168 protein-coding genes, 3 pseudogenes and 1 riboswitch (1 of these 172 cut by a window edge) are annotated in these 230686 nt (G+C 73.5%); of the genes and pseudogenes, 57 read left to right on the plus strand and 114 right to left on the minus strand.

Annotation, left to right across the window (positions count from 1 at the left end; translation table 11 throughout):
* The coding region (locus LX83_RS00235; RefSeq protein WP_253765645.1) for a condensation domain-containing protein at positions 1-1799 on the minus strand (1799 nt) is incomplete at its 3' end.
* 201 nt (positions 1800-2000) lie between these two features.
* Between LX83_RS00235 and LX83_RS00240 the strand changes: the two genes are divergently transcribed.
* Entirely contained in the window at positions 2001-2789 is a 789-nt protein-coding gene (locus LX83_RS00240; protein WP_253765647.1) for an ABC transporter permease, read from the plus strand.
* 147 nt (positions 2790-2936) lie between these two features.
* Here LX83_RS00240 and LX83_RS00245 read toward each other — a convergent pair whose 3' ends face one another.
* The gene (locus LX83_RS00245; RefSeq protein WP_253765649.1) at positions 2937-3437 is read right to left on the minus strand and encodes a DinB family protein; all 501 of its coding nucleotides are present in this window, start codon (positions 3435-3437) and stop codon (positions 2937-2939) included.
* Positions 3438-3475: 38 nt separating this feature from the next.
* Positions 3476-4105: a class I SAM-dependent methyltransferase gene (locus LX83_RS00250; protein ID WP_253765651.1), complete on the minus strand. Its 630-nt coding sequence runs from the start codon at positions 4103-4105 to the stop codon at positions 3476-3478.
* 87 nt (positions 4106-4192) lie between these two features.
* Here LX83_RS00250 and LX83_RS00255 point away from each other — a divergent pair, with 87 nt between their 5' ends.
* Positions 4193-4798: a helix-turn-helix domain-containing protein gene (locus LX83_RS00255; RefSeq protein WP_253765653.1), complete on the plus strand. Its 606-nt coding sequence runs from the start codon at positions 4193-4195 to the stop codon at positions 4796-4798.
* Positions 4799-4826: 28 nt separating this feature from the next.
* Here the strand turns inward: LX83_RS00255 and LX83_RS00260 are convergent, their stop codons facing one another.
* Positions 4827-5204, minus strand: coding sequence for a 7-cyano-7-deazaguanine synthase (locus tag LX83_RS00260; RefSeq protein ID WP_253765655.1), 378 nt, complete (start codon positions 5202-5204; stop codon positions 4827-4829).
* 295 nt (positions 5205-5499) lie between these two features.
* Here LX83_RS00260 and LX83_RS00265 point away from each other — a divergent pair, with 295 nt between their 5' ends.
* Positions 5500-6591, plus strand: coding sequence for an LLM class flavin-dependent oxidoreductase (locus LX83_RS00265; RefSeq protein ID WP_253765657.1), 1092 nt, complete (start codon positions 5500-5502; stop codon positions 6589-6591).
* On the opposite strand, the gene LX83_RS00270 is transcribed toward LX83_RS00265, so the two are convergent.
* Together LX83_RS00270 and LX83_RS00275 are read right to left on the minus strand one after the other, a co-directional pair.
* The gene (locus LX83_RS00270) at positions 6569-8953 is read right to left on the minus strand and encodes a phage tail protein (RefSeq protein WP_253765659.1); all 2385 of its coding nucleotides are present in this window, start codon (positions 8951-8953) and stop codon (positions 6569-6571) included. The genes LX83_RS00265 and LX83_RS00270 overlap by 23 nt on opposite strands.
* A gap of 257 nt (positions 8954-9210) precedes the next feature.
* On the minus strand, positions 9211-9897 hold the full coding sequence (locus LX83_RS00275) for an alpha/beta fold hydrolase (RefSeq protein WP_253765661.1): 687 nt from the start codon (positions 9895-9897) through the stop codon (positions 9211-9213).
* A gap of 293 nt (positions 9898-10190) precedes the next feature.
* Here LX83_RS00275 and LX83_RS00280 point away from each other — a divergent pair, with 293 nt between their 5' ends.
* Positions 10191-11210, plus strand: a complete 1020-nt coding sequence (locus LX83_RS00280; protein ID WP_253765663.1) for an aldo/keto reductase — start codon at positions 10191-10193, stop codon at positions 11208-11210.
* Positions 11211-11280: 70 nt separating this feature from the next.
* Here the strand turns inward: LX83_RS00280 and LX83_RS00285 are convergent, their stop codons facing one another.
* Complete coding sequence (locus LX83_RS00285) at positions 11281-11652, minus strand: ArsR/SmtB family transcription factor (protein WP_253765665.1); 372 nt, start codon at positions 11650-11652, stop codon at positions 11281-11283.
* A gap of 267 nt (positions 11653-11919) precedes the next feature.
* On the opposite strand from LX83_RS00285, the gene LX83_RS00290 reads away from it, so the two are divergent.
* A complete protein-coding gene (locus tag LX83_RS00290; protein WP_253765667.1) occupies positions 11920-13386 on the plus strand; it encodes an MFS transporter in 1467 nt (488 codons plus the stop codon).
* A gap of 42 nt (positions 13387-13428) precedes the next feature.
* On the opposite strand, the gene LX83_RS00295 is transcribed toward LX83_RS00290, so the two are convergent.
* The 6 genes and pseudogenes from LX83_RS00295 to LX83_RS00315 form a co-directional block, all read right to left on the minus strand.
* A complete protein-coding gene (locus LX83_RS00295; protein ID WP_253765669.1) occupies positions 13429-15861 on the minus strand; it encodes a glycoside hydrolase family 95 protein in 2433 nt (810 codons plus the stop codon).
* Positions 15862-15991: 130 nt separating this feature from the next.
* Positions 15992-16963 (minus strand): alpha/beta hydrolase family esterase, encoded by a 972-nt coding sequence (locus LX83_RS00300; protein ID WP_308203881.1) that lies wholly within the window; start codon positions 16961-16963, stop codon positions 15992-15994.
* 104 nt (positions 16964-17067) lie between these two features.
* The gene (locus tag LX83_RS38620; RefSeq protein WP_407649466.1) at positions 17068-17490 is read right to left on the minus strand and encodes a carbohydrate-binding protein; all 423 of its coding nucleotides are present in this window, start codon (positions 17488-17490) and stop codon (positions 17068-17070) included.
* Between the two features lie 27 nt (positions 17491-17517).
* Positions 17518-18423: pseudogene (locus LX83_RS00305) on the minus strand (glycoside hydrolase family 43 protein); the annotation flags it as partial.
* 26 nt (positions 18424-18449) lie between these two features.
* Positions 18450-20153, minus strand: coding sequence for a glycoside hydrolase family 43 protein (locus tag LX83_RS00310; RefSeq protein WP_253765673.1), 1704 nt, complete (start codon positions 20151-20153; stop codon positions 18450-18452).
* A gap of 30 nt (positions 20154-20183) precedes the next feature.
* On the minus strand, positions 20184-21830 hold the full coding sequence (locus tag LX83_RS00315; RefSeq protein WP_253765675.1) for a glycoside hydrolase family 27 protein: 1647 nt from the start codon (positions 21828-21830) through the stop codon (positions 20184-20186).
* Between the two features lie 957 nt (positions 21831-22787).
* On the opposite strand from LX83_RS00315, the gene LX83_RS00320 reads away from it, so the two are divergent.
* A complete protein-coding gene (locus tag LX83_RS00320) occupies positions 22788-23546 on the plus strand; it encodes a FadR/GntR family transcriptional regulator (protein ID WP_253765677.1) in 759 nt (252 codons plus the stop codon).
* 171 nt (positions 23547-23717) lie between these two features.
* Here LX83_RS00320 and LX83_RS00325 read toward each other — a convergent pair whose 3' ends face one another.
* Positions 23718-25022 carry an extracellular catalytic domain type 1 short-chain-length polyhydroxyalkanoate depolymerase gene (locus LX83_RS00325; protein ID WP_253765679.1) on the minus strand — a complete coding sequence of 435 codons (1305 nt, stop codon included), beginning with the start codon at positions 25020-25022 and terminating at the stop codon, positions 23718-23720.
* Between the two features lie 411 nt (positions 25023-25433).
* Between LX83_RS00325 and LX83_RS00330 the strand changes: the two genes are divergently transcribed.
* Positions 25434-26447, plus strand: a complete 1014-nt coding sequence (locus tag LX83_RS00330) for a PaaX family transcriptional regulator (protein ID WP_253765681.1) — start codon at positions 25434-25436, stop codon at positions 26445-26447.
* Between the two features lie 72 nt (positions 26448-26519).
* Here the strand turns inward: LX83_RS00330 and LX83_RS38245 are convergent, their stop codons facing one another.
* From LX83_RS38245 to LX83_RS00345, 3 genes are all read right to left on the minus strand, one after another.
* Positions 26520-28385 (minus strand): acyl-CoA dehydrogenase family protein, encoded by a 1866-nt coding sequence (locus tag LX83_RS38245; protein WP_253765683.1) that lies wholly within the window; start codon positions 28383-28385, stop codon positions 26520-26522.
* 172 nt (positions 28386-28557) lie between these two features.
* Complete coding sequence (locus LX83_RS00340; RefSeq protein WP_253765685.1) at positions 28558-29745, minus strand: macrolide family glycosyltransferase; 1188 nt, start codon at positions 29743-29745, stop codon at positions 28558-28560.
* Positions 29746-29862: 117 nt separating this feature from the next.
* Complete coding sequence (locus LX83_RS00345) at positions 29863-31392, minus strand: FAD-dependent monooxygenase (RefSeq protein WP_253765687.1); 1530 nt, start codon at positions 31390-31392, stop codon at positions 29863-29865.
* A gap of 72 nt (positions 31393-31464) precedes the next feature.
* Here LX83_RS00345 and LX83_RS00350 point away from each other — a divergent pair, with 72 nt between their 5' ends.
* Positions 31465-32142, plus strand: coding sequence for a TetR/AcrR family transcriptional regulator (locus LX83_RS00350; protein ID WP_253765689.1), 678 nt, complete (start codon positions 31465-31467; stop codon positions 32140-32142).
* Positions 32143-32206: 64 nt separating this feature from the next.
* Here the strand turns inward: LX83_RS00350 and LX83_RS00355 are convergent, their stop codons facing one another.
* Positions 32207-33256: a GDSL-type esterase/lipase family protein gene (locus LX83_RS00355; RefSeq protein WP_253765691.1), complete on the minus strand. Its 1050-nt coding sequence runs from the start codon at positions 33254-33256 to the stop codon at positions 32207-32209.
* 209 nt (positions 33257-33465) lie between these two features.
* On the opposite strand from LX83_RS00355, the gene LX83_RS00360 reads away from it, so the two are divergent.
* The 6 genes from LX83_RS00360 to LX83_RS00385 all read left to right on the plus strand — a co-directional run bounded on the left by LX83_RS00360 (position 33466) and on the right by LX83_RS00385 (position 40012).
* Complete coding sequence (locus LX83_RS00360) at positions 33466-33783, plus strand: cellulose binding domain-containing protein (RefSeq protein ID WP_253766922.1); 318 nt, start codon at positions 33466-33468, stop codon at positions 33781-33783.
* A gap of 50 nt (positions 33784-33833) precedes the next feature.
* Positions 33834-35237 carry a hypothetical protein gene (locus LX83_RS00365; RefSeq protein ID WP_253765693.1) on the plus strand — a complete coding sequence of 468 codons (1404 nt, stop codon included), beginning with the start codon at positions 33834-33836 and terminating at the stop codon, positions 35235-35237.
* A complete protein-coding gene (locus LX83_RS00370; RefSeq protein WP_253765695.1) occupies positions 35237-36355 on the plus strand; it encodes a hypothetical protein in 1119 nt (372 codons plus the stop codon). Before LX83_RS00365 ends, LX83_RS00370 begins: the two co-directional genes overlap by 1 nt.
* A gap of 1 nt (position 36356) precedes the next feature.
* Positions 36357-37937: a tetratricopeptide repeat protein gene (locus LX83_RS00375; RefSeq protein ID WP_253765697.1), complete on the plus strand. Its 1581-nt coding sequence runs from the start codon at positions 36357-36359 to the stop codon at positions 37935-37937.
* The gene (locus LX83_RS00380) at positions 37931-39193 is read left to right on the plus strand and encodes a CHAT domain-containing protein (protein WP_308203882.1); all 1263 of its coding nucleotides are present in this window, start codon (positions 37931-37933) and stop codon (positions 39191-39193) included. Before LX83_RS00375 ends, LX83_RS00380 begins: the two co-directional genes overlap by 7 nt.
* A 234-nt stretch (positions 39194-39427) precedes the next feature.
* Positions 39428-40012 carry a GNAT family N-acetyltransferase gene (locus LX83_RS00385; RefSeq protein WP_253765699.1) on the plus strand — a complete coding sequence of 195 codons (585 nt, stop codon included), beginning with the start codon at positions 39428-39430 and terminating at the stop codon, positions 40010-40012.
* A 58-nt stretch (positions 40013-40070) separates the two neighbouring features.
* On the opposite strand, the gene LX83_RS00390 is transcribed toward LX83_RS00385, so the two are convergent.
* Positions 40071-40712, minus strand: a complete 642-nt coding sequence (locus tag LX83_RS00390; protein ID WP_253765701.1) for a dihydrofolate reductase family protein — start codon at positions 40710-40712, stop codon at positions 40071-40073.
* Positions 40713-40862: 150 nt separating this feature from the next.
* Positions 40863-43667 (minus strand): AfsR/SARP family transcriptional regulator, encoded by a 2805-nt coding sequence (locus LX83_RS00395; protein WP_253765703.1) that lies wholly within the window; start codon positions 43665-43667, stop codon positions 40863-40865.
* Positions 43668-43888: 221 nt separating this feature from the next.
* Here LX83_RS00395 and LX83_RS00400 point away from each other — a divergent pair, with 221 nt between their 5' ends.
* Positions 43889-44311, plus strand: a complete 423-nt coding sequence (locus LX83_RS00400) for a hypothetical protein (protein ID WP_253765705.1) — start codon at positions 43889-43891, stop codon at positions 44309-44311.
* A gap of 67 nt (positions 44312-44378) precedes the next feature.
* On the opposite strand, the gene LX83_RS00405 is transcribed toward LX83_RS00400, so the two are convergent.
* The 22 genes and pseudogenes from LX83_RS00405 to LX83_RS00510 all read right to left on the minus strand — a co-directional run bounded on the left by LX83_RS00405 (position 44379) and on the right by LX83_RS00510 (position 101432).
* Positions 44379-45536, minus strand: a complete 1158-nt coding sequence (locus LX83_RS00405; RefSeq protein WP_253765706.1) for a serine hydrolase domain-containing protein — start codon at positions 45534-45536, stop codon at positions 44379-44381.
* Complete coding sequence (locus LX83_RS00410; RefSeq protein ID WP_253765708.1) at positions 45533-46468, minus strand: WXG100 family type VII secretion target; 936 nt, start codon at positions 46466-46468, stop codon at positions 45533-45535. The genes LX83_RS00405 and LX83_RS00410 overlap by 4 nt, the downstream gene beginning before the upstream one ends.
* Positions 46465-46776, minus strand: a complete 312-nt coding sequence (locus LX83_RS00415) for a hypothetical protein (protein WP_253765710.1) — start codon at positions 46774-46776, stop codon at positions 46465-46467. Before LX83_RS00415 ends, LX83_RS00410 begins: the two co-directional genes overlap by 4 nt.
* Positions 46773-47120, minus strand: a complete 348-nt coding sequence (locus tag LX83_RS00420; protein ID WP_253765711.1) for a YbaB/EbfC family nucleoid-associated protein — start codon at positions 47118-47120, stop codon at positions 46773-46775. The genes LX83_RS00415 and LX83_RS00420 overlap by 4 nt, the downstream gene beginning before the upstream one ends.
* 23 nt (positions 47121-47143) lie before the next feature.
* A complete protein-coding gene (locus LX83_RS00425) occupies positions 47144-47944 on the minus strand; it encodes an ESX secretion-associated protein EspG (RefSeq protein WP_253765713.1) in 801 nt (266 codons plus the stop codon).
* The gene (locus LX83_RS00430) at positions 47941-48288 is read right to left on the minus strand and encodes a hypothetical protein (RefSeq protein ID WP_253765715.1); all 348 of its coding nucleotides are present in this window, start codon (positions 48286-48288) and stop codon (positions 47941-47943) included. The genes LX83_RS00425 and LX83_RS00430 overlap by 4 nt, the downstream gene beginning before the upstream one ends.
* A complete protein-coding gene (locus LX83_RS00435; protein WP_253765716.1) occupies positions 48285-49553 on the minus strand; it encodes a hypothetical protein in 1269 nt (422 codons plus the stop codon). Before LX83_RS00435 ends, LX83_RS00430 begins: the two co-directional genes overlap by 4 nt.
* Before the next feature lie 258 nt (positions 49554-49811).
* Positions 49812-50579 carry a class I SAM-dependent methyltransferase gene (locus LX83_RS00440; RefSeq protein ID WP_253765718.1) on the minus strand — a complete coding sequence of 256 codons (768 nt, stop codon included), beginning with the start codon at positions 50577-50579 and terminating at the stop codon, positions 49812-49814.
* Entirely contained in the window at positions 50576-52300 is a 1725-nt protein-coding gene (locus tag LX83_RS00445; RefSeq protein WP_253765720.1) for an ABC transporter ATP-binding protein, read from the minus strand. The genes LX83_RS00440 and LX83_RS00445 overlap by 4 nt, the downstream gene beginning before the upstream one ends.
* A complete protein-coding gene (locus LX83_RS00450; RefSeq protein WP_253765722.1) occupies positions 52293-54026 on the minus strand; it encodes an ABC transporter ATP-binding protein in 1734 nt (577 codons plus the stop codon). The genes LX83_RS00445 and LX83_RS00450 overlap by 8 nt, the downstream gene beginning before the upstream one ends.
* Positions 54023-54994 carry an ABC transporter substrate-binding protein gene (locus LX83_RS00455; protein WP_253765724.1) on the minus strand — a complete coding sequence of 324 codons (972 nt, stop codon included), beginning with the start codon at positions 54992-54994 and terminating at the stop codon, positions 54023-54025. The genes LX83_RS00450 and LX83_RS00455 overlap by 4 nt, the downstream gene beginning before the upstream one ends.
* A 92-nt stretch (positions 54995-55086) precedes the next feature.
* The gene (locus tag LX83_RS00460) at positions 55087-60432 is read right to left on the minus strand and encodes a non-ribosomal peptide synthetase (protein WP_253765726.1); all 5346 of its coding nucleotides are present in this window, start codon (positions 60430-60432) and stop codon (positions 55087-55089) included.
* A gap of 290 nt (positions 60433-60722) precedes the next feature.
* A pseudogene (locus LX83_RS00465) lies at positions 60723-63749 on the minus strand (non-ribosomal peptide synthetase); the annotation flags it as partial.
* Positions 63750-63755: 6 nt separating this feature from the next.
* Positions 63756-67355 carry an amino acid adenylation domain-containing protein gene (locus LX83_RS00470; RefSeq protein ID WP_253765728.1) on the minus strand — a complete coding sequence of 1200 codons (3600 nt, stop codon included), beginning with the start codon at positions 67353-67355 and terminating at the stop codon, positions 63756-63758.
* Positions 67352-75355, minus strand: coding sequence for a non-ribosomal peptide synthetase (locus tag LX83_RS00475; RefSeq protein WP_253765730.1), 8004 nt, complete (start codon positions 75353-75355; stop codon positions 67352-67354). The genes LX83_RS00470 and LX83_RS00475 overlap by 4 nt, the downstream gene beginning before the upstream one ends.
* Positions 75352-94149 carry a non-ribosomal peptide synthase/polyketide synthase gene (locus tag LX83_RS00480; protein ID WP_253765732.1) on the minus strand — a complete coding sequence of 6266 codons (18798 nt, stop codon included), beginning with the start codon at positions 94147-94149 and terminating at the stop codon, positions 75352-75354. The genes LX83_RS00475 and LX83_RS00480 overlap by 4 nt, the downstream gene beginning before the upstream one ends.
* A gap of 61 nt (positions 94150-94210) precedes the next feature.
* Positions 94211-96340 (minus strand): multicopper oxidase family protein, encoded by a 2130-nt coding sequence (locus LX83_RS00485; RefSeq protein WP_253765734.1) that lies wholly within the window; start codon positions 96338-96340, stop codon positions 94211-94213.
* Positions 96341-96633: 293 nt separating this feature from the next.
* Positions 96634-96852 (minus strand): MbtH family protein, encoded by a 219-nt coding sequence (locus LX83_RS00490; RefSeq protein WP_253765736.1) that lies wholly within the window; start codon positions 96850-96852, stop codon positions 96634-96636.
* 134 nt (positions 96853-96986) lie between these two features.
* Positions 96987-98084, minus strand: coding sequence for a FecCD family ABC transporter permease (locus LX83_RS00495; protein ID WP_253765738.1), 1098 nt, complete (start codon positions 98082-98084; stop codon positions 96987-96989).
* Positions 98081-99067 carry a FecCD family ABC transporter permease gene (locus LX83_RS00500; RefSeq protein WP_253765740.1) on the minus strand — a complete coding sequence of 329 codons (987 nt, stop codon included), beginning with the start codon at positions 99065-99067 and terminating at the stop codon, positions 98081-98083. The genes LX83_RS00495 and LX83_RS00500 overlap by 4 nt, the downstream gene beginning before the upstream one ends.
* Before the next feature lie 48 nt (positions 99068-99115).
* Positions 99116-99949, minus strand: a complete 834-nt coding sequence (locus LX83_RS00505; RefSeq protein ID WP_253765742.1) for a siderophore-interacting protein — start codon at positions 99947-99949, stop codon at positions 99116-99118.
* Positions 99950-100082: 133 nt separating this feature from the next.
* Positions 100083-101432: a lysine N(6)-hydroxylase/L-ornithine N(5)-oxygenase family protein gene (locus LX83_RS00510; RefSeq protein WP_253765744.1), complete on the minus strand. Its 1350-nt coding sequence runs from the start codon at positions 101430-101432 to the stop codon at positions 100083-100085.
* Positions 101433-101699: 267 nt separating this feature from the next.
* On the opposite strand from LX83_RS00510, the gene LX83_RS00515 reads away from it, so the two are divergent.
* Both LX83_RS00515 and LX83_RS00520 read left to right on the plus strand, forming a co-directional pair.
* Positions 101700-102653 (plus strand): methionyl-tRNA formyltransferase, encoded by a 954-nt coding sequence (locus LX83_RS00515; RefSeq protein ID WP_253765746.1) that lies wholly within the window; start codon positions 101700-101702, stop codon positions 102651-102653.
* 221 nt (positions 102654-102874) lie between these two features.
* Positions 102875-102988 (plus strand): annotated as a pseudogene (locus LX83_RS00520) (respiratory nitrate reductase subunit gamma); the annotation flags it as partial.
* 57 nt (positions 102989-103045) lie between these two features.
* Here the strand turns inward: LX83_RS00520 and LX83_RS00525 are convergent.
* The 3 genes from LX83_RS00525 to LX83_RS00535 all read right to left on the minus strand — a co-directional run bounded on the left by LX83_RS00525 (position 103046) and on the right by LX83_RS00535 (position 106121).
* Positions 103046-104170: an SdrD B-like domain-containing protein gene (locus LX83_RS00525; RefSeq protein ID WP_253765748.1), complete on the minus strand. Its 1125-nt coding sequence runs from the start codon at positions 104168-104170 to the stop codon at positions 103046-103048.
* Positions 104171-104314: 144 nt separating this feature from the next.
* Positions 104315-105274, minus strand: coding sequence for an alpha/beta hydrolase family protein (locus tag LX83_RS00530; protein ID WP_253765750.1), 960 nt, complete (start codon positions 105272-105274; stop codon positions 104315-104317).
* A 256-nt stretch (positions 105275-105530) separates the two neighbouring features.
* Entirely contained in the window at positions 105531-106121 is a 591-nt protein-coding gene (locus tag LX83_RS00535; RefSeq protein ID WP_253765751.1) for an isochorismatase family protein, read from the minus strand.
* A 120-nt stretch (positions 106122-106241) separates the two neighbouring features.
* Between LX83_RS00535 and LX83_RS37570 the strand changes: the two genes are divergently transcribed.
* Complete coding sequence (locus LX83_RS37570) at positions 106242-107231, plus strand: GlxA family transcriptional regulator (protein ID WP_301327393.1); 990 nt, start codon at positions 106242-106244, stop codon at positions 107229-107231.
* A 154-nt stretch (positions 107232-107385) separates the two neighbouring features.
* Here LX83_RS37570 and LX83_RS00555 read toward each other — a convergent pair whose 3' ends face one another.
* The 3 genes from LX83_RS00555 to LX83_RS00565 form a co-directional block, all read right to left on the minus strand.
* The gene (locus LX83_RS00555; protein ID WP_301327394.1) at positions 107386-108093 is read right to left on the minus strand and encodes a glycoside hydrolase family 11 protein; all 708 of its coding nucleotides are present in this window, start codon (positions 108091-108093) and stop codon (positions 107386-107388) included.
* 485 nt (positions 108094-108578) lie between these two features.
* Positions 108579-109760, minus strand: coding sequence for a M20 family metallopeptidase (locus LX83_RS00560; RefSeq protein ID WP_253765754.1), 1182 nt, complete (start codon positions 109758-109760; stop codon positions 108579-108581).
* Positions 109761-109789: 29 nt separating this feature from the next.
* Entirely contained in the window at positions 109790-111292 is a 1503-nt protein-coding gene (locus LX83_RS00565) for an AbgT family transporter (protein WP_253766930.1), read from the minus strand.
* 160 nt (positions 111293-111452) lie between these two features.
* On the opposite strand from LX83_RS00565, the gene LX83_RS00570 reads away from it, so the two are divergent.
* Entirely contained in the window at positions 111453-112481 is a 1029-nt protein-coding gene (locus LX83_RS00570) for an Lrp/AsnC family transcriptional regulator (protein ID WP_253765756.1), read from the plus strand.
* 64 nt (positions 112482-112545) lie between these two features.
* A complete protein-coding gene (locus LX83_RS38250; protein WP_308203883.1) occupies positions 112546-113625 on the plus strand; it encodes an Lrp/AsnC family transcriptional regulator in 1080 nt (359 codons plus the stop codon).
* Here the strand turns inward: LX83_RS38250 and LX83_RS00580 are convergent.
* The 3 genes from LX83_RS00580 to LX83_RS00590 form a co-directional block, all read right to left on the minus strand.
* A complete protein-coding gene (locus LX83_RS00580; RefSeq protein WP_253765761.1) occupies positions 113615-114451 on the minus strand; it encodes an aspartate 1-decarboxylase in 837 nt (278 codons plus the stop codon). The two genes, LX83_RS38250 and LX83_RS00580, sit on opposite strands and share 11 nt — an antisense overlap.
* Before the next feature lie 45 nt (positions 114452-114496).
* A complete protein-coding gene (locus LX83_RS00585) occupies positions 114497-115672 on the minus strand; it encodes an NAD(P)-binding domain-containing protein (RefSeq protein ID WP_253765763.1) in 1176 nt (391 codons plus the stop codon).
* An 83-nt stretch (positions 115673-115755) separates the two neighbouring features.
* Positions 115756-117165: an MFS transporter gene (locus LX83_RS00590; protein WP_253766932.1), complete on the minus strand. Its 1410-nt coding sequence runs from the start codon at positions 117163-117165 to the stop codon at positions 115756-115758.
* Positions 117166-117238: 73 nt separating this feature from the next.
* Here LX83_RS00590 and LX83_RS00595 point away from each other — a divergent pair, with 73 nt between their 5' ends.
* Positions 117239-118039 (plus strand): ArsR/SmtB family transcription factor, encoded by an 801-nt coding sequence (locus LX83_RS00595; protein ID WP_253765765.1) that lies wholly within the window; start codon positions 117239-117241, stop codon positions 118037-118039.
* A gap of 208 nt (positions 118040-118247) precedes the next feature.
* Positions 118248-118973 carry a DJ-1/PfpI family protein gene (locus tag LX83_RS00600; RefSeq protein ID WP_253765767.1) on the plus strand — a complete coding sequence of 242 codons (726 nt, stop codon included), beginning with the start codon at positions 118248-118250 and terminating at the stop codon, positions 118971-118973.
* A gap of 54 nt (positions 118974-119027) precedes the next feature.
* Here the strand turns inward: LX83_RS00600 and LX83_RS00605 are convergent, their stop codons facing one another.
* The gene (locus LX83_RS00605) at positions 119028-119486 is read right to left on the minus strand and encodes a MarR family winged helix-turn-helix transcriptional regulator (RefSeq protein WP_253765769.1); all 459 of its coding nucleotides are present in this window, start codon (positions 119484-119486) and stop codon (positions 119028-119030) included.
* Between the two features lie 66 nt (positions 119487-119552).
* Positions 119553-120191, minus strand: coding sequence for a GNAT family N-acetyltransferase (locus LX83_RS00610; protein WP_253765771.1), 639 nt, complete (start codon positions 120189-120191; stop codon positions 119553-119555).
* A gap of 109 nt (positions 120192-120300) precedes the next feature.
* On the opposite strand from LX83_RS00610, the gene LX83_RS00615 reads away from it, so the two are divergent.
* Entirely contained in the window at positions 120301-121167 is an 867-nt protein-coding gene (locus LX83_RS00615) for a TetR/AcrR family transcriptional regulator (RefSeq protein ID WP_253765773.1), read from the plus strand.
* A gap of 30 nt (positions 121168-121197) precedes the next feature.
* Here LX83_RS00615 and LX83_RS00620 read toward each other — a convergent pair whose 3' ends face one another.
* The 4 genes from LX83_RS00620 to LX83_RS00635 are packed head-to-tail and all read right to left on the minus strand — an operon-like array spanning position 121198 to position 125207.
* On the minus strand, positions 121198-122046 hold the full coding sequence (locus LX83_RS00620) for an ABC transporter ATP-binding protein (RefSeq protein WP_407649451.1): 849 nt from the start codon (positions 122044-122046) through the stop codon (positions 121198-121200).
* Positions 122043-123104, minus strand: coding sequence for a FecCD family ABC transporter permease (locus LX83_RS00625; RefSeq protein ID WP_253765775.1), 1062 nt, complete (start codon positions 123102-123104; stop codon positions 122043-122045). Before LX83_RS00625 ends, LX83_RS00620 begins: the two co-directional genes overlap by 4 nt.
* Positions 123101-124129 (minus strand): FecCD family ABC transporter permease, encoded by a 1029-nt coding sequence (locus LX83_RS00630; RefSeq protein WP_253765777.1) that lies wholly within the window; start codon positions 124127-124129, stop codon positions 123101-123103. The genes LX83_RS00625 and LX83_RS00630 overlap by 4 nt, the downstream gene beginning before the upstream one ends.
* 22 nt (positions 124130-124151) lie before the next feature.
* A complete protein-coding gene (locus tag LX83_RS00635; protein ID WP_253765779.1) occupies positions 124152-125207 on the minus strand; it encodes an iron-siderophore ABC transporter substrate-binding protein in 1056 nt (351 codons plus the stop codon).
* A gap of 302 nt (positions 125208-125509) precedes the next feature.
* On the opposite strand from LX83_RS00635, the gene trpM reads away from it, so the two are divergent.
* The 5 genes from trpM to hemC all read left to right on the plus strand — a co-directional run bounded on the left by trpM (position 125510) and on the right by hemC (position 131151).
* Positions 125510-125809, plus strand: a complete 300-nt coding sequence (gene trpM, locus LX83_RS00640; RefSeq protein ID WP_253765781.1) for a tryptophan biosynthesis modulator TrpM — start codon at positions 125510-125512, stop codon at positions 125807-125809.
* Positions 125810-125936: 127 nt separating this feature from the next.
* Positions 125937-127199, plus strand: a complete 1263-nt coding sequence (trpB, locus tag LX83_RS00645) for a tryptophan synthase subunit beta (protein ID WP_253765783.1) — start codon at positions 125937-125939, stop codon at positions 127197-127199.
* Positions 127196-128056: a tryptophan synthase subunit alpha gene (trpA, locus tag LX83_RS00650; RefSeq protein ID WP_407649452.1), complete on the plus strand. Its 861-nt coding sequence runs from the start codon at positions 127196-127198 to the stop codon at positions 128054-128056. Before trpB ends, trpA begins: the two co-directional genes overlap by 4 nt.
* Positions 128057-128202: 146 nt before the next feature.
* Positions 128203-129903, plus strand: a complete 1701-nt coding sequence (locus tag LX83_RS00655; RefSeq protein ID WP_253765785.1) for a RecQ family ATP-dependent DNA helicase — start codon at positions 128203-128205, stop codon at positions 129901-129903.
* 252 nt (positions 129904-130155) lie between these two features.
* Complete coding sequence (hemC, locus tag LX83_RS00660; protein WP_253765787.1) at positions 130156-131151, plus strand: hydroxymethylbilane synthase; 996 nt, start codon at positions 130156-130158, stop codon at positions 131149-131151.
* 205 nt (positions 131152-131356) lie between these two features.
* Here the strand turns inward: hemC and LX83_RS00665 are convergent, their stop codons facing one another.
* The 10 genes from LX83_RS00665 to LX83_RS00710 all read right to left on the minus strand — a co-directional run bounded on the left by LX83_RS00665 (position 131357) and on the right by LX83_RS00710 (position 140307).
* A complete protein-coding gene (locus tag LX83_RS00665) occupies positions 131357-131734 on the minus strand; it encodes a hypothetical protein (RefSeq protein ID WP_253766937.1) in 378 nt (125 codons plus the stop codon).
* A 71-nt stretch (positions 131735-131805) separates the two neighbouring features.
* Positions 131806-131982: a hypothetical protein gene (locus LX83_RS00670; RefSeq protein ID WP_253765789.1), complete on the minus strand. Its 177-nt coding sequence runs from the start codon at positions 131980-131982 to the stop codon at positions 131806-131808.
* Between the two features lie 200 nt (positions 131983-132182).
* A complete protein-coding gene (locus LX83_RS00675) occupies positions 132183-133448 on the minus strand; it encodes an acyltransferase domain-containing protein (RefSeq protein ID WP_253765791.1) in 1266 nt (421 codons plus the stop codon).
* Between the two features lie 27 nt (positions 133449-133475).
* Positions 133476-135092, minus strand: coding sequence for a (2,3-dihydroxybenzoyl)adenylate synthase (locus LX83_RS00680; RefSeq protein WP_308203884.1), 1617 nt, complete (start codon positions 135090-135092; stop codon positions 133476-133478).
* Positions 135093-135095: 3 nt separating this feature from the next.
* A complete protein-coding gene (locus tag LX83_RS00685) occupies positions 135096-135353 on the minus strand; it encodes an acyl carrier protein (protein WP_253765792.1) in 258 nt (85 codons plus the stop codon).
* Positions 135354-135471: 118 nt separating this feature from the next.
* Positions 135472-136419, minus strand: coding sequence for a beta-ketoacyl synthase N-terminal-like domain-containing protein (locus tag LX83_RS00690; protein ID WP_253765794.1), 948 nt, complete (start codon positions 136417-136419; stop codon positions 135472-135474).
* On the minus strand, positions 136416-137543 hold the full coding sequence (locus LX83_RS00695; protein WP_253765796.1) for a beta-ketoacyl-[acyl-carrier-protein] synthase family protein: 1128 nt from the start codon (positions 137541-137543) through the stop codon (positions 136416-136418). The genes LX83_RS00690 and LX83_RS00695 overlap by 4 nt, the downstream gene beginning before the upstream one ends.
* Positions 137544-137652: 109 nt before the next feature.
* The gene (locus LX83_RS00700; RefSeq protein ID WP_253765798.1) at positions 137653-138714 is read right to left on the minus strand and encodes an LLM class flavin-dependent oxidoreductase; all 1062 of its coding nucleotides are present in this window, start codon (positions 138712-138714) and stop codon (positions 137653-137655) included.
* Between the two features lie 42 nt (positions 138715-138756).
* On the minus strand, positions 138757-138939 hold the full coding sequence (locus LX83_RS00705; RefSeq protein ID WP_253765800.1) for a tautomerase family protein: 183 nt from the start codon (positions 138937-138939) through the stop codon (positions 138757-138759).
* Positions 138940-139041: 102 nt separating this feature from the next.
* The gene (locus tag LX83_RS00710) at positions 139042-140307 is read right to left on the minus strand and encodes a DegT/DnrJ/EryC1/StrS family aminotransferase (RefSeq protein WP_301327396.1); all 1266 of its coding nucleotides are present in this window, start codon (positions 140305-140307) and stop codon (positions 139042-139044) included.
* A gap of 405 nt (positions 140308-140712) precedes the next feature.
* On the opposite strand from LX83_RS00710, the gene LX83_RS00715 reads away from it, so the two are divergent.
* Entirely contained in the window at positions 140713-141552 is an 840-nt protein-coding gene (locus LX83_RS00715) for an ABC transporter substrate-binding protein (RefSeq protein ID WP_253765804.1), read from the plus strand.
* A gap of 14 nt (positions 141553-141566) precedes the next feature.
* Here LX83_RS00715 and LX83_RS00720 read toward each other — a convergent pair whose 3' ends face one another.
* Positions 141567-144095, minus strand: a complete 2529-nt coding sequence (locus tag LX83_RS00720; RefSeq protein WP_253765806.1) for an SAM-dependent methyltransferase — start codon at positions 144093-144095, stop codon at positions 141567-141569.
* Between the two features lie 434 nt (positions 144096-144529).
* Positions 144530-144685: a hypothetical protein gene (locus LX83_RS00725; protein WP_253765807.1), complete on the minus strand. Its 156-nt coding sequence runs from the start codon at positions 144683-144685 to the stop codon at positions 144530-144532.
* A 2-nt stretch (positions 144686-144687) separates the two neighbouring features.
* Between LX83_RS00725 and LX83_RS00730 the strand changes: the two genes are divergently transcribed.
* The 4 genes from LX83_RS00730 to asnB are packed head-to-tail and all read left to right on the plus strand — an operon-like array spanning position 144688 to position 149422.
* Complete coding sequence (locus LX83_RS00730) at positions 144688-145713, plus strand: pyridoxal-phosphate dependent enzyme (protein ID WP_253765810.1); 1026 nt, start codon at positions 144688-144690, stop codon at positions 145711-145713.
* Entirely contained in the window at positions 145713-146912 is a 1200-nt protein-coding gene (epsC, locus tag LX83_RS00735; RefSeq protein ID WP_253765812.1) for a serine O-acetyltransferase EpsC, read from the plus strand. Before LX83_RS00730 ends, epsC begins: the two co-directional genes overlap by 1 nt.
* Positions 146913-146939: 27 nt before the next feature.
* On the plus strand, positions 146940-147569 hold the full coding sequence (locus LX83_RS00740; protein WP_253765815.1) for a mycothiol-dependent nitroreductase Rv2466c family protein: 630 nt from the start codon (positions 146940-146942) through the stop codon (positions 147567-147569).
* Positions 147570-147580: 11 nt separating this feature from the next.
* Entirely contained in the window at positions 147581-149422 is a 1842-nt protein-coding gene (gene asnB / locus LX83_RS00745; protein WP_253765817.1) for an asparagine synthase (glutamine-hydrolyzing), read from the plus strand.
* A gap of 49 nt (positions 149423-149471) precedes the next feature.
* On the opposite strand, the gene LX83_RS00750 is transcribed toward asnB, so the two are convergent.
* The 3 genes from LX83_RS00750 to LX83_RS00760 all read right to left on the minus strand — a co-directional run bounded on the left by LX83_RS00750 (position 149472) and on the right by LX83_RS00760 (position 151661).
* A complete protein-coding gene (locus LX83_RS00750) occupies positions 149472-150209 on the minus strand; it encodes a FadR/GntR family transcriptional regulator (protein ID WP_301327397.1) in 738 nt (245 codons plus the stop codon).
* Positions 150210-150458: 249 nt separating this feature from the next.
* The gene (locus tag LX83_RS00755) at positions 150459-151211 is read right to left on the minus strand and encodes a metal-dependent transcriptional regulator (protein ID WP_253765821.1); all 753 of its coding nucleotides are present in this window, start codon (positions 151209-151211) and stop codon (positions 150459-150461) included.
* A gap of 33 nt (positions 151212-151244) precedes the next feature.
* The gene (locus tag LX83_RS00760) at positions 151245-151661 is read right to left on the minus strand and encodes a MerR family transcriptional regulator (protein ID WP_308203885.1); all 417 of its coding nucleotides are present in this window, start codon (positions 151659-151661) and stop codon (positions 151245-151247) included.
* 79 nt (positions 151662-151740) lie between these two features.
* On the opposite strand from LX83_RS00760, the gene LX83_RS00765 reads away from it, so the two are divergent.
* Together LX83_RS00765 and LX83_RS00770 are read left to right on the plus strand one after the other, a co-directional pair.
* Complete coding sequence (locus LX83_RS00765; protein ID WP_253765826.1) at positions 151741-154344, plus strand: PEP/pyruvate-binding domain-containing protein; 2604 nt, start codon at positions 151741-151743, stop codon at positions 154342-154344.
* A gap of 3 nt (positions 154345-154347) precedes the next feature.
* The gene (locus LX83_RS00770; RefSeq protein ID WP_253765828.1) at positions 154348-155127 is read left to right on the plus strand and encodes a tyrosine-protein phosphatase; all 780 of its coding nucleotides are present in this window, start codon (positions 154348-154350) and stop codon (positions 155125-155127) included.
* Positions 155128-155303: 176 nt separating this feature from the next.
* Here the strand turns inward: LX83_RS00770 and LX83_RS00775 are convergent, their stop codons facing one another.
* The 3 genes from LX83_RS00775 to LX83_RS00785 form a co-directional block, all read right to left on the minus strand.
* Entirely contained in the window at positions 155304-155810 is a 507-nt protein-coding gene (locus tag LX83_RS00775) for a flavin reductase family protein (protein ID WP_253765830.1), read from the minus strand.
* A gap of 60 nt (positions 155811-155870) precedes the next feature.
* Entirely contained in the window at positions 155871-157010 is a 1140-nt protein-coding gene (gene solA, locus LX83_RS00780; protein WP_253765832.1) for an N-methyl-L-tryptophan oxidase, read from the minus strand.
* A 612-nt stretch (positions 157011-157622) separates the two neighbouring features.
* Entirely contained in the window at positions 157623-158363 is a 741-nt protein-coding gene (locus LX83_RS00785; RefSeq protein WP_253766941.1) for a GntR family transcriptional regulator, read from the minus strand.
* Positions 158364-158564: 201 nt separating this feature from the next.
* On the opposite strand from LX83_RS00785, the gene iolC reads away from it, so the two are divergent.
* Genes iolC through iolD form a run of 4 tightly spaced genes read left to right on the plus strand, consistent with a single transcriptional unit; the run spans position 158565 to position 163075 of the window.
* On the plus strand, positions 158565-159512 hold the full coding sequence (iolC, locus tag LX83_RS00790) for a 5-dehydro-2-deoxygluconokinase (protein WP_253765834.1): 948 nt from the start codon (positions 158565-158567) through the stop codon (positions 159510-159512).
* Entirely contained in the window at positions 159505-160374 is an 870-nt protein-coding gene (locus LX83_RS00795) for a Cgl0159 family (beta/alpha)8-fold protein (protein WP_253766943.1), read from the plus strand. Before iolC ends, LX83_RS00795 begins: the two co-directional genes overlap by 8 nt.
* On the plus strand, positions 160371-161210 hold the full coding sequence (gene iolB, locus LX83_RS00800) for a 5-deoxy-glucuronate isomerase (RefSeq protein WP_253765836.1): 840 nt from the start codon (positions 160371-160373) through the stop codon (positions 161208-161210). The genes LX83_RS00795 and iolB overlap by 4 nt, the downstream gene beginning before the upstream one ends.
* On the plus strand, positions 161207-163075 hold the full coding sequence (gene iolD / locus LX83_RS00805; RefSeq protein ID WP_253765838.1) for a 3D-(3,5/4)-trihydroxycyclohexane-1,2-dione acylhydrolase (decyclizing): 1869 nt from the start codon (positions 161207-161209) through the stop codon (positions 163073-163075). Before iolB ends, iolD begins: the two co-directional genes overlap by 4 nt.
* Here the strand turns inward: iolD and LX83_RS00810 are convergent.
* Positions 163072-163548 (minus strand): pyridoxamine 5'-phosphate oxidase family protein, encoded by a 477-nt coding sequence (locus LX83_RS00810; protein ID WP_253765840.1) that lies wholly within the window; start codon positions 163546-163548, stop codon positions 163072-163074. The two genes, iolD and LX83_RS00810, sit on opposite strands and share 4 nt — an antisense overlap.
* Before the next feature lie 304 nt (positions 163549-163852).
* Between LX83_RS00810 and LX83_RS00815 the strand changes: the two genes are divergently transcribed.
* Together LX83_RS00815 and LX83_RS00820 are read left to right on the plus strand one after the other, a co-directional pair.
* Positions 163853-167764, plus strand: coding sequence for a phage tail protein (locus LX83_RS00815; RefSeq protein ID WP_253765842.1), 3912 nt, complete (start codon positions 163853-163855; stop codon positions 167762-167764).
* Positions 167733-168410, plus strand: a complete 678-nt coding sequence (locus LX83_RS00820; protein ID WP_253765844.1) for a hypothetical protein — start codon at positions 167733-167735, stop codon at positions 168408-168410. The genes LX83_RS00815 and LX83_RS00820 overlap by 32 nt, the downstream gene beginning before the upstream one ends.
* A 40-nt stretch (positions 168411-168450) precedes the next feature.
* On the opposite strand, the gene LX83_RS00825 is transcribed toward LX83_RS00820, so the two are convergent.
* Genes LX83_RS00825 through LX83_RS00925 form a run of 21 tightly spaced genes read right to left on the minus strand, consistent with a single transcriptional unit; the run spans position 168451 to position 192895 of the window.
* Entirely contained in the window at positions 168451-168759 is a 309-nt protein-coding gene (locus LX83_RS00825; RefSeq protein ID WP_253765846.1) for a hypothetical protein, read from the minus strand.
* A 5-nt stretch (positions 168760-168764) separates the two neighbouring features.
* Complete coding sequence (locus LX83_RS00830; RefSeq protein WP_253765847.1) at positions 168765-170870, minus strand: ATP-binding protein; 2106 nt, start codon at positions 170868-170870, stop codon at positions 168765-168767.
* Between the two features lie 6 nt (positions 170871-170876).
* On the minus strand, positions 170877-172751 hold the full coding sequence (locus tag LX83_RS00835) for a hypothetical protein (RefSeq protein WP_253765849.1): 1875 nt from the start codon (positions 172749-172751) through the stop codon (positions 170877-170879).
* A complete protein-coding gene (locus tag LX83_RS00840) occupies positions 172748-173275 on the minus strand; it encodes a hypothetical protein (protein ID WP_253765850.1) in 528 nt (175 codons plus the stop codon). Before LX83_RS00840 ends, LX83_RS00835 begins: the two co-directional genes overlap by 4 nt.
* Positions 173276-173277: 2 nt before the next feature.
* The gene (locus LX83_RS00845; RefSeq protein WP_253765852.1) at positions 173278-174420 is read right to left on the minus strand and encodes a hypothetical protein; all 1143 of its coding nucleotides are present in this window, start codon (positions 174418-174420) and stop codon (positions 173278-173280) included.
* Positions 174417-176387, minus strand: coding sequence for a hypothetical protein (locus LX83_RS00850; protein WP_253765853.1), 1971 nt, complete (start codon positions 176385-176387; stop codon positions 174417-174419). Before LX83_RS00850 ends, LX83_RS00845 begins: the two co-directional genes overlap by 4 nt.
* 2 nt (positions 176388-176389) lie before the next feature.
* Positions 176390-177709 carry a hypothetical protein gene (locus LX83_RS00855; protein WP_253765855.1) on the minus strand — a complete coding sequence of 440 codons (1320 nt, stop codon included), beginning with the start codon at positions 177707-177709 and terminating at the stop codon, positions 176390-176392.
* 12 nt (positions 177710-177721) lie between these two features.
* Positions 177722-179659: a phage tail protein gene (locus LX83_RS00860; protein ID WP_253765857.1), complete on the minus strand. Its 1938-nt coding sequence runs from the start codon at positions 179657-179659 to the stop codon at positions 177722-177724.
* Positions 179656-181692 (minus strand): putative baseplate assembly protein, encoded by a 2037-nt coding sequence (locus LX83_RS00865; protein ID WP_253765859.1) that lies wholly within the window; start codon positions 181690-181692, stop codon positions 179656-179658. Before LX83_RS00865 ends, LX83_RS00860 begins: the two co-directional genes overlap by 4 nt.
* A complete protein-coding gene (locus tag LX83_RS00870) occupies positions 181689-183653 on the minus strand; it encodes a putative baseplate assembly protein (protein WP_253765861.1) in 1965 nt (654 codons plus the stop codon). Before LX83_RS00870 ends, LX83_RS00865 begins: the two co-directional genes overlap by 4 nt.
* Complete coding sequence (locus LX83_RS00875) at positions 183650-184054, minus strand: GPW/gp25 family protein (RefSeq protein WP_253765863.1); 405 nt, start codon at positions 184052-184054, stop codon at positions 183650-183652. Before LX83_RS00875 ends, LX83_RS00870 begins: the two co-directional genes overlap by 4 nt.
* A complete protein-coding gene (locus LX83_RS00880; RefSeq protein WP_253765865.1) occupies positions 184051-184749 on the minus strand; it encodes a phage baseplate assembly protein V in 699 nt (232 codons plus the stop codon). Before LX83_RS00880 ends, LX83_RS00875 begins: the two co-directional genes overlap by 4 nt.
* Positions 184749-185930, minus strand: coding sequence for a phage late control D family protein (locus tag LX83_RS00885; RefSeq protein WP_253765867.1), 1182 nt, complete (start codon positions 185928-185930; stop codon positions 184749-184751). The genes LX83_RS00880 and LX83_RS00885 overlap by 1 nt, the downstream gene beginning before the upstream one ends.
* 10 nt (positions 185931-185940) lie before the next feature.
* Positions 185941-186609, minus strand: coding sequence for a CIS tube protein (locus LX83_RS00890; protein WP_253765869.1), 669 nt, complete (start codon positions 186607-186609; stop codon positions 185941-185943).
* A complete protein-coding gene (locus LX83_RS00895; protein WP_253765872.1) occupies positions 186606-186782 on the minus strand; it encodes a putative phage tail protein in 177 nt (58 codons plus the stop codon). Before LX83_RS00895 ends, LX83_RS00890 begins: the two co-directional genes overlap by 4 nt.
* A 15-nt stretch (positions 186783-186797) precedes the next feature.
* Positions 186798-187307 (minus strand): phage tail protein, encoded by a 510-nt coding sequence (locus tag LX83_RS00900; RefSeq protein WP_253765874.1) that lies wholly within the window; start codon positions 187305-187307, stop codon positions 186798-186800.
* Positions 187304-188797: a phage tail sheath subtilisin-like domain-containing protein gene (locus LX83_RS00905; protein WP_253765876.1), complete on the minus strand. Its 1494-nt coding sequence runs from the start codon at positions 188795-188797 to the stop codon at positions 187304-187306. Before LX83_RS00905 ends, LX83_RS00900 begins: the two co-directional genes overlap by 4 nt.
* A 1-nt stretch (position 188798) precedes the next feature.
* Entirely contained in the window at positions 188799-189254 is a 456-nt protein-coding gene (locus LX83_RS00910; RefSeq protein WP_253765878.1) for a phage tail protein, read from the minus strand.
* A 49-nt stretch (positions 189255-189303) separates the two neighbouring features.
* Positions 189304-191574, minus strand: coding sequence for a phage tail sheath C-terminal domain-containing protein (locus LX83_RS00915; RefSeq protein ID WP_253765880.1), 2271 nt, complete (start codon positions 191572-191574; stop codon positions 189304-189306).
* A 20-nt stretch (positions 191575-191594) separates the two neighbouring features.
* Positions 191595-192320, minus strand: a complete 726-nt coding sequence (locus LX83_RS00920; protein ID WP_253765882.1) for a carboxypeptidase regulatory-like domain-containing protein — start codon at positions 192318-192320, stop codon at positions 191595-191597.
* Positions 192317-192895 (minus strand): DUF4255 domain-containing protein, encoded by a 579-nt coding sequence (locus tag LX83_RS00925; protein ID WP_253765884.1) that lies wholly within the window; start codon positions 192893-192895, stop codon positions 192317-192319. Before LX83_RS00925 ends, LX83_RS00920 begins: the two co-directional genes overlap by 4 nt.
* A gap of 181 nt (positions 192896-193076) precedes the next feature.
* On the opposite strand from LX83_RS00925, the gene LX83_RS00930 reads away from it, so the two are divergent.
* The gene (locus tag LX83_RS00930; protein WP_253765886.1) at positions 193077-193274 is read left to right on the plus strand and encodes a hypothetical protein; all 198 of its coding nucleotides are present in this window, start codon (positions 193077-193079) and stop codon (positions 193272-193274) included.
* A 229-nt stretch (positions 193275-193503) separates the two neighbouring features.
* Positions 193504-194250 (plus strand): AfsR/SARP family transcriptional regulator, encoded by a 747-nt coding sequence (locus LX83_RS00935; protein ID WP_253765888.1) that lies wholly within the window; start codon positions 193504-193506, stop codon positions 194248-194250.
* A gap of 49 nt (positions 194251-194299) precedes the next feature.
* Here the strand turns inward: LX83_RS00935 and LX83_RS38255 are convergent, their stop codons facing one another.
* Positions 194300-194629 carry a hypothetical protein gene (locus tag LX83_RS38255; protein WP_253765890.1) on the minus strand — a complete coding sequence of 110 codons (330 nt, stop codon included), beginning with the start codon at positions 194627-194629 and terminating at the stop codon, positions 194300-194302.
* Between LX83_RS38255 and LX83_RS00945 the strand changes: the two genes are divergently transcribed.
* Positions 194630-195742, plus strand: a complete 1113-nt coding sequence (locus LX83_RS00945) for an SGNH/GDSL hydrolase family protein (protein ID WP_253765891.1) — start codon at positions 194630-194632, stop codon at positions 195740-195742. It abuts the gene before it with no gap.
* A gap of 15 nt (positions 195743-195757) precedes the next feature.
* On the opposite strand, the gene LX83_RS00950 is transcribed toward LX83_RS00945, so the two are convergent.
* The 7 genes from LX83_RS00950 to LX83_RS00980 all read right to left on the minus strand — a co-directional run bounded on the left by LX83_RS00950 (position 195758) and on the right by LX83_RS00980 (position 203745).
* Positions 195758-197632, minus strand: coding sequence for a DUF2264 domain-containing protein (locus tag LX83_RS00950; RefSeq protein WP_253765893.1), 1875 nt, complete (start codon positions 197630-197632; stop codon positions 195758-195760).
* On the minus strand, positions 197629-198642 hold the full coding sequence (locus LX83_RS00955) for a hydroxyacid dehydrogenase (protein ID WP_253765895.1): 1014 nt from the start codon (positions 198640-198642) through the stop codon (positions 197629-197631). The genes LX83_RS00950 and LX83_RS00955 overlap by 4 nt, the downstream gene beginning before the upstream one ends.
* On the minus strand, positions 198639-199496 hold the full coding sequence (locus LX83_RS00960; RefSeq protein WP_253765897.1) for a carbohydrate ABC transporter permease: 858 nt from the start codon (positions 199494-199496) through the stop codon (positions 198639-198641). The genes LX83_RS00955 and LX83_RS00960 overlap by 4 nt, the downstream gene beginning before the upstream one ends.
* On the minus strand, positions 199493-200452 hold the full coding sequence (locus LX83_RS00965; protein ID WP_253765899.1) for a carbohydrate ABC transporter permease: 960 nt from the start codon (positions 200450-200452) through the stop codon (positions 199493-199495). Before LX83_RS00965 ends, LX83_RS00960 begins: the two co-directional genes overlap by 4 nt.
* Before the next feature lie 45 nt (positions 200453-200497).
* Positions 200498-201832, minus strand: coding sequence for an ABC transporter substrate-binding protein (locus tag LX83_RS00970; protein WP_253765901.1), 1335 nt, complete (start codon positions 201830-201832; stop codon positions 200498-200500).
* 88 nt (positions 201833-201920) lie between these two features.
* Positions 201921-203030: a substrate-binding domain-containing protein gene (locus LX83_RS00975; RefSeq protein ID WP_253765903.1), complete on the minus strand. Its 1110-nt coding sequence runs from the start codon at positions 203028-203030 to the stop codon at positions 201921-201923.
* 109 nt (positions 203031-203139) lie between these two features.
* Positions 203140-203745 (minus strand): TetR/AcrR family transcriptional regulator, encoded by a 606-nt coding sequence (locus LX83_RS00980; RefSeq protein ID WP_253765905.1) that lies wholly within the window; start codon positions 203743-203745, stop codon positions 203140-203142.
* Positions 203746-203828: 83 nt separating this feature from the next.
* Here LX83_RS00980 and LX83_RS00985 point away from each other — a divergent pair, with 83 nt between their 5' ends.
* The 5 genes from LX83_RS00985 to LX83_RS01005 all read left to right on the plus strand — a co-directional run bounded on the left by LX83_RS00985 (position 203829) and on the right by LX83_RS01005 (position 209547).
* Positions 203829-204623: an SDR family NAD(P)-dependent oxidoreductase gene (locus tag LX83_RS00985; RefSeq protein WP_253765908.1), complete on the plus strand. Its 795-nt coding sequence runs from the start codon at positions 203829-203831 to the stop codon at positions 204621-204623.
* A 109-nt stretch (positions 204624-204732) separates the two neighbouring features.
* A complete protein-coding gene (kynU, locus tag LX83_RS00990; protein ID WP_253765910.1) occupies positions 204733-205974 on the plus strand; it encodes a kynureninase in 1242 nt (413 codons plus the stop codon).
* Between the two features lie 121 nt (positions 205975-206095).
* Positions 206096-207895, plus strand: coding sequence for a S8 family serine peptidase (locus LX83_RS00995; RefSeq protein ID WP_253765912.1), 1800 nt, complete (start codon positions 206096-206098; stop codon positions 207893-207895).
* A 65-nt stretch (positions 207896-207960) separates the two neighbouring features.
* On the plus strand, positions 207961-208221 hold the full coding sequence (locus LX83_RS01000) for a ubiquitin carboxyl-terminal hydrolase 14 (protein ID WP_253765914.1): 261 nt from the start codon (positions 207961-207963) through the stop codon (positions 208219-208221).
* An 81-nt stretch (positions 208222-208302) separates the two neighbouring features.
* Positions 208303-209547: a cysteine desulfurase-like protein gene (locus LX83_RS01005; protein WP_253765916.1), complete on the plus strand. Its 1245-nt coding sequence runs from the start codon at positions 208303-208305 to the stop codon at positions 209545-209547.
* 97 nt (positions 209548-209644) lie between these two features.
* Here LX83_RS01005 and LX83_RS01010 read toward each other — a convergent pair whose 3' ends face one another.
* Together LX83_RS01010 and LX83_RS01015 are read right to left on the minus strand one after the other, a co-directional pair.
* Positions 209645-210112, minus strand: a complete 468-nt coding sequence (locus tag LX83_RS01010; protein ID WP_253765918.1) for an Hsp20/alpha crystallin family protein — start codon at positions 210110-210112, stop codon at positions 209645-209647.
* Between the two features lie 369 nt (positions 210113-210481).
* On the minus strand, positions 210482-211417 hold the full coding sequence (locus LX83_RS01015) for a GntR family transcriptional regulator (protein WP_253765919.1): 936 nt from the start codon (positions 211415-211417) through the stop codon (positions 210482-210484).
* Positions 211418-211821: 404 nt separating this feature from the next.
* On the opposite strand from LX83_RS01015, the gene LX83_RS01020 reads away from it, so the two are divergent.
* Both LX83_RS01020 and LX83_RS01025 read left to right on the plus strand, forming a co-directional pair.
* Positions 211822-212037 (plus strand): CbtB domain-containing protein, encoded by a 216-nt coding sequence (locus tag LX83_RS01020; RefSeq protein WP_253765921.1) that lies wholly within the window; start codon positions 211822-211824, stop codon positions 212035-212037.
* 9 nt (positions 212038-212046) lie between these two features.
* Positions 212047-212841 (plus strand): CbtA family protein, encoded by a 795-nt coding sequence (locus tag LX83_RS01025; protein ID WP_253765923.1) that lies wholly within the window; start codon positions 212047-212049, stop codon positions 212839-212841.
* Here the strand turns inward: LX83_RS01025 and LX83_RS01030 are convergent.
* Genes LX83_RS01030 through LX83_RS01040 form a run of 3 tightly spaced genes read right to left on the minus strand, consistent with a single transcriptional unit; the run spans position 212789 to position 216797 of the window.
* A complete protein-coding gene (locus LX83_RS01030; RefSeq protein WP_253766945.1) occupies positions 212789-214153 on the minus strand; it encodes a cobyrinate a,c-diamide synthase in 1365 nt (454 codons plus the stop codon). The two genes, LX83_RS01025 and LX83_RS01030, sit on opposite strands and share 53 nt — an antisense overlap.
* A 17-nt stretch (positions 214154-214170) precedes the next feature.
* Complete coding sequence (gene cobO / locus LX83_RS01035; RefSeq protein ID WP_253765925.1) at positions 214171-214785, minus strand: cob(I)yrinic acid a,c-diamide adenosyltransferase; 615 nt, start codon at positions 214783-214785, stop codon at positions 214171-214173.
* Complete coding sequence (locus LX83_RS01040; protein WP_253765927.1) at positions 214785-216797, minus strand: putative cobaltochelatase; 2013 nt, start codon at positions 216795-216797, stop codon at positions 214785-214787. The genes cobO and LX83_RS01040 overlap by 1 nt, the downstream gene beginning before the upstream one ends.
* 56 nt (positions 216798-216853) lie before the next feature.
* A riboswitch (cobalamin riboswitch) is annotated at positions 216854-216965 on the minus strand.
* Positions 216966-216994: 29 nt separating this feature from the next.
* Between LX83_RS01040 and cbiE the strand changes: the two genes are divergently transcribed.
* Both cbiE and cobM read left to right on the plus strand, forming a co-directional pair.
* The gene (gene cbiE, locus LX83_RS01045; protein WP_253765929.1) at positions 216995-218182 is read left to right on the plus strand and encodes a precorrin-6y C5,15-methyltransferase (decarboxylating) subunit CbiE; all 1188 of its coding nucleotides are present in this window, start codon (positions 216995-216997) and stop codon (positions 218180-218182) included.
* Positions 218179-218925, plus strand: coding sequence for a precorrin-4 C(11)-methyltransferase (gene cobM / locus LX83_RS01050; RefSeq protein ID WP_253765931.1), 747 nt, complete (start codon positions 218179-218181; stop codon positions 218923-218925). Before cbiE ends, cobM begins: the two co-directional genes overlap by 4 nt.
* Positions 218926-218992: 67 nt before the next feature.
* Here the strand turns inward: cobM and LX83_RS01055 are convergent, their stop codons facing one another.
* A complete protein-coding gene (locus LX83_RS01055; protein ID WP_253765933.1) occupies positions 218993-220081 on the minus strand; it encodes a cobalt-precorrin-5B (C(1))-methyltransferase in 1089 nt (362 codons plus the stop codon).
* 20 nt (positions 220082-220101) lie between these two features.
* Here LX83_RS01055 and LX83_RS01060 point away from each other — a divergent pair, with 20 nt between their 5' ends.
* Positions 220102-220842 (plus strand): cobalt-precorrin-6A reductase, encoded by a 741-nt coding sequence (locus LX83_RS01060; RefSeq protein WP_407649453.1) that lies wholly within the window; start codon positions 220102-220104, stop codon positions 220840-220842.
* Positions 220843-220845: 3 nt separating this feature from the next.
* On the opposite strand, the gene LX83_RS01065 is transcribed toward LX83_RS01060, so the two are convergent.
* From LX83_RS01065 to cobG, 3 genes are read right to left on the minus strand one after another with little or no spacing between them, the layout of a single operon-like run.
* Positions 220846-222345, minus strand: a complete 1500-nt coding sequence (locus LX83_RS01065; protein WP_253765936.1) for a precorrin-2 C(20)-methyltransferase — start codon at positions 222343-222345, stop codon at positions 220846-220848.
* Positions 222342-222965 (minus strand): precorrin-8X methylmutase, encoded by a 624-nt coding sequence (locus tag LX83_RS01070; protein WP_253765939.1) that lies wholly within the window; start codon positions 222963-222965, stop codon positions 222342-222344. Before LX83_RS01070 ends, LX83_RS01065 begins: the two co-directional genes overlap by 4 nt.
* Positions 222962-224140, minus strand: a complete 1179-nt coding sequence (gene cobG / locus LX83_RS01075) for a precorrin-3B synthase (RefSeq protein WP_407649454.1) — start codon at positions 224138-224140, stop codon at positions 222962-222964. Before cobG ends, LX83_RS01070 begins: the two co-directional genes overlap by 4 nt.
* 147 nt (positions 224141-224287) lie before the next feature.
* On the opposite strand from cobG, the gene cobN reads away from it, so the two are divergent.
* The 3 genes from cobN to LX83_RS01090 all read left to right on the plus strand — a co-directional run.
* Complete coding sequence (gene cobN, locus LX83_RS01080; protein WP_253765943.1) at positions 224288-227926, plus strand: cobaltochelatase subunit CobN; 3639 nt, start codon at positions 224288-224290, stop codon at positions 227924-227926.
* Positions 227927-227987: 61 nt separating this feature from the next.
* Positions 227988-228398, plus strand: coding sequence for a hypothetical protein (locus LX83_RS01085; RefSeq protein ID WP_253765945.1), 411 nt, complete (start codon positions 227988-227990; stop codon positions 228396-228398).
* 314 nt (positions 228399-228712) lie between these two features.
* Positions 228713-230686 carry the 5' portion of a hypothetical protein gene (locus LX83_RS01090; RefSeq protein ID WP_253765947.1) on the plus strand. It continues 567 nt past the right edge of the window, so 1974 of the gene's 2541 nt are visible here — the first part of the coding sequence; its start codon is at positions 228713-228715; its stop codon lies off the right edge, out of view.

The raw sequence follows: 230686 nt of genomic DNA on the forward strand, positions 1-230686 counted from the left end.
AAGATCACATACGCCAGATCGTCACCAGACCCCCGCAACGGCACCAACTCCGCGTCCACCGCGTCGTCCAGCACCACCACCCGAGCCGACCCACCAACCCGCTCAGCCAACTCCTGATACCGCGGATCGACCACCAGCACCCGGACACCGGCGTCCGCGAGCACCCCGGCCGACCGCGACTCCGGAGCGTTGGGGTCCAACGGAACCCACGCCAGGCCGGCACCCAGCACGCCCAGCACCGCGACGGCGAACCCGATCCCCGGATCGCACACCACACCCACCACACCAGAACCCGTCGCCGAGTCCAGCAAGCGACGCGACAGCGCACTCGCCCGCGCCACCAGGTCCGCGTAGCTCACCGCACCGGAATCATCCGACACCGCAACGGCATCCGGCCGCTCGGCCGCCAGCGATCGAACCCGCGCCACCAGGTCGTCCCAGGACGCGTCCTCGCTGGCCGTGTCGTTCCACTCGGTCACCAACCGTCGGCGTTCCTCGGCCCCCAGGACCTCGATGCCGGTCATCGGCGTGTCGGCGGGCACCGAGGCGAAGTTGCGCAGGAACGTCATGTACCGGCCGAGGTGCGCCTCCAGCACCTCGGCGTCGTACAGGTCGGCGTTCGCGTCGACGTGCACGCCGAGACCGCCGTCCTCGGTGTCGTACACGGTCAGCGTCAGGTCGTCGCTCGGCGCGGTCGACAGGTTGTGCGTGGTGGCGGTGCAGTCGCCGAACCGGAGTCGCTCCACAAAGGAGATGACGTTGAGTTCCGGTCCGAACGGCCGGCGGTCGTCCCGGGCGAGGCCCATCAGCGATCGCACGCGCTGGCCCCGGAACCGCTGGCGGCGCAGCGTCTGGCCGACCTCGCGCGAGGTGTGCGCGAGCAGATCGGCTCGGGTCATGTCGGGCCGGATGGTCAACGCCACCGGCAGCACGTTGGCGCGCATCCCGGGCACGGTCTTGGTGGCGGGCGTGGTGCGCGCGGTCACCGGCAGCGACAACACCACGTCGCGGGTGCCGGTGGTGCGCTGCACGAACCCCGCGGTGACCGCGATCATGAAGGCGGGCCACGCGGTGCGCGCCTCCCAGGCGACCGCGCGCATGCGCTCCGCGACCTCCGGATCGACCCACGCGGTGCGGCGGAGGAACTCGCGCACCGGGGTCACCGGGCGCCCGGACATGCTGGTCAGTTCGACCGGCTCGGTGAATCGCGCCGCCCAGTAGTCGCGGTCCTTGTCGAACTGCTTGGACGCCAGGTACTCGCGCTCCTCGTCCAGCAGTGTGGACAGCGGCGGGAATGCGGTGTCCACACAGGACTGTCCGGAGACCATCGCGCTGTACACCTCGGCCACCCTGCGGGCGAACAGCGCCTCGCTGAAGCCGTCCCACAGCAGGTGGTGCGCGCGCTGGTAGAAGATGTGCCGCTCGTCGGTGACCCGCAGCAGGGCCAGCGCGAACAGCCGGTCCCGGCCCACCTCGAACGCGGTGCCGACATCGCGCCGCATCCACTCCAGCGCGTCGGCTTCGCTCGGCACGTCGAGCACCGGGAACTCCCAGTCCGGGCACGGTTCCACGATCTGGCGGACTTCTGCTCCGTCGTGCTCGAACCGCACCCGAAGGCATTCGGCCTCTTCGACGGTCGCCCGCACCGCGGCCTCGAACACCACCGGGTCCAGCGGTCCCTCGATCACGTAGTACTCAGCGATGTTCCAGACCGGATTGGTCGGGTCGAGCTGTTGCGCGTACCAGACCTCGGTCTGCGCGGCCGACAGCGGCAGAGCCTGTCCCTGGTGTTCAGTCATCGCGCTCGCTCCTCGACAGTCTCAAGTGCTCACAACTGTGGCTACGGCGGAGGAAGCTATGGGGCGGTCCACTGGCATGAGGCCAGTCCCACTGGCGGAGCGCAAGCACCCGAGGTGGTCTGCTTACCGTGGCAAATAGTGGATGCGGGTGGAACTGTCGGACTTCTCGTGCGACGGTGGGACTTCGGAGGTCGGCCGGCAATGACTGGCGTACTTGGCGACATCGGCGCGTTGATGGACCGGCACTTCCGACACCTTGCACGCACCCCGACCAGGATTCTGGGGGTGACGCTCACCCCGGTCACGATGGTGCTCGTGCTCGGCTACATGCTGAACACGTCGATCACCGTCCAGGGCGGTAACTACCTGGACTACATGATGGCCGGGGTCGGTGCCCAGGTGACGTTGGCCTGCGTGGGCGGAATCGCCCTCGGCACCGCGGCGAACCTACGCAACGGCCTGATCGACCGGTTCCGGTCGCTGCCCACCGCGCGCACCGCGATCCTGGTCGCGCACACGCTGTCGGATCTGGTGCTGGCGGCCGTCGGCATCGCGATCGCCTCGCTCGTCGGTTTCCTGTTGGGCTGGCGCCCGCACGGCGGTCCACTGGAACTGGCCGGCGGCTACGGCGTGCTGCTGGCGCTCGCCTACGTGCTGCTGTGGGTCGGTGTGCTGCTCGGACTGACCGTGCGCAGCCCGGAGGCACTGGGCGCGTTGTCCGGCCTGGTGTTGGTCGGCGGATCGTTCCTGTCCAACGCGTTCGTGCCGCTGGCCGGATTGCCGACCTGGCTGCGCGTGGTCGCCGAGTGGAGCCCGATCAGCGCGGTGGTGACCGCCTGCCGCAGCCTGTGGGGTGGACCGGGCGCCCCGGCCGGCAGCGGTTTCGCCAGCACCCATCCGCTGGTCGTCGCGGCGGTGCTGCTCGTCGTGATCGCCGCGATCACCGTGCCGCTGACCGTGCGGGCCTTCTCCGCCGCCAACGCCCGGTGATCCGACCGCACGGCGGAACCGCGCACCGGAGCACCGGAGCGGCGCACACCAGTGGAGCCAGCCCGTCGCCGCGGCGGACGACGAGCACATGCGTCAACGGTGGTGCCGCGGCGGAATCCGCTGTGGCAGCAGCACCACCGCCGCGGATCAGCGCCCGGTCGTGCCGTCGACCAGCTCGCGCAGGATGTCGGCGTGGCCGGCGTGGCGAGCGGTCTCCTCGATCATGTGGGTGAGTGCCCAGCGGACGCTGGGCGCGGGGCGTCCCGGCCGAGGCCGAGGGACCGGCGCGGCGAGATCGGCGCAGCCGTCGAGCACGTCGTTGGCCCGTTCGACGGTCTCCCGGTAGCGGGCGACCACCTCGGCGACGCGGTCCGATGGTGCGGCCCGGAACGTGGCCGGCCAGTCGGTGACGTCGACGCCGAGGAAGATCGACTGCTCGACCCAGGTCAGGTGGTTGAGCAAGCCGAGCAGGTTGGTACCTGACGGCACCGCTGCCGTCCGCACCCCCGGTTCGGGCGCGCCGTCGACCTTGGCGGCGACCGAGGCGCGGAGGTAGTCGAGAAATCCACGCAGGACCTGCGTCTCACCGCTCCCGGTCCGGGGCGGTGGGGTGTCACGGCGGTGGTTGTGGCGCGTGCTGGTGGACACGGCGGCTTCCTTCCTCTCGGGGCGGCGCGGATGCGGGGTCAGGTGGTGCGGCGGATGACCAGGACGTGGTCGATGACCTCGGCGGTCTGTCCGCCTGGTCCGGTCGCGGTCCGGCGGGGAGTGTCGGCCCGGTCGACCAGCCACGTCGCCGCGTCCAGGGCGATGTCCGCGGCGACCTCGCGGGGACCGGGGTAGCGGACGTCGGGGTCCTGGTGCCACGACCACGGCGCGGTCGAGCCGTGGTCGACGACCAGCAGGCGCCCGCCCGGCCGCAACGCGTGCGCGGCCGAGCGCAGGACGGCTGCCCGGTCCAGCTCGAACGGTGTGTGCAGGTAGTGGGCGCAGACCAGGTCGAACTCGCCGCCCGGGAATGTCCCGCCCAGGTCGTGCCGCACGGCGGTGACGCGGTCGCCCAGACCGTGGAAGCGGGCCAGCGCGGCGAGCCGGTCGACCGCCACGGCCGAGATGTCGACCGCGGTGACGCGCCACCCCCGCTCGGCCAGCCACAGCGCGTCGCCGCCGTCACCGCACCCGAGGTCCAGGGCCTCGCCGGGTGGCAGGCCGGTGACGATCTCGGTGAGTCGGGCGTTCGGCCGCCGCCGGTCCTGGGCCGCCGGTCGCGCCGCGTACAGGTCGTCCCAGAACGTTCGCGGCTCAGTGGTGCTCATCCCTGCTCCTTCCGTCGGTGCGAGCCCAGTCTTGCCAGCCGCGCACCGCCCTGGCACCAGAACTTGCGGTTCTGGCAAGATGACCCGGTGGACCGGGACACGGACGAGCTGATCAACGCCGTGGGCCCGCGGCTCCGCGCGCTGCGCCGCCACCGCGGCCGCACGCTCGCGGACGTCGCGACGACGACCGGCGTGTCGGAGAGCACCCTGTCCCGGCTGGAGAGCGGACAGCGCCGCGCGACCCTGGAACTGCTGCTGCCGCTGGCCCGCACCTACAACGTTCCGCTGGACGACCTCGTCGGCGCGCCGCCCACCGGCGACCCCCGCATCCACCTCACGCCGATCCACCGGTTCGGTATGACCTTCGTGCCGCTGTCCCGCCGGCCGGGCGGGGTGCACGCGTTCAAAATGCTCATCCCCGCCCAGCCGGAACCCCTGGAACCGACGCCGCAGACCCACGACGGCTTCGAATGGTTGTACGTCCTCAACGGACACCTGCGGCTGGTCCTCGGCGAGCGCGACCTGACACTGCCCCCCGGCGAGGCCGCCGAGTTCGACACGTCCGCACCGCACTGGCTGGGCAGCGCCGACGGCCGCGCGGTCGAACTGCTCATCCTGTTCGACCCGCAGGGCATGCGCACCCACATCCACGCCGACCCCCACCGGCGGTCGCACCGCGAAAGCCAGCGGTGAACGCGGCAAGAGAGCAGCGGTCGTCCACTTAGGACTGTCCTGCTCCTCCCGGGTACCCGCCACGCCCCGGCAGCGCGCCGAGCGTCGAGGGCGCCGGCCAGACCGTCCGCGCCCTCGGCTGCGCACAGCGCCCGGTGCAGGCCGAGGTGCGCACGGCCGGTGCGGCTCCCGGTTCAGCGAGGAGCGCGCCGAGCCCGGTGGGGTCGAGCACGTGGTGATCGGCGTTGTCGTGCGCGGCGACCCGGCGGGCCGACTCGATCTCCCGGCGGTGGCGCTGGCCGTAGTCGACGGTGAGGGCCAGCAGCCGGTGGCGCAGTGCCGCGCGGTGCCGGTGCGGCTCGTCGGCCGGACGTCCTCGGCGAGGCCGAACGCGGGCGGGCGAGAGCGCACCCCATTTCGGGCCCACACCCCGGGTGTTCCTGACCTGTGAGACGCGTTGGCGGAACCCGGTGCGCGCCATATAGTTCGGCGGGTGAGCACGTCATCACCGCCCCGGTGCGCCACCGGCCTCGTCGCTGCCGGCACCGCGGCGCCAGGTCGACGCTGACCGGTCGCCGCACCGACACCTCCGACCGCCCACCGCTCGCGCCAACACACCGTCCACTGAGGACGCCTGTCGGGCGGGGCGAGGCGGCGGCAGGAGTGCCGCGTGTCGCTGCCTGCCGAGCGACCGGTTGCCGAACAGAACGGGGTAACACGTCATGAGCGCCGAATTCCTCTGGTACATCCCGAACCAGGCCGAGCCCGGCCACCGCGGCGACACCGTGGTCGAGCACCACAACAGCCTGCTCACCCTCACCAACCAGGCCAGGGCGATCGAGGCGCACGGTTGGGACGGCGCGCTGATCGGCACCGGATGGGGACGGCCGGACACCTTCACCGTCGCCACCGCACTGGCCGCGCGGACGACCACGTTCCAGCCGCTGATCGCGGTCCGTCCGGGCTACTGGCGACCCGCCAACTTCGCCTCCGCGGCCGCCACCCTGGACCACCTCAGCCAGGGCCGGGTACTGGTCAACGTCGTGTCCGGAAAGGACAACCTGGCCGCCTACGGCGACAGCGAGGGCGACCAGGCCCACCGCTACGCCCGCACCAGGGAGTTCCTGCGGATCGTGCGGAAGCTGTGGACCGAGGACGACGTCACCCACCACGGCGAGCACTTCAGCGTCACCGGCTCCACCGTGGTACCCCGGCCGGTCGTCCGCGGCGACCGCAGGCATCCGCCGCTCTACTTCGGCGGTGCCTCCCCCGCGGCCGAGGCGGTGGCCGCCACCGAGGCGGACGTCCAGCTCTTCTGGGGCGAACCGCTCGACGGGATCGCCGAGCGCATCGAACGGTTGACGAAGCTCAGCGCGGAACTGGGCCGCGAACACCCGCCGCTGGAGTACGGGTTGCGGGTCACCACCCTGGTGCGGGACACCACCGACCAGGCGTGGGCCGACGCGGAGGCCAAGGTCGCGGCGATGGCGGCGGGCCGGATCGCCCGCGACCCGAACCAGTTCACCGCCACCGGCCAACAGCGGTTGCTCGACCTGGCCGCGCGAGGTGAGGTGCTGGACGACAACCTCTACACCGCGCCCGGCCGGTTCGGTGGTGCTGGCGCCGGCACCACCTGGCTCGTCGGCTCAGCCGAGGACGTGGCCAGGTCACTGCGCCGGTACCGGGCGCTCGGGATCACCCACTTCATCCTCTCCGACACCCCGTACCTGCCGGAGGTCAAGCGCCAGGGCGACCAGCTCCTGCCACTGCTGCGCGACCGAGCCGCGGTGCTCAGCGGCCCGACAGGCGGGTGAGGGTGCCGAGCAGCTGACCGCGGATCGCGCTCAGGAGCTGTTGGCCGCGCTGGAACTCGCCGGCCTTGTCGGCGGGGACGAGCGGCACGGACTCCCGGTCGACGGCGGTGTCCAGCCAGCGGTTGACGGCCAAGCCGGCCTGCGCGGCGCTGGCGGCGAGGTGCCGGGCCAGCAGGTCGACCGGCAGTCGCTGGGTCGGGTCGTGGTAGTACCGCGCGAGGGTGACCGCCACGGTGTGGACCGCCAGCAGCGCGTTGCGTGAGGCGTCGCCGTAGAGCCGGGAATGGGCGTCCCCGCCGCTGGCGTGGCCGCTGGTCTTGCGCACGACCAGTTCGGGGATGGCGCCCGCCCTGGCCGTGGCGGACGCCAGGTTCTCCACCAGCACCCTGGCCGCCGGAGACCGGGCCAGGTCCACGCCGCCCAGCGTGGTCAGTGCCTGGGCGTGCATGTCCTGGAGGGTTTTGCCCAGCCCCAGGGCGAAGACGTGGTCGCCGCGCTTGGGTCCGCTGACGGTCGCGTCGGTGGAAACCGTCTTCTTCGGGTTGATCTCCGCCTCGATGGCCCACACCGGGCCGTTCTCCACCAGGGTGAGGCGGCGCAGGCCGTACTGCCCGCGGATCGTGGCCAGCTGTGGGGCGACCTCGTCCACGCCGACCGGACGGCCCGCGTACCTGGCCAGCACGCGCTGCGCCGCCAGTGCCGCGGCGTCCAGCTTGTCCTGGTCGGTTCCGCCGGCGCCACGCTCGGCGGGTTTGCTGTCGTCCCGGCCCCTGAGCTTGTCCCAGAGCTTCCTGCCGGCCGTGACGATGACACCGACCACGTAGTCGACGGCCCTGGTGACCGGGGCCTGGACGGTCCTGATGACGCTCTGCACCCGCTTGCTGATCCCGGTCAGCCCGACCAGGTTCGCCAGCAGGCCCAGCACCACGGGCAGGGCCCTGGCCAGCGACCGCTCCACCAGGTCGGCGGCCGCCCTGGTGGCGCCCTGGGCGATGGCGCTGATCGAGGCCAGCACCGCGGTGACGAACTCGGTGATCTGCTGCGCGCGTTCGATGACGAACATGGTGATGTCGTAGATCGACTTGACCGCCCTGATGACCGCGGCGGCCGGGTTGAACAGGGCCGCCAACCAGACGATTCCGGCCTTGACGATCTTCTCGACGACAAAACCGCGGATCTGGTCCACCACCAGGGCGACGATGTCGCCGGCCCGCTGCACGACCAGCCGCCACAGACCTGGCAGTCCCTCGGTGGCCAGGGTCCGCACCAGCGCCAGCGACGACTCCAGCCGCCGCACCACGGGCTCGGGGATCACCCGGGTGATCCGGAGCCGCACGGCCCGCCAGGTCAGGCCGAGCACGGACAGGACCAGCCGCAGCACGCCCCTGGCGTCGAACTTGTCGGGGATCTCCACGCCGGCGCCACCCAGGTTGCCCAGCAGCCACGCCCGCAGGCCGGCCTTGAGGTGCTCGACGATGTTGCCGGCGAACTGGGTGATGCCGCCTCGCACGCCGCGGATCAGGTTGCCGAGGAACGCGACGGGATCGGCGATGATCAGGCCGAAGACAGCGCCGATCTGGCGGAAGACGCCGAGGACCCGCGCGGCGCCGGCACCGGCCAGCGCCAGGGCGCCCTCGAAGACGAACTCCAGCACCTTCCTGCCCGCGCGGACCACGAACGAGCCCAGCCGGGCCAGCGGTGGGCCGAAGACGGCCTTGAGCTTCTCCCAGGCCCGGCCGGGGCTGGCCAGGTCCCACACGCTCAGCGCGTCCCACGCCCTGCCGAACAGGCCGCGGACGTAGTCCCAGGTGAAGCCGAGCGCGGCGATCTCGTTGGCGAACCACGCGGTGGCGCGCTGGATCACCTGGGCCTGGAGCAGGTTCTGGAACAGTTGCCCGCCGCCGGGCACCAGGGCCAGCACGGCGGAGACCAGGTTGACCGCGCTGCGCTCGATGGGCTGCTGGGTGACGGGATCGCGGCCGAGGATGACGCCGAGCAGGTCGTAGCCGGGCAGCGAGCGGGCGTGGTCGCGAACGAAGTTGAGCACCCATCCCATCGGGCCGCTCGCGCGGGACGGCGGGGCCGGGCTGGCGGCCACGGCCGCGTTGCCCACCGCGTTCTGGTCGCCGGCCGCCGCCGCGCCGGCGCCGCTCAGCGCCGCTGCCGTCGCCGCGTTGCCCAGCGTGTTCTGGGCACCCGGCCCCGGACCGGAGGTGGTCGCCAGCGAAGCGGTGGCGGCGTTGCCCACGGTGTGCTGCATCCCCGCGGCCGGCCCAGGGGTGCCGGCCCGCCGCACCGGGGGTGCGGGCGCCGTGGTCGCTGGACGTGGCCGGGACAGCAGCGATGGTGCGGGCGGCGGCATCAGCTGGCCCTCCTCGTCGCAGAACCCGGTGTCAGCTGCCGCGGGTGGTCAGGCCGGAGCGGAGCGCGGCCACTCCTGCGACCAGCCAGCAGCGTGACAGGAACACCGTTCCGGCACCGCGAGTCAGCCGTCACCCGCCCGTCACCGCACCATCACCCGGGTTTCCCGGCCGCGGACCGCCGCCGGCCTGCTCTGGCCAGGACCGGGTGCGGCAGGCTCGATCCCCTCGGTGGCTGGTGACCGGTGGTGACGTCGGGTCAGGCGGTGTCGGCCACCTCGGCGAGAAGCCTGGCGAGGTCGGCCGGCTTGGAGTACATGGGCCAGTGGCCGGAGTCGAGGTCCACGAAGTCGAGGCGCTCGACCTTCGCCAGCTCGGGCACCTCGCCGGCGTTGATCCACTCCTCGGCCTGGGCCGGGGTGAACTCGGGGCACACGACCACGACCGGGACCTCGAAGCGCCGCTCGTCGGTCAGCCGCACCACGCCGGTGGCGACCCCCTCGGGAACGGCGATCGCCGCGTCTTCGAAGGCGCGCCGGGTCTGCTCGTCGAGGTCGGCCGAGTCCGGTCCCTCGAACGGCGCCCAGCCGGGGAAGGGCATGACGCCGTCCCGCACCTCGAAGAAGTCGGCGTACGGCCTGCCGTCGCCGGCCGGGAAGCCACCGACGAGGACCACCGCGGCGACCTTCTCCGGTCGCGCGTCGGCCGCCAGCCATGCCAGCGAGCAGGCGGCCGAATGCCCCACCACCACGGGCCTGTCCTGTGCCGCGTCCACGGCCGCGAGCACGGCTTCCACCTGGTCGGCGAGCGTGGCGCGGGTCCGCCCGTCGCCCTGACCGGGCAGGGTCAGCGGCACGGGCCGATGGCCGAGCGACCGCAGCGAGGACGCGACCTCGTCCCACGCGGAGCCGTCGAGCCACAGACCGGCAACCAGCAGTATGTCCATGACCATCCCCGTCTTCGTGGCGGCCGGATCGCCGCCGCACGTTGTCACGGCATGGTAGAGGCGCCCGGACGGGGCTCGCCCGGCCTGACCGGATGCCAGGCGACCGCACCGAGCGGGCCGCCCGCCGCGACGCGAACACGGTCCTCGCGGTCTCGACCAACGCGTCAACGTCGCGGCGCGCGTCGGCGCGGCAACCTCCACCTGTACAACCGGAAAGGCGTTCCATATAGTTCCGGAACAGCCTTCCGCTTATCTCGGCCACGGCCTCCACCTCCACCACCGGGAGACAACCAGTGCAGTACCGCAGCCTCGGCCGGACCGGCATCCAGGTCAGCCCCTACGCCCTGGGCACCCTGATGTTCGCCACCTCCATGGGCAACACGCCCGAGGACTCGGCCCGCATCATCCACCGGGCACTCGACGCCGGCATCAACTTCATCGACACCGCCGACGCCTACGGCGACTCCGAGGACGTCGTCGGCAGGGCTCTGACGGGGCGCCGCGACAGTGTCGTGCTCGCCACCAAGTTCGGCCGCCCGACCGGCCAGGACCCGAACCAGCGAGGTGCGTCGCGGCGCTGGATCATCACCGCAGCGGAGAACTCACTGCGTCGCCTGCGGACCGACCACATCGACCTCTACCAGCTCCACCGTCCCGACCCCGACACCGACATCGAGGAGACCCTCGCCGCGCTGACCGACCTGATCCGCAGCGGCAAGGTCCGCGCGATCGGCGCGTCGCAGACTCCCGCGTCCGACATCGTCGAGGCCCAGTGGGTCGCCGACCGACGCGGCCTCGCCCGGTTCAGCACCGAGCAGCCGCCCTACTCCATCCTCAACCGCGGGATCGAGCGCGAGATCCTGCCCACCACCCAGCGCTTCGGCATGGGCACCCTGGTCTGGGGTCCGCTCGGCCAGGGCCTGCTGACCGGCCGCGTGCGCAAGAACCAGCACAACGACCTGCGCCGCGCCGGCATGTTCCACCACCTCACCGACGAACGCCGCCTCGACGTCGTCGAGCAGCTCGTCCTGCTCGCCGAGCAGGCCGGGCTGCCCATGACCCACCTCGCGATGGCGTTCACCATCGCCCACCCCGGCGTCACCACCGCGCTTCTCGGCGTCCGCACCATGAGCCACCTCGACGGCCTGCTCGCCGGTCTGGACGTCACCCTCACCGACGACGTCCTCGACCGCATCGACGAGATCGTCCCGCCCGGCACCGACGTCGGCACCCTCGACCAGGCCTACCAACCGCCGGCCCTGGAGAACCCGAACCTGCGCCGCCGCCCGCTGACCGGGCGCGCCGCCGCCTGATCGCGCAGCCACCGCCCACCCCGCCCGGTGCCGACGCCGTGCACCGCGGTGGCCGTCTCAGCCGCGCTGGTCAGCCGCTGGAGCTGGCCAGCGCGCCGGCGGTCGCGGAGCCCGAGGCCGTCGCGAGTGCTTCGTCGGCGACGGCACCCGCCAGGATGGTGTCCAGCAGCCCCGGGTAGCGCGCGTCGAGGTCCTCACGCCGCAGCGACAGCAGGTTCTCCCGGCCGGAGGGGTGCTGCCAGATGACGCCGCTCTCGCGCAGCACGCGCCAGTGGTGGGTCATCGTCGACTTGGCGGTGATCCCCAGCAGCCCCAGCACGCTGGTGCAGTTCTGCTCCCCACCCGCGTCGAGCACCCGGACGACGGCGAGCCGCACGGGGCTGCCCAGCGCGGACAGCACGCTCTCGATCCGGATCTGGTCGCGGTCTGGATGGCGGTTCATGGTTCCACAGTACTGCGACAGACAAACCTTGCCCGTTCTCGATCTCCACGCCAGGCCTGTCGCCCTCCTTCCCGATCCGCTCGTGCCGCCGGTCCGGCCAGCGGCCCCGGCAAGCATGTCACCCTGACAGTCTGATTGTTGACGAATAATCGAACTGTACGCAATACTTCGAACATTCGTTGCCCCGGGGCGTTCCGGCCCAGCCGGATGTCGCGTGCAGACCCCGGGAACCACACCAAGAACCAGACTCAGGAGGGGCACGCTGTCATGCCCACCGCATCCGCGCTGCATCGAGAGACCTCGGGTGGCGGTCCACGCCACCTGGGCTGGACCCTGACGCTGCTGGCCCTGGCGCAGCTGCTGTACGGCCTCGACCTGAACATCGTGTTCGTGGCCCTGCCCGAGATCGGCCAGGACCTGGGCTTTCCCGGGCAGACCCAGCAGCTGGTGGTGAGCGCCTACGTCGTCTTCGCCGGCGGTTTCCTGCTGTTCGGCGGGCGCGCGGCCGACCTGCTGGGCCGGCGCAGGGTGTTCGTCACCGCCCTCTGCCTGTACGCGCTGGCGTCGCTGGCCGGCGGCCTCGCGGGCAGCCCCGAGGTCATCATCGTGGCCCGCGCCGTCCAGGGCGTCGGCGGTGCCCTGCTGCTGCCGTCCACCCTCTCGCTGATCAACACCCTCTTCGAGGAGGGGCCCAGGCGGAACCGGGCGCTCGCCGTCTGGGGTGGCGCCGGAGCCAGCGGCCTGACCATCGGCGCGCTGCTCGGCGGTGTTCTCACCGAGAACTTCGGCTGGCCGGCGGTCTTCTACGTCAACGTTCCCGTTGGTGGCCTGATCGCGCTGTGCGCGCTGTTCGCCATCCCGCGCGACCCGGCCCGCACCACCCGCCGCAGGTTCGACCTGCCGGGCTCGCTCAGCGTCACCGGCGCCGCCACCCTGCTGGTGTTCGCCCTGGTCGAAGGCCCCGAACTGGGCTGGGGTGACGGCCTCGTGGTCGGGGCGTTCATCCTCGCCGCCCTCCTGCTCGCGCTCTTCGCCGCCATCGAGACGCGCAGCGCCGACCCGCTGATGCCGTTCCGGCTGTTCCGCAACCGCAACCTCAGCATCGGCATGCTCGTCACCTTCCTCTACATGGCGACCTTCGGCGTCCTGCCGTACTTCCTCACCGTCCTGATGCAGAGCGTGCACGGCTACAGCGCCCTGCAGACCGGCATCGGCTTCCTGATCCCGTCACTCGCGATCGCCACCGGCACCCAACTCGGCGAGCGGCTCGCCAGCAGGATCGGCACCCGCACCACCCTGATCACCGGCTTCGGCACCGGCGCGGTCGGCACGGTCGCGCTCGCCTTCGGCTTCGACGCCGACGCCGGCTACGGCCTGCTGGTGCCCGGCCTGATCGTCTCCGGGGTGGGCCAGGGCGTCGTCTGGACCGCGATGTGGATCGCCGCCGCGACCGGCACCGCCCCGCAGGAGCAGGGCGTGGCCAACGGCATCGCCTCGACCGCGCTCAACATCGGCAACGCCATCGGTCTGGCGCTGTTCACCGTCGTCGCCGCCATCGGCACCGAGGACAGGACCGGCCAGGCGCTCAAGGCCGCCACGGCCGACGGCGGGTTCACGGTGGTGCTGCTCACCGCGGCGGGCATGGTCGTCGGTCTTCTCGTCACGCTCATCCTCAAGCGCCACCCGGCACCCGCGCCCACCCCGGACGACGCGGCGGCCCTCGCGGCTCGCTGAGCCGCCAGGCGCGCACCCGCCGTGCCGCGCCCCGAGCCGGCCTCACACCGACCCCGCCGCAGCGGCGGTCGCGCGATAGGTGTGACCGCCGGTGCCGGTGAACTCGATGAGGTCGGACTCGGGTGCCGCCGGCTGGACCCGGGTGCCGGTCGTCTCGTCGAGCAGCTGGTAGCCGCCGGTGAACATCCGGCTGCGCACCCGGACCGCACCGGCGCGGTCCGGGGTGATGGACAGCTCGACGGCGCGGCCGGCGCGCCACGCGGCGCCGACCGTGTGCCCACCGCGCCCGCGCAGCCCCGAGACCCGCCCGGTCGGCCAGGCCGACGGCAGCGCCGGCAGCACGTGCAGCTCGCCGTTGTGGCTGTGCAGCAGCATCTCGGCGATGCCGGAGGTGGCACCGAAGTTGCCGTCGATCTGGAACGGCGGGTGCAGGTCGAACATGTTGGGCGCGAGCCGGTCGGGTGTCACGAGGTCGCGGATCAGCTTGTGGGCCCGGCCGCCGTCCTCCATGCGCGCCCAGTAGTTGATCTTCCAGGCCAGCGACCAGCCGGTGCCGGCGTCGCCGCGCAGTTCCAGGGTCCGGCGGGCGGCCGCGAACAGCTCGGGGGTGCCGCGTCTGGTGATCTGGTTGCTGGGGTGCAGGCCGTACAGGTGGGAGATGTGCCGGTGGTTCTGCTCGGTCTCCACCCAGTCGTGGAGCCACTCCTGGATGTTGCCGCGCGAACCGACGCGCATCGGAGCCAGCCGCTGTCTGGCGGCCTGGACCTGGTCGCGGAAGCCGGCGTCCACGCCGAGCACCTCGCTGGCGCGGGCACAGCCGTCGAACAGGTCGCGCAGGATCTGCATGTCCATCGTGGGTCCCGCGCAGACGCTCGCGTTCGCGTGGTGGGGCAGCTCCGGCGAGTTCGACGGGTTGGTGACCAACCACCCCAGGGTCGGTTCCGGCACCAGGGTGTCGAGGAAGAACTGGGCCGCGCCCCGCATCGAGGGGTAGTGGTCCCGCAGGAACTCGACGTCCCCGGTGAACCGGTAGTGCTCCCAGATCGTGGTGGCCAGCCACGCGCCGCCGGTCTGCCACATGCCCCACAGCGCCCCGTCCACCACCGAGGTTCCCCGCCAGGCATCGGTGTTGTGGTGGGTGACCCAGCCGCGGGCGCCGTACTGCGCCTGGGCCGTGCGAGCGCCGGTGACCGTGAGATCGCGGATCATGGCGAACACCGGCGCGCAGCACTCGGCGAGGTTCGTCGAGTGCGCGGGCCAGTAGTTCATCGGCAGGTTGGCGTTGAGCGTGTACTTGGCGTCCCACGGCGGACTCATCTGGTCGTTCCAGATGCCCTGCAGGTTGGCCGGCTGGGTGCCCGGCCGCGAGGAGGAGATCAGCAGGTACCGGCCGTACTGGAAGAGCAGGGCGGAGAACTGCGGGTCGTCGGCGCTGTTGTGCTGCGCGATCCGGACATCGGTCGGCTGGTCGGCCGCGGCGGTGCGGCCCAGGTCGAGGGTGGTGCGCCCGAACAGCTCCCGGTAGTCGGCCACGTGCCGGTCGCGGAGGACGTCGTACCCCTGGGCGGCGTTGAGGTGGCGCCAGGCGATGCCCTGGTGGTCGCCGCTCACGTTCTGGTAGTTCACGTAACTGGTGCCGATCGAGATCAGCAGTGTCACGCTGGTGGCGTTGGACACCCGCAGCGTGCCGTTGGAACTGGTGGTGCTCCCGCCCTCGGCAACGGCCTTGGCCAGCGCGAGGAACCGGACCGAACCGGCGATACCGCGCTGGTCGCCGGAAGTGCCGGCCAGGGCGATCGCCGTGCTGTTGGGACTGGACGCCGTTGCCCGCTGCGGGGTGGTGAACGCGGCCGAGAACGAGATCGAGCCGGGCCGGTCCGCGGTCAGGCGCACGGCGATCAGCTGGTCCGGTGCGCTGGCGATCACCTCGCGCCGGTACCGCACACCGCCCGCGGTGTAGGTCACCACCGCCGTGGCGGTGGTGAGGTCGAGCCACCGCTGGTAGTTGGCCACCCCGCCGGTGTTGGGCAGGGTGAGCCGGAGGTCGCCGACCGGTTGGTAGGCGAGCTGGCCGCTCGGGTTGCCGAGCATCGTCTGGTTGATCAGGTCCTGTGCCTGCGTCCACTGGTTCTGGAACACCAGCTGCCGGATCTGCGCGAGGGCGGCCGCGCCCCGCGGGTTGCTGTAGTCGTGCGGGCCACCTGCCCAGAGCGTGTCCTCGTTGAGCTGCAACCGTTCCGTGTCGGTGTTGCCGAACACCATGGCACCCAGCCGCCCGTTGCCGACCGGCAGGGCACGGAGCCAGTCCGAGCCGGCCGGCTCGTCGTACCACAACGCCAGATCGTCGGCCGCGCGCACCTCCGGGGGCGCGGTCGACCCGGAACGGGCGTGCGCCGTCCACGGTGCGGGCACCAGCACGGCACCAGCACCCGCGGCGCCGAGCTTGATCACCTGCCGTCGCGTCAGATCCGGCATCTGCGTCCTCCACTCGTTCTCGCTGTGCTTTCCGCTGACCCGCCCCGTGGTGGCCACGCCGGAGGTGACGGTGTCACGGGCGCGGCTGCCCCGGGGCGGGAGTGCCGGGCACCGACTCCGGTCGTGCCGCTCACCCGACCCGCGCGGTCGCCGGCACCTGACCGTCGGCCGGCGCTGCGCCGGACCCGAACTGCGTGAAGAACTGCCACACCAGGGCCGGCACCCAGGTCCGGGAGCCGCTGTCACCGGTGGCGCCGTCCTGCGGGGCCGCGATGTGCCCCTCGTCGAACGCGGCCCACACCACCGGGAACCCGGACCGGCACCCGGCGTAGCTGGTGACGCGGTGGGTCAGGCTGCCCTGCGCCGGCTCCGGCGGGTTCTGCGCGGTGCAGCCGTTGTTCCTGACGAACCTGTCGCGCATCGACCGTCCACCGGAGATGTTGAGCACCCCGTCCCGGATTCCGTGCACCCCGAGGTAGGCCACCGGCTGGCTGCCGCCGCCACACCCGCTGAGCACCCCGCCCGACTGGACCGCGACCGCGCGGAAGACGGTCGGCCGGGAACACGCCAACGAGTAGCTCATGGCGCCGCCGTAGCTGAAACCAACGGCGAAGCGCTGTGTCGTGTCGACGCAGAGATCCGCCTCGACCTGCCTGATGATGTCGTCGACGAAGACCACGTCCTCGCCGCCGGTGTTCGCCCAGCCGTTGTTGAACCCCTGCGGCGCGACGAAGATCGCGCTGTTGTTCGCGAGTCGCTGCAACCCGTAGTAGGCCCAGGCGCCCGTCTGCACGGTCCGGCCGGTGTCGACATCGGTGGAGGTGCCGCCCAGCCAGTGGAACCCGAAGACCAACCGGTAGCCGCGGTTGCGGTCGTAGCCGTCGGGAATCCTCAGGATGTAGTTGCGGTTCTTGCCGCTGGTCTGGATCGACCGGGTGCCGCTGGTCAGCGTCGGCGCCTTGCCACACCCGGCGCTGACGGCGAGGGTGCTGTCCGCCGAGGGCGCCACATCCTCCCCGTTCCGCTCCGCCGCTGCCGTGCCGCCCACTCCCACCACGAGGAGCACGGCGGCCACGGCCGTTCCCAGTCTGTGTCTCAACATCGGCGTTTCCTTCCGTCCCGCCCGGCCAGCCCGCCAGTTCTGTCCACAGTGGAAGTTCGTGGCGGCGGCGCGGCCGGGCTCGTGGGTCCAGAGCCGTTGTGCGGTCAGGCGGTGAACTGCCACCAGTCCACGTTGAACAGGTAGCCGCTGCCGCCGGTGAACCGGAAGTACAGGTCCTGCGTGCCGGTCGCGCCGCTCACCGCGCAGGACACGCTCGTCCAGCTCTGCCAGCCGCCCGTGCCGGGGACCGCGCACCGCCCCACGACCGCGCCGGTCGAGCCGCCCACGCGGAGTTCGAGGGTGCCGCCGCTGCCCCCCGAGGCCACCCGGGCGGTGAAGGAGCGCGCCCCGGCACCGAAGGCGACCCCCTTGACCTTGATCCAGTCGCCGTTCTCGATCCAGCCGACGTTCATCCCACCCTCACTGGCGGGTTCGGTCTCGACACCGGAGCCCCACGCGATCGTCTCGGCTTCCTGGCGGACGTACGGGTTGAGCGTGTCCGCGGCGGGCGCGCCGGCCGAGGTCATTGTGAGCGTGGGGATGCTGCCGTCGGCGTTGTAGGTGAACTTCTCCACCGCCACCGAGCGCGTGTAACCGCTACCGCCCGGCAGTGCGCCGTTGTGGTAGAAGAAGTAGCTGCCGCCCTTGAAGTCGACGATGCCGGCGTGGTTGGTGAAGCTGGCGCCCTGGCGGGGCATGATCGTCCCTCGGTAGGTCCACGGCCCGGTCGGTCCCGGCGCCGTCGAGTAGGCGATGAACTCCGAGCAGCACTCGGCCGCGAACACGTTGTAGTAAACACCGTTGCGCTTGTAGACCCAGGGCGCTTCCTCGAACAGCGTCGGCCGGTTGGCGTTGCCGGTGCGGGTGCCGAAGCCCGCCGTCGTCAGCGGGATCTGGGTGGGGCTGCCCGAGAACGAGATCATGTCGGAGTTCAGCCGGACGTACCACAGGTTCGGGTTGCCCCAGTACAGGTAGGCCTGCCCGGTGTCGTCGACCAGCACCGTCGGGTCGATCTCACCGTTCTCCACCAGTGGCCGCCCGATGGCGTCGCGGAACGGCCCGGTGGGGCTGTCCGACACCGCAACGCCGATCGCCATCCGGCCGGTCGCGCGGTTGGTCACCGGCACGTACCAGTAGAACTTGCCGTTGCGGTGCACCACCTGGCCCGCCCAGGCGTCGGATCTGGCCCAGCTGAAACTGGCCACGCTCAGTGGGGAGCCGTGATCGGTCCAGTTCACCATGTCCGCCGACGACCACACCCGCCACTCCCGCATGGTGAAGTAGGTGGAGCCGTCCTCGTCGTGTCCGGTGTAGAGGTAGACGCGGCCGTTGTGCACCAACGGGGCGGGGTCGGCGGTGTAGATGTGCTGAACGATGGGGTTGTCCGCGCTGGCGGTGGCCGGTGACAGCGCCACCAGGCACACGATCACCCCGAGCCAGGCGAGTGTCCTTCTCATCATCGTCGTCTCCCGGTGACGTGGTGGGCCTAGGGAGTGGCCAGCTCGAACCGCTGGAGGGTGACCGCGCCGCCGAGGGCCTGGGTGGCGTGGTTGAAGACGGCGAACCGGTAGCCCATGAAGAACGTCCAGTTGTTGTTCAGGGTGAACGCGGGGCCCAGCGAGCTGAAGCTCACCCCGTCGGTGCTGTAGGAGAAACGGGCCTGCCGGCCGGCACCCGGGCGGATGTCGGCGTTGGCGCGCAACCAGATCCGGCTGCCGCCGAAGTCGGTGCTCGCGGCCTCGGTGCCGGTGTTGGTGGTGTTCCAGTTGCTGTCCATCGTCAGGTTGTTCACCACCACGAGCCGGTTGCGGCCGCCTTCGCGTTTGACGCCGATCCACGCTGAGGAGTCCCGCAGCATCGCGAGCCCGGTGCGGTCACCGTCGCGCATCCCGGACAGGTCGAGCGTGACCGTGGCGGTCGAGGTCGGGCCCTGGATGCGGTGGGTCAGGGTGTTGCGCGCCGAGTAGAGGTCGTTGGTGACCGTGGCCGTCTGCAGCCGCAGCCCGTTGCTGACCGAGTACTTCGACGTGTCCGGGTTGTGGTTCCACTCCCACTGCGGCCCGAGCGCGGGGCCGGGGAAGGTGTCCACCCCGGTCATCGGGTTGACCGGGCGGGGAGTCAGGTTCGGGAACGGGTAGCTGGCACCCCAGCCGCCGTTGACGGTCTGGACCTGCGGCCAGCCGTCGGCGGTCCAGCTGACCGGTGCGAGCACCGGCACCCGGCCACCGGGGTAGGCGTCGACGAACGCCAGGTAGTACCACTGGCCGTGCTGCGTCTGCACGAGCCCGCCCTGGTGCGGCACTCCCCCGCCCGAGATCGGTCCCGGCATGTTCAGCAGCACCTGGTGCAGCGTGTACGGCCCGAACGGGTTGCTGGCCTTGAGCACGTACTGGCCGTTGGCCGGCCGGGTGAGGAAGATGTAGTAGTTCCCGTTGCGCTTGTAGAAGCGGGAGCCCTCCAGGGTGCCGATGCTCGACGGGGTGCTGAACACCTGCTGCGACCGCACCTCCGTCTTCCCGTCCGCGGAGAGCTGGGCGACGCTGATGTTGCCGTTGCCGTACGCGACGTACATGGTGTCGTTGTCGTCGACCAGCAGGCCCGCGTCGTAGTAGCACTTGTTGATCGTGGTGTGCCGCTGCCACGGGCCGGCGACGGCGGTCGCGGTGTAGATGTGGGTGTTGGCGAAGTCGACACAACCACCCCAGTAGAACGTGTTGTTGCTGGCGCGGTGGTTGAGGAACGACGCCCAGATCCCCCGCACGTAGCCGCGCCCGCCGGTCAGGTCGTACTTCGAGCCGAAGTCCAGCCTGGGCACCGAGTGGCCGGCGAACTCCCAGTTCACCAGGTCGTAGGAGCGCAGGATCGGCGCACCCGGTGAATAGTGCATTGTGGACGCCGAGTAGTAGTAGGTGTCGTTCACGCGGATGACGTCGATGTCCGCGAAGTCCTGCCACAGCACCGGGTTGCCGTAGGACGCCGCCGGCTGGGGTGTGACCTCGACGTTGGTCGTGCAGGCGGCGCTGGTGAGCCGGGCGGAGGTGAGCACCGGACTGCTCGCCGGCCCAGCCCCGTCGGACACCGGGCACGCGGCCGTCGCTCCCGCGGGCGTTCCCGCCACGAGTCCGGCGCCCACCAGACCAGCGGCCGCCGCGACCGCCACGAACACCGCGCGTAATCGTCGACGTGACATCAAGAGCCCCTTCCTCGGACTGGCCCGCGTTCAGACCCGGGTCCACTTCTGGTTGGACTGGCTGTTGCAACTCCACAGGACCAGCCGCGACCCGTTCGCCGAGGCGGCCTGGTTGACGTCCAGGCAGAGTCCTGAGTGGACGTTGGTGACGGACCCGTCGGAGTTGAGGTTCCACTTCTGGTTGTTCTGGCCGTTGCAGGGCCAGGTGATCACCTGCGTCCCGCTGGTCGTGCCCTGGTTGTAGGCGTCGAGGCACTTGTCACCGAACACCCGGACCTCCCCGTTCGCCCAGGTGGTCCACAACTGGTTCGCGGCGGTGTGGCAGTCCCAGATCACCACGGCGGCACCGGCGGCGGTGGACGCGTTGTCCACGTCCAGGCAGCGGCCCGATCCGGTGCCGCGCAGCCGGGACGTGGTGCTGGCCAGGGGTGAACCGCCGGTCAGCTGGAAGGCGGCCACGCCGTGCGCGGGGACGCTCGCGGCGATCTGGCCGGTGGTGGTCGACGTGGCTCCGGTCCACAGGTCGGTCAGGGTGAACGCTTCTCCGGCGAGCCCGACCTGCGCGGCCGTTGTGCTGATCGTGGCGGTGCCGCTGCCTCGGTTGAACAACCCGACCGCCACCGAACCGTCGGACAGCGGCTTGGCGAACACCTCGGTGTTCCCGTCGTCGCGGACCCGCCGGCCGCCGGCACCGAGCCGATCCTGGTTCACCGCCAGCAGGCGCGGGTTGCGCAGGATCGCGCTGACATCCGCGGACATGGTGCGGATGTCGTTGCCCGCCATCAGGGGCGCCGCCATCAACGCCCACAGCGCGAAGTGCGACCGCGACTCGGTCAGCGACAGCCCGGGCCGGCCGACCACCAGCATGTCCGGGTCGTTCCAGTGGCCGGGCCCGGCCTGCGCGGCGAGCGGGGCGTTGATGTCGACGACGTTGCCCACGCCCATCGGGTAGCTGTTGGTGTTGCCGTTCTGCCAGATGTCCAGCAGGTCCTCGGTGGTCCGCCACAGGTCGGCGACCGCACCCCAGTTGTACTTGTCGCCGGTGATCGCGTGGTAGCTGTTGGGGTTGATGCTGTAGGCGATCGGCCGGCCGGTGGCGCGCAACGCGTCGCGCATGATGCTGAACCGGGCGATCTGTTCGTCGCGGCTGCCGCTGGACGAGCACCAGTCGTACTTGAGGTAGTCCACCCCCCACGAGGCGAACGTCCTGGCGTCCTGGACCTCGTGCCCGCCGCTGCCGGTAGAACCGGGGTAGGCGCCGCTGCCCTGCGCGCACGTGCGTTCCGTTGGCACCTGGTAGATGCCGAACTTCAGCCCGCGACTGTGGAGGTAGTCGCCCATCGCCTTCATCCCGCTGGGGAACTTCGTCGGGTTGCCGCGCAGGTTGCCCTGGGCATCGCGCTGCGGGTCGAACCAGCAGTCGTCGATCACCACGTACTGGTAGCCCGCGTCCCGCATCCCCGAGCTGACCATCGCGTCCGCTGCCTGCCGGACCACCGTCTCGGTCACCCCGCAGCCGAAGCTGTTCCAGCTGTTCCAGCCCAGCGGCGGGGTCAACACCGGGCTGTCGACGGCGGCCTCGGCCACCGGCTGGTGGGGTGCGGAGGCCAGCAGCACCAGGCCGGCGGCAGCGGCGGTGAGCAGGCGGACCAGACGCGCACGAGATCGAGCGGGCATCATCGACCCTTCCATCCGTTCGAAGAGAGACCAGGCAGGCGATCAGGCCGTCGCACAGCGCAGCGCGGGCGCTTCGGGCACACCGGTGCGGACGTCGAGGAGATCGAGCGGATGACGAACAGGAGAATTCACCGACATCACACCGCGGACAAGCGCTGCACCGCACATGGGAACCCCATCACCGTTGACGACGAGCACTCGCACACAACTGGCGATGCCCGATCGGGTCCGTACGTATGTAGTCGCGCCCTGACTTGAATGTGAACGCTAACACATATGCCGTCAGGCCAACAACAGTCAGTTTCAACCGGATTGCGCGGTATTCCCAGACAAGTCATTCCAGGGCGCGTGGAATAACTTTTCCAGCACAGACCAGACGAAATTCACCGGGCCCGACAAACGCCTCGCCATCGATTCCGGGACGACTCCGAAGTGCCGCGTCATCGCGGTTCCACAATCAGCAGAGAACTCTTCGGCGCCCCGAGAACCGGATCGCGGGAAGCATTGCTCCGGTCACGGCGACGGGCGCACCACCCGTGCGCGGAAATGGGCTCGACCAGGTGGCGCTCTGCTTCGGCGGATCACACCGACTGGTTGTTGTTCCGGGTGCGGACTCCTTTGTCCTGCTGGTCAACTCCTGTCCCCGGTCAGGGCCGCTGGCTCCCCCGACCAGCCCGATGAGGGTGATCTTCCGTCGCGAGAGACCGGAACGCGCACGTCCACCACGGGGGCGGCGGCGGTCATCGCTGTCACGGGCTGGCCCACCTCGCTTCCCCACGGGACACAAACACCATATCTATGTATAGAGGACCCTGGCACCCAGGTCCAGATCCGCCGCTTGGCCGAGCGGAAAGGCCTGCTCGCCGCACACCCGCTCATCTGGGTGGTGCGCAAACATATGATGTCGCCGGCCAGAACGGATTGCCGGCATCCCAGGTGCGGCGGTACGGTCGGCGCGTGTCGCTCACTGACGAGGCGATCGCTCACATCCGGGCCCTGATCCAGTCCGGTGCGCTGTCACCCGGCTCCAAGCTGCCACCCGAACAGCAACTCGCCGCCGAACTGGGGATCTCCCGCAGTCCGATGCGCGAGGCGGTCAAAGCCCTGGCTGTCGCCCGGGTGCTCGACGTGCGCAGGGGCGACGGCACCTACGTCACCAGCCTCGCCCCCGCCGTGCTGCTCGAAGGGCTCGGGCTGGCCGTGGAACTCATGCGCGGCAACACGTTGCTCGAACTCACCGAGGTGCGCCGGTTGTTCGAACCGGTCGCCACCGGGCTCGCCGCCACCCGGGTGACGCCCGACCACCTCGCCGAGATCCGCGGTCACCTCGATGCGATGCGCGCGGCGAGCGAGGACGTCGAACTGCTCAACCAGCACGACGCGGCGTTCCACCGCGCGGTCGTCGCGGCGACCGGGAACGAGGCACTGACCACGCTGCTCGACGGCATCTCCAGGAACACGCTGCGCGCGCGGGTGTGGCGCGGCATGGTCGAGGCCAACGCGGCGGACCGCACCCTCGCCGAGCACGAGGCGATCTACGCGGCGCTTGCCGACGGTGACGCGAACCTCGCCCAGGCCGCGGCCCTCGTGCACGTCGCCACCACCGAGCGGTGGCTGCGCCGGGTGCACGGCGCGGGTCTCGCCCCCGGCACCCCTGACGGGGAGAGCGACGCGCCCCAGCCCGGGCCCGCGGTGGGAGTGGAACCACGGCCCTGACGCCACCCGCACCGCCGCTCCTGATCCACTGTGGACCTTGCGGCGCGCCTGCCGTCGGCGTCCACACCTTGTCGTCCACTTCGGACAGTCAAGGACGCCGGGGCGCTCCGGCCACCGGGAGAGGCGGCCGGAGCGCCGCACCGCCGGCGACAGCTGGGCTGTCGGGCGCGGTCAGGCAGTGGCGCAGGCCATGCCGTTGAGGGCGAAGGCGGCGGGCTCGGCCGTGTCACCGGTGTGCGTGGCCTGGAACCCGATCTCCACGGAGGCGTTCGGGGCGAGTGTGGCGTTGTGGGCGGCGTTGCGCGCCGTCACCTGCCCGGACGAGGGCGAGTAGGTGGCGTTCCACCCAGAGGTGATGGTCTGCCCACCGGGCAGGGTGAAGTCCAGCGACCAGCCGTTGAGGGCTGTGGTGCCGGTGTTGGTGATGGTGATGCTCTCGGTCAGCCCGGCGTTCCAGGCGTTCACCGTGCTCGTGACGCGGCACGGTTCCGTTCCCGGCTCCGTCGTGGTGGTCGTGGTGGTGGTCGGGCCGCTGGCGCGGTCCAGGCCGAAGAACGCGATGGCCTGCGCGGCCATGCCACCGGCCGGGAGGCTGTGCCCGGCGCCCTGGATGCTGTACGCCTCCACCGGGATGGCGCCGGAGCTGTCGGCGTAGCGGCGGCGGGTCCAGTTGGCCTGCGGGGTGTCGGTGGACGTGGGTGTCTGGCTCAGCCCGAACACGTTGGTCCACTGCTCGATCTCCTCCTGGAGCAGCGCGTACGGCACGAGGTTGTCGGCCGTGCCGTGCCAGAGCTGGATGCGGGGCCGGGGGCCGGTGTAGCCGGGGTAGGCCTGGCGGACCGCGTCGCCCCACTGCTGCGGGGTGCGGTTCGCGCCGCCGCCCCCGGTGCACTTGCTGCTGCCGGGCGGGTAGTCGGCGGCGTTGGCGAAGCACTGGAAGGGCACGCCCATGAACGCGGCGCCGGCCTTGAACACGTCGGGGTAGAGGGCGAGCATGTGGTTGGTCATCATGCCGCCGGACGAGGACCCGGTGGCGTAGACCCGGTTCGGGTCGCCGCCGTAGCGCTGCTGGACGTAGTTCACCATCGACACGATGGACACCGGGTCACTGCCCCCGCCCCGCCGCTTGGCAGCGTCCGACCAGGTGTCGAAGCACTTGCCGAACCCGGCCTGCTGCTGGGCGCTGGGGTAGATGACGATGAACCCGTACCGGTCGGCCAGCCCGGCGAACTCGCTGCTCGCGTAGAAGCCGGGCCCCGAGCCGCCGCAGCCGTGCATGGCCACCACGATCCCGGGGTTGGTCGGGCGGGAATCCGGCACGTAGACGTGCATGCGCATCCCGCCGGGGTTGTTGCCGAAGCTGGTGACCTCGGTCAACGACGCCGCCGCCGCGGGCGGGGTCGCCGGGAGGACGAGGCCGACCACGGTGAGTGCCGCCGCCGCGACGGCGAGCAGGAGACTTCGGTTGACCTTCATGCGCTTGACTCCTTTGTTCCGCGCGTGATCAGGACGACCGGTGGGGCGGGGCCGGCCGCCACGGGCTGCGCGGCCCGCGGTGCGGCCAGCTGGCGATGCACGCCGCGTGCCCGACGACCACCGGGGCAGTGCGGGACATCCCCCCTGGTGTGCCGCGAAGAAGTTCGGTGTTGACCGGGGTGCGTGTCCCCGTCCTGCCTGGCCAGGCCATGTTCGACGTGTGACACTTAGCTTGCGCGCCGGTCATAAGAGTGTCAATCAACCGTTCTGGTCGATCCGGGCGCGGCCGGGCGGCGGACCCCTGCCCGTGCCGCCCACGCGGTCCGGCGCCGTGCGTGCTGCCGGACCGGGCGCGTGGAGCGGATTACAGTCGGGTGCCGACCGCCCGTTCGAGCCACCGCCGGAGTCGCCGTGACCAGCCCGTACGACATCGAGGAGATCTTCCCGGGCGACGCGGCCGGCCCGGTCCGGCTGCCCAGGCGGCAGACCGGCAACTCACCGCAGGGCCTGGCCGTGACCCTGCTGGCCGACTACACCCTGCGCACCCGGGCCTGGCTGCCGTCGGCGGCCATCGTGGCCCTGCTCGCCGAGGCGGGGGTGAGTCCCGCCGGTGCCCGGACCGCCATCAGCCGGCTCGCCCGCCGGGGTGTGCTGGAAGGCAGCCGGCAGGGGCGCAACAGCTCCTACCGGCTGACCCGGGCCGCCGCCGCCGTCCTGTCCACCGGTGGCCGGGCGATCGTCTCCTCGGCGGCCGACGGCGCGGAGTGGGACCGGCAGTGGACGCTGATCGCGTTCTCGCTGCCGCAGCACGAGGTCACCCAGCGGCGCGATCTGCGCGGCCGCCTGCGCTGGCTCGGGTACGCCCCGCTCTACGACGGCCTCTGGGTCTCGCCGCACGACCTCAGCGACAGGGCCAAGGCGCAGCTGGCCGAACTCGCCACCGGCGCCATGACCGTGTTCCGCGCCCGGCACGTCGAACTCGACGCGGCGATCGGCCGCAACCCGCTCGACGCCTGGGACACCGCGGCCATCGCCCGCCAGTACGAGTCCTTCATCCAGCAGTGGCGGCCGCTGCTCGCCCGGGTACGCGGCACCCGGATCACCGGCGCCGACGCCGTCCGGGCCCGCACCGAGATCATGGACACCTACCGCCGCCTGCCCATCCTCGACCCCGGGCTCCCGCTCGACCTGCTGCCGCCGCGCTGGCTCCGCCAACCCGCCCGCGACCTGTTCACCGCCGTCTACGACGGCCTCGCCAGCCCTGCCGAGGACCACGTGCGGGCCGTGGCGAGCCGGTCCACCGCCGGCTCGCTCGCCGGCATCAGCGCGCACACCGTCGCCGACCTGATCGGCGGTCCGCAGTGCGGCGTCCCCGGCTGCGGCGATGCCACCGGCGAACCGAGGCCGGAGCGGCACCAGGTCTGATCCCCTGTCGAACCGTGATGCCGCCCCGGCACGGGTCCCCGTCAGCGGGCGCGCTGACCGCTGCTCGCGCGGTCAGCCGCCGTGGTGCCAGTGGGCGGTGGGGCTGTCAAAGGCGTCCTGGTAGTCGGCGCGGGTGATCGGGCGGGTGGCCAGGAGTTCCTCGGGCAACTCGAAGGCGTCGGTCAGCTCCTGGACGTGCTCGGCGAGATCGGCGATGGTCTGCTCGACGAGGTCGGGCAGGGCGACGACGTGCTCGCGGCTGATCCGGTCACCGGCCAGCAGCAGCCCGCTGTGGGCCTGGACGCGGCGCAGCGCGAACAGGCGGTGCACCTGGTGCAGCACCTCCCGCGTGGCGGGGTGCGCGCAGCGGTCGGCCCACGCCAGCAACGCCTGGGCGGCGAGTCGTTCCGCGTGGGCGGTCACGCCGGCGAGCGCGTCCGGAGCGGCCGCGTTCCACCGGCGCAGGCTCTCCCCGGCCCTGGCGGCGCGCAGGCGGACCCGGGCCCGGGCGAACAGCTGGTGCTCGACCGCGTGGAGCAGGGCCTGCAGGTGGTCCGGGTCCACCAGTCGCCCGGCGGAAGCGGGCTCGGCCGGGGCCACCGCGCCGGTGTCGGCGAACAGGAGTTCCGCGCCGGCCTTGGCCCACAGCGCGATGTTGTCGCCCTCGGCGGTGATCGTGCCCTCCAGGTCGGCGACGGCCGTGCTGATGCCGTTGACCGGCAGCAGTCCCTGTGCGCCGCAGCGTTCCCGGCACTCGCTCAGCACGTCGCGGGCCTGCCAGGTGACCCAGCCCTTGGCGACGGCGACCAGCCGCTCCGCCGCCGCGGCGGCGGCCGCGTCGGCGCGGTCGTGGCCGGCCCACCGGTCCAGGGCCATCCGGTGCAGTGCCGTCATGGCGTAGACGGTGACCAGGGCGTCGATGAGCGGCCCGTGGTGGCTGCGGTGCGCCCAGATCGGTGTCCGGCTCCCGGCGCGCGCGCCGCTGATGTGGCGGTGTCCGCTGTAGCGGATGGCGGTGACCACCGCCATCCTGGCGGCGCCCAGGGCACTGGCGCTCATGCACAGCTTGCCCGTGGTGACCCGCCCGATGCTGGTGAGGAAACGCTTCCTCCTGCTGCCCAGCGCACTGGTGAAGGCGCCGTCGTCGGCCAGCCGGCCGTGCTCCCCGGTCAGCAGCGCCTCCCGGGGCAGGAGCACCTGGTCGAACGAGGTCAGGCAGTGGTCGACCGGGCTGCCCGGACGGACCGGCAGCGGACGCACGCTGATGCCGGGCAGCGTGCCCGTGGCGGTGGTCAGCGGGACCAGGAAGAGGAAGATGCCGTGATCCACCCCGCCGACCAGTAGCCGGGCCGCGACGAGCGCGCTCTTGGGGCCGCCGGCCAGGCTGGTGTTGGGCATGAACTTCTGGGCGGCGGCGGTGGGCGTGTGGAGGGTGAAGGTGCCGCTGTCCGGCTCGTAGGTGGCGGTGGTTTCGAGCTGGGCGGCATCGTTGCCGTGCCCGAGTTCGGTGCACAGGAACGTGCCGATCCGCTCCATCGTGGTGAACTCTTCCAGCGGGCGCTTCTCGTGCGGGTCGTGGTCGAGAAGACTGCCCAGGAACAGGTTGTAGTGGATCCCCGCCAGCACGGTCAGCGCCCCGTCCAGCGGCGCGAGCCACTCGTGCAGTGCGGCCAGGCGGCGCGGGTCACGTGCCAGCGCGGTCGCGTCGAGTGTCCCGTTCAGCACCCGTAACCGCTCGTAGGAAGCCAGTGTCTGCTCGGCGACCGTACCCTCGTAGCTCCGGTGGAAGCGCGGGTCCGCCCCCAACCGCCGCCAGGGCTCGTGCACTTGTCGCGCGTCCTCGCCGAACAGCAGCCGGGTCAACTCGGCGCGCGGACCGTCCGCCCCTGGCGCGGTGGCGCTCGGTGCCGCAGCGGTAGCAGTCAGTGAAGTGATCACGGGGCATGGTTGCAGACAATCAAATCCTGGCACCGCCGCTGTGATCCTGATCATCCACCGCATCGCCGGGTTCCTCGGCGCCGCGTCCTGTGCTCCCGCCACTTCTGACTGTCCAGTTAGGACTGCGGGCTGGCCGCGCCGGGCCGGGTGGGCCGGCGCGCACCAGGTGCCCTCAGGCGAGCAGTCGCTCCAGCGCGTCGGCACCGAGCACCGCCCCGTTCACCGCGCGCAACCGCTGGCCGAAAGCGGTCACGTTGGCCCGGATCACCGGGTCCACGGCGACCTCGTCCACGGTCTCCCGCAGCAACCGAGCGGTGATCGCGGTGCTGTCCAGGCGGCGCCCCAGCCCCAGCTCCCGCACCCGATCACCGTTGACCGCCTGCTCGGGCATCTGCGGCACCGAGACCAGCGGCACCCCGTGGTACAGCGCCTCCATGGTGGAGTTCATGCCGGTGTGCGACAGGAACACCGTGGTGTGCGCCAACACCGACAGCTGCGGGAAGAACGGCGCGACCTCGAAGTTGGCCGGCACCTCGGCCATCCGGACCCGGTCACCCACCGCCATCACCACGTGCCAGCGGCTGTCCCGGAACGCCGCCACGCACTGCTCGAAGAACTCCGGCCGCTCGTTGAACCCCGTGCCCAACGACACGAACAACACCGGTGAACCGTCCGACGGCGGCGTCCACCCGCCACGGGCGGCGCGCGTGCCCAGGGACGGCCCCAGGAAGAGATGGGTGTCGTCGAAGGTGTCCCCGGCGATCTGGAACTCCCGGGGCACGAACACCAACGTCAGCACCGCCGCGGACCCGAACGCCGGCAGCGGGGCGACCGGGTCGGGCAGGCTGTTGGCCCGCCGGAACCGGATGTCGGACTCGACGGCCTCGGCGAACACCCGGTCCAGCACGCCGTCGTCGTCCGGCGGGCCGAGCAACGAGCGCGTGCTGAAGTGCTCGTTGCCCACCATGCTCGGCGCCAGCAGCACCCCGGGCACCGCGAGCCGGTCGGCCAGCAGCGCGCCCAGCGGCGCGACCATGTCGTAGCAGACCACGTCGGGCGGGTCCGGCTGGAAGTGCGCCACCGCCGAGGCGAAGCTCTCCTGGGCGTGCCGCTGGAGACCGCGCACCACGGCTCCGAAGCTCTCCCCCATCGACCGCACCGCTGGGCCGGCCGGGGGGCGGGGCGCGTCCCAGGGCAGCTCCAGCGCCGTGGCCCCGGCCGCGGTGACCGCGGCGCGGAAGGGTTCGCCGGTGAGGTAGGTGACCCGGTGGCCGCGCGCCACCAGTTCCTCCACCAGCGGCAGCGTCGGATTGACGTGCCCGGCCCCCGGGCCGACGACGAAAGCGAGGTGCTTGCTCATGTCTCCCTGATCCTCGACGACCCGCTACCTGTCCTCGGCACTCCGCGAGCGCGATGGCGGGACCACACCGCGCCCGCGTGGTTTTCCACGCTCGGGCCACCACCGTCCGGTGGCTTCTCAGTTGGGGCTGAACCAGCGGACGAGGGCCGCCTTCAGGCCGTCGGGATCCGCGCCAGCCCAGGCGACGTAGCCGTCGGGGCGGATGAGCAGTGCGGGTGCCGGCGCGTCGGCGGCGGTCGCGCGCACGCGGTGCACCCGGTCGCGCCAGGCCGCCGCGGTGGCGGCGAGGTCGGTCCCGCCGGTGAGGTCGAGCAGCAGCGGGCGGGCGTCCCGCAGGAGTTCGGCGAGGCGCAGGGCGCGCCCGTCGTCGGTGGTCAGGTGCAGGGGTGGCACGAACCAACCGGTGGGCGCGGCGGGATCCTCCTCGCCCATGTCGTAGCGGACGTCCGCGCCCGCCACCAGGGCGGCGACCCGCTGCAGGTTCTCGGTGCGCTCCAGCAGTTGCGCGACGAACTGGCGCAGCGCGGTGACCTCGGCCCCGGGTGCCAGCAGCGCGGACTCGACCCGGGTCTGCGCGCACACCCGTTGCCCGAGGGCCCGGCGTTCGGTCTGGTAGCTGTCCAGCAGCCAGTCCGGGGCCCACCCCCGCACCGCGGCGGCCAGTTTCCAGGCCAGGTTGGCCGCGTCCTGCAGCGCGGTGTTCAACGTCGGCCCGTGGCTGACGTGTGCGGCGTCGCCCGCGATGAACACCCGGCCGTGGCGGTAGCGGTCGGCCAGCCGGGTGTTCCGGCCGCACAGGCGGCGCAGCAACGTGGGCGCGCCCTCGGGCGGCGGGCTCAGTGGCAGGCGCACGCCGAGGACCCGTTCGACGCTGTCCGCCATCTCGGACATCGTCATCGGCGCGCCCGGGCCAGGGAAGGTGCCCGCCGGCCGGTCCTCCCATTCGGCCGTGTTGACCAGTGGCCGCTCCGGGTCGTGCGCGAGGAGGGTGAACACGCCCCGCTCGGTGCGGTGGAAGTGCGCCGGGATCTCGCCGAGGCCGTCGATCACCACCCGTCCCCCCGGTGCGATGCGGACGCGGTCGCTCGGCCCGATCAGGGCCGTCCGGTCGACGACGCGGTCGTCGGTGGTGCCGGGGAAGGCGATGCCCGCCTGCTTGCGCACCAGGCTGTGGCCGCCGTCGCAGCCGACGAGGTAGCGGGCCGTGAACGTGGCCTCGGCTCCGTCCGCACCGCGCGCCACGACCTCGACGTGGTCATCGGTCTGGCGCAGCGACAGCACGTCCCAACCGCGCCGGACGTCCGCGCCGAGTTCGGCCGCGCGCTCGGCGAGCACCCGTTCCAGGTCGCGCTGGTTGATCGGCAGGAGGTGCATCGGGTTCGCCGCGCCGAGCACGTGCAGCGGCAGCGGCATCCCGCCGAAGAAGAACCCGGGCGCGGGCTGCGGTGCTCCTCGGCCGCCGCAGCGCTCGAACAGGCCCCGGTGGTCCAACAGCCGCACCACCTGGCCGGCCAGGCCGTGGGCCTTGTCCGCCTGGTCCGCTTCCGGCCTGCGTTCCAGCAGCAGCGGCTGGACCCCGGCGAGGCGGAGTTCGCAGGCGAGGAAGAGACCGGTGGGTCCACCGCCGACGATGACGACGTCGAACACCGCACCATCCCCCTAAGATACGAGACTGTATCTAACGGCCGAGACCGTACAGCGCCGCGATAAGATACGCAAGTGAACCCAAAGAGCGGTGGGGGTGCGGAGAACCACGGGGCCGCCGGCGCGCGGCCCACCGGCCGTCGGGGCGGCCCGACCCGGCGGCGCGGCTCGGAACTGGAGGACGCGATCCTCGACGCCGCGTGGCACGTGCTGGTCGAGCACGGCTACCCCGGCTTCACCTACGAAGCGGTCGCCGCGCGCGCCAGCACGAGTCGACCGGTGCTCTACCGGCGCTGGCCGCAGCGCGACGACCTGCTGCTGGCCACGCTCACCAGATTCCTGGAGGCGCAGCCGATCGCGATACCCGACACCGGCAGCCTGCGCGCGGACGCGGTCGGCTTCCTGCGCAACGCGAACGCCGGCCGCGCGCACATGATCACGCTGATCAGCGTGCAGCTGATGGACTACTTCCGCGACACCGGCACCAGCTTCAGCCAGCTGCGCGACACCCTCGGCGCGCCAAACCGGCCGACCCCCTTCGAGACGATCGTCGCCCGCGCGGTCGAGCGCGGCGAGCTGCCCGACGTGCCGCGCTCGTCCCGCGTGGTCAACCTTCCGTTCGACCTGCTCCGCCACGACATCCTGATGACGATGCGCGCGCTGCCGGAGGAGTCGATCACCGAGATCGTGGACGAGGTCTGGCTGCCCCTGCTGGGGGCACCGGGCGGGCGCCCCCAGCCAGGTTCACCGTGACCCGCCGTCGCCCGGCTGCCCGCGCAGACCAGTGTCCGATGTGGACACCGGGCCGGTGCCGGGGTCAGGGGCTGGTGCAGGTGAGGGCCGGCGTCGCCGGGCCGCCGCTGCCGAGGTAGCCGAACGTCGCCGAGGCACCCGCGGCCAGCGCGCCGTTCCAGGCGGAGTTGCGCACGCTCGCCGTGGCCCCGCCGCCGGTCGACACCCCACCCCAGACCTGGGTGATCGCCTGTCCTGAGTCCAGCGGCCAGCTGACCGTCCAGCCGGTGATCGGCGCCGCCCCGGCCGTCACCGTGACCTCGGCCTGGAAGCCACCCTGCCAGGAACCGACCGTGCGGTGGACGGCCGTGCACGCCCCGGCCGGCGTCGAGGTCGTGGTGGTCGGCGGGCTGCCGCCGTCACCGATGCTGCCCGGCACCGAGCGCAGCGCGTTGTACCAGACGGTGGCCATCTTGGCGTAGCCCCCGGCGTTGGGGTGCACCCCGTCGGCCAGGTCGGCGGTGCTCAGCGCCGCGTACATGTCGACCAGGTGCACCTTCTTGCCCGCGTTGGCCTTGCTCCGCACGATCCCGGGCACGGTGGCGTTGAACGCGCGCACCGCCGAGTCGAAGTTGGCCAGCGGGGTGATCGTGGCGACGAACAGGTCGGCGTCCGGCGACTGCGCGGTGATCTTGTCGATCAGCGCGGAGAGGCGTTGCGGTGCGCCACCGGGATCACCGCCGTACATGTCGTTGGTGCCGATGTGCAGCAGGATGGTGCGCGGGGTGTGGGTGCGCAGCCAGTTGACGACGTTCGCGTCGATCTGCGCGATGGTCCACCCGGAGTGGCCTTCGTGGTCGCGGTCGCCGAGGCTGCTGGGACCGTTGGACATCGAGCCCACGAAGTCGACGGTGTGCCCACCGGCGAGGAGTTTCTGCCACAGGCCGATGCGGTACCCGCCGGGCACGTTGAAGCCGTCGGTGATCGAGTCGCCCAGCGGCATCACCCGCACGCCCGCCGCGGGCGCGACGTGGGACGCGGGCTGCGCCGCCGTGGTGCTCGCGGACAGTGTGGCAAGCGCCGCCAGCGCCACGAGCGCGGCGAGGGCGGCGGACAATCGGGGCCTCGTGACCACGGGCCTTCCTCCCTGCTGTCCAAGTCGTCCAGCCGGCCCCGTTCCGGGCACCTGGGCGCGGAGGTGCGGCGTCGACGCGGTGTCCGCCGGTGGGTCGTGGACGAAGGGGTCGCCGCCTCGCCGTTGGCGCGCGCGAAGCGACAGCACGTCGAGAACTCTTCCGGGCAGGCTAGGGAAAGTTTCGGAAAGGAACAACAGCTGTTTCGGTGATGTTTCCGTCCACCCTGCGGGCTGAACGTGCCGCTCGGCCCACCCGGGCGGCCGAGCGGCACGCCCCAGGGCTGGCGGCCCCGCGCGGACGGGACGGTCGCGGCGAGCACCGCCGTGGCGCACGGCGGCGGGTCACCCAGCTCTGGGGTGGCTCGCACACCCAGCAGGGCGCCGAGGTGACGGTCACCAACGCGAGCGGGAACGGCGCCATCCCGACCGGCGGCACGGTCACCTTCGGTTTCCAGGCCGGCTGGACCGGAACCAACACCGCACCGGCCGCCTTCGCCCGCAACGGCACACCCTGCACAACCGCGTGACCCCGCCGGGAGGTGCGACGGTGCGGTGAGCAGCGCCGTAACCTGGCCGCATGCCACCACGACCGAGGGCCATGGTCATCGACGAGGTGTGGCGCGAACTGCCCGGCGTCGAACCGCTCAGCAACGCCCAGGGCGGCCCGTTGAGCCGGACCGTCAAGCTGATCCTCGACCCGCTGGTGATCCGCCCGGTGCTGCGCCCGGAGTGTGCCGGGCCGCTGGTGGACCCGGACGGCGCGCGGCTGCTGGCTGCCCTGCTGCGCGCGGCCGGGGACGTGCTGCGCGCGACCGCGGCGTGGTTCTCCCTGTTCAAACAGGTCCGCCGGGCACTGCGGATCACCGAGGGCAACCCGCAGGACCGCTACTTCCAGACCTGCTTCCAACTCGCCACCACCGCCGGTGCGCCCGATCGCGACAGGGACGAGCTGGTCGCGCGGCGCGAACTGCGTCGCCTGCACGACTCGGCCGCCGGGCGCACCACCGCGGCGCTGCGCGACCACCTCGCCTCGCCGGCGCACCGCCGCGAACTCACCGCGCTGCTGGACACGGCGTGGGCGGCGCGTGGCCGGCGCGATCCGGCCGACGCACCCGCGCCCGGTGCTGACGCGGCCACGCCCGAGCTGATCGCCACCGTGCTCAACGCGGGCGCGGCCCGGTCCGGGCCAGCCGCCGCCACCGCCGGGGACGCGGCGCTGGCCCGGTTGGTCAGCCTGGGCGCTGGCCGGCGCGCCGGCCAGCGGCTGTGGCACGCGCCCCAGGCGCACCCGGTGCGGCACCAGCACTCGGCCCAGGAACTCGGGCTCACCGCACACGCCCTGCCCGGCAAGCCCCGGCTGGGTGGCTCGGCGTCCACGGCCGCGCTGGGGCCACCGCTGGACCGAACCGTGCACGAGCGGGTGTTCACGGTGCTGCACGCCGCCAGCGACCGCGCCGAGCTGCCCGACGTCGCCGCGCTGGTCCGCGCGGAGATCACCCGCTGTTGCGCGCCGTGGGCGCTGGCGGACGAGACACTCCGGGTCGGCGCGACCGTGGGCGTGGCGCTCGCCGTCGGCCTGCGCCCGCTGGACCCGGCCGCCGCGCCCGTGGGGCAGGACGCGGCCACCGAGGCGCACCGGCTGGTCAACCGGCGCTGGCGGCGGGAGTCCTACGTGTTGCGGGCGCGCCGGCTCACCGTGGCCGCCACGCCGGCCGGGCACCACCTCGCCGACGACGGCCCGCTGGCCCGGATCGCCGCGGAACTGCACGCGCCGTGGCGGGCCTACCTGCGCCGGCTGTGGGTGCGCCTGCACGGGCGGGACGTGCGGGGTGTTCCGCTCACCGGGTCGGCCGAGCTGTGGGACGTGCTCGACGGGGTGGCACGCTCGGTGATCCTCGACCACCGCGCCCGGCTCAAGCGCGCGCTCAGCGTGCCGACCGGCACGCCGCCGGCCACCGCGCCGGAATCGAGGGCGGGCTGATGGCGAGCGCGGTTCGGGTGCTGCGCGCACCGGACGGCACCGCGGTGATCGCCCCGGTGGCCGCGCCGGTGGCGTTCGGCGTTGCCGACGGCGTGCCCGACATCGACGTCACCGTGGTCGAGGTCGCCGGCGGCAACCTGGCCTGGAGCGTGCTCGACGCCGACCGGGTGCCCACGGCCGTGCTCGACGATCCCGACCTGGCCCAGGGGTGGGTGTGGGCGCTGTACGGCGAGCCGGTGGCGCTCGCCCTCGCCGGCGCCGCCGGCGACGCGGACCCGGCCGTGCGGCCGGGCTCACCGCCGCTGGCCGCCAGCGTCGACCGGCTCGGCTACGCGCTGTGGGCGCAGCGGTGGTGGCCGGCCTCCACCGTCGACGCCATCGCACCGCTGGACGAGGGCCTGCTCGACCGGGAGATCGCCGCGCTGGTCGAGGAGTGCGACCTGGTGTTCGGCGCGGAGGACAGCGCAGACGCCCTGCTCCCAGCGGTCGAGCAGGACGCGGGCGGCCCCGCCGACGCGGGTGGCCTGGCCGCCGGTGCGGAACCGGGTGGAACCGGCGGCTACGCCCTGGCCGCGGGGCCGGCACCGGTGGGGCGCGCCGCCGGGCTGGTGCTGGCGCGCGGCAGCGCCGGCACGGACTGGCGCCGCTGTCCGCCCGGGCTGGTGGACGCCGCGGAGCAGGCGGTGACCTGGCAGGTGGTCCGGACGGCCGGGCGCACCGAGGTCGCCGTCGGCGTGGTGGCCGCGCCCGGTCTGGCCGGCGCCGCGCGTCCCCCGGTGCCGGCGCACCTCGTGCCGTGGGCCACCATCGGCGCTGGCCAGGGCGGCGCACCGGCCGTGCGGGTGGCGCTGCGCCTGGTGGACGACGTGTGGCAGGGCAGCGCGGTCGCGCCGGAGTTCGGTGGCGGGGCGGTGTGGGTCGACGTGCACCTGCCCGGGTTCGCGCCGGCGGAGCCGCCGCGCGCGGACCCGGCCGCCGCCCGGCTGCGCGCCCGAATCCGCGACCTGGCCCGCCACCGCCTGGCCTCAGTGTCCACAGTGGATGGACGTGCGCCCGGGCTCGGCCCGGCACGGCCGTTGCAGGCCGAGGTCGCCGCCGCCGAGGACGAGGACTTCTGACATGGCCAGCACAGCGAGCCCACCCACCCCGGAGTCGGTCAACCAGCTGCTCACCACGGGCGCCGACGCCTACCTACGGGGCGACCCGCGGAGGGCGCTCCGGCTGTTCGACCAGGCGGCCGACCTGACCGCACCGCACGCCGGGCTGCGCGCCCTGCACGCGGAGGCGCTGGTCAACCGGGGCAATGCCGCGCACGCGCTGGGCGACCACGCGGCGGCCGTGGCCGCCTACCACCGGGTGCTGGACCTGTGCGACCAGCTCGGCGAGATCGGCCAGACACAGCGGCGGATCACCCTGGTCAACCTCGCGCAGGTGCTGCTGCAGCTGGGCGAGATCACCGAGGCGCAGGCGGTGCTGGAACAGGCGCTGGCCCTGCTGCGCTCCGGCGACCAGGTTGAGTCCGCCGACCTGGTGGTGACCTGCCTGCTGTCGCTGACCTCGCTCGCCCTGCACCGCCAGGACTGGGCCAGGGCGATCGGGCTGGCCACCGAGTCCCTGGCGCTCACCCAGGCGTGCGCGCCCCACCTGGCCGGCTACCCGCTGGTGAACCTGGCCGTGGCCAACACCGGCGCGGGACGGCTGGACCTGGCCGAGGACTTCGCCAACCAGGGCATCGCCGCCCTGCACGCCCTCGGCGACCAGGCCGCGGTCGCCGACGCGCGGCAGAACCTCGGCGTGATCCACCTGAAGGCGCTGCGCCTGGACGCGGCCGAACCCCTGCTGCTGGCCAGCCACGCGTTCTTCGAACAGTCCGGAATGGACCACCGGGCGGCGCTGGTGCTGCGGCTGCTGGGCAACGTGGCGGCGATGCGCGGCGAGTCGGAGCGCGCCGTCGCGGCCTACACCCGCTGCCTCGCCCAGTTGGACGCGGCCGGCGCCGAGGTGGAGGCCGCCCACGTGCGCGCGTTCCTGGCGGCCGAGGACATCGCCAACGCCCGGTACGCGGCTGCCGAGGACCGGTTGCGGGCCGCCTTCGCCGTGTTCGCCGCGCGCGGTCTGGGCCCGCACTGCGCCCAGCTGGACTTCTGGCACGCCACCCTGCTGGAGCAGCGCGCGACCACCTCGGCCGCACCCGACGCCGAGTTGTTGGCCAGGGCCGTCGAGCTGGCCGTGCCCGCCGCCCTGGCCCTGGACGCGGTGCGGTTCGACCTGGTCAACGGGGAACTGCGGGATCGGTGGAGCCGACAGGTGGCCGCGCCGGCCATGCGGCTGGCGTTCCGGCTCGCCGTGCGCCTCGGCGATGCCCGGCTGGTGGCGGAGCTGATCGAGTCGCAGTGCGCCGGCAGTCCACCGCACCCCGACGCCGCCGACACCCCCGACGGGCAGACCGGCCTGCAGCTGGTGCTGCTGGACCCGGACGACCAGCTGGCGCGGAGCGGCCAGCCCGCTGCCGGCGACGACCCGGTGCCGCTGGGCACGGCACTGGCCGGGGTGGCCGCACAGGCCGGGCTGCGCCTGGCCCCACCGCCCCGGCTGGCGCTGACCGAGGCCGGCGACATCGTGCTGGACCGCCACATCGCCCGCGCCGAGCAGCGGTACGGGACACCGGTCAGGCAGCAGCGGGTGATCCCGACGTGGTGACCCCGAACCCACCCCGCCCCACCGTGCTGGTGCGGATGGCCGACGCCGGCGACGTTCACCTGTCCTGGCGGTGGACCCACGCGCTGGCCCACCCCGGAGTCGGTCTGGTGCCCGAGGCGGGGGTCGCCGAGGCGCTGGCCGCACTGGACCAGGCACTGCCACTGGCCGGTGCGCTGGACCGCGCCCTGGTCGCCGGCGCCCTCGCCCGTCACGAGACCGAACTGGCCCTGGCGCGGCGCCTCGGCCAGATCTTCCTGCCGCCCGTGCTGGCCGCCCAACTGGCCCGCCTGCACGCCCACGGTGTCCGCCCGCACGTGCGCGTGCAGCCGGCGCCGCGCCTGGCCCAGCTGCCCTGGGAACTGCTCGCACCCGAACCCGACCGGCGCCTGCTCGACATCGCCGACGTGAGCGTGCTCGCGCCGGCCACGATCGTGCACGCGCCCGGCCGAGTGGCCAGGACCTGGGCCGACACCCGGGAGTTGCCCGTGGTGGGGGTGCTCGACCCCCGGGTGCCCGGGTTCCGCGCCGACTCCCGGCTCGGCTCGGTGCTCGGCCGGCTCACCCCGGACGCGCCACTGGCCCGGCTGGTCGCCGACCACGCGCGGCAGGGCCGGTTCCGTCCCGAGGTCAGCGATCCGCTGGCCGCGTTCCGCCGCACCGACCTGGACCGGACCTGGCTGGGTGCGGCGCTGCGCGCCGGGGCCAGCCGGCTGCTCTACGTCGGGCACGTGACCGCGGCCGAGCCCGGGAGCGGGCAGAGCGAGCACGCCCAACTGCACCTGGCCTGCCCGGCCGACGCCGTGGGTTTCGCGCCGCCGCTGCGGGCGCACCGCCCGCTGTCCGCCAAGGACCTGCTGCTGGGCACGCACACGCTGACCGCTGATCCGCGACCGGGCGCGGCGTGCTGGCCGTTTCCCAGCCGGGTCGCGCTGATCGCCTGCGAGAGCGGCGGCGACCTGCGCTTCGCCGAGGCGCTCGGCCTGGCCACGGCCGCGCTGCACGGCGGGGCCGAACTGGTCACGGCCACCCGGTGGACCCTGCCGACCGACCTCGCGTTCCACCGGCTGGCCGGGGTCGACGCCGCGCTCCGCCCGTTCCAGGCGGCCGTGTGCGCGATCGACGCGGCCCACGAGAGCGACGACCCGGTGCGGGCGCTGTGCGACTGGCAGCGCGCCCGGCTGGCCGCCTGGCGGGACCGGGGCCGGATCGAGGACTCACCGCTGCTGTGGGCCGCCTTCGCCACGATCAGCGCCTAGCGCACTGCTACCGCGCCCGTGTCGCGGCTCGGGGCGCGCTGAACGCCAGTAGGGCGGCGTCGTCGGCGGGTTCGGGTTTCTCATCGGGGTGGTGGTCTCGTCGAGGCAAGGAGTGGGCGGGACCCGCCACGTCGGCGCGGAGGCGGGTGTGGCCGATCGCGGCGCCGGCGGATCCGGAACGCGCGCAGCGCCATGCGATGATCCGGGCGGTCACGACCGTTGTGGAGGGTGCGGATGTTCGCGATGTCGCTGGGAGACGGTGCTGAGCTGCGACCGCTGGAGCCCTGGCGGGCCGAGGAACTGCTGTCGCACATGGAGCGTGGGCGCGAGTTCGTCGGCCAGCACATCAAGCTGGCCGACGCCGTGACCGACGTTGACTCGGCGCGCCGGTGGCTCCAGTCCTATGCGGACAAGGCCGCGGCCGACGCCGGTGGGGTGTACGGGATCTGGCTGGACGGGTTGCTCGTCGGCGGGGTGCTGTTCCGGGTCTTCGACGCGGTCACGGGCAACTGCGAGATCGGCTGCTGGCTGGAGCCGGCGGCCGCCGGGCGCGGGCTGGTGACCAGGGCGGCCCGCGTGCTCATCGACTGGGCGCTGCACGAGCGCGGCATGCACCGGGTGGAGTGGCGGGCGTCGTCGGCGAACACCCCGAGCATCAACGTGGCGAAGCGGCTGGGCATGAGCCGGGACGGAGTGCTGCGGGAGAGCGGGGTCCACCGGGGTGTCCGCCAGGACATCGAGATCTGGTCGGTGCTCGCGTCCGAGTGGGACGGTCCGTCCCCGACTCGTGCGGACCTCGGCGCTGGGCACGGCCGCTGACCTCGACCCGGCAGCGGTACCGGGCCCGGCGGTCCCGGTACCGGCCTGCGCCCTCGGGTCACCTCCGCCAGAACAGGTGGTGGATCACGCCGCTCGGGCTGGGCACGACGTCGAGGTGGAACCGGTCGAGCAGTTCGTCGGGTGACTCCCAGAGCCGCACCCCGGAGCCGAGTTCCACCGGCGAGACCGCCACGTGCATGGTGTCGACGAGGTCGGCGTCGAGGAACTGCCGGACGGTAGCGGGCCCGCCACCGAGCCGGACGTCCTTGCCCTGTGCCGCCTCCCGCGCCCGTTCGAGGACCGTGGCCGGATCGCCGGCGACGAAGTGGAACGTGGTGTCGGACAGGGTGAACGAGGGCCGCTCGTGGTGGGTCAGCACGAACACCGGGGTGTGGAACGGCGGCTCGTCACCCCACCAGCCGCGCCAGTCGTGGTCGCGCCAGGGGCCGCGCTGCGGACCGAACTTGTTGCGGCCCATGATCTCGGCGCCGATGTTGCGGGCGTGGTCGCGCGTGAAGTAGTCGTCGAGGCCGCGGCTGCCACCGGGGTCGGTGCGCATGGGCCAACTCGCCGTGGCACCGGCCCAGGCGAACATGTCGCCGGGGTCGGCCCCGAACGGGCGCTCCAGGCTCTGGTGTTCACCGGCCCCGAATCCGTCCCGCGAGACGTTGAAGTTCTGGACCCTCAGCAGTTGGCTCACGTGGTTCCTCCTTGTTGTTGATGGTGTGGACCACGCGGGCGGAACGGACTCATCGGCGCGATGGGCCGACAGCCGGGAGGTGTCGATCACACCGGACACGGCGCCGTGACCGCCGGGCCGGGCCGGTGCTGGTGCTCGTGCCCTCGCCGCTCAGTCCCGCGCGTCGAGGTCGTCGAGCTGGCGCCGGACCCGCGCGGCGTCCTCGTCGCGTTGCTGTTCCCGGTACAGCTCCAGCGCTTCCCGCCACCCGGCGCGCGCCGGGTCGTGCTGGCCGAGCGCGGCGTGCGCGTGGCCGAGGCGGTCGAGGGTGTCGGCGACCTCGTAGGTGTGGCCGCTGGCGCGGTGCTGGGCGAGGGCTTGCTGGTAGTGGTCCACGGCCTGGGCGTGCCGACCGGTGTGGTGGTCGATGTAGCCGAGGCTGTCCAGGGTGTGCGCCTCGCCGTTGTGGTCGTGGTGGCGTCGGTGCAGGCGGAGGGCGGCCTGGCAGTGGGCACGCGCGGTGTCGTACTCGCCGAGGCGGGCCGCGCACCAGCCGACCGCGTTGAGCGCGTCGGCTTCCCACACCGGGTTGTCCAGGGCGCGGTAGACGTCCAGTGCGCGCTGGGCGTGTTCGAGTGCGCGCCGGTTCTCCCCCCGCCGCGCCCAGGCCCAGGCGAGATCGCGGTGGACCGCGGCCTGCTGGACGCTGTCCTGCTGGTGTTCGGCCAGCACGAGGGCTTGCCGCAGGTGCCACGTCGCCTCCTCGGCCTCGCCCACCCAGGCGTGCGCGAAACCGAGGCGTCGATGCGCGACAACGTGGTTGACGAGGTCGGGCAGGTGGTTGGCGGCCTCAAGCGCGGCCCGCCAGACGGCGAGGGCGTCGTGGTGGTGCCCGCGCCGGCCGTGGAAGCTGGTCAGCGCCCAGGCCAGCTGCCACACCACCGGATACCGGTGGTGGGCCAGGGCGGTGTGCTGGGCCGCCAGCAGGTGGGGGTGCTCCCGCTGCAGCCAGGCCAGCGCGGCCGGGTGGTCCGGCAGCGGGTGGGGCTGCGCGTTGGCGGCGATCGGGGCGAGGTCGATGGGCTGGCGGTGCGGGCTGAGCAGGCGCTCAGCCGCGTAGCAGGTGTGCAGGTAGAAGTCCACGACCCGGGCCAGCGCCGCCTGCCGCACCGGCTCGGGCAGGTCGTGGGCGGTGCTGGCGGCGTAGGCGCGGACCAGGTCGTGCATGGTGTAGCGGCCGGGGAGGTGCTCCTCGATCAGGAAGGCGTCCCGCAGGGCGCGCAGTGCCGTGCGGGTCCGCCGCGCGGACAGCCCGGCGAGCGCGGCCGCGGCCGCCAGGCTGATGTCGGGACCGGGGGCGATGCCCAGCAGCGCGAACACCGTCCACTGCTCGGTGGTCAGGGCGCGCCGGGACCAGGACAGCACGGTGGGCAGGCTGGCGGCGGGATCGTCGTCGTCGAGGGCGTCCAGGCCCAGGCCGCGCAGTTCGGCGGCCGCGGCCGTCAGCGACGTGTGGGGGTGGGTCTGGGCGTGGGCGGCGACGATGCTCAACGCCAGGGGGAATCCGCCGCACAGCCGGATGATCTCGTCCACCGCCTCGGGTTCGGCGTGCACGCGGTCGGCGCCGACGCGGTTGACGAGCAGGGCGCGGGCCTCGGCTTCGGTGAGCACGTCCAGCGACAGCTGCCGGGCGCCGTGCCCGATGACCAGGCCGGACAGCCGGCTGCGGCTGGTCACCAGCACGGTGCAGGTCCGGCTGCCTGGCAGCAGCGGGGTGAGCTGGCTGGTGTCTGCGGCGTTGTCCAACATGATCAGCATGCGCCGGTCGGCCACCAGGCTGCGGAACAGCGCGGCCTGCGCGTGCGGGTCGACCGGGATGCGGTTGTCGGCCACCCCGAGGGCGTCGAGGAACCCGCGCACCGCCACGGCCGGGTTCATCGGTTCGCTGTCCGGGCTGAAGCCCCGCAGGTCCGCGAACAGCTGCCCGTCGGGGAACCGGTCGAGCCGGCGGTGGGCCCAGTGCAGGGCGAGCCAGGTCTTGCCGATCCCGCCGGCGCCGCCGATGGCGAAGATGACCAACGTCTGGGCGTCGCTCGCGGCGTCCAGCCGGGCCAGTTCCCCCTCGCGGCCGATGAACGGCGTGGGAGCGGCGGGCAGCTGGCGGGGCACTGAGGCGGAGCCGGTCTCCCCGGGGAAGCGGACCGCGGCGGTCAGGGCGGGATCGGCGGTGAGGATGCGCTGGTGCAGCCGCTGCAGCGCCGGGCAGGGGTCGGTGCCCAGCTCCTCGGCCAGCCGCCGCCGGGTGCGCTGGTAGTGCTCCAGGGCGTCGGCCTGGCGTCCGCTGCGGTACAGGGCCAGCATCACCTGTCCGGCCAGGCGTTCGTCGAGCGGGTCCTCGGCGGTGCGCGCGGTCAGCTCGGGCAGCACATCGGCGTGCCGGCCGCGGTCCAGTGCCCAGTCGGTCCGGTCGGCCTGGGCGGCGGTGCGCTCCTGGCGCAGGCTGTCCCGCACCGACCGCGCCCACGGGGTGTCCAACTCGGCCAGTGGCTCGCCGCGCCACAGCGCCAGCGCCTCGTCCGCCAGTTCCAGTGCACGTCGCGGCTCACCGCTGCCTCGGGCCTCGGCGAGCAGCCGGCGGAAGCGGTGCAGGTCCACGCTGTCCGGGTCGGCGGTCAACGCGTAGCCGTGGTCACGCCACGTGATCGTGATCCCGGTCCGGGCCAGTGCCCGGCGCAGGTTGGACACGTAGGTCCGCAACACCGACCGCGCCCGGGCGGGCGGGTGCCCACCCCAGACCCGGTCGATCAGCCCTTCCGCCGGCACCACCCTGTTGACGTCGAACAACAGCACCGCCAGCACCGCCTTCTGCCGGGCGTGCCCGAGTGGTACCGGTGCGCCGGACAGGCGGACGTCCAGCGTGCCAAGCACCGCCGCGGCGACGTCCGCCGGCGTGCCCTGCTCCCGCTCCCCCGTCATCGTTCCTGTGTACCGAGTGTGACCAGGTGATTCAACGCAGATTGGACCGGTGCTGAACCACGGGGCGCCACAGTGGGTGTCGATCGGCCCGAACCGGGCGGTCACCGGACGCGAACCGCGATCGGGGCAAACACCCGCGGTGCTCGACCGCGGGGATCGGATCACTGTCGAGCACCGCGACACCATCGATTGATCGGGAGGGTCTCTCCGTGGCAAGACTGTTGCGAACCCTGATAGGCCTGGCGTTCGTCCTGGGGGTGGCCGGGGTCGCCGTACCGGGCACGGCGTCGGCCGCGGCCGCCGACTACCCCACCGCCTACCTCACCAAGACCCAGTACCTGGCGCGCAACCCCGACCCCGGGCTGCCCGACTCCTGCGCGGAACGCGACATCACCCTGGCCGCGGGGCGCTACAACTGGGGCTTCCGGGCGGGCAGCAGCAGCCCGGTCGCCCGGGAGATCAGGCTCGGCGCCGGCACGTACCGCTGGTCGACCTGCCTGAACCCGGACGGCGACGGCTACCTCCACACCTCGGTGCTGCTTCCGCGCAACCCCGACTGGGATCCGGCTTCGATCGGCTGGTCGTGGAATCCCAGCTCGTCCGGCACCTACACGTGGGGCTCGTTCCTCGACCCGCTGTTCTGAGCGAGCACACCGGCGTCGGCACGGCGGGCGGGACCGCCGTGCCGACGCCGGGCGTTCCGGGCCGGGATCACCCGCGCTGTTCCGCCGCTCCGGTCTCGCACAGCGCCGCGTCGATGACGTCATAACGGGTCGGCGTGGTGTCGTTGCTGACCATGGCGTTGGTCACCAGCGAGGCGAACCGCCCGTCGTCGGTGACCATGGTCAGCGAGGTGTGGCCGGTGGGGATGTCCCCGCCGTGGCCCCACGCCTCGCCACCGCAGGACAGGGCGATGTGCGTGAGGCCGAGCCCGTAGCGGAGGCGCGGAGCCTGCGGCACCACCACGGTCTGGCGCATCTGGGCCAGGGCCTGGTCGGAGACCACCTTGCCGTCGGCGAGCGCCCGCTCGAACGCGACCAGGTCAGGCTGGGTGGACGTGATCGCGCCGGCGGTGCTGTACTGCGACATCTCCAGGCTGAAGGTCTTCTCGTACCAGAAGAACAGCGGCCCCAGCCGGCCGCCCTCGTATCCGGGCAGGTACGGGGTGGCGAGGGACCGGTCACCCGGGGCCGGGAACGTGGTCTCGGCCAGGCCGAGCGGGTGGATGATCCGGTTGGTGATGACCGTGCGGGCGTCCTGACCGGTGAGCCGTTCGATCAGCATGCCGGCCAGGTAGTAGTTGACGTTGGAGTAGCCGTAGCTGGTGCCCGGGGCGAACTGCGGCGGGTTGGCCAGTCCGGCGCGGACCAGCTCGGCCAGTGCGTAGGTGCCGTCCGGGTTGGCCCGCACGGCCCCGAGCGTGCTCGCGATCCCACTGGTGTGCCGCAGGATCTGCCGCACGGTGATCACGTTGCCGTCGTAGCCGTTGCCCGCCACCACCCCGGGCAGGTACCGCTCGATCGGCGCGTCCAGGTCGACCAGACCCTCGTCGACCAGTTGCAGCACCACCGCGGCGGTGAACGTCTTGGTCTGGCTGCCGACGCGGAAGTGGTCGGTGGGCTGGATCGGCCGGGCCGTGGACGCGCTCGCCGACCCGCTGCTCAGGTTCCACGTGCCGGAGCCGTCGCCGGCGTACACCGCCGCGCCCGGCCCCGCGTGCGCCAGGTACTGGTCCAGCAGCGCCTTGGTCCTGGCGTGCTGGTCGGCCTGCTGCTCCCGCGCCTCCGCCTGCGCTGGCGCTGGTGCCACCAGTGCGACCGCGACCGCGAGCACGGCCGCCCACCGCCACCTGTTGCTGTTCCCGCTCACGCCCGCTCCTCCCGCTGTTGGTCCTGCTGCTGGTCCTGTTGGCCGTGCCGCTGCTCCCGCCGCTGCCCGGCCGTGGTGCCGCCCTGGGTGCTCTGCTGGCTGATCCGCGTGAGCACCTGCTTGACCAGGCCCATGACGGCGATCGCCCCGTCGACGAGCTTGAGCAGGTTCTGCCCGCTGGCCAGCAGGGCGGCGAGTTTGCCGGCGATGCGCTGCCCGTAGTCCACGGCGATCTGCACGCACTGCGGGATCGCCGCCGCGATGCTCTGGCCGAAGGTCGCCGCGGCCGCGGCCACCGCCTGGGTCATGATCGGCACGATCTGGCCGACGGCCTCGGTGACCAGTCCGGTGACGATGCCGACGACCTGCGCGACCACCTCGCCCGCGCCGGACAGCGCGCTGGCCACGGTGGTGCTGGACGAACCGAGCGCGGCGAGCCCGTCGGCGTACTGCGCGCCGGCCTCGCGGTAGCCCGACGCTGCCTGCCCCGACCAGGCGTCCGTGTCCTTGCTGGCCGCCTGCCGGTAGTGCTCCGCGGTGTCCGCCACGTCCTGCCCGGCGCTGGCGAACTCCTGGGCGCCTGACGAGACCGGCTCGGGGTTGCCGCGCAGCTGGTCGAGTGGCTCCTGCAGGATCGACAACAGCGGGGTCAGCCAGCCCAGACCGGCGTCGGCCAGCGCGGACAGCGGGCTCGCCGCCGAGCCGACGAGGTCGACCGACGCGCTCGCGGTGGCGCTGATCTCGGCGGAGAGCCAGTCCTTGGCGCGCACGGCGTCGCCGGTGCCGGTCAGCTCGGCGAGCAGCTCGGCGACGGCGTGCGGCGCCTGCGCGGAGCCGTCCGGCCGACTGGCGGTGTCCGCGGTGTCCGCGGTGTCCGCGCTGACCGCGGTGTCCGCGCTGACCGTGGCGTCCGCGGTGACCGTGGCGTTCACCGCGCCCCCTCCTGGCTGAAGGCAACCGCGTTCTGGTCCTCGACCAGCCGGTACGCCTGGACGGTGCGGCTCAGGCCGGAACTCATCTCGTCGGTGGTGGCCGCCGCGTGCGCGATGGCCGAGGCGGCCTCGCTCATGGCGGTCTGCAGCCCGGCGGTGAGGAACTGGGCGAACGCGCCGAGCGGCTGGTCACCGAGGGCGTTGGGCATGCGTGCGGCCACGTCGGAGAGCTGGTTGGCGAGGTCGGCGAGGCTGCCGGCGTGCCCGTCGAGCTGGTCGAGATCCACGTGGTAGTAGTTCGCCGTCATCGGCCGACCTCCCCCGACAGGTGCGCGCTGACCTGGTCGAACGCGGGTCCCTCGCCCAGGTACTCGCGCATGATCTCGCTGACCCGGCCGCTGGCGGCCTGCTGCGCCTGCCGGGCGGTGGCCAGGATCAGCCGCGCCAGGTGGTCGGCGCCGTACGTGCGGGCCGCCGGGGTGAGGGTGAGATCGGTGAGCGCTCCGGCGGCGTTGACCGTCACCGTGACCTCACCGCGCGGCGAGGTGGCGCTGCCCCCGGCCTGCCGCAGGTTCTCACTCGCCGCTCGGGCGCCCTCCGCCGCGCTCGCGAGCCGGTTCTCGTAGCCGGCCAGCCACTGTGCGGGGTCCACTGTGCACTCCTTTCCGTCCGTGTTCACCAAGGTTCGCTGGCGGTCGCGGCCGCCCTGTCCACCGCGAGTCGGAACTGCCGGTGCCCCAACGGGTTCACGCTGGTCCAGCCGTCGCTGGCGTCGACCCGCACCCGCCCGGCCGGACTGTCCAACCAGGACAGTTCAGTGCCCGCGCGGACGCTGCCAGCGCCCGTCCGCCTGGTCGCGCCGAGCTGTCCTCGGCCGGCGACGGTGGACAGCAGACCGGTCAGCGCGTCGAGCACGTCGGGATCGCCGCCCTGACCGCGGATGAACTCGCGCACCCGCGAGCGCGTCAACGGGTCGTCGCCGGCGCTGTCCACCAACCGCAGCGCGTCGCCCACCACGCCCGGTGGCAGGGTGATCGGCAGCGTCTGCGCCGCCGGCACGTCCGGCACCACCGCGGTCAGCTCGTCGGCCAGCGCGGTCTGCGCGACCCGGCGGACCGCGACCGTGCTCGCCTCCCCGCCCAGGGACTGGCCGCAGACCAGCGCAAAGGTCTGGTAGACCAGCGCGACGACACCGGTCACCGTGCCCGCGCCGACGACCACGAGGTCGACCGCGCCCCGGTGTTCGCGCAACGCCGTGACCAGGTCGGCGGCCACCCCGCGCGGCGCCAGGTCGTCGGCGAGGCCGCGGGCGGCCAGCGCGCGCCCCGCCTCGGCCAGCTGGGCGTCCCGCTCGGCGGCGAACCGCCCGAACGACGGCACGCGCAGCGGGTACGGCAGCGGCACACCGGCATGGGTGGCGAGCAGGTCCAGCTCCACGAGGTCGAACCGCGCCGCCGTGGCGCACCCGCCCGTCATGTCAGGGCCTCCCCCGCCGCCCGCAACGTCCACCGGATGTCGGACTCACCGTCCTGGTACGCCAGCAGGGTCGCGGTCAGGGCCTGCCGGAAGCTGTCCAGCTCGGCGGTTGCCGCGTCCACCTCGCCGGTCAGGCCGGACCGGCCGGCCGCCTCGCGCAGCTGCTCGGCCAGGTGCAGCGCGGGTGGCGCGGTGCCGAGCATCGGCAGGCGCTCGGCCAGCCGGCTCGCGGACGACACCAGTTCGGCGGTCTCGTCCGCGAGCGCGGTGAGTTCCGCGATCCGCGCGCTGAGTTCGTCCGGTTCAAGCCGGTACCCGCGCCGGGAGTGCCGGTCGGAGGTCACTGGTCCACCTCCGTGGGGTGCGCCCCGATGACCGGGCCCGCCGTCCGCGTGTCCACGGTGAACAACCCGTGGTCCATCACGGGCATCCGGTTGTGGTGCAGTTCGTCGTCGCTGGTCGTGCCGCGCTGGCCGACCGGCGGCACCACACCGCCGCCGGGGTTCGTCGCCCGCCCGGCGGCCGGCTCCACCGCCGCCGGGGTGCCGTGCGCGGTGGGCACGCCGGCCGGGACCCGCGTGCCCACCGAACCGCCCGGGCCGGGCGGCTGCTGGCCGCGGCCGACCAGCCGGTCCCAGGGCACTCCGCCGCCCCGCGCGCTGTCCGCCGGAAACCACGCCCCACCTCGGCCGGGCAGCCCGCTCGCCGCTGGCAGCCCGGTCGTCGCTGGCAGCCGGTCCACCCCGACCGGCGGTCGGTCCACGCCGTAGGTCCTGGCGGTGGCGGCACCGGGCGCCGCGATCAGCTGGCCGCCGCCCCGCAGGCTCGACTCGTAGACCCGCATCGCGTGGACGGCCTGGGCCTTGGCCTGGCTGGCCGCCGCGTCCGTGGCGTACATGCTCGTCCCGGCGGTGGCCAGCGCACCGAACGCCGAGCCCATCCCGGTCGCGGACGTCGTGCTCGACGGCGGCGCGCCGATCACGAAGTACCAGCCGAAACCGCCCCCGCCCCCGGTGCCGGTCGCCGCCGAGGGCGCGGTCGGCACGGTCGGCACGGTCGGCAGCGCGAACGGCGTTGACTGCGCGGTCGGCACGGTCGGCAGCGCGAACGGCGTGGCCGGCACAGTGGGCAGCGCGAACGGCGTTGGCTGCGCGGTGGACACGGGTTGCGCGGTGGACATGGGCTGGGTGGCCGGTGCGGTGCCGCCGGGCACGCCGGACGGCGGCGGCAGCATGGACCGGGCCAGGGCGAGCGCGTCACCGGCCTGCTGCGCGGCCGCGGCGCGGGCGCTGATGGCGTCGATCCGGTCGGCCAGCTCCCCCAGCCGGGTCGCGGCCAGTTCGGCCGCCTCGCCCTGCCAGTTCTCCCCCAGCGCGGCCTGCTGCTCACGCAGCCGCACCGCGTGCTCGGCCAGCGCGGAGCTGTGCCGCCGCCACTCCTCGGCGATCGCGCCGACATCGGCGACGTCCGCGTCCTGCCACAGCATCTGGTACAGCTCTTCGTGGGTGTACGCGTCCCAGTTCACGCCGTCCGCCGGAACCGGCTCGGTGCCGCGGCCCGCGCCCACCCGGGGTGGCTCGGCTGCTTCCCCCGGCACTCTCGAAGTCACCTGGACATCCCCTCTCTCCGACACCGGCCGAAACCGTCGAACGTGACGGCGTCGATGGTCGGGGCGGGGGCCTCCGGTAACCAGGACACGCACCGGCCATATATGTCCGGTCACCCTGACCAGCGGAAACAGCGCGGTGGAGTTCCTGGTGCGGTGGGACGACGAGTGGTCGCGCGGGCGCCGCACCGGGGTGTGTGGTGTGTCAACGGAGAATCGCGCGCACTGCCCGGCTCCGGGTGCCGCGCGGGCCGCGCGGCGTCAGCGGGCCGGACGGCGCCGCGCGGCGATCAGCAGGCGTGGGGTGCTGGGCAGCACCGGGCGGGTTTCCCTGGCCTCGGCGATCAGCACGGCCGCCGCGGTCTGCCCCATCTCCTCGGCGAGTTGGCGCCGGTGGGCGAGGATGCCCCGGTACACCGCGAGCTGGCGGCTCAGCCAGTCCGGGGTCTCCTCGCGCACCAGCACGTCCAGGCCCGCCTCGGCCAGCAGCGCCCGGTGGTCGAGGTAGGCGGGCTCCCAGGTGGTGAACACGAACCGGCCGCCCAGGGTGAGCACCCGGGCCACCTCGGTCATGGCCGCTGGTTTGTCCCACACCATCCACAGGGCGTCCACGCTCATCACCGCGTCGCAGGACGCGGCAGGCAGTCCGGTGGCGGTGAAGCTGCCGACGGCGAAACGCGCCCGGGCCCGGCCCAGTTCCGCGCTCCGCTCGGCCGCCTCGGCCACGGCGGCGGCCACCACGTCCACCCCGACCAGGGACACGTCCAGTTCGCCGGCCACCCACAGGCCCGGGCCGCCCCGGCCGCAGCCGATGTCGGCCAGCCGCTGGCCGGGGCGCAGCCCGACCAGGTCGGCGATCCGGCGCAGGTCGGTGCGGGTGACGAAGCCGAACGGGTCGATCTCCTCGGGGTAGTCCGCCCCGTAGGCGTCCCGGTAGATCCGGCGCAGGGTGGCGCTGTCCCGCTGACGCCGCAGCACCTCGGTGTAGCGGGTCTCCGCCTGGCTGAACTCACCGGTGTGGCTGGTCACGGCATCTCTCCCCGGGGGTGGTCCAGGCGTCCCCAGTGCAGCCGCACGGCCTGCGGCATGCGCTCGATGGTCGCCGGGCGGTGGGCGATGACGATCAGGGTCCGGTCGGTGCGCAGCCGGTCGATCGCGCCCTCGACCCGCAGCGCGGTGTCCGGGTCGACGTCGGCGGTCGCCTCGTCGAGCACCAGCACGGCCGGGTCCACCAGCGCGGCCCGCAGCAGGCCGACCAGTTGCCGCTCGCCCGAGGACAGGTGCTCGCCGCGCGGCCCGACCGGGGTGTCCAGGCCGCGGGGCAGCCGCGCCACCCAACCGGTCAGGTCCAACTCGGCCACGGCCCGGTTCAGGTCGGCCCGGCTCGGGGCGGACGGCACGAGTTCCAGGTTCTCCGCCAGTGTCCCGGTGACCAGGTGCACCTGCTGCGGGATCAGCACGATCCTGGTGCGCAGCTCGGCCTCGGACAGCGCACGCAGGTCGGTGCCGGCGTAGCGGACCCGGCCCCGGTCCGGTTCGTAGAGCCCGGCCAGCAGCTTGGACAGGGTGGTCTTGCCCGAGCCGGTCGGCCCGACCAGCGCCACCCGGCTGCCGGCCGGGAACGACACCGACACGTCGTGCAGCACCGGCACGCCGTCCACGTAGGAGAAGCTGACGCCCTCGACGGCCAGTTCGCCCCGGGGCGGGGTCACCGGCGGAGCCGGGGCGGTGGCGGGGCTGGCCGCGGCGGCGGGCCGGCCCGGGGTGGTGGCGCGCAGCAGGTCGAGCAGTCGGGCGAAGGAGGTCCGGGAGGTCTGGGTGCGGGTGAGCAGCTGGGTCAGCTGGCTCACCGAGCTGAACAGCTGGCGCATGGCGAGCACGAACACCACGACCGTGCCGACGCTGATCGCGCCCCGCATGGCCAGCCAGCCGGCCGTCAGCAGCATCACGGCGTCGGCCACACCCTGCACGACCGTGACGGCACTGCTGCGGAACGCCACCCGCTGGGCGCGCCTGGCGGACTGGTGGAACCGGTCGTGGTCGGTGCCGATACGCTGGCGCAGCACCGCGCCCGCGCCGGCGGTCTGCACCAGTTCCGCGCTGGTGGTGGCCTCCTGGAAGGTGGCGGCCACCTCGGCCTGGGCGGCGGCCTGCGCGGCGAACGCCGGGGCCGCGGCCGTGGCGAAGGACCGCAGCAGCCACACGGTGGCCGGCAGGAACACCACGGCCAGCAGCAGGGTCAGCGGAACCGAGTAGCACAGCAGGACCACGACGGCGAAGACCAGGTAGCCGACCACGGCGAGCAGGTCGGGCAGGTCCGACCGGACGAAACCGGCCAGGTCGGCGATCTCGCTGGTGGCGCGGCGCAGCAGTTCGCCGGAGCGCTGGGCCTCGACGAACCGCAGGGACGCGGTGGCCAGGCGTTCGGCCACCAGGTCCCGCAGCCGCCGCACCACCCGCTCGCCGGCCCGCACCAGCAGGATCTCCGAGTGGCGCAGCAGCAGCATCCGGGCGAGCGCCAGGGCCAGGGCCAGCCCGGCCGCGCGCAGCATCCCGGTGCGGTCACCGGCCAGCACCAGGTCGGTGGCCCAGCCGATCACCGGGGGGATCAGCGCCAGCGTCAGGGTGGACAGGGTGGTCACCGCGACCGCGCCGGCGATCAGCCAGCGGTCCGGGCGCAGGTGCGGCCAGGCGCGCCGGCGCAGGTGGCGCTGGGACGGCGCCGGGGACAACACGCTCGTGTCAGCCATGGGCACGCACCACCGTGCCGGCCTGCTCGGGCTGCCCGGTTTCCCCGGCCTGCTCGGCCTGTTCGGGCGGCGCCGCCAGCGTGACCACGCGGTCGGCCGCGTCGAGCACGGCCTGGCGGTGGGTGACGAACACCGTGGTCACCGACGCGTTCTCGGGTTGTTCGGTCCAGGCGCGCAGCCGGCGCAGGATGGTCAGCTCGGTGTTCACGTCGATCGCCGAGGTCACGTCGTCGAGCACGAGCACCCGACCGCCGGCCAGCAGTCCCCTGGCCAGGGCGAGCCGCTGGAGCTGCCCGCCGGACAGGGTGGCGCCGCGCTCCCCCACGGCGGTGTCGTACCCGTCGGGCAGCGCCTCGATCTCGGTGTCGATGGCGGCCACCCGGCACGCCTCCCGCATCCGCTGGCGGTCCACGGCGTGGCCGCCCAGGTTGAGGTTGTCCGCGATGGTTCCGGACAGCATGGTCGGCCGCTGCGGCACGAACGTGACGCGGCTCCGGACGTCGGCCAGTGCCGCGCTCGTCAGGTCCACGCCGCCGTAGCTGACGGTGCCCTCCGCCGGGTCCGCCAGCCGGGGCAGCAGCCGGACCAGGCTCGACTTGCCCGATCCGAGCGGGCCGGTGAGGGCCACGAACTCGCCGGGGTCCACCCGCAGGCTGATCGGTTCGGTCCGCTGCCGGGTGCGCACCGCGCGCAGCTCCAGGCACCCGGTGGCGGGCAGCGCCACCGGGTGCGGCGGGTCGGTCACGCCGGGCGCGGTGCGCAGCACCTCGGTGATCCGGCGCGCCGAGGCCACGGCCTGGACGAGCTGGGTGACCCGGGTGGTGAGCATGCCGACCCAGCCGGAGAGCATGGTCATCCAACTGGTGAAGGCGACCAGCCCGCCGAGGGTCAGCTGGCCGGAGAGCACGGCGGTGCCGCCCACGGCGAGACCGATCGCGGTGCCGGCCGCCGGGATGAACGGCGCCTGGGCCGCCCAGTTCGCACCGATCCTGGCCACGGCGAGGGTGTGCGCGGTGATCTCGGCGCTGCGCCGGTGGTGGCGGTCCAGCAGGACCCGCTCGGCGCCGAGGCCGCGCACGGCCACGCTGCCGGTGAGCAGTTCCTCGACCGCGTCGGCCCGGGCGCTGTGCGCCGCGGCGAGTTCGCCGTTGGCGCGCGCGAAGACCTTCGGGTAGAGCACGCTGACCAGCACCACCAGCGGGACGGTGGCCAGGCCCACCGCGGCGAGCAGCGGGTCGAGCAGCGCGATGGCCACCACGATGGTGACCAACCCGCACAGGCCGGACACCAGCGAGGCGACACCGGCCAGCCAGGTGCGCACCACGTCGACGTCGCGGGTGCCCCGGGTGGCCAGGTCGCCGTGGCCGAACCGGGCGGCGGCCTGCCGGTCCAGGGTGAGCACGTGGTCGAGCAGGCGGGCGCGCAGCCGGTTGGCGGCCGAGGTGGAGTAGGACACCGCCGAGGCCAGCATGCCCATCAGGCCGAGCACGGACAGCAGGGTGGCGGTCACGATGATCACGGCCCAGCTGACCAGCGCGGTCGGGTTTCCGGGCAGCACGCCCTGGTCCAGGCCGCGCTTGACGAACTCGGGCAGGGCGATGGAGCCCGCCTGGTAGACCACGCCGGCCAGGATCGACCAGAGCACCGCCGGCCAGTGGTCGGCCACGGTGCCCCAGAGCAGGGCGAGGTCGCCGCGTCCCGGCCGGTCCTCGGGTGCTGGCCTCACGCCAGCCCCTGGAGGATCTTGTCGATGTCGCCGAGCGCGGCGGTGGCGATCCGGTAGGAGGCCACGCCGTAGTTGGGGATCGGGTGGAGCCGGCCGGCCCGGACCGCGGGCAGTTCCTGGAAGGTGGACTGGTTGAGCACATCCTGGACGGGCTGGCGGGGCTGGCCGGTGTAGGTCACCGGGTACACGATGACGTCGCAGTCGTTGAGCACGTTGAGCTGCTCGTAGGAGTACTGCTGGCCGTTGGCGGTCTGGCCGGCGGCCGCGGAGCCGAACTGCACCCCGGCGTCGGCGAGCACACCGCCGAGGGCGGAGCCGGCGAAGTTCAGCGTCCAGGTCCCGGTGTTGTTGCCCTGGGAGACGTAGGCCCACCTGGTGCTGGCGAGCGCGGCGGCGTGCCGCTGGCGCAGTTCCGCCGTCCTGGCCGCGTAGTCCTCGCGCAGCCGCTGTCCCTCGGCGTCCCTGCCGACGATGGGCGCGAGCCGGTCGGCGCACTCCCGCCAGAACTTGGCCTGGCTGCTGGAGAGCAGCACGACGGTGGGTGCGACGGCCTTCATCTGGTCGTAGACCGGCTGCATCTTGGACCGGCCGGAGACGTAGCCCATGGACACCACGAGGTCCGGTGCCAGGGTGGCGATCTCCTGGACGTTGGGCTGTCCGTTGGGGCCGATGGTGTGCACGTCGAGCAGGCTCCGGTAGTCCGGCGGCACCAGTTCCTCGGTGTACTCGCACACCCCGACCGGGGTGATGCCCAGGTCGGCCAGGATGAACGCGGGGTAGAAGTCGGCCGCGACCACGCGTTGCGGGTGCTGGGGGACGTCCACCTCGCCCAGGTCGGTGGCCACGCGGTGGGTCTGGCCGCTGGCCGGGTCCGCCGCGGTGTCGGTGTCGACGCCGCATGCCGTCAGCCCCACTGCCGCCGCTGACAGCAGGAAACCGCGTCGGGTGAGTTCGAGTCGTGGGCCCACGCTCGCTCCTGATCCGGCCCGTCAGGGCCATTCGCGCGCTACAACAGGAATAGACCTAACTAAAGTAAGGCTTACCTAATCGCAGGGCGGATTCACGTGTCAATTCGTGCTGGTTGACCGGGTGTGACCGCGGAGAGCAACGTCGCGGTCTCGGTCAGCAGCCGCTGTGCCGCGTCGCGGTCGAACAGCTCGGTGCGGTAGGCCAGCCGCAGATGGGGCCGGGTGCCCGGGGTCACCCACAGGGTCAGCGGGTGGTGCATGTTGTCCGCCCCGGTCAGCCGCACCACGCGCGGTCCGTCCGCGTCCACCGCGTCCCCCGCGCCGGGGTGGCCGGGGAAGTTCTCGAACACCAGCAGGGTGTCGAACAGCGGCTGGCCGCCCAGGGCGGCGGTGATCCGGTCCAGGCCGAGGTGCTGGTGGTCCAGTGTCCTGGCCCACGACTCCCGCAGCGCGGTCAGCGTGCGCGCGAACGGCTCGTCCGGGCGCAGGCGGACCCGCACCGGCACGGTGTTGACCAGCATGCCGATGGTCTGGGCGGTGTCGGACAGCTCGGGCGGACGGCCGGAGACGACCGCGCCGAACACCACGTCGCGCCGGCCGGTGTGCCTGGCCAGCACCGTGGCCCAGACGCCCTGGACCACGGTGTTCGGGGTGACCCCGACCTGCCGGGCGAGCTGGGTGAGCCGGTCGCCGGTCCGCTCGTCCAGTGTCGTGGTGAGCTGCGCCGGCACGGCCGGGGGCACGGCGGCGGCGCTGGGCGCCACCAGCGTTGGTCCGTCCAGTTCGGACAGTTCCGCCAGCCAGGCGCGCAGCGCGGCGCGCTCGTCCTGGCGGGCCCGCCAGGCCAGGAAGTTCCGGTAGCCGCTGGCCGGCTCGGGCCGCTCGTCCCCGCGATGGAGCGCCAGCAGCTCCCGCACCAGCACCGGCACCGACCAGCCGTCCAGCAGCAGGTGGTGCCCGGTGACAACCAGGCGGTGCCGGTCCGGGCCAGTCCGGGCGAGCAGGAAGCGCAACAGCCCCGGCGTGGTGGGGTCGACCTCCTGCGCGCGCTCGGCCGCGGTCACCCGACCGATCTCGGTGTCGTCGTGGCCGGTCAGGTCGATCTCCCGCCACGGCGTCGGCACGTCGCCGTGCACCACCTGGACGGGGGTGCCCGACCGGGTGCGGGTGAAGCTGACCCGCAGGCTCGGCTGCCGGCGCAGCAGCCGCCCCACCGCGGCGCGCAGCCGGGCCGGGTCCACGTCGCCGGCCAGGTCCACCACGGTCTGCACGGTGTACACGCGCCGGCCCGTCGTGCCGGCCTCGGCCAGCCGGAACAGCTGCTCCTGCATCGGTGTCTGCGGCCACACGTCGACCAGGTCCGGGCGGGTGGCGGCCAGCTGGTCGATGTCGGCCTGGTCCAGGGCCACCAGCGGGAAGTCCGCCGGGCTGTGGCCGCCGGCACCGGTGCGCCCGGCGTGGCCGACCAGGGCCCGCAGCGCGCGGAACCACCACTCGGCCAGCTCGCGCACCTCGTCCTCGGTGAGGATCTTCCCGGCGAACGACCACCGCGCGGCCAGTTCCGGCCCGTCCGGCCCGGACCTGGCCAGTGCGTTCACCTCGACCACGTGCGGCACCGGCATGGTGGGGTCCAGCGCGCCGCCCAGTGCCGCCGCCTCGGGTGCGGTGGCCCACGCCCCGGTCACGGCGCCGCCCACGTCGGGCCGGCCCAGGTAGTTGAAGCCGAGCTGCGGCCGGGGGTGGCCGGCCAGCACCGCGCGGGTGTCCGGACGCAGGTGCCGCAGCAGGCCGTAGCCGACGCCGTTGTCCGGCACCGCGCGCAGCCGCTCCTTGACCCGCCGCAGCACCGCGCCCGCGGCCGGGCCGCCGGCCAGCGCGTCGGTCAGCTCGGCGGCCGACACGTCGAGGCGGAGGGGGAACACGCTGGTGAACCAGCCCACCGTGCGGGTCAGGTCGACACCGGGCAGCACCTGCTCCTCCCGGCCGTGGCCCTCCAGTTCGACCACGGTGGGCGCGGCCACCGGCTGGCCGCGGTCGCGCCGCCACGCGGCGACCGCGATGGCCAGCCCGGCGAGCAGCACGTCGGTCACGCCGGCGTGGAAGGCGGCGGGCACGGTGGTCAGCAGCGGGGTGGTGAACTCGGCGGGCAGGGTCGCCGAGACCTGGCCCATGGTCGCCACGGTGTCGACGACCGGGTCGCGGTCGCGCTGTCCGAGCGCGGCGCCGCCGTCCCCGAGCATCCCCGTCCAGGTGTCCAGCTCGGCCCGGCGCGCGGCGGTGTCCGCGTGCTCCCGCAGCCGGCGGGCCCAGGTGCGGAAGGACGTGCCGACCCGGGGCAGCGCGGCCGGCCGGCCGGCCGCGCACGCCGTCCACGCGGCGGCCAGATCGGCGCGCAGGATCCGCCAGGACACGCCGTCCACGACCAGGTGGTGTGCGACCAGCAGCAGCCGACCCTCCTCGGCGCCCCGGTCGAACCACACGCAGCGCACCAGCTCGCCGTCGTGCGGGGCGAGCGCGTCGAACGCGGCCCGGCTCCCGGCGGCCAGGGCCGCGGGCAGCTCCGCCTCGGCGCGGCCGGTCAGGTCCACCCGGGTGAACACCGACCCGGCCGGCACCGCGCCCGGCGGACGCACCCGCAGCGCCCACCCGCCGGCGCCGTCGCCGACCACGGTGGCGCGCAGCAGGTCGTGGTGGTCGAGCAGCGCCTGGAGCGCGGCCGTCAGCACGGGGACGTCGGTGGGTGGGACGCGCAGCAGCACGGACTGGCCGAACCGGTCGGGCACCGGGCCGTCCTCGGCCAGGCGGCACAGCACCGGCGTGGCCGCGACCAGCCCCACCCCCGCCTCGGCGGGCTCGGCCTCGGCCGGCTCGGTGAGGTCCTCGGCCAGCTCGGCCAACCGGGCCACGGTCCTGCCCTCGAACACCTGGCGCGGGGAGATGCGCAGGCCCTCGGCCCTGGCTCGGCTGGTGAGCTGGATGGAGATGATGCTGTCGCCGCCCAGTTCGAAGAAGCTGTCCTCGGCGCCCACCTCGGGCAGGCCGAGGATCTCGGCGAACAGCCTGGCGAGCAGGTGCTCGCGCGGGCCGGCTGGCGGGCGGGAACCGGCCGGCCGGGCCAGGTCGGGCGCGGGCAGCGCGGCCCGGTCCACCTTGCCGGTGGTGGTCGTCGGCAGCCGGTCCAGCACCACGAACGCGGCCGGCACCATGTAGTCGGGCAGCACCTGGGCGACCCGCGCGCGCAGCGCGGCCACGTCGACAGCGGCGGCCGGGTCGGCCGGCACCACGTAACCCACCAGCCGCCGCACACCTGGCTGGTCCTCGCGCACCGCGGCCACGGCGTGCGCCACCCCGTCCTGGGCGGCCACGGCCGCCTCCACCTCGCCGAGTTCGATCCGGAAACCGCGGACCTTGACCTGGTCGTCCACCCGGCCGAGGAAGTCCAGCTCGCCGGTGTCGCGCCAGCGGGCGCGGTCGCCGGTGCGGTACATGCGCGCGCCCGGCGTCCCGAACGGGTCGGCCACGAACCGGCCGGCGGTCAACCCGTGCCGGGCGTGGTAGCCGCGGGCCAGCCCGACGCCACCGAGGTACAGCTCCCCGGGCACGCCCACCGGCACCGGCCGGAGGAAGGCGTCCAGCACGTAGGCCCGCACCCCGGGGTCGGGTCGGCCGATCGGCACCGGGCCGGGCCGCCAGTCCGGGCCGTGCACCCAGCTGGTGGCGTTCACCGTGGCCTCGGTCGGCCCGTAGAAGTTGATCAGCCGGTGGCGCGCGCCGAACCGGGTCACCAGCTCCGGCGGCATCCGCTCGGCGCCCACGGCCAGCACGGTGCCGGCGGGCAGCGGGCAGTCGGGGGGCAGCATGCCGGCGAACGAGGGCGGCACGTTGACCACGGTCACCCGGTGTCGGCGCACGTACTCGACGAACGGCTCGCCCGGCAGCCGCACCTCCTCCGGGGCGACCACCAGCACACCGCCGACCACCAGCGGGATCATCAGCTGCCAGAACGCCAGGTCGAAGCTGATCGAGACGAAGTGCAGCAGCCGGGTGTGCTGGTCGGCGGCCAGCACCTGCCGCTGGGTGGCCAGCAGCTTGCCCACGCCCTCGTGGGTGACGACCACGCCCTTGGGCCGGCCGGTGGAGCCGGACGTGTAGATGAGGTAGGCGGCGTTGTGCGGGCGCAGTGGGGCGCGGCGGTCGGCATCGGTGGGTGCGGTGCGGGGCGGCGGGTCGCCGGCGTCCGCGTCCAGCAGCACCAGCCGCGTCCCTGGCGGCCAGGGCAGCCGGTCGGCCAGGGCCGACACGGTGACCACCGCGACCGGGGCGGCCTCCGCCAGCACCGTGCTGACGCGCTGGTCGGGGTGGTCCGGGTCGATCGGCAGGTAGGCGGCGCCCGCCTTGAGCACGCCCAGCACCGCGGTGATCATCGCGGCCGAGCGGGGCACGGCGATCGCGACCACCTGCTCGGGGCCGGCTCCGGCGCGGATCAGCCGGTGGGCGAGGCGGTTGGCCCCGGCGGCCAGTTCCGCGTAGCTCAGCTCGGTGTCCTGGCAGACCAGCGCGGTGCGCTCGGGCGTGCGGGCCACCTGCGCGTCGAACAGGTCGGGCAGGGTCACCAGGTCGGGCGGTGGCGCGGTGTCCCGCCGGTGCGGCAGCTGGTCCAGTTCGGTCTGGTCGAGCAGGTCGAGTTCGCTCACCCGGCGCTGCGGCGCGGCGGCGGCCGAGTCGAACAGCCGGGTCAGCCACCTGGCGAACCGCTCGACCGTGCCGCGGTCGAACAGGTCGACCGCGTAGTTCAGCAGGCCGGTGATCTCGGCGTCGCGGTGGTCGCTGAGCACGACGGTGAGGTCGAAGCGGGCGGTCTCCACCGGTGTGTTCACCGCGGTGGTGTCCAGTCCGGGCAGGGTCACGTCCGCGCCGCCGCCGGCGCGGTAGACCACCATGACCTGGAACAGGGGGTGGCGGGCCAGCGAGCGCTGCGGGCTGAGCACGTCCACCAACCGCTCGAACGGCACGTCCTGGTGCGCGTAGGCGGCCAGGTCCGCCTCCCGCACCCGCGCCACCAACTCCCGGAACGACGGATCCCCCGACACGTCCGTGCGCAACACCAACGTGTTCACGAAGAACCCGACCAACTCGTCCAACGCCTCATCGGTGCGCCCGGCCACCGGCGCCCCCAGTGGGATGTCCGTGCCCGCGCCCAACCGGCTCAACAGCGCGGCCACCCCGGCCTGCACCACCATGAACACACTCGCCCCGCACTCGGCGGCGAGCTGGCGCAGCCGGTGGCTGGTCGCCGCGCCCAGCCGCAGCGGCACGGCCGCGCCCCGGGTGCTGGCGACCGGTGGTCGGGGTCGGTCGCGGGGCAGGTCCAGCTCCTCGGGCAGCCCGGCCAACGCCCGCCGCCAGAACCCCACCTGCCGCGACAGATGACCACCCACTCCGGTACCCCACCCGCGACCCGCACCCCGTACGCGTGCGCCAGATCCCGCAACAACGGCCCCGCCGACCACTCATCCGCCGCGATGTGATGCACCAACACCAACACCACCCACTCGGCCACATCCTCCGCCCCCACCGCGTCCGCCCCCACTGAGTCCACTCCCACCGCGTCCATCCCCACCGCGAACGCCCACACCCGCACCGGAACCTCCACCGACAGGTCGAACACATACCGCGCCGCCTCCCCCAACCGCTCACCAACCCCATCCACCCCAACCGACTCCACCACCACCACCGGAACATCCACATCGGACACATCCAGCACCCGCTGCCACGCCCGACCCTCCACCTCACCGAACACCGTCCGCAAACTCTCGTGCCGCCCCACCACATCACCCACCGCGGCCCGCAACGCCACCACGTCCAACCCACCCCGCACCCGCGCCGCCAACGGAATGTTGTACGCCGCACTCGCCCCCGCCAACCGGTCGAAGAACCACAACCGCTGCTGCGCGAACGACAACGGGATCCGGTCCGGACGCGGCATCGGCCGCAGGGCCGGTCGGCCCGCCTCGGCGCGGTGCAGCAACGGCGCCAGGCCGGCCACGGTGGGCCGGTCGAACAGGTCGCGCAGGGCGATCTCCACGCCGAACACCGAGCGGATCCGGGACACCAGTCGGGTGGCCAGCAGCGAGTGCCCGCCGAGGTCGAAGAAGCTCTCGTCCCGGCCCACCGCCGCCCGGTCCAGCACGGCGGCGAACAGCCCGGCCAGGACCTCCTCCTGGCCGTCCCTGGGCTCGTGGCCCGGTCGACTGCCGCCCCGGTCCGGCGCGGGCAGCGCGGCCCGGTCCAGTTTTCCGTTGGGGCTCAACGGGAGTTCGGCCAGCACGACGATCGCGGCCGGCACCATGTGGTCGGGCAGTGCCTGGGCGAGGTGGGCGCGCAGCACGGCCGAGTCGCACCCGTCCGGGCCGCTGGGCACCACGTAGCCGACCAGTCGCCGCTCACCGGGCGTGTCCTCGCGGTCCGCGACCGCGCCGTGCGCGACGGTCGGGTGCCGCAGCAGCACGGCCTCGATCTCGCCCAGCTCGATCCGGAAACCCCGGATCTTGACCTGGTTGTCCGCCCGGCCGACGAAGTCCAGTTCCCCGCTGTCGCGCCAGCGGGCCAGATCGCCGGTGCGGTAGAGCCGGCTGCCCGGCGGTCCGAACGGGTTGGCCACGAACCGGCCCGAACTCAGCCCTGGGCGCTCCAGGTAGCCGCGGGCCAGCCCGGTGCCGCCCACGTAGAGTTCGCCGACCACCCCGGTGGGCACCGGCCGCAGCGCGGCGTCGAGCAGGTAGACCGCGGTGTTGTGGACGGGGCCGCCGATCGGCGTGCTGGCCCCGGAAAGGCCGGTGCGGCACCGCCACAGCGTGGCGTCCACAGTGGTCTCGGTGGGGCCGTAGGAGTTGAACATCGGGCGGTCGGCCGCCCACCGGTCCACCAGGTCCGGCGGGCACGCCTCACCCGCGACGACGAGGGTGGTGGTGGCGGGCAGCGCTGGCTCGTCGGGCAGCGCGGCCAGCGCGGCCGGCGGCAGGGTGAGGTGGGTGATCCGGTTGCGGCTGACGAACTCGGCCAGCGGCGCGCCCAGCCGGTCCGGCTCGGGCACGATCACCAGGGTGGCGCCGGCCAGCAGCGCCATGCAGATCTCCCACACCGAGGTGTCGAAGCTGGTCGAGGCGAACTGGAGAACCCGGGCGGCCGGGGTGACGGCGAGGCCCTCGGTCGTGGTGGTGGCCAGGCTGGGGATGCCCGCGTGGGTGACGACCACGCCCTTGGGTTGGCCGGTGGAGCCGGACGTGTAGATCACGTAGGCGGCGTTGTCCGGACGCAGCGGCGCGCACCGCTGCCGGTCGTCCAGGTCGGTGTCCGGCAGGCCGGCCAGCTCGGCCAGGGTGGCCGGCTCGTCCAACTGGATCAGCGGGGCCACCTCGGGCAGGGCCGGCGCCACCGCCGACCGGGTCAGCACCAGGCTCGGCTCGGCGTCCCACAGCATGTGGCTGATCCGCTCGGCCGGGTAGGCCGGGTCGATCGGCAGGTAGGCCGCGCCCGCCTTCAGCACGGCCAGTGCGGCGATGACGCTGTCCGCCGAGCGGGGCAGGGCCACCGCCACGGTCTGCTCGGCGCCGACACCGCGCACGGCCAGGGCCCGGGCCAGTTGGTTGGCCCGGTGGTTGAGCCGCTGGTAGGTCAGCGTGCCCTCGGCGGACTCCACGGCCGTGGCGTGCGGCGTGCGGTGGGCCCAGTGCTCGAACAACTCGGGCAGGGTGCGCGCGGGCAGCGGCCGGTCGGTGGCGTTCCAGTCGACGAGCAGTCGCCGCCGCTCCTGCTCGCCCAGCGGGTCGAGGCGGGTGAGCGGGCACTGGGGTGCGGTCAGTGCCCGGGCGAGCAGGGTGACCAGCCAGTCGGCGATCCGCCGCGCGGTGGCCTCGTCGAACTGGTCGCTGGCGTAGTTGACCGCGCCGTCGATGCCGGCGGTGTCCCGGTGTTCCACGAACGAGAAGGTGAGGTCGAACTTTGCCGTGCCGGTGCGCACCGGGACCGGTTCGGTCACCAGGCCGGGCAGCCCGGGCGCGGGTGCGGTGCGGTTCTCGTAGGTCAGTCCAACCTGGAACAGGGGGTGACGGGCCAGCGAGCGCTGCGGGCTGAGCACGTCCACCAACCGCTCGAACGGCACGTCCTGGTGCGCGTAGGCGGCCAGGTCCGCCTCCCGCACCCGCGCCACCAACTCCCGAAACGACGGATCCCCCGACACGTCCGTGCGCAACACCAACGTGTTCACGAAGAACCCGACCAACTCGTCCAACGCCTCATCGGTGCGCCCGGCCACCGGCGCCCCCAGGGGGATGTCCGTACCCGCACCCAACCGGCTCAACAGCGCGGCCACCCCGGCCTGCACCACCATGAACACACTCGCCCCGCACTCGGCCGCCAGCCGCCGGGCCCGCTCGTGCAGGGGTGGGTCGAGCCGGAAGGGAACCGACCCGCCCCGGTAGCTCGGGGTGGCCGGTCGGGGGCGGTCGCGGGGCAGGTCCAGCTCCTCGGGCAGCCCGGCCAACGCCCGCCGCCAGAACCCCACCTGCCGCGACAACACACTGCCCGGATCATCCAACTCCCCCAACAACTCCCGCTGCCACAACGCGTAATCCGCGTACTGCACCGGCAACCCCGACCACTCCGGCACCCCACCCGCGACCCGCGCCCCGTACGCGTGCGCCAGATCCCGCAACAACGGCCCCGCCGACCACTCATCCGCCGCGATGTGATGCACCAAAGATCACACGTCCGCCCCTACTGAGTCCACTCCCACCGCGTCCGCCCCCACCGCGTCCATCCCCACCGCGAACACCCACACCCGCACCGGAACCTCCACCGACAGGTCGAACACATACCGCGCCGCCTCCCCCAACCGCTCACCAACCCCATCCACCCCAACCGACTCCACCACCACCGGAACATCCACATCGGACACATCCAGCACCCGCTGCCACGCCCGACCCTCCACCTCACCGAACACCGTCCGCAAACTCTCGTGCCGCCCCACCACATCACCCACCGCAGCCCGCAACGCCACCACGTCCAACCCACCCCGCACCCGCGCCGCCAACGGAATGTTGTACGCCGCACTCGCCCCCGCCAACCGGTCGAAGAACCACAACCGCTGCTGCGCGAACGACAACGGCAGTCGCTCGGGGCGCTCGGCGCGGCGCAGCGGAAGCCGGGCGGTGGCGGCGGAGTCGAGTCGCCGGGCCAGGCCGGCCACGGTGGGGTGGTCGAACAGGTCCCGGACGGTCGCCTCGACGCCGAGGGCGGAGCGGATCCGGCTGAGCAGCCGCACCGCCAGCAGGGAGTGCCCGCCCAGCGCGAAGAAGCTGTCCTCGACACCGACCTCGGCGCGGCCGAGCACGTCGGCGAACAGCCCGGCCAGGATCTGCTCGTGCGGTGAGCGCGCCGGGCGGCCGGTGGCCGCCGCGCGCGCCGGGATCGCGGCCAGCGCGGCCCGGTCCAGCTTCCCGGTCGCGGTCAGCGGCAGCTCGTCGAGGACCACGATGTCGGTGGGCACCAGGTGGGCGGGCAGGGTGGCGGCCAGGTGCGCGGTCAGGTGCGTGGTCAGCTCGGCGGGCCGCACCGGCGCGTCGGCGGCGGCCGGGACGACCACGGCGCGCAGCGCCCGCCCGGTCGACTCGCCGTGCGCCACCACCGCGGCCCTGGCCACCCCGGGGTGGTCGGTGAGCGCGGCCTCGATCTCGCCCGGCTCGATCCGGAAACCCCGCACCTTGACCTGGTCGTCGGTGCGGCCGAGGAACTGGACCTGGCCGTCCGGGGTCCACCGGCCCAGATCGCCGGTCCGGTACAGCCGGCTGCCCGGCGGCCCGAACGGGTCGGCCACGAACCGCTCGGCGGTCAGCCCCGGCCGGTTCAGGTAGCCCTGGGCGACGCCCGCGCCGGCCAGGTACAGCTCGCCCACCACGCCGGGCGGGACCGGGGCCAGCGCCGGGTCCAGCAGGTGCACCCGGGCGTTGCCGATGGGCCGGCCGATGGGCGGCGCGGCGTCGGCGGGCTCGTCCCCGGCGAACCAGGCCGTGGCGTACACGGTGGCCTCGGTGGGCCCGTAGATGTTGGCCACCCTGGCCTGGGGCAGCCGCTCGCGCAGGGTGCGCAGCAGGCCGGCCGGCAGTGCCTCGCCGGCCAGCACCACGGTGTCGGCCCGGGGTGGCGCGGCGCTGTCGGCCAGCAGCGCGGCCACCACCGAGGGCACCCCGCTGAGCAGGCTGACCCCGTCGGCCGCGGCGGGCCGGTCGAGCAGGTCCAGCAGGTCGGCGACGAGTTCGACGCTCCCGCCGCACAGCAGCGGGACCAGGATCTCGAACACCGACACGTCGAAGGTCAGCGAGGTGGCGGCGAGCACCCTGGCCAGCCCCCGCGCGCCGAACACGGTCTTGGCCCACGCCGCGAGGTTGACCACGCTGCCGTGGCTGACCTCCACGCCCTTGGGGCGGCCGGTGGAGCCGGAGGTGTGGATCACGTAGGCGCGGTGCGCCGGCAGCAGCGGGCCCGGCCGGTCGGCGGCGGCCAGGTCGGTGGCGGACTGGGCGGCCAGCAGCGCGGCGACCTCCGCGTCGTCCAGCGCCAGCACGGGCACGGCGGGCTCGGCCGGCAGGGTGGCGGCGACCGCCGTGCTGGCCAGCACCAGCCGGGGTTGGGCGTCGCCGAGCAGGAAGCTGGTGCGCGCGGCCGGCTGCGCCGGGTCGACCGGCAGGTAGCCGGCGCCCGCCTTGAGCACGCCGAGCACGGCGACCACCAGGTCCGCGGTGCGCGGCAGCGCGACCGCCACCAGCTGACCCGGTCGCACGCCCCGCGCCACCAGCAGCCGGGCCAGCTGGTTGGCCCTGGCGTTGAGCTGGGTGTAGGTCAGCGACACCGGCCCGGCCACCAGGGCGGTGGCCGCGCCGCACAGCGCGACGCGGCGCTGGAACAGCTCCGGGATGGTGGTCTCGGGCACGCGCAGCGCGGTGTCGTTCCACCGGCGCAGCACCAGGTCCCGCTCCTCGGCGGTGAGCAGGTCGATGCTGGCGAGCCGGCGGTGCGGGTCGGCGGCCACGGCGGTGAGCAGCGCCGCGAACCGGTCGGCCAGTCGCTGGGCGGCGGCGCGGTCGAACACGTCCGGCCGGTAGCTCAGCCGGAACCGGAGCCGGGGACCGGGCAGCACCGCCACGGTCAGCGGGTAGTGGGTGGCGTCCTGGCCACTGGCCGCGGTCACCGCGAGCGCGGCCGGCTCGTCCTCGGTGGCCGGCCCGGTCCGCGGCGGGGCGAGCACCGGGTAGTTCTCGAACACGAACAGCGTGTCGAACCGGGCGCCGGGACCGGCCGCCGCCTGGATCTCGGCCAGGCCGAGGTGCTGGTGGTCCAGCAGCGCGGTCTGGTCCTGCTGGAGCCGGCGCAGCGCCCGCAGCACGGTGTCGCCCTGGGGCAGCCGCACCCGCACCGGCAGCGTGTTCACGAACAGCCCGATCATGGCGTCGATGCCGGGCACCGGGGCGGACCGACCCGACACGGTGTTGCCGAAGACCACGTCCCGCCGGCCGGTGAGCCCGGCCAGCAGCAGGCCCCACCCGCCCTGCAGGACCGTGTTGAGGGTGAGCTGGTGGGCCCGGGCCAGCGCGCCCAGCCGCGCGGTGTCCACTTCGGACAGCGTGCGGGTGAGCTGGTCGGGCAGCACGGGCTGGTCCGCGGCTGGCGCGCTGGCCAGCAGGGTCGGCTCGGTCAGCCCGGCCAGTGCGGCCCGCCAGGCCGCGCGGGCGGCGTCCCGGTCCTGCCCGGCCAGCCAGGCCAGGTAGTCCCGGTAGGGCCGGGGCGCTGGCGCGGGCCGGGTGGGCGCGGCGTACAGCGCGAGCAGGTCGCGGATCACCAGGGGCAGGGACCAGCCGTCCAGCACGGCGTGGTGGTGGGTGAACAGCAGCCGGTGCCGCTCGGCGGCCAGCCGGATCAGGGTGAAGCGCACCAGCGGGGCCCGGGCCAGGTCGAACCGCCTGGCGCGGTCGGCCGCGCGCACCGCCTCGGCCTCGGCGGCGCGGCGCGGCTCGGGCAGGCCGGACAGGTCGACGGTCTGCCAGGGCGGAGCCACCTCGGTGGGCACCAGTGCCACGGGCTGGCCGCTGCGGCGCCGGCGGAAGCAGGTGCGCAGGGCCGCGTGCCGGCGCAGCAGCTGGTCGGCGGCGTGGCGCAGCCGGTCCTCGTTCAGCGGGCCGGCGAGGTCCACGGCCAGCTGCACGGTGTAGACGTCCGCCGCCTGTTCGCCGTCCACCGCGTGGAAGAGCAGCCCCTCCTGCAACGGCGACAGCGGCAAGATGTCCTCCAGGCCGGGCTGCGCGCTCACGCTGTCCTCCACTCTGCTTCGAACTCGTCGATCTCGTCCTGGTCCAGATCGAGCAGGGCCACGTCGGACGGGGTGTGCCCGCCGGCGTTCCCGCCGGTGGTGTGCTCGGTGAGCGCGGTCAGCGCCCGGACCCAACCCTCGGCCAGCGCCCTCAGGTCGGGTTCGGCCAGCAGCAGCCCGGCCCGCGACCAGGTGGCCCGCAGCCGCGGCCCGTCCGGTCCGTCCACGGTGACCGCGTTGACGTCGACGACGCGGGGCGCGGGCAGCGCCGGGTCGGTCCCGGGGGCCAGCAGGCCGGCCTCGGCCGCCGGGGTGAACCGGTCGCCCTGGTCCTGGCCGAGCCGCACCCGGCCGAGGTAGTTGAAGCCGATCTGGGGTTCGGCGTGCTCGGCCAGGCGCGGCCCGGTGGTGGGGTTGAGGTGGCGCAGCAGCCCGTAGCCCACGCCGTTGCCTGGCAGCGCGCGCAGCTGCTCCTTGACCCGCTTCAGGGCCGCGCCCGCGGCGGGCCCGCCGGCCACGGCCTGGCCCAGGTCGATCCCGGTCAGGTCCAGTCGCACCGGGAACAGGCTGGTGAACCAGCCGACCGTGCGGGTCAGGTCGGCGCCGGGCAGCACGTGCTCCTCCCGGCCGTGCCCCTCCAGCGCGACCAGCACACCCCCGGTGGTCGGGCGGCCCCGGCCGCGCTGCCAGTCGGTCACGGCCAGCGCCAGCCCGGTGAGCAGTACGTCGAGCACACCGGCGTGGAACGCCGCCGGTGTCGTGGTCAGCAACTGCTGGGTCACCGCCTCCGGCAGCTCGACCACGTGGTGGCCGACGGTGGCCGCGGTGTCCACGGCGGGATCCAGGTCGCGGTCGGCCAGCGCGGTGGCCGGTCCGGCCAGGGTGGCGGTCCAGTGGTCGAGTTCGCCGACCAGCGCCGGGTCGTCCGCCCTGGCCCGCAGTGCCAGCGCCCACTGACGCAGGGACGTGCCCACCGGGGCGAGCGGCCGGGCCGGGTGGGACCAGGCGCGGTCGAGGTCGTCGAGCAGCACCCGCCAGGACACCGCGTCGACCACCAGGTGGTGGGCCACCAGCAGCAGCCGCCCCGGCCGGCCCCGGCCCCGGCCCCGGTCGAACCACACCGCGCGCAGCACGCGGCCCCGCTCCGGGGCGAGGTCGGCGACGGCGGCGCGGCTGTGCTCGGTGATCGCCCGCTCCAGGGCCGCCTGGTCGAACCCGGCGGCGGCCACCGCGGTCAGCACCGTCGCCGGGTCCACGCAGCCGGGCGGGCCGACCAGCAGCGCGTCGGCCCGCCGGTCGAGCGTGGCGCGCAGCGCGTCGTGGTGGTCGAGCAGGGCGCCGAGCACCGCGGTGAGCCGGTCGCGTTCGGCGTCGGGCGGGGTGTGCACCAGGCGGGCCTGGGAGAAGCCGGCCACCGGCCCGCCGCGGTCCAGCAGCCACCGCATGATCGGGGTCAGCGGCACCGCCCCCACCCCGGACTCGGCCGGGACCTGGCCGTGCTCGGGCACCGGCTGGGCCGCGGCGGCCAGCGCCGCCGGGGTCTGGTGTTCGAAGACCTGCCTGGGGGTGATGGAAAGCCCCGCCTGCCTGGCCCGGCTGACCAGTTGGATGGACAGGATGCTGTCGCCGCCCAGGGCGAAGAAGCTGTCCTGGGCGGCGACCGCCGGCAGGTTGAGCAGTTCGGCGAACAGCCGGGCGAACAACACCTCGTCCGGTCCGCTCGGGGTTCCTCCGGCGCCGGCGGCGGGCCGTTCCGGCGCGGGCAGCCGGGACCGGTCCAGCTTGCCGTTCGGGCTCAGCGGGAGCGCCGGCAGCGGCACGAACACCGAGGGCACCAGGTAGTCGGGCAGCAGCCGGGCGGCGTGCGCCCGCAACGCGGTCTCGTCCAGCCCAGTCCCGTCCAGCCCAGTCCCGTCCGGCCCGGTCCCGTTCGGCGCGGTCTCGTCCAGCCCAGTCCCGTTCGGCGCGGTGCCGGCGGCCGGCACCAGGTAGGCGACCAGCCGGGCGGGGGTGCCGTGGTCGGACCGAACCGCCACGGCCGCGGCGGCCACGGCGGGGTGCTCGGCCAGGACGTTCTCCACCTCGCCGACCTCGATCCGCACGCCCCGGAGCTTGACCTGGTCGTCGGCGCGGCCGACGAACTCCAGGGCCCCGTCGGGGCCACGCCGCACCCGGTCGCCGGTGCGGTACAGCCGGGAGCCGGGCGGCCCGAACGGGTCGGCCACGAACCGCTCGGCGGTCCGGCCGGGCTGGTTGAGGTAGCCGCGGGCGAGCTGCACGCCGCCGACGTGGAGTTCACCCACCACCCCGGGCGGGACCAGGCGCAGGGCCGCGTCCAGCACGTGGCAGGTGGTGTTCCAGGCGGGGGTGCCGATCGGCACCGGCGCGGTGGCCCCGGCCGGCTCGATCCGGGCGGCGGTCACGTCGACCGCGCACTCGGTCGGCCCGTACAGGTTGTGCAGCGGCACGTCGAGCACCTGGTGCAACCGGGTGCACAGCGACCTGGGCAGGGCCTCGCCGCTGCACACCACCCGGCGCAGTCCGGTGCACCGGGCGGCGGCCGGCTCCTCGACGAACGCCCGCAGCATCGACGGTACGAAGTGGACGGTGGTGACGCGTTCCCGCTGGATCAGCTCGGCCAGGTGGGCCGGGTCGCGGTGGCCGTCCTGGTCGGCCAGCACCAGGGTGCCGCCGAGGGTGAGCGGCCAGAAGAACTCCCACACCGACACGTCGAACCCGGCCGGGGTCTTCTGCAGCACCCGTTCGTCCGCGTCGGCCCCGAACAGCGCGGTCATCCAGCGCAGCCGGTTGACGATGGCGCGGTGGGTGACCAGCACGCCCTTGGGGCGGCCGGTGGAGCCGGAGGTGTAGATCAGGTAGGCGGCGTTGTCCGGACCGGCCTGGGCCACGCCCTGGTCCGCGTCCCCAGTCCGGTCCGACCCGGTGTCCGCGGCCGCGTCCGCGTCGCGCACCCGGCCGTCCGGGCCGAACCACAGCCGCGGCGGACCGACCACGTCGGCGGGCAGGTCCGGTCCGGCGAGCAGCAGCGCGGGCAGGGCGTCGGCGAGGACCCGGTTGGTGCGCTCGACCGGGTGGTCCGGGTCCAGCGGCAGGTAGGCGCCGCCGGCGCGGTGCACGGCCAACAGTGCCAGGACCAGTTCGACCGAGCGGTGCGCGGCCACCGCGACCAGCACCTCCGGGCCGACCCCCCGGTGGCGCAGCGCCCGCGCCAGTGCGGTGACGCGGGCGTCCAGCTCCGCGTAGCTCAGCCGGGTGTCGCCGCAGACCAGCGCGGGCGCCGCCGGAGTGCGCCTGGCCTGCTCGGCGATCAGCCGGGGCAGCGTGGTCGGCTCCACCGGCACGGCGGTGTCGTTCCAGTCGACCAGGGCTGCGCGCCGCTCCGCCGCGCTGAGCAGGTCGATCCGGTCCAGCGGCCGGTCCGGGTCGGCGGCGGCCGCGTCGAGCAGCCGGGTGAGCCGGTCGGCAAGCCCGCGCGCGGTGTCGTGGTCGAACAGGTCGGTGCGGTAGTTGACCGTGCCGCGCAGCCCGTCCCGGTCGCCGGCTTCGGTGAACGCGAAGGTCAGGTCGAACTTGGCGACCCGGGAGCGCACCGCCACCGGGGTGGTCTCCAGTCCGGGCAGGCCAGGCGGCCGCCGGTCCTGACGCTGGTAGAGCACCATGACCTGGAACAGCGGGTGCCTGGCCAGTGACCGCTCCGGGTTGACGATCTCGACCAGCCGCTCGAAGGGCAGGTCCTGGTGGGCGTAGCCGGCCAGGGTGCGGTCCCGCACCTGGCCGAGCAGGTCGCGCAGGGTGGGCTCGCCGTCGGTGTGCACGCGCAGCACCAGGGTGTTGACGAAGAAGCCGACCAGCTCGTCCAGTGCCTCGTCGGCCCGGCCGGCCACCGGTGTGCCCAGCGGGATGTCGATTCCCGCGCCCAGCCCGGTGAGCAGGGCGGCGACGCCGGCCTGCACCGCCATGAACGTGGTCGCGCCGGCCTGGCGGGCCAGGGCGCGCAGGGCCTGGTGGGTGCGCGCGGACAGGGTGAACTCGACGCTGGCGCCGTGGTGGCCGGGGGCGGCCGGCCGGGGCCGGTCGGTGGGCAGCGGCAGCTCGGCCGGCAGGCCGCGCAGCTGGTCGGTCCAGAACGCCACCTGGGCGCCGAGCAGGCTGTCCGGGTCGTCCTCGGCGCCCAGTGCCCGACGCTGCCACAGGGCGTGGTCCACGTACTGGACGGGCAGCGGCGCCCAGTTCGGGGCGTGGCCGGTGGCGCGGGCCGCGTAGGCCCGGCCGAGGTCGCGCAGCAGCGGTTCGGCCGACCACTCGTCGGCGGCGATGTGGTGCACCAGCAGCAGCACCACGGCCTCGCGCTGGCCGAGCCGCAGCAGCCAGGCCCGCAGCGGCAGGTCGCGGTCCAGGTCGAACGGGTGCGCGGCGAACCGGTCCAGCAGCTCGTCGACCTGGTCCTCGGTGGCGTCCAGCACGGTCAGCTCGGGGGCGGCGGCCCCGGCCGGCAGCACCCGCTGGTGGGGCCGGCCGCCGGTCTCCGGGAAGACGGTGCGCAGGCTCTCGTGCCGGTCGGTCACGTCGGCCAGGGCGCGGCGCAGCGCGGCCACGTCCAGCTCGCCGCGCAGCCGGGCGGCGAACGGGATGTTGTAGGTGGGGCTCGGCCCCTCCAGCCGGTGCAGGAACCACAGCCGCTGCTGGGCGAAGGACAGGGGTGGTGCCTCGGGCCTCGGCATCGGCGTGACCGCGGGGCGGGCCTGGCCCGCGGTGTCCAGCAGCGCGGTGAGCCCGGCCGGGGTCGGCGCCTCGAACACCGACCGCACCGACAGCTCCACGCCGAAGACCGCCCGCAGCCGGGAGGCCAGCCGGATCGCCAGCAGCGAGTGGCCGCCCAGCGCGAAGAAGTCGTCGTCCGCGCCCACCGAGGGCACGCCCAGCACGTCGGCGAAGCAGTCGGCGACCAGTTCCTGCGCCGGTCCCCGGGGCCGGCGGGAACCGGTGCCCGGCGCGGCCGGCTCGGGGTCGGGCAGGGCCGCGCGGTCCAGTTTCCCGTTCGGGGTGAGCGGGAACTCGGACACCACGGCGATCGCCGCCGGCACCAGGTGCGCGGGCAGCCGGGCGGCCAGGTAGCGGCGCAGCTCCCCGGCATCGACCTCGGCACGGCCCTCGGTGTCGGCGCCGGCCGCGGTCGGGGCCGGCTGGACGTAGCCGAGCAGCCGCCGCTCGTCCGGCCCGTCGCCCCGGGCCAGCACCACGGCCCGCGCCACGCCCGGGTGGCTGGCCAGGGCCGCCTCGACCTCGCCCGGCTCGATCCGGAAACCCCGGATCTTGACCTGGTCGTCGGTGCGGCCGAGGTAGTCCAGGGTGCCGTCGGCGCGCCACGCCACCCGGTCACCGCTGCGGTACATCACCGCGCCGGGCGGGCCGAACGGGTCGGCCACGAAGCGCAGCGCGGTCAGGCCCGGCTGGTTCAGGTAGCCCCGGGTCACGCCGGCACCGGCGACGTGGAGTTCACCGGCCACCCCGGGCGGCACCGGCCGCAGCGCGTTGTCCAGCACGTAGCAGCGCAGGTCGGGCAGTGGCGCGCCGATCGCGCTGCCGGTGCTCGGCGCGGCGGCCTGGGCCACGGCGTGGTGGGTGACGTGCACGGTGGTCTCGGTGATCCCGTACATGTTCACCAGTTCCGGCGCGCCGTCCGGGTGCCGCTCGAACTGCTCGAACCACGGGGTGAGCCGGTCGGCGGCCAGTGCCTCCCCGCCGAAGACGATCCACCGCAGCGCCAGGCGCCGCACCGCACCGGGCCGCTCGGCGGTGGCCCGGGTCAGCGCGTGGAACGCCGAGGGGGTCTGGTTGAGCACGGTGACCCGCTGGTCGGCGAGCAGGTCGAGGAACTCGTCGGGTGCCCGGCTGACCTGGTGCGGCACCACCACCAGTCGGCCGCCGTGGCACAGCGCGCCCCAGATCTCCCACACCGAGAAGTCGAACGCGTAGGAGTGGAACCAGGTCCACACGTCCGCCGGCCCGAAGTCGAACCGGGCGCGGGTGCCGGTGAGCAGCCTGACCACGTTGCGGTGGGTCGCCACCACGCCCTTGGGGCGGCCGGTGGAGCCCGAGGTGTGGATCACGTAGGCCGCCTGGTCCGGGTGGGTGGGGCCGCCGCGCTCGATGTCGGTGGGCTCGGTGCTGGGCAGCGCGGCCAGCCGCCGGGTGGTCTCGGGCTCGTCCAGCACGATCCGGGGCACCGCGTCCGGCAGGCCGCGCGCGCTCGCCCGGTCGGTCAGCACCAGCTCGGGGGCGGCGTCGGCCAGGGTGCTGGCGAGCCGTTCGGCTGGGTGGTCCGGGTCCAGCGGCAGGTAGGCGGCACCGGCGCGCAGCACGCCGAGCAGCGCGACCACGGTCCGCGCGCAGCGGGGCAGCGCCACGGCCACCAGCCGCTCCGGCCGCACCCCCCGGGTCAGCAGCAGCCAGGCCAGCCGGTTGGCCGCGCTGTCGAGGTCCCGGTAGCTGAGCGCGCGCGTGCCGTCGACCACGGCGACCGCGTCCGGGGTGGTGCTCGTCCAGTGCCGGACCAGTGCGGGCAGCGTGTCGCCGAGCCCGGCGGGGCCCGGGCCACCGGCCGGTCCGGGGGCCTCGGCAGGAGCCGGGGCGGGCAGCAGCCGGGCCCGTTCGGCGGGGGTGAGCAGGCTGGCGCGGGCCAGTGGCGCGTGCGGCGCGGCGGCCAGCCACTCGCACAGCCCGACCAGGCGTTCGGCGATCCGCTCGGTCTCGTCGGCGGACAGCAGCGGCGGCCGGCACAGCAGGGTGAACCGGAGCCGGGTGCCGGGGTGGACGAGCAGGGTGAGCGGGTAGTGGCTGGCGTCGCTGCCGGTGACCCGGGTCAGCCGCAGCCCGGCCGAGCGCAGCGCGTCCTGCTCGGCCGCGGTGTCGACCGGGTAGTTCTCGAACACCAGCAGCGTGTCGAACAGCGGGCCGGCGCCGGCGATCCGCTGGATCTCGGCCAGGCCCAGGTGCTGGTGGTCGAGCAGCCGGGCCTGGTCGGCCTGCACCCGGGTGAGCAGGTCGCCGAAGGACTCACCCGGGGGCAGTCCCACCCGCACCGGCAGGGTGTTGACGAACAGGCCGATCATCGTCTCCACCCCGGCCACCTCGGCGGGCCGGCCGGCGACGGTGGTGCCGAACACCACGTCGTCGCGTCCGGTCAGGCCGCCGAGCAGCACCGCCCAGGCCGCCTGGACCACGGTGTTCAGCGTGACGCCGCGCCGCAGGGCCAGCGCGGTCAGCGCGGCCGTGGTGGACTCGGTCAGCTCGACGGTGTGCCGCCGGGGCCGGCCGCCGGAGCGGGCCGGGGCCGGGTCGCCCCCGAGCAGGGTGGGCTCGGCCAGCCCGGCCAGGGCCTGCTGCCAGGCGTGCCGGGCGGCCCGCTGGTCCTGCCCGGCCAGCCAGGCGAGGTAGCCGCGGTAGGGGTGGGCTGGCGGCGGCACGGTGGCCGGGTCGGCGGCGTAGAGCGTGAGCAGCTCCCGCACCAGCAGCGGCACCGACCAGCCGTCGAAGAGCAGGTGGTGGTGGGTCAGCAGGATCTGGTGCCGGTCGGGTGCCAGGCGGACGGCGGTGAACCGCAGCAGCGGGGGCACGCTCGGGTCGAACCGCCGGGCCTGGTCCTCGGCCAGGATGCGGTCCAGTGCGGCGGCCTGCTCGCCGGTGGCCAGGCCGGACAGGTCCACCTCGCGCCAGTCCGGGTCCGCCGCACCGGGCACCACCGCCACCGGCTGGTCCAGTCCCTCGTGCCAGAACGCCGCCCGCAGGTTGGGGTGGCGGCGCGGCAGCGCGACCGCGGCGGCGCGCAGCCGGTCCAGCTGGAGCGGCCCGGCGACCTCGACCACGAGTTGCACGGTGTACGCGTCGTCCCCGTCGTCGGCGTAGACGGCGTGGAAGAGCAGGCCCTGCTGCAACGGCGACAGCGGCAGGATGTCCTCGATCCGGGAACTGACCGTCACCTTGTCCTCCACTTGCTCTCCAACAGGTCGATCTGCGCCTGGCTGAGCGAGACCAGCGGCAGGTCGGACGGGGTGTGCCCGCCCGCGTCCGCGTCCCGGCCGTGCGCGGCCAGCCCGTCCAGCGCGGTGAACCACGCCTCGGTGAGCGCCCGCACCCGCTGGGCCGACCACAGCGCCGGTGCGAACACCCAGCGCACCCGCAGCTCCGGCCCGTCCGGACCCTCCACAGTGGACGCGTTCACGGTCAGGCCGGTGGCCAGCGGCAGCTCGGGGTCGGCCAGCCCACCCAGCCCGGCCGCGGTGGCCACCGGCGCCCACTCGGCCGCCCCGGTCGCGGCGGTGTCCAGCCGGCCCAGGTAGTTGAATGCCACGTCCGGGCCGCGCAGCCGGGCCAGCACCGGTGCGGTGCGCGGGTTGAGGTGGCGCAGCAGCCCGTACCCGATGCCGTTGTCCGGCAGCGTCCGCAGCCGCTCCTTGACCCGCTTGAGCGCCTGCCCGGCCGAGGGACCGCCCCGAGCCGCGGCGGCGCGGTCGATGCCGGCGAGGTCGAACCGCACCGGGTGGGCGGTGGTGAACCAGCCGACCGTGCGGGACAGGTCCACGTCGGCGACGCCGTCCTCCCGGCCGTGCGCCTCCACCTCGACCAGCACCGCGTCCCCGCCCTGGCCGGCGTGCCCGGCCAGGGCCAGCACCAGTCCGGTCAGCAGGACCTCGGCCGCGCTGGCGTGGAACGCGGCCGGCACCTCGGTCAGCAGGGGGGCGGTGCGGGTGGCTGGCAGGGTGGCCAGCAGGTGTTCGGCGGTTCCCGCGGTGTCCCGGCGCGGGTCCAGCGGCCCCGGCCGGCCGGTGCTGGCGCCGGGGCGCTCGTCGGTGGGGTCCGCGCCGGCCGGGTCGGCGAGCATGCCCGTCCACAGGTCCAGCTCGGCGGTCCTGGCCGGGGTGGCGGCCTCGGCGGCCAGGGCGGTGGCCCAGGTGCGCCAGGCCGTGGGCACGCCGGGCAGCTCGGGTACCGCGCCGGCCGAGACCGCGGCCCAGGCGCTGGCCAGGTCGGCCAGCAGCACCCGCCAGGACACCCCGTCCACCACCAGGTGGTGGATCACCAGCAGCAGGTGGCCGGCCCTGGCCGGACCGGGGTCGAGCCACACGAACCGGGCCAGCACCCCAGCGGTCGGGTCGAGCCGGCCGGCCGCCGCGGCCAGGTGGTCGTCGGCCAGCTGCTCCGGGGTGGTACCGGAGCGGCTGGTGTCCACCCGGGTGAGCAGCGACTCGGCCAGGCCGGGCCGGCGGGGTTCGATGCGCAGCACCGGCTCGGCCGGGTCGTCGAGCACCAGCCGGCCGCGCAGGGCGTCGTGCCGGTCCAGCAGCGCCTGGAGCACGGCGGCCAGCCCGACGTGGTCGATGCCCACCGGCAGCCGCACCAGCACCGACTGGCAGAACCGGTCGATCGGGCCGCCGCGGTCCAGCAGCCGCCGCATGATCGGGGTCAGCGGCGCCGCGCCCACCGCGGCGCGGTCCTCGGTGGCCGCCGGGGCGGTCGCGGTGGCCAGTGCGGCGAGCGCGGCCGGCGTGCGGTGTTCGAAGACCTGGCGCGGGGTGATCCGCAGCCCCTCCCGGCGGGCCCTGGCGACCAGCTGGATCGAGACGATGCTGTCCCCGCCGAGGGTGAAGAAGTTGTCGTGCACCCCCACCGAGGGCAGCCGGAGCACCTCGGCGAACAGCTCGGCCAGGACGCGTTCCCGCGCGTCGCGGGGGCGGGCGTCGCCGCGCGCCGCCGCGAAGTCCGGTTCCGGCAGCCGGTCGGCGTCCAGCTTGCCGTTGGCGGTCGTGGGCAGCTCGTCGAGCACCACGAACGCCGCCGGCACCATGTAGTCCGGCAGGTGGGCGGCGGCGTGCGCGCGCACCGACTCGACCCGCACCGGCTCGTCCCGCACCTGCTCGTCCCGGACCGCCCGCTCGCGGGCCGCCACCAGGTAGGCCACCAGCCGGCGCCGGCCCGACGCGTCCTGCCGCAGCACCACGACCACCCGGCTGACGTCGGGGTGACCGGCCAGCACCACCTCGATCTCCGGCAGCTCGATGCGGTAGCCGCGCAGCTTGACCTGCCGGTCGGCGCGGCCGGCGAACTCCATCCGCCCGTCCGCGCGCCAGCGGCCCAGATCGCCGGTGCGGTACAGCCGGGAGCCGGGCGGCCCGAACGGGTTGGCCACGAACCGCTCGGCGGTGCGCCCCGGCTGGCGCAGGTAGCCCCGGGCCAGCTGGGGGCCGGCGAGGTAGATCTCGCCGACCGCTTCCTCCGGTGTCGGGCGCAGGCCGGCGTCCAGCAGGTAGACCGAGGTGTTGGCCACCGGCCGGCCCAGCGCCGGCCGCGTGCCCGGCTCGATCGGACAGCTCAGCACGTCCACTGTGGACTCGGCCGGCCCGTAGAGGTTGACCGCGTGGGTGCCGGGTGCGGCGGCGAGCTGGTCCCACAGGGCCGGCGGCACCGGCTCGCCGCCAAGCGCCAGCAGGACCGGCGGGCGCGGCCCGGCCAGCAGACCGGCCGCGACCAGCTGCTCGACCTGGGTGGGGGTGGCCTGGATGACCCCGATGCCGGCCGTGTCCAGCTGGGCCACCAGCCGGTCCGGGTCGCGTCGGGTGGACTCGTCCACCAGGTGCAGTTCGTGGCCGGCGAGCAGCCACAGCAGTGGGTTCAGCGCGGCGTCGAAGGAGAACGACGCGAGGTGGGCGACCCGCGGCCGGGCGCCGCCCGCCCGCTGCCGCGCCGGCGCGAACAGGGTGGTGCGGTGCCCGGCGAACAGGGTGGCCAGCGCCCGGTGGGACACGGCCACGCCCTTGGGCGTGCCCGTGGAGCCGGAGGTGTAGATGACGTAGGCGAGCTGGTCCGGCGCGGGCGGCGCGAGCAGGTCGGCCGTGCCGAGGTCGGCGGCGGAGAAGTCGGCCAGCGCCGGGTCGGCCCCGCCGGAGTCGGCCACCTCCAGCACGTCCCAGCCGGGCGCCAGCAGCGTCCGGGTGGTGGCGTCGGCCAGCACCAGGACCGGCGCGGCCTCGCGGAGCATGCCGCTGACCCGCTCCGCCGGGTAGTCCGGGTCCAGCGGCAGGAAGGCGCCGCCGGCCTTGGCCACCGCGAACACCGCGGCGACGAACGCCGCCGTCCGGGGCAGCAGCACCGCGACCACGCGCTCCGGTCCCACGCCCCGCGCCACCAGCAGCCGGGCCAGCCGGTTGGCCCAGGCGTCCAGGTCGGCGTAGCTGTGCGCCACCGCACCGGCCACCAGCGCGGTGTCGGTCGGTCGCTGGGCCACCTGGGCGCGCAGCAGCTCGGCCAGTGCGGCGGTGGCCGGTGGCGCTGCGGTGCTGTTGTATCCGCGCAGCAGGCGGTCCCGCTCGTCGTCGGACAGCACGTCGATGTCGGCCAGCCGGGTGCGGTCGGCCGTGGCCAGCCGGCCGAGCACCCGGGTCAGCCGGGCGGCGAGGCGGTCGGCCGCCGGGGCGGACAGCAGGTCCGGCCGGAACTTCACGTGCAGGCGCAGCTCGTCGCCGGTGGGCTGGACCAGCAGGCTCAGCGGGTAGTGGGTGGCGTCCTGGCCGGAGACACCGGTGATGGCCAGGCCGGCGGCGCGCTGCGCACCGGTCAGTTCGGCCGCGTCCAGCGGGTAGTTCTCCACCACCAGCAGCGTGTCGAACAGCTCGCCGACCCCGGCCAGCCGCCGCAGCTCGGCCAGGCCCAGGTGCTGGTGGTCCAGCAGGGCCGTCTGCTCACGGCGCAGCCCGACCAGGGCGGCCGCGACGGTGTCCTGTTCGGACAGTCGCACCCGGACCGGCAGGGTGTTGACGAACGGGCCGACCATCGCGGCCACGCCGGGCAGGTCGGCGGGCCGGCCGGAGACCACGGTGCCGAACACCACGTCCCGCTGGTTGGTCAGCCGGCCGAGCACCACCGCCCAGGCCAGCTGCAGCACGGTGGTCAGGGTCACGCCGTGCCGGCGGGCCAGCGCGACCAGGGGCCCGGCCGGGGCCGGCACCACGAGTTGCTCGGGTGGCACCGGCGGTCGGGTCGGGTCGGGGTCGACCAGCAGGGTCGGCCCGGCCAGGCCGGCCAGTGCCCGCGCCCAGGCGCGCTCGGCCTCGGTCTGGTCCCGCTCGGCCAGCCAGGACAGGAAATCCCGGTAGGGGCGGGGCACCGGCGGTGCCGCCCCGGTCGGCTCGGCCGCGTAGAGCGCGAGCAGGTCCCGCACCAGCAGCGGGTTGGACCAGCCGTCGGTGACCAGGTGGTGGCTGGTGAGCACCAGCCGGGCCCGGTGGCCGGGCAGCCGGACCAGGGTCAGCCGCAGCAGCGGGCCGAGGGCCAGGTCGAAGCGCTCGGCCCGGTCGCGGGCGAGCAGGTCGGCCGAGGCGGCCTCGGCCGCCGGCGCGGCCAGTCCGCTCAGGTCGGTCTCGGTGAGCCGCGCGGCCACGCGGTCGGGCACGACCTGCACGGCACTGCCGGAGGCCAGGGGGGCGAACCGGACGCGCAGCGCGGGATGGCGGTCGAGCAGGGCCTGGGCGGCGCGCCGCAGCCGCGCGGTGTCCACGGCGCCGGCCAGCTCCAGGGTGAGCTGCACGGTGTAGACGTCGGCGCCGGCGTCGTCGAACAGGCTGTGGAACAGCAGGCCCCGCTGCAACGGGGTGAGCGGCCACACGTCGGCCAGCCCGGGGTGGTCGCGCTCCAGCTCGGCCACGTCCGCCGGGGACAGTGCTACCAGCGGGAAGTCCGACGGGGTCCGCCCGCGCGCCTCGGCCAGGCGGGCGGCGCGGGTCAGCGCGTCCAGCGCGGCGCACCACCCGTCGGCCAGCTCGGCCACCTCCCGCTCGGTGAGCACGCCTGCCGGGTAGGACCAGCGCACCCGCAGTCGCGGCCCACCCGGTCCGTCCACTGTGGAGGCGTTGATGTCCAGGGCGGTGGCCGCGGCCAGGCCCTCGTCCACCCCGTCGCCGGCGCCGGGCTCGGGCGCCACCGACCAGTCGGTGTCCTCGGCCAGGCCGAGGCCGACCCGGCCCAGGTAGTTGAAGCAGAGCTGCGGCGCGGGCAGCCGGGCCAGCTCGGCGCCGGCCACCGGGTCGAGGTGGCGCAGCACGCCGAAGCCGATGCCGCCCGGGGGCAGGGCGCGCAGCTGCTCCTTGACCTGTTTGACCGCCTGGCCCGCGGCCGCGCCACCGGCCAGCGCGGCCGGCACCGCCACCCCGGTCAGGTCCAGCCGGACCGGGTAGCGGCTGGTGAACCAGCCGACCGTGCGGGACAGGTCCTGCCCGTCGGCCAGGTGCTCCCGGCCGTGTCCCTCGACCGCCACGAGCACCGGGGCGACCGGGTCGGCGCCGGCCGGCCGGTCCCGCCAGGCGGCCACGGCCAGGGCCAGGGCGGTCAGCAGCACGTCGGACACCCTGGCGTGCCAGGCCGAGGGCACCGTGGTGAGCAGCGGCTCGGTCAGGTGCGCCGGCAGCGTCCGCCAGACGTGCCGGACGGTGGCCACGGTGTCCACGGCCGGGTCCAGTGGGCGGCGGCCCAGCAGCGGGTCCGGCCCGGCCAACTGCTGCCGCCACACGTCCAGCTCCGGTCCGGCCGGGTAGCGGCGCAGCGCGTGCGCCCACTCCCGGAACGAGGTGCCCACCGGGGCCAGCGCCACCGGCTCGCCCCGGGCCACCGCGGCCCACGCCTGGGCCAGGTCCGGCAGTAGCACCCGCCAGGACACCCCGTCGACCACCAGGTGGTGCAGCACGACGACCAGCCGGCCGGGCCGCTCGCCCCGGTCCAGCCAGGCCAGTCGGGCCACGACCCCGCGTTCCGGGTCGAGCGCGGCGACCGCGTTGGCGTGCGCGTGCGCGACCAGCTCGGGCAGGTCCGCGTCGGTGCTGCCGACCGCGTCGACCCGCTCGACGAGCGAGCCGGCATCTACCGTGCCCGGCTCGGCCACCACCAGCTCGCCCGGTCCGTCCACATCGGACGGCACCAGGGTGGCGCGCAGCACGTCGTGCCGGTCGACCAGCGCGGACACCACGGCGGTGAGCTGGTCCTGGCGCATCCCCGCCGGCGTGCGCACCACGGTGTGCTGGGAGAACCGGCGGATCGGGCCGCCGCGGCCGGCCAGCCAGCGCATGATCGGGGTGGCCGGTATCCGACCGGTGCCCGCCCGGTCCTCGGTGCTGGCGCCGCCGGGCTGGGCCGCCGTGGCCACCTCGGCCAGGCCGGCCACGGTGGGGTGGTCGAACACATCCCGGGGGCGCAGCCGCAGGCCCGCCGCCCTGGCCCGGCTGACCAGCTGGATGGACACGATGCTGTCGCCGCCCAGGGCGAAGAAGTCGTCGTCGGGGCCGACCCGGTCGCGGCCGAGCAGCTCGGCGAACACCTGGGCCAGCACGGCCTCGGCGCCCGCCCGCGGTGGCCGGGTGTGCTGCTGGCGCGGCGCGGCCGGGGCCGGCAGCGCCCTGCGGTCGAGCTTGCCGCTGGGGGTCAGCGGGAACGCGGCCAGCACCACGATCTCGGCGGGCACCAGGTGGTCGGGCAGGGTCGTGGCCAGGGCCGCGCGCAGCTCCGCCGGGTCGCAGTCGCGGTCGGGCCTCGGCGTCACGTAGCCGACCAGCCGCCGGGTGCCCGGGGTGTCCTCGCGCGCCACCACGGCCGCGTCGGCCACTGCCGGCAGGGCGGTGAGCGCCGCCTCGACCTCGCCCGGCTCGATCCGGAAGCCGCGGATCTTCACCTGCTCGTCGGCGCGGCCCACGAACCGCAGCTCGCCGCCGGTGGTCCAGCGGACCAGGTCGCCGGTGCGGTACAGCCGCTCCCCCGGCGAGCCGAACGGGCTGGCCACGAACCGCTCGGCGGTGCGGCCCGGCTGGTTGAGGTAGCCGCGGGCCAGCCCCGGCCCGGCCAGGTACAGCTCGCCGGTCACCCCGGGTGGCACCGGCCGCAGCGCCGCGTCCAGCACGTGGGCGCGGGCACCGGCGATCGGGCGGCCGATCGGCGGCGCGCCCGCGGTGTCGTCCGGGTCGGTGGGTGCGAACCACGCGGTGGCGTACACCGTGGCCTCGGTCGGGCCGTAGGCGTTGACCACGCGCGCGCCCGGCAGTGCCGCGCGGACCCGACCGAGCAGCCGCGCGCCGAACACCTCGCCGGCCGCGATCAGCACCCGGGCGTCCAGCCGGGGCGGCGGGTCGGCCAGCACCGCGTCCAGCACCGAGGGCACCCCGCTGACCAGGCCCGCGGTCCACGCCCGGTCCGGGTCGGCGGCCAGCTCCAGCAGGTCGGCGGCCAGTTCCACACCGCCGCCGCAGACCAGCGGCACCAGGGTCTCGATCACCGAGACGTCGAAGTTCAACGACGTGGTCGCCAGCGTCCTGGCCAGCGCGGCCGGCCCCAGCGCGGTGCGCGCCCATGCGGCCAGGTTGAGCACGGCGCGCTGCGGCACCACCACGCCCTTGGGGCGGCCGGTGGACCCGGAGGTGTAGCTGACGTAGGCCGGGTGCTCGCCGTGGCCGGGCGCGGGCCGTTCCCGGTCGGTCACCTCCCCGTCGGCCAGGCCGGCCAGTTCCTCGGCCACCTCGGGCGCGTCCAGGCACAGCCGCCGGGCCGCCGCCGGCAGCCGCCCGGCCAGTGCCGTGGTGGTCAGCACCAGCACCGGGTCGGCGTCGGCGACCGTGAACGCCAGCCGGTCGGGTGGGTAGGCGGGGTCCAGCGGCAGGTAGGCGCCGCCGGTCTTGGCCACCGCCAGCAGCGCCACCAGCAGCTCCGGCGTGCGCGGCAGGGCGATGCCGACCAGCCGCTCCGGGCCCGCTCCCCTGGCCAGCAGCGCCCTGGCCAGCCGGTTGGCCCGCCGGTCCAGGTCGGCGTGGCTGACCACGCCCGAGGGCGAGAACATCGCGGGCGCGGTCGGGGTGGCGGCCGCCCACCGGTGGACGGCCGCGTGGATGGTGGCTGGCGCGTCCGTGCGCGCGGGCGGGCTGGGGTGGCCGCCGGCCAGCAGCCAGCCGCGCTCGTCGGGCAGCAGCACGTCCAGCTGGCTCAGCCGGGTCCGCGGGCGGGTGACCACCTGCTCCAGCAGCCGCAGCCAGCGCCGGGTCAGCCGGTGCGCGGTGTCGTGGTCGAACAGGTCGGCGCGGTGCACCAGCGCGCCGCGCAGCCCGGCCCCGGCCGGGTCGTCGACCAGGGCGAGGGTGAGGTCGAACTTGGCCGTGCCGGTGTCGATCAGGTCCACGTCCACGGCCAGGCCGGGCAGGTCCGGGCGCACCGGTTCGCGCCGCTGGTAGGACACCAGCACCTGGAACAGCGGGTGCCTGGCCAGCGACCGGGCCGGCCGCAGGTCGTCCACGACCTGCTCGAACGGCACGTCCTGGTGGTCGAGCGCGGCCAGCACCACGCGGCGGGAGCGCGCCACCAGTTCCCGCGCGTCCGGGTCGCCGGTCAGGTCCAGGCGCAGCACCAGGGTGTTCGCGAAGAAGCCGACCAGCTCCCGCACGGCCTCGTCGTCCCGGCCGGCGACCGGCGTGCCCAGCGGGATGTCCGTCCCCGCGCCCAGCCGGTTCAGCAGCGCGGCCAGCACCGCCTGGCAGACCATGAACACGCTGGCGCCGGCGCGCACCGCGAACTCCCGCAGGGCCCGGTCCAGGTCGGCGGGCACCTGGAAGTCCACCACGCCCCCGGTGTGCGACGGGGTCGCCGGCCGGGGCCGGTCGGTGGGCAGGGTGATCTCCTCGGGCAGTCCGGCCAGCTCCGCGCGCCAGAACCGCAGTTGCCGGCCGAGCACGCTGTCCGGGTCGGTCGCCTCCCCCAGGGTCTGCCGCTGCCAGAGCGCGTGGTCGGCGTACTGCACGGGCAGCGGTGCCCAGTCCGGGGCCTGGCCACGCAGCCGGGCGCGGTAGGCGGTGGCCAGGTCGGCCACCAGCGGACGCAGCGACCACTCGTCGCAGGCGATGTGGTGCTGGGTGAGCAGCAGCACGTGCTCGTCCGTGCCCGAGGTGACCAGGGTGGCGCGCAGCGGGACAGCGGCGGCCAGGTCGAACTCGTGCCGGGCCGCCTCGGCGAGGTGGTCGGCCAGCCGCTCGGCCGTGCTGGTCACCTCGACCAGGTCCACGGCCACCTCGGCGGGATCGCGCACCACCTGCCTGGGCACGCCGTCGACCTCGGGGAAGACCGTGCGCAGGCTCTCGTGCCTGGCCAGCACGTCGGTCAGGGCGGCGCGCAGCGCGGCGCGGTCCAGCCGCCCGGACAGCCGCAGCACCACGGGCACGTTGTAGGCCGGGTGGGGGCCCTCCAGCCGGTGCAGGAACCACAGCCGCTGCTGGGCGGGGGACAGCGGCAGCGGGTCCGGTCGCGGCTGGGCGCGCGGTGCCGGCCGGCTGGACCGGGCCCCGGTCAGTCGGCGCGCCAGCTCGGCCGCGGTGGGCGCCTCGAACACGGCGCGCACGGACAGCTCGGCGCCGGTGGCCGCGCGGAGGCGCGAGACCAGCCGGATGGCCAGCAGGGAGTGGCCGCCCAGGGCGAAGAAGTTCTCGTCCGGGCCGACCTCGGCGACCTCCAGCAGGTCCGCGAGCAGCGCGCACAGCAGTTCCTCGCGCTGTCCCACCGGCCGGCGGGCGGTGGGACAGCGCACCCGTTCCGGCGCGGGCAGCGCGGCCCGGTCGAGTTTGCCGTTGGTGGTCAGCGGCAGGTCGGGCACGAGCACGACCTCGGCGGGCACCAGCTGCTCGGGCAGCCGCGCGGCCAGGTGCTCGCGCAGCGCCTCGGCGTCGACCGCGGCGGGTGCGGTGAGCACCGCGTAGGCCACCAGGCGCCGGTCCGCCGGCCGGTCGGCGCGGGCCACCACCGCGGCCCGGCGCACCGCCGGGTGGCCGGCCAGCACCGCCTCGACCTCGCCAGGCTCCACCCGGAAACCCCGGATCTTCACCTGGTCGTCGGCGCGGCCGACGAACTCCAGGCGGCCGTCCGGCCGCCAGCGGGCCAGGTCGCCGCTGCGGTACATCCGTTCGCCCGGCGCGTGCGGGTCGGCCACGAACCGCTCGGCGGTCAGCGCGGGCTGGCCGTGGTAGCCGCGGGCCAGGCCGGCGCCGGCCAGGTACAGCTCGCCGACCACGCCCACGCCGACCGGGCGCAGCCAGGCGTCGAGCAGGTGGGCGCGCATGCCGTCGAGGGGCCGGCCGATCGGGGTGTCCACGGCCGGGGGCCGGCCGGCGGTCATCGGGTGGCGGGTGGCGAAGGTGGTCGTCTCGGTGGGGCCGTAGCCGTTGACCACGGTCAGGTCCGGGACGGCCGCCAGCACCCGGCGCACCGCCTCGGCGGACACCACGTCCCCGCCGGTCCACACCTCGCGCAGGCCGCGCAGGGCGGCCGGGTCCTCGTCGGCCAGCACGGCGAACAGCCCCGCGGTCAGCCACAGGCCGGTGAGGCCGTGCGCGTCGACCAGGTCGCGCACCCGCCCCGGGGTCAGCTCGCCGTCCGGGCACACCACCACCCGGCCGCCGCGCAGCAGCGGAACCCACAGCTCGTAGGTTGCCGCGTCGAACGAGTGCGGCGAGTGCAGCAGGACCCGCTCGTGCCCGCCGCCGTCCCAGCACCGGTCGCCGGCCAGCGCGGCCACGTCCCGGTGGGTGACCGCGACCCGCTTGGGTGTCCCGGTCGAGCCGGAGGTGACCATCACGTACGCCAGCTGGTCGGGGTGGCCGGGTGGGAAGTGCTGGCCAGCCGGATCGGTGTGGGCTGGCTCGGGCTGGTCCAGGCGCAGCAGCGGCAGGCCGGCCCGCGCGGCGAGGTGGGCGTGCTCGGCGGTGGCCAGCAGCAGTGCCGCCCCGGTGTCCCGCAGCAGTCCGGCGGCGCGGTCGGCCGGCTGCCCGGGTTGCAGCGGCAGGTAGGCGGCGCCGGCGCGGACGACCGCGAGGATCGCCACGACCAGGTCGGCCGAGCGCGGGCAGGCCAGCGCGACGACGTCCTCGGTGGCCACGCCGTGCCCGCGCAGCCGGGCCGCCAGCGCGCTGGCGCGCGCGTCCAGCTCCGCGTAGGTCAGCTCGGTGTCGCCGGCGAGCACCGCGACCGCGTCGGGCGCGCGGCGCACCACCGCGGCGAACCGGTCGGTGAGGGTGCCGGCGGGGCGGGCCGGCGCGCCGCTACCCCAGTCCACCAGGACCTGGCGGTGTTCGTCCGGGGTGAGCAGGGCGGCCCGGCTGATCCGGGCGTCGGGGTCGGCCACCACGGCGTCGAGCAGCCGGCACAGCCAGCCGGCCAGCCGCTGGACGGCCGGCCGGTCGAACAGCGCGGTGCGGTAGTTGATGACGCCCGCCATCCGGTCGGCGCCCTGCTGCTCGGTGAAGGAGAAGGCCAGGTCGAACTTGGCGGTGGGCAGCCGGACCGGGCGGACACTGCTGGTCAGCTCGCCCCACCGCAGCTCGTCCGGCTGGGTCTGGTGCATCACCAGCACCCGGAACAGCGGGGTGCCCGAGGCGTGGCGGGTCGGGCTGACCGCCTCGACCACGTGGTCGAACGGCACGTCCTGGTGGGCGTAGGCGGCGAGGTCGACCTGGCGGACCCGGGCGAGCAGGTCACGGAAGCTCGGGTCGCCCGAGGTGTCGGTGCGCAGCACCAGGGTGTTGACGAAGAACCCGACCAGCTCGTCCAGTGCGGTGTCGTCCCGGCCGGCCGAGGGCGCGCCCAGCGGCAGGTCGGTGCCGGCGCCCAGCCGGGTGAGCAGGGCGGCGACCGCGGCGTGCAGCACCATGAACGGGGTGGTCCTGGTCTGCGCGGCCAGCTCGCGGATTCCGCGCAGCGCCCGGGGCGACGGGGTGAACTCGACGTGGTCGCCGGCCTCGGCGTCCGCCCGGGCGGTCGGGCGGGGCGTGGCCAGCGGCAGCTCGTGCCGGTCCGGGACGTCGGCGAGCACGCGGACCCAGTGGGCGAGCTGGCGGCCCGCCCGGCTGGCCGGGTCGGCGCGCTCGCCGAGCAGCTGGCGCTGCCACAGGCCGTAGTCGGCGTACTGGACGGGCAGCGGCGCCCAGTCCGGGGCACGGCCCTGGCCGCGTGCCCGGTAGGCCGTGGCCAGGTCGCGCAGCAGCGGGCCGAGCGACCACTCGTCGCAGGCGATGTGGTGCACCAGCAGCAGGAGCACGTGCTCGTGCCGGGCGGTCCGGAACAGGGTCACCCGCACCGGCGGGGTGGCGGCCAGGTCGAGGCGGCGGTCGGCGGCGGCCAGCAGGTCCGCGTCGATCGTCTCCGGCGCCGACCCGACGGGCTCGCCGGGCAGGCACGCGGCCAGCGCGGCATCGCCCGGGGGCAGCACCTCCTGGTGCGGGCCGCCGTCGCGCTCCGGGTAGCGGGTGCGCAGCACCTCGTGCCTGCCCAGCACGTCGGCGACGGCCTGGCGCAGCGCGGCGGGGTCCAGCGGCCCGCGCAGGGTCACCGCGATCGGCACGGTGTAGCTGCTGCCGCCGGTCAGCCGGTCCACCAGCCAGAGCCGGTGCTGGGCGAACGACAGCGGCAGCGGCTCCGGTCGCGCGGCCGGCCGGAGTGCGGGACGCGCCGTGCCCGCGTCGGCCACCAGCGCGGCCAGCTCGCGCACGGTCGGGGTGTCGAAGACCTGGCGCAGCGGCAGCTCGGCGCCCAGTTCCGCGCGCACCCGGCCGACCAGCCGGGCGGCCAGCAGCGAGTGGCCGCCGGCCGCGAAGAAGTCGTCGTCGATGCCGACCTCGGGCAGGCCGAGCAGGTCGGCGAACACCGCGCACAGCCGGCGCTCCCCGTCGGTGCGCGGGGCCACGCCGGTGAGCCCGGCGGACCGGGTCGGGGCGGGCAGGGCCCGCCGGTCGACCTTGCTGTTCGGCAGCAGCGGCAGCGCGTCCAGCAGCACGAACGCGGCCGGCACCTGGTGGGCGGGCAGGCTGGCCGCCACGTGCCGGCGCAGCTCCACCGGGGTGGGCCGGCCCGCGCCGGCCTCCGGTGCCGCCACCACGTAGCCGACCAGCTGGGCGCCGGTGGCCGCGTCCGCGCGCGCCACCACCACGCTGGCCGCCACCAGCGGGTGGCGCGCCAGCACCGCCTCGACCTCGCCAGGCTCCACCCGGAAACCGCGGATCTTCACCTGGTCGTCGACCCGGCCGAGCATGTCCAGCTGCCCGTCCGGGGTCCACCGGACCAGGTCGCCGGTCCGGTACATGCGGGCGCCGGGCGCGCCGAAGGGGTCGGCCACGAACCGGGCCGCGGTCAGCGCTGGCTGGTTCAGGTAGCCCCGGGCCAGTCCGGCGCCGCCGAGGTACAGCTCACCGGCCACGCCCGGCGGGACCGGGCACAGGCCCGCGTCCAGCACGTGGGCGCGCTTGTCCACGTCCGGCCGGCCGATCGGCACCGGACCGGCGGTGAAGCCGGGCGGACAGGTCCACAGGGTGGCGTTGACCGTGGACTCGGTCGGACCGTAGGCGTTGACCACCGGGTGGTGCGCGGCCCACCGGGCGATGAGGTCGGGCGGGCAGTGGTCGGCGCCGACGATGACGGTCATGCCGTCCGGCAGCGCGCGGTCGGGGATGGTGGCCAGCGCGGCGGGCGGCAGGTCCACGTGGGTCAGCGCGTGCCGGGTGACGAACGCGGCCAGTTCCGGGCCCAGCCGCTGCTCGGCCGGCACCACGGCGAGCGCGCCGCCGGCGAACAGGCTCATCGCCAGCTCGGAGAACATCATGTCGAAGCTGGGCGAGGCGAACTGGAGGTGCCGGGTGCCCGGCCCGGTGCCCACGGTGCGGTCCCAGGTCCGCACCAGCCCGGTGATCCCCTCGTGCGTGCTGACCACGCCCTTGGGCGTGCCGGTCGAGCCCGAGGTGTAGATCAGGTAGGCGGCGTTGGTCGGGCGCAGCGGCGCGGTGCGGTCGGCGTCGGTCGGGTCGGTGGCGGGCAGGCCGGCCAGTTCGGCGGCCAGCTCGGGGGTGTCCAGCAGCAGGTGGGGCGGCGCGCCGCCGGGCACGGCCACGGCCGAGGTGCTGAGCACCAGGGCGGGTCGGGCGTCGCGCAGCACGAACGCCACCCGCTCGGCCGGGTAGTCCGGGTCGACCGGCAGGAACACCCCTCCCGCCTTGACCACGGCGAGCAGGCCGACCAGGACCTCGATCGAGCGGGGCAGCAGCACCGCGACCACCCGCTCCGGGCCGACACCGCGCCGGATCAGCGCGTGCGCCAGCCGGTTGGCCCTGGCGTTGAGCTGGTCGTAGGTCAGCCGCACGGTGTCGTCGAACAGGGCGAGCGCACCGGGATCGACGGCGACCTGGTGCTCGAAGATCGCCGGCACGGTCCGCGGGGCCAGCCCGAGCACCGGGCCGCGGCCCAGGTCCAGCTGCCGCCGCCGCTGCGCCGGGGACAGGATCTCGATCCGGTGCACCGGCCGGTGCGGGTCGTCGGCCACGGCCGTGAGCAGGGTGACCAGCCACTGGGCGAGGCGGGCGACGGTGTCGCGGTCGAACAGGTCGGTGCTGAACTCGATGCGCCCGTGCAGGCCCGCGTCGCGCGCGTGCTCGGTCAGGGTGAGGGCGAGGTCGAACTTGGCGGTGCCGGTGTCCAGCAGGGCCCGGTCCACGGCCAGGCCGGCGAAGTCCGCCGGCCGGTCCCCGGCCGACCGGAAGTCCAGCATCACCTGGAACAGCGGGTGGCGGGCGGCGGACCGGACCGGGTTGACCGCCTCGACCAGCCGGGCGAACGGCAGGTCCTGGTGGGACAGCGCGGTCAGGTCGGTGTCGCGCACCCGGTGCAGCAGTTCGGTGAAGGTCGGACCGCCGGAGGTGTCGGTGCGCAGCACGAGCGGGTTGACGAAGAAGCCGACCACCTCGTCGAACGCCGGGTCGGTGCGGCCGGCCACCGGGACGCCGATGGGCAGGTCCTCCCCCGCGCCGAGCTTGGTGAGCAGCGCGGCCAGGGCCGCGTGCGCCACCATGAACATGCTCACCCCGCTGGCCGACGCCAGGGCCCGCAACCGGGCGTGGGTGTCGGCCGGGACGGTGAAGCCCAGCGCGTCACCGGCCCCGGTGGGGTGGGTCGGGCGGGGCCGGTCGGTGGGCAGGGACAGTTCCTCGGGCAGCCCGGCCAGGGTCCGCCGCCAGTGCGCCAGCTGCCGGGCGCCGAGGCTGCTGTCGTCGTCCGCGTCGCCGAGCAGGTCGCGCTGCCAGCGCACGTGGTCGCGGTAGCGCAGCCGGGGCGCGGGCCAGTCGGGCGCGGCGCCGGCCAGCCGCGCGGTGTAGGCGGTGGCCAGGTCGGCGACCAGCCGGTCCAGGGACCACTCGTCGGCGATGACGTGGTGCAGGAGCACCAGCAGCACGTGGTCGGCCGGCCCGAGGTGGAACAGCCGGAACTCGACCGGTGGCCCGGCCAGCGGGTCGAGCGGCCGGCGCACCAGCTCGGCCAGCACGGCGTCGATCCGGTCGGCGGTGCACGTGCTGGTGCGCAGCGCCGGCCAGGACGCCGGCTGGTCCACCACCACCTGGCTGACCGACTCGCCGGTGTCGCGGATGACCGTGCGCAGGCTCTCGTGCCGGGCCACCACGTCGCGCACGGCCTCGGCCAGTGCCCCGGCGTCGAGGTCGCCGGACAGTCGCAGCGCCAGCGGGATGTGGTAGGTGGCGCCGGCACCGGTCATCCGGTGCAGGAACCACAGCTGCTGCTGGGCGGCGGACAGCGGCACGGGGCCGGGCTCGGCGCTGGCGCGCGGCACGGGCCTGGGATGCGTGCCGCGTGCCAGGTGCCCGGCCAGCGCGGCCGGGGTGGGCGCGTCGAACACCTGCCGGACCGGCAGCTCCGCGCCGAGCACCGCGCGCACCCGGCCGGCCAGCCGGATCGCGGTGAGCGAGTGCCCGCCGAGGTCGAACAGGTTGTCCTCGACCCCGACCTCGCGCCTGCCGAGGACCTCGGCGAACAGCTGGCACAGCACCTGTTCGGCGGGTGTGCGCGGCGGGCGGCCCCGGGCGGAGCCGTCGGCGTCGGGGACGGGCAGCGCGGACCGGTCGAGCTTCCCGTTGGGGGTCAGCGGCAGCGCGTCGAGCACGACCACGGCCGAGGGCACCAGGTAGTCGGGCAGCTGTTCGGCGAGTGCGGCGCGCAGCCCGGCGCGGTCGAGCGCGGCCGCCTCGCCGGTGGGCACCACGTGGGCGACCAGGCGGCGGGTGCCGCCCGGCTCGGCCGGTGCGGTCACCACGGCGCGGGCCACGCCGGGCTGGCGCAGCAGCGCCGCCTCGATCTCGCCCGGCTCGATCCGGAAGCCGCGGATCTTCACCTGGTCGTCGACCCGGCCGAGCACCTCCAGCACCCCGTCGCCGCGCCACCGGGCCAGGTCACCGGTGCGGTAGAGCAGCGATCCGGGCCGGCCGAAGGGGTTGGCCACGAATCGCCCCGCGGTCAGCGCCGGCCGGTTGAGGTAGCCGCGGGCCACCCCGCGGCCGCCGATGTACAGCTCGCCCATGGCGTCCGGCCGCACCGGGGTGAGCGCCCGGTCCAGCAGGTGGACCTGGGTGTTGTCGATGGGCCGGCCGATCGGCGGGTCCCCGGCCGGGTCCTCGGCCAGGGGCCATGCGGTCGACCAGACCGTGGTCTCGGTCGGGCCGTAGAGGTTGGTCACCTCGGCGCCGGCGGCGCGCAGTCCGGCGGCGAGCGCGGCCGGCAGCCGCTCCCCGCCGACCAGCACGCGCAGTCCCCGCACCGGGCTCGGGTCGTGGGCCAGCAGGCCCGTCCACAGCGCCGGGGTGGCCTGCGCGACGGTGGCGCCGCAGCGGGTGAGCAGCGCGGCCAGCAGCGCCGGGTCGCGCGTGTCGTCCCGGCTGGCCAGCACCACGCTGGCGCCGGCGAGCAGCGGCAGGTACAGCTCCAGTGCGGCGATGTCGAAGCCGACCGTGGTGACGGCGAGCAGCCGGTCGGTCGGCCGCAGCGGCACCACCGCCCGCATCGCGTGCAGGAAGTTGACCAGGTTGGCCGAGGTCACGATGACGCCCTTGGGGGTTCCGGTGGACCCCGAGGTGTGGATGACGTAGGCCGCGTGCTCACCCCGGCGCGCACCGCCCGTCTCGGCCGAGGTCGGGTTGGTGTCGGGGCCGCTGCCCTGGTCGGTCCCCGGGGCGAGCCGGACCGTCCCGATTGGACTGTCCACTTCGGTGTCCGGGGTGGTCACCAGCACGGCCGGTCGGGCGTCGGCCAGCATCGCGGCCAGCCGGGCCGGTGGCAGGTCCGGGTCCAGTGGCAGGTAGGCGGCACCGGACTTGGCCACCGCCAGCAGCGCCACCACCAGTTCGGCCGACCGGGGCAGCAGGACCGCCACCAGCCGCTCGGCGCGCGCGCCGTGCGCGATCAGCCGGTGCGCCAGCCGGTTGGCCCGGGTGTTGAGGTCGGCGTAGGTCAGCTCCTGGTCGGCGTGGACCAGGGCCACCTCGGTGGGGGTGCGGGCCACCTGGGCCTCGACCAGGTCGGCCAGCCCCTGCTCGGGCACGTCCCGCTCGGGGCCGGCCGCCGCCCGGGGTTGGCGGGTCACCCGCAGCGTCCCCAGTGGCGGGTCGGCGGGCGCGGCGGCCAGCTGGCCGAGCACGTCCTGGAACGCCGCCAGGTGCTGGGCCAGCTCGGTGGGCCGGTAGCAGTGGGGGTTGGCGTCGAACTGGAGCAGCACGCCGTCCCGGGGCGCGCCGCTGACCGTGATGGTCAGGTCGTCCACGGCACCGGCGGCCAGGTGGTGCACGGTTGCCGGGCTGCCGGCGAAGTCCAGCCGCGTGTCGAACGGCTTGATGTTGATCCACGGTCCCACCAGCCGGCGGTCCTGGCCGAGCAGCCGCAGGTCGCGGCGGATGTCCTCGCCTCGGTAGCGCTGGTGGGCGCGCAGCGCGCGCAGTTCGGTCCGCACGCCGGCGAGCAGCTCGCCCAGGCTGGTCCACGGGGACAGGTCCAGCCGCAGCGGCAGCACGTTCACGGTGCTGGCCGGAACCCGCGCGGCCACCGAGCCCAACCGGCCCATCACCGGCAGGCCCAGCACCACGTCGCTGGCACCGGTGCACCGGTGCAGCAGGGCGGCGCCGGCCGCGATCACCAGTTCCGCCCAGCCGGCCCCGCCTCGGGCGGCCAGCGCGGCCAGGCCGGCCGCCACCTCGGCGTCGAGCACGGCGGTCTCCCGCAGGAAGCGGTGCGCGGCCGGCGCCGTGCGCGTGGCCAGGCTGGCCACCTCGGGTGGGCCGGCCAGCCGCTGTGTCCAGAAGCGACGGTCAGCGGCGCGGGCCGGGGACGACCAGTAGGCCAGGTCCTCCTCGACCAGGGCGCGCAGCGGCTGGAACGGGGCGGTGCTGGGCGGCTGTCCGGCCAGCACCGCCGAGTAGCGCTCGGCGACCCGCCTGGTGATCATGGCGAACCCGTAGGCGTCCAGCAGGATGTGGTGGAACCGCTGGTACCAGAAGTGCTTTTCGGGGCTCAGCCGCAGCAGCGCCTCGGTGAACAGCGGCCCGTCGCACAGGTCCACCGGGGTGTCCAGGTCCGCGCGCATCCACGCGTGCGCCGCCCCGGCCGGGTCCGCCCGTCCGCTCAGGTCCACCACGGCCAGCGGCTGCTCCGGCAGCGGCGAGATCCACTGCACCGCCTCGCCCCGCTCGGTGGTGAACCGCGCCCGCAGCCCGTCCGCATCCGCGAAGGTCTCCCGCACGGCCTCGGCGAGCGCGGTGTGTTCGAGCGGTCCGGTGATCTCGACGTACTCCGCGGTGTTGTAGGTCGGGTTGTCGCGATCCACCCGCTGCGCGTACCACAGGCCGGCCTGGGCCGCGGTCAGCGGGAGTGGTGTGGTGCCGAGGTCGGTCATTGACGCTAACTCTCCCGGTGGCTGGGGAAAACCCTTCGGCGTATGTCCGATGTGGACGGTGTTAGTGCGCGCCGCCCGTTCCGTCGTGGCCGCGGTGCGGGTCCATCGCCAACACGGCGGACGGCATCACCACGAAGGGCCGCATCATCGCCATGTCCTCGTGCTCGTAGTTGTGGCAGTGGTAGACGTAGCGCCCGCTCACCCCGGTGAACCGGGCGGCGACGGTCACCTTCTCGCCCGGCGAGAGCGAGGTGACGTCCTTCCAGCCCCGCTCGCCCGGCCCGACCTGCCTGACGCCCACCCGCTTGATCGGGGTCACCGTGCCGCCGCCGAAGCTCACCCCGTCGGCCAGCCGGAAGTACTGGAAACCCCTGACGTCCCAGGCTTCCCTGGCCAGCACCTGGAAGGAGGTCGCGTGCAGGTGCATGGGGTGCGGGAACGCGCCGGCGGCCGGTTCCAGGCTGAGGAAGGACCAGCGTTCCCAGGAGTCCCGCTCGACGTAGTAGTTGACCGGTTCGCTGGGCAGGGTGGCGATCCGCCGGTAGGTGCTGACGCTGCCGTCGTCCTCCTGGATCTGCACGATGCCGTCGATGGGCAGCGGCCCGGTGGGCGGGTCGGTCCGCTCCATCTCCCACAGCTGCGCGTCCGGCGGGGACACCGGGGTGACCATGACGAGCCGTTCCGGTCGGCCGGCCAGGTCCTGGTCGGTGACCCGGGTGAACGAGCCGGAGACGACCGGGGGCAGCCTGAACTCGTCCCGCACCCGGCCGTCGCCGACCCGGAACTCCATCACGTGGGGGACGGGCGGGGTGGCGTAGCGGTTGGTGATCCGCACCCTGCGCCCGGCCAGCGCGCGGAAGTCGACCAGCAGGTCGACCCGTTCCGCCGGCAGCACCACCAGGTCCGCGTCCACCGCGGTGGGCGCCGGCAGCAGCCCGGCGTCCGCGCCGATCTGGTGCACGGTCCCCGCCGGCACCCGCTCCCCGTGCTCGTCCTCGAAGCGCAGGCTGTACGGCCGCATGTTGGCGGCGTTGAGCAGGCGGAACCGGTACCAGCGCGGCTCGACGTCCAGATACGGCCAGATGACGCCGTTGACCACCGAGTACGGGCCGGTGAACGGCCGCACCAGCCGCACGCCCTGCGGCTGGGTGACGATCGTCTTGTACAGCAGGCCGCCGGTGAGCCGGCCCCGCTCGTCGGTGTCCAGGTTGTGGTCGGACAGGATCAGCGGGATCTCGTAGCGGCCGGACGGCAGCCGCAGGGCCCGCTCCTCGTCGTCGCGGATCAGGTACATGCCCGCGGTCAGCCCGGTCAGCACGTTGAGGTGGGTGATGTGCATGGCGTGGTCGTGGTACCAGAGGGTGGCCGCGGCCTGGTCGTTGGCGTACTCGGACAGCTGCGAGTCACCCGGCAGCACCGCGTTCTCCGGCCAGCCGTCCTGGCCGCCCCCGGTCAGCGCGCCGTGCAGGTGCACCGCCACCCACGGGGGCAGCGCGGCCACGTCGGCGCGGGGCGTGCCGCCCTCCCGGCCCGGCCGGTCCCACTGGTAGGGCTGGCTGCCCACCGCGAAGGGCAGTTCCACCACGGGCAGCGGGTACTCGCCGGTGAGTTCGTTGGTCCAGGTGACGCGGAGCCGCTGGCCCCGGCGCACCTCGATGGTCGGCCCCGGGTAGTGGCCCTCGTAGGCCCAGACCCGGGTGTGCGGCAGCTGGGCGTGCAGTCGGGTCCAGCTGGTGCGCATGCGGACGGTGCCGTGCCAGACGCCGTCGCGTTCGCGCAGCGGCAGGGTCGGCGGAATCCGCAGCGGGTCCTGGAACGGGGTGAGTTCGGTGGCGCTCGGCGCGGGGTCGCCGGGCGGCCGGGCCAGTGCGACCGGCTGGACGGCGCCGGCCGGTTGGCCGGGGCGATGTGCGGCGTGTCCGCCCGCGCCGGGTTGGGCCGCCGCGGCTGGCGCGGGGTCGGCCGGTCGGCGGGCCAGGGCCGCACGGCTCATCCCGTAGGCGAACACCGCGAGGGAGGCCACTCCGGCGGTGCCGCCCAGCAGTTGGCGGCGGCTGAGGCCGGGCGCGTCCGCGCTGCCGTCCTGGCCGTCCCGGCCAGGCTGGTCGGGCTGGCCGTCCCGGTCGGGCTGGCCGTCCTGGCCGGTGCCGTCGGCGGGGTGGTCGGTGGCTGTTCGGTCCTGGGCGGCCATCCGGGTACGGCTCCTTTTCGTCTCACCGACTTCGTCCCACCGAGGCGTCAGGTGTCCGCGCGTTGCGGCGGCGTGACGTGGTCGGCCGGCGGCGTGGGGTTTTCCGGGGAGCGATGCGGCCGACGCGCACCGGGCGCGGGCCGGAACACCGGCGCGGGGCGGCCGGGCACACCGGGGCGGCGCCGGTGCCGTGGGGCGGACCGGTCGCGGTGGGTGCGGGGCCGCGGGCGGCGAGCCGGGTGTGCGGGGTGGGCTGGCGGCGGGGCCGGCGGATGGCCGCCGCCGCGCCGCCCTCAGTCCGAAGTGGACTCCATCGCCCTGATCAGGCTGAGCGGGCGCATGTCGGTCCAGTGCGTCTCAACGTAGTCCACACAGGACTGTCGAGTGTCCGGCCCGTGCACGGTGCGCCAGCCCGCCGGCACCTCGGCGAACGACGGCCACAGCGAGTGCTGTCCCTCGTCGTTGACCAGGACCAGGAAGGTGCCGTTCTCGTCGTCGAAGGGATTGGTCATGAACCCTCCACTCGTGTCTCGCCCGGATCTCCGCGGTGACATCAGCGCGGTGTCTCAGCACCCGGCATAACTTAGGTTAGGTTAACCTAAAAAACACGGTGCGGATTACTGCCTTCGAGTGAACCCGGGCGGCGTCAGACGCGGCCTTCGCCCCGCTCGCGGGCCAACAGCCAGCCCAGGTAGGCACCACCGACCACCAAGGTCGCCGCCCCGACCGGGAACTGGACGGGGGCGAACAGCCGCTGTGCCACCAGGTCCGCCGCGGCCAGCAGCAGCGCGCCCATCAGCGCCGTGCTCAGCAGGGCCGCGCCCGCCGTGCGGGCCAGCCGCCGGGCCAGCTGCGGCGCGGCCAGCGCGACGAAGTGGATCGGGCCGGAGTAGGCCGAGGCGAACGCGGTCAGGCCCACCGCGGCCAACATCAGGACCAGCTGGGCGCGCTGCACCGCCACCCCCAGCCCGCCGCTCACGTCCGGGCCCATCTCGATCAGGCTCAGCTGCCGGCTCAGCGGCACGACGGCCAGCCCGCAGACCAGCACCCCGGTCAGCACCGGCCAGAACTGCGCCCAGCCCAGCCCGTTCAGGCTGCCCACCAGCCAGGCCAGCGCGCCCTGCGCCGCGGTCAGGTCGGACCGGGTGATCAGGTAGGAGCGCACCGAGGACAGCATGGCGCTGACCCCGATGCCCACCAGCACCAGGCGCGCGCCCTGTACCCCCTGCCGGTAGGCCAGCAGGTAGACCAGCAGCGCGGTCAGCGTGCCGCCCAGCACCGCCCCCAGTGGCGAGGACAGCGCCGCGCCGCCGAGGGCCACCGAGGCCAGCAGCGCGCCGGTGGCCGCGCCGTCGTTGAAGCCGACCAGGTCCGGGCTGCCCAGCGGGTTGCGGGACAGGCGTTGGAACACCGCGCCGCTCACCGCCAGGGCGGCGCCGATGGTCAGCGCCAGCAGCACCCGGGGCAACCGGACGTCCACCACGAAGAACCGGTCCAGCCGCGCGCCCTCCCCGAGCAGTGCGAGCAGCACCCGGGGCAGCGCGATCGGGTAGTCGCCCACCACCAGGCTGACCAGGAACACCGCCAGGGTCGCGGCGGCGAGCCCGACCGCCACCAGCACGGCGCGGCGGTGCACCCGCAGTGACACGCGTCCGCCCGCCACCCGCAGCGGGTGGCCGATGGCGGCGGGCGACAGCTGGGTCGGGCGCGGTGCCTGCCGCCCCCGGCCGGCGGGCGCGCTCACCGGCGCACCGTCCGGTACCGGCGAACGAGCACGATGAACAGCGGAGCGCCGAGGAAAGCGGTCACCACACCCACTTCCAGTTCGTCGGGGCGGGCGACCAGCCGGCCCGCGATGTCGGCGGTGATCAGCAGGATCGGCGCGACGACCATGGAGTACGGCAGCACCCAGCGCAGGTTGGCGCCGGCGAGCATGCGCACGGCGTGCGGGACGACCAGGCCGACGAACCCGATCGGGCCGGCCACGGCCGTGGCCGCGCCGCACAGCAGCACCACGGCCACCCCGCACAGCACCCGGGTCAGCCCGACGCGCGCGCCGAGGGCGGCGCCGAGTTCGTCGCCGAGCGCGATGGCGTTGAGCGGGCCGGCCAGCAGCACCGCCAGCACGGCTCCGGCCAGCAGGAACGGCAGCAGCTGGGCGAGCAGCCCGATGTCGCGCCCGGCCAGCGAGCCGACCTGCCACAACCGGACCACCTCCAGCGTCGCGGCGTCGCGCACCAGGATCGTGGAGGTCAGGCCGCTGAGCACGGCCGAGACCGCGGTGCCGGCCAGCGCCAGCCGGACCGGACCGGAGTTGGCTCCGCGCAGGCCCAGCGCGTACACCACCAGCGAGGCCACCGCGGCCCCGGCGAAGGAGAACCACACGTACCCCAGGGGTGAGTCCACCCCGAGCAGGGCGATCGCGCACACCACCGCGCAGGCCGCGCCCGAGTTGACGCCCAGGATGCCCGGGTCGGCGAGCGGGTTGCGGGTCAACGCCTGCATCAGCGTGCCGGCCAGCCCGAGCGCCACCCCCGCGGCCAGGCCGACCAGCGTGCGGGGCAGCCGCAGGTCGAGGACGATCTTGCTGTGGTAGTCGGTCCTGCCGCCGAGCAGGGCGTGCCACACCGTGCCCAGGGGCACGTTCTCCGCGCCGACCGCGACGCTGAGCACGACCACCAGCCCCAGCAGGGCCAGTGCCAGCAGCAGGCCGAGCGTCCTGGACATCCCGCTAGCCGCCGATCGGCGCGGGGCCTTGGCGCGGCCGTGGTCGCGTCATGCCCGGTGGTCCTCGGACTTCCAGTAGCCGGAGAAGTACACCGACCCGCGGTCGAAACCACGCTCACCCACCAGGTGCCGCCGCAGCCGGGCGATCATCCCGGCCTCGCCGGCCAGCCACGCGTAGCCGGGGCGGTCCGGGAGGGCGGCGGCGCGCACCGCCGGGAGCAGGCCGCGGGGCTGGCCGGGCCGCGCGCCGTCGCGGCAGATCCAGGTGAACCGCACGTCGGCCACGCTCACCAGCGGCTGCACCTCCGTCTGGTCGGCGACCTCGACGAACACCTCCGCCCGGTCGTGCGGCCCCAGGGACTCCACGATCGCGCCGATCGCCGGCAGGGCGGTCTCGTCCCCGGCGATCAGCGACCACTCGCTGGTCCGCGGTGGGCGGTACTCGTAGCCGATGATCGGCGTGTGCTGGGCGTCGGGGGCCACGACGGCCAGCCGGTCGCCCACAACCGCCCTGGCCGCCCAGCGCGAGGCCGGGCCGGTGTCGCCGTGCAGCACGAAGTCCACGTCGAGTTCGTTGTCCCAGGGCCGGAACCGGCGCACCGTGTAGGTCCGCATGACCGGTCTGACCTCCTCGGGCAGGCGCTGGTGGTGCTGGTACCAGTCGCCGTCGCCGCCGATGACCGGTTCCCGCTGGCCGTCCTGCGGGAGCAGCACCTTGATCCGCTGGTCCAGGCCGGAACTGGTGGCGCCGGCGAGTTCCGCGCCCGCCAGGGTGATCCGCCGCATTCGCGGGGTGACCAGGACCGCGCCTCGCACGGTCACCGGAAAGACCCGGTACGGACGCACGCTGGGCTCGGCCTTGGCGGTCGGCGGGCTGGTCATCTGCGACGGCTTCCCTTCACCTCGACGTGTCCGCGCCCACGCACGCGAGCAGTGCTGTGCCGATCGCGTCACGGTGCGCGTTCATTAGGTTAGCTTAACCTAACAGCCGATGATCAACCGCCGCCCACCCCGGCTACACGGTCGCCGGTTTCTGCGTGACCGGGCGCGGTGACCGGACCGGCTCGGCTCGCCGGTCCAGGATCGAGCGCAGGATCTCCCCGGCCCGCACCGCGCCGTTGGACAGCAGCGAGGAGGTGATCCCGTGGCTGTGCTCGGTGGCCCGCCCCTGCAGGTAGATGCCCGACCGCAGCGGGGCGGAGGTGCGCAGCCGGTAGTCGCGGTCCACCTCCACCCGGCCCTGCCGGTCGCGCCGGCACCGCTCACCCACCTCACCCAGCAGCGAGAGCGGATCGTCCGGGCGGTAGCCGGTCGCGCACACCACCACGTCGGCGCGCAGCACGGTGTGCTCCCCGCTGACCAGGTCCTCCACCGTGACCCGCACCCCGTCCCCGGTCTCGACCAGTTCCGCCGGCCGGGAGACGTTGAACACCCGCAGGCGCCGCGCCCCGGACACCTTCTCCCGGTAGACCCGCCGGTAGAGGTCCTCGATCAGGTCCACGTCGACCACGGAGTAGTTGGTGTTGCCGTGGTAGCGCATCAGGGCCGCCTTGACCTCCTCGGGCGCGGCGTAGAAGTCGTCGACGGCAGCCGGGTCGAAGATCCGGTTGGCGAACGGGCTGTCGTCGGCGGGGCTGTAGCCGTAGCGGGAGAAGACCGCGCACACCTCGGCGCGGGGAAACCGCGTGTGCAGGAAGGCGGTGACCTCGGCCGCGCTCTGGCCCGCGCCGAGCACCACGAAGCGGGCCGCCCGGTTCTGGTCGACCGCGCCGATCCGGTGCAGCAGTTCGCTGTTGTGCCAGATCCGCGCCGACGCGCTGATCCCGTCGGGCAGCCTCGGCCGCAGACCGGTGGCCAGCACCAGGTTGCGGGCGCGCAGCAGTTCCCGCCGGTCCGCCCCGGCGCGGTGGCGCGCCTCCACCTCGACCTGCCCGTCCGCCTCGCCACCCGCGGCCACCCGCACGGCCACCGCCTCCCGCCCGTAGCTGACCAGGTCCCCGACCTGGCCGGCGGCCCACTCGAAGTAGTCGTGGAACTCCACCCGCAGCGGGAAGAGGTTCTTGTGGTTGACGAAGTCGACCAGCCGACCGCGACTGTGCAAATAGGACAGGAAGCTGAACCGGCTGGTCGGGTCGCGCAGGGTCACCAGGTCCTTGAGGAAGGACACCTGCATGGTGGCGTCGTCGATGAGCATGCCCCGGTGCCAGCCGAACCCGGGCTGCCGCTCCAGGAAACGCGCGGTGATCCGGTCGGCGGGCTCGGCGACCGCGTTGTGCTCGGCCACCGCCACCGCCAGGGCGAGGTTGGACGGCCCGAAGCCCACGCCCACCACGTCGTACACCCGTTCCTGTGCTGCCTGTGTCATACCTGTCCCATCACCTGGTCGAGCAGCCGATCGATTGGGCGGACATCTCGTCGTCACGGCCTTCGCCGACACCACCGGCACACCCGGCCCCGGGCGGGGGCCGCACCCGGTGGCACCACCGAAGGGAACAGAGGCGACCCTAACGTAACTTAGCCTTACCTTAGTTAGCCCGTTCGGGCGTTGTGCCCCGCGCCGCGGTCGCGTTGTCTGGGTGGGTCGGCGCCCCGTGCGGCCGACCGTTCACCGCCGACAGCTAGGAGGGCACGCATGCGTATCGTCATGTTCGGTTACCAGACCTGGGGACACCGGACACTGCGCGCGCTGCTGGACTCCCCGCACGAGGTCGCCCTCGTCGTGACCCACCCCAGATCCGACCACGCCTACGAGCGGATCTGGTCGGACTCGGTGGCGGAACTGGCCACCGCCAACGGCGTGGACGTGGTGCTGCGCAACCGGCCCGACGCGGAGCTGGTGCGCCGGCTGGAGCGGATCGAGCCCGACCTCATCGTGGCGAACAACTGGCGGACCTGGATTCCGCCGGAGATCTTCGCCCTCCCCCGGCTGGGCACCCTGAACGTGCACGACTCCCTGCTGCCCGCCTACGCCGGGTTCTCCCCGCTGATCTGGGCGCTGATCAACGGCGAGCCCGAGGTGGGCGTCACCGCCCACATGATGAACGACCAGCTCGACGCCGGGGACATCGTCGTGCAGCGCGCCATCCCGGTCGGCCCGCGCGACACCGCCACCGACCTGTTCCACCGCACCGTGGACCTGATCGAGCCGGTCCTCGCCGAGGCGCTCGCCCTGATCGCCTCCGGGCGGCGCGACTGGACACCGCAGGACCGAGGCAAGGCCAGCTTCTTCCACAAGAGGTCCATTGAGGACAGTCGCATCGACTGGAGCTGGCCGGCCGAGGACATCGAACGGCTGGTCCGCGCCCAGTCCGATCCCTACCCCAACGCGTTCACCTACCACCGCGGTGCGCGTCTGCGGGTGCTGCGGGCGTCGGTGTCCAAGGGCCGCTACGGCGGCACCCCCGGCCGGATCTTCATCCGCGAGGGCGACGGCGTGGTCATCGTCGCGGGCGCGGACGCGCGCCGCGGCCACAACCACGGCCTCCGGCTCGAACAGGTGCGCACCGAGGACGGCGTCGAACACGCCGCCACCGACTACTTCCGGACCATGGGCGGCTACCTGACCAGCCACCCGACAACGGGCTGAGCCCGCCGCCGGTGGTGGCGCCCGCCGCGAACCCGCCCGGGTGCGGCCGGTGCCCGGGGGCCGCGTAGGGACGTTGGTCCTTTCGCCGCAAGGCCGGTCGGCCCTGTCCGGCCATCCGCAGTTGACCAAGGCTGAACCGTGCTCGCCCAGGGGCGGGCCAGTGATGACCTACTCGACTGCGAGTGACGGCCGGGACGACGATGACCACAACGCACCACCCGCACGTGTTCTCCGTGCCGATCGGCTACCTCACCCGGCCCTACATCGTGTACCGCAGCCGGGACGACCAGCTCGGCAGTCGGCCGCCCCGGCGCGGCTGGGAGCGGGTGCGGTGAGGCGCCCGCCGCGCGGGGACGGCCGGGGACGCTGACCGGGTGGGCACGGCCACCCGGTCACAGCGTCAGGGTCAGCGCGTTGTTGTCCGGGTTGGTCTCCGGCAGATCGGGGTCGAGCACGTCAACGACGGTGAAGCGCACCGGGTCGGTCGGCAGCGCGTCGACCACCGCGGTGATCAGCACCTCGAACGTGCCGGGCGGGTGGTAGTGGCTCCGCCAACCGACCTTGACCAGTTGCCCGCTGACGCTGGTCTGCTCGGTCGAGGTGGCCGCGACGATCCGCAGCCCGGCCGGCAGCCTGACCTGGCCCTGCATCCGGGCGGTGGTGTTGCCCCGGTTGCCGACCACCGCCCGGAGCACGACCGGCTGGCCAACCGCGAGGTCGCCGTCCGGTGTGGCCGTCAGCTCCTCGGCGACCAGGTCGCGCCGGTTCCGCACGAACCCGGCGTCGATGTTCGTCGCCGTGGTGGCGTAACCGTCCTCGCGCACCTCGATGGCCACCCGCCTGCCGTCGCCGAGGTTCCAGTCCAGGTCCGAATCGCGCTCCGGCGCCCCGACGAACGGTCGGGTCGGGCCGAACTCCGGTTGCACGGCCAGGAACGTGTCCAGGATGTACTCGGTGGCCGGCAGGTCCTGGAACAGGAACCGGCCCTGCCCGTCGACGTCGGTGACGTGGAAGGTGGTGACCGTGTCGTAGGCGCTCATCCGCATCGTCCTGCCGGGTACCCCCAGCGGTTCGGCGTCCTGCCTGACCCCGTCCTCGTTCTCGTCCAGCCACACCACCCCGGAGATCGTCCCGCCCCGGATGCCGAACTCCACCTCGGCGACGCCGCCCGGGGGCACCAGCACCGACACCTGGGACGGGGTGGTCGAGGCGTACGCGGGGACCGCGCCGTCCACCACGTACCGCCCCGGTGCCAGGTCCGCGACCGCGAAGACGCCGTGCGACAGCTCGACGCTGCCCGACCACGTGCCGTCCGCCCTGCTGATCCGGATGTCCTCGATCACCGGGAACAGCGCGTCCGTGTCGTCGAACACCCCGTTCCCGTCGCGGTCCAGCCAGACCCGCCCGCTGATCCCGCCCAGCTCGTCCGCGCGCGCCGCGGCAGTGCCCGGCGGGAACAGCGAGCCACCAACCGCCGCCACCGCGGCGAGCACCCACAGCCGGTGAGAGGTTCGCACCGCTCGTACTCCTTTCCGTCGCAGTCCGCCTCGATGCCGCGTCGCACACCCGCGACACCCTGGATGTCCGCGCCCACCGGGTTTGTGTTGCACCCGGCCGGGCCGAGGCGGTGCGACGGCGCCGGCCGCGGCCGCCGCGCTGGCTCACTTGGTCTCGACGCGTCCCAGTGGGTCGGGTGCGGTGGCCAGCGCGTCCCGCGCCGCCTGCCACGCGGGATCCCCGGGGTAGCACTCGCTGCGGAGGTAGGCCCAGGTGAGCCGTTGGACCACGGCGACCCGCTCGGGGTTCTCGTCGGTGGTCTCGGCGACGTCGTAGCCGGACACCCCACCGAGCCCGTGCTCGGCGTCGAACAGGGTGAGCAGGGCCTTGCGGCCCGGGGAGAGGTGGTACGGGTCGGTGTGCCACTGCGGGCCCAGCACCGTCAGGTGGGTGGAGGCGTCCTTGTCACCGGCGACCACCAGGGCGGGCGTGGTCATCGTGGTGAAGTCCGTGCTCAGGAAGAAGGAGTAGTTCTCGCGCACGAACTCGGTGACCGCGTCGCCGCCCCGGCCGGGCGCGGCCAGCAGCACACCCGCCGTGATCCGGGGATCGGCCAGGTCCACCTCGGCACCGGTGTCGGGATCGGTGAGCCGGGCGCCCAGCAGCAGGCTCGCGGTGTGCCCGCCCATCGAGTGGCCGGCCACCGCGACCCTGCCTCGGTCCAGCCGCCCGCGCAGCTGCGGCACGGCGGCCTCGATCGCGTCGAGCTGGTCGAGGACGCGCGTCATGTCCTCGGCCCGGGACCGCCAGTGCAGCGGCGCTCCGGGGGTGTCGGCGGGCAGGCTCAGCGACCGGGAACTCAGGTGGGTCGGCTGGATCACGACGAAGCCGTGCGCCGCCCAGAAGTTGGCGAGCGGGGCGTAGCCGTTCAGCGAGGAGAGGTGGTTCGAGTAGCCCTGGCCGTGCGAGAGCAGGATGATCGGCAGTTCGTCGCCGGTCACCGGCGCGGACACGCGCACCTGCAGGTCCACGGCGCGGCCGGGAGCCGGCAGCACCACCGGACTGACCGAGAGGACGGGCGCGGGCGCGGGGACGGTGTCGGCGGCGTGCCTCGGTGCACTCATGATGTGGGGTTCCCCTTCCGGAGGTGGTGCCGCTGATCGCGGTCGGCCAACGGCGGACGAAGTGGTCAGGAGCGTTTCTCGTCGACCACGATCGAAGCGGATCGCTGTTCCGGAACAATATGGAACCACGTTCCGCTTGTCAATCCGCTTCGGAAGGGAAGCGCGGTGTCCCACCCAGGTCACCCCGGTAGGTGCCAGCCCGGGCAGCGTCGGCCGGCGCGTCGCCCACCCCGGCCGGCGCTGAAGGGGCGGCGTACTAGCCGAGGTCGGCCGCGGAAGCGACGACCACGCCGTAGAGGTCGCCGATGGTGGCCAGGGCGGCGCGGTGCTGCTCGGCGGCACTCACCGGACCGGCGGCGGACGGGAGCGCGCGGGTGGCGCACGCCGCGGCCACCACGGTCGGGGCGTTTCCGCGCAGGAACGCGCCCTCGGCGGTGAACGTGACGCACATGTGGGTCATGAACCCGGCGATCACCACGTTGTCGTGCCCGGCGGCGTCGACCAGGTCGCCCAGCTCGGTGCCGACGAACGCGTTGGGCGCGGTCTTGACCACCACCCGCTCACCCGGGGCGGGGGCGACGCGCTCGTGGATCCGGCCGATGTCCTGCCGGATGTCGTAGGGGCTGCCCTCGCCGCCGTCGTGCATCACGTGGATGACCTCGGCGCCCTCGGCCCGGGCGCGCGCCAGCAGTTCGGCCGCCTCGTCGAGCGCCCGCTCCCAGCCGTCGAGCCGCAGCACGCCGCGCGTGTAGGTGTTCTGGTAGTCGACGAGGATCACCGTGGCGTCGGACAGCACGGCCGGGGTCGTCGGCAGTGCGCTGATCTCGCGGAGAGTGGTGCTGGTCATGGTGCTTCCTTCGCTTCCGATGTGGACGGTTACCATCCTGACCGACCCGATTCCGGGTGGACATGCCGATTCGGGTCAGCTCCGGTCGGGATCGGCCGGATGCGTGCGAAGGAGGAACCGATGGGCGTCCCGGGAGTCGCCGTCCTCGCGTTCGAGGGGATCAGCCCGTTCCACCTCGCCGTGCCGTCGTTGGTGTGGGGGCCGGAATCCCCGCCCGGCGACATGCCGCCGTGGCGGATCACCGTGGCCGCCCCCGCGCCCGGTCGGCTGACCACGAGCGCGGGCTACGCGATCGATGTCCGCGCCGGACTCGACGCGCTCAGCCGAGCCGACATCGTGGTGGTGCCGTGGTGGTCCGATCCGCACGTGCCCGCGCCCGCGCCCGTGCGGGCGGCACTGCGCGCGGCGCACCGGCGTGGCGCGCTGGTGGTCGGGCTCTGCCTTGGCGTCTTCGTCCTCGCCGACTCCGGCATCCTGGACGGGCGGACCGCGACCACGCACTGGAAGTGGGCCGACACCTTCCGGCAGCGGTTTCCCCTGGTGCAGCTGCACCCGGAGGAGCTGTACGTCGACGAGGGCGAGATCGTCACCGGCGCCGGCGCGACCGCAGGCATCGACACCTGCCTGCACCTGCTCGCCCGCACCGCCGGTCAGGCCGTCGCCAACCGCGTCGCCCGCCGCATCGTCGCCGCCCCGCACCGCCCCGGCGGCCAGGCCCAGTTCATCGAACTCCCCGTCCCCGACCCCGGCACCGATCCGCTGACCAGCGTGCTGAACTGGGCACAGGCCCACCTGGACACACCGCAGACCATCGACCAGCTCGCCGCCCGCGCGCACATGAGCCGGAGCACCTTCACCCGCGCCTTCCGCGCCCGCACCGGCAGCACCGTCCACAACTGGCTGGTCGCGCAGCGCCTCGCCCGCGCCAGGCACCTCCTCGAAACCACAGCGCTGGGCATCGACGCCATCGCCGCGCAGTGCGGCTTCGGCACCCCCGCCCGCCTCCGCGAGCACTTCGCCACCGCGTTGGGCACCACACCCACCCGCTACCGGGCCCAGTTCGCAACGCGCCAGCCCACGCCCGGGGCGGCCCGGCCGGTCGGCGGGTGATCGCGGGGCGGGGACGGCGCAAAACCTCGTAGCCGCCGGCTGGCGACGGTGCCACGACGGCGGCTACGAGGGATTGGGGGCGGCGTCGGCGCGGTGACCCGGGTGGTCACCGCACCAACTCCGGCTGACGGTGGTCGCGGGGCGGAACCGCTGGTCAGCTCACCGTGATGTTGGAGTTGCCGCTGCTCTGGTAACCCTCGGTCGCGAGGATCATGTAGTACTTGAAGCTGCCCAGGTTCATGCCGGCGCGGGCCCACGCGTCGAAGTGGTTGCCAGTGGTGATCGACCCACCCGTCCGCTTCGACTGCCGGACGCTCCAGTACTGCGGGAAGGTCTTGGTGCCTTCGACCGAGGGCGCGTTGTACCGCATCGTCTGGTAGATGTCGTAGGTGCCGCCGTCGGTGGTGACGGTGCCCTTGTAGGTGCCGGTGGGGCGGTAGTTGCCCCAGTTGTCCACGACGTAGTACTCCACCAGCGGGTTGGACGTCCAGCCGTAGAGCGCCAGGTAGGCGTTGCCGGACGGGTTGAAGCTGCCGGAGTAGTTCACGGTCCTGCGGGAACCGTTGCTCCAGCCCTTGCCACCGACGAAGTTGCCGACGTTGCTCCACGTGGTCCTGTAGTTGCCGCCAGACCCCATGTCCATGCAGACCGATCCGCCGCCATCGGTCCAGAACGAGTAGTAGTAGCCGTTGTTGGTGCCGGTCTGGCTGGAGCACAGCGCGGTGGCGCCCACGTCGCCACTGGTGCTCGCGGCGGCGACGCCGGGAACGATCGCCATCACGAGCGCGGCGCAGGCCCCGCTGATGAGCATCTTGAAGCGGCCGCGCCGGCGGCTCGTCGGATGAACACTGGCAATGGTCATGTGCGTACTTCCTCCTCAGCGTTGAGGGTTGGCACGGCAACCGGGCAGTGCGCCGGGACCCGCTCGGGGCTGTCAGTGGCCGACTGACGGCCGCCCGTCGGCGTCACCCGATGCGCCCGCGGATCTGCCGGTCAGCAGGTGATCGGCAGCCCGGTCTTGCCTTTGACCCAGTTCGACAGCGAACCCTGTCGACACCAAGAGTGTTGGACCGACGCCGGAGGGTTGTCAACAGTTTCGAAAATATTTCGGAAACAATTCGGCTCGAATGATCTCATCACGAGAGGCGTTACGGCTGGTAGCCTGCCCGCGCTCACTGATCCGGTTCAGCGCTGGTTAACCCAGCCGACCCCAGGCCGGCCAGGTGACCGAGCCCGGAGGCCGAAAGTTTCGAATCCGGTGCACCTCGTTATGGGCGGGCGGGCCGCCGAAGACCGGTCAGTGCTCCGGCGGCCCGCCCCTCCGATGCGGCGTCGGCGGAGGCCGCGTCAGCCGTCCTGCGGGTGCCGCTGTCCACGGGGCTCGTCGGCGAGCCGGCTCAGCAGCCCGGCGACCAGCGCGACCCGGTCGGGGATGTCGTCGACGACCACGTGCTCGTGCCGGGCGTGCGCGCCGCCCCCGCTGGCACCGAGTCCGTCGAGCACCGGCAGGCCGAGGGCGGAGACGAAGTTCGCGTCGCTGCCACCGCCGACGCTGATCGGGTCGAGCGGGGCGCGCAGTGCCGTGGCAACGTCGTTGGCGAGGTCGAACAGCGTCCGGCTGGCTGGGCCGAGCCGCATCGGCGGGCGGCTCCAGCGCCCGTCGACCCGCACCCGCACCCGAGGGTCGCTCGCGCGCAGCGCGGCGAAGACCCGGTCGATCCGCTCGGCCTCGGCCTGCTCGCTGACCCGGATGTCGATGAGGCAGCTGGCCTGTCCCGCGATGACGTTGCGCGCGGTGCCGCCGCTGATCGTGCCGACGTTGATCGTGGTTCCCCTGTCGTGGTCGGCTTCGCGGGTGAGCTGGTGGACGATCTCGGCGAGCGCGTGGACCGCGCTGGCACCGTCGGTGGGGTTGTTGCCGGCGTGGGCCTCCACCCCGTGCGTGGTGACGGTGAAGATCCCGACGCCCTTGCGCTCCGTCTTGACGTCCCAGCCGACGCCCGGTTCCAGCACCAGCGCGGCCAGGCAGTCCTGGGCCGCGCGTTCGATGTGCGGCCGGGACTTCGGACTGCCGAGTTCCTCGTCTCCGTTGAACAGGAACCGGACCGTCGGGCACGGCAGGTCGAACGCGCGCAGCGCCAGCACCGCCCACACACCGGTGACCAGCCCGGCCTTCATGTCGTAGATCCCCGGCCCGGTCGCCGTCCCGTCCGCCCGCACCGCGAACGGCCACCCGTCCAGGGTCCCCGAGGGCCAGACCGTGTCGTAGTGGCCGATCATCAGCACGGGTGCCCCGGTGGCGCCGGAGTAGGTCACCTCCAGCAGGTCGCCGTGCTCCGCGTGGTCGTGCCGCGTCCAGTGGTCCGGCGCGCCGAGCCGGCGGTCCAGCCAGGCCATGATCGAGTCGGCGGTCCGGTCCAGCAACGCCTTCTCACCGCTCGGCGACTCGTGCCGCACCAGCATCGACACATCGCCGAGCAGTTCGTCCAGCTCGCCTCGGCACCACGTGGACAACGACTTCGCGGACAAATCATGCGCCTTCCTGTGTGGGGGGCGGGTCATCGGACCGGAACGCCGGGGCCGAGCGGGATGCCGAGCGCGTACCACGCCAGGAACATCAGCACCCAGACGCACAGGTTGACGACGGCGAGCGGCAGCACGAGCGACATCAGGGTGCCGATCCCGGCGGACGGCCGGTAGCGCCGGATGAAGCCGAGCGCGATCACGAAGTAGGGGCTCATCGGGGTGAGGCTGTTGGTGGGCGCGTCGGCGACCCGGAACAGCGCCTGGGTGGTCTCCGGGTGGATGTGCAGCAGCATCAGCATCGGCACCAGCACCGGGGCGACCAGTGCCCACATGGCCGAACCACTGGTGAGCAACAGGTTCAGCACGCTGATCAGCAGCACCGCGCCCACGAAGATCACCACTGGCGGCGCGTCCATCGAGTCCAGCGTGCTGGCGCCGGCGATCGCGATGACCTGGCCGATGTTCGTCCACTTGAAGTAGGCGAGGAACTGCGAGACCGCGAAGAACAGCACCAGCACGGGAACCAGCTCGCGCAGCCCCTGGCCCATCAGCTCGGGAAAGTCCTTGGGCGAGCGGATGGCGCGCACGGTCACGCCGTAGACGGCGCCGATGATCATGAAGAACAGCATCATGAGCACGGCGACGTTCTCCATCAGCGGCGAGTCCACAATGGACCCGCCCTCGCCGCGCAGCGGCGAACCGCTCGGCAGCACGGCGATCACCACCGCGGCGAGGTAGAGCGCCGCGGCGATCAGCGCCCGCCGCAGCCCGGTCCGCTCCACAGCGGACAGTGACATGTCGGGCAGCTCGTCAACGCCGGTCAGCTCCGGCTCGACCGCGTTCATCGCCGCGACCCGCCGGGTGACGACGAACTCGGTCACGACGGTGATCGTGACCGCAAGCAGCAGCGAGGACGCCGCCGAGAAGTAGTAGTTGGCGACCGGGGTGACCACGTAGTCCGGGTCGATGGTGTGCGCGGCCGTGGTGGTGAGGCCGGCGAAGACCGCGTCCGTTCCCTCGATCACCGGGCTGATGCTGCTGGCGCCGCCCACGGCGACGTAGGCCACGATCGCGCCGATGATCGGGCTGCGCCCCACGGCCTGGAACACGATCATGCCGAGCGGGATCATCACCACGAAGGCGGCGTCCGAGGCCACGTGGGCGAACATCGAGGTGAGCGCGACGGCGAAGGTGACCAGACCAGGTGGTACCCGGGCCAGCGCGCCACGCATCATCGCCGACAGCAGCCCGGTCTTATCCGCGATCGCCACACCGAGCATGACCACCACGATCAGCCCGAGCGGCGGGAAGTTCACGAAGTTCTTGATCAGGTCGCCGAGCATCATCTGGACCCCGGCATCGGAGACCAGGCTCTTGACCCCGACCTCCTTGCCGTCCACCGGGGAGGTCACCGAGACGCCGAGCGCGGACAGCACCCAGCTCGCCAGCACCACCAGCACGCTCAGGATCACGAAGAGCCAGAAGGGATGCGGCAGCTTGTTCCCGGCCCGATCCACCAGATCGAGCACCCGCATCACCGACGACGTCACCGAACGCCGCCGTGTCGTCACCTCGGTCACGAACCCCTCCGCCTTGTCTTACACGGTGATTTGAGCCGGTATCAAATAGTCGGATGCAGAGTTGTGTCAAGATATGTGACCCCGATGGGAGAACCGTTCAACACGGAGTGACGTTTTGCAACAACTGGATGACGCCGACCTCGATCTGGTGGCCGCGCTGCAACTCGCCCCCCGGGCTCCGCTGAACACCATCGCGGAGGTCCTGGGCACCTCGGCCAGCACGGTCGGCCGCCGGATGCAGCGGCTGCAGGAGAGCCGGCTGCTGCGCTTCATCTCCACGGTGCACTGGTCGCTGCTCACCACCGGCAACCCGTACGTGGTGTGGATCAAGTGCGAGCCCGGCACGACCTCGGGCGTCGCCGCCGCGATCCAACAGGTGCGCGAGGCCCAGTCCATTCTGATCACCAGCGGGGACGCGGACATCTACTGCACGATCTACCCGCTGTCCGGAACCGACCTGCGCCGCCTGCTGACCCACACGCTGCCCGCGATCCCCGGCATCGCGTCCATCCAGGCGCACCTCGTGCTGCGCGCGGCGCGCCAGGCCGTGGCCTGGCACCTGAACCGCCTCACCGACGCGCAGGCCGCCGCGCTGCGCGAGCACGTCGACGCCGACCCCAACTCGCCGCCGGACCGGGTCGGGCCGCTCACCGAGGCCGAGTCCAACACGCTGCGCCTGCTCTTCGACGACGGCCGGATCTCCGCGGCACAGGCCGCCCGCGAACTCGACGTCAGCCGGTCCACCGCGTACCGGCTGATCCAGTCGGTGCTGGAACAGGGCGCCGCCCGGCCCCGCGTGGAGATCGAACCCGCCGTCCTCGGCTTCCCGCTCACCGCGCTGATCACCCTCGACGTGCAGCCGCGACACATCCCGACCGTGCTGGCCGCACTGCGCGCGGGCCCGTCCGGGCGGTTCACCGTGATGACCGCCGGACCGGCGCCGATCACCCACCACGCGGTGTTCCGCGACGAGGAGCACCTGTCCCGGTTCGTCACCGATGACCTCGGCGCGCTCCCCGGCATCGACGGCCTCAACATGTCGACCGCGCTCGCCGTGCTGCGCCGCCAGTGGATCGACCGCGACAACGACGTGTTCCTCGGCGAGCGCATCCACGAGGTCCTGCCGCCGACCCACCCCCGCTAGCCCCTCCCCCGGGTCGTGGCCGCAGCCCCGCGCGGCGGCGAGGAGCGCGGCGCCACCGGCGAGCGTGAACACGCCGTCCAGGCCGGCGGCGAAGGCCTGGTGCACGACTGCGGACAGGGACGATCTCGACCGGAGGCTGTTGCACGCCCTGCAGATCGACGCCCGGGCCCCGTTCCGGCGCATCGGCGAGGTGCTGGGGGTCTCCGACCAGACCGTCGTCCGCCGCTACGCGCGGCTGCGCGCCACCCGCGCGCTGCGGGTGGTGGGGCTCAGCGACCCGGCGGTGGTGGACCAGACGCAGTGGGCGGTGCGGGTGCGGGCCACGCCCGAGGCCGCGGGAGAGATCGCCGACGCCCTGGCCCGGCGTGCCGACACCAGCTGGATCAGCCTGTGCTCGGGCGGAACCGAGATCGTCGGCGCCGCCCGGGGCGCCGGGGTGGACCCGCTGCTGCTGGAGGCGCTGCCACGCACCCGCCACGTCCTGGACGTCCGCGCCCACCAGATCCTGCACGTGTTCTACGGCGGCGCCGGGATGCCGTTCACCAAGCACGGGCGGCTCGACGCGGCCCAGGTGGCCCAGCTCACCGCGCACCTGCCCGCCCCGACCGCGCCGCCGACCCGGCTGGACGCCGCGGACCAGCGCATCCTCGACGTGCTGAGCGGCGACGGACGCGCCACGGTCGAGGAGCTGGTGGCGGCCACCGGGGTTTCGGCGAGCACGGTGCGGCGTCGGCTGCACGAGCTGCGCGCTGGCGGCGTGCTGCACTTCGACGTGGACGTCGATCTCAGCGCGTTCGACCTCCGGGTGCGCACCATCCTCTGGCTCACCGTCGGCCCCAGCCACCTCGACGCGGCCGGAAAGGCCCTGGCCGCGCGCGCGGTGCGGTCGCGTCCCAGCGGCGGTGACCGTGTCGACATCCGCCATCCGCTGCACCACCGACTCGGTGCTGACGGCTGGTCAACCCGCGCCGGCAACCACCGGACCGGCTCCGGACGTCCCGCGCTGATCAGCCGGTGTCCACACAGGACCCTGCGGGCGGCGCGGGGAGCCGGCCGCACCGGCGGTGACTCGTGCTCGGTCCCCTGGGTCGTGGCCGGACCACCGCGTCCGGCCACGACACCACCCGGGTGTGCTACGCGCTGAGCACCGGCTCGTTGAGCAGGTTGCAGACGGTGGGGACGACCAGCTCGGTGGAGTTGACGTAGGCGGCCTCCGAGACCTTGTCGCCCACGTCGGCCACGGCCGACAGCGCGCCGGAGATGCCGACCGTCCGCTTGGTGAGGCTGGGCACGACATAGCTCTCGGCCGAGGTCCCGCCCCGGCTGGCGTTGTAGACGAAGATGCTCTGGTTGACGCAGAACCCGGCGCGGCGCATGTACTCCACGGGCAGTTCCGCGCTCATCTCGATGCAGCCGCGCCGCTCCACCTCCTGGATCTCCAGGTTGGCCAGCAGGTTGGACAACAGGGTCCTGGGCAGTTCCCGGCGGCGGTCGACGACCTCCGGGGGCAGCGCGTCGACCCGCCGGGCCCGGCCACCGGTCTCCACCACGATCTTGGCGGCGTCGTAGTCGTTGACCACGTCCCGCTCCGGGTAGAACCGGACGTCCAGCAGTGCCGCCTCACTGGCGTCGGCCACGTGCGCCTCGTACTGGCGCTGGTTCAGCGTGGTTCTGGAGATCGCGCAGCAGACGTCGCCGACGCCGAGCAGGTGCGCCACCGAGCCCCTGGCCTCGACCTCGTCGGAGTCGCCCGGCAGGACGAAGGTGTACATCCGGTTGACCCAGTTGTCCCCACCGATCTTGGTGACGACGACCTGCTCGTAGGGAACGAAGTCCGATATCTCCATCATGGTCCTGGGCAGCACCAGGCCCTCGGGGATGTCGGCGGTGGGGAACGGGACGGACGAGGTCACCCGAACGTTGTGCAGACAGGACCGCTTGACCAGATACGACGGCGATGCGCCACTCATCACAAGGAACCCCTCTCTGGTGCCGTGCACCGGGACGTCGCCGGTTCAGGCCGTTCCCGAACCAGCCGCCCGGACGCTTTCCGAGATGACCCGCGCGGACACCCGCGCGGCCGCGGTGAAGTCGAAGAAGTGGCCGAAGTCCCGCACGGCGAACCTGCTGGTGAAGTACAGGCCGGCGACGCTGGACCGGAAGTTCTCGTCCAGCACGGGAAACCCGTCGTCGGTGGCCAGTTCGCGCAGCAGGCCGCCGGCGGCCAGAAAGGGCAGTCTGGCCACGTCCATCCGGTACCCGGTGGCCAGGACGACGGTGTCCACGGTCAGCGCGTCGCCGCTGTCCAGGGTGACGCGCACCCGGCCGTCGCCCGTGCGCTGGCCGGACACCACCCGGGTGTGCGGCCACAGGCGCACGTTGTCGCGGTCGATCCGCGGCGCCAGCCACTCCTCCAGTTGCAGCCGGCCGATCCGCCACATGCGCTGGGTGATCTCCGCTCTGTCCGCTGTGGACAGTTCCCGGTACCAGCTGCGCTCCGTGACGAACCGGTCGAGCAGCGGGTTGACCCAGGTCCAGTCGGCCGGCGCGAACCCGGGGGTGGCGTGCCGGTGGCACACGTGCACCTCGGCCGCGCCTTCCTCGGCCGCCAGCGCCGCCCACTCGAACGCGCTCTGCCGACCACCCACGATCAGACACGACCTGCCGGCCAGTGCGGCCAGGTCGACGACGTCCTGACTGTGCCGATAGGACCCGTCGGGCAGGACGGCGGCCAGTTCGGGCGGGACGTGGGCGCAGGAACCGAGCCCGGTGGCCACCACCACCTGGTCGGCGACGATGACCTCGCCGGTGTCCAGTTCGGCGACGAACCCGGTGGCGTCCGGGCCGCGCGTGTCCAGCCGCACCACCTGGCGCGGGTGCGCCACCACCTCCCGGCGGTCCTGGAACCACGCCGCGTAGTCCAGGTAGCGCGACAGCGGGATCGGGTCGAGGTCCCGCCCGGTCAACCCGTGCTCCTGGGCGTACCGGTCCAGGGTGTACACCTCGAACGGGTCCAGGTGCCAGTCGCACCGCGACCGCAGGAACATGCCGCGCGGCATGTGGTCGTGCCACAGCGACATGGGTCTGCCGAGCAGGATGTGGTCGATCCCGTCGTGGCGGCACTGGGCGGACAGGGCCAGCCCGTAGGGCCCCGCGCCGATGACCAGTAACGGGGTGTTGGTTTCGCGCACCGCTTTCTCCTCGTGGACTCCGACGTGGTCAGCTCGATCAGGTGCGGTGGGGCGGGGTGCCCGGCCGGCGAGCGGCCCCTCGATCAGGTGCGCACGGCCCTGGCGGTGACCGCGGCGGCGACGGCCAGCGCGACCGTGGCGGCCAGCTCGGCGAGCGGAATCCGGTCGGCCAGCGCGTTGGCGGTCAACGACCCCAGCAGCGCGATGCCGAGCAGCCCGCCCAGCTGGCGGCTGGCGTTGAGCAGACCGGACGACACGCCAACGCTGTCGTCGGGCGCGTTGGCCAGGACGAGGGTGGTCATCGAGGTGGTGATCAGGCCGGAGCCCACGCCGAACACGACCAGTGCCACGGCCAGCACCGGGTAGGGCGCGGACGCGGCGGCCAGGAAACCGGCCGTGCCCAGGGTGGCGCAGACCTGCCCGACCAGCAGCGGCCGCCGCGGGCCGGCGCTCGCCGTCCACGGGCCGGCCAGCCAGCTGGCCACGGGCGTGTGCATCAGCGTGAGCGGGAGGAAGGCCAGCCCGGTGAGCAGCGGGGAGTACCCGCGCACGTTCTGCAGCGCGAGCGTGTGGACGAACAGCGAGCCGTACAGGGAGAAGTTGAACGCCGCGCCGGCGAGCAGCCCGGCCAGCAGCGGTGGCGCGGTGAGCACCGCGCGGGGGATCAGCGGGCGCGTCCGGCCGCGCGCCCAGGCCACGAACAGGCCGAGGCCGACCAGGGCCAGGCCGAACGCGCCGAGCACGAACCCCGAGTCCCAGCCGAGCCGCCCGGCCTCGATCAGGCCGGCGGTCACCGCGGTCAGCGTGAGCACGGCGAGGACCTGGCCGACCCAGTCCAGTGCGACGCGGCGGGTCGGCACCGGTTGCAGGTGGAACGCGACCAGCAGCAGGGCCAGCACCCCGACCGGCACGTTGACCAGGAAGATGCCCCGCCACCCCACCGTCTGCACCAGCCCGCCGCCGACGATCGGGCCGACGGCGAAGGCCAGGCCGGACACGGCCGCCCAGGCGCCCAGCGCGCGCACCCGGGCGCGGTCCTGGGGGTAGGCGGCGTGGATCAGGGTCAGCGAGGTGGGCGCGAGCAGTGCCGCGCCCACGCCCTGCGCCACCCGCGCCGCGACCAGCCACCCCACCGTGGGCGCCAGACCGCAGCCCACCGACGCCAGGGTGAACACGACCAGCCCGGCCTGGAAACCGCGCCGGGCGCCCCAGCGGTCGCCGAGCACCCCGGTGGACAGCAGCAGCGCGGCGAAGGCCAGGGTGTAGGCGTCCACGGCCCACAGCAGTTCGCTGGTGCTGGCCCCCAACTGGTCGCGCAGCGTGGGCGCGGCCACGTTGAGCACGTTGGCCTCCAGGATCACCAGCGCGAAGCCGACGCAGACCCCGGTCAGGCCCCAGCCGCGGCGGTGCCCACTCGCCGACGCGGTTCCCGCGCCGGCCCTGGCCGAGTGGTCGGACGGCGGGTCGGGCGCGGGCTCGGGGCTGGCGGCCATGTCGGTCACATCCCCCATGCTGGCCCGAAAATGCTTCCAGCCAGATGGAAGTGGCCGACGCTACCGTGATCGGGTGAATGCGAACGGTAATGGCACCCGATCGGACGAGAACCACGGCGGAGACGCCAACGTGGCCGCGGTCGCCGCCCTGTTCGGTGATCCGGCCAGGGCCCGCATCCTGCTCGCCCTGGCCGCCAGCCACGAACTGCCGGCCTCGGTGCTGGCCGCCGAAGCCGGCCTGTCCGCCCCGGCGACGAGCGCGCACCTGAGGAAGTTGTTGTCCGGCGGGCTGATCGCCGTCACCCGGTTGGGCCGGTACCGGTACTACCGCATCGCCAGCCAGGACGTGGCCGAGGCGCTGGAGACACTGGCCAGGCTGGCGCCCGCGCACCCGATCCAGTCGCTGCGGCAGAGCCAGCGCGCGCGGGCCCTGCGGTTCGCGCGGATCTGCTACGACCACCTGGCCGGTGAACTGGCGGTGGTGATCAGTGACGCGTTCATCGCCCACCGCGCGGTCACCACCGTGCCGCCCAGCACGCCGGACACCGACGAGGAGCACTGGACACTGGGGCCGGCCGCGCCGCGCGTGTTCGGCCAACTCGGCATCCGCATCGCGCCGGCGGCCCTGGCGTCCGCCACGCCGAGTCCACTGAGGACCTGCCACGACTGGAGCGCGCGCCGCCCGCACCTGGCCGGAACGCTCGGCAGGACCCTGCTCACCACGATGCTGCGGCGCACCTGGCTGACCAGGATTCCCCAGCAGCGCGCGGTCAGCCTGACCCCGACGGGTGCGTGCGCGCTCGCCGGCATCCTCGACCTCGACCTGGCCGACCAGTTCACCCGGGACGGCCAGCAGCGCGTGTCCAGGCCGTAGTAGCGACGCGGCCACGCCGAAGCCGGCCGCACGGCGGGAAACCAGCTCACAGGTCCACTGTGGACGATTCAGCTCCGCTCCGGTCGCGGCTCCGTGAACCACCACCCGGCCAGGTCGCCCTGTGCCCGCCGTCACATGGACACGCGCGAACGACTCGGCCTAAGTTTCAGTCAGACTGAAACTATTCCCGAGTGGAAGAGGCCCGGCCATGAGCGAGACCGCGCAACCGATCGCACGTCCACTGGAGATCGCCATCGTCATCACTCCGGGCTTCATGCCGATCGACGTCATCGGCTTCCAGACCTGCTTCGGGATGCTGCGGCGCGAGGTCAACATCCACTTCGTCTGGAAGGACCTGAACGAGGTCATCGGGATGCCGTACTTCCCGACCCGCGCCACGACCACCTTCGAGCAGTGCCCGCGGAACCTGGACATCCTGTACGCGGGCGCCGTTCCCGCGAAGTACCTGGAGGACGAGCAGACCCTCGCGTTCCTGAGCGACCGGGGCAGCCGCGCCGGCTGGATCGCCGCGAGCTGCGCCGGGGCGCTGCTGATGGGTGCGGCCGGGCTGCTGCGCGGATACCGCGCCACCACGAACTTCCACTCCCTCGACCAGTTGGCCTACTACGGCGCCCTGCGCACCCGGGGCAACGTCGTGGAGGACCGCAACCGGATCACCGCCGGCCCGGCCACCGGCTCCACCGAGATCGGCCTGCGCCTGCTCCAGGTGTTCTGCGGCGACGAGGTCGCCAAGCTCACGGAGCTGAACCTGGAGTACGCGCCGACCCCGTTGTTCGGGGTGGGCACACCGGAGCTGGCCGGTCCGGAGCTGACCCGGCGGGCGCTCACCCAGGCGGCGCCCCTGCTGCGGGAGTACGACGAGGTCGGCCGGCGGGCCGCGGCCCGGCTCGGCATCGAGGTGCCCGCGAACTGAACGGGTGCGCCGCCCTGGTCGCCCCCGGGTCGCGGCACGGGCCGGGCGGTCGGGTCAGCGCTTCGCCCGGCGGACGGCGAGTTCACCCAGCAGGTGGCGCAGGCGCGCGCCGTCCGCCTCGGGGAGCACGGCCAGCAGGTCCGCCTCGATCCGGCCCAGGACCTGTCGGCCCTGGCGGAGCAGGGACCTGCCCGCGTCGGTGAGTTCGAGCCGCGCGGTGTTGCCCCGGCCGCCCGGTGAGGTGCGCACCACCGCGCCGGTGTCCTCCAACCGCCGGAACGTGGCCTGCATGCTCTGCGCGGTGACACCCGCCCGCCTGCCCAGCTCGCTGTAGGACAGTCCTGGTTGGTGCGCCAGGTGGCCCAGTGCCGACAGCAGGCGCATCGACAGCCCGCACTCGGCCAGCGCGGCGTCGATGTCCGCCCGCACGGCACGCCCGAGCACGGCGAGCAGCAGCGCCGCGTTCGGGGCGGGCAGCCCGGGCCTGCCCTCGCTGTCGTCCACGGGGCGCATCCTGCCACGATCTGGCCGGCGGACAGGTCACGGGGGACGGCGGACGGCGGCCAGGACGCGACCGGCTCACGTCGCCCCGGCACCGGGTTCCCGCCACATCGGCAGCAGCCGGGGGCCCGCGTCGGGCAGCACGACGGGTGCGCCGTGCGACCGAAAACCGTGCCTGGCGTAGAGCGCCGCACTGCGCGCCGTGCTCGCCTCCAAATAGGACGGTTGCGCCTCGGCGTCCGCCCTGGCGAGGCGGTGTCGCAGCATCGCACCGCCCACCCCGCGACCCCGCCCGTCGGGCAGCACGGCCATCGCGGACAGGTACAGGTGCGGGGTGTCGGGGTGCCGGTCGGCCACCAGCGTCATCACGGTGACCGCGCGCCGCAGCCCGAGATCGGGTTCGCGCGCGGCCAGCTCCGCGAGTTCCGCGGCCTCCCGCCGGACCCGTTCCGCCGACGGCAGCACCAGCCACACCGACAGGCCCACGACGGTGCCGTCCCGGCGCTGGGCGAGCAGCACCTCGTCGTCGTGCAGCGCGGCCGTCAGCGAGGCCCGGTACAACGAGGTGACCCGCTCCTGGTCGGCGGCGGTGGTCGGCATGGCCCACGTCACGACCGCCTCGTCCGCGAACGCGGCGCGGTGGGCCAGCAGCACCCGGTCCAGATCAGCCGGACCAGCCGGTCGGATCACCACGTCCTCGTCCAGCCGTACGGCCATCACCACGTCCTTTCGCCGAACTACCCGTTGTCGTCGCCATTCTTGGGCTGGCGCAACGCCGGTACGAGTACTTTCGTCACACAACCTCGTGTGACGAAAAGAGATCGGGATGCGGTGTGTGCAGTGCGGCGGCGAACTCGTGCCCGCCACCCGCGGCCGGCCCCGGCGCTACTGCGGCCGGGCCTGCCAGGCGCGGGCGTACCGGGCCCGCAGGGACGGGACCACGCGTTCCCCCGGGGCCGCGCGGGCCAGGCGGACGGCGCCGCCCGCCGAACTGGACCGCGCGGGCATCGTGCGGGCCGCGATCCGGCTGGCCGACGCCGAGGGGCTCGACGCCGTGTCCATGCGGGCCCTGGCCGTGCGCAACGGTGTCGCCGCGACGACCCTGTACCGCCAGGTGTCCGGAAAGGACGAACTGGTCGCCGCGATGGTGGACGCGGTGGTGGCGGAGTACCAGCCACCCGATCCGGTGCCGTCCGGCTGGCGGGCGCACCTGGAACACCACGCCCGCCAGGAGTGGGCGCTGTACCAGCGGCACCCGTGGGTGTTGCGGGTGCTCGCCACGACACGCCCACCGCTGGGCCGTTCCGTGCTCGCGACCGTGGACCGGTCGGTGACCGTCCTCATCGGACACGGCGTGGACGCCGGCACCGGTTTGCTGGTGTACCTGCTGATCAGTGGCTACGTGCAGGGCATGGCCCTGCTGACCGCCGCGGAGGCGGAGGCGGTGCGGGACAACGAGGTCAGCTACGCGAGGTGGTGGTCGGCGCGGCACGGTGAGCTGGCCGGCGCGATCGGCTCGGGCCGGTACCCGTGGCTGACCGCGCTGGCCGCGCCGTCTCCCCCGATCGACGCCGCCGACCCGGCCGCGCTGGACGCCTGCTTCAGCTTCGGGCTGCGGCGGGTGCTCGACGGGGTGGCCGTCCTGCTGGCCGAACACCCCAGCAGCCCGGCCACCCCGCCACCCGCGCGCTAGACCGCCGTCGAACGCGTTGGCCGCCGCCCGTCAGCCGGGCACGCCGTGGCCGGCGCGGTGCGGCTCGACGCCGTCGCCCTGCGGCAGCGGGATGACCATCGGGGTGCCCAGGTGCGGGTCCGGCACCACGTCACAGGTCAGGCCGAACACCGAGGAGACGCGCTCGGCGCTGAGCACCTGCGCTGGCTGGCCCTCCGCCACCACACGGCCCCCCGCCATCATCACCAGGTGGGTGGCGTAGCGCGCGGCCTGGTTCAGGTCGTGCAGCACCGCGACGACGGTGCGCCCCTCGCGGTGCAGGGCGGCGCACAGCTCCAGCAGCTCGTACTGGTGCGCGATGTCCAGGAAGGTCGTGGGCTCGTCGAGCAGGACGATGTCGGTGTCCTGCGCGAGCACCATGGCGAACCAGGCCCGCTGGCGCTGACCGCCGGACAGCTCGCCCACCTGGCTGCCGGCCAGCTCGGTCAGGTTGGTGCGCTCCAGCGCCTGGGCCACCGCGTGGTCGTCGGCCGGGCTCCACTGCCGCAGCAGCGAGGTGTGCGGGTACCGCCCCCGGCTCACCAGGCCCCGCACGGTGATGCGCTCGGGAGCCACCGGGCTCTGCGGCAGCAGCGCCAGCCGGCGGGCCACCGACTTGCCCCGGTACCCGTGCAGGTCGCGCCCGTGCAGGGTGATCGTGCCGGCCTGGGGCCGCACCACCCGGGCGAAGGCCTTGAGCAGGGTGGACTTCCCGCACCCGTTGGGCCCGATGATCACGGTCAGCTCGCCGCGCGGGATTTCCAGGCTCAGCCCCGCCACGACCGGGGTGCCGCCGTAGCCGAGGTCGACCTCGCTGGCCCGCAGACACCAGTCGTCGTCATGCCTGTCCTCGCCGGTCACAACACGCCCTTCCGCCACTCACGGGTCAGCAGGTATCCGAGGTAGAGGCCACCGATCAGCATGGTGTAGATGCCGACCGGCAACTCGTCGCCGACGGGCAGCTGCTGGGCGACCAGGTCGGCGAGCACCAGCAGCAGCGCGCCGGTCAGCGCCGAGAGCACCAGGTTCGCCCCGGGCGAGGCCGACAACCGCTTGGCGATGTTGGGCGCGGTGAGCGCGATGAACGCGATCGGCCCGGCAACGCTCACCGCCGCCGAGGACAGCAGCACCGAGAGCACGATCGCCCAGGTGCGCGCGGACTTCGGGTTCGCGCCGAGGCCGTCGGCCAGCTCGTCGCCCATCTCGGTCACCCCGATGCGCGGCGAGAGCGCCAGCGCGAACGGGGTGAGCAGGACCAGCGCGAGCCAGATCGTGAGCGCGTGGTCCCAGGAGCGCGCGGACAGGCTGCCGTTGATGTAGGCGGAAAGCACGCTGGCCTTGTCCCGGACCGCCACGTACACGACGTACTGGGTGAACGCCATCGCCATGGCAGCCACCCCGACACCGGCGATGATCAGCCGGCCCGGCTGGCGGAACCCGCTGCCCGTGGCGAGGTAGACGATCGCGATCGCGACCGCGCCGCCGAGCACCGCACCCACCGGCACCGGGATCACCCCCGGCCACAGCAGTCCGACGACGGCCGCCCCGGAGCTGGCGCCGTAGCCGAGGCCGATCACGTCCGGGCTGCCCAGGGGGTTGCGCGAGACGGACTGGAACAGCGCCCCGGCCAGCCCCAGCGCCAGCCCGGTGCCGACCGCCACGGTCAGCCGGGGCCCCCGCAGCCGCTCCAGGACGAACGCCTCCTTGCCGCTGGCCCCGCCGAACAGCGCGGTCGGCAGTTCGGCCAGCGGAATGCCCAGCCGGCCGAGGGTGAGCGTGGCCACCGCCGCGGCGACGAGCACGAGCAGGGTCGCGCCCGCCACCACGACCGAGCGCGGCTGGACGGGAATGCTCAGCCGACCGCCCAGCCCGATGGTGCGCGGCCGGCCCCGGCCGGCCCCGACCTCGCCGGCGCTCATCCGTCACCTCGCATCGTGCGCACCGCGTACAGCAGGAACGGCACCCCGATGAACGCCGACACCACCCCGACCATCAACTCCTGCGGCCGGATCAGCACCCGCCCCACCGCGTCCGCGGCCAGCAGCATGCTGGGGCCGAACAGCAGCGCGAACGGGATCTGCACCCGGAAGTCGGCGCCGACGAGCGCCCGCACGATGTGCGGGACGGCGAGCCCGACGAACGCGACCGGGCCGACCGCCGCGGTCGCCGCCGCGCTCAACAGGATCGCCGCCACCAGCCCACCCGCCCGGACCAGCGGTGCGTTCACCCCGACGGCGGTCGCGGTCTCCTCACCGAGCGCGAGCACGTTGAGCGCCGGGGCGAGGACCACCGCGAGCACCACGCCGACCAGGGTGAACGGCAACACCGCCAGCAGGGTCGCGAAACTGCTGCCGGCGAGCGAACCCACCACCCAGTGCCGGTAGCTGTCGAACACCTTGGGCAGGCTCAGCGTGATCGCCTGGATGTAGGCGCTGAGCACGGCCGAGACGACCGCACCGGCCAGCACCAGGCGCACCATGCCGGACCGGGCGCCGGCCACGCCGATCACGTGCACCACCAGGCCGGCCACCACCGCACCGGGCAGCGCCCACCACACCGTGCCGGTGCCGCCGTGGAACCCGAGGAACGCGGTGGCGGTGACGATCGCGGCTGCGGCGCCCATGTTGATCCCGAGCAGACCGGGTTCGGCCAGCGGGTTGCGGGTCACCGCCTGCATCAGCAGCCCCGCCGCGGCCAGGCCCGCCCCCACGAGCACGCCCAGCGCGGTGCGCGCGTACCGGCTGCGCACGACCTCGGTCAGGTACGGGTCGGCCACGCCGGTGAGCACGTGCCACACGTCGGTCGCGCTGGTCGCCTTGCTCCCGGCCATCAGGCTCGCCGCCACCGCGGCGACCAGCAGCACCAGGCCGATGCCCAGGGCCAGGGCCCGGCGCGACCAGCTGGCGCCGCCCGGCGCCGCGCGCCGGGGCTCGGCCGTCGTCACGGAGTTCACCTCGGCGAACGCCCTACTTCTTGTCGAGCAGCGCGAGCTTCTCGTCGATCTGCGGCAGGTAGCGGTCGATCACCCAGGGCACGGTCAGCGGGTTGATCATCGAGGAGGCGGTCACGAACGGGTTGTCGTCGCTGGCCACGACCGCGCCCTTGGCGACCGCGGGAATGGCCGCGTACAGCGGCTGGGCCTCGATCTCCCGGCGGGTCTGCGCGTCGGTGTAGAAGGTGAAGATCAGCTCGCTGTTGCGCAGTTCCTCGGCCTTCTCCAGGCCGATCAGCGCGGAGTCGGTGCCCTCGGTCTCCGGGAAGGTCTCCACCACCGGGTCGACCTTGAGCCCCAGCTTCGCGACCATGGCCACGCGCTGTTCGGTGGGCAGGAAGACGCCGAGGGTGCCCGGCCCGTTGGTGTAGATGTAGGAGAAGGTGTGCTGCGGGTAGTTCGGCCGGGACGCAGCCGCGTCGGCGAACCGCTGGTTGATCTGGTCGATCAGGCCCTGGGCCTGGCTCGGCTTGCCCAGCGCCCTGCCGATGATCTTGATCTGCTCGTCCCAGTCGGTGCTCCACGCCTTGCCCGGGTAGGCGACCGTCGGCGCGATGCCGCTCAGCACGTCGTACTGCTCCTGGGTGATGCCCGACCACGGCGCCAGGATCACGTCGGGGTCCAGTTCGAGGATCGCCTCGACGTCGAGCGTGTCCCCACCGGCGAACTGCTTGGGCAGCTCGGCGCCCGCCTTGGTCACCGCCTCGTGGATCCACGGCAGGTAGCCGGTCGAGTCACTGCCCCACTCGTACTTCTCGATGCCCACCGGGATCTGCCCCAACGCGATCGCGGTCTCGGCGGAGCCCTGCCCCAGCGTGACCACGCGCTGCGGCGCCGCCGGGATGGTCGCGGTGCCCAGCGCGCTCTCCACCGTGACGGGGAAGACCCCGTCGGCGGCGGCCGCACTGGGCGCGCTGCTGGTGCTCCCGCCGTCCGACTGCTCCGCCGCGCATCCGGTGATTCCCAGGGCGACCAGGGCGACCACCGCGCCGAGGACCCGACGGCGGCCGTAGTGCAGGGCTGACTTCATCACGTTCGACTTTCGTTGTTGTCAGGCCGACCACGCGGGAGTCAGGTGTGGTGACCGGCCTTGGGAGCACGAGGGCCGTTCGGCCAGCTCTCCAGGGATGTCCACGAAGAGCCAGCTCAGCGGCACGAAGGGCAGCCTAACCTGAGTTGCACGATCTTCAAAGACCCGACCGAGGACAGTGGTGCGCCGCACGATCGTCGACGACCACCGGTCGCCGACGACCGGCCCGGCGACAGACCCGGTGGCAGCCGGTTCGTCGGGTAAGGTGCGAGGCGGTAGGACGTGACCAGGGAGTGGATGGCGTGCGCGGGAACTCACCGGGCCCGGTGGCCAGGCGGGATGTGACGGTCGTGTCACTTCCCGGCTTCGCCGCGACCACCCGGCCGGTCCCCTGCTCCGCCGGGGACGCGCCCTGGTCGGCGAGCGGCCCCGGCCTCGCCGGCTGGCCGACCCACGCCCCCTACAACCGGCTCGCCTCGGGCTGCCGCCCACCGGGCTGCCGCGCTCCCGCCCGCCGGGTGCGTGGCCGCCGCGTCCGCTACGTGATCGGCGACGAGCCCGGCCAGGTCAACGGCATGCGATGGCACGGCCCGCGCCGCTGACGCACCCTGCCTGCCCCGGGACTCCCGTCACCGGGCGCTGACGGGCGGCGGTGCGGCACGCGGCTGTCCGCGACCACCAGTCAGCCCGACTCCGGGGCCGTGCCGTGCCCCGGTCAGGAGCCATCACATGCCAGGTGAGTTCTTCTTCCCCGACACCGAGGGGCAGCTTCCCGACACCGGGGGCTACTTCGGCGCCTTCGGTGGCAAGTTCATCCCCGAAGCACTGGTCGCCGCCGTGGACGAGGTGGCGGTCGAGTACGAGAAGGCCAAGGGCGACCCCGCCTTCGCCGCCGAACTGGACAACCTCCTCCAGCACTACGCCGGCCGCCCCAGCGCGCTGACCGAGGTGCCCCGCTTCGCCGAGCACGCGGGTGGGGCCCGGATCTTCCTCAAGCGCGAGGACCTGAACCACACCGGCTCGCACAAGATCAACAACGTGCTGGGCCAGGCACTGCTCATCCGCCGGATGGGCAAGACCCGGGTCATCGCCGAGACCGGCGCCGGCCAGCACGGCGTCGCCACCGCGACCGCCTGCGCCCTGCTCGGCCTGGACTGCACCATCTACATGGGCGAGGTCGACACCGAGCGGCAGGCGCTGAACGTCGCGCGGATGCGGCTGCTCGGCGCCGAGGTCGTCACCGTGCGCTCCGGCAGCCGCACCCTCAAGGACGCCATCAACGAGGCGTTCCGGGACTGGGTGGCCACCGTCGACCACACCCACTACCTCTTCGGCACGGTGGCCGGCCCGCACCCGTTCCCCGCGATGGTCCGCGACCTGCACCGGGTCATCGGTGTCGAGGCCAGGCGCCAGCTCCTAGACCGCGCCGGCCGGCTGCCCGACGCGGCGGTGGCCTGCGTCGGCGGCGGGTCCAACGCCATCGGCCTGTTCCACGCCTTCATCCCCGACACCGGGGTGCGCCTGATCGGCTGCGAGCCCGCGGGCCTGGGCGTGGAGACCGGCGAGCACGCGGCCACGCTGACCGCCGGTGACCCCGGCATCCTGCACGGTTCCCGGTCCTACCTGCTGCACGACGAGGAGGGCCAGGTCGTCGAGCCGTACTCGATCTCGGCGGGGCTGGACTACCCGGGCGTGGGGCCGGAACACGCCCACCTCAAGGACAGCGGTCGCGCCGAGTACCGCGCCGTCACCGACGAGGCCGCCATGCGCGCCATGCTCCTGCTCTCGCGCACCGAGGGCATCATCCCCGCCATCGAGAGCGCCCACGCGCTCGCCGGGGCCATCGAGGTGGGCCGGGAACTGGGTTCGGCCGGGCTGATCGTGGTCAGCCTGTCCGGCCGAGGTGACAAGGACATGGGCACCGCCGCCACCTACTTCCGCCTCAACGAGGCCGACACCGTGGGCACCGAGCCCGAGGGAGCGTCCCAGTGACCAGCACCAGCCAGCCGCCCACCGGCAACCTCGCCCTGCTCGACAGCACCCTCGCCAGGGCGAAGGCCGAGCACCGCGCGGCCCTCATCACCTACCTCCCGGCCGGGTTCCCCACCGTCGACGCGGGCATCGACGCCATCACCGCCGCACTGGCCGCCGGCGCGGACATCATCGAGGTCGGGCTGCCGCACAGCGACCCGGTGCTCGACGGCCCGGTCATCCAGACCGCGGACACCATCGCCCTGCGCGGCGGCGTGAAGATCGCCGACGTGCTGCGCACCGTTCGCGCGGCCCACCAGGCCTCCGGCGCGCCCATCCTGGTGATGACCTACTGGAACCCGGTCGACCGCTACGGGGTCGAGCGGTTCGCCGCCGAACTCGCCGCGGCCGGCGGGGCCGGCTGCGTCCTGCCCGACCTCCCGGTGGAGGAGTCCGCGGCCTGGCGCGAGCAGGCCGAGAAGCACGGCCTCGCCACGGTCTTCGTGGTCGCGCCCAGCAGCACTGACGAGCGGCTGGCCAGCATCACCGCGCACGGCTCCGGCTTCGTCTACGCCGCGTCGCTGATGGGCGTCACCGGCACCCGCGCCGTGGCCAGCACCGCGGCCCGCACGCTCGTCGAGCGCGTCCGCGCCACCACCGACCTGCCGGTCTGCGTCGGTCTCGGGGTCTCCGACGCCGACCAGGCCGCCGAGGTCGCGGGCTTCGCCGACGGCGTCATCGTCGGCACCGCCCTGGTCAGGTGCCTGCTCGACGCCCCCGACCAGGCCGCGGGCGTGCAGGCGGTGCGGGAGCTGACCGCCGACCTGGCCGACGGCGTGCGCCGTTCCGACACCCCGGTGCCGCAGCCGACCAGCTGACCGGCTGATCGCCCGACGGGAGCGAGGTCGGCGCGGCGACTGCCCGCGTCGGCCTCGTCCACCCGTGCTGGCCAGCGCCGACCGGTTGTCCGGTGTGGACGGGGCCGGGGAGTTTCCCGGGTGGACCCGCTGGGCAACCGCGAGGTGTGCCAGCCAGCCCCGGGGACGACCGCACCGACGCCACCCACCCGGACCGCTCGACCGCCGAGCGGCTGCGGCGGGCCGCCCAGGAGGTCTTCGGCTGGGAGCTGCGGCCCGAGCAGCTCACCGCCATGACCCGGCTCGCCGCCGGGCGGGACGTGCTCGTGGTGATGCCCACCGGCGCCGGCAAGTCCGCCATCTACCAGGTGCCCACCCTGCTGCTGGCCGGGCCGACCGTGGTGGTGTCCCCGCTGCTGGCGTTGCAGCGCGACCAGGTCGAGCACCTGGACACCGCGCGGGCGCCGGACGCGGTCGCGGTGAACTCGGCCCAGCGGGCGCGGGAGGGCCGGCGGGCCTGGCGGGAGGTCCGCGAGGGCGAGGCCGAGTACGTCTTCCTCTCCCCGGAACAACTGGCCAAGCACGAGGTCATCGAGCGGCTCGCCGGCATCGGCCCCGGCCTGTTCGTGGTGGACGAGGCACACTGCGTGTCCGCGTGGGGTCACGACTTCCGCCCCGACTACCTGCGGCTGCGGCACGCCGTCGAGGAACTGGGCCACCCGCCGGTGCTGGCGCTGACCGCCACGGCGGCCGCGCCGGTGCGCCAGGACATCATCGACCACCTGGGCATGCGCGACCCGCTGTGCGTGGTCACCGGGTTCGACCGGCCCAACCTGCGGCTGGCCGTGCGGCACGCCGGCACCGACGACGACAAGCGCGCGGCCGTGCTCGACTGGGTGGCCAACGCCGCCGCGCCGGGCCTGGTGTACGCGGCCACCCGCCGGGACACCGAGCGGTACCAGGCCGAACTGGCCGCCCGGGGCGTGTCGGCGGCGGCCTTCCACGCGGGCATGCGGGTGGCCGACCGGCGGGCCGTGCACGAGCGGTTCCTGGCCGACGAGGTGGCCGTGGTGGTGGCCACCTCGGCGTTCGGCATGGGCATCGACAAACCCAACGTGCGGTTCGTGGCGCACGCCTCGGTGCCGGACTCGCTGGACTCCTACTACCAGGAGATCGGCCGGGCCGGCCGGGACGGCGAACCCGCCGACACGGTGTTGTTCTACCGGCCGCAAGACCTCGGCCTGCAACGGTTTCTCACCGCGCGCCGACTCGACCGGGACGCCATCCACCGCCTGGCCACCGCCCTGCGGGAGGCGACCGAGCCGATCCGCCCCGCCCAGCTGGCCGAACGGGTGGGCCTGTCCCGCCACAAAACCACCAACCTGGTCAACCTGCTGGAGCAGGCCGGCGCGGCGCGCACCGGCGAAGCCGGCCAGGTGTCCTATCAGGACAGTTCAGTCAGTCCTGGCCAGGCCATGACACGCGTGGTCGAGGTCGCCGAGACGCTGCGCCGGTTGAACCGCTCCCGCATCGAGATGATGCGCGGCTACGCCGAAACCCGGTCCTGCCGCCGCCAGTTCCTGCTCGGCTACTTCGGCGAGGAACTCGACCAGCCCTGCGGCAACTGCGACACCTGCACCAGCGGCAGCGCCACCGAGCACACCTCGGCCACGACCGACGACAACACCGACTTCACCCCGGAAACCCGGGTGCGGCACCGCCAGTGGGGTCCGGGCGTGGTCATGCACCGCGAAGCCGACCGCGTCACCGTCCTGTTCGAACAGGTCGGCTACAAAACCCTGGCCCTGAACGACATCCACGACCACCACCTGCTCACCCCGCAACCCGAACCCACGCCGCCCGGATGATCCCCGGGGTTCGGAACCCCGATCGCATCGCGCACAACTCACCCATCCCGGTCACATTCATCAGCTACGAGCGAAAGTTCCGCACCGACCCGCGTGACGCGCCACCGCTCCTGACGTGCGCTTCCTGCCCGGGGACGGGCTCTGCGCCTGGTCCGATGTTGCCCCGCCCCTGACACATCTGGACATCCACCCAGGACGAGACTGCCGGCGACCACCCGCCAACCCAACGGATCGTTGAAGGGGAAACCACCCGTGACCACCGCAACCAGCGTCGTGGACGACCTCATGGAGCGTTTCGAGGACACGCCACTGCGCATCGGAACCCGCACCACCCCACTCGCCACGGCGCAGACCCAGCGGGTGATCGCCGCGATCGAGCGCCTCGCCCCGGGGATCGCGATCGAGCCCGTGGGCATCGAGACCTCCGCCGACCTGTGGACCGGCGACCTCTCGCAGCTCGGCGGCAAGGGCAACTTCACCAAGGAGATCGACCGGGCACTGGTCTCGGGGCGCGTCGACATCGCCGTGCACTCCATGAAGGACGTGCCCGGAGACGTGCCGCTGCCCACGGGCACCGAGTTCGGCGCGTACCTGGCCCGCGGTGACGTGCACGACGTGGTGATCACCCGAGACGGTCGAGCCCTGGCCGAGTTGCCCGCCGGCTCGAAGGTCGGCACCAGCGCGGTGCGCCGGCGCGCGCAACTGTCGCTGTACCGCCCGGACCTGATCACCGAGCGGGTGCGGGGTGGCATCGACACCCGGATCAAGAAGTTGGACGCCGGCGAGTACGACGCCATCTTGCTGGCCCGCACCGGTTTGGAGCGGATCGGCTTGGACCACCGGATCACCGAGGTGTTGCCGACCACGTGGGCGGACGGCAGCACGGTGGCGGTGGTGCCGGCGGTCGGCGCGGCCGTGATCGGCGTGCAGGCGCGCACCGCTGACGAGCCGGTGATGCGGCTGTTGGCGGAGATCAACGACGACACCACGGCCCGGCACATCACGGCCGAACGAACGATGCTGCACATGCTGCGCGGGCACTGCAACTCGCCGATCGCCGGGCACGCCCACACCACCCCGGACGGGCAACTGTCGCTGTTCGGGATGGTGTTCAACCGGGACGGCAGCAAGTGGGTGCGCTCGCACGGGTGGGGGCCGACGGACGACCCGGCCAGCCTCGGCGCGTGGGTCGCCGATGACCTGCTCCGCCAGGGTGCCCGCCGGCTCATCATGGCCACCAAGCGGTGAGGACGGCCCCGGGGCACCCGGCGACCGCCGCCGGCCTGATCGTGGAACAAGGCTGAGACCAACGAGCCCCGCGCCTCCCGTGCAGGTGGGCGCGGGGGGACTGCTCGCGTCAGGGGCTGGGCCGGCTGGGCGTGTCGCCGGTGAGGCCGGCCGCGTGTCCTATTAGGACAGATCAGTGTTCAGCGGAGACGGTGGCGCGTGGGCCTCACAGCGCGGCCAGGGCCAGCACACCGGCGACGGCCAGGGCGGCGACCTTCAGGACCTCGGCGGCGATGTAGCCGAAGTGGGCCCGGGACCGGGGTGGTGTCTCGCCCGCGAGCACCCGGTCGGAGCGGCGGTTGAGCACGGGCCGGATCGCGACGAGTTGCAGCACCAGCAGGACGACCGCGGCCACGACCGCCACCAGCACCGGGCCGGGCACGCCGCCCACCAGCGACGCGACCACGACGACCAGTGCGAGCACCACCTCGACCGCGTTGAGGGCCCGGAACACGATCCGGCCGATGCCCAGTCCAATGCGGACGGTCACGTCCGGGGCGCGGAACTTCAGCGGCGCCTCCAGGAACGAGATCGCCAGCACCATGCCCAACCACAGGAAACCAACACCGGCGACCACCGCTGTTCCGGCCACGTCACACCCACCTCCCGGTCTGCCTACTCCGCGGGCACCGCCGCGCCGCACCGCCCGCACACCGCGGGCGGCTCGTCCTCGACGAACAGCCCGCACTCCGGGCACACGCGCGACAGCCAGCACACCGGGTCGCCGCCCTGGGCGTCGGCTGGTGCGGCGGCTGCGGTCTCGGGGTCGCGCTGGGGGTCGTTGTCCGACACCGGTTTGCCCACCTCTTCCCAACGCTGACCACTGTGGACACCAGGTGGGGTGAGCGAGGGCCGGCCCCACCGGTGCGAGCCCGAGCCGATTCTAGGTAAGCGGGTGCTCACCCGTGGGGTCGACGTGACGCACCGGACACGCGTGGTGCGTGGCGCTGGTCACCGCCGCTGGCCGCACCGCGGGGCCGCACCGCGGGGCCTCAGCGCGGGGCTCCGGCCACGGCGGTGCCCTGGACGAGCGGCCAGTTCAGCGGCGCACCGGCGCAGTGCAGGGCGCCGAGCTGGGTGCGGAACCGCAGCGCCGCATCACCGCCCCGGCGCACGGTGGAGAGCACCGTCGCCGACAGGCCGGCGTGCTCGGCGTTCTCCCGCAGCGCGTGGGTGAGCAGCGGGTGCGGCGACACCTCCACGAAGAGCCGGTGCCCGTCGGCCAGTGCCGCGTTCACCGCGCTGGCGAACCGGACCGGACGGCGCAGGTTGCTCGTCCAGTAACCGGCGTCCAGGGCGGGCTGCGCCCGGGGGTCGTCCAGCACGGTCGAGTAGAACCGGACCCGGGGCCGGGCCGGCCGGAGGGTGGCCAGCGCGGCGGCCAGTTCCGGCAGGATCGGCTCCACCTGGGGTGAGTGGGACGCCACCTCGACCTTGACCGTCCTGGCCATCAGCTCGCGCGCCTCCCAGGCGGCCACCAGCGCGCTGACCTGTCCCGGTTCCCCGGCGATCACCGTGGAGGTCGGTCCGGACAGGGCGGCGATCGACACGCCGCCGTGGCCGTGCTCGGCGAGGTCGGCGCGGACCTCCTGCTCGGACAGCGCGACCATGGCCATGGCCCCGGCGCCGGCGATCCGCCGCATCAGCGCGGAGCGGCGGCAGATGGCCCTGGCGCCGTCGGCGTGGCTCAGCGCGCCGACGGCCACCGCCGCGGCGATCTCGCCCATGGAGTGGCCGATCACCGCGGCGGGTTCCGGACCGTAGGCGCGCCAGGTCGCGGCCAACGCCACCTGCATGGCGAACAGCGTCGGCTGCACCTGGGCGACGTCGGTGACCGCCGCCGGCCCGGACAGCACCTCCCGCAGGGAGAACCCGGCCTCGGCGGCCACGAGCGGTTCCAGCAGGTCGATCTGGTCGGCGAAGACCGGCTCGCTGGCGAGCAGGGCAGCGCCCATGCCCGCCCACTGCGAGCCGTGCCCGGAGAACACCCACACCGGTGCGGTGGACGGGCCCACCGCGCCAACCGCCGCGCCGGTGCCCGGCTGGTCCTCCGCGACGGACCGCAGCCGGGCCGCCAGCTGCCCGTGGTCCTCGGCCACCACCACGGCCCGGACCGGCAGGTGTTCGCGCGCGCTCAGCTCCGCGGCGAGCGCGGGCAGTGGCCGGGCCTGTTCGTCGACCTCGTCGGCCAACCTGGCCGCGACCGCGTGCAGTTCGGCGGTTGCCGTCGCGGAGATCGGAAACAGGAGGTTCGGCACGGGTGCTCCCCTTCCCACGCGGTGGTGTCAGCCCAGGTACTGGTGCTTGAGCGTCTTCTTGTCCACCTTGCCGACCGCGGTCAGCGGCATCGCGTCGACGACCAGCAGCCGGTCCGGCACCTTGTAGGCAGCCACGCCCCGGTCGCGGAAGAACACGGTGAGCGCCTTCGCGTCGGGTGCGTCGCCGGTGCAGGTCAGGAACGCCACCGAGCGCTCACCGAGCACCGGGTCGGGTTCGGCCACCAGTGCCGCCGAGACCACCCCGGGCAGGGCCAGCAGGTGGCCCTCGACCTCGGTGGCGTCGATCTTCTGGCCGCCGCGGTTGATCTGGTCCTTGGCCCGGCCGACCACGATGACGTGACCGGTCGGGGTCAGCCGCACCAAATCGCCGGTGCGGTAGAACCCGTCGGCGGTGAAGGCCCGCTGGTTGTGCTCGGCCGCGCGGTAGTAGCCACGCAGGGTGTACGGGCCGCGGGTGAGCAGTTCCCCGGTCTGGCCGAGCGGGACCTCCTGGTCCTGCGGGTCGACCACGCGCAGCTCGTCGTCGGGCGAGATCGGTACGCCCTGCGTGGTGTGCACCAGGTCGTCCGGGTCGTCGAGCCGGGTCAGGCACAGCAGGCCCTCGGCCATGCCGAACACCTGCTGCAGCCGGCAGTCGAGTTTCTTGGTGACCACCGCGGCCAGGTCGTCGGCCAGCCGGGCGCTGCCGACCTGGAGCACCCGCAGGCTGGACAGGTCGGCCTCGCCGCGTTCGGCCTCCGCCAGCCAGTGCGGCACCAGCGGCGGGTTGATCGCGGCGATGGTCACGCCTTCCCGCTCGATCAGCTCGAACGCGGTCTGCGGGCCCGGCGCGGGCGCGAGCACGACCTTGCCGCCGACCTGGAGCACGCCCAGCATCCCCGGGCAGCTCATGGTGTAGTTGAACGCGATGGGCAGCACGGCCAGGTACACCGACTCCTCGGTCAGCTCGCAGACCTCGGCCGCCCGCCGCGCGTTGTAGCTGTAGTCGTCGTGGGTGCGCGGCACCAGCTTCGGCATGCCGGTGGTGCCGCCGGAGAGCAGCAGCAGCGCGAGGTCGTCGGCGGCCGGTGGGTCCGCCGGGCCCGGCTCCGGGTCGGCGGCCATCAGCTCGGCCAGCGCGACGAACCCGGTGTGCTCACCCGGGTCGCCGGCCACGATCACGTGCCGCAGTCCGGTGTCCTGCTGGACCTGCGCGGCGAGTTCCCGGTAGTCGAAGTGGCCGTACTGGTCGGCGACGAGGTAGCCGGCCACGTCGGCGAGCCGCGCCAGGTGGGTGATCTCGCTGCGGCGGTGCGCGGGCATCGCGTGCACCGGCACCGCGCCCAGGCGCACCAGTGCGAACCACGACAGCACGAACTCCGCGCGGTTCGGCAGCTGCAGGATCACCCGGTCGCCGCGCCGGATGCCCAGCCGGGCCAGTCCGGTGCACAGCCGCTGCACGGCGACGTCCAGTTCGGCATAGGTCCACCTGCGGCCGCCGTCCACCAGCGCGGTGCGCCCGGCATAGCTGACCGCCCACCGCGCCAGCTGCTCGCCGAAGGTCAGGCCCTGCCAGTGTCCGGCTCCGCGATAGCGTTCGGCCAGCTCCGGCGGCCAGTTCACCCAGTCCTGCGCGACCACCACGGTTCAGCCCTTCTGTGCGGCCAGCACGAGTTCGTGCAGTTCGGTGAGCGAGCCGACCTCGTTGACCGCGGCGTCACTGACCCGGATGCCGAAGCGCTTGGTGATCCCGGCGGCGACCTCCAGCATCATCAGCGAGTCGGCACCCAGGTCCTGGGTGAAGTTCGCCTGGTCGGTCACGTCCGCGACGTCCACCTCGAGCACCCGGGCGACCAGTGCGCGCAGTTCCTCCCGGTCGGGCGTGCCCAGCGCGTTGTCCGGCATGTTGCTCGTCTCCCTTCTTCGTCGGTGAGCCCCGTTCATGGGCACGGTTCAGCGAGCCCCGCTCAGCGAGTCCCGGTCGGTGAGTTTCGGTCGGTGAGTTTCGGTCGGTGGGGCCCGGTCAGTGAGCACGCACTGGTGCGGGCCCGTGGAAGGCCATCGCGGCCACGGCGGCGTCCGGCAGCTGACAGGACACCGCGACCGCCACGCCCTCGGGGTCGTCGAGTCCGGCCGCGGCGGCGACGCACTGCAACACCCCCAGCGCACCGGACTGCCGGCCGGCCCAGCTGGCCAGGTCGAGCACGGGTCGGTCGGCCGCGAGAGCTGGTTCGGCCAGCAACTGGCCGGCCGCGGACTGCGCCGGCAGCACCGCGCGAAGCGCCGCGTCGGCACTGGTCGCGCGCTGGTAGGGCCCCAGCACCAGGCGTGCCCGCGCGCCGCGCCGCTCGGCGTGGTCGGCGGATTCCAGCACGACCGCTGCCGCGGCGTCCGGCCACGACCGCTCGTCGTTGTCCCGGTGCAGCCTGCGGACGTACTCGTTGTCCGGTTCCACCCCGGTGACCACGGCGGCGTCGGCCCGCCCGGTGGCGATGAGCGTGCGGGCCCAGTGCAGCGCGTCCAGGCCGCTGGTCGCGCCGTTGGACAGGGTCAGGTTCGGTGCCCGCAGCCCGTGTTCGATGGCCAGCCACCCGGCCGTGACATTGCTGGACGTGTTGGGCAGTTCGGTGGAGTTCAGCGCGAGCGCGGACTGCTCGTCGATGGTCGTCACGAACGAGCAGACACTGTCCAGGTTGCCGAGGTTGGTGCTGACCACGGTCGCCGTCCGGGTTGGCGTGCCCAGGAAGGCGCCCTCCGCCGACCGGAGCCCGGCGTCGTCCAGTGCCGCGTCCGCCGCCAGGGAGGCGAGCCTGGACGCCCTGTCCCGGTGCCGCATCCGCTTGCCCCGCAGGCCGGTGTCGGGATCGAACCCACCGGGGTGGCGCTGGTAGGGCGTGAGCAGATCGGCGGGGCCGCGCAGGCCGTCCACGGCGAGTCCGACGCCGGTCGCCACCACCTGTCGGCCGGTCACGGCGCGGCCTCCAGCACGGCGACGGCGTTGATCCCGCTCAGCCCGAACGCGTCGACCTGGGCGGTGCGCACCTCCGCGGGCCGGGCCTGGTCGCGCACCAGGTCCAGACCGTCCGCCTCCTCCATGGGATCGGTCAGCCCGTGGATCGGCGGCACCGTGCCGCGCCGCATCGACAGCACCGCCATGACCAGGCTCAGCAGACCGGAACCGCCGAGGGTGTGCCCGGTCATCGACTTGATCGCGGTCAGCATCGGCTTGGCACCGGCGAAGACCTCGTGCAGCATGCCCGCCTCGACCCGGTCGTTGAGCACGGTCCCGGTGCCGTGCAGCATCACCAGGTCGATGTCGCCGGGGTGGACACCGGCGCGGCTGTGCGCCTCGCGCACCACCCGGACAACGCTTTCCGCGTCGGGCACCGTGGGGTGCACCGCGTCGCAGTTCATACCGACGCCGCGCAGCCGCGCGTGGCTCGGGGTGCCGTGTCCGGCGCGCCGCAGCACCACCGCGACCGCGCCCTCCCCCATCATCATCCCGTGCCGCTGCCTGGCGAAGGACCGCACCTCGCTGGGGACCCCGCCCTGCACGCGGTCGAAGATGCCGAAGGTCGCCTCGGTCATCGAGTCGGTTCCGGCGACCACCACGGTATCGGCCATGTCGTTGTCGATCATGTCGGCCGCCAGCCCCAGCGTGTACAGCGACGCCGCGCACGCGTTGGCGAAGGTGAAGGTGTTGACGACGTCGAACCGCTCGCGCAGCGCGGTGCCGAAGTGGAGGTCGGCGAAGCCCACCGGGGCGTCACCGCGCCACCACAGTTCCACCGAACGCTGTTCCCGGTGGGTGGTACCGACCAGCACCGGGTACCGCGCGGCCGTGTCGAGCAGGCCGGCGTCGGTGAGCGCCTGCTCGACCGCGTGGAGCAGCCAGCGGGTCGCCCGCCTCGGCTCGTCGCGGCCGGGCTCGGTCCGGTCGTCGATCTCGTAGGCCAGGTGCGAGCGGTACTTGCTCTGGTCGAAGACCCGCAGCGGGGCCAACCCGCTGCGGCTGCGGCACAGCGCGTCATGGATCTCTTCCGGGCTGGTGCCGATCGCGGCGATCGCGCCGAGCCCGGTGATATCCAACGTCACAACGGTCCTCCCAAGCGGTTTCGCGGACGGCTGGCGGCGGACAACCCCGTGCGGCGGGGTGGTCCGCACAGCCGGGACGGCGGACGGCCCGTGGCCCGGTCGGCCGCGCTCAGGCGGTGAACCGAGGCGCGACCTCGGCGGCGAACAGCTCCAGTGCGCGCACGCTGTGCTCGTGCTCCAGGTAGCCCGGGTTCAGCTGGAGGCTCACCGTGAGGTCGGCACCGCAGTTCTCCCGAACCCACTCCAGTTGCTCGGTGACCTCGGCCGGTGTGCCCGCCAGCACCTTGTGGTCGGCCAGCGAGCGGGCGAAGTCGTACTTGCGGACCTTGTCGACCAGCTTCTCGTAGCCCTGGTAGGCCGACGAGGTGGTGGACGCCCACGAGGCGATCGCCCCGGCCATCTGGTCGATGTAGTTCTGCTCGAACACCGCACCGCGCTCCAGGGCGGTCGCCCGGTCGTCGGCCAGGTAGCAGGTGTACTTGACCTGGATGCGCCCGCCGCCGGCCGGGCTGCCCGCCGCGCGGTAGGCACCCCGGTAGGCGTCGAGCATCTCCAGCAGCGTCTCGTGGCTGACGATGGTCGGCACCACCTGGAGGTTGTGCCCGGCCGCTCCGGCGGCGGCGCAGGACTCCGGGCTCGACGCCGACGCGACGAAGATCGGGGGGTGGGGCTGCTGCAGTGGCCTCGGCAGCAGGGTGATCGGCCCGAAGCGGTGGAACTCCCCCTCGAACTTGACGTCCTCTTCGGACCACAGCCGCTGGCAGGCGAGCAGCCCCTCGTCGAACCGCCGCCGGCTCTCCTCCATGGGCACGCCGAACCACTCGAACTCGTCGGGCAGGAAGCCCCGCCCGAAGCCCACGTCCAGCCGACCGTCGGAGATGTGGTCGAGCATCGCCAGCCGGCCGGCCAGCTTGATCGGGTGGGCGAACGCGGGGATCACCGCGCCGGTGGTGATCCTGATTCGCTCGGTCCTGGCGGCCAGCGCGGTCAGCAGGATCACCGGGTCGGGGCTGTAGCCGCCGTAGGGCGACCCGTAGTGCTCCACCGTCTGCACGTGTTCGAAGCCGTGCCGGTCGGCCCGTTCAGCCAGGTCGATGACCTCTCGGTAGTAGTCACGCGCGGATTTGCGCTCCGGCGCGAAGACCGGGAAGAAGTTCAGTCCGAATTCCATCACCGCTCCTTGGCGAAGAGAACATCTCGGGTTCACCGGCCGTCAACTGGGACGCGGTGCCACACCTTTTCCGGCAACCCCCCAGCGATGGGCCGGCACCGGCTCCAGGACCACCCAGACCGATTCCCGGATCTCCTCACCGAAGGTGCGCACGACCGCGTCGGTGACGGCCGAGATCAGTTCCGGCTCGGTTTCCTCGGTGAGCCGGCTCTCCAGGATCTGCACAGTGACAAAGGGCATGGGAAAACCCACCGTTCTCGGTTGTTTCCGAATTTCGAGCGAATGCGCTGGGTGGTCAGCGCGCGGTCGGCGGGAGCGCGTCGGCAATCAACTGTGGCTCAACACCGCGCGGCGGCCGAACACCTCGTTGAGACTGCCCTGCAGGGCGGAGCAGAGAAGGGAGACCTGCGTATCGGTCAACGTGGGATAGCAAGGGATGTTCATATGTTCAGAGAACCACAGTCGTTCGGATTCCGGGCATTCCCCCGGTCCGTGCCCGCGCGACTGCCATTCGGGGGTCAGGTGCAGCGGGAAATAGCGGAGCTGAACCTCGACGCCGCGCCGGTCGAGCGCGGTGACCAGGGCGTGCCGCGCCTCGGCGCCGTCGCTGACGAAGAACGTGAACAGGTGGTAGGCGTGCTCGTTGCCCGGCGCGACCCTGGGCAGCCGGATCTGCGGGTACCCGCGGAGCACGTCGGTCAGCCGGGCCGCGATCTGCCGGCGCCGGCGCACCAGCCTGGGCAGCTTCCGCAACTGCACGGTGCCGGCGGCGCAGGCGACCTCGGACAGCGTGGCGTTGGTGCCGGCACCCATGATCGTGGTGTGCGACTCGTGGTAGATCGTGTCGGCGTACTTCATCCACGGCAGCGTGTCCGGCGGCGCGCCGAGCGCGGTGCTGGCCGGGCCCGGGGTCCGGTCCACCTCGTTGGAGCGGATCCGGTCCGCCCGCGCCGCCCAGTCGGACCGGTTGAGCGTGATCATCCCGCCCTCGCCGAGGGTGGTGATGTTCTTCGACGAGTGGAAGCTGAAGCAGCCGATGTCACCCAGGGAGCCGGGACGTCTGCCCTGGTAGCTGGCGCCGAGGGCGTGGGCGCAGTCCTCGATCACCACCGCGTCGTAGCGCGCGGCCAGCTCGCAGATCTCCTGCATCGCCGCGGGGTTGCCGCCGTAGTGCACCAGGATGACGGCCCTGGTCCGGGGCGTGAGCAGCGCGCGGAGCTGGACCGGGTCCAGGTTCAGCGTGGTGGGGTCGATGTCGCAGAACTTCACCACCGCCGGCGTGTCGAGCAGCGGTTGAATTGACGCCTGGAATGTCTGCGGGGTGACCACCACTTCGTCACCCGGTTTGAGGTCGAGCAATCGGATGGCGATTTCCAGCGCCACCGTTCCACTGGTCACCGAGATGGCGTACCGGGTACCGATGTGTTTGCGGAACTGCTGTTCGAACCGGTCTCTCCAGGGACCTGCACTCAACGCCAGGTCGTCGTAGATGACATCCTTCAGCACCGCCAGATCATCATCGTCGACCAGTGAACCTCGACGCGTCCCAGGGATTTGGTAGATGGTTTTCAGACTGCCGCTGTTGCTGTTCATGGAGGTACCCCAAAGTTTAATCGGGGATTACAGCATTCGGAGCATCACGCAACACCGCTGTATCGATGACCACTCATCTGAGCAAACTCGCCCAGGTCGGACAGCAGTCAACGTAACAGCAGACGTCTGGCTAGCGCAACACCCCGCGTTTACGGCAAAGTGGGACCCGCTTTGTTCACCCTGTCAGGACCGGTAGGCCACCACCTCCGCGCCAAGGAAGATCTGGAGTGCGCGATGACGCAGAAGAACGCAGTAGGGCACCAATTCTCCCGACGCCGCATGCTTGCTGTCGGAGTAGTCGGCTTGGGTGTCTTCGCACTCGGTGGCTGTGGTCGAAACGGCGTAACTCAACAGTTCGACGAGGCGGAGTTTTCCGTTACCGTTGAGGGGAAGTTCGGTAACACGGTGCTGTCCCACCGGCCGGAGCGCGTGGTGACGGTGGGCTACGGCGTGGACACCGACACCGCCGTGGCACTCGGCGTCGTGCCGGTCGCGGTACCCCGGGTCTCGTCGACACCGAGCGGGTTCCAGCCCTGGACCGAGGCCGCCTTCGGCGGCACCCGCCCCGAACAGTTCACAGTGGACGGTGGTGTGCCGTTCGAACGCATCGCCAGCTTCAACCCCGATCTCATCCTCGCCATCAACGACTACAAACTCGACGAGCACCACGCCACCCTCGCCGCGATCGCACCGCTGCTCTCCTACGCGACCGGTCCCAACCTCGACCGCTGGCAGGACACCACGCGCCGGGTGGGACACGCGCTCGGCCGGGACGACCAGGCCCAGCAGCGCATCACCGAGACCGAGCGCAAGATCAGCCAGGTGCGGGACGCCTCGCCCCTGCCAGGCAAGACCTTCACCGTCAGCTCCGTCTCGGAGAGTGGGCAGATCCACACCAAGAGCGATCCGAACGACGTGCTCGTGTCCTCGCTCGCGCAGTTCGGTCTCCAGCTCTCGCCTCGGGTGCTCGCCCTGCCCACGTCGGGCACCCTGGGCATCGCCACGGTCAGCCAGGAGAACCTCGACGTGATCGACGCCGACCTCACCCTGGTCAGCTACGGATCGGCAGTGCACCGCCAGGCGTTCGAGGCCACCGCCCTGTTCGGCGAGCTGAACTCGGTGCGGCGCGGTGGTTATGTCGCACTCGACAGCGTCGAAGCCCAGGCGCTGGCCTTTCCCTCGGTGCTGTCCATCAACCACACGGCCGACCACATCGTGCCCCGGCTGGCCGAGGCACTGCGATGAGTGGCGGGTCGTCCTCATCGTGCTGTCCTCGTGGCGCTGGCGTACCAGAAGGCGGGCGAGTGCGGCAGGCACGGGTCGAGGACGGCGGGGACCGGGCGGGCGAACTGGGTTGCCAGGTCGGCGGGATCGGCGACCTCGGCCGCCCAGCCGTAGCCCGCCAGCCAGTCCTCCGGGCCGCCGACCACCGAGCACAGCCCGAACCCGTTGTCCGCCAGCACCCGCACCCCCGCCGCGAAGTCGGGGTGGTGGAACACCTCGGGATAGGCGTGGTCGAGCACCAGGACGCTGTCCGGCGCCGCGAGGCCGGTGACGGTGCGCAGCAGCCGGTCGGCGTCGGTGGGCGGCAGGTACATCAGCAGCCCCTCGATCAACCAGCAACTGGGCATCCGGGTGCAGAAACCCTGGCGCAGCAACGCTTCCGAGAAGTCCTCGCGCAGGTCGACGGCAACCGGCACACGCCGCGCCCCACGCAGCGGCTCGCGCCCGGCCAGCACGGCGTCCTTGAACTCCAGCACCTGGGGCAGGTCCAGTTCGTAGACGACGCACCGGGGTGGCAGCAGCAGGCGCACCGCGCGGGTGTCCAACCCGGCGGCCACGATCACCACCTGGTTCATCCCCAGCAGGTCGGTGGCCCAGCGCACCCGATCGTCGACGTAGCGGGTGCGGAAGTCGATGTGCTCGCGCAGCAACGGGATCAGCTCCTGGAGGTGGTGCCCGTGGGCGAACCGTTCGCACCCGCTGGTGTTCAGCGACCGGGCCACCCGGTCGAACAGCAGGCCGGCGAACGGCCCACCGGTGGGCTGGTCGTCGGACAGCCGCACGGCGGAAAGCGGTGGCGCGCCCGAGGCGGTCAGGCCGGTGCGCTCGGTCCCGTCCACCCGGGTCCGCTCCAGCGCGGCCAGCGGTGTCGCCCGGGCAAGGCCCGGCACGGCGACCGCGACCTGTCGCCCCACCGGCGGCCGGGCGGCCCCCTTGGCGGCGCTGACCCGCACCACCTCACGGCCGCCCGGGTCGAGCAGCAGCAAGGCCACCTGGCCGGGCAGCGCGCCGGTGTGCCGGGAACTGGCGCCACCACCGCCGGCGGACCGGGTGAACGGCCGGTTCGGGCGCGGCATGGCGACGGCGGCCAGCCCGGCGGCCCCGGCCACGCAGCAGGCCGAGAGCAGGAAGGCGCCGGAGTAGCCGTGCGCGAGCGCGGCCGGACCGTCCGCCACGGCACCGGGATGCGCTCGTGCCCACCCCGCGGCCAGCGCACCCGAGACCGACGTGATCAACGCGAGCCCGACCGCACCGCTGGTCTGGCGAACGGTGTTGAGCACCGCCGCGGCCACCCCGCCGCGCTCGCCGCCCACCTCGCTCGTGGCGGACACGGTGAGCGGGGTGAACGCCGCCGCGGTGCCGAACCCGAACACCACCCCGGGCAGCGCCACCGACCACAGGTAGGAACTTCCGGTGTCGATCAGCACGGCCATCGCGGCCAGACCGAACGCGCCGAGCCCGCACCCGAACACCGCCGCCCGGCGCGGTCCGAACCGGACGGTCAGCGGGCCGGCCAGGCGGGCACCGGCGAACATCGCCAGCCCGGTCGGCAGGAAGCCGAGCCCGGCGGCCAGCGGCCCGGAGCCGTGCACGTACTGGAGCACGAAGGAGATCAGCACCGGGCAGGCGAAGAACCCGAGGCCCAGCAGGAACATCACCAGGTTGGCGCCGCGCACCGCGGGTGACCGGAACAGCGAGAGCGGCAGCAGCGGATCGGCCGACCACCGGGCCTGGTGCACCAGGAACAGGGCCAGCAGCAGCACACCGCCGACCAGGCCGGCCGGCACGGTCGGGTCGTGCCACCCGCCGGCCTCGGACTCCATCAGCGCGTAGACCACACCGAGCAGTCCGGCGGTGGCGAGCACCGCGCCGACAACGTCCAGGCTGGGGCGCGCCCGGGTGAGCGGCGCCGAGGTGAGCACGAGCGCGGCGCCGGCGAGCCCGACCAGGCCGACCGGCACGTTCACGAAGAGCACCCAGCGCCACCCGACGGCCTGGGTGAGCAGACCGCCGGCGACCGGGCCGGACGCCGCGCCGATCGCGCCCACCGCACTCCACGTGCTCAGCGCGTGCGCCCGTCTGGGGCCCTCCTCGAAGGTCGCGGTCAGCAGCGCCAGCGCGGCCGGGATCAGCAGCGCGCCCCCCAGGCCCTGGGCGGCGCGGGCGGCGAGCAGCACGGCCGGCGACCAGGCCAGCCCACCGCCCAGGCTGGCCGCGGTGAACAGCGCCAGCCCGGCCAGCAGGACCGCGCGTTGGCCGAACGCGTCCGCGCATCTGCCGCCCAGCAGCAGGAATCCGGCGAAGAGCAGCGTGTAGGCGTTCACCACCCACGGCAGTGTCGACGCCGCGAAGCCGAGTTCGGCGCCGATGCTGGGCAGTGCGACCGACACGATCGTCGCGTCGAGGATCACCACGAAGGAACTCAGGCTCGCCAGAGCCAGCACGAGCCGGTCGTGTTGCGGGGACAGGCGGGAGCGGGGAGCAGTCGAGGAAAAAGTGACCATGAACCTTCCTGTTCGCCTTACCACCGCTACCTTGCGCGCTCAACTCGGGTTGAGGTCAACTGCTCTGTTCGGGTGACGCCGATCTCACTCCGTGATGGCGCCGCCTGGCCGCCGCCGCGAGGCACCGGCGGTGCCCGGCCGGTCCGGCGGGCCGCCCACCCGCGTTTTCCGGATTCCGCGGTTCTCGCGGCCGGCACGGGTTTTTCGCACAGGCAAACGCGGTTCGACAGGGGAACCGCCAATCGGGTTGTCAGCCCGCGATGTGCGCATTTCGGTCAGGTGGGGCAACGCGGAACTGGGCTCCGTCCCCCGATGAGACCAACATTTTTGGTCTGCACATCTGATGTTCGACAGAGCAGCACACCTGTTGTTATGCTGAGGTTGTTCCCGCGAGCCAAGGCACGGACACCAGATCCGAATTGGCAGCCCCCTGGTCAGCGGCCCGAGATCGACATCAGCGATCCGAGGCCGACCGCACAGCCAGGATTCGGGCAGGTCAGGCGAACGGCCCAGATCCGACCGAACACCACCGCATTCATGCCAGCGGATATCAGCACGCCGTTTTCCAGCCAGCTGTGGAAGGAAGACATTCGTGACCAACATCTACCAGCCGGAGATCGAACTCTCGATCACCGCCCCACTGGCCGACCCACCCGACGAATCCATCCCGTTGACGCGCTATCCCGAACTGCGCACGTTCCGCGACAAACTGGGGTGGACTCCGCTGGCAGAGGTTCCCGGCCCGCCGGGCGGCGCCCGAATCGTGGCCAAGTACGAGTTCGCCAACCCGTTCGGTTCGGTGAAGGACCGCACCGCCTACGCCCTGCTGTGCCGCACCATCAACGCGCACACCGGTCCGGAGCCGCTGCGGATCATCGACGCCTCGGCCGGGAACATGGCGCGGGCGCTGGCGGGGCTGGGTGAGCTGAGCGGCATCCCGATGCGCCTGGTGGTGCCGACGGCGATCCCGCCGAGCCTGCTGGAGGCGATCAGGGCGACCGGCGCGGAGGTCGACCTGGCGGACGCGTCGGGCGGCCTGATCGGCATGATCAAGCTGTGCGAGGGCATCGTCGCCCGCGACCAGATGTTGACCCCGCTGATCCAGCACCGCAACATGGCCAACGTCGCCGCGCACGAGTTCGGCACCGGTCGGGAGATCCTGGAGCAGCTCGGCTCGCAGGTGCCGGACGCGTGGGTGGGTGCCATCGGCACCGGCGGCACCCTGGCCGGGGTCGCCCGCGCGCTGCGCCAGGTGTCGCCGCAGCTGAGCGTCACCGGCGTGACCCCGCAGGAAATGCCCTACGGGACACCGAGGGCGCCGTACGCATCGCCGCGCATCGCCGGGGCGGGCGGCTTCGGCAACGGGCTGCGCCAGCCCTTCGTGGACAACCTGCTGCCCAACGCCAGCCACTACCACGTGTCCTATGAGGACGCCCTGCGGGCGATGCTGGAGTACCGGCGGCAGACCAACACCTACATCGGCTCCTCCTCGGCGGCGGCGTGGCTGGCGGCCAAGAAGATCGCTGAGACGCTGCGGCCCGACCAGCTGGTGGTCACCCTGTTCGCTGACGCGGGCACCAAAGAGGACTGGGCCAAAGCCGAGCAACTGGACACTTGATGAACGTCCTCGGCCGGTTGCTGTTCCTGATGCGTGAGGACGTCGCGACCGTGGTGGCCCGCGACCCGTCGATCAGATCCCCCCTGGAGGCGCTCTGCCATCCCGCGCTCCCCGCGATCTGGCTGCACCGGATCGCGCACCGGCTGGCCCGTCAGGGACACCGGATCGGACCGCGGCTGCTGTCCAACGTCGCGAAGATCCTCACCGGTGTGGAGATCCACCCCGGTGCGCGGATCGGCCGGCGGTTCTTCATCGACCACGGCCAGGGCGTGGTGATCGGCGAGACCGCGGTGATCGGCGACGACGTGACCCTCTACCAACAAGTGACCCTGGGCGCACTGGGATTCTGGCGGGACAACGCCAGACCCCCGGGCGAAGGCCGCCACCCCGTGATCGGCGACCGGGTGGTGATCGGTGCCAAGGCGACAGTGCTCGGTCCGGTTCGGATCGGCGACGACGTCGTGGTTCCCGCGCACAGCCTGGTGCTTGACCCCATTCCCACCGGACAACGACCGCATGCGAACTCGACGCGATCGACATTCATGGGAGATGTGATGAGCAGCGAACTCACCGAGCACAACGCCGGCGCCCGCAACGGCAAGGCGCGGCTCTCGGCCACGAGCAGACAGCTCATGGAGAGCATCCGCCTGAGCCAGGAGGAGCTGCTGGCCCGCGTGGCGCGGTTCGACGAGCTGGTCGGCACCGACGGGGGCGCGCCGGACACCGCGCTGGCCCAGTGCGCGCGGGTGATGTACAACGTCATCGGCTTCCGCCCGCCGGAGCGCCGCGGCGCGAACGACGAGCAGATCATCTCCCCGATCGGCTCGAAGAGTTCGGGGAACGCGCCGATCGACATCGCCGAGGGCTTCAACCTCGCGTTCATCAAGACACGGCCGGGCAACGGCACGATCCTGCACAACCACGACACCAACGAGACGTTCATCCCGCTGAGCGGCAGGTGGCGGTTCCGCTGCAACGACGAGGACGACCTCTACGTCGACCTCGGCCCGCTCGACACCATCTCGCTTCCCGCCGGACTGCAGCGCCGGTTCACCAACCTCGCCAGCGACACCGGTGAGGACACCGAGAGCCTGATGCTCGTCATCGTCGCCGGCGACCGCCCGAAGTCGGTCATCTACCCCGAGGTGCTCGACGCGGCACGCAAAGAGGGCGCCTACACCCCGGCCGCGCACGCGTGACGGTTCGCTTCCCACTGGAGGTCACACATGACAGACGACGCAGCCGCGCCGGGCGGGGCGGTCGAGGTCGACCTGTGGTTCGACCCGATCTGCCCGTGGGCGTGGGTCACCTCGCGCTGGCTGGTGGAGGTCCGCGAGGTGCGCGAGATCGACCTGCGGTTCCACCTGATGAGCCTGGCCGTGTTGAACGAGGGCCGGGAACTGCCGGAGAAGTACCAGGTCATGATGGACAACGGCTGGCACCTGTCGCGCATCGCCGTCGCCGCCGTCCGCGACCACGGCGCGAAGGTGCTGGACCCGCTCTACACCGCGATGGGCAACCGCATCCACCACGGCGGTGACGAGGACTACCCGCGCGTGGCCGCGGCGGCGCTGGCCGAGGTCGGCCTGCCCGCCGAACTCTCCGCCGCCGGCGCCGACGCGACGCTGGACGCGCAGATCCGGGACAGCCACACCGCGGGCATCAGCTCGGTCGGCGAGGACGTGGGCACGCCCATCGTGCGCATCAACGGCAGCGCCTGCTTCGGCCCGGTCCTGTCCCGCATCCCCCGCGGCGAGCAGGCCGGCCAGCTCTTCGACGGTGCCCGGCTGCTGTCCGGGTACCCGCACTTCTTCGAACTCAAGCGCACTCGAACCGCGGAACCCGCGTTCGACTGAGAGGAGCCCTCATGTGCGGTATCACGGGCTGGGTCTCGTTCGATGCCGACCTGACGAACAAGCGAGGCGTCCTCGACGCGATGACGGAGACGATGGCCTGCCGAGGACCTGACGCGTCCGGCGTCTGGCTGCGGCGGCACGCCGCGTTCGGCCATCGCCGGCTCGCCGTCATCGACCTGCCCGGCGGGGTGCAGCCAATGACGGCGGACACCCCGCGCGGACCGGTCGGCCTGGTGTACAGCGGCGAGGTCTACAACTTCGTCGAGCTGCGCGACCAGCTCAGGGCCAGGGGCCACCGGTTCCACACCGACAGCGACACCGAGGTGGTGCTGCGCGGCTACCTGGAGTGGGGCGCCGAACTCGCCGAACACCTCAACGGCATGTACGCCTTCGCGATCTGGGACGACCGCGAGGAGAAGCTGCTGCTGGTCCGGGACCGGATGGGGGTCAAGCCGCTCTACTACTACCCCACCGCGGACGGCGTCCTGTTCGGCTCGGAGCCCAAGGCGATCCTGGCCAACCCGCTGGCGCGGCGGGTGGTCGACGCGGACGGGCTGCGGGAGCTGATCGGGTACACCAAGGCGCCGGGCTGGTCGCTGTGGAAGGACATGTACGAGGTCGAACCCGGCACGATCACCACCGTGCACCGGGGTGGCGTCCAGACCAGGACCTACTGGAAGCTGACCGCGCAGCCGCACGATGACGACCTGGACACCACAGTGGACACCGTCCGCGAGCTGCTGACCGACATCGTGCGCCGGCAACTGGTCGCGGACGTCCCCCGGTGCGTGCTGCTCTCCGGTGGGCTGGACTCCAGTGCGGTCACCGGGCTGGCCGCGGCGGAACTGGCCGAGCAGGGTGAACTGCTGCGCACCTTCTCGGTGGACTACGTCGGGCAGGAGAAGCACTTCCAGCCCGACGAGATGCGGGACACCCCGGACTCGCCGTTCGTCCGGGACGTGGTGGCGCACGTCGGGACCGAGCACGAGGACGTGATGCTCGATCCCCACCACCTCACCGATCCGGCGGTGCGCCGCGCCTGCGTCACCGCACGGGACATGCCCTCCGGGCTCGGCGACGTGGAGACCTCGCTGTACCTGTTGTTCAAGGCGATCCGCCGGAAGTCGACGGTGGCCCTGTCCGGCGAGGCCGCGGACGAGGTGTTCGGCGGCTACCGCTGGTTCTTCGAGGACGCCCCGCGCCAGGGCAAGACGTTCCCCTGGCTGGCCTTCCGCAACGCGGTCACCAGCAACCGGGAGGAGCTGCTGCGTCCGGACGTCCGGGCACACCTCGACGTGCCGACCTACGTGGCCGACCAGTACGCCACCGCGGTCGCCGCCGTCGAGCACGTGGACGGGGAGAGCGAGTTCGAGCGGCGCATGCGGGTCATCTGCAACCTGAACCTGACGCGCTGGGTCCGGGTGCTGCTGGACCGCAAGGACCGCACGTCCATGGCGGTCGGCCTGGAGGTGCGGGTGCCGTTCTGCGACCAGCGGTTGGTCGAGTACGTCTACAACACCCCCTGGTCCTTCAAGAACTTCGACGGGCGCGAGAAGAGCCTGCTGCGCCACGCGAGCAAGCACGTGCTGCCCGACTCGGTGCGGGACAGGGTCAAAAGCCCCTACCCGTCCACTCAGGACCCGGGCTACGCGGTCGCACTGCAGCAGCAGGCCAAGGAGGTGCTGGCCGAACCGGACAGCCCGGTCTTCGACCTGGTGAGCCGGTCCTGGCTGCAGAACGCGGTGCAGGCCGACGCCGCCACGCTGCACGGCGAGACCAGACACGGGCTGGACCGCGTGCTGGACCTGCACCACTGGTTCGACATCTACCAACCGCAGATCGACCTGTCCTGACCGATCGGGACGAACGCGTGGGCGTTCGCGGCCCCCCGGCCGCGAACGCTCACTTCTTCGTTCTCCGCCTGGTCGTTCCCGACGCCGACCTCCTGGTCTTCTGGCTGCTGCGGCTGAGCACGGTGACCGCGGCGTCGATGTGGCGGGCGACGGCGCGTTCGGCACCGTCGCCGTCACCGGCGGCGATCGCCTCGGCCAGCCCGTCGTGCCCCGGGAAGGAGAGGTGGTCCCTGGTCAGCTCGGCCATCACCGTCGCCACTCCCGCCGCCAGGGCGTCGCTGAGCCCCTCCCACAGTTCCATCAGGACGGTGTTGTGCGTCGCCGCGATCACCGCCCGGTGGAACTCCGCGTCAGCGTCGAGGAAAGCCTTGTTGTCGCCACTGTCCCGCGCGGCGTTCTGCGCGTTGAGCGCGTCGAAGATGCGAGTCAGGTCCTCGTCGGTGCGCCGCATGGCCGCGGAGCGGGCGGCGGAGCGCTCGATGCTGTTGCGCACCTCCAGCACTTCGAGGGTGTCCGCGGCGCGGGTGCGGCGGACCAGCGCCGCGGACAGGCCGTGCCTGGCGCGGACGTAGGTGCCGTCGCCGCGGCGCGGCTCCAGCAGCCCGGCGTGTTCCAGTGCCCGCACCGCCTCCCGCACCGTGCTGCGCCCGACGCCGAGCTGTTCCACCAACTGCTGCTCCGGTGGAATTCTGCTGCCCACCGCCCATTCCCCACTACTGATCAGCTGCTCAAACTGCTCAACGACGGTGTCCGCGAGTCTGGCGGTGCTGGCGAGCCGGAGTGGCATAGGACTGTCCTCCTGTCACAAACCAAGACGTCAGACCTGCTGATTGTACGACATCTCCGGGGAATTCCGGTCCTTGCCTGAAAGAAGACAGCTATTCTAAAATTGCCCCGACCGCCCGTTCCGGTAACGCTTCTTTAGCGTGTCCTTTTCTTTTAGACCCCGCCGGCTTTGGGTGGATTATTCGTTATCGTGCCGCCACCCGTTCGGCCCCGGCAGACCGATGCCCCCCGGGATCCACCCCGCGCGCGCTCAGTTGATCGCCGCGTACCGAGGGCGCTGCGCCCCCTCGGCCGTCCGGCCGGTGTCCGCCGCTCCGCTGAGCACGATCAGGTTCGCCTGGCGGCGGTCCAGGACGAGCGTGTCGATGTCGTTGCTCAGCTCGAACCACGTGCCCGACCGGGCCGTGAGCGTGACGCGGGAGCCGGGCAGCATGCCGGCGGCGTGCACCCGGCTGAGGAACGCGACGTCGTCCTGGATCCGCTCGCTGATCCGGTGCACCACACCGGCCGCCCAGCCGGAGGTGGCCGCCGCCGCCACGGTGTGCATGTGCCGTGGCGCGCGTGGCCCCGGCCCGGTCACGCCCAGCTCGGCCAGCCCGGGGATGGGGTTGCCGTACGGGCAGTACCTCGGATACCCGCACAGCCGCAGGATGTGCGGCTCGACCTGGTCGGACATCACGTGTTCCCACCGGCAGGCCTCGACGTGCAGCTGCGGCCAGTCCAGCCCGATGACGGTGTACAGCAGCACCTCGGCGAGGCGGTGCTTGCGCATCACCCGCACGGCCCGCTGCCGGCCGCGGACGGACAGTTCCAGGCGCCGGTCCTCCCGCACCTGGAGCAGCCCGCCCCGCTGCAGCCGGGCCACCGTCTGGCTCACGGTCGGCGCGCTCTGGCCGAGCCGGTCCGCGATGCGCGCGCGCATGGCCACCACACCGTCCTCTTCCAGCTCGTACGCGGACTTGAGGTACATCTCGGTGGTGTCGATCAGGCCCTGCGCGGTCATGGCCCGAGCTTGACAACTCAACCCGGCTTGAGGTCAAGCTCTTCCGCTCGGCGCCCGCCGTCCGTCCACGTCAGCCTTTTCCGCCACGGTGGCCCGGAACTGCGGGCACTGCTCCAGCGCGTTGTCCTGCGGGCACTCCAGCAGGTGGCTCAGGTAGGTCCGGGCCGTGGTCAGCCTGGTGATCTGGGCCCCGATCGCCTCCACCCGCGCGGCCACGGTGTCCCGCCAGTCGTGTGTGGCGGTGCGGCCGGCGAGCACTGTGGCGATCTCGTCGAGGCTCAGCTGCCCGGTGTCCCGCCAGAGCTGGATCAGGGCTATCCGGTAGACCTGGTTGCGGCTGTAGTAGCGCCTGCCGGATCGCCGGTGCGGGCGGATCAGGTTGCGGCGCTCCCAGTAGTGCAGCGTTGAGATCGGCAGGCCAAAGCGGTCGGCGACCTCTCGGATCGACACGTAATCCACCTGGACATTTGACCTCAACCTAGGTTGAGCAGGCAAGCTTAGGCTACCCAAAGTCGATGGAGGTAAAAGCGTGCCAACCGAAGGGATGACGCACGGGGAGCCGGCGGTGCTCGACCTTGCCGCCGTCAATTCCACAATGGCAGGCCTGGTGGGCGGCAAGGCGGCAAACCTCGGTGAAATGCTCTCGGCCGGCTTTCACGTGCCCGACGGTTTCTGCGTCACAACATCGGCCTACCGGGAAATCCTGGCGCACGACGCGCAGGCCGGACTCGACGCGCTCACCGCGGCGGACTCCGGCCGGCTGGTGGAGGTGGCCGAGCGCTTCCGGGACCACGTGCTCCGCGCGCCGATCCCGGCACCGCTCGAAGACGCCGTCCTGCTGGCCTACCAGGAGCTGTCCGGCCGCAACCCGGCCGATGTCGCGGTGCGCTCCTCCTCCACCGCGGAGGACCTGCCCGACGCCAGCTTCGCCGGCCAGTACGACACGTACCTCAACGTGCGCGGCGCCGACGAGGTGATCGCCAACCTGCGCAAGTGCTGGGCCTCGCTGTGGTCGGAGCGGGCGACCCAGTACGGCGCCGCCCACCACACCGGGGGTGAGCTGCCCGTCATTGCCGTGATCGTGCAGCGCATGGTCGACGCCCAGTGCGCCGGGGTGCTCTACACCGCCAACCCGGTGACCGGCAACCGCACCGAGGTGCTCGTCGAGGCCACACCGGGGCTTGGCGAGGCAGTCGTGTCCGGCACGGTCACGCCGGACCACTACCGGCTGGCGGCGGACGGCCAGGTCGTCGAGGGGCCCGACGACGGTTGCCTGTCCGCCGCCCAGCTGGCCGAGCTGCGCGCCCTGGGCCAGTCGCTGGAGAAGCACTTCGGCGCGCCCCAGGACGTCGAGTGGGCCATCGACCGCGACGGCGAACTCTGGATCACCCAGTCCCGTCCGATCACCACCCTGTTCCCCGTGCCGCAGCCGGGTGACCAGAGCCTGCACGCGTACTGGTCGGTCAACGTCTACCAGGGCATCAGCCAGCCGTTCACCCCGATGGGCGCGTACATGGTGCGGCAGCGCCAGCGGGGCATGCAGCACTACATGGGCACGCTCGGCTTCTCCTCGGAGATCATCGACGTCGACGGGTGGCTCTACTGGGACATCACCGACGGGGTGCGCAGTCCGGCCAAGCGCCCGAAGATGGCGGCCTTTGTGGACAGTCTGGCCGCGCCAACCGGGCAGATCGTCACCCAGCTCGGGGAGGACCCGAGGTTCCCGTCGGTGCCGTCGGGATCGGCGCAGGACGCGCCGCCGGCCAAGCGCAAGCGCCGCTGGGAGCGGCTGGTTCCCGCCCTGCTGTGGCCGAACGTGTCGCGTGAGCGGGTGTTCCGCGGGGCGGAGCGGCAGCTGAGCCGGTTCACCGGCCCGGCGAAGGCCACGGCCAGGCAGCGGCTGGAGTTCGTGAAGTCGGTGTGCCGCGACGTGTGCCAGATCGAGGCGAACCTCCCCCGCGACGCCAACACCGCCGGCGGGCTGGCGCAGCAGTACGCCACCAACCTGCTCCGCGGCTACGCCACCGCGACCGAGATCACCACCGTCTTCGGCGGGGTGCCGCACAACCCCACCACCGAGATGGACCTGCAGCTGTGGCGGCTGGCCAGGCGCGTGCGCGAGGATGCCGAGGCCTGCCGCCTGCTGGTGGAGACGGCCCCGGACGAGCTGGCCGCCAAGCAGCTGGCCGGCGCGCTGCCGGCGGTGGTGCAGAGCGGTGTGGCCAGCTTCCTGGCGTCCTACGGGTGCCGCGCGACCGCCGAGATCGACTTCGGGGTGCCCCGCTGGTCGGACGACCCCGAACCGATCTTCGTGATGCTGGCCAACTTCCTGCGGGCCAGCGGACAGGAGCAGGACGCGGAGCAGCGGTTCGCCTCGGCCGCGGCCGCGGCGGAGGCGAAGATCGACGAACTCGTCCGCCGGATCCCACTGTCCCGCCTGCCGAGGCGGTGGCTGGCCCGGTTCCTGCTGCGCCGGTCCAGGGCGCTGCGCGGCCTGCGCGAGTTCCCCAAGCTCTGCCTGATGCGCGGCTTCCAGGCACTGCGCACGCAGCTGCTGGCCGTTGGCGCGGACCTCGCGGCGGCGAACGTGCTGTCCCGGGCCGAGGACGTCATGTTCCTCGACCTCACCGAGGTGGACGCGGCCTTGGACGGCCAGGACTTCCGCGCGGTGGTGGCCGAGCGACAGGCGGTCTACGACCGGGAACGGCGACGGCCCCGCGTTCCCTCGATCCTGTTGTCCGACGGAACCGCGCCGGAGGTCAACGCGGCGGGGTCGGCGTCCGGCTCCAGCCTGACCGGTCTGGCGGCGGCGGCGGGCCGGGTGACCGGCGTGGCGCGGGTGGTGTTCGACCCCAACGACGCGCACGTGGAACCGGGCGAGATCCTGGTCGCCTCGACCACGGACCCCGGCTGGACGCCGCTGTTCCTGACCGCGGCGGCGCTGGTCACCGAGACCGGCGGGATGATCTCGCACGGCACGACCATCGCCCGCGAGTACGGGATTCCCGCGGTCGTCGGGGTCAGCAACGCCACGCGGCTCATCCGCACCGGACAGGTGATCACCGTGGACGGGTCGGCGGGCGTCGTCAGCAGTGACGAGCCGCTGGTCCAGGCCGAGCCGGTCGGGCGGTGAGGCATGACAGCGCGATCCGTCACCGGTTCGTCCGACTCGCTGCTCACCGGGGCCTTCAACTTCCGCGACCTCGGTGGCCTGCCCACCGTTGACGGGACCCGCCTGCGTCGAGGCAGGCTGTTCCGCAGCGACACGCTCCAGGCCCTGACCGCGCACGACGAGCAGCTGCTGTTCGAGGAGCTGGGCGTGCGCTGCATCCTCGACCTGCGCACCGCCAGTGAGGCGGCCACCGAGGGCGGTCCGGTGCACGGCGACACCTGCTACGTGAACATCCCGCTGCAGAGCGTGCAGAACTCGCAGAGCGCGAGCCGGCCGCGGCTGGCGGACATCTACCTCCACCACCTCGACGACGACAGCAACCTCCCGAAGGCCGTCGAACTGCTGGCCCGGCTGCTGCCCAGGCCGACCGTGGTCCACTGCGCGTCCGGCAAGGACCGCACCGGGATCGTGGCGGCGCTCGTCCTCGGCCTGGTCGGTGCCACCCGCGAGGCGATCATCAGCGACTACCTCCGGTCGGGCCCGAACATGCCGCCGATCATCGAGCGGTTCCGCTCCTACCGATTACCCGACGAGCTGTTCCACTGCACCGAGTCCGCGATCGTGACGTTCCTGGACGCGGTGGAGCAGCGGTACGGCGGCTTCGCCGGATGGGCAAGGCAGGCCGGGATCTCCGAGGCCGCGGTGTCCCGGCTGCGGCAGGCACTGACCGAGCCCCGGCCCGAACCAGACGAACCCCAACCAGACGAATCAGGCGCGCCCAGCAGCCCGCGCGGCACCGGCTGAGCCCGGAAGCCGTGCCGTGGTGGCCCGCACCGGCGCGGGACGCCTGATCCGAGCTGGCCCGGCCACCCTTCCCGCCAGGTGGCCGGGCCGCCAGCGCCCCGCCGCAGTCGGTGCCACTCCCGGCGCCGGCACGGCTGGGCGGACGGTCCCGGCGGGAGAGGAGGGATCGGCGGTGGTTACGCGTTCGCCTCGGCGAGCGCGACGTGGGTGCCGAACGCGCGGGCGTGGTAGGTCAGCGGCAGGCCCGCCGCGGACTCGGCGGCCAGCACGTCACCCAGCACGATGAGGTGGTCACCGGCCTCGATGAGCCGCGCGAGCCGGCAGGCGAGAAACCCGCCCATGCCGGGGAGCCGGGGCACGTCGAGGTCGAGCGCCCACGGCACGTCGTCGAACTTCCTGGGACCGCCCTTGCGGGCGAAGTTGCGGGCCAGCCGGGACTGCGCACTGCCCAGCACGTTGACCCCGAAGCGAAGGGTCTTGCGGATCGCCACCAACAACTCGGAGCGCCGGTCCAGCGACACCAACACCATCGGCGGGTCGAGCGACAGCGACGCGAACGCGCTGACCGTGGTGCCGTACGGCTTGTCCGCCACGATCGCGGTGACCACCGAGACGGGCGTGCAGACCCTGGCCATGACGTTCCGGAAGTTCTCCTGCAGGGCTTGGCCGTTGTTGGCGCTCATGGAAGTCTCCTCTCCAAAAAGTCCTGTGTGGACAGATACGCCGGGGTGCCGCGCCGCGGATCAGAACCTGTCGGGGTTGGTGAACGAGAGGTCGCAGAAGTCGGGTTCACCGGTCACCCACCTGGCCAGCGCCTCCCCGATGCCCGAGGCGTGCTTGAACCCGTGCGCGTTGCACCCGCCGGCGATCAGCAACCGCGCGTCGCCACCGGGGCGGCCCAGCACGAACTGCCCGTCCGGGGTTTCCGCCAGCATGCACACCCCCACCTTGGCCGGCAGCGGCTCCAGCCCGGGGATCGCGGTGGCCAGCTCCGCGCTCAGCTTCGACCAGTCGTCCGGGCCCACCGAGCGGTCGTCGGTCTCCGGGTCCAACGGCCGCCGGTGCTCGTCGGCGTTCTCCAGGCCGAGCTTGACGTCGTACCGCCCCTCCCAGCCGCTGCCCCACACGATCAGCCCGTTGTCCCGTTCCCGCATGAACACCGGGAAGCGCTCCAACGCGAACGGCGCCCGGTCCCCGACCGGGCGGTACCAGGTGATCGGCATCCGCAGCACCTCGATCGGCAGGCCCGGCACCAGCGAGGACAGCCACGCGCCCACCGTCACCACCACCTGGCGGACCCGCAGGGTCCGGGCCGAGGTGCGCACCACGGCCCCGCCGGGCACCAGTTCCAGCGCGCTCACCGCGGTGTCCCGGTAGACCCGCGCCCCCGCGGCCTCGGCGACCCGGACGGCGGCCCGCACCGCCCCTTCCGGCCGCAGGATGCCCGCGGAGGGCTCCCACACCCCGATGTGCCCGTCGGGGACGTTGGCGTGCTGGGGGAACCGCTCGCGCAGCTCGGCGGAGCCGAGCCGTTCCACCTCGATGCCGTGCTCGGCCGCGGCCCGCAGCGTGCCGCCAGCGACCGACCCGTCCGGCGGCCCGATCAACAGCCCGCCGACCTGGTGCAGCAGTGTCTCGCCGGCGTCCGACTCCAGTTCCCGCCACAGCTCAAGCGACCGCCGGGCCAGCGGCACCAGACCGGGGTGCTCCAGGCAGGTCAGCCGGAACATGCGACTGCCCCCGTGGGACGCCCCCAGGGCGTGGCCCGGCTGGTAGCGCTCGATCCCGAGCACGTCAACGCCGCGGCTGGCCAGGCGCCACAGCGCGGACGCCCCCCACGCGCCGAGTCCGACCACCGCCACCTCAGCGTCCCATTCCGGCATCTGCCACCTCTTCCCGGTTCGGCGTCGCCGCGCCCGGCTCGCCGCCGGGCCGGCCAGGAACAAACCGCTGGCACGGCAGCGCAGGCCAGCCGGTCCGTCAACACCGACAGTTTTCCGTCCGCCAACCGCGGAGAAAAGATTCAAATTGGCGATGCGACCACCGGGCATTTGGTGCGTTCGCTCGATTGACGGCGGACAGCACGACCGGTATTCAGGGCGGCAGCGGATAACGCGCTCGGCGTTTCCGTCCCCGCACCCGTCCGGTCATCCCGCCGCACACCAGGGGAAAACCCGGTCGAATCCACCGCGACCAGGCCGGAAAACCCCGTCGGCAGCAGCGCAGGAACCGGTCGGGCAAACGGCCCGAAAGTCCCGAGTGGAGGCCCTGGAGAACAGAATCGGCGCACCGGCCAATCAGCGGGGACGCCGGTGGACAAGCCGCCGGAGGCGTGGCGCCACCGCGACGGATTACCGCGATCGCCCGAGCAGTTTTCAACTCGCCAACAGCAGCACACCGAGAGATGTCCGACGAATTCCCGATTTTCGGGAAATCTTCCGCCTGCCGGCATTTGCTTGTCGCGCGCTCACCACAATGGGAGAAGCGGGCGGCGGCTACTGCGGGCCGTTGGTCAGCGACAGGTTGAACGAGTAACGCGAGGCCCGGTAGACGTGCCAGCCGTACTCGACGACCCGGCCCGTGTCGTCGTAGGTGGTGCGCTGCATGGTGAGCAGGGCCGCCCCCGGCTCCTCCCGCAGCACGTCGGCGTCCTCCTCGGTGGCCAGCCGGGCGCCGATGTGCTGCTGGCAGGCGTGCAGGCGCACGCCGGCGGACCGCAGCAGCTGGTAGAGGCCCCTGTCGCGCAGTTCGTCGTCGGCCGGGTCGACGATGCCGTCGGGCAGGTAGTTGTTCATCAGGGCGAGCGGTTCGCCGTCAACCAGGCGCACCCGGGTGATCCGCCGGACCCGCGCCAGGCCGGGCGCTTCGAGCAGTTCACCGACCTCGGTGGTGGCGGGTTCCACCCGGTTGCGCAGCACGACCGACTCCGGCTGCTTGCCGAGGCCGACGAGGTCGTCGAACAGGCTGCTCAGCCGCAACGGCCGGGTGACCTTGGTGCGGACGACCTGGGTGCCCACCCCGCGCTTGCGCACCAGCAGCCCCTGGTTGACCAGGGACTGGATCGCCTGGCGGATGGTGGGCCGGGACAGCCGCAGGCGGGCCGCCATGTCCACCTCGTTGTCCAGCCGCGCGCCCGCCGGCAGCCGGCCGTCCTCGATCGCGGCCCGCAGCTGCCTGGCGACCTGGAAGTACAGCGGCTCGGGACTGGCCGGATCCACCACGATCTCGCTGGCCAGGTCCCAGGTCGGGGCGTTCCGTTCCGGACGGCCGGCAGAGGACGGGCTCGGGTTCACCGGAAAAAGCCTACCCCGATCGGCGTCACTCGCCCTGATGACCTTATGTCCATATGTCTTGACCAAGTCGGCCGGGATTGACAGGGTCGAGGCGTGCGGGGGTCACCACAACTCAGGCTCGCTCTCTTGTCGAGGAGGACAGGGATGACGGCACGGTTCGACCTCGTCACCATGGGCCGCATCGGCGTGGACATCTATCCGCTGCAGACAGGCGTGGGGCTGGAGGACGTCTCCTCGTTCGGCAAGTACCTGGGCGGCACGGCCACCAACGTGGCGGTGGCGGCGGCGCGCTACGGACGGCGCTCCGCCGTGATCACCAAGACCGGTGCCGACCCGTTCGGCCGGTTCATCCACCGGGCGCTGCGCGAGTACGGGGTCGACGACCGGTTCGTGGGCACCAGCGCCCACCTGCCGACGCCGGTGACGTTCTGCGAGATCTTCCCGCCCGACGACTTCCCGCTGTACTTCTACCGCTTCCCCCAGGCACCCGACCTGGACCTGCACCCGGCCGACCTGGACCTCGACGCGATCCGCGACGCGCGGATCTTCTGGGTCACCGGCACCGGTCTGTCCGAGGAGCCCAGCCGGTCAACCACGCTGGCGGCGCTGGCGGCCCGGGGGCGCCGCGGCATCACCGTGCTCGACCTGGACTACCGGCCGATGTTCTGGAAGTCCCGCGAACAGGCGCGCGACTGGGTGAGCAGGGCGCTGGACCACGTCACCGTCGCCGTGGGGAACCTCGACGAGTGCGACACCGCGGTCGCCACCCGCGAACCGCGGGAGGCGGCGAAAGCCCTGCGCGACAGGGGGATCTCCCTCGCCGTCGTCAAACAGGGCCCCAAGGGCGTGCTCGCGGTGGACGACTCCGGCGAGGTCGAGGTGCCGCCGGTGCCGGTGGCGGTGGTCAACGGCCTGGGCGCGGGCGACGCGTTCGGCGGCGCGCTGTGCCACGGCCTGCTGTCCGGCTGGGACACCGAGCGGACCATGCGCTTCGCCAACGCGGCCGGCGCGCACGTGGCCGGAGAACTCGCCTGCTCCGATGCCATGCCGACCGAGGAACAGGTGTTGAGGAGGCTGGGTGCGGGTGACTGACAAGGTGCGCGAGATCGTGGCGCGGCGGGTGGGCAATCCGGAGGCGATCGCGGAGGCCGCCGCCAGACGGGTCAGACCGCGTTCGCTGTTCGGTCCGCACGGCAGGACGATGATCATCGCCGCCGACCACCCCGCGCGCGGCGCGAACAAGGTCGGCGCCGACCCGCTGGCCATGGCCGACCGGGGTGAGCTGCTCGACCGGCTCTGCCTGGCGCTGGAGCGCCCCGGCGTCACCGGCGTGCTGGCGACCGCGGACATCCTGGACGACCTGCTCCTGCTCGGCGCGCTCGACGGGAAGACGGTGTTCGGGTCGATGAACCGCACCGGGCTGGCCGGGTCGAGCTTCGAGATCGACGACCGGTTCGCCGGCTATGACGCCGAGTCGATCGCGCGGATGGGGTTCGACGGCGGCAAGATGCTCACCCGCATCGCGCTCGGCGACCCGGCGACGCCCAGCGTGCTGGAGAACTCCGCGAACGCGGTCAACGAGCTGGCCGAGCGCAGGCTGATCGCCATGGTCGAACCGTTCCTGTCGAACTGGGTCGACGGGAAGATCGTCAACGACCTGTCGCCGGAGGCGGTGATCAGGTCCATCACCATCGCCTCCGGGCTGGGCCGCACCTCCGCCTACACCTGGCTGAAGCTGCCCGTGGTCGAGGACATGGAGCGCGTGCTCGCCGCGTCCACCCTGCCCGCGGTGCTGCTCGGCGGTGAGGTCCGCGACGCCGACGCCGCGTTCGCCGCGTGGCAGAAGGCGCTGGCGCTGCCGACCGTGCAGGGCCTGGTGGTGGGGCGGTCGTTGCTGTACCCGCACGACGGGGACGTCGCCAAGGCAGTGGACACGGCGGTGGGGTTGCTGTGACGAACTACCGACCGGCGGGCAGCACCGCCGAAGGACCGTTCGAGGTCGTCATCACGCCGGACTCGGCCGGCTGGGGCTGCTCCGGCCTGCGCGTGCTGCACCTGGACGGCAGCCAGGAAGTGTCCACAGCGGACTCCGAGGCGCTGGTGCTGCCGCTGTCCGGCAGCTGCGTGGTCACCGTGGACGGTGCGGCCTTCGACCTCACCGGACGCGCCGGCGTGTTCGACGGCGTCACGGACTTCGCCTACCTGCCGAGGGACTCAACGGCCGTGATCACCGGCACCGGCCGGTTCGCCCTGCCCTCGGCCCGGACCGACCGGCGGCTGCCCGCGCGCTACGGGCCGGCGGAGCGCGTGCCGGTGGAACTGCGCGGCGCCGGCAACTGCAGCCGCCAGGTGCACAACTACTGCCTGCCGCACACCTTCGACGCCGACCAGCTGCTGGTGTGCGAGGTGCTGACGCCGGGCGGCAACTGGTCGTCCTATCCCCCGCACAAGCACGACGAGGCGCGCGAGGGCGAGAGCGAGCTGGAGGAGATCTACTACTTCGAGGTCGCCAACGGCGGCATGGGCTACCAGCGGGTGTACGGGACCGAGCAGCGGCCCGTGGACGTGCTCGCCGAGGTCCGCGACGGCGACGTCGTGCTGATCCCGCACGGCTGGCACGGCCCGTCCATGGCCGCCCCCGGCTACGACCTGTACTACCTCAACGTGATGGCCGGCCCCGGGCCGGACCGGGCCTGGCTGATCTGCGACGACCCAGCACACGGCTGGGTGCGCCAGACCTGGGAGTCGCAGGACGTCGACCCACGTCTGCCCTTCGGGAGGAAGCAGTGAGACTCACCACGGCCCAGGCCCTGGTCCGGTTCCTCGCCAACCAGCACTCCGAGCGCGACGGTGTCGAACAGCGGCTGATCCCCGGCGTGTGGGGCATCTTCGGGCACGGCAACGTCGCCGGGCTCGGCCAGGCGCTGCTGCAGGCCGCCCGCACCGGCGAGGCCGACCTGCCGTACTACCTGGCCCGCAACGAGCAGGGCCAGGTGCACGCGGCGAGCGCGTTCGCCAAGATGCGCAACCGGCTCCAGGCCTTCGCGTGCACCGCCTCGACCGGTCCCGGCTCGACGAACATGATCACCGGTGCCGCCCTGGCCACCACCAACCGGCTCCCGGTGCTGCTGCTGCCCAGCGACATGTTCGCCACCCGCTCCCCCGACCCGGTGCTGCAGCAGTTGGAGGACCCGCGCGGCGGCGACGTGTCCGTCAACGACGCGTTCCGGCCGGTGTCCAAGTACTTCGACCGGATCAGCCGGCCGGAACAGCTGATCCCGGCCGCGCTGGCCGCGATGCGCGTGCTGACCGACCCGGTGGAGACCGGCGCGGTCACCCTGGCGCTGCCGCAGGACGTGCAGGCCGAGGCGTTCGACTGGCCCGAGGAGTTCTTCCGCCGCCGGGTGTGGCGGGTGGGTCGGCCGGTGCCGGAGGCGCCGGCGCTGGCGCGCGCCGTGGCGCTGCTGCGCGCCGCGCGCACGCCGCTGATCGTGGCCGGCGGTGGCGTGGTCTACGCCGAGGCCGAGGCCGAACTGCGGGCCTTCGCCGAGGCCACCGGCATCCCGGTGGCGGACACCCACGCCGGCAAGGGCGCGGTGCCGTGGGACCACCCGTGCGCGGTGGGTGGCCTCGGCTCGACCGGCACGTCGGCGGCCAACGCCCTGGCCGCCGAGGCGGACGTGGTGCTGGGCATCGGCACCCGCTACTCCGACTTCACCACCGCCAGCCACACGCTCTTCCGCAACCCCGAGGTCAGGTTCGTCAACCTCAACGTGGCCCGGCTCGACGCGGCCAAGCACGCCGCGGAGATGCTGCTCGCGGACGCCAAACTCGGCATCCAGGCCCTGCACGGGGCACTGGCGGGCTGGCAGGTGGACGAGGCCTACCGGGCGCGGGTGCGGGCGCTGGCCGAGGAGTGGAACCGCACCGCGGACGCCTGCTTCCACCTCGGCCACGGCCCGCTGCCGGCGCAGACCGAGATCCTCGGCGCGCTCAACGAACTGGTCGACGACCGGGACGTGGTGATCAACGCCGCCGGGTCGATGCCGGGCGACCTGCAGATGCTCTGGCGGGCCAGGGACCCCAAGGCCTACCACGTCGAGTACGCGTACTCGTGCATGGGCTACGAGGTGGCCGCCGGAGTCGGCGTGAAGCTGGCCGCACCCGACCGCGAGGTGTTCGTGCTGGTCGGCGACGGCTCGTACCTGATGATGGCGCAGGAGATCGTCACCATGGTCGCCGAGGGCCTGAAGGTGGTCGTGGTGCTCGTGCAGAACCACGGTTTCGCCTCGATCGGCTCGTTGTCGGACGCCCTGGGCTCGCAGCGGTTCGGCACCCAGTACCGCTACCGCGACCGGGACTCCGGGCTGCTCGACGGCAACATCCTCCCGGTCGACCTGGCCGCCAACGCCGAGAGCCTCGGTGCCACCGTGCTGCGCGCCACCACCGTGGCGGAGTTCAGGGCCGCCATCACCCAGGCCAAGGCGAACACCACGACCACCGTCGTCCACGTGGAAACCGACCCGCTCGGCCCCAACCCGCCCGGATCGGCGTGGTGGGACGTGCCGGTCGGCCAGGTGTCCGAACTGGACTCCACGCGCAAGGCCCACGAGACCTACGCCGCGCACAAGCGGCACCAGCGGCATTACCTCTAGGCGGGGTGGCTGGCGGCGCGTCGCCACACCCCGCCCGGTGTGCGCAGCCGCCACGGGGTCAACCTGAGCACGGTGATCGACGGGTCCCGGTGGTCGTCGGCACCGAGGATGCGCGGGTCGTAGCCGAGCGGCTCGGCCGCGGTGGCGAACAGGGCCCACACCCGCCGGCGGACCGGCTCGGTGTCGTCGATCTCGGCGTCGCACTCCGCCACCGCGGTCTCCTGGCTGGGGCTCCAGTACGAGCACGACGCGTGCGGGTGGCGCGCCAGGTGCGCGACCTTGAGCGAGGCCGGCCTGGTGAACAGCCAGCCGGTCACCCCGTGGTCGGTGCGCTCCCAGTACGGGTGCACCACCCGGGAGCGAGGGCGCCCACGATCGTCCACTGTGGCCAGTGTGCACCAGACGACGCCGTGCGCGATCCGCACGAACTCGCGGATCACGTCCGCGCCGCTCCCACCGGATCGCACGACCACGGTTGTGGAATCTAGCGCCGTGCAGCCGGCCCTGTCACGCCTCGCCCTGCTGACCCGGTTCGACACCAGGAGCGCCGTCGCAACCGCCGCATCCACCCACTGTGGTAGACGGGCGCGCCGCGGCAACGCCTCAGCGACAGCGCGGTGACGGCCCGGCCACGCCGGTGCTGCCACCCTTCGGGCAGGTGTCGGCATCGCCCCGGGTTCCCGCCGGCATCGCCCCGCCGCAGGAGGGTTGTCTTCGATGCCACCGCCGCCGAAAGCCCGTGCGCTGCGGCCGTCGGTGACGTCCCCCGCTTCAGCGGTGGCCCCGGCACTGGTGGCGACCAAGGACCGGCCGTCCGCCCGGGAACCCGCCCGTCCGCCGCTGGTGTCCGCGTCCAACGCGGCGGTGACGGCCGCGCTGACCAACCGACACAGCCCGGCCGTGCCACCTCTGCCGGCGGGCAAGTCCCCGTTCGCCGGGCAGGACATCGTCGGCAACGGTGCGGTCGCCGCGGCCCGCCGGGCCGAACCAGCACCCACCGCCGCCCAGCCGGCCGCGCCCGAACCGGCTCCCGCGGCGGCCCCGACCCCGGACACCGGCGCCGCGCCTGGTCCGAAGCGGCGGCCCGGCCCGGCCGGTGACCCCAAGTTCGCCAGGTTGAAGAAGGACGTCCAGCGCAAGCAGCGGACCGTGGCGGACTCACACCCGGCCCCGCGCACCGAAGCGGCAGCGGCCCAGGACGCGGCCGTGCCGCCCAAGGACGACCAGGAGGCGCAGGGCAAGACCGCCAACGCCGAGAAGATGAACGACGCCCAGCCCAAGGAGTTCGACAAGGACGCGTTCATCAGGGCGGTCGAGAAGGCCATCACGGACAAGGCGCCGAAGAACCTCGACGAGGCGGACAAGTTCGCCGACTCCGGCAAGGCCGACGAGATCCGCGGCGAGGTGCAGGGCAAGGTCGGCGAGGGCAAGGCGACCTCCGCCGAGCAGATCGCCACCACGACCGCGGCACCGCCGGACACGTCAGCGGCGGTGCCCAAGAAGGTCGTCCCGATGAGCCCGGACCGGCCGCCCGCCACCCCGGGCACCCCCAGTCCGGGCAACGCGGTGCCGGACCAACTGCCGCCATCGGCCACGGACATGTCCGCCGGACCCGCCGACATCGAGCGGCGCATGGCCACCGCCGACGTCACCGAAACCCAGCTGCGCCGGGCCAACGAACCCAGCTTCACCACGGCGCTGAACGAGAAGAAGACGGTCGAACAGCACTCCGCCACAGCCCCCGGTCAGCTGCGCAAGCACGAGGCACGGCAACTGCGGGCGTCCACAGCGGAGGCAAGGCGCCTCGGCACGGCCGCCATGGGCGCGATGGGCGCCCGCCGGGTGCGCACCGGCCAACAGGTCGGCGCGGGCAAGACCGGGGCCAAGAACCGTGACGAGGACAAGCGCGCCGAGGTCACGGCGAAACTGCAGGGCGTCTTCGACAGGATGAAGGCGGACGTCGAGGCCATCCTCAACGGCCTGGACAAGAAGGTCGACGACCAGTTCACCAGGGACGAGAAGCAGGCACGGGACGCGTTCACCGCCGAGCACAAGCAGAAGATGGCGGAGTACAAGGACCGGCGGTACTCCGGCGCGACCGGCAAGCTGCGCTGGGTCAGGGATCTGTTCGCGGGCTTGCCCGCGGAAGCCGACAAGATCTTCGACGAGGCGCGCAACAACTACATCACCCGCATGCGGCGCGTCATCTCCGATGTCGCCACCACCATCGCCGATGACCTGAACGCGGCGAAGCGGCGCATCGCGCAAGGCCGGACCGAACTGCGGGCCGAGGTCAGGGCGCTGCCCGCCCACCTCCAGTCGATCGGCCAGCAGGCGGCGGCCGAGTTCACCGACAGGTTCGACCAACTCGCGCAGGCCGTTGACGACAAGGGAACGGAACTCGTCGACACCCTGGCCACCAAGTACACCGAGACGCTCAAGGCCGTCGACGACGAGATCGCCGCCGAGAAGGAGAAGAACAAGGGCCTGGTGGCCAAGGCCGTCGACGCGGTCAAGGGCGTGATCGACACCATCCTGGAACTCAAACGGCTGCTGCTCGCGGTGCTGGCCAAGGCCGCCCAGGCGGTCCTCGGCATCCTGCGCGACCCGATCGGCTTCCTGCGCAACCTGGTCTCCGCCGTGGGCAACGGCCTGCGCCAGTTCCTCCGCAACATCGGCCGGCACCTGCAGCAGGGCATCATGTCCTGGCTGCTGGGCCGGGCCAGTGAGGCCGGGCTGCAACTGCCGGAGAAGTTCGACACCCGCGGCGTGCTCACCATGATCGCCGGCCTGCTCGGCCTGACCTGGCCGTCGATCCGCGCCCGGATCACCCGCAAGGTGCCGGAACGCGCGGTCGCCGCCGCGGAGACCGCCGTGCCCCTGGTGGCCGAGGTGCGCCGGCGCGGTGTCGCCGGCATGTGGGAGGACCTCAAGACCCGCCTCGGCGACCTGCGCAAGGACCTGCTGGACAAGGTCATCGCGTACGTGACACCCACCATCGTGGTCGCCGGCATCACCTGGGTGATCTCCCTGCTCAACCCGGCGTCGGCGTTCGTCCGCGCGGTCAAGCTGATCATCGACATCGTCCGGTTCGTCGTCACCCAGGCCCGCCAGATCATCGACTTCGTCAACGCCGTGCTGGACGCGGTCATCGCCATCGCCAAGGGCGCCGGCGGCGGCGTGCCCGGCCTGGTGGAGCGCGCCCTGGCCCGCTCCATCCCGGTGCTGCTCGGCTTCCTGGCCTCACTGCTGGGCATCGGCGGCATCGCCGCCAAGGTCAAACAGATCGTCCAGGCCATGTCCAAGCCGGTGAACCGCGCGGTCGACTGGGTCGTCGACAAGATCGTCGGCCTGGTGAAGAAGCTCTGGGCCAAGCTCAAGAGCGCCCTGGACAAGAAGAAGCCCAAGAAGTCCAAGCAGCCCACGAAGTCCAAGCACCGCAAGGACCGCGACCGCCCCGGCAAGCCGCGCAGGGCGGACAAGCATCGCAAACCCAAGGATGTGAAGCCCAGGCCGGACAAGCCAAGCCAACCCAGGCACGCAGACACACGCATCCCACCCGAGCAGACAACCCTCTCCATGAGCGGCGAGGGGCACACGCTCATCGCGACGCCCGGCGAGGGCGTCGACATCGCGAGCCAGCGGCTGAAGGTGTCGGTCAAGGCCGGTCGCCTGGTCAGCAAACTGCGGAACAACAAGAAAGACCCGCAGCGCGAGAAGAAGATCGAGGCGCTGAACGGGATCATCAAGTCCGCCAAGAAGGTCGAGCGGATCATCGAGAAGGCCGAACAGGAGAAGGGAAAGAAGGTAAAGAATCTCCTGGACTACCCGGGGTTCGCCAAGGCGTTCCGGGACCTCAAGGCCGCAATCGTCCAGTACGGCACAGACTTCGACGCCAAGGACCTCGTGGCGACCGCCGCCCTCCGCGACCCCAAGATGCTGGAGAAGGAGATCCGGGACGACATCGTTCGCGTGGCCCGACACCACGACAAGGAGGGGCCCTACGAGGACGTCGTGGAACGCGTCGTTCCTGAAGTCAACCGAGACAAGAAGATCAAGGACTACACGAAGTACAGCACGTCGGGCGCGGTGCGCACCGCCGAGACCACCGGAAACTACCCCACCTGGAACGGCAGGGACCTCATCGAAGGCGCGATCTATCGGCTGATCGGAAGATACCAAGGGGACTCGGGAAGAACGTACAACATAGTGATAGGCGACCAGAACATGGTCGGCAAGAAGGCGCTGGAGAGCCTGCAACGACTGCAGGACGCCACGACTGAAGCCGGCGGATTGCCCGCGGGCGAGTTGCGGCGCCGAATGTCCCCCGGGATGTGCCGGGCCGGACACCACCGCCCTGATTTGCGGGCACGGTTCGTTGGTATGGTCATAGAGAAGTATGTCGCCGCTCAGGTCGCGGCCGACAAGAACATCGAGCGCGGCGGATCCAGCCAGCCCGGCGCGAGCATACCGGACTTCCTGGTCATCGACGGGAGCAGAAAGATACCCGTGGACATCACCGGATCCAGTAGCACCTCCAGGACCGACCACCTGAAACGCTCCTACATCAGCCGTGCGACACAACTCATCACGTACAAGACCATCGACAACAAGGTGCTCGAAGCCGTGTTCCCGCCCCCTCCCGAGAAGAGTCAGCGTGACGACAAGGATCACAAAACAACGGTTTGACAACCTCCGTTCCGTTGGGGGTGGACAGGTTGTCGAGGACATCGAACTCGACCAGTGCACCTTTGTCGGTTCCAGCTTGGTTCAGTGGGACGATCCGAACCCGAGCCTGGTGGTGCGCCGGATCAGGGCAACGCGATGCACCCTGGACAACTGCACGGTCGTGGGAACCCGGTTTGAGGATGTCTCGGTGGAACATCTGGCGATCAAGGGCGGAATGCTCTACCTGAACGGATGCGTGTTCTCCCGGGTGAGGATCAGCGGCAGGATCGGCCCGCTCATGGCCGTGTCTCCAATGCCGAAGCCGAGGGAGAAGCCGAGTCCCGTGGCCGAGCAGTCGATAATCCGCGCCTACGAGTCAATCGACTGGGCACTTGACGTCAGCGGGGCTGAATTCACCGACGTGAGTCTGGACTACGTGCCAGGAGACCTGGTCAGGCGTGATCCGGAGACCCAGTTCCTCCTACACCGACAGCGCCTGGCCGACCTGGACCACCGTGCTCTGCCCATAGATGCCGACATCTACCTCAGCAGATTCGAGCACAGCCCGTTCGATTCGATGGTTGCCGTCGCCCCGAAACGATCGCGCCACTTCCGGGACCTTCTGCGGATCCTGGAACGTCTACGTGAACTCGGGCTCGCCGAATAACCGCTGTCCGCGCCGGGTCCGTGGGTCATCGGACCGGAACCTACGGCAGCCGCGATGCCAGCGGCGACGCCGGCACGACCGGCACCCCCTTGGTCGCCGCGGTGGCCACGGCGGCGTTGCCGGTCTGGCTCTGGCCGGCCAGCAGCGCGCGTTCCACAGTGGACACTTCTGGTTTCGCGTGCAGGGCCTGGGCGGCTGCCGCGTTGCTCACCGCTGGGGCGACGCTGGTCGCCAGTGGGGCGGTGCGGCCCTGGTGCACGCTGGCGGCGGTGGTGGACTCCTTGGCGGCGGCCGGTGACGCCGGTGCCAGGACTCGGGTGAGCGACAGGGGCATCTCAGCGGGCAGCATCAGGGTCACCCCGGGGTCGGCTCGTCGGCGAGCAGGTGGGCGTGGGGGCCGAGTTCGGACGGGCGCAGCAGCCGGGCTTCCCGCTGGAACTGGCGGGCCACGCCACGAACGACGTGGCGCATGCCAATCACTGTACTGCCGGCGTCGGCCGCGGCAAGGGCGGCGGTGCGGGCGGCCGCGGTGATGCCCGCACCGGTCATGTCCAGGCGGCACAACGCGTCCAGGTCCACGTCCGCGTCGAGCGGGGCTTCCTCGGGAAACGCCAGCCGCCACAGCCTGCGCCGTTCCGGCGCGCCGGGGCGGGGGAAGTGGACCACGAAGTGGAAGCGGCGGGTGAAGGCCGGGTCGATGTTGTCCTTGAGGTTGCTGGTCAGGATCACCAGGCCGTCGCTGGCCTCCAGGCGCTGCAACAGGTAGCCGACCTCCAGGTTGGCGTACCGGTCCGTGCCGTGCCGCACCTCGCCGCGCTTGCCGAACAGGGCGTCGGCCTCGTCGAACAGCAGCACCGCGTGGCTCTCCTCGGCCTGCCGGAACGCGGCCTCCATGTTCTTCTCGGTCTCCCCCACCCACTTGGAGACCACCTGGGCGAGGTCCACCTTCAGCAGCTCCAGGCCGAGCATGCCGGTGACGATCTCCGCGGACATGGTCTTGCCGGTGCCCGGTTCCCCGGTGAACAGCGCCTTCACCCCGCCGTGGGCCGAACGCCTGGCGAAACCCCAGGACTCGGCGATGCGGGGCCAGGCGCGGAACGCCGAGGCGATCTCCAGGATCTGGTGCAGCTGCGCGTCCTGCAGCACCAGGTCCTCGATGGCCCGCCGGGGCAGGATCGACTGGACGGCGCTGCCGTTGCGGTGCCGGGTCACCGTGGCGATGGCGGGCTCCACGTGGGCGGCGACGGGCTCCGGTCGTCCGTTGCCGGCCACGCGCGCGCCAGCGGCGGCGACCGAGGCGACCGCGCGCAGTTCCCCGCCGCTCATCCGGTACCGGGCGGCGAGGTCCGCCAGGGCGGTGCCGTCCAGTTGGGGCAGGGCGGCCGACCACATGGCACGGCGGTCCCGGAATCCCGGCACCGGAACGGTGAGTTCGGCGTAGGCCCTGGCCGCGAGCAGGCTGGCCGGACGCCACGGCTTGACGCCGGTCAGGCACACCGGCACCCGGGACCGGGCCAGCAGCCCGGACAGGATCTCGGCCACCGACCGGCGCGGCTCGTCGTGCAGGTCGTCGGTGGGAACCCACAGCACCGCGTCCAGGGCGGCGGCCACCCGCAGGTCGTCCTCGACGCCAGCGGTCAGCACGCGCGGGGGTCTGCCCGCCGCGGCGGCCAGCGCGTGCACGACGTCGAGTTGGCTGTCCGCGGGGCAGCCCCACAGCCCGAGCAGGTCGATCTCGCCCGCGCCCAGTGCCCGGCCGAGCCGGGCGAGCCGGTCGGCGGCCAGGCCGGGCGGAACCACCTGCGGCTGTGGTTGGCGCACCTCGCCGGGGTCGTGGCCGAGCAGCCCGACATCCCCGCCCCAGCCCAGCAGGAAGTCGAACACCCCCGGACCGAGGACGAGTTCCTGGGCGAGTTCGACCGGGGCCGCACCGCAGGCGCGCAGCAGGCCGAAGCGGCGCAGCGGCCCGGTCGGGCCGAGGGCGCGGCGCCGGGCCAGTCGCGCGGCCGGGGTGTCCGCGCCCACCGTGACCAGCAGCTCCACCGAGGGCAGGCGCCGGTTCAGGTTGTCGACGATGTAGGCGTAGATCCGCTCGTAGCCCGGGTCCAGTTCGGGTGCGGCGACCAGCAGCAGCGCGTCCTGCTCCACCCGGGTCAGGCCGAACCTGGTGGCGAGCGCGTCCAGTGGCAGGGTTACGCCGTGCGCGGCGGCCCGGCGCCGCAGGTCCCGTTCGGCCTCGGGTTCCGGCGGCGGCTGCGGGGCCGGCTCGGTCATGGCGCCGGCCGCGGCGTCCACCTGGTCGAGCAGCACGCCGACCTGTTCGTCGGTCACACAGTAGGGCGTGAGATCCGGGCGGGTGAGCAGGGCGGCGAGCCGCGCCTGGCGCTCGACCGCGAGGCGCAGCGCCCGGTGCACGGCGGCCAGCCGGATGCGCAGGTGCTGCACGGCGACGTCGCTCAACGCGCCTCACCCTCCCGAGAACGTCAGGCTTCGCCCGCCCAGCCACACCACGTCGCGCACGTCGGCGAGCAGGCCGGCACGCAGCAGGTCGGCGTGGCGGCGACCGAGGGGCATCCGCACCCGCACGGCGGCGCGCTCGAACCGCACCGTCGCCTCCAGATCGGCCAGCCGGGCCAGGGCCAGCACCGGATCCGGTGTCTCCCGGTCGTGCCACAGCGTCCAGGCGATCAGGCCGAGGCCCAGTCCCGCGGCCACGGTGAGGCTGCGCTCCAGGTCGTCGTCGGCCGCGAGCGGCACCGCCCGGCGCTCGACAACCAGGGCGCGGACCAGCTCACCCAGGCGCCCGGCGTGTCCGGGCAGCGACGCGGCCAGCCGGAGATCGGGCCGAGGGCCACTGGATGTCCACAGTGGAGTCGGCAGGGGCAGCCGGGTCACCGGGTCGCCGCGCAGCGGCCGGGCGTCGGTCACGAACCGCACGCCCGCCGCGGCGAGTTCGGCCAGGCAGCCCGACGGCAGCGGGCCCGCGCAGACCAGCACCGGCGGCCGTCCGCAGGCCCGCCAGTGCGGCAGCAGCCCGGGGACACCGGCGGACCAGGCGATCGGGAACACGCCCTGCGCGTCGACGAGCAGCAGCTGGTCGGCCACCCCGGTGACCAACAGCGGGTCGGCGGGGTCGTGCCCCCGGCACAGTGCGAGCGAGAGCACCCCGTCCAGCACGGGCAGTGCGGGTCGCACCTGACGGGCGAACCCGACCAGGGCGTCCTCGGGCACGGGTGCGTCGAGCCCGGCGAACGCGGCGGCAGCCGTGCTGTCGCGCTCGGTCCGGCGCCAGCCGCGCTCGGTCAGGCCCAGCACCTTGTACGCCAACGCCGTCGCGAACAGCGGCGCGGCGTCGGCGAGATCGAGACCGGCCAGGGCCGGGCCGATGGCGTCGAGGTAGCCGACCCGCGCCAGCGGACCGGCGATCAGGAACGGCAGCACCGACCAGACCCGCGTCTCACCCACCGCCGGAGCCGGCAGCGGGCCGGCGGCCGGGGCTGGCGCGGCGGGTGCCGGGGGCGGGGGGCCGCTGGCGGGCACGGCGGTGGCCCCGGTCGGTGCGGCTTCACCGCCGTCCGGTGTGGACTGCTGGCCGGCCGCGGGGTGGGTCGTGGCGTCGGCTGCGGGCGCGGTCGTGGCTGTCGACGCGAGCAGGGACCGCGCCAGGCGGACCACGGCCGCGGTGTCACCGTCCGGTGTGGACGGCTGCGGGCCGTGGTGGGTCTGGTCGGCGGTGGCCGTGGACCCGTGCCGGGGCTCGGCGCGGCGGCGGAGTTCCGCGGTCAGCCGGGTGAGCGGGGTGGACCAGTCCGCTGTGGACCGGGCCGCCGCCGGGTCGGTGCTGACCACGTCGAGCAGAGCGGCCAGGTAGACCCGCAGCGACTCCACCGGCAGCAGCGCCAGCACCGCGTCCAGTTCACCGCGCTCGGCGAGGTCGGTGAACAGGTCGGTGACCAGCGGCGGCGACCAGGCCGGCCGCGGCAGGAACGACTCCGCGAACGACACCGCGTCGCCGTCGGGCACGGCGGGCGCGGCCGCTGGCACGCCACCGGCCGGCGCCGGGTCGATGCGGATGTCCACGGGCGGGGCGCCGCTCCCGGACCACCGGCGGGTGTCCAGCCGAGCGGTCACCAGCACCGGGTCGGTGATCTCCACGTCCGGCCCGTCCTCGGTGACCTGGTCGGCGAACCGCTCGGTGAGCAGGTCCGGCAGCGCGGCCAGCACCTGGTCGACCAGTGCCGTCGGGTCGGGGCCCCAGCTCCACCCACCGCGGCGGACCACCGTCACGGTGCAGTCCCGCACCACGATGTCGGCGCTGGTCCGCCGGGTGGGGGTGGTCATGGCGCGGTCACCTCCTGCAGCCGGCCCGCGTACCCGGCCACCAGGACCAGTGCGCCGTGCTCGCCGGTGTCCAGGGCCACCGGGAGTTCCGCCTGGGCGCCACCGGCCGGCACCTCCCCGACCAGCACGTGCGCCTGCTGGCCGTCGCTGATCAGCGCGAGCACCGGGGTGAGCCGGGTGACCGACGCCGGCAGGGTGAGCACGAGCTTGCCGGCCGTGATCTCCAGCGTGGTGGACCACGGCGCCAGCTGCGCCAGTGCGGGCCTGGGCTTGCCGTCCTGGCCGGTGTCCACCCCGAAGGCCAGCGGCTCGGCGAAGACGGCCGGCTCGTCGTCGACGGCCGCGACCGCGAGTCGCCGGTCCGGCAGCGCGAGCACCGCGCTCCGGCCGCCGCTGAGCGAGACCCGCACCGGCAGCGCCTCGCCCACCAGCGACCCCACTTCGACGGGCGCGCCGGCGCCGGTCAGTGCCAGCGCGCCGACCACGTGCCCGGTGTCGGCCACGTACACCACGGAAAGCCCCATCGTCAGCCCCCGCCGTTCGTTGCCGCGACCGCGGCCAGGATGAGGAAGTCGACCGCGCCCGGCTGTTCCACGACCTTGCCCGGGGCTGCCACCGGGTCGAACAGGCGCACCCGGCAGCGCACCCGTCGCTCACCGTCCACTGTGGCCTCCACCGGGCTGTGCAGTGCCGTGGCCGAGTGGGTCAGCGGCGGTCGCGGGGTGAGCTGGACGTGCAGCACCACCCGGCCGTCGGCGACCTGCTGCGGGGTGACGCCGGCGGGCAGCGGCAGCAGCATGCCGTCGGTGGCCGTGCCGGTCTGGACGAGCACGCTGCCCCCGGAGGTCCGACCGGAGAAGCTGCCCGCGATGGTCAGGTTCCCGTTGGCGGCCACGGTCATCAGCGGGGCCACCGAGCCGCTGCCCTGGTACAGGCCGAACACCAGGCTCGGCGGGTCACCACCGGACAGCACCACCGCCGGCTGTCCTTCCTGGACGGTCGGACTGGTGCGCAGGGTCAGCGCGCCAGCCCGCGCCGCCACGGTGTCCGCGCGCACCCCGGCGTAGCGCAACCCCACCTCCCGGGCGGTGCTGGCCACGCCGGTGAAGTGCCCCTCGGTCCACCGCACGTACCCGAGCAGCACGAGCCAGCGGGTGGACGGGTCGGCCGGGGCCGCGCCGACCTCGGGTGGCTGCTGGTCGGCGACCAGCCGTTCGTCCCCGAGGCGGCCGAACAGGACCTGGTAGGACTCCTCCACCCGGGTGGACCCGGCGGTGGCGCCGCACGCCCCGGCGAACGCGCTCGACTGGGCCGCGTCCCGGTCGAGCGCGGTGAGGAACACCGGGTAGGGCTCGTCGGTCGGCTGGTCCGCCCCGTTGACCGAGGCGAAGTCGCTCTCCCGCAGCACGACCGGCTCGGCGACGACCACCTCGCGGCCGGTGCCGTCCACGGCCAGCCCCGCTGACACGCGCACCTCCACGTAGCGGGCGTTGGTCAGCGGGTCGGTCCGGGGCACGGTGACCAGCTCCAGTCCCTCGGCGATGCCCCACTCGTGCAGGTGGCGGGCGTGCCGCGCGGCCACGCCGCGCGCGTGCGCCACGGTGGCCGACAGGTCCGCGGCGGCCAGCACCTGGCCCTCGTGGAACGCGGGTCTCAGCGGGCCGGTCATGTCGACTCTCCCGAGGTCGGCTTGGCGGCTCGGCCGGACCGCCGCCGGGTCGATGACGTGGCCGAACCGGTGTCCGGCTCCCTCGACGTGCTCTCCAGGTCGGCCAGGCGCGCCCCGAGCCGCTCCGGCAGTTGCCCCGCGACCTCGCTGACCTGCTCCTGCGCGCTGCTCAGCTGGGCCCGCAGGCCGGTGACGGTGGCGGTCAGGTCGGCCACCTGGGCCCGCAGCACGGCCAGTTCGTGCAGGCTGTCGGTGACCTCGCTGGGCGCGGTGTACACCTGCTCGTGGATCGCCTTCGGGGGCGTCTCCCCCGGGGCTGGCGTGAGCAGCAGCGTCAGCATCTGGTCGAGGTCACCGGTGCGGGGCCAGTCGCCGAGCAGGTTCTCCGGGTAGGGCCGGGGCACCGGGCCGTCCTCGGGCAGGGTGGGCTTGTCGTGCCGGGGCACCGGCTGGCAGCACACCCGCTCGGCCAGCTCCCGCAGCCGGTACAGCTTGGGCAGCCACTCGCCGTACACCGATCCGCCCGGCAGCACCTGTTCCCTGGTCGCCGCGCAGACCCGCACCACGTCGCAGTCGGCCAGTTCCAGGCGGGCGAGCAGGACGTCGGTGTCGGCGCAGTCGGTGGCCGGCGGGGTCAGGGTCGCGCAGGCCGCGTCGGTGAGGAAGCGGCGCAGCGCCGTGGTGAGCGCGGCCGCGGCCTCGGCGAGCTGCCGCAGCTCCGCGACCGTGGTCGGCGGGCCGCCGTCCTCGGCCGGTGTCGGCAGCAGCGGCGGCACGGTGACCCGGGCGACCTCGGCGCGCAGCGCGCAGTCGGCCAGCCTGGTGGCCCGGTCGAGCCGGTCCAGCAGCCACTCCCGGACCAGGCTGAGGTCGGCGCGGAACTCGACCCCCAGCCCGTAGCTCAGCGGTGTGCCCTGCGCCAGCATCCGGACCTCCAGGGGCGCGTCCGGATCGGGCCGCTCCGGCGCGACCCGCAGCCCGGTCTCGGTGACCACCGCGCGGGCGATCGACCGGCGCACCGGGTCCGGCCACACCGATTCGGGGTCGGTGGCGGCGAGCCGCGCGCACGCCGCGCGCAGCACCCCGCGCGCGTCGGACACGCCGGCCAGGTCCGGGTAGTCCCTGGCGAGCTGGTCCTGGCCGGCCCGGTCGTAGCTGTCGTAGCGGGCGACCGCACTGGCCAGCGCGCGCACGTGCGCGGTCATCTCGCGGGCCACCGGATCGGCCGGCACGCCCTCGCCGCTGGTGCGCAGCCAGGCCAGGCTGGCCGCGTAGCGGGCGGCGTCGGCCGCGTCGAAGCGCACCGGCCGGTCGGCGGCGAGGGCCGCGGTGAACATGGCGTCCACGTAGTGGCCGAGGCGCTGGTCGCGCAGTCGGGTCTGCTCGGCCTTGGCCGGGTCGCCGATGCTGGCCAGCAGCTGGCTGCCCGGGTTGTGCCGGTGGTCGGTGACCTCGCCGCACCTGACCAGGAACCGGTAGCTCTCCCGCACCCGGGAGGGCACGCACCCGGGCGAGGGGCACGGCTCCTCGGTGGCGTAGGGCGCGACCGGCTCGGCCGCGACCTCCTCGTAGCGGACGAACAACCCGTAGTGGCGTGGGCCGTCCTCGGCGCAGCCGTGGCCGCAGTCCACGCCCAGTGAGCTGATCCGCAGTTCCCGCACGAGCGCGGCCACGTCGACCCGCTCCGCGCAGGACAGCACGATGTCGTTGCCGGCGCAGTCCAGCGCGTGGCCCGGCCGCACCAGCACGCTCCCGCCGCCGCACGGGTCGCAGGCGACCTCAAGGCCGCGGATGACCCCCGGCCCGGACAGCGACCGGTTGTGCAGCCGGTTCTTGTCCGTCAGGTAGGCGACCAGCAACCCGAGGTCGTCCTCGGTGAGCAGCTGGCCGGCGAAGAAGCGCGGCCGGACGAACGCGGCCGTCCTGGTCGCTGTCCCGCCGCAGCCGCAGCCGCAGTCCTGTGCCATGGTCAGCACTCCTTCACGAAGAACCAGCTCTCGAAGACGTCGCCGCTGGCACCGGTGCCCGACGTCCACGGCCCCACCCCGGACGGTGGCCGGCCGCAGCCGTGCGCGGCCGCGGTCTCCTCGCCGTCCTCGCAGTCGATGGTGGGAACCCGGCCACCGACGTTGGTGCCGTCGACCGGGCGGCAGCAGCGGTCGAGGATGAACGCGGCGCGCACGCTGACCAGCACCCGGTCGCCGTCCTGCAGCACCTCGCGGGTGGTCTGCCGGTACCGGAAGCCCCGGGTGTACTCGTCCTCGCCGTCCGGTTCGGTGAACTCGCCGCCCATGTACCAGGTGGACGCGTTGCGCCCGGCACCGCCCTCGATCACCTGGATCTCCACCACGCCGGGCCGCAGCGTGTCCACCCGGACGTCGTTGGAGAAGCGCACCACCAGCCCGCCGTCCTCGTCGTGCGTGCCCAGCAGGGCCTTGGCCTCGTCCACGCTGTAGGTGTGGCCGTGCCGCCAGTTCACGCCGGTGATCACGGTGGGCACGTGGCGGCCGAACGGCCGGCGCACGTTCAGGTGCACCTGCCTGGCCCGCACCGGCTGGTGCCAGTCCACGTCGTCGATCCTGGCCAGCCACAGCACCCGGTGCTCACCCCGCGAGCAGCAGGTGTCGCAGCGCCGGTCCTCGGGCGGCTCGCAGCCGGTCACCCGCACCGCGTAGCACTCCTCGGTGTAGCCGAACTCGCAGTCGGGGGTGTCGGCGCAGCCGTCGTTGTAGACCGCGCGGGTGGGTTCCACCGGCCGCTCGCGGTACTGGATGCCCACCCACACGGTGTCGGTGTCCCGCTCGTGCGGCGGCAGCGCCCGCCACAGGTCGACCACGCAGCCGTCCCGGACCACGACCTCGTTGCCGTCGCAGTCCACCCCGAGGCCCGGTGTGATCCGCACCCGGGCGCGGTGCCGCCCGTGCTCCGCGGCGTCCTGTTCGGACTCGGCACCGTCCTGTTCGGACCCGGTGAGATCCTGTTCGGATCCGGGGGCGTCCTGTTCGGACTCGCTGGCGCCGGGTTCGGACGCCGGCTCGATGGCCGCCGTCGGTTCCCCGGTGTCCCCCGGGTCGTCGCACGGGTGCGCCGGGCGCACCGGTTCCACCAGCAGGCCGCACACCACCCCGTAGCCGAGCAGGCCGCGCATGCGCAGCTTCAGCTTCTCCCGGAAGTAGTCCTGCTCGCGCTGGAAGTCCCTGGCGCTGAGCATCTGACCGTGGAAGTACCGCAGCCGCCGCAACGGCGGTGCGTCGAATCCCCTTGTCGTTTCCGCCTCTGTCTCCGGCATCTCCCTGTCCTCTCACGACATCCGCGTGTGCACGCCGACGGCGGAGACCACTCCGACGCCCACCCCGCGGCGCGCTCCCCTGGGTCCTGGCCGCAGCACCGCGTCCCGGTTCAGCCGCACCGGCCGGGCACCGCCCAGCACGGGTGGGCGCGGCGGGACGAAGGCGGTGTCCACGCCGACCGTGGACTGGGCGCCGACCACGAACCCCCGCCCGCCGAGCCGGACCGCGCCCACGGTGTGCGCCGGCGCCTGGCGTCCCACCAGCCGCCGCAGCGCGTCCTCGTCGGCCGAGCCGGCGGGCAGCAGCACCCGGAACCGGTGCGCGTGCGCGGTGAGCGGGTCGCTGTCCGGGTCGCCGAACGCGCGCAGCGGGGCCGCGCCCAGGGCCGAACCGCCGACCCGGAACCGGCTCGCCGACCGGCCGAACAGCCGCACCGCGCCCAGCCCCGGCCCGCTGCCCGCGCCGCTCGCGCGCACCTGCGCCCAGCGGCGGTCGGCGGCCAGTTCGTCGAGCACGGGCGTGGCCCCGAACACGATCCGCACGGCTTCCCGCAGCGCCCACGGGGTGCCTCGGCGGCGGTAGAGCGCGGGGGCCGCGGCCAGCAGCGCCCGCCTGGTGGGTGCGTCCCAGCCGGCCTCGAACGACAGCCCCAGCAGCCCGGCCAGCCAGGGCAGCACCCGGTCGGGCACGCCGGCCGGGTCCAGCAGCGCGGGGTAGCGCTCGATCACCCGGTCGAGTTCGGCCAGGGTGGCGTCGAACAGCGACAGGAACCGCTCGGTGAAGTCGTCGGCCGCCGGGTCCTGCCGGAACGCGGGCGGCAGCAGGTCCGCGCTGGTGGTGCGCGGGAAGTCCAGGCGGATCCGGCGGACGAGCGGCGTCGCGGTCCCGTCACCGGACAGCCGCAGGCGCAGCGTGAGGAACCGGCCGGGCGGCTGGTCGACGAGGAAGTCAGTGACGCCCGGCGGCGCGCTCTGCCAGTCGCTGTCCGCGTAGTGCTCGTCCTCGGACACCACCAGGTCCACGGCCACGGCCGTGCCCGGGGGAACGTCGGCGTCCACCCGCACCCGGTGCCAGCGGCAGCGGGAGACACCGCTGTCGATCAGGCGGGTGCGGTAGGAGCCGGCCGGCACGTGGCACACCGGCGCCGGCGGCGCCTCGGGTCGGGGCGCGCCCTGCCAGGTGTAGCAGGTGGTGACCGGGCCGTCCGCGCTGTTCTCCCGCAGACAGAACCCGTCCCCGTCCGCCTCGACCAGTGCGCTCGGCGGCACCGCCGCCGCGAGTTCGTCCACCGTGGCCGGTGCGAACGGGGTGCGCGGGCCACCGCGGTGCACGCGCAGCCGGCCGCCGTCGTCGGTGAGCAGCCAGACGCCGCCGGGTCCGGTGCGCAGCCCGATGATCTCGCCGGTCACCCCGGTGCGCAGCACGCCCCGGGGGCGGCCGGCCGAACTGAACCGCCACAGCCGGGTGCTGCCGGCGCGCGCCACCCACACCTCGTCGCCGCCGGCCAGCGCGGCCAGCCGGGCCCCCCGGCCGGGGATCACCCCGGCCAGCTGCTCGCCCTGCCGGCGCCACACCAGCACCCGGTCGGGGGCCACCACGGCGAGCCGGTGTCCCCGCGCGGCCACGGACAGCGGTGCGCGCGGCAGGTCGGGGTGGCAGTCCGGCGGCCACACCGGCAGCCACTGCCCGCACCCGTCCCGGCGCAGCAGGCTCGGTGCGTCGGGCAGCAGCAGGTACCAGGAGCAGGGCCGGCAGCCAGGGGCCAGCCGAGGGTCGGGAAACCACGGCAGCAGTTCGGCCCTGGTCGGCCCCTGCGGCCAGCCGCCGCAGGCGGCCAGCCGCAGCCCGTCCTCCTCGGCGAACCCCACCAGGTCGTGCACGGCCGACTCGTCCCAGCCGACGTGGGCGTCGAGCAGCCGGAAGGTCGCGGGGTGCGGGGCGCAGGTCACGGTCGGTCTCCTAGCGGGATCAGCAGCGGGCGCTCCGGCCAGACCAGCGCGTGCGGCGGGATCGCGCGGTCGGTGCAGGGCGGCAGCCGCAGTCCGTCCACGGTGAGGCAGAGCTGGGACACGGCCAGCACGCCGTCGACCGCCAGCAGTCGCCGCACCAGCGCGGTGTGCCGCAGCGCGCCCCCGAACGGCCAGCCGGCGCCGTTGTCGCCGCCGCGCACCGGGTCCAGGTAGGTGGTGAGCGCGTCACCGGCGGCGGCCAGCACGGCGGCCCGGTCCTGGTCCGCGTCGAGGGCGACCCACGCCTCCACGGCCACGCGCTGGTAGCGCGCGGGCGCGGCCACCACCGTGACCCCGGCGGGCGCGGCCTCGCGGCTGAGGAAGTCGGCGACCGCGCGCAGCGTCGCGGCGGTGGGCACCGGGGGCGCACCGGTCTCGTCGGCCGGCGGCACCACCAGCACGCCGACCACGCCGGGGATCGGCACACCGGCGTACTCCGGGTGCAGGCCGGGCACGCCGTGCGCGCGGGCCACGGACGCGCCGGGCGCGCGGGTGGCCAGCAGGCCGTAGTCGGCCGGTGCCACGGCCCGGCCTCGGGCCCGCAACTCGCCGACGCCCCGCCGGATCACCTCGGCGTCGGGTTCGGCGTCGGTGCCGCCGGAGGCGGGGAACGGGTTGGTGACGCCGGTGACGTGGGGCAGCGCGGTCACCACGCCGTTGACCGCGCCGGCCCGCACCGCGCCGGCGCTGCCGCCGCCCACCCGGTAGCGCAGCGCCCGCACGTTGCGGAACCCGGGTGGCACGGCCGCGCCGGTCACGCCGTCGCCGAAGGTGACCTCGCCGGTGGCGTGGTCCACCACGAACACCCGGTCGTCCGCGCCGTAGCCGGCCAGGCTGGCCACCTCGGTCCACCGCGACGCCGACCCCGCCGCCGTGCCGAACACGTCGCCGCCCGGGTCGTCGTCGACCTCGATGACCACCGAGCCGGCCAGGATCGGCGTCTGGCTCAGCCGCATCCGCTGCCGGCCGGTCGCGGTCGGGTCCTGCAGCGGTTGCAGCGGCTCGTCCCGGATCGTGTGGGCGGCCGTGGCCGCGACCATGTTCAGCCGCAACCCGGACAGCACCGGCGGCGTGCCGGTGGCCGCGCCTGGCCCGATCCGCAGCCGCAGCCAGCGCAGCGGCGCACCCGGCCGGGAGCCGGGCGGCTGGCCCGGCGCCCACGTGCTGGGCACCCGCAACTGGACCGTGCCGCTGGCGCGCAGCCCCGCGGTGGTGTCGCGCACCACGTCGGCGGGCACGAACCGGGCGCCGTCCAGCACGTCCCAGCGCAGCAGCGGCGCGGCCGGCACCGGCCGGGGCACCAGTCCGCCGGCGTCCACCGGCGCGGGCGGCACGGCGACCACCACGAACCCCAGGGACAGCACCGGGTAGGGGTTGGCCGGCGCGGCCAGCCCGATCCACAGCGCGTTGCCCGGTCGCGGGTCGCGGCCGAACGGGGCGAACGCGCGGCCCGGGCCGGCCGGCCCCAGCGGGATCAGCTCCAGCGACCCGGCCTGCGCCACGGCGAGCGCGCCGAGGCTGGCCGGGGTGGCGTACAGGTCGTGGTCGGTCTCGTAGCGCAGCTGTCCGCCCTGGCCCGATGCCGCGGCCTGGAAACCCGCGGGGATGAGCACGGACCTGCCGTCCGGCGGGTTGACCGTGAACTCCAGCAGCACCTGGGCCGCCCCGGCCGGCCGGCGCCGCACACCCGCGGTGTCCAGCTGTTCGGCCAGCACCTTCTCCGGCAGCCGGTTCACCCTGCCGAGCACGGGTTCGACCTGGGTGCCGAACAGCCGCACCAGCGCCACCCCGGCGTCCAGCCGGTCCGGGTTGGTCCAGTCCGGGGTGTAGCCGGGGATCCGGGCGCGCACCGCGGCCCGGACCGCCTCCCTGGTCGCCTCGACCAGTTCCGGTTGCACACCGGTCGGGCCGGGCCCCGCCACCAGCCGGCCCTCGGTCCGCGCGCCGCGCTCCCACCACACCTCGCCGCTCACAGCAACCCCTCCCCCGACTCGACCGGGGCGACGACCCGGGTGCGCACCCCGCGCAGCACGGGCAGCTCGCCCGGCCGCAGCGCCACGTCCTGGCAGTCCTGGTCGGCCTCGGCGCCGTCCAGGCCGACGGCCACGCCGGCCACCTCGGCCAGCTCGCCCAACGCGCGCTGGACCGCCCGCAGCAGCGCCGACGGCCGCAGCGGGCCGCCGAACGGCCAGCCCGTGCCGTCGTCCCCGCCCACCAGCGGGTCCAGGTAGCGCCGCAGCGCCGCGGTGAGCACCGTGGACACCCGGGCGCGGTCGGCGGGTGCCCCGGACAGGTCGACGCGCAACCGCACCGCGCGGTAGGCCGGGGCGCGCACGAACACCTCGGTGGTGAGCAGCCGCGCCTGGGCCAGGCGCGCGGCGACCGCGCACACCATGCCCGGGTCCGGCACCGGCGCGGCCACCACGTCGGCGCCGGCCGCGCCGTCCGCACCGGTGAGGCCGTCGCGCGGCACCAACGGGACGATGTGGACGGTCACCGCGCCGGGCACCGCCGCGCAGGGCAGCCCGGGGTGTTCGCCGAGCGCGGCGTGGGCGCGCGCCACGGCCACGCCCGGGGTGGTCCGGGCCAGGGTGACGAAGTCCGCCTCGGTGACCGCGCGGGTCACCTCGCCCAGTGCCGCCGCCGCGCGCTGCCTGGCCTGCGCCACGGTCTCCGGGTCCGCGCCGCCGGCGGCCTGCACGAGGTTGGCCGCCACCAGCGCGCCGCGCCGCAGCACCGCGTCCTGGGTGGGCACCCAGTTGCCGGTGGTGCCACCGTTGCCGGACCGGCCGCCGCCGATCACGTAGTCCACCCACACGTCGTCGGTGGGGTGCGGGATGCGCCCGGTGAGCCCGTCGCCGAAGACCACCGCGCCCTCGGCCCGGTCCACCAGGAAGATCCGGTCGGTCGACGCCCCGAACGTGAAGTCCGGTGCCGGTGTCCACTCCTGGCCGGCCAGGTGCACCTCGGCGGCCAGCAGCCGGTCCTCGGCGTCCGGCAGCACCAGGTGCTGGCCGGGCAGCCGCAGCCACGCCCGGACCTGCTCGACCAGTTCGGGCCCTGCGCGGCGGTGCTCGCGGTGGCGCGCGGCGGACACGTTCACCGCCACCTGCAGCAGCCGGGGCGGCGCCGAGAACGTCGCGGCCGAGGTGGCCACCAGCAGGCCGCGGTCCTGGGTGGTCCAGTCGGCGGGCGGGCGCAACCGGACCACCCCGGAGCGGCGCAGCCCGGCCGTGCCGTCCACCACCTCGGCGAAGGCGCGCGCGCCCGGCTCGCCCGGGCGGAACCACGACCAGGTCAGCGCGGCCGGCGCGGGCACGTCGTCGACCGCGTCCGGGGACCACGACGGCGGCGATGCGGCCGGCGCGTCCAGTTCGACCAGCAGCGACAGCCAGCCGGGCGCGGGCAGCGCCCCGGTGAGCGGCAGCGTGAACCGGGCCTCGGCCGCGCCGCCGGCACCGCCCAGCAGCGACACCCCGCGGCGCGCCCGCAGGTCGGCGGTGCGGTCCCGGTCGGTCCACACGGTCACCTCGCCGGCGGGGTCGACCGGGAACACGGCCACGTCCTCGTCGAGGGTGAAGGTGACCACGCCCAGCGGGTCCCGGGTCAGCACCGTGCCGGCGGGCACGACCGGAACCGGCGTGCCCGGCCAGTCCGCGGTCAGCCGCAGCACCGTGGCCGCGGCGCGGGCCGGCCGGGGCGGGTCCAGACCGAGCAGCCGCAGCACCGCCACCACCAGCGCGTCCGGCACCTGGTCCAGCCAGTACAGCCGCTGTTCCAGCAGGTAGGCGAACAGCTCCAGCAGGGTGACGCCGGGGTCGGCTGGCGCGTGCAGCGTCCAGCTCCCGCCCGACTCGGCCGGGATGCGGCGGCGGATCGCCGCGACCATGTCGGCCCAGCTCAAGTCGTCCAGCCGCGGTGCGGGCACGCTCACGGCGCACCCCCGGCCAGCCCGAGGTAGAACGGGAACACCAGGTTCGCCTTGGTGTTGCTGCGCCGGATCCGGTAGACGACCGACACGGTCACCCGGGACTCGTCACCCGGGTCGGCCTCGGCGCGCACCTCGTCCAGCGCCACCCTCGGCTCGTGCGCGCGCACCGCCTCGGCAACCGAGTTCTCCAGGTCGCGCAGGTGCTGCACGCTGCCAGGCGCGAACACCGACTCCTGCGCGCGGGTGCCGAAGTCCGGTCGCATCACCCGCTCGCCCACCCCGGTGAGCAGCAGCGCGCGCAGGCAGTGCTCGATGCTCTGCTCGCCCTCGGCGTAGCCGAGCCGACCGGCCTCGTCCGGCAGGATCGGGAAGCGCCAGCCGGTGCCGAGGAAGTCCTCGCTCACGCCGTCCTCGCCTTCTTGGCCAGCACGGCCGGCGTCAGCGGCGTCGCCGGCGGCCCGCTCGGCCCGCTCGGGGTGGGGTGGGTGTGCGTGTTGAACGCGGTGAGCAGCGCGTTGCCCAGCACCAGGGGCTCGGTCGCGCCACCGCCCAGGTCGATGCTGGCCGAGTCGATGGTCACCTTCGGTGCGGACAGGGTGATCTCCCCGGTGGCGGACACGGTCACGCTGCCGCCCGCCGCCGCGGTGATCCGGATCGCGCTGCCCGCGTCGTCCAGTTCGACCACGTGCCCGGCCGCCGACCGGATGCGCACCGCGGCCTGCGAGTCGGTGTCGTCGAGCAGCACCTCGTGGCCGTGCCTGGTGCGGATGAGCTTCTGGTCGCGTCCGCCGGTGCGCGCGGTCGCCGGCTTGTCCACGCCGTTGTACAGGCCGCCGAGCACGATCGGGAAGCGCATGTCCCCGTGCACGAACGCGACCAGCACCTCGTCGCCCTGCTCCGGCACGAACACCGAGCCGTAGCCGTTGCCCGCGTACAGCTGGCTGATCCGGCACCAGTCGGTGACCGTGCTGCCGTCGAACCACGGGAACCGCACCTTGACGCGGCCCTCGTCGTCGCCCTCGTTGTCCACCACGACGGCTTCCACCACGCCGTAGTAGCGCTTGTCGGTGCTGCGGGCGCGGGGCGCGGTCCTGGTCATCACTGGTCTCCCTGGTGGATGCGCCGTGCGGTGAACTGGGTGAAGAACCCGCTGGTGCTCAGCGAGTGCTCGACCCGCTTGACGAAGTAGGAGCCGGAGAAGCGCCGGCCGAGGCCGTAGATCTCCAGGTTGTCGCCGGGCCGCAGCTCGGGCAGGCCGGCCACGCGGCCGGTGGCGGTGATGAACTCGTAGGCCCGTTCCCGCAGCAGGCTGATCGCCAGTTCCCTGGCCTCCTGGTCGCTGGCCACCGGCGCGTCGACCAGGACCTCCTGGCGGCCCTGCAGCGTGCTCTCGGCGACCTGCGGCCCGCTCTGCCCGTCGGCCGCGTTCTGCCCGGCCGGCAGGTTCTCGGCGGTGGCGGTGAACGCGATCGGCTGCTTGGTGCGGGGGTCCCAGCCGCGCACGGTGAGCTTGCTGACCTGCTGGGACACGGTCAGCGTCGGGGTGAACTCGATCAGGTTGGGCACCAGGCCCTCGGGCTGCGCGGTGGGGCCGGTGCTCAGGCCGGGCGCGTAGGCCAGCCGGTACACCCGCACCGGGCGGCTGTCCCGGCCGTCGGTCGGTTTGACGAAGTACAGGGTGTCCTCGCCGGAGGCCGGGTCGGGCAGGATGTAGCAGTCGAAGTCCAGCCGCTTGGCCCGCTCCAGCAGGAACGTGGCGTCGTCCTGGTTCTTCTGCACCACCAGTTCGTGCGTCGGCCCCTCCCTGGTCACCTCGATGCGCAGGTGGTTGCGCTGCGCGATCTGCTCGGCGATCCGCCAGTCCGGCATGTCGCGGTAGGTCTTGACCTCGTTCTCGGCCGGTTTGCGGTCCTTGAGCCGCAGCAGCCCGTCCACCCCGCTCACCGCCACGGTCGGCGAGGCCGAGTCGGAGAACTTCGGGCTGAGCGTGCTGATCGTGCCGGTGGCCACGGTGAGCAGCCGGTCGGCGTAGCCCAGCCGCACCGACACCCGCCCGCCGAGCCGGAACCGCGCCGAGTCGCTGTGCTTGAATCGCAGGTTGGCGTCGTCCCAGTTGTTCAACGTGAGGTCGAAGCCGGACATCTCGTCGATGTCCCGGTTCACCTTGATGTCGATGATGTCGTTCTTGGTCGTCGGGTCCAGTTGCAGGCCCTCGATGTGCACCTCGAACTCGGGTGCGTACCGGTCCGGCGAGGCCACCTCCGGGGTGGGGCTGCTCATCGCGCGCTCCTCACCGCAGCCGGGGCACGGTCAGCACCCGCCCCGGCCGCAACTCGCGTGGATCGCCGATCCCGTTGGCGCGGGCCAGTTCCCGCCACGCGTCCGGCCGCCGGTACACCGCCGCGGCGATGCTGCTCAGCGTGTCCCCCCGGCGCACCACGTAGCTCTTCTCCACCGTCGGCGAGGACCGGGGCGTGTCCGCGACCTGCACGGCCGCCGGCCGGAACTCCTTGAGCGTCAGGTCCAGCAGCGCCCGCAGCGGCACCCCGTCCGCCCGGAACAGCTGGTAGTTCACGTCCAGCTTCTCCACGACCCCGGTGAACACCGCCTCGTCCCACACGAACCGGACGACCGGCGGCGCGTGTTCCCTGCTGTCCGGGCGCAGCAGCGCCCGCACCGCGTCGACGTAGCGGGTGCGGACGTTGTCCAGGGTGTCCGAGGTGTCCACCAGGGCCTGCACGGTGAGCGTCTCGGTGCCGCCGCGCACGTACTGCAGCGGTGGCGTCTCCAGCCCGGGGATGGTGATCTCCGCGAAGGTGTTGCTCTTGCTCAGCTTGTAGTCGGTCGGGTTGAACCGCAACGGGATCCGCCGCTGCCGGTCGTCGGCGATCACCGGCCGGACGATCTCCAGGCGGGCCCGCGCGGCGCCCTGGCGGGCGAACGACACCGGCGTGATCACGGCTGGCCCTCCCCGTCACCGAACCGGCGCTCGGCCTCGGTGTGCCTGGCCCGGGCGCACTCCTGCTCGTAGAGCCGGGACCACGCCTGGATGTGCTTGTTGAACAGCCGGGTGAACACGGCACCGTCGTCGCCGTCCACCTGGAACCGCACCTCAAGGTTGTGAATGGTCACCTTCGGCACCGCGCCTCACCTCCCGAAGCCCAGCTGCGACACGGCCGTGTCCTGCAGCACCTTGGTCAGCCCCTCGTGCGCGATCTCCAGCGCCTCCACCGCGATCGCGTTCTGCTCGGCGTGCAGGTCCGGGCCGCTCCACTTGGCGGCCAGCCCACCGTGGAAGGCCCAGGCCGCGCCGGGCAGGCCGTCCGGCCCCAGCACGATCACCGCGCCGTCGCGGCGGGCACCCAGCGAGTCGGCCAGCCCGGCCTGGTACCACGCCCACAGCCCCGGGTCGCGCAGCACACCGCGCTTCAACGTGATCCGGTTCCACGAGTGGCGCACCGGCAGCTGGTGCACGGAGTCGTTGCGCCCGCCCTCCGCGTAGCTGGTCACCTCCAGCTGCCCACCCAGGCCGGTGACCTCCTGGAACGCGCCGGCGGCCACCAGCGGCAGCAGCAGCGCCTGTGCGGCGGGCAGGTAGGCGTCACCCGGGTCCAGGGTGACCAGGAATCGGTACTTGGGCAACGGGTCCGGCGTCACGCCTCGATCACCTCCAGGCCGCGGTCCTGGCCGAGCACCAGTCGCAGCCGGACGAACTCCATCGGCACCGCGGGCGCGACCTCGACCTCGCACACCACCTGTGCCGGATCCTGCTCGGGCGGGTTGTTCGTGTCGTCGCAGACCACCCGGAACGCCTGCTCCGGCCGGGCCCCGGCCAGCGCGCCCGCCTGGAACGCCGCCAGCAGCACCGAGGTCAGCGCCCGCACCAGGGCCAGCCGCAGCTCCGGCGAGTTGACGTCGAACACCAGCGGCGTCGCCACCCGCCGGAACGCGCGCACCAGCAGGTGCACCAGCCGGCGGTGCGCGACGTAGCGGCCGCGCGGATCCGCCGCCAGGGTGCGCCCGCCCCACACCAGCAGGCCGCGCCCGCGCGTGCACCGCACCAGGTCCACACCGGACTCGAACAGCCGAACCTGTTGCGGCTCGGGGAACTCCACCGCAAGGTCGACCGCGTCCATGAGCACGGCGTTGGCCGGCGTGTGGTGCGCGCCGCGCTCACCGTCCAGCCGGGCGATCACGCCCAGCACGTGCCCGCAGGCCGGCACGGTCCGCGGTTCCCGCCCGTCGGGCACGCGCAGCGGCGGGTGGTAGACGGCCGCGGCGCGCAGCAGCGCGGTGTCGCCCGCCGCGGCCAGCGTCCGCACCCAGGCCACCGCATCGTCCACAGCGGACAGTCCCGGTGGGACGTCGAGCACGGCCAGCCGGTCGAGCGCGGCGGCCGCGCTGGCCAGCAGCTCCAGCACCACCTCGGTGTGCTCCGCACCGGTCACGTCGCCGCCCAGGTCGGGCAGGGCCACCAGCGCCGGCTCGGGCAGGTCGGCCTGCGTCCGCACCGCGCCCAGGTACTCCGCCTGTCCCGGCGGCGCGTCCGCGCCACCGGCCAGCACCAGGTCCCAGGACAGCGAGATCGGTCCCTGCTCCCGCGCACCCGGCGCCGGTCCGACCGGCACCACCCGGATCAGCCGGGAGGCGGTCAGCCCGGCGGCCACCTCGGCGGGTGGCAGGCCGGCGAAGGTCTCCACCGGCTCACCGGCCACCAGCACCCGCACGGTCACCGTCGGCGGCCCGGCGAGCGTGCTGCCCTGGTACCGGATCAGCACCCGGCAGCCGTTGGCCCACGCCCCCGGGCTGGTCGCGACCACCCGGTAGGCGGTGTGCGCGAACCCGGCCCGGTCCCCGACCGTCCACAGTGCACCCGCGGTCGCGCTCGGCCCGGCCACCCGCAGCACCCACGCCCGTCGACCGCCGTTCTCGAAGAACCCGCGCAGCGCGTACGGCGCGGCCGAACTCCCGTCGGGCACGCCGAAGGCGCCCACCACGTCGTTCCAGCTCTCCACCCGGACCGGCGTGGCCACCGGGCCGCGGCGGAACCGACCGAGGAACGCCGCCACATCCGTGCGCAGCGGCTCCACCTCGGCCGCGCGCGGCACGAACGTCAGGGATACGCCGGGGAGCGCGTCGGTGGTCATCTCAGGCGTCGATCAGCAGGCTCTCGACGCACAGCACGAGCGTCTCCATGGCGATCTCGTTCTTGGTGGCGCTCAGCGTCGGCCCGGTGTACTTGGTGGGCCACCCCCGGTCGAAGTTCCACCGCATCACCTCAACGCGGTTCTCGTTGAGCAGCACGATCGACCCGGAGGTGCGCCGCACCTTGCCGTTGAGCGCGTCCACCACCCAGTTCCAGAAACCCACGTGCCCGGTGATGCCGCGCTTGAGCGTGATGTTGGTGAACTTCTTCAACCCCGGGATCTTGCGGACCGTGATGTCCTCGCTGCCGGTGCGGTACTCGATCGGCGGGACCTCCAGCTCCAGCCCGCTGGCCTCGGTGAAGGAACCGCTCACCGCGACCCCGTCGTCGCTGACGTTGGTCACGATGACCTGGAAGTTGTAGGACGCGTAGGGATCGTCCCTGGTTAGCGGTGGCATCGCCCTGCCTCTCCTGCTGTGGACGCGACTTCGGTGACGGGACCGGCGCTCAGCTGAGCTGGGTCTCGCGGGTCTTCTGCTGGATCCGGAAGATCACGAACTCGGCCGGGAAGACCGGCGCCACCCCGATCTGGCAGATCAGCCGGCCGTTCTGCAGGTCGTCCTCGGTCATCGTGGACCGGTCGCAGGCCACGAAGAACGCCTCGTCCGCGGTGGTGCCGGCGAGCGCCCCACTGCGCCAGACCGTGGTGAGGAAGTTGGTGATCGTCTGGCGCACCAGCGCCCACAGCGCCTCGTCGTTGGGTTCGAACACCACCCACTGGGTGCCCTCGTCGATCGACTCCTCCAGGAACAGGAACAGCCGCCGCACGTTGACGTACTTCCACGTGCTGTCCGAGGACAGCGTGCGCGCGCCCCACACCCGGTGGCCCAGACCGGGGAAGAACCGCAGCGCGTTGATCCCCTTGGGGTTCAACAGGTCCTGGTGCCGCTTGGTGACGTCCTGGGCGATGCCGTCGGTGAGCCGCACACCCCGGATGACCACGTTGGCCGGTGCCTTGTGCACGCCCCGCTCCACGTCCACCCTGGCGTAGATGCCGGCCAGGTGCCCGGACGGCGGCACCTCGACGTCCCGGTTGCTCAACGGGTCCCTGGTGACCAGCCACGGGTAGTACAGCGCCGCGTACTTGGTGTCGAAGGACTCCCGGAACGCCTGGATGCCCTCGATGTCCAGGCCGTCGCGCGGATCGAGCACGGCGAACCGGTCCTTGAGCAGTTCGCAGTGCGTGACCAGCGCCGACTCCACCGTGCCCGACCACACCCCTGGCACCGCGCACACGGACACCTCGTCGATGTCCTCCAGCGCGACGATCCCGGTCCGCTGGCCGCTGCCGCCGTCCTCGCCGACGAAGTCCGCCACGGTCAGCGCCGCGTAGGCATCCGACCCGCCGTCGGTCAGGCTCAGCCAGGAACCGACCGAGGGCGTGGGAAACCGCGCGGGATCAGTGGACAGACCGGGCAGCGCGGTGGCCCGCACCAGCTGGGACCGGTTGGCCAGGGTGGTCACCAGGTTCGCCGGCTCGTCGCCGGTGAGCCGCAGGTTGCCGAAGGTCTCCTCGACCACGGCACCGGCCGGGTCGGTGAACCGCACGTCCACCTGCGCCTCCACCAGGTGCAGCCGGTCGGAGTCGAACAGCGCGCCCGGCAGGTCCTCGGTGAACGTGACGACGTCCTCGGCGATCTTGTCCACGGTCCGCGTGGTCAGCGTGGTCCCGTTGTCGACCTGCACCACCGCGTCCCGGTACAGCCGGCTGGCGCCGCCGACCCGCAGCGTGCGCCCGGCACCGGCGGGGTTGCCCCGGCGCACCCGGCGCACCGCCTCCCCCGGCTGCCACTCCGGGTGGCTGGTGTTGGCCGGGAAGGTCAGCGTGACCCGGCCCGACGCCGGCTGGCCCACCTGCACCTGGTACCGCGTCACACCGATCAGCACCCACACGTCGGCGGGCAGCTCGTCGGGGTCCAGCCCGGGCACCGCGTCCACCTCGACGGTGGTGCTGTCCTGGGCCGCCGTCGCGGCGAGCCGGGTGGCGAACGCCGTCCCCTCCTGCGGGTCGGGCAGCACCGGCAGGGCCGCGCCGACCACCGGCTGCACCCGGACCTGCACCGCCCCGCCCCACGAGCCAGGGCTGACCGCGCTGAACCTCAGTGTCTGCTCGGCGGCGCGCTCACCCACCTGCACGTAGTCGCCACGGGACGCCCGGACCTCGGCGGGCAGCTCCGCGTCCAGCTCGATGCGGCGGTTGGCCACGTCGTAGCCGGTGATGCCGGCGGTGTGGATCAGCCGCTGGTCGTCGCCTCGGACGATGTCGACCCGCTGCCCGACCCCGGTGAACCCGATCAGGTGCGCCAGCCGCAGGCTGGTCGCCTTCTTGGCGGCGTTGCCGGTGATCTGGCTGACCAGGCCGTGGCCGAGCGCACCCGAGGACGGCGTCGCCTGCCTGCTGGCCACCCGCTTGACGTAGAGCCGCTGGCCGCCGTTGTCGAAGAAGCCCTTGACCGCCAAGGGGAACAGCCACCACCGGCCGCCCTCGTCCGGATCACCGGCCCACCTGTCCCGCAGGCCCGGCTCCGGTTCCGGCAGGAAACCGCCGAAGACGCGCTGGAACTCCAGGAAACTCGTGACCAGCTTGGGCTTGCCGGTGTACGGGCCGCGAACGGTGACCCCGACCATGCCCGCGGTGCTGGTGCTCACCCCCGCGATCGGCCGCGGCCCGGCGTCGACCTCTTCGACGTAGACCCCGGGGCTCAGGTACTCGGGCATGGCTGGCTCCTCTGTTTTCCTCACTGCTCGCGGATCTCGATGACATGCGCCGCGTCGGCGTCCCGGGGCAACTGGATGACCAGTGATCCGGTTCGGCCCGGCCGTTCGGTGGCGTGCAGGTGGAACGTTTCCTCGACCGCGTCCTCGCTGGCCTTCTCGCCCTCCCAGCGCAGGGCCAGCCGGAACGCGCCGGTGTCGTCGGAGAGCGTGCGCTCCCGCCACGACACCAGATCCCGGTGCTGCTGTCCGCGCACCTCCACCAGCGCGTTGCGCACCGGGGCGTTGGCCACCGGGTCGCGCACCACGCCGTGCACCGTGCGCACGCCGGGCGGGTAGGCGAAGGACACGCTCGGCAGCAGCCGGACCAGCCTCGCTTCCACCTCCTCGGTGGGGGGCTGGTCGGGTCGGTGCGGCCGCACGGAGAACTCGACCCCGACCAGGTCGGCGGTGAACGGCTGGTCGTCGGCGGGGTACAGCGGCCGGTACCCGGCGGCGGCGAACCGGGCGCGGTAGCGGTCCACCTGGTCCGGCGGCACCCCACCGCGCCGGCCCAGCCCCGGGTAGGCGAGCGCGGCACTGGGGGTGCGCACCACCGGGGTGTCCTGCGGTTCCCAGCGGCCGTTGACCCACCGGTCCAACGCGACCGACACGCCCGCGGTGCGCACCTTCCTGGCGAAGTCGTCGAACGGCACGAACCAGGCCGGGCTGTAGCCCACCAACCGGGCGACGGGCAGCATCCGACTCATGCCGTGGCCACCCCGTCGATGATCCGGTGCCGCACCGGGCGGACCACCTGCTCGGCCAGTGCGTCCAGGTTGACGACGCGGACCTCGTAGTTCAGCGACAGCCGGTAGGGCTTCTGGATCGCGTACCAGACCCAGGACTTCTGGTCCAGGGTGAGCGGCGTCAGGGTGACGTGCAGCGAGTCGGTCGTCCCGGCCAGGCTGCCGGACAGCTGGGCGCCGTCCAGGATCGCGTCGTCGTAGAACGCCTGCAGGGCCCGGCCGAGCATGCGGTGCTGGGTCGGCTGGTCACCGCCCCACGGGGTGACCAGGTACCGCAGCAGCAGGGCCATGGGCGGCTTGCGGGTGGTGGCGGGTGTGACCGGGGGCTGGGACCGCACCGGCGGCCGGTTGCGCGAGGTGGGGTCCTCGGCGATCTCGTACAGGAACACCGTCAGCTTCGGTGGCGGGGTCTGCACCGGCTCGGACAGGTCGTGCAGCTCCGCGATCGGCGGGTCCTGGCTCAAATCGCCCAACGCCCGCGTCAGGGTCTCCACGATGACCGCTGAGACGTCGGCGATGACGCCGAAGTCGCCCATGCGAATCCTCCCCAGTCCGCGCTGCGTGGCGTGCGCCGGAGAGCATGCCGGGGCCGGCGTGGCGGGAACGCGTTTTCACCGTCACCCGGGCGTCACCACGCCGTTTCCCGCTCCGCTGGGAACGCGACCGGAGACGGACCGGCAACGCCGGGGTGACAGCGATGAGGCATCCTTGCTCGGCATGGAACCCCCCTCGGAGCGCAGCGGGATCCTGATCCTCCGGGTGTGGGTGGAGGACGGCAGACCGGACAGTTTCCGGGCCCGCATCATCCGGACGATCGGCGCGCACCAGCAGCCCCCGTCCGCGGTCAGCGCGGTCGACGACGTGCACGCCGCGGTCCAGGCGTGGCTCAACGACCTGCTCGGCCCCGGTAGGTGACGTTTCCGCGACGCTCCGGTGACGCCGAACCCATAACATCCGCCACGCCACGGCGGCCGCGATCCCGCGAAACACGCGATGTTCCGAATTGTGTCGAGAGCACGCCATCCGCTCCCGCATTCACACGAACGAACGAACACACGATCATGGATTGCTCATAGCATGGGCGCCCAGTCGTCCTGTCCACAACACAATGGACCACCAGGGCCGACAACATCCGGGGGGAACGATGACCGCAAGCGCCCATGTCATCACGCTGAGACTGCTCAAGGGCTTCGCGCTGTCCGTGGACCACAACCGCGTGTGCATCTCCTCCGGTGCGCAGCGGCTCGTCGCGTTCCTCGCCCTGCAGGACATCCCGCGCACCCGCAGCTACGTGGCGGGAACTCTGTGGCCGGACGCCACGGTGGCGCGGGCCAACGCCAACCTGAGATCCGCGCTGTGGCGCACGGCCCGCACCGGCCACCAGGTCATCGAGGCGTCCGCGCAGGAGCTGGCGATCGACAAGTGCATCGCCGTGGACATCCACGACGCGGTGGCGCGGGCGCACCGGCTGCTCGACACCACGCGCCCGTGCGACGACGTCCTCACCACCCAGACCAGGACGGACCTGTCGGCCGACCTGCTGCCGGACTGGGAGAACGACTGGGTGCTCATCGAACAGGAGCAGTACCACCAGCTGCGGCTGCACGCGCTTGAGGCGATGTGCGAGCGGCTGACCACGGCGCGGCGCCACGGTGAGGCGGTGGCCGCCGGGCTCGCCGCCGTGCGCGCGGAACCGCTGCGGGAGAGCGCGCACCGCGTGCTGGTGAAGGCCCACCTCGCCGCCGGCAACCGAGGCGCCGCGCTGCGCCAGTACGAGCAGTGCCGCGTCGTGCTGCGCGACGAGTTGGGCCTGGAGCCGTCGCGGTCGCTGAAGGATCTCCTGCCACAGGCCACCGAGCGCCCCGCCCGGACCGCCGTCGCCGCCCGGTGACCAATCCGGACCGAAAATCCTCCGGAATTATCCGGCAACGCGAATATTCTCAGTCAGGACTCCCCTTTCCGTTGGTCACGACGACCCATTTCCGGGTCCGCCGCAAATCGCCGCGCATCACCACGCCACCAGACTTTTCCCACTGAGCCTTTTCCATCCTCGGGTTGTGGTGTGAGCGTTGTTCGCCCGCCGTATCGCGGCGGGCGGGCTCGCGGCGAGCGCGGCGAGGACGTCGACGGTCGCGCATCCGCTCGTCCTGGAAGGCACGGAGATCGTCTTCGTCGAAGTTGGCCGAACCGGACGCCAGCGGCATGATCGACGGGGTACCGCGCGATTCCCAGTCCCCTTCAGCCCACTCACCACCACGAAGGATGGCCACGTGCGCACACACCGTCGTCCGTTCGGCCCGGCGCTGGTCACCATCGCCACCGCCGCCCTGGTCACCACCCTCACCGCCGTGCCCGCGCAGGCGTCCGCCGTGTCCGCCCGGGTGCACACGGTGGGGCGCGTGACAACCGCCAACCACTCCCTGCACTACACCTGGCCCGGTGTCTACTTCGAAGGCCGCTTCCGCGGCGGCGGGGTCGGTGTCGTCCTCAACGACCCGGTCAACGACTACGAGGTCCAGGTCGACGGGACGACCGTGGCCACCCTGGTGACACCGGGCCGGACCACGCACTGGGTCACCGGCCTCGCCAACACCGAGCACCGCGTGCGGCTGGTGAAACGCACCGAGAGCCCGTGGGCGGCCGGCGAGTTCGGCGGGTTCGTCGCCGCCACCGGCGGCGCGATCCTGGCCAAGCCCCGGGCGCGGACCAGGCAGATCGAGTTCATCGGCGACTCGTACACCGCGGGCTACGGCAACGCCGCCGGCACCCGCGACTGCTCGGGCATCGGTGGGGTGGACCGGAACAGCAACGCCGACCTCAGCTTCGGCGCCCTCACCGCCCGCGCCCTCAACGCCGACTACCAGCTCAACGCCCACTCGGGCCTGGGCATGGTCCGCAACTACAACGGCGGCAACCCCGGGGTCGACTTCCGCACCTACTACGACCGGGGCCTGCAGAACGTCGAGGGTGACGTCTGGCGCAACCCGGGCACCTGGCGGCCCCAGGTGGTCGTGGTCGGTCTGGGCATCAACGACTTCTCCACCGCGATCAACCCCGGTGAGCCGTGGACCCCGGACAGCCTGGCCGCCGCCTACCAGGCCGCCTACCACGGTTTCCTCGACAAGCTGCGCGCCCGCTACGGCCCCGCCACCACCATCGTGGTCAGCGCCACCCACCTGGCCAACACCACCACCTTCGCCGACCTCGCCCAGCGCGTCGTGGCCGAGCGCAACCGCCGGGGCGACGACCGGGTCCGCTACTGGTACTACGACGACCCGAGCCTGGACCGCCTCGGCTGCGACTGGCACCCGTCCCTGCACGACCACCGGGTGATCGCCGACCAGCTCACCACCTACCTCGCCGCCCTGCCGCTGACCTGGTAGCCGGCACACTCCTGGTCAGGAGTGCGTCACCACGAACGGGGTGAACGCGATCCGGGTGAGCGCGCCGTCGGCCGCCCAGCGCACCGCGACGTGCTCGGCGTCCACGGTCACCTCGGTGACGACCGCGTCCAGCGCGGGTGGCTCGGGCTCGGCGGTCAGCGCCGCCAGCGCGACGTAGACCGCCGAGCCCGACGCCGCGGCGGTGAGCCGGGGCACCCGCGCCCAGGGCGTGAACGCCGTGCCCCCGGGTGCCCGCACCACGTCCTGACCGGTCCACCCGTGCAGCGGGTGCAGGGCCGACACCAGCTGCTCCTCGTCGCCGACCGCCCAGCCGGTCAGTTCCACCCGTGCGCCCTCCGGTGCTCCCACCACCCGGTGCACCCGCAGTTCGCACCGGCCCCGGGCCACCACGGCGCTCTCCACGCGCAGGCCGGGCACCATGGGCGGGCCGGGCCGGAAGACCGGTCGGTGCCAGGACGCGGCCCAGCCCCAGCCGGCACCGTGCCCGGCCCCCAGCGGGTGGATGCGGCGCCGCACGCTGCGCACGTCCCCGACCACCACGGCGAAGTGGTTGTCCGCGGGGTTGCCGACCGAGGTGGGGCCGGTGCGGGTGGAGTAGGCCAGCCGGCCGTAGTGCGGGTCGTCGTCCTCGGCCGACTCGCCCTCGTGCGGGCGCACGTGGTCGCTGCCGTGGTTGTGCAGCCGGACGATCCCGTCCGCGCCCGTGGTCTGCACCAGCAGGCCCGGCGCGGCCAGGCCGACCACCCGGTCCGGGCCCTCGCTGGGCGCGGCCAGCTCGGTATCGGTCCACAGTGGATGGTCGGCGGGTGCGAGCAGGCACACGAACGCCTTGCTCGCCCAGTACGGCGAGGCCGGGCCGGAGTAGTGCTGCAGGGTGGGCTCGTGCGGACCGTGCCAGCCGAGGCTGAGCAGGCCGTTCGCGTCGAGCGCGCCTCGGTCGAGGAAGTAGCGCAGGCAGCCGCTCAGCAGCCGCCGGGACACCCCGGGGGCCAGCGGCGTGTGGCCGGTGACCGCGCCGAGCGCCACGGCCGCGCCCGCGGCGAACCGGTAGGTCAGCGACCGCCCCTGGTGGATCGGGGCGCCGTCACCGCCGAACAGCAGGCTGAAGCTGGCCAGGTGCTCGCTGAGCCGGTCACCGTGCACTGTGGACTCGCCGCGCAGGTGGGCGTCGAGCACCGGGTACAGGTGCAGTGCCCAGCCGTTGTAGTGGTCGAACGCGCGGCCGTCGCCGTCGGCGTACCAGCCCTGGCCGCGGTACCACGTCTCCAGCAGGTCCAAGGCGCGCTGTCGGGCCCGGCTCGTCTCGGCGTCGCCCCGGCCCACCGACTCCAGGAATCCGGCCACCGTGTACGGGAACAGGTACCAGTTGTTGGGCGCGGGCACCGCGCGCAGCGCACCGCGCAGCCAGCCCGCCACGCGGTCCTGCACGGCCGGGTCGAGGTGGTCCCACAGCCACCGGCGGCTCAGCCGCAGGCCCAGCGCGATCGACGCGGACTCGACCATCGGCTGGCCCTGGACGTGGTGGTCGAGGATGAGCGGCCAGGACTCGGCGTCGTCCGCGCCGGGCGTGCGCGTGCCCTCGGCGAGCCCGTCGGCGTAGCGGCCCAGCCAGCCGTGCGGGTCCGCGCCGTCGGCGCCGGCCACCCGGAACGCCGCGGCCAGCAGCGTGCGCGCGAACCCCTCCAGGCCGTCGGAGCGGACCCCGCTGCGCGAGGGCCGGCCAGGTAAGTCGAGCCGGGCGCCGTGCGGGCTGGCCCAGCGCCAGGCCGCGGCCAGCAGGCCGTCCGCGGCGGCTTCCCAGTGCCCTCGGGTGTAGCCGGTGTGCGGGCTGCGGTCCCGGTCCTCGGCCGGCAGTGCCAGTGTGTTCACGCGATCAGTCCCATCCGGTCTCGGCGCACGGGGTGCGCGAAGCCGGCACCGGCGGCCCAGCGGGCCAGCTCGGTGACGGCTGTCTCGGCCAGTCGGCGCCATTCGTTTCCCTGCGACCCGGCCAGGTGCGGGGTGATCAGCACGTTGTCGCAGTCCCACAGGGGATGTCCCGGTGGCAGCACTTCGGGGTCGGTGACGTCCAGCACCGCGCGGATGCGGCCGGCCAGCACCGCGTCGGTCAGCGCGTCCTGGTCGACCACGGCGCCGCGCGCGGTGTTGACCAGGACGGCGTCCGGGCGCATGGCGTCGATCAGGTCGCGGCTGACCAGCCCGCGGGTGGCCGGCAGCAGCGGGGTGTGCACGCTGACCACGTCGCCGCGCTCGAACAGCTCGCCGATGCCGACCAGGTCGACGCCGAGGTCGGCGGCCTCCTCGGCGGTCACGTACGGGTCGTGCAGCAGCACCCGCAAGTCGTAGGGGCGCAGCAACTCGATCACCCGCCGCCCGATCAGCGACGCCGACAGGATGCCCACGGTGCGGCCGTAGTTGCCCACCTCGCGCGGGACGCGCAGGGCGGCCTCGCCCTGGCGCGCCGCGCGGTAGTGCCGCGCGCGTTCCAGCACCCGCTTGCCGGTCAGCAGGATCATCGCCACGGTGTACTCGGCCACGGGCAGGGCGTTGGCCGCGGCGGCCGAGGACACCTCCAGGCCGCGGTCCCAGCACGCCTGGGTGATGTGGCCGCGCACCGATCCGGCCGTGTGCACCACGGCGCGCAGCCGGGGTGCGGCGGCCAGCACGACCCCGTCCAGGGGTGGGCAGCCCCACCCGGTGACCAGGACCTCCACCTCCCGCAGCACCGCGCGGGCCCGCTCGGTGCCGAAGTCGTCGAGCACCGGCCCGGGGGCCAGGTCGCAGACCTCGCGCAGCGCGGCCACCGCGTCGGCGTCGAGCACGGCTGCCGCGGCCTCCGGCGTCATGGCCAGCGCGGCGCGCGGGCGGCGGGCGCTCACTTGACCGCCCCCGCGGTCAGCCCGGACCGCCAGAAGCGCTGCAGCAGCACGAACGCGACGATCAGCGGCAGCACCGCCAGCAGGGACCCGGTGATCACCGCCGGGTAGTACTCGGGGGACACGGTGGCCGAGCTGTTCCAGCTGTACAGGCCCAGGCTCACCGGGTACAGCCGCTGGTTGGACAGCATCACCATGGGCAGGAAGAAGTTGTTCCAGATCGCGGTGAGCTGGAACAGGAACACGGTGACCACGCCGGGCCCCAGCATGCGCAGCGCGACCCGGAAGTAGGTGGCCAGTTCGCCGGCGCCGTCCATCCTGGCGGCCTCAAGCACCTCTCCGGGCACGTAGCCCTCGCTGAAGATGCGTCCCAGGTAGACCCCGAAGGGGTTGAACAGCACCGGGATGAACACCGCCCAGAAGGTGTTGACCAGCCCGGTGCCCGAGGCCATCAGGTACAGCGGCAGGGCGAGCACGGTCTGCGGCACCATCACCGCGGCCAGCACCAGGCCGAACAGCTTCTCCTTGTGCCGGAAGCGGAACTTGTCGAAGGCGTAGCCGCAGGCGACGCTGACCAGGGCGCTGAGCGCGGCGCCGCCGACCGCGTAGACCAGGCTGTTGACGTACCAGCGGCCGTAGATCCCCTTGTCCATGGCGAACAGGTCGCGCAGGTTCTCCAGCGGCGAGAAGTCGCGCAGGCTCAGCACGTCGCTGCCGAACAGCGCGTCCGCGTTCTTCGACGCCGCCAGCACCAGCCACAGCGCGGGCAGCAGGGTGTACAGCACCGAGACGCCGACGACGACGTTGACGGCGGCGCGCCCGAGCAGGCGCGGCCGGAGCGCGGTTGGCGTGCTCATGACGTGGCCTTCCGACCGGCGGCGGAGCGGTTGGTCCACCGGGTGACGCCGTAGGACAGGGCGATGGTGCAGGCGAGCAGGATCACCGAGGCGGCCGCCGCCAACCCGTAGTTGTTGCGGGTGAACGCCGCGTCATAGATGTACATGCTCGGCGAGAACCGCGAGTTCACCATCGGGGAGGACTGGCTGAGCAGCATGGGTTCGGTGAACAGCTGCAGGGCCCAGATGAGGGTGAACAGCACGACCATCACGATCGAGGAGCGGATCAGCGGTGTCTTGACCCCGAGCGCGGTGCGGACCGGTCCGGCGCCGTCCACCACCGCGGCCTCGACCACCTCGCGCGGCACCGCCTGCAGCGCGGCGTAGAAGACCACCACGTTGTAGCCGAGGTTGCTCCACAGCGCGATGTTCACCATGGCGGGGATCACCGTGTGCACGCCGAGGAAGTCGACGGTGACGTCGGCCCGCGCCAGCAGGTCGACGACCGGGCTGAGCCCTGGTGTGTACAGGTACAGCCAGATGATCGCCGCGATGATGCCGGGCACCACGTGCGGCAGGTACAGCCCGAACTGGGCCAGGGACCGCAACCTGGCGGCGCCGGAGTCCAGCAGCAGCGCGAGCCCGAGCGCGGCCACCACCAGCAGCGGGATGTAGAGCAGGCAGTACAGGCCCACCACGCCGAGGCCACGCAGGAAGGTCGGGTCGCTGAGCACCGCCTGGTAGGTGCGCGGGCCGACGAAGACCGTGCGCTCGGGGCCGAAGCCCAGCCCCGGCTCGTCCGCGGTGAAGAAGCTCAGCCACACGGCCGTGCCGACCGGGATCAGGAACACGAGCACGAACAGGGTGAAGAACGGTGCCATCAGCACACCGCAGGCCACCCGCTCGCCCCGCCGGGCAACCGAGCGGGTGACGGGCGCCGGTCGGGGGACGGCGGCCGGGGACGCGACCGTGACCATCCGGGCGTCACCTCCTCCTTCTCGCGTGGTCGGTGGGCGATCCGGTCAGTTGGTGTGCTCGCTGGTGGCCAGGCCCAGCGCCGCGAGGTCGGGCATGGTGCCCGCCTGGGCCGCGCGCACCGCCTCGATCAGCGAGCCCTGCCCGGCCGCCGCGCGGGCGAAGCCGTCCTGCATCACCGACAGGGTGGCGGTCATCCGCGGTCCCCAGATCCAGCCGTCGCGGATCTTGGCGGCCTCCTGGTCGAAGAGGGTGTAGATGTCCTGGCCGGCGTAGTAGGCCCGGTCGAAGGCGGCCCTGCCGACCTCGGCCAGGTCGGGCACGGCCGGGTACTGGCTGCTGGTGCCCGAGGACAACCGGGCGCGCAGCGCGTCGGGCGAGGACACCTGCCACTCGATGAACTCCATGGCGGCTTCCGGGTGCGCGCTGTCCTTGGTCACGGCGAAGGTGGAGCCGCCGTGCGTGCCCAGGGCGGGCCGGGCCGGGTCCCACTGCGGCAACGGCGCGAGCGCCCACAGCCCCTTCTGCCCGGGGCGGGCCTTCATCTGCGCGCCCGCGTCCCACGCGCCGCTGAGCCGGGTGAGCAGCCGGCCCTGTTGGATGTACGAGTCGTTCTGGCGGCCTTCCGAGGGGCCGGAGATGACCAGGTCGTCGTTGATGAGCCGCTGCCAGTACTCGGCGACGCGGCGGGTCGGGGCGTCGGCCAGCGACACGTTCCAGGCACCGTCCCCGGTGTCGAACCACTGCGCGCCGGCCTGCCAGCAGAACGCGGCGAAGTGGGTGCCGCCGCTGGGGACGGTGGCGAACAGGCAGATCCGCGGGCCGTCCAGCCGGTCCCGGACGGTGCGGGCCAACTCGGCGAACTCGTCCCAGGTGCGCGGCACGGCGAGACCGTGCTGGTCGAACACGTCCCTGCGGTAGTGCAGCACCATCGGCTCGATGTCCAGCGGCACCGAGAAGACCCGGCCGGCGAACGTGGTGAGGCCGAGTGCCTGTGGCAGCAGCCGGTTGCGCAGCCGTTCGCTGACCAGGTCGGTGATGTCGCGGGCCACGCCGTCGATGGCGAAGCCGGGCACCTGCGGGTACTCGATGGTGGCCACGTCGGGCGCGTTGCCCGCCCTGGCCGCGTTGCTGAGCTTGGCGTACCCGCCCTGGCCGCCCGAGGGGATCTGCTGGAAGACCACCTGGATCCGGTTCTGGCCGCGGTTGAAGGCGTCGACGACCTCCTGGCTGCCGCGCAGGGCGGACCAGAAGGTGATGCGGACCGGGCCGGCGCTCGTCGTGCTCCGACCCCCACCGGACGTGCACGCACCGAGGGCGCCGGCCAGCGGCAGCGCCAACCCCGCGGCCAACACGGATCGACGGTTGGGTGGACCAGGCATCGTTGCCTCCTCGCGTCGGTGCGACACGAGGAGTTTGACCACCTGACCGTTTAGTGGTCAATACTACAGGAAAACAAAGATTATTCGATCAAACGATCAACTCCTGCGTGGAGGACCGCACCCGGAGCCGGGGCAGCACCTCCACCCGGCGCGGGCACCAGGGCAGTCCCGAGGCGGTGCGCGCCAGCCGTTCCCGCAGCAGTTCGGCGGCCACCCGGCCGACCTCGGCCTTGGGTGGCGCCACCGCGGTCAGCGGCACCGCGCCCAGCGCGGCGACCACGTCGTCGTAGGCCACCACCGAGCAGTCCTCGGGAACGCGCACCCCGGCGTCGGTCAGCTGCTGCACCAGCATCAGGGCGTCCACGTCGCCGTGCAGCAGCACCGCCGTGGCACCCCGTTGCCGCAGCAGCGCGGCGAGCCAGCCGGGATCGGCGAAGTCCGGGCCGGGGCCGGTGGCACCGTCCACATCGGCACCAGGGGCGCTGAGCACCACGGTCCAGTCCTCGACCTCCGGCCTGTCCGCCGCGATCTCGGCGAAGGCCGCGCGCACCGCCCGCGCGGTCGGGCTGTCCGCGCGCGCCGCCAGCACGATCCGCCGGTGCCCGAGCGAGACCAGGTGCTCCACCGCGAGGTGCACGCCGTACCAGTGGTCGGTGCACACCGAGTCCACGGCGTGCAGCCGGCTGCCCCGGCGCGGGTGCCGCTCCATCAGCACCACCGGCAGCTCCACCCGGGCCAGCCAGTCGTAGTCGGCCTCCTCCGCGGCGGCACTGTGCCACCTGGGCGCGATCAGCAGCCCCTGCACTCCGTCCGCGGCCACCCGCTCGACGATCGGCTGCTCCGCGCCGACGACCTTGGGCGCGATGTGCAGCACGACCCGGAACCCGGCCGCTTCGAGCGCGCCGCGCGCACCGTGCACGACCTCGTTGAGGTAGGCGTGCCGCTCCGGCACGACCAGCGTGACCGCCCCGCCCAGGGGGGCCGCCGCCGGCGCCGGGCGGCGCTCCGGTGGCACCAGCGACCGGGCGATGCCGTGGCCACGCCGCAGCTTGCCCGCGCGCGCCAGTTCCTCCACGTCCCGGCGCGCGGTCACCACCGAGACCTCCAGTTCGGCGGCGAGATCGGTGACCCGAGCTTCGCCGCGCGCTTCGACGGCGGCCAGGATCCGCCGCCGCCGATCGTTCCCCGGCTCCCGCATGGCCCACCCTCGCTGTTCGTTTGACTGTTTCGCGGCGAGCATATCGATCAGCGGATGCCCGCGCCGGAGCACTGGCGCCGTGCCGCCCGGCTGGCCGCGCACCCGGCGATCAGCGCGGCGCCGCCCCGTACAGCAGCGTGTCGATCACCAGCGTGGCGAGCGCGTCCGGGTCGGCGTCGGCGGGCGCGCACAGACCCGAGGCGGTGCCGTGCGCGGCTTCCCCGAGCAGCGCCAGGTAGACCCGGCGGAGCCAGGCGGTGTCGGCCTGCGGCGCGAACACCCCGCCCTGGCGCAGGCGCACGAAGATCGCCTCGCACTTGGCCGTGGTGTCGGCCTGCACGGCCCTGGCCCGCTCGCTGAGCGGCACCGGCCGGCTGAGCGCGAACCGCCAGGTCGACTTGATCCGCAGGATGTTCGCGGTGGCCTGGTGCAGCGCGACCAGGGGTGGCGCGGTGTGCGGCCGGGCGGCCTCGATGGCCGCGTCGATCTCCTGCCACGCGGTGGTCTCCATGGCCTCGACGAGCGCCTCGCGGCTGGCGAACCGCCGGTGCACGGTCACCCTGGCCACGCCGGCGGCCTCGGCGATCTGCTCGGTGGTCGCGGTCGGGTTCGCGCTGAGCACCCGCTCGGCCGCGGCCATGATCAGTCTCGCGCTGCGCTCGGCGTCGGCCCGCAGGCGTCCCTTCTCCACCACGGGCAACACGTTACAACTCATTTCAGCTTCACCTACGATCTGATACAAACTGTTTCAGTTGTCGCAGGAACTGAAACAGGCTCGAACAGAAGCAGGAGATGACCATGCGCAGGACCGCTGTGGTGACCGGTGCGTCATCCGGAATCGGCGCGGAGTTCGCCCGCCAGCTCGCCGCCCGCGGCTACGACCTCGTGCTGGTGGCCAGGACGGAGCCGGCCCTGACCGCGCTGGCCGCGGAACTCACCGACGAGCACCAGGTCAGGGCCGAGGTCGTGGTCCAGGACCTGGCCGCACCGGACGCCGCGGCCCGCGTGTCCGACGCGCTCACCGCCCTGGGCGTCACCGTGGACCTGTTGGTCAACAACGCCGGTTTCGGCACGGCCGGCCGGTTCGCCCAGATCGATCCCGGGCAGGAGCACGACGAACTCATGGTGAACGTGGTCACCCTGGTCGACCTCACCCACGTGGTGCTGCCGGGCATGCTCGCCCGCGGCTCCGGCGCGGTGGTCAACATCGGCTCCACCGCGGGCTTCAACATCGGTCCGCACTTCGCCACCTACGCCTCGTCCAAGGCGTTCGTGCTCAACTTCACCCTGGCGCTGTGGAGCGAGCTGCGCGGCACCGGCGTCACCGCGCTCGCGGTCGCCCCCGGCCCGGTGCGCACGGCGTTCTTCGACCGGCTCGGCACCCGCAAGGCCGCCATCGGCGGGCGGATGATCACGCCCGAGCGCCTGGTGGCGGCGGCGCTGCGCGCCCTGGACCGGGACCGGGGCTACGTCGTCCCCGGCGCCAGCAACTTCGCCATGGCACACCTGATGCCACGGCGGCCGCGCAAGCTGGTGGCCCTGCTGGGACGGCGGGTGACCAGCGCCGTGGCGGACGCGCTCACGCCGAGGTGACGCGCGGCGGGTCGGTTGGCACCGCGGGATCGGCACCTTTGCTTCTTCCCCGAACCGCGGTCGGTGCGATCCACTGTTCGGCGAGCACGACAGCAAGGAGGGTACGCACATGGTTGCTGTGCCGCGCCGGCTCGCCGAGGAGCTGGACGCCACCGACCCGCTCGCCGGGTTCCGGGACGAGTTCCTCATCACCGACCCCGGGCTGATCTACCTCGACGGGAACTCGCTCGGCCGGTTGCCCTCGGCGACGCCTGCCTTCCTGGACACCGTGGTGCGGGACGAGTGGGGCACCGGCCTGGTCCGGTCCTGGCACACCTGGATCGACTGGGCGAACCGGCTGGGCGACCGGCTCGCCGAGCACGTGCTCGGCGCCCAGCCCGGTGAGGTCGTGCTGTCCGACTCGACCACGGTCAACCTGTACAAACTGGCCGCGGCGGCGCTGGCCGCGGCGCCCGAGCGGCGCACCGTCGTGGTCGACGCCGAGGACTTCCCCACGGACCGCTACGTGCTGGAGGGCCTTGCCGCCGAGCGCGGGCTGACCGTGCACGCGCTGCGGTCCGACCTCGACACCGGACTGGACCTGGACCAGCTGCGCGCGGCACTGGACGAGGACGTCGCCCTGGTCGTGCTCTCGCACGTGTCCTACCGGTCCGGTGCGCTGCTGGACATGGCCGCGGTGAACGCCGCCGCGCACGAGGTGGGCGCGCTGGTGCTCTGGGATCTGTGCCACTCCGCAGGCGCGGTGCCGGTGCGGCTCACCGACTCCGCCGCGGACCTGGCCGTGGGCTGCACCTACAAGTACCTCAACGGCGGCCCTGGCGCGCCGGCGTTCCTGTACGTCCGCGCGGAGCTGCAGCCGGCGCTGCGCCAGCCGATCTGGGGCTGGTTCGGCCAGCGCGACCAGTTCGAGATGGGCCAGCACTACGACCCGGTCGACCAGGTGGACCGCTTCCTCGTCGGCACCCCGCCCGTGCTGTCCCTCGCCGCGGTCGACCCGGCGCTGGCGCTCGTGGCGCGGGCCGGCCTGCCGCTGATCCGGGAGAAGAGCGAACGCCTCGGCCAACTCGTGATCGACATGGTTCCCGACGACATGCGGCTGGCCTCCCCCGCCGACGTGGGCCGCCGCGGCGGCCACGTGTCCCTGGAACACCCCGACGCCTGGCGCATCTGCCGCGCGCTGGCCGACAGCGGCATCATCTGCGACTACCGGGTGCCCGACCGGCTGCGGATCGGGCCGTCCCCGCTCTACACCCGCTTCGTCGACGTCTGGGACGCCATGGACCGGTTGCGCGACCTCGTGGCGACCAAGGAATACACCCGGCTGCCCAGCGAGCGCCCCCGGGTCACCTGACCGGCATCGGGGTCTCGGGATGCGGCCCGCGGTGCCGAGGCGCATGGTGGGGGCGGGGCCACAGCGGAGTTGTCTCCCCTGGCGGGGTGCGCTGGGGAGATGGTGCTGAGGAGATGTTCCCGTGGACCACAGCAAGCTTTCGGCCTCGATGGCCGCACTGTATTCCCAGTACGAGCGGGACGGGCGCGAGTCGCTCGCGCGACGGGAGGCGAGCGGAGAACTTGCGGGCATCGCAGCGGCCAGCGACCCGGATGCTCCGGTGCGCGTGCACATCACGCTGCGCTGCGCCTCGGACGCGGATTTCAGCGACTTGCCCGAGGGGATCGAGATAACGTCGACGCAGGGCACCGCGCGGTCCGGAACCGTCGAACTGGACAAGCTGGCGGTGCTCACCGACCACCCCGGTGTGCTGGAGATATCCGAAGCCAAACGCCTGCGCCCCCGAATGGACAAGGCACGCGAGGCCACCGCGGTGGCCGTCGCGCACAAGGTCGGCAAGAGCAGCAAGGGCAAGGGAGCGATCATCGGTGTCATCGACAGCGGCATCGACGCGACGCATCCCGATTTCCGCACCCCCGGCGGGGCCCAGCGGATCATCAGCATCTGGGACCAGACGGCAACGGGCAGCGGTGTGCCGGAAGGCAAGTACGGAAAGGAGTACACGAACCCGAAAGAGCTGAGCCAGTCCACCGACACGGGCGGCCACGGCACCCACGTGGCCGGGATCGCGGCAGGACGCGGGGCCAAGTTCCCCGCCTATTCCGGCGTGGCCCCGAAGGCGGAACTGGTCGTCGTCAAGACGAACTGGTTCAACACCGGAGTCGCGGACGGCCTGCGGTACATCGCCAGGGTGGCCCGCGAGAAGAAAAAACCCGTGGTGGCAAACCTGAGTCTGGGCGGACACGACGACGCCCACGACGGCACCGATTTCCTCTCCACGACGGTCGACTCCGTCATCGCCGACGCGCAGCAGAAGACGGACAAGCTCGGCCTGGTGGTCTGCTGCGCCGTCGGCAACGAGGGAACCGGTGAGATCCACGCCCGTGCGCGGCTCAACACGGCGTCGGACCAGCACGAGATCAGGTATTCGTTCAACTTCAACCCGAACGATGCGGACCAGTACCGCATCCTGACCGGCTGGTACCCCGAGGAGAACGAGGTCGAGGTGAAGGTGGTCTACAACAAGAAGGAAACACCGTTCCGCGGCCCGAGCGGGACCGGTTCTCCCGAGGACTACCAGCTCGATGACCTGACCGTGTCGCTCACCCACAAAGGCCCGATCTCGACGAACAAGGCCCACAACTTCCGGATAGAGCTGAGCAAGGACGGCACGGGCGCGCCGAAGCAGCGCGAGTGCACGCTCGTGCTGAAGCCGAAGAAACTGGCCGCGGGTGCCTGCCAGGTGGAGACCTGGGACTGCACCGAGGACGGGACCTTCGAGGAGAAGTACCGGGAACGCCAGATGACGCTGAACTCCCCGGCCTGCGCCACAGCGGCGATCGCCGTGGGCGCCTACACCTCGAAGAAGCAGTGGACCGACATCAAGGGAAAGGTTCACGACAGGGGCTACACCGTTGGTGACTGCGCCAACTTCAGCAGCCAGGGGCCGCGCCGGGACAACGTGGCCAAGCCCGAACTGGTGGCACCGGGGCAGACCATCGCCTCCTGCATGTCGACCACGGCTGGCGCCAGTGACGAGGACCGCGTCACCGAGCACCACGTGGTCAGCGAAGGAACCAGCATGGCGTGCCCGTGCGCCGCGGGCATCGTCGCCCTCGCCCTGGCCGCCGACCCGACGCTCTTCAAAGACGGGTTCCTCAAGCACCTTGCCCACGAGAAGAAGGACAAGGCCAGGGGAAACCCGCAGCTGTGGGGACAGGGGCTCACCTACTGCAGCCCGTGGCACTGGCGGAAGAAGTAGTGCCGTCGCGAAACCGGGGGAAGAGCGAAACCAGCCGAGCAGCCCCACCTCGACCAGGAGCCGACATGAACCAGCCCGACCCGCACCTGGCACAGGTGCGCGACGTTGTCCCGCGCACGCCGCAGGGCTGCGCGGAGTGCCTGCGGCTCGGGTCGGCATGGGTCCACCTCCGCCTGTGCCTGACCTGCGGCCACGTCGGGTGCTGCGACTCCTCGCCGCACAAGCACGCCCGCGAGCACGCCGCCACCGAGGGACACCCGATCGTGCGATCGTTCGAACCGGGCGAGAACTGGCGCTGGTGCTTCGTGGACGAGGCGTTCGTCTGAGCCGGTGCGGCGGCCGAGGGGGCGAGGCGGTCAGCCCCGCCGAGTCCCGGGCACGCACCCCTCGACGACCACGCGTCCGGCATGCTGGACGGCGTGGGCTACGACGTCACCGCGATACGCACGCACTTCCCCGCCCTGGCCGAGGGCGCGGCACACTTCGACGGGCCAGGCGGCTCGCAGGTCCCGGATGTCGTCGGCGCGGCGGTCGCGGCCACGCTGTGCGCCGCGATCGCCAACCGGGGCACGGTCACCGCGGCGGAGCGCCGCGCGGACGGCATCGTGCTCGCGGCCAGGCAGGCCGCGGCCGACCTGCTCGGTGCCCGGCCCGAGGGCATCGTGTTCGGCCGCAGCACGACCCAGCTGACCTACGACTTCTCCCGCGTCCTCGCCAAGGACTGGGTCCCGGGCGACGAGGTCGTCGTCACCCGGCTGGACCACGACGCCAACATCCGCCCGTGGGTGCAGGCGGCCGAGGCGCGCGGGGTGGCGGTGCGCTGGGCCGAGTTCGACGCGGCCACCGGGGAACTGCCGGTGCACGCCGTGGCCGACCTGCTGTCCGACCGGACCCGGCTGGTCGCGGTGACCGCGGCGTCGAACCTGTTGGGCACGCGACCGGACATCCCCGCCATCGCCGCGCGGGCACACCAGGCCGGCGCGCTGTGCTACGTCGACGGGGTGCACCTGACCCCGCACGCCCCGGTGGACCTGACCGAGTTGGGCGCCGACTTCTACGGCTGCTCGCCCTACAAGTTCCTCGGCCCGCACCTCGGGCTGGTCGCGGCCAGGCCCGAGGTGCTGCGCGCGCTGCGGCCGGACAAGCTGGCGCCGTCCCCGGACACCGTGCCGGAGCGGTTCGAACTGGGCACGCTGCCCTACGAACTGCTCGCCGGCACCACCGCCGCCATCGACTTCCTCGCCGACCTGGTGCCCGGCGCGGGCACCCGCCGGCAACGGCTGCTCACCTCACTGGCCGCGCTGGAAGAACACGAGCGGGCGCTGCTCGACCGGCTCGACGCCGGGCTCGCCGGGATCCCGCGCGTCGTCCGGTACGGCTCGCCCACCCGGTTCCGCACGCCCACGGTGCTGTTCTCCGTCGACGGGCTGGCCTCGGCCACGGTGTACCAGCGCCTGGCCGAGCACGGGGTCAACGTCCCGGCCGGCACCTTCTACGCCCTGGAGTGCTCCCGCCGCCTTGGCCTCGGCGACACCGGTGCGCTGCGCGCCGGCATCGCCCCCTACACCACGGCCGAGGAGGTCGACCGCCTGCTCACCGCACTGACCGCGATCGCCGCGACCGCGGCCGAGCCCGCCGCCCGCACCCCCTGACCGGCCCGCCAGCCCCGGCGACCGGAAGAAGGCCACCCGCGGTGCCAGCCGACCAGCGTCCTCAGTGGACGTTGGTCGGCTGGCAGGCGCCTCGGTGTCATCCCTTGCGCACCGGGATCTTCTTCTGCGGTTCCCGCTGGGGTGCCGGAATCCTGATCTCCAGGATGCCGTCCTGGTAGCTGGCGGTGATGTCGTTGCCGGAAACGCCTTCGGGAAGCGGTACGCGTCGACTCAGGTGTCCGTGCCGGAGTTCGTGCCGGACGTAGTTCTTCTCCTCGACGTCCTCCTCGATCCGCCGGTCCGCCTCGATCTGCAGCATGCCCTCGGCCACGCTCACCTCGACGTCCCGCTCGGGGTCCACACCGGGCAGCTCAGCCCGGACGACGATGTTCCCGTTCTCCCGGTACTCGTCAACGCGGATCATCTCGGGCAGCAGGGACTCGGCGGCGGGACGGGCCTGGCGGAACGGGAGGTTCCTGGTCCACTCGTCCAGCATCCGGTCGAAGGTCTCGAAGATGTCCAGTGGCTCGACACGCCCCTGGCCACGCCTGGCCATCTCTGTCATGGTGTGCTCCTCGCCGACGTGTGCACCGTCCGCCTGCTTGCTGAGCAGGCCATGCCGTTCCTCGGATACCCGGTGTCGGTGCGTCCACACGGCCGCTGGCGCCGACCTGACGGGTGGGTGACCGTCGTGTTCGGACAGACCGGAACCTCCCCTGGGTTCCGCCACGGGAAACGGGGTTCCCGAGCCGGTCGGCGCGGTCAGCACCGAGATCGTTGCTGGTGTACGGTGCGGCGCACGACGTGCCGCGTACAAAAATCCCGCGAACTCTTCCCCGTGCCACGCGGCCAACGAGCGCGGGACGGCATCGCAGGCGTGCGGGTGACCAGCGGTGGTCGGTGGACGCCCACCGGCGAGCGGGTGGCCACCGGATCACCCGGGTGCGTCGTGTTCGCCCCGAACACCACGTGCCGAGCCCCTGGGTGACGAGCCACCGCGTCCGCCGGGCAGACCGGTCTTGATCGCCCGCACCGCGTCCAGGTGTGCGCGCAGGAACTCCGCCGCCTGCGCCAGGTCCCCGGACTCCACCAGGTCGAGCAGCTGGAGGTGCTCACGGGCCTGGCTCACCAGGCGGGCGCGGTCGGTGTGGTGGCGGTACTCGATCAGCCGGCGGACGCGGTTGACCCGGCGCACCGAGTCGAGCAGGTAGGCGTTGCCGGCGCAGGACACGAGCATCTCGTGGAAGCCGGAGTTCACCCGGAACAGCTCGTCGCTGGGCAGCAGCGCGATGTCGCCGCGCAGCAGCGCCTCCTGCTGCGCCCGGTGCTCGGCGAAGGCCGCCGCGTCCACGGTGAACCCCGGCTCCAGCAGCGCGGCCGGCTCCACGATCATCCGGAACCGGTAGCTCTGGTCGTGGGCCTCGACGGTCGACAGCAGCCGCTGGAACTCCCAGCCCCGCCCGCGCCGGCGGCGGATCAGGTCCTCGCTCTCCATCCGGGCCAGCACCCGGTTGGCCTGCTGGGTGGTCAACCCGTACCGGCGCGACACCTCGGCGGTGGTGAACTCGCCGGTGAACCGGCCGCTGAGGTAGTCGTCACCGATCTGGAAGTACGCCTGCTCCCTCGGATCAGCCCCGACCGACAGGTCCGCGTGCCTGAGGTCGCGGGCCGGTCGGACCAGGAAGTAGCCGCGGTTGGGCTCCTGCCGCACCAGGCCGAGTTCGGCCAGCAGCGCCAGCGCCCGGCGCACCGGCGACCGCGACACGCCCAGCGAGTCCGCCAGCCACTGCTCGGGCACGTGGGCGCTCTCCGGCAGATCCGCCTGGCGGAGCAGATCCACCACCTGCTTCGCCAACGCCGTCACGGGCATGCGCCACTCCTGTCGAACGGTCTCCACAGGACATCCTAGGTCGCCGGGCACCGCCCGGCGTGGCCCGGCCACGGGCTCGCACCGGCAGCTGACCGTCCCGATAGGACGGTCTGTCCCGCGCCGAGCGCACCCACGGCCACCCGTGCGCCGGTTGGTCGTCGCGGGCTCGACCGGACAGCGGACGGTGACGGCGGGCGTGCCAACCGGGTGGACCGGATCTCGGACGCATTGCTTCTCGCCCCGAGCTGGTTTACCGTTGCCGGGCCATGCGATGGCACCCGGAAGCGGTGAGAATCCGCGCGGACGCGCCACTGTGACTCGCCCCTCGACAGCGGGGTGGGAAGCCAGACCCGGCCCATCGCGACCGTTCCAGAGAGGCCGCGCCAGCCCCAGGAGGTCCCGTCATGATCCAGGCAGCCGCTCCCGCGCTCCCCACCCCGGTTCCCGCCCCGCTCCCACTCCGCGAGATCCTGCCGTGGGCCGTGTTCGTCGGTCTGCTCGCGGTGATCGCGCTGTACTTCGTCAGCACCGAACAGGGCGCGGTCGCGCTGTTCGCCGACAACTACGTGCACGAGTTCACCCACGACGGCCGCCACCTGCTGGCCTTCCCCTGCCACTGAGCGGCCGCGATGAGGACACTGCTGGTCCGAGGCATGCTCGCGGGCCTGGTCGCCGGGGCGGTGGCGGCCCTGTTCGCCTACCTGGTCGGTGAGCCGCCGGTCGAGGCCGCCATCGGGCTGGAACAGGCCGACCCGGCCGCACCCGATCCCCACGGGCACGATCCCGCGGCGCCCGATCCGCGCGGGCACGACACCCACGACCACGCCGAGGAACTGGTGAGCCGCGGCGTGCAGCGCACGCTCGGGCTGCTCACCGCGGTCGGCGGCTACGGTGTGGCCGTCGGCGGCCTGCTCGCGCTGGCCTTCGCCGTGGTGCACGGCCGGGTGGGCAGGCAGCGCCCCCGGGTGACCGCCGTGCTGCTCACCGGTGCGGTGTTCACCAGTGCCGTGCTGGTGCCGTTCCTGAAGTACCCGGCGAACCCGCCCGCGGTCGGCCGGCCCGAGACGATCGGCGACCGGACCGGGCTGTACTTCGGGTTCGTCGCGCTGTCCGTGGTGTTCGCGATCGCCGCCGCCTGGCTGGGCCGCGCCCTGGCCGACCGGCTCGGTGGCTGGACCGGCGGGCTGCTCGGCAGCGCCGGGTACCTCGTGGCGGTGCTGGCGTGCGCCTGGCTGCTGCCGACCGTCAGCGAGGTGCCCGCGGATTTCCCGGCGACCACGCTGTGGAGCTTCCGGGTGGCCTCGCTGGGCACCCAGCTCACCCTGTGGCTGGTGTTGGGACTGGTCTTCGCCACCCTGGCCGACCGCGCCCTCACCGGGTCGGGTGCGCGCGGCCCTGCCCGACCGCACCTGTCCGTCCACTGAGGACGGCTCGGGCGAAGTTCCCGGCCAGTTCCGGGTAACCGGCCCAGTGGACGTGGAGGTAGGAGGCGTGCAGGGTGGCCGAGGCGAAACCCTCGCCTCGGCCGTCCCACCGCCAGGCAGCGGTTTCCCCCTGCGTGGGCACCACCTCGGTGCGGTGGAACTCGTGCCCGGTGACCCGGTGTCCCTCGCCGGCGAGCAGGTTCGCCGACGGCGCGGTCGCGGTGCGGTAGCCGAGCGCGCCGCGCGACGTCATCCGGGCGGTGGCGGCCAGCACCCCGGCCATCGGCCGGCCGTCGAGTTCCCGGCACAGGTAGAGCAGCCCCGCGCACTCCGCGACCACCGGCATGCCCCGCCGGGCCGCGCGGGCCACGTCCGCGCGCAGGTCCCGGTTCGCCGCCAGCTCCTCGGCGTGCACCTCGGGAAACCCGCCGCCGAAGTACAGTCCGGCGCAGCCCTCGGGCAGTGCCTTGTCCCGCAACGGGTCCAGGTCGACCACGTCGAGGCCGCACGCGGTGAGCAGTTCCACGGTCTCGGTGTAGCGGAAGGTGAACGCGGGTCCGGCGGCCACGGCCACCGGCACCGGGTGAGCCGGTGCGGCGCGCCGCTCCGGCTGCCACACCTCGCCGGTCAGCGGCGAGGCCTGACCGGCGAGCCGGACCAGGGCGGCCAGGTCAACGCCGTCCGCGAGCCAGCCGGCCAGGTCCACCAGCAGCCGCCTGGCCCGCTCGGCCCGCTCCCCCACCGGGACCAGCCCCAGGTGCCGGCTTGGCGTGTGCACGATGTCGTTGCGGCGCAAGGCACCCAGCACCGGGACGCCGGTCGGGATGAGCGCCGCGCGGATCTCCTCCTCGTGCCGGGACGAGCCGAGTTTGTTCAGGATCACCCCGGCGAGCCGAACCCCCGGGTCGTAGCGGGCGAAGCCCAGCACGGTCGCGGCGACGCTGCGGCTGGCCGCGCTCGCGTCCACCACCAGCACCACGGGCGCGTCCACCAGCCGGGCCACGTGCGCGGTGGAGGCGAAGCCCTCGGTGCCCAGCGCGCCGTCGAACAGGCCCATCACCCCCTCGATCACCGCGATGTCCGCGCCGGCCGCGCCGTGCAGCAGCAGCGGAACCACGCGGTGCTCGCCCTGCAGGAACGGGTCGAGGTTGCGCGGCGGGCGCGCGGTGGCCAGCGCGTGGTAGCCGGGGTCGATGTAGTCCGGCCCCACCTTGTGGCCGGACACCACCATGCCCCGGTCGCGCAGCGCGGCCATCAGTCCGGCCGCGACCGTGGTCTTGCCGTGGCCGGAGCCGGGAGCGGCGATCACCAGGCGCGGCAGGCGCCGGCTCACCACTCGATCCCCCGCTGGCCCTTCTGCCCGGCGTCCATCGGGTGCTTGACCTTGGTCATCTCCACCACCAGGTCGGCGACCTCGACCAGGGCGGCGGGCGCGTCGCGTCCGGTGATCACGACGTGCTGGCGGCCGGGGCGCTGGCGCAGCGCGGCGACCACCTCGTCGACGTCGATCCAGCCCCAGCGCAGCGGGTAGCTGAACTCGTCGAGCACGTAGAAGTCGTGGCGCTGCTCGGCGAGCCGGCGGCTGATCTCCGCCCAGCCGTCCCGCGCCCTGGCGGCGTGGTCCTGTTCGGTGCCGGCCTTGCGCGCCCAGCTCCAGCCCTCGCCCATCTTGTGCCACTCCACCGGGCCGCCCTGCCCGGTGCGCTCGTGCAGCTCACCCAGGGCGCGGAAGGCGGCCTCCTCGCCCACCCGCCACTTCGCGGACTTGACGAACTGGAACACCCCGATCGACCAGCCCTGGTTCCACGCGCGCAGCGCCATGCCGAACGCGGCCGTGGACTTGCCCTTCATCTCACCGGTGTGCACCGCGAGCACGCCCCGGTTGCGGCGCTGCCGGGTGCTGAGCCCGTCGTCCGGCACGGTGTCCGGCTTCCCCTGCGGCATCAGGCGGCCCTGCCGATCCGCGCCTTCACCGCGCCGGCCAGCCGGTCCGCGGCGATCTCGCCCAGCGGGACGTGTTCGCCGCCCAGCCGGGCGGCCAGCGCCTCGGCCAGTCCCAGGCGCATCCGCCCGGTCTCGCAGTCCATCACCACGGCCGTGATCCCGGTCGCGGCCAGTGCGTCGGCGGCGGCGTGGGCGCGGGCGAGCGGGTCGGTCCCGCTGGTGGCCCGGCCGTCGGTCACCACCACCAGCAGCGGGCGCCGCCTGGGGTCGCGCACCGCCTCCACGCGCAGCACCCGGGCCACCTCCAGCAGCCCCTCGGCCAACGGGGTGCGGCCACCGGTGGGCAGTGCCGCCAGCCGCGCGGCAGCGGCCTCCACGCTGACCGTCGGCGGCAGCGCCAGGTCCGCGCGGTTGGCGCGGAAGGTGACCAGGCCGACCTTGTCGCGCCGCTGGTAGGCGTCCAGCAGCAGGGACAGCACCGCCGCCTTCACCTCCCGCATCCGCGCGTGCGCCCCCATCGACCCGGAGGCGTCCACGCAGAACAGCACGAGGTTGCCCTCGCGCCCTTCCCGCAGGGCGAACCGCAGGTCGTGGCCGCGCAGCAGCAGACCCCGGCCGCGCCGGCCGCGCGCCCGCTGGTGGGGTGCCGCCGCCCGCACGGTCGCGACCAGGTGCGGTCTGCCCTCGCGGACGCCGGCCGGCCGCACACCCACCGTGCGCCCGCTGTCGGTGACCGCCCTTGACCGGCGGCCGTGCGCGCCCTCGCCGACCCCGGCCACCCGGAACATCCTGGCCCGGTAGGGGTTTCCGGCCGCGGTCGTGCGCTGCGCGCGCCCGGTGCCGCCCCCGCCGGACGGCGCCGACTCGGCGGGCTGGTCGGCCGTCCCGTCGCCGGCCTGGCCGTTGCGCCCGGGCGGGTCAGGGTGGGTTCCCGACCCACCGCCAGGTGGACCGGAGCCGGGATCGGGGTCGGGATCGGGTTCGTCGTCCGGGTCGTTCGCCGCGCCGCTGTCGCGCAGGGCCTGGTCCAGCCGCTGCTCGTCCAGCCCCGGCGCGTCAAAGGGATTGCGGCGGCGCCGGTGCGGCAGGGCCAGCCGGGCGGCCGCCCGGACATCCACTGTGGACACTTCGGTGCGGCCGTCCCAGGCGGCGTGCGCCACGGCCGCGCGGGCCGTGACGATGTCCGCGCGCATCCCGTCGACCTCGAAGGACGCGCACACCTCGGCGATCTGGCGCAGCACGTCGTCGCCCACCCGCACCGAGGGCAGCAGGGCCCTGGCCGCCTGGATCCGCTCGGCCAGCGCGGCGTCGGACTCGGCGAAGCCGGCGGCGAAGGCGTCGGGGTCGGCCTCGTAGGCCAGGCGGCGGCGCAGCACCTCGACCCGCTCAGCCGGGTCGCGGCTGGCCGCGACCTCGACGGTGAGCCCGAACCGGTCGAGCAGCTGCGGCCGCAGTTCGCCCTCCTCCGGGTTCATCGTGCCGATCAGCACGAACCGCGCCGCGTGCGACACGGACACGCCCTCCCGCTCCACGGTGGCGCGGCCCATGGCGGCGGCGTCCAGCAGGGTGTCCACGATGTGGTCGTGCAGCAGGTTGACCTCGTCCACGTACAGCAGCCCCCGGTGCGCCGAGGCGAGCAGCCCCGGCTGGTAGTCGCTGACGCCGTCGGCCAGTGCGCGTTCCAGGTCGAGCGAGCCGACCACCCGGTCCTCGGCCACGCCCACCGGCAGTTCCACCAGCCGCGTCGGCCGGCGCACACCCGGGGTGGCCGGGTCGTGCGGGCCGTCCGGGCAGTCGGGGTCGGGCGCGTCGGGCGCGCAGGAGAACCGGCACCGCGCCACCACGTCCACCGGGGGCAGCAGCCCGGCCAGCGCGCGCACCATGGTGGACTTCGCGGTGCCCTTCTCCCCGCGCACCAGCACGCCGCCGATCGCGGGGGAGATTACCGACAACACCAGGGCCAGCCGCAGCTCCGGCATTCCGACGACAGCGGTGAACGGGTACGGCCGCATGCGACTCCTCTGGCTTCGAGCGGGTGTCCACGCCCGCTGGTGGTTGCCGCGCGCCCCGGGGCACGCAACGGCCGCCCAAGCTCTGGCTCCCGGTCCGATGACCGGTCACAGTGGCGGGACCGCCCCGGATTCGCACCGGGTTCCTGCGCCGACCGTCGCCTCGATCATCGCACACGACTGGGTTACCGTCTCCCCCCGTGACGATCGTCGTGGTGGGGGTGGGCGCGGACGGCTGGGCCGGTCTGGCCGAGCCGGCCAGGGCCGCTCTCGCCGGGTGCGACGTGCTGTTCGGCGGGCGGCGCCACCTCGACCTGGTTCCGCTCGACGTCGACAAGGTGGCGTGGCCGAGCCCGCTGCTGCCCGCGCTGGACGAGCTGTTCGCCGCACACGACGGCCGGCGGATCGGTGTGCTGGCCAGCGGTGACCCGCTGCTGTCCGGCATCGGCACCACCCTGGTGCACCGCTACGGCGTCGACCGGGTGCGGGTGCTGCCCGGGGTGTCCTCGGTGGCGCTGGCCCGGGCCCGGCTCGGCTGGTCGGCCGAGACCACCGAGGTGGTCAGCGTGGTCGGGCGCAGCGTGCACCGGATCAGCCGGGTGCTGGCGCCGGGCGCGCGCGTGCTGGTGCTCGGCGCGGACGCGGACAGCCCGGCGGCGGTGGCCGCGCTGCTCACCGCGCGCGGTTACGGGCAGAGCCGGCTGACCGTGCTCGAACAGCTGGCCGGCCCGGCCGAACGCCGCGTGGCCGGACTGGCCCACGCCTGGTCGCACCCGCCGGGCGACCCGCTCGCCGTCATCGCGGTGGAGTGCGTCGGCTCTCCCGCGCTGCCCACCCTGCCGGGGCTGCCCGACGACGTGTTCGAGCACGACGGCCAGCTCACCAGGCGCGAGCTGCGGGCCGCCGCGCTCGCCCGCCTGGCGCCGCTGCCCGGTCAGCTGCTGTGGGACGTCGGCGCGGGCGCCGGCAGCGTGGCGATCGAGTGGTCGCGGGCCCACCCGGCCAACCGGGCGGTCGCCGTGGAACGGGATGCCACCCGGGCCGGGCGGATCAGCCGCAACGCCGACCGCCTCGGCGTGCCCGAACTGCGGGTGGTGACCGGTGACGCGCCAGCGGCGCTGGCCGGGCTGCCCGAGCCGCACGCGGTGTTCGTCGGCGGCGGGACCACCGCCCCCGGGCTGCTGGACACCTGTTGGGCCGCGCTGGCGCCGGGCGGCCGGCTGGTGGCGCACGCGGTGACCCTGGAGTCCGAACAGGCCCTGGCACTGGCCCACCGGGACCGCGGCGGCGAGCTGATCCGGATCGCCGTCGAGCACGCCGCGCCGCTCGGCCGGTTCACCGGCTGGACGCCGGCGCGCACCGTGACACAGTGGAGCGTGAGCAAATGACAGTGCACTTCATCGGCGCGGGCCCGGGTGCCGCGGACCTGATCACCGTGCGCGGGCGCGACCTGCTCGCCCGCTGCCAGGTCTGCCTGTACCCCGGCAGCCTCACCCCGCCCGACCTGCTCGCGCACTGCCCGCCGGGCGCGCGGCTGGTGGACACGGCCGGGCTGACCCTCGACGAGATCACCGCCGAACTCGTCAGCGCCCACCGCGCCGGCCACGACGTGGCCCGGCTGTGCTCGGGCGACCCGTCGATCTACAGCGCCGTGGCCGAGCAGGCGCGCCGGCTGGACGCGGCCGGCGTGCCGCACCGGATCGTGCCGGGCGTGCCGGCGTTCGCCGCCGCCGCCGCGGAGCTGGGCCGGGAGCTGACCGTGCCCACGGTCGGGCAGAGCCTGGTGCTGACCCGGGTCCAGGCCCGGTCCACGGCCATGCCGCCCGGCGAGGACCTGGCCACCTTCGGCGCCAGCGGGGCCACCCTGGCACTGCACCTGGCGGTCAACCGGATCGAGGCGGTGGTCGCCGACCTGCTGCCGCACTACGGCCCGGACTGCCCGGTGGCCGTGGTCGCCCGGGCCAGCCAGCCCGAGCAGCGGATCCTGCGCGGCACCCTGGCCGACATCGCCGAGCAGGTGCGGGCCGCCGGCATCACCCGCGCCGCCATGATCTTCGTGGGCCGGGTGCTGGCCGCCGACGCCTTCCCGGACAGCTACCTGTACTCCCCCGGCCGGGAGCGCCACCCGTAGCGCGGGAGCCAGAGTGTCCACTGTGGACCGACCGTGGCCGGCCGGGCGCGCGGCGGGCGGCGGCCGGTCAGGGTTCGCCGGTGGCCGGTTCGGCCCGGCCGACCACGGTGCCGGCCCGGTCGACGACGAGCACGTCCACCGCGACCGGGGCGTCCCCGAGCACCGCCAGCGCGGTGCGCCGGGCGCGGGCCGCGACCAGGTCGCCGATGGGCAGGCCGGCGGCCTGGGACAGCTGGAGGGCGTGCAGCGCGGTGTTGGCGCCGCGGATCGGCCCGGCCAGCTCCGGGTGGCCGGCGTCCTCGGCCAGGCCGGCCAGCAGGCCCAGGTCCACCTGGGAGCGCTTGGAGTGCAGGTCCAGGTGTCCCGCGGCCAGCTTGGTGAACTTGGCGAACCCGCCGGCCAGCGACAGCCGGGGCACCGGGTGGCGCCGCAGGTACTTCAGCACCGCGCCGACGAAGTCGCCCATGTCCAGCAGGGCGCTCTCCGGCAGGCCGTGCAGCCGCGCGACCACCCGCTCGGAGGTGCTGCCGGTCGCGCCGGCCACGTGGGTGTGGCCGACGGCGCGCGCCACGTCCACCCCGCGCCGGATGCTGTCGATCCACGCCGAGCACGAGTACGGCACCACCACGCCCGTGGTGCCCAGCACGGACAGGCCGCCGACAATGCCCAGCCTCGGGTTCCAGGTGTGCCTGGCCATCTCCTCGCCGCCCGGGATGGCGATCTCCACGACCACGTCGCCGGTGCCGCCGTGCGCGGCGGCCACCCGCCGCACCGCCTCGGTCATCAGCTGGCGCGGCACCGGGTTGATCGCGGGTTCGCCCACGGCCAGCGGCAGGCCCGGCCGGGTCACCGTGCCCACGCCCGCGCCGGCCCGGAACACCACCCCGCTGCCCGGTTCCCCCGGCGACACCGTGGCCAGCACCAGCGCCCCGTGCGTCACGTCCGGGTCGTCCCCGGCGTCCTTGACCACGCCCGCGGTCGCCGCCGCGCCGGTCAGCCGCTCCCGCGCCAGCGCGAAGCTCGGCCGCCGGCCGTGCGGCAGCAGCACCTCGACCGGGTCGGGGAACTCGCCGGTGAGCAGCGCGGTGTAGGCGGCCGTGGTCGCGGCGGTGGCGCAGGCCCCGGTGGTCCACCCGTAGCGCAGCTGCTCACCCATGGACAGGGAGTATGGCCGGTATGAGCGTGGTGCTGGTGCTGGGCGGCACCGGGGAGGCCCGAAAGCTGGCCGAGGAGCTGGTCGGGCGCGGGGTGCGCGTGGTGTCCTCGCTGGCCGGTCGGGTCTCCCGGCCTCGGCTGCCCGTGGGCGAGGTGCGCGTGGGCGGCTTCGGCGGCCCCGAGGGGCTGGCCCGCTGGTTGACCGAGCACGCGGTGGCCGCGGTGGTGGACGCCACCCACCCGTTCGCCGAGCGCATCAGCGCCGCCGCCGTGGCCGGCGCCCGGCTGGCCGGGGTGCCGCTGCTGCGGGTGCAGCGACCGGGCTGGCAGCCGGGGCCGGGCGACCGCTGGCACTGGGTGGACTCCCTGGAGCAGGCCGCGGACGCGGTCGGCGCGCTGGGCCGGCGGGTGTTCCTCACCAGCGGCCGGCAGGGGCTGGCCGCGTTCGCCCGGCGCACCGACCTGTGGTTCCTGGCCCGGTGCGTGGACCCGCCCGAGCCGCCACCGCCGCCGCACATCGAGGTCCTGCTCGACCGGGGGCCCTACCACCTCGCCGGGGAGACCGCGCTGCTGCGCGGCCACCGCATCGACGTGCTGGTCACCAAGGACAGCGGTGGTGCGATGACCGAGGCGAAGCTGGTGGCCGCGCGCGAGCTGGGCGTGCCCGTGGTCGTGGTGCGCCGGCCGCCCCGGCCGCCGGCGCCGACCGTGGCGGAGGTGGCCGCCGCGGTCGCGTGGGTGGTCGCGGTGGTGCCGCCGTGACGGTCAGTACCGCCGCGGCGTCCAGACCACGCCGTTGTCCACCCGGGTGCGCGAGGAACCCACGATCAGCAGGCAACGCATGTCCACTGTGGACGGATCGAGGTCGCCGAGGGTGGTGACCCGAACCGACTCCGCCGGCCCGCCGACATCGCGGGCCACCACCACCGGGGTCAGCGGGTCGCGGTGGCGCAGCAGCACGTCCCTGGCCCTGGCCAGTTGGGTGGTGCGGCTGCGGGAGGCCGGGTTGTACAGGGCCAGCACCAGATCGGCCGCGCCGGCGGCGGCCAGCCGGCGTTCGATGACCTCCCACGGTTTGAGCCGGTCGGACAGGGACAGCACGCAGTAGTCGTGGCCCAGTGGCGCGCCCACCCGGGCCGCCGCCGCCTGCGCCGCGGTGACGCCGGGCAGCACCCGCACCGGCACCTCGGCACCGTCCAGCGCCGCCTGTTCCAGCACGGCGGCGGCCATCGCGAACACCCCGGGATCACCCGAGGACACCACCGCGACCCGCGCGCCGGCCCTGGCCAGCTCCAGCGCGGTGGCCGCCCGCTCTGCCTCCACCCGGTTGCCCGAGGCGTGCCGCACCTGCCCGGCCCGCTGCGGCACCCGCGCCAGGTAGGGCCCGTACCCGACCAGGTGCTCGGCCTCGGCCAGGGCCTGCGCCGCCTCCGGCGTCGTCCACTGTGGACCGGCTGGGCCGAGGCCGACCACCACGACCTCCCCCACGCCCGGAGCCGGTGCCCCGGACGGCTGCTGGTCGGCCGCCCCGGCGGCCCGGGCGGCGTGGCCGGGGCTGGGCAGCAGCGCGAGCGAGAAGTACGGCACCGACTCGGGATCGACCTCGGCGAACGGCGCCACCCGCTGGGCCGGCCAGGTGGCGCGCTCGACGTACCAGGCCTCGTCCAGCCTGCCGGCCTCCGCCAGCGCGGTGCGCACCGAACCGAAGGTGCGGCCCAGCTTCATCACCACGGCCGCGTCGGTGTCCGCGAGCCGCCTGGCCAGTTCCGGCGCGGGCAGCGTGCCGGGCAGCACGGTCAGCACCTCGTCGCGCTGCACCAGGGGACGGCCCAGCACGGCCGAGGCCGCGCCCACCGAACTCACCCCGGGCACGGCCTCGGCCGGGTAGCGGCCGGCCAGCCGCTCGTGCATGTACATGTAGGAGCCGTAGAAGAACGGGTCGCCCTCGCAGAGCAGCACCACGTCCCGCCCGGCGTCCAGGTGCTCGGCCAGCCGCTTGGCGCTGGCCTCGTAGAACTCGGCGATCGCGCCCTCGTAGCCGCCGGGGTGGTCGGTGGTCTCGGTGGTGACCGGGTAGACCAGCGCCTCCTCGATCTGGCCGGGCCGCAGGTAGGGCTCGGCCACCGACCGGGCGATGCTGCGGCCGTGCCGGGCACTGTGGTAGGCGATCACCTCGGCCGCGCCGATCAGCCGCGCCGCCTTGACCGTGACCAGTTCGGGGTCGCCCGGCCCCAGGCCGACCCCCCAGAGCTTGCCGGTGCTCATTCGACCTCACTCGCCAGCGCGTTCACCGCGGCGACCGCCATGGCGCTGCCGCCCCGGCGGCCGCGCACCACCAGGTAGGGCGCTGGTGCGCGCCCGATCAGTTCCACTTTGGACTCCACGGCGCCGACGAACCCCACCGGCACCCCGATGATCGCCGCCGGCGGCCGCGCGCCCGCCGCCAGCAGCTCCAGCAGGCGGAACAGCGCGGTGGGCGCGTTGCCGATGGCCACCACCGCGCCGGCCAGCCGGTCGGCCCACAGGTCCACCGCGGCCGCGGACCGGGTGGTGCCCAGCCGCTGGGCCAGCCCGGGCACGCGCGGGTCGGACAGCGTGCACAGCACCTCGTTGGCCGCTGGCAGGCGGCGGCGGGTGATGCCGCTGGCGATCATCTGCGCGTCGCAGAGCACCGGGGCCCCGCCGGCGAGCGCGGTCCGGGCGGCCTCGACCAGGTCCGGCGTGTAGGCGAGGTCGGCGACGAGGTCGACCATGCCGCAGGAGTGGATCATCCGCACCGCGACCGGCTCCAGGTCCGCCGGCAGGGCCGCCAGGTCTGCCTCCGCGCGGATCGTGGCGAACGAGCGGCGGTAGATCTCCGCCCCGTCCCGGATGTGGTCGATCACGGTTCTCCCTTCGGGGTCAGCGACGCCGCGAGCGCGGCCACGCCCACCAGGGCGGTGCCGTCGACGAGATAGCCCCCGTCCTGGGCGAGCACGTCGTGGTGGGGCCGGCGGGGCGCGCCGCAGCGCCGCGCACAGCCGGCGAAGTGGACGTGCTCGCCCTCGGGCAGCCGCGCGAGCACCTGCCTGGCGTGGGCGCGCACGTCCGCCCGCGCCTTGGCGCAGCCCGGCCGGCCGATGCAGGCGCTCACCCGCAGGCCGGGTGCGGCCGGGTCGGTGAGCAGGCCGGCGGCGGCCAGCCGGTGCTCGGCCCCGGCGGCGACACCGGGCAGCACCACCGACCGCCACGGGGTGACCACCACCTCGGCCGACAGCTCGGCGAGCAGGCGCACCTGGTCGGCGGCGAACTGGCCGAACAGCGGTGCCACGCACCAGCCGAGGCCACCGTCGTCGCGGTGGACCGGCCCGACCGGCGTGGCCAGGCCGGCCGGCAGCGGCGGCAGCTCGGTCGGCGGCAGCTCGGTCGGTGGCAGCTCGGCGGCCAGCGCGGCCGGGTCGGGCAGTTCCCGGACCCGCCACGCGCTGCCCCGCACCGCGCGGAACGCGGTGGCGACCCGCACCAGCGCGGCGACCGCCGCCCGCAGCGGCACCCGCCACCCGGTGTCGGCGCCGGCCAGCAGCAGCACGCCGGTGTGCGCGTCAACGGCCCGCCAGCACACGTCCGCATCCTCGCCGCTGACGTCGCCGCGCCCGTCGTCGAGCGCGAACAGGAACCGGCCGGGCAGCTCGGCCAGTTCCGGGCGGGCGCACAGCGCGGCGTCCAACCGGTCGACCACACCGCGCACGTCCACCAGCCCGCCGGTGATGCCGGACAGCGGCGAGGCCAGGATGTTGCGCACCCGCTCGTGGTTGGGCGCGGGCAGCAGGCCGGCGGCGACCAGCCGGGCCACCAGCTCGTCGGTGTCCTCGGCCAGCCCGCGCAGCTGCACGTTGCCCCGGGACGTCAGGTGCACCGCGCCGTCCCCGAGTTCCTCGGCGCAGTCCGCGAGCACGCGCAGCGCCGCCGCGCCCACCCGGCCGCCGGGCAGTCGGATCCGGGCCAGCGCCCCGTCGGCGGCCGCGTGGGCGGCCACCACCCCGGGGCACGCGTCAGCACGTGCGCGGATGACCATGACCATCACTGTAAACGCCCGTCGCCGGCGGACCAGTCCCCGCGGCGGAGCCCGGTGCTGTGGGCCGGATCGCTCCCCGCATCCGCCGTCGTGACCTTGACGCGGCCCGGCTGTGCCCCGGAGAGTGGGAGCGGAGCAGAGGAGGCGGACCGCGTGATCCTACTTCTGTCCACTTCGGACACTGACTTGCTGAGTGCCCGGTCGAGCGGTGCCGAGTTCCGGCTGGCCAACCCCGCCCGGCTCGACCTCGCCGAGCTGCCCGCGCTGCTCGACGGCGCACCGGTCGTGCTGGTGCGCATCCTCGGCTCGCAGCGCAGCTGGCAGCAGGGCCTGGACCTGGTCCGCGCCAGCGGGGCGCACGTGGTGGTGCTGGGTGGCGAGCAGAGCCCGGACGCCGAGCTGATGGCCCTGTCCACGGTGCCGGTGGGCATCGCCACCCAGGCGCACGCCTACCTGGCGCAGGGCGGTCCGGACAACCTCGCCCAACTGCACCGGTTCCTGTCCGACACCCTGCTGCTCACCGGGCACGGCTTCGAGCCGCCCGTCGCGCAGCCGCTGTGGGGCGCGCTGCACCGGACACCGCGCCGGGACAGCGGCCCGGTGGTGGCCGTCCTCTACTACCGGGCGCACCACCTGTCCGGCAACACCGGCTTCGTGCACACCCTGTGCGCGGCGATCGAGGACGCCGGCGCCCAGGCCCTGCCGCTGTACTGCGCGTCGCTGCGCTCCCGCGAGCCAGGCCTGCTCGCCGAACTGCGCAGGGCGGACGCGCTGCTGGTCACCGTGCTCGCGGCCGGCGGAACCCGGCCCTCCGCGGTGGGCGCCGGCGGCGACGACGAGGCGTGGGACGTGGCCGAACTCGCCGCGCTGGACATCCCGATCCTGCAGGCGCTGTGCCTGACCAGCGACCGGGAGTCCTGGCGGGCCAACGACGACGGACTGTCCCCTGTGGACGCCGGTAGCCAGGTCGCGGTGCCCGAGTTCGACGGCCGGCTGATCACCGTGCCGTTCTCCTTCAAGGAGATCGACGACGAGGGCCTGCCCCGCTACGTGCCCGACCCGGAGCGGGCCGCCCGGGTCGCCGGCATCGCCGTGGCGCACGCCCGGCTGCGGCACACCCCACCGCCCCGGCGGCGCATCGCCCTGATGCTGTCGGCCTACCCCACCAAGCACTCGCGGGTGGGCAACGCGGTCGGCCTGGACACACCGGCCTCGGCCGTGCTGCTGCTGCGCCGGATGCGCGAACTGGGCTACGACCTCGGCGCGGAGCCGTTCCCCGGGGTGGAGCCGACCGGGACCGACCAGCCCGACGGCGACGCGCTGATCCACGCGCTGATCGCGGCCGGCGGCCAGGACCCGGAGTGGCTGTCCGAGGAACAGCTGGCCGGCAACCCGATCCGGGTGCCGGCCGCGCGGTACCGGCGGTGGTTCGACGCGCTGCCCGAGGACCTGCGCGCCGACGTGGAGCGGCACTGGGGCCCGCCGCCCGGCGAGCTGTACGTGGACCGCTCCGCCGACCCGGACGGCGAGATCGTGCTGGCCGCGCTGCGCGCCGGCAACGTCGTGCTGATGATCCAGCCGCCGCGCGGGTTCGGCGAGAACCCGGTCGCCATCTACCACAACCCCGACCTGCCGCCCAGCCACCACTACCTGGCCGCCTACCGGTGGCTGGCCGAGGAGTTCGGCGCGCACGCCGTGGTGCACCTGGGCAAGCACGGCTCACTGGAGTGGCTGCCGGGCAAGACGGTGGGGCTGTCCGCGTCCTGCGCGCCCGACGCGGTGCTCGGCGACCTGCCGCTGGTCTACCCGTTCCTGGTCAACGATCCCGGCGAGGGCGCACAGGCCAAGCGCAGGGCGCACGCCACCATCGTCGACCACCTCATCCCGCCGATGGCGCGCGCGGAGAGCTACGGCGACCTGGCCCGGCTGGAACAGCTGCTCGACGAGCACGCCAACATCGCGGCCATGGACCCGGCCAAGCTGCCGGCGATCCGGGCGCAGATCTGGACCCTGATCCAGGCCGCCAAGCTCGACCACGACCTCGGCGTGGCCGAACGCCCGCACGACGCGGAGTTCGACGACTTCCTGCTGCACATCGACGGCTGGCTGTGCGAGGTCAAGGACGCGCAGATCCGCGACGGCCTGCACGTGCTCGGCCAGGCGCCGACCGGCGCGGCCAGGGTGAACCTGGTGTTGGCCGTGCTGCGCGCCCAGCAGATGTGGGGCGGCCAGGCAGGCGCGGTGCCCGGGCTGCGCTCCGCGCTGGGGCTCAAGGAGAACAGCGACGCCCCGCTGTCCGAAGTGGACGCTGTCGAGCGGACGGCGCGGGCGCTGGTCGAGGCCATGGAGGCCCGCGACTGGTCCCCTCGGGCCGTGCCGGCGGTGTGCGCGCAGGTGCTGGCCGGCGGCGCGGCACCGGCCGCCACCCCCCAGGACAGCGGGTACGGTGCCGTGGCCCAGGTGCTCACCTTCGCGGCCACCGAGATCGTGCCCCGGCTGGCCGGCACCAGCGCGGAACTCGACGCGGTCCTGCACGCGCTGGACGGCGGCTACGTGCCGGCGGGTCCCAGTGGCTCGCCCCTGCGCGGCCTGGTCAACGTGCTGCCCACCGGCCGCAACTTCTACACGGTGGACCCCAAGGCGGTACCCAGTCGGCTCGCCTGGGAGACCGGCCAGGCGCTGGCGGACTCGCTGCTGCGCCGCTACCGGGAGGACACCGGCGACTGGCCCCGCTCGGTGGGCCTGTCGGTGTGGGGCACCTCGGCGATGCGCACCTCGGGTGACGACGCCGCGGAAGTCCTGGCGCTGCTGGGGGTGCAGCCGGTGTGGGACGAGGCGTCGCGCCGGGTCACCGGCCTGGAGCCCATCCCGCTGGCCGAACTCGGCCGGCCCCGCATCGACGTCACCGTGCGCATCAGCGGGTTCTTCCGGGACGCCTTCCCGCACGTCATCGACCTGCTCGACGACGCGGTGCGGCTGGTGGCCGCGCTGCCCGAGCCGGAGTCGGACAACTTCGTGCGCGCCCACACCCAGGCGGACCTGGCCGCGCACGGCGACGAGCGGCGCGCGACCACCCGGATCTTCGGCTCCAAACCGGGCGCCTACGGCGCCGGCCTGCTGCCGCTGATGGACTCCGGCAACTGGCGGGACGACGCCGACCTCGCCGAGGTCTACGCGACCTGGGGCGGCTACGCCTACGGCCGGGACCTGGACGGCCGGCCGGCCCGCGCGGACATGGAGAACTCCTACCGGCGGATCGTGGTGGCGGCCAAGAACACCGACACCCGTGAGCACGACATCATCGACTCCGACGACTACTTCCAGTACCACGGCGGCATGATCGCCTTCACCCGGGCGCTCACCGGCCGGGCGCCCGCGTCCTACGTCGGCGACTCGACCACGCCCGACGCGGTGCGAACCCGGTCGCTGGCCGAGGAGACCGCCCGGGTGTTCCGGGCCAGGGTGGTCAACCCGCGCTGGCTGGCGGCCATGCGCCGGCACGGCTACAAGGGCGCGTTCGAGCTGGCCGCCACCGTGGACTACCTGTTCGGCTTCGACGCCACCGCGGGTGTGGTACGGGACTGGATGTACGAGAAGCTGGCCCAGTCCTATGTGCTCGATCAGGAGAACCAGGAGTTCATGGCCAGCGCCAACCCGTGGGCGTTGCGCGGCATCATCGAGCGGCTCACCGAGGCCGCCGACCGCGGCCTGTGGGCGGAACCCGACCCCGACCTGATCGCCGCACTGCACGAGGTCTACCTGCGCACCGAGGGCGACCTGGAGGGACCGTGACCGCGGCCGGCGCGGGCGGTCGCGCCGGGAGAACCGGCGACGCGCCCTCTAGGCTGGAGCCGTGACTGTCTACACCGACGAGGAGAGCCGAACGCTGCGCACCGCCGTGTTCGGCGCGATGGTGCTCGTGTCGACCGCGGAACCCGGTGCGTTGACCGAGGAGAGCTACGCGGGGATCAGGGCGATGGGCCGGCTGTCGCCGGAACTGCGGGAGGTGCTCGGCGCGGCCCGGCCCGAACTCCCGACCGGCTCGGTGTCCGATGTGGAGGATGGCGTGCTGGCCGCGCTGCGCAGGTCCGTGGACATCCTCAGCGCCAAGGCCCCCGAGGAGGCGGAGACCTTCCCCGCCACCGTGATCACGCTCTGCCAGGAGGTCGCCGCGGCCGACGGCCGGGTGGGCCACGACGAGGGCACCGTGATCGACAAGGTGCGCGCGGCGCTCACCGGTGCCGGGCTCGACCAGCCCGGCTGACCGGTCCCGGTCGGCCCGCACCGTTCCCGGGCCGACCGCCCGTCCGGCCCCCGCCGACGGGTGCGTTCGGCGGTATGACAGGCCAACCGCGAGTGTTACGCTCGGTCAGCTCCACAACTGAACACCCCGCCCGTCATGGGGAAGCCGGTCGAAGTCCGGCACTGTCGCGCAACCGTGGGTCACCTCCTGGTGACGAGTCGGGTCGCCATGCGGGTGGGTGAGAAGTCCATCCACTGTCGCGAACTGCAGGGGTGACGTTTCGTATGCGGTGTCGACCGGTCCGCCGTGCGGGCAACGGCGGGATCCCCCGCCCCGTGAGCGGTCGTTTCCGCGCCCTCACCCTGCTCGCCGCCGCACTCCTGCTCGGCGTGGTCGCGTCGACCGGCACCGCCACCGCCGCCCGGGACCAGTCCGCCGCCAGCGCCGCCGCGCGCTGGCTCGCCACCCGGCTCTCCCCCGAGGGCACCTACGCGGACCCGCGTGGTGGCGCGCTGCCCGACCACGGGCTGATGATCGACGCGCTGTTCGCGATGTACGCCACCAACAACGCCGCGCTGGCCGCGCCGATCGTGTCCTACCTGGACGACCAGGGGCACGCCAGCGACTACTTCACCTGGGACGGCCTGGTTCCCGGCATGGGCTACGACGCGATCATCGTCGGCGGCGCGGCCGCGAAGACGCTGCTCGCCGCCGAGGTGTCCGGCCGCGACCCGAGGAACTTCGACGGCACCGACATGGTGGCCGAGACCACGGCGGCGATCATGCGCTCCGGCCCGGACCGGGGCCGGGTCAGCAACTACTCGAAGAACCCGGACCTCGCCGGCGTGGTCAGCAACGAGGCCAACGTGTTCGGCCAGGCCCTGGCGGTGATCGGGCTGGCGGTGGCCGGGGCGAACGACCGGCTCGCCATCGACACCCTGCTGACCCAGCAGTGCGCCGAGGGCTACTTCCGGATCTTCTTCACCTACATCCCCACCACCGAGGTGGGCGAGCACGTCACCCCCGCCGGGCAGAAGGTCTCCACCTGCGAGGAGGGCAAGGCGTTCGGCAAGTCCGCGCCCGACGGCGACACCACCGGGATCGCGCTGTCGGCGCTGCTCGCCGCGCGCGAGGCGGGCGCGACCGGGCTCGACGAGCCGATCGCCCGGACCACGGCCTGGCTGACCGGCCACCAGGACGCGGGCGGCGGCTGGGGCGGCGGGGTGAACACCGAGGCACCCAACACCAACAGCACCGGGCTGATCACGCAGGCGCTCGCCGACGCGGGCGGCGCGGACGCCGCGGTGGCGCGCGGTGTGGCGTACCTGAAGTCGGCGCAGGTCACCACCGCGGACGCGGGCACCGCGCTGGCCGGGGAGGTGGGCGCGGTCGCCCTCAACCCCGCGTCGTACCAGGCGGCCCGCACCGGCGGCATCGTGGGCGTGGACACCTGGATCCGGGCCGGGGCGCAGGCCGCGCTCGGCCTGGCCCAGGTCGGCTTCGCCGACCTGGCGCGGCACCGCCTCCCACCTGACCAGCCCCCGCCGCCCGACACCACCGTGCCCAGCGCGCCGGCCACGCCGTCCGGGACGGCCGGCACGACCACCCCCGCCCCGGTCCCGCCCGCGACCACGCCACCCGCGCGGCGGGCCGGAAACCCCGCTCCGCCACCGGGTTCACCACCTGGCCGGGTGCGCACCCCGGCCACACCGGTCGCGCAGCCGAGCGCGCCGACACCGGCCGGGCGGCTCGGCGCGTACCTGGCTGGCGCGTTCGTCGACGGCGACCACGTGGAGGTCACCCAGGACGGCGCCACCTACGTGGACTACGACGCCACCGCCGAGGCGGTGCTGGCGCTGCGCACCCTGGGCGAGCAGCCCGAGGCGGTCCAGCGGGCGACCCACTTCCTGTTGCGGCCGGAGTCGATCGACGCCTACGCGCACGGCGTGCCCTACGAGCAGGCCGACGCGGCCTATGCCGAGCCACTGGCCAAGCTCCAGCTGATCGCCCGCTTCGCCCGCGCCGACGCCGGCGCGCCCGCCGATCTCCCCGGCACCACCGGCCGGCTGGCCGCCGAACTGGCGGCGCTGCGCACCGAGGACGGCCGGTTCGTGGACACCGGGTCGTTCGCCGACACCGGCCAGACCACGCGCCGGCAGGCGTGGGCGATCGCGGCGACCGTCGCGGCCGGCGACGCGCGGAACGCGCGGGTCGCGGCGGAGCGGCTGCTCGGGGTGCGGTGCGCGGACGGCACGTTCCCGGTCGACCTGCGCACCGAGGACTGCCCGACCGGTGAGCTGGCCGCGACC

The sequence above is a fragment of the Goodfellowiella coeruleoviolacea genome (assembly GCF_024171785.1).
Taxonomy (GTDB): Bacteria; Actinomycetota; Actinomycetes; order Mycobacteriales; family Pseudonocardiaceae; genus Goodfellowiella; species Goodfellowiella coeruleoviolacea.

Bases quoted from the DNA above. Each gene is read 5' to 3' on its own strand.
- LX83_RS00240 (WP_253765647.1), top strand. From the start codon at position 2,001: ATGACTGGCGTACTTGGCGACATCGGCGCGTTGATGGACCGGCACTTC.
- LX83_RS00250 (WP_253765651.1), bottom strand. From the start codon at position 4,105: ATGAGCACCACTGAGCCGCGAACGTTCTGGGACGACCTGTACGCGGCG.
- LX83_RS00265 (WP_253765657.1), top strand. From the start codon at position 5,500: ATGAGCGCCGAATTCCTCTGGTACATCCCGAACCAGGCCGAGCCCGGC.
- LX83_RS00270 (WP_253765659.1), bottom strand. From the start codon at position 8,953: ATGCCGCCGCCCGCACCATCGCTGCTGTCCCGGCCACGTCCAGCGACC.
- LX83_RS00275 (WP_253765661.1), bottom strand. From the start codon at position 9,897: ATGGACATACTGCTGGTTGCCGGTCTGTGGCTCGACGGCTCCGCGTGG.
- LX83_RS00285 (WP_253765665.1), bottom strand. From the start codon at position 11,652: ATGAACCGCCATCCAGACCGCGACCAGATCCGGATCGAGAGCGTGCTG.
- LX83_RS00290 (WP_253765667.1), top strand. From the start codon at position 11,920: ATGCCCACCGCATCCGCGCTGCATCGAGAGACCTCGGGTGGCGGTCCA.
- LX83_RS00295 (WP_253765669.1), bottom strand. From the start codon at position 15,861: ATGCCGGATCTGACGCGACGGCAGGTGATCAAGCTCGGCGCCGCGGGT.
- LX83_RS00300 (WP_308203881.1), bottom strand. From the start codon at position 16,963: ATGTTGAGACACAGACTGGGAACGGCCGTGGCCGCCGTGCTCCTCGTG.
- LX83_RS38620 (WP_407649466.1), bottom strand. From the start codon at position 17,490: ATGACCTCGGCCGGCGCGCCCGCCGCGGACACGCTCAACCCGTACGTC.
- LX83_RS00310 (WP_253765673.1), bottom strand. From the start codon at position 20,153: ATGTCACGTCGACGATTACGCGCGGTGTTCGTGGCGGTCGCGGCGGCC.
- LX83_RS00315 (WP_253765675.1), bottom strand. From the start codon at position 21,830: ATGCCCGCTCGATCTCGTGCGCGTCTGGTCCGCCTGCTCACCGCCGCT.
- LX83_RS00325 (WP_253765679.1), bottom strand. From the start codon at position 25,022: ATGAAGGTCAACCGAAGTCTCCTGCTCGCCGTCGCGGCGGCGGCACTC.
- LX83_RS00340 (WP_253765685.1), bottom strand. From the start codon at position 29,745: ATGAGCAAGCACCTCGCTTTCGTCGTCGGCCCGGGGGCCGGGCACGTC.
- LX83_RS00360 (WP_253766922.1), top strand. From the start codon at position 33,466: ATGTTTCCGTCCACCCTGCGGGCTGAACGTGCCGCTCGGCCCACCCGG.
- LX83_RS00365 (WP_253765693.1), top strand. From the start codon at position 33,834: ATGCCACCACGACCGAGGGCCATGGTCATCGACGAGGTGTGGCGCGAA.
- LX83_RS00370 (WP_253765695.1), top strand. From the start codon at position 35,237: ATGGCGAGCGCGGTTCGGGTGCTGCGCGCACCGGACGGCACCGCGGTG.
- LX83_RS00375 (WP_253765697.1), top strand. From the start codon at position 36,357: ATGGCCAGCACAGCGAGCCCACCCACCCCGGAGTCGGTCAACCAGCTG.
- LX83_RS00385 (WP_253765699.1), top strand. From the start codon at position 39,428: ATGTTCGCGATGTCGCTGGGAGACGGTGCTGAGCTGCGACCGCTGGAG.
- LX83_RS00395 (WP_253765703.1), bottom strand. From the start codon at position 43,667: ATGACGGGGGAGCGGGAGCAGGGCACGCCGGCGGACGTCGCCGCGGCG.
- LX83_RS00415 (WP_253765710.1), bottom strand. From the start codon at position 46,776: ATGACGGCGAACTACTACCACGTGGATCTCGACCAGCTCGACGGGCAC.
- LX83_RS00425 (WP_253765713.1), bottom strand. From the start codon at position 47,944: ATGACGGGCGGGTGCGCCACGGCGGCGCGGTTCGACCTCGTGGAGCTG.
- LX83_RS00445 (WP_253765720.1), bottom strand. From the start codon at position 52,300: ATGGCTGACACGAGCGTGTTGTCCCCGGCGCCGTCCCAGCGCCACCTG.
- LX83_RS00480 (WP_253765732.1), bottom strand. From the start codon at position 94,149: ATGACCGACCTCGGCACCACACCACTCCCGCTGACCGCGGCCCAGGCC.
- LX83_RS00485 (WP_253765734.1), bottom strand. From the start codon at position 96,340: ATGGCCGCCCAGGACCGAACAGCCACCGACCACCCCGCCGACGGCACC.
- LX83_RS00490 (WP_253765736.1), bottom strand. From the start codon at position 96,852: ATGACCAATCCCTTCGACGACGAGAACGGCACCTTCCTGGTCCTGGTC.
- LX83_RS00500 (WP_253765740.1), bottom strand. From the start codon at position 99,067: ATGTCCAGGACGCTCGGCCTGCTGCTGGCACTGGCCCTGCTGGGGCTG.
- LX83_RS00505 (WP_253765742.1), bottom strand. From the start codon at position 99,949: ATGACCAGCCCGCCGACCGCCAAGGCCGAGCCCAGCGTGCGTCCGTAC.
- LX83_RS00510 (WP_253765744.1), bottom strand. From the start codon at position 101,432: ATGACACAGGCAGCACAGGAACGGGTGTACGACGTGGTGGGCGTGGGC.
- LX83_RS00515 (WP_253765746.1), top strand. From the start codon at position 101,700: ATGCGTATCGTCATGTTCGGTTACCAGACCTGGGGACACCGGACACTG.
- LX83_RS00530 (WP_253765750.1), bottom strand. From the start codon at position 105,274: ATGAGTGCACCGAGGCACGCCGCCGACACCGTCCCCGCGCCCGCGCCC.
- LX83_RS00535 (WP_253765751.1), bottom strand. From the start codon at position 106,121: ATGACCAGCACCACTCTCCGCGAGATCAGCGCACTGCCGACGACCCCG.
- LX83_RS37570 (WP_301327393.1), top strand. From the start codon at position 106,242: ATGGGCGTCCCGGGAGTCGCCGTCCTCGCGTTCGAGGGGATCAGCCCG.
- LX83_RS00555 (WP_301327394.1), bottom strand. From the start codon at position 108,093: ATGACCATTGCCAGTGTTCATCCGACGAGCCGCCGGCGCGGCCGCTTC.
- LX83_RS00565 (WP_253766930.1), bottom strand. From the start codon at position 111,292: ATGCGGGTGCTCGATCTGGTGGATCGGGCCGGGAACAAGCTGCCGCAT.
- LX83_RS00580 (WP_253765761.1), bottom strand. From the start codon at position 114,451: ATGAGTGGCGCATCGCCGTCGTATCTGGTCAAGCGGTCCTGTCTGCAC.
- LX83_RS00590 (WP_253766932.1), bottom strand. From the start codon at position 117,165: ATGGCCGCCAGCCCCGAGCCCGCGCCCGACCCGCCGTCCGACCACTCG.
- LX83_RS00600 (WP_253765767.1), top strand. From the start codon at position 118,248: ATGAGCGAGACCGCGCAACCGATCGCACGTCCACTGGAGATCGCCATC.
- LX83_RS00605 (WP_253765769.1), bottom strand. From the start codon at position 119,486: ATGCGCCCCGTGGACGACAGCGAGGGCAGGCCCGGGCTGCCCGCCCCG.
- LX83_RS00610 (WP_253765771.1), bottom strand. From the start codon at position 120,191: ATGGCCGTACGGCTGGACGAGGACGTGGTGATCCGACCGGCTGGTCCG.
- LX83_RS00615 (WP_253765773.1), top strand. From the start codon at position 120,301: ATGCGGTGTGTGCAGTGCGGCGGCGAACTCGTGCCCGCCACCCGCGGC.
- LX83_RS00625 (WP_253765775.1), bottom strand. From the start codon at position 123,104: ATGAGCGCCGGCGAGGTCGGGGCCGGCCGGGGCCGGCCGCGCACCATC.
- LX83_RS00635 (WP_253765779.1), bottom strand. From the start codon at position 125,207: ATGAAGTCAGCCCTGCACTACGGCCGCCGTCGGGTCCTCGGCGCGGTG.
- trpB (WP_253765783.1), top strand. From the start codon at position 125,937: ATGCCAGGTGAGTTCTTCTTCCCCGACACCGAGGGGCAGCTTCCCGAC.
- LX83_RS00665 (WP_253766937.1), bottom strand. From the start codon at position 131,734: ATGGTGCTGGCGATCTCGTTCCTGGAGGCGCCGCTGAAGTTCCGCGCC.
- LX83_RS00685 (WP_253765792.1), bottom strand. From the start codon at position 135,353: ATGCCGGACAACGCGCTGGGCACGCCCGACCGGGAGGAACTGCGCGCA.
- LX83_RS00700 (WP_253765798.1), bottom strand. From the start codon at position 138,714: ATGGAATTCGGACTGAACTTCTTCCCGGTCTTCGCGCCGGAGCGCAAA.
- LX83_RS00710 (WP_301327396.1), bottom strand. From the start codon at position 140,307: ATGAACAGCAACAGCGGCAGTCTGAAAACCATCTACCAAATCCCTGGG.
- LX83_RS00720 (WP_253765806.1), bottom strand. From the start codon at position 144,095: ATGGTCACTTTTTCCTCGACTGCTCCCCGCTCCCGCCTGTCCCCGCAA.
- LX83_RS00725 (WP_253765807.1), bottom strand. From the start codon at position 144,685: ATGTCTTCCTTCCACAGCTGGCTGGAAAACGGCGTGCTGATATCCGCT.
- epsC (WP_253765812.1), top strand. From the start codon at position 145,713: ATGAACGTCCTCGGCCGGTTGCTGTTCCTGATGCGTGAGGACGTCGCG.
- LX83_RS00740 (WP_253765815.1), top strand. From the start codon at position 146,940: ATGACAGACGACGCAGCCGCGCCGGGCGGGGCGGTCGAGGTCGACCTG.
- asnB (WP_253765817.1), top strand. From the start codon at position 147,581: ATGTGCGGTATCACGGGCTGGGTCTCGTTCGATGCCGACCTGACGAAC.
- LX83_RS00750 (WP_301327397.1), bottom strand. From the start codon at position 150,209: ATGCCACTCCGGCTCGCCAGCACCGCCAGACTCGCGGACACCGTCGTT.
- LX83_RS00755 (WP_253765821.1), bottom strand. From the start codon at position 151,211: ATGACCGCGCAGGGCCTGATCGACACCACCGAGATGTACCTCAAGTCC.
- LX83_RS00770 (WP_253765828.1), top strand. From the start codon at position 154,348: ATGACAGCGCGATCCGTCACCGGTTCGTCCGACTCGCTGCTCACCGGG.
- LX83_RS00775 (WP_253765830.1), bottom strand. From the start codon at position 155,810: ATGAGCGCCAACAACGGCCAAGCCCTGCAGGAGAACTTCCGGAACGTC.
- solA (WP_253765832.1), bottom strand. From the start codon at position 157,010: ATGCCGGAATGGGACGCTGAGGTGGCGGTGGTCGGACTCGGCGCGTGG.
- iolC (WP_253765834.1), top strand. From the start codon at position 158,565: ATGACGGCACGGTTCGACCTCGTCACCATGGGCCGCATCGGCGTGGAC.
- LX83_RS00825 (WP_253765846.1), bottom strand. From the start codon at position 168,759: ATGCTGCCCGCTGAGATGCCCCTGTCGCTCACCCGAGTCCTGGCACCG.
- LX83_RS00835 (WP_253765849.1), bottom strand. From the start codon at position 172,751: ATGACCACCCCCACCCGGCGGACCAGCGCCGACATCGTGGTGCGGGAC.
- LX83_RS00840 (WP_253765850.1), bottom strand. From the start codon at position 173,275: ATGGGGCTTTCCGTGGTGTACGTGGCCGACACCGGGCACGTGGTCGGC.
- LX83_RS00845 (WP_253765852.1), bottom strand. From the start codon at position 174,420: ATGACCGGCCCGCTGAGACCCGCGTTCCACGAGGGCCAGGTGCTGGCC.
- LX83_RS00850 (WP_253765853.1), bottom strand. From the start codon at position 176,387: ATGGCACAGGACTGCGGCTGCGGCTGCGGCGGGACAGCGACCAGGACG.
- LX83_RS00855 (WP_253765855.1), bottom strand. From the start codon at position 177,709: ATGCCGGAGACAGAGGCGGAAACGACAAGGGGATTCGACGCACCGCCG.
- LX83_RS00880 (WP_253765865.1), bottom strand. From the start codon at position 184,749: ATGACCAGGACCGCGCCCCGCGCCCGCAGCACCGACAAGCGCTACTAC.
- LX83_RS00885 (WP_253765867.1), bottom strand. From the start codon at position 185,930: ATGAGCAGCCCCACCCCGGAGGTGGCCTCGCCGGACCGGTACGCACCC.
- LX83_RS00905 (WP_253765876.1), bottom strand. From the start codon at position 188,797: ATGACCACCGACGCGCTCCCCGGCGTATCCCTGACGTTCGTGCCGCGC.
- LX83_RS00910 (WP_253765878.1), bottom strand. From the start codon at position 189,254: ATGCCACCGCTAACCAGGGACGATCCCTACGCGTCCTACAACTTCCAG.
- LX83_RS00915 (WP_253765880.1), bottom strand. From the start codon at position 191,574: ATGCCCGAGTACCTGAGCCCCGGGGTCTACGTCGAAGAGGTCGACGCC.
- LX83_RS00920 (WP_253765882.1), bottom strand. From the start codon at position 192,320: ATGAGTCGGATGCTGCCCGTCGCCCGGTTGGTGGGCTACAGCCCGGCC.
- LX83_RS00925 (WP_253765884.1), bottom strand. From the start codon at position 192,895: ATGGGCGACTTCGGCGTCATCGCCGACGTCTCAGCGGTCATCGTGGAG.
- LX83_RS00930 (WP_253765886.1), top strand. From the start codon at position 193,077: ATGGAACCCCCCTCGGAGCGCAGCGGGATCCTGATCCTCCGGGTGTGG.
- LX83_RS00935 (WP_253765888.1), top strand. From the start codon at position 193,504: ATGACCGCAAGCGCCCATGTCATCACGCTGAGACTGCTCAAGGGCTTC.
- LX83_RS00960 (WP_253765897.1), bottom strand. From the start codon at position 199,496: ATGAGCACGCCAACCGCGCTCCGGCCGCGCCTGCTCGGGCGCGCCGCC.
- LX83_RS00965 (WP_253765899.1), bottom strand. From the start codon at position 200,452: ATGGTCACGGTCGCGTCCCCGGCCGCCGTCCCCCGACCGGCGCCCGTC.
- LX83_RS00970 (WP_253765901.1), bottom strand. From the start codon at position 201,832: ATGCCTGGTCCACCCAACCGTCGATCCGTGTTGGCCGCGGGGTTGGCG.
- LX83_RS00975 (WP_253765903.1), bottom strand. From the start codon at position 203,030: ATGCGGGAGCCGGGGAACGATCGGCGGCGGCGGATCCTGGCCGCCGTC.
- LX83_RS00980 (WP_253765905.1), bottom strand. From the start codon at position 203,745: ATGAGTTGTAACGTGTTGCCCGTGGTGGAGAAGGGACGCCTGCGGGCC.
- LX83_RS00985 (WP_253765908.1), top strand. From the start codon at position 203,829: ATGCGCAGGACCGCTGTGGTGACCGGTGCGTCATCCGGAATCGGCGCG.
- kynU (WP_253765910.1), top strand. From the start codon at position 204,733: ATGGTTGCTGTGCCGCGCCGGCTCGCCGAGGAGCTGGACGCCACCGAC.
- LX83_RS01000 (WP_253765914.1), top strand. From the start codon at position 207,961: ATGAACCAGCCCGACCCGCACCTGGCACAGGTGCGCGACGTTGTCCCG.
- LX83_RS01005 (WP_253765916.1), top strand. From the start codon at position 208,303: ATGCTGGACGGCGTGGGCTACGACGTCACCGCGATACGCACGCACTTC.
- LX83_RS01010 (WP_253765918.1), bottom strand. From the start codon at position 210,112: ATGACAGAGATGGCCAGGCGTGGCCAGGGGCGTGTCGAGCCACTGGAC.
- LX83_RS01015 (WP_253765919.1), bottom strand. From the start codon at position 211,417: ATGCCCGTGACGGCGTTGGCGAAGCAGGTGGTGGATCTGCTCCGCCAG.
- LX83_RS01020 (WP_253765921.1), top strand. From the start codon at position 211,822: ATGATCCAGGCAGCCGCTCCCGCGCTCCCCACCCCGGTTCCCGCCCCG.
- LX83_RS01025 (WP_253765923.1), top strand. From the start codon at position 212,047: ATGAGGACACTGCTGGTCCGAGGCATGCTCGCGGGCCTGGTCGCCGGG.
- cobO (WP_253765925.1), bottom strand. From the start codon at position 214,785: ATGCCGCAGGGGAAGCCGGACACCGTGCCGGACGACGGGCTCAGCACC.
- LX83_RS01040 (WP_253765927.1), bottom strand. From the start codon at position 216,797: ATGCGGCCGTACCCGTTCACCGCTGTCGTCGGAATGCCGGAGCTGCGG.
- cobM (WP_253765931.1), top strand. From the start codon at position 218,179: ATGACAGTGCACTTCATCGGCGCGGGCCCGGGTGCCGCGGACCTGATC.
- LX83_RS01055 (WP_253765933.1), bottom strand. From the start codon at position 220,081: ATGGGTGAGCAGCTGCGCTACGGGTGGACCACCGGGGCCTGCGCCACC.
- LX83_RS01060 (WP_407649453.1), top strand. From the start codon at position 220,102: ATGAGCGTGGTGCTGGTGCTGGGCGGCACCGGGGAGGCCCGAAAGCTG.
- LX83_RS01065 (WP_253765936.1), bottom strand. From the start codon at position 222,345: ATGAGCACCGGCAAGCTCTGGGGGGTCGGCCTGGGGCCGGGCGACCCC.
- cobG (WP_407649454.1), bottom strand. From the start codon at position 224,140: ATGGTCATGGTCATCCGCGCACGTGCTGACGCGTGCCCCGGGGTGGTG.